Annotated in this window: 192 protein-coding genes, 1 tRNA gene and 1 pseudogene (1 of these 194 cut by a window edge); 83 read left to right on the top strand and 111 right to left on the bottom strand. The window is 46.5% G+C overall.

Going from position 1 to position 230,686, the window contains the following annotated elements; all coding sequences use genetic code 11:
• Positions 1-93: 93 nt before the first annotated feature.
• From cas2 to BUB37_RS00025, 5 genes are all read right to left on the bottom strand, one after another.
• The gene (gene cas2, locus BUB37_RS00005; protein WP_072986473.1) at positions 94-441 is read right to left on the bottom strand and encodes a CRISPR-associated endonuclease Cas2; all 348 of its coding nucleotides are present in this window, start codon (positions 439-441) and stop codon (positions 94-96) included.
• A 32-nt stretch (positions 442-473) separates the two neighbouring features.
• On the bottom strand, positions 474-1,370 hold the full coding sequence (gene cas1, locus BUB37_RS00010) for a type II CRISPR-associated endonuclease Cas1 (RefSeq protein WP_072986476.1): 897 nt from the start codon (positions 1,368-1,370) through the stop codon (positions 474-476).
• Between the two features lie 9 nt (positions 1,371-1,379).
• The gene (cas9, locus tag BUB37_RS00015; RefSeq protein WP_072986478.1) at positions 1,380-5,618 is read right to left on the bottom strand and encodes a type II CRISPR RNA-guided endonuclease Cas9; all 4,239 of its coding nucleotides are present in this window, start codon (positions 5,616-5,618) and stop codon (positions 1,380-1,382) included.
• An 851-nt stretch (positions 5,619-6,469) separates the two neighbouring features.
• Positions 6,470-7,993, bottom strand: a complete 1,524-nt coding sequence (locus BUB37_RS00020) for a sensor histidine kinase (RefSeq protein WP_072986480.1) — start codon at positions 7,991-7,993, stop codon at positions 6,470-6,472.
• Positions 7,994-8,012: 19 nt separating this feature from the next.
• Positions 8,013-8,750, bottom strand: a complete 738-nt coding sequence (locus tag BUB37_RS00025) for a LytR/AlgR family response regulator transcription factor (RefSeq protein ID WP_072986483.1) — start codon at positions 8,748-8,750, stop codon at positions 8,013-8,015.
• A 253-nt stretch (positions 8,751-9,003) separates the two neighbouring features.
• Here BUB37_RS00025 and BUB37_RS00035 point away from each other — a divergent pair, with 253 nt between their 5' ends.
• Positions 9,004-9,807 (top strand): collagen-like protein, encoded by an 804-nt coding sequence (locus BUB37_RS00035; RefSeq protein WP_139278045.1) that lies wholly within the window; start codon positions 9,004-9,006, stop codon positions 9,805-9,807.
• Between the two features lie 1,474 nt (positions 9,808-11,281).
• Here the strand turns inward: BUB37_RS00035 and BUB37_RS00045 are convergent.
• The gene (locus tag BUB37_RS00045) at positions 11,282-11,608 is read right to left on the bottom strand and encodes a YegP family protein (protein WP_072986492.1); all 327 of its coding nucleotides are present in this window, start codon (positions 11,606-11,608) and stop codon (positions 11,282-11,284) included.
• A gap of 1,045 nt (positions 11,609-12,653) precedes the next feature.
• Between BUB37_RS00045 and BUB37_RS00050 the strand changes: the two genes are divergently transcribed.
• Together BUB37_RS00050 and BUB37_RS00055 are read left to right on the top strand one after the other, a co-directional pair.
• Positions 12,654-13,655 carry a type IV toxin-antitoxin system AbiEi family antitoxin gene (locus BUB37_RS00050; RefSeq protein ID WP_072986494.1) on the top strand — a complete coding sequence of 334 codons (1,002 nt, stop codon included), beginning with the start codon at positions 12,654-12,656 and terminating at the stop codon, positions 13,653-13,655.
• On the top strand, positions 13,636-14,472 hold the full coding sequence (locus BUB37_RS00055; RefSeq protein WP_072986496.1) for a nucleotidyl transferase AbiEii/AbiGii toxin family protein: 837 nt from the start codon (positions 13,636-13,638) through the stop codon (positions 14,470-14,472). Before BUB37_RS00050 ends, BUB37_RS00055 begins: the two co-directional genes overlap by 20 nt.
• A gap of 219 nt (positions 14,473-14,691) precedes the next feature.
• On the opposite strand, the gene BUB37_RS00060 is transcribed toward BUB37_RS00055, so the two are convergent.
• The 3 genes from BUB37_RS00060 to BUB37_RS00070 form a co-directional block, all read right to left on the bottom strand.
• Positions 14,692-14,765 (bottom strand) — tRNA-Asp (locus BUB37_RS00060).
• 74 nt (positions 14,766-14,839) lie between these two features.
• Positions 14,840-15,769 (bottom strand): DUF58 domain-containing protein, encoded by a 930-nt coding sequence (locus BUB37_RS00065; protein ID WP_072986499.1) that lies wholly within the window; start codon positions 15,767-15,769, stop codon positions 14,840-14,842.
• Between the two features lie 97 nt (positions 15,770-15,866).
• Positions 15,867-18,242, bottom strand: a complete 2,376-nt coding sequence (locus BUB37_RS00070) for a GAF domain-containing protein (protein WP_072989577.1) — start codon at positions 18,240-18,242, stop codon at positions 15,867-15,869.
• Positions 18,243-18,456: 214 nt separating this feature from the next.
• Here BUB37_RS00070 and BUB37_RS00075 point away from each other — a divergent pair, with 214 nt between their 5' ends.
• From BUB37_RS00075 to BUB37_RS00115, 9 genes are all read left to right on the top strand, one after another.
• On the top strand, positions 18,457-19,353 hold the full coding sequence (locus tag BUB37_RS00075; protein WP_072986501.1) for a metallophosphoesterase: 897 nt from the start codon (positions 18,457-18,459) through the stop codon (positions 19,351-19,353).
• 48 nt (positions 19,354-19,401) lie between these two features.
• A complete protein-coding gene (locus tag BUB37_RS00080; RefSeq protein ID WP_072986504.1) occupies positions 19,402-21,039 on the top strand; it encodes a sulfatase family protein in 1,638 nt (545 codons plus the stop codon).
• A 92-nt stretch (positions 21,040-21,131) separates the two neighbouring features.
• Entirely contained in the window at positions 21,132-21,371 is a 240-nt protein-coding gene (locus BUB37_RS00085; protein ID WP_072986506.1) for a DUF1059 domain-containing protein, read from the top strand.
• A 219-nt stretch (positions 21,372-21,590) separates the two neighbouring features.
• The gene (locus BUB37_RS00090; RefSeq protein ID WP_072986508.1) at positions 21,591-22,904 is read left to right on the top strand and encodes a gluconate:H+ symporter; all 1,314 of its coding nucleotides are present in this window, start codon (positions 21,591-21,593) and stop codon (positions 22,902-22,904) included.
• A gap of 12 nt (positions 22,905-22,916) precedes the next feature.
• Positions 22,917-23,381 carry a RidA family protein gene (locus BUB37_RS00095; RefSeq protein WP_072986510.1) on the top strand — a complete coding sequence of 155 codons (465 nt, stop codon included), beginning with the start codon at positions 22,917-22,919 and terminating at the stop codon, positions 23,379-23,381.
• Between the two features lie 3 nt (positions 23,382-23,384).
• Complete coding sequence (locus tag BUB37_RS00100; protein WP_072986512.1) at positions 23,385-24,500, top strand: D-TA family PLP-dependent enzyme; 1,116 nt, start codon at positions 23,385-23,387, stop codon at positions 24,498-24,500.
• 2 nt (positions 24,501-24,502) lie between these two features.
• Entirely contained in the window at positions 24,503-25,570 is a 1,068-nt protein-coding gene (locus BUB37_RS00105) for a dipeptidase (RefSeq protein WP_072989582.1), read from the top strand.
• 32 nt (positions 25,571-25,602) lie between these two features.
• Positions 25,603-26,346 (top strand): SGNH/GDSL hydrolase family protein, encoded by a 744-nt coding sequence (locus BUB37_RS00110; protein WP_072986514.1) that lies wholly within the window; start codon positions 25,603-25,605, stop codon positions 26,344-26,346.
• A 56-nt stretch (positions 26,347-26,402) separates the two neighbouring features.
• Complete coding sequence (locus BUB37_RS00115) at positions 26,403-27,062, top strand: hypothetical protein (protein ID WP_244526682.1); 660 nt, start codon at positions 26,403-26,405, stop codon at positions 27,060-27,062.
• A 6-nt stretch (positions 27,063-27,068) separates the two neighbouring features.
• Here the strand turns inward: BUB37_RS00115 and BUB37_RS00120 are convergent, their stop codons facing one another.
• Both BUB37_RS00120 and BUB37_RS00125 read right to left on the bottom strand, forming a co-directional pair.
• On the bottom strand, positions 27,069-29,252 hold the full coding sequence (locus BUB37_RS00120; protein WP_072986516.1) for an acylase: 2,184 nt from the start codon (positions 29,250-29,252) through the stop codon (positions 27,069-27,071).
• 45 nt (positions 29,253-29,297) lie between these two features.
• Positions 29,298-30,356 carry a TPM domain-containing protein gene (locus BUB37_RS00125; protein ID WP_072986518.1) on the bottom strand — a complete coding sequence of 353 codons (1,059 nt, stop codon included), beginning with the start codon at positions 30,354-30,356 and terminating at the stop codon, positions 29,298-29,300.
• Positions 30,357-30,489: 133 nt separating this feature from the next.
• Between BUB37_RS00125 and BUB37_RS00130 the strand changes: the two genes are divergently transcribed.
• Positions 30,490-32,229 carry an ABC transporter ATP-binding protein gene (locus tag BUB37_RS00130; protein ID WP_072986520.1) on the top strand — a complete coding sequence of 580 codons (1,740 nt, stop codon included), beginning with the start codon at positions 30,490-30,492 and terminating at the stop codon, positions 32,227-32,229.
• Positions 32,230-32,318: 89 nt separating this feature from the next.
• Here BUB37_RS00130 and BUB37_RS00135 read toward each other — a convergent pair whose 3' ends face one another.
• From BUB37_RS00135 to BUB37_RS00155, 5 genes are all read right to left on the bottom strand, one after another.
• Positions 32,319-32,651: a 2Fe-2S iron-sulfur cluster-binding family protein gene (locus BUB37_RS00135; RefSeq protein ID WP_072986522.1), complete on the bottom strand. Its 333-nt coding sequence runs from the start codon at positions 32,649-32,651 to the stop codon at positions 32,319-32,321.
• Between the two features lie 46 nt (positions 32,652-32,697).
• Complete coding sequence (locus BUB37_RS00140; RefSeq protein ID WP_072986524.1) at positions 32,698-33,066, bottom strand: four helix bundle protein; 369 nt, start codon at positions 33,064-33,066, stop codon at positions 32,698-32,700.
• Between the two features lie 49 nt (positions 33,067-33,115).
• Positions 33,116-34,174 carry an NAD(P)/FAD-dependent oxidoreductase gene (locus tag BUB37_RS00145; RefSeq protein ID WP_072986526.1) on the bottom strand — a complete coding sequence of 353 codons (1,059 nt, stop codon included), beginning with the start codon at positions 34,172-34,174 and terminating at the stop codon, positions 33,116-33,118.
• Positions 34,175-34,246: 72 nt separating this feature from the next.
• The gene (locus BUB37_RS00150; RefSeq protein ID WP_072986528.1) at positions 34,247-34,486 is read right to left on the bottom strand and encodes a NifU family protein; all 240 of its coding nucleotides are present in this window, start codon (positions 34,484-34,486) and stop codon (positions 34,247-34,249) included.
• A gap of 2 nt (positions 34,487-34,488) precedes the next feature.
• On the bottom strand, positions 34,489-35,631 hold the full coding sequence (locus tag BUB37_RS00155; RefSeq protein WP_072986530.1) for an Mrp/NBP35 family ATP-binding protein: 1,143 nt from the start codon (positions 35,629-35,631) through the stop codon (positions 34,489-34,491).
• A 282-nt stretch (positions 35,632-35,913) separates the two neighbouring features.
• Here BUB37_RS00155 and BUB37_RS00160 point away from each other — a divergent pair, with 282 nt between their 5' ends.
• Positions 35,914-37,221: a Fic family protein gene (locus BUB37_RS00160; RefSeq protein ID WP_072986532.1), complete on the top strand. Its 1,308-nt coding sequence runs from the start codon at positions 35,914-35,916 to the stop codon at positions 37,219-37,221.
• Positions 37,222-37,493: 272 nt separating this feature from the next.
• On the opposite strand, the gene BUB37_RS00165 is transcribed toward BUB37_RS00160, so the two are convergent.
• From BUB37_RS00165 to BUB37_RS00185, 5 genes are all read right to left on the bottom strand, one after another.
• Positions 37,494-39,893: an ABC transporter permease gene (locus tag BUB37_RS00165; RefSeq protein ID WP_072986534.1), complete on the bottom strand. Its 2,400-nt coding sequence runs from the start codon at positions 39,891-39,893 to the stop codon at positions 37,494-37,496.
• A 25-nt stretch (positions 39,894-39,918) separates the two neighbouring features.
• Positions 39,919-42,354 (bottom strand): ABC transporter permease, encoded by a 2,436-nt coding sequence (locus tag BUB37_RS00170; protein ID WP_072986537.1) that lies wholly within the window; start codon positions 42,352-42,354, stop codon positions 39,919-39,921.
• Between the two features lie 104 nt (positions 42,355-42,458).
• On the bottom strand, positions 42,459-43,154 hold the full coding sequence (locus BUB37_RS00175) for an ABC transporter ATP-binding protein (RefSeq protein ID WP_072986539.1): 696 nt from the start codon (positions 43,152-43,154) through the stop codon (positions 42,459-42,461).
• 68 nt (positions 43,155-43,222) lie between these two features.
• Entirely contained in the window at positions 43,223-44,419 is a 1,197-nt protein-coding gene (locus BUB37_RS00180) for an efflux RND transporter periplasmic adaptor subunit (RefSeq protein WP_317616536.1), read from the bottom strand.
• A 73-nt stretch (positions 44,420-44,492) separates the two neighbouring features.
• Positions 44,493-45,812 carry a TolC family protein gene (locus tag BUB37_RS00185; protein ID WP_244526683.1) on the bottom strand — a complete coding sequence of 440 codons (1,320 nt, stop codon included), beginning with the start codon at positions 45,810-45,812 and terminating at the stop codon, positions 44,493-44,495.
• A 235-nt stretch (positions 45,813-46,047) separates the two neighbouring features.
• On the opposite strand from BUB37_RS00185, the gene BUB37_RS00190 reads away from it, so the two are divergent.
• Positions 46,048-47,415 carry a sigma-54-dependent transcriptional regulator gene (locus BUB37_RS00190; protein ID WP_072986546.1) on the top strand — a complete coding sequence of 456 codons (1,368 nt, stop codon included), beginning with the start codon at positions 46,048-46,050 and terminating at the stop codon, positions 47,413-47,415.
• A 10-nt stretch (positions 47,416-47,425) separates the two neighbouring features.
• Positions 47,426-48,772 (top strand): sensor histidine kinase, encoded by a 1,347-nt coding sequence (locus tag BUB37_RS00195; RefSeq protein WP_072986548.1) that lies wholly within the window; start codon positions 47,426-47,428, stop codon positions 48,770-48,772.
• Between the two features lie 9 nt (positions 48,773-48,781).
• On the opposite strand, the gene BUB37_RS00200 is transcribed toward BUB37_RS00195, so the two are convergent.
• The 5 genes from BUB37_RS00200 to BUB37_RS00220 form a co-directional block, all read right to left on the bottom strand.
• On the bottom strand, positions 48,782-49,117 hold the full coding sequence (locus BUB37_RS00200) for an MGMT family protein (RefSeq protein WP_072986550.1): 336 nt from the start codon (positions 49,115-49,117) through the stop codon (positions 48,782-48,784).
• Positions 49,118-49,744, bottom strand: a complete 627-nt coding sequence (locus BUB37_RS00205) for a LysE family transporter (RefSeq protein WP_072986553.1) — start codon at positions 49,742-49,744, stop codon at positions 49,118-49,120.
• A gap of 2 nt (positions 49,745-49,746) precedes the next feature.
• On the bottom strand, positions 49,747-50,415 hold the full coding sequence (gene trmB, locus BUB37_RS00210; RefSeq protein WP_072986555.1) for a tRNA (guanosine(46)-N7)-methyltransferase TrmB: 669 nt from the start codon (positions 50,413-50,415) through the stop codon (positions 49,747-49,749).
• Positions 50,416-50,436: 21 nt separating this feature from the next.
• Positions 50,437-51,390 (bottom strand): sensor histidine kinase, encoded by a 954-nt coding sequence (locus BUB37_RS00215; protein ID WP_397459873.1) that lies wholly within the window; start codon positions 51,388-51,390, stop codon positions 50,437-50,439.
• Between the two features lie 224 nt (positions 51,391-51,614).
• On the bottom strand, positions 51,615-52,301 hold the full coding sequence (locus BUB37_RS00220; RefSeq protein ID WP_072986559.1) for a response regulator transcription factor: 687 nt from the start codon (positions 52,299-52,301) through the stop codon (positions 51,615-51,617).
• A gap of 224 nt (positions 52,302-52,525) precedes the next feature.
• On the opposite strand from BUB37_RS00220, the gene BUB37_RS00225 reads away from it, so the two are divergent.
• The 4 genes from BUB37_RS00225 to BUB37_RS00240 all read left to right on the top strand — a co-directional run bounded on the left by BUB37_RS00225 (position 52,526) and on the right by BUB37_RS00240 (position 58,796).
• A complete protein-coding gene (locus BUB37_RS00225; protein WP_072986561.1) occupies positions 52,526-54,907 on the top strand; it encodes an autotransporter outer membrane beta-barrel domain-containing protein in 2,382 nt (793 codons plus the stop codon).
• Between the two features lie 101 nt (positions 54,908-55,008).
• Positions 55,009-57,831: a TonB-dependent receptor gene (locus tag BUB37_RS00230; RefSeq protein WP_072986563.1), complete on the top strand. Its 2,823-nt coding sequence runs from the start codon at positions 55,009-55,011 to the stop codon at positions 57,829-57,831.
• Positions 57,832-57,981: 150 nt separating this feature from the next.
• The gene (locus BUB37_RS00235) at positions 57,982-58,290 is read left to right on the top strand and encodes a T9SS type A sorting domain-containing protein (protein ID WP_072986566.1); all 309 of its coding nucleotides are present in this window, start codon (positions 57,982-57,984) and stop codon (positions 58,288-58,290) included.
• 182 nt (positions 58,291-58,472) lie between these two features.
• Positions 58,473-58,796: a T9SS type A sorting domain-containing protein gene (locus BUB37_RS00240; RefSeq protein ID WP_072986568.1), complete on the top strand. Its 324-nt coding sequence runs from the start codon at positions 58,473-58,475 to the stop codon at positions 58,794-58,796.
• A gap of 65 nt (positions 58,797-58,861) precedes the next feature.
• Here BUB37_RS00240 and BUB37_RS00245 read toward each other — a convergent pair whose 3' ends face one another.
• On the bottom strand, positions 58,862-59,293 hold the full coding sequence (locus BUB37_RS00245; protein WP_072986570.1) for an FKBP-type peptidyl-prolyl cis-trans isomerase: 432 nt from the start codon (positions 59,291-59,293) through the stop codon (positions 58,862-58,864).
• Between the two features lie 216 nt (positions 59,294-59,509).
• Between BUB37_RS00245 and BUB37_RS00250 the strand changes: the two genes are divergently transcribed.
• Positions 59,510-60,487: a LuxE/PaaK family acyltransferase gene (locus tag BUB37_RS00250; RefSeq protein ID WP_072986573.1), complete on the top strand. Its 978-nt coding sequence runs from the start codon at positions 59,510-59,512 to the stop codon at positions 60,485-60,487.
• On the opposite strand, the gene BUB37_RS00255 is transcribed toward BUB37_RS00250, so the two are convergent.
• Together BUB37_RS00255 and tyrS are read right to left on the bottom strand one after the other, a co-directional pair.
• Positions 60,484-61,014 carry a hypothetical protein gene (locus tag BUB37_RS00255; protein WP_072986575.1) on the bottom strand — a complete coding sequence of 177 codons (531 nt, stop codon included), beginning with the start codon at positions 61,012-61,014 and terminating at the stop codon, positions 60,484-60,486. The two genes, BUB37_RS00250 and BUB37_RS00255, sit on opposite strands and share 4 nt — an antisense overlap.
• A 100-nt stretch (positions 61,015-61,114) precedes the next feature.
• Positions 61,115-62,410: a tyrosine--tRNA ligase gene (tyrS, locus tag BUB37_RS00260; RefSeq protein WP_072986580.1), complete on the bottom strand. Its 1,296-nt coding sequence runs from the start codon at positions 62,408-62,410 to the stop codon at positions 61,115-61,117.
• Positions 62,411-62,511: 101 nt separating this feature from the next.
• Between tyrS and BUB37_RS00265 the strand changes: the two genes are divergently transcribed.
• The gene (locus BUB37_RS00265) at positions 62,512-63,519 is read left to right on the top strand and encodes an NAD-dependent epimerase/dehydratase family protein (RefSeq protein ID WP_072986582.1); all 1,008 of its coding nucleotides are present in this window, start codon (positions 62,512-62,514) and stop codon (positions 63,517-63,519) included.
• Here BUB37_RS00265 and BUB37_RS00270 read toward each other — a convergent pair.
• From BUB37_RS00270 to BUB37_RS00280, 3 genes are read right to left on the bottom strand one after another with little or no spacing between them, the layout of a single operon-like run.
• Positions 63,500-63,916: a DUF4296 domain-containing protein gene (locus BUB37_RS00270; RefSeq protein WP_072986586.1), complete on the bottom strand. Its 417-nt coding sequence runs from the start codon at positions 63,914-63,916 to the stop codon at positions 63,500-63,502. The genes BUB37_RS00265 and BUB37_RS00270 overlap by 20 nt on opposite strands.
• Positions 63,917-63,934: 18 nt before the next feature.
• A complete protein-coding gene (locus BUB37_RS00275; RefSeq protein ID WP_072986589.1) occupies positions 63,935-65,269 on the bottom strand; it encodes a dihydroorotase in 1,335 nt (444 codons plus the stop codon).
• A gap of 1 nt (position 65,270) precedes the next feature.
• Complete coding sequence (locus BUB37_RS00280; protein WP_072986593.1) at positions 65,271-65,999, bottom strand: polyprenol monophosphomannose synthase; 729 nt, start codon at positions 65,997-65,999, stop codon at positions 65,271-65,273.
• Positions 66,000-66,160: 161 nt separating this feature from the next.
• Here BUB37_RS00280 and BUB37_RS00285 point away from each other — a divergent pair, with 161 nt between their 5' ends.
• From BUB37_RS00285 to BUB37_RS00295, 3 genes are read left to right on the top strand one after another with little or no spacing between them, the layout of a single operon-like run.
• On the top strand, positions 66,161-67,828 hold the full coding sequence (locus BUB37_RS00285) for an ArnT family glycosyltransferase (protein WP_072989587.1): 1,668 nt from the start codon (positions 66,161-66,163) through the stop codon (positions 67,826-67,828).
• Positions 67,828-68,481 carry a DUF4271 domain-containing protein gene (locus tag BUB37_RS00290; RefSeq protein ID WP_072986596.1) on the top strand — a complete coding sequence of 218 codons (654 nt, stop codon included), beginning with the start codon at positions 67,828-67,830 and terminating at the stop codon, positions 68,479-68,481. The genes BUB37_RS00285 and BUB37_RS00290 overlap by 1 nt, the downstream gene beginning before the upstream one ends.
• 10 nt (positions 68,482-68,491) lie before the next feature.
• Positions 68,492-69,238: a uroporphyrinogen-III synthase gene (locus tag BUB37_RS00295; RefSeq protein WP_072986600.1), complete on the top strand. Its 747-nt coding sequence runs from the start codon at positions 68,492-68,494 to the stop codon at positions 69,236-69,238.
• A 77-nt stretch (positions 69,239-69,315) separates the two neighbouring features.
• Here BUB37_RS00295 and pckA read toward each other — a convergent pair whose 3' ends face one another.
• Entirely contained in the window at positions 69,316-70,932 is a 1,617-nt protein-coding gene (gene pckA / locus BUB37_RS00300; protein ID WP_072986604.1) for a phosphoenolpyruvate carboxykinase (ATP), read from the bottom strand.
• Positions 70,933-70,985: 53 nt separating this feature from the next.
• Positions 70,986-71,372, bottom strand: coding sequence for a DUF423 domain-containing protein (locus BUB37_RS00305; RefSeq protein WP_072986607.1), 387 nt, complete (start codon positions 71,370-71,372; stop codon positions 70,986-70,988).
• A gap of 78 nt (positions 71,373-71,450) precedes the next feature.
• On the opposite strand from BUB37_RS00305, the gene BUB37_RS00310 reads away from it, so the two are divergent.
• From BUB37_RS00310 to BUB37_RS00325, 4 genes are all read left to right on the top strand, one after another.
• Positions 71,451-72,824, top strand: coding sequence for a saccharopine dehydrogenase family protein (locus BUB37_RS00310; RefSeq protein WP_072986611.1), 1,374 nt, complete (start codon positions 71,451-71,453; stop codon positions 72,822-72,824).
• A gap of 72 nt (positions 72,825-72,896) precedes the next feature.
• Positions 72,897-73,367 (top strand): Lrp/AsnC ligand binding domain-containing protein, encoded by a 471-nt coding sequence (locus BUB37_RS00315; RefSeq protein WP_072986614.1) that lies wholly within the window; start codon positions 72,897-72,899, stop codon positions 73,365-73,367.
• 40 nt (positions 73,368-73,407) lie between these two features.
• The gene (locus BUB37_RS00320; protein ID WP_072986618.1) at positions 73,408-73,734 is read left to right on the top strand and encodes a hypothetical protein; all 327 of its coding nucleotides are present in this window, start codon (positions 73,408-73,410) and stop codon (positions 73,732-73,734) included.
• Between the two features lie 108 nt (positions 73,735-73,842).
• The gene (locus BUB37_RS00325) at positions 73,843-74,355 is read left to right on the top strand and encodes a ferritin (RefSeq protein WP_072986621.1); all 513 of its coding nucleotides are present in this window, start codon (positions 73,843-73,845) and stop codon (positions 74,353-74,355) included.
• Between the two features lie 84 nt (positions 74,356-74,439).
• Here the strand turns inward: BUB37_RS00325 and BUB37_RS00330 are convergent, their stop codons facing one another.
• The 3 genes from BUB37_RS00330 to BUB37_RS00340 all read right to left on the bottom strand — a co-directional run bounded on the left by BUB37_RS00330 (position 74,440) and on the right by BUB37_RS00340 (position 79,643).
• The gene (locus BUB37_RS00330; RefSeq protein WP_072986624.1) at positions 74,440-75,135 is read right to left on the bottom strand and encodes a zinc metallopeptidase; all 696 of its coding nucleotides are present in this window, start codon (positions 75,133-75,135) and stop codon (positions 74,440-74,442) included.
• Between the two features lie 123 nt (positions 75,136-75,258).
• Entirely contained in the window at positions 75,259-76,359 is a 1,101-nt protein-coding gene (gene ald, locus BUB37_RS00335) for an alanine dehydrogenase (protein ID WP_072986627.1), read from the bottom strand.
• A 164-nt stretch (positions 76,360-76,523) separates the two neighbouring features.
• A complete protein-coding gene (locus BUB37_RS00340; protein ID WP_072986630.1) occupies positions 76,524-79,643 on the bottom strand; it encodes a leucine--tRNA ligase in 3,120 nt (1,039 codons plus the stop codon).
• Positions 79,644-79,723: 80 nt separating this feature from the next.
• Between BUB37_RS00340 and BUB37_RS00345 the strand changes: the two genes are divergently transcribed.
• The 5 genes from BUB37_RS00345 to BUB37_RS00365 all read left to right on the top strand — a co-directional run bounded on the left by BUB37_RS00345 (position 79,724) and on the right by BUB37_RS00365 (position 83,302).
• Positions 79,724-80,602: a cell division protein FtsX gene (locus tag BUB37_RS00345; RefSeq protein WP_072986635.1), complete on the top strand. Its 879-nt coding sequence runs from the start codon at positions 79,724-79,726 to the stop codon at positions 80,600-80,602.
• Positions 80,603-80,688: 86 nt separating this feature from the next.
• Positions 80,689-80,958, top strand: a complete 270-nt coding sequence (locus BUB37_RS00350; protein ID WP_072986638.1) for a DUF3098 domain-containing protein — start codon at positions 80,689-80,691, stop codon at positions 80,956-80,958.
• A gap of 1 nt (position 80,959) precedes the next feature.
• Entirely contained in the window at positions 80,960-81,754 is a 795-nt protein-coding gene (locus tag BUB37_RS00355) for an undecaprenyl-diphosphate phosphatase (protein WP_072986642.1), read from the top strand.
• 36 nt (positions 81,755-81,790) lie between these two features.
• Positions 81,791-82,495: a tRNA pseudouridine(55) synthase TruB gene (gene truB, locus BUB37_RS00360; protein WP_072986645.1), complete on the top strand. Its 705-nt coding sequence runs from the start codon at positions 81,791-81,793 to the stop codon at positions 82,493-82,495.
• A 78-nt stretch (positions 82,496-82,573) separates the two neighbouring features.
• On the top strand, positions 82,574-83,302 hold the full coding sequence (locus BUB37_RS00365) for an energy transducer TonB family protein (protein WP_072986648.1): 729 nt from the start codon (positions 82,574-82,576) through the stop codon (positions 83,300-83,302).
• On the opposite strand, the gene BUB37_RS00370 is transcribed toward BUB37_RS00365, so the two are convergent.
• A complete protein-coding gene (locus BUB37_RS00370; RefSeq protein ID WP_244526684.1) occupies positions 83,279-83,962 on the bottom strand; it encodes a thioredoxin family protein in 684 nt (227 codons plus the stop codon). The genes BUB37_RS00365 and BUB37_RS00370 overlap by 24 nt on opposite strands.
• Before the next feature lie 246 nt (positions 83,963-84,208).
• Here BUB37_RS00370 and BUB37_RS00375 point away from each other — a divergent pair, with 246 nt between their 5' ends.
• From BUB37_RS00375 to BUB37_RS00385, 3 genes are read left to right on the top strand one after another with little or no spacing between them, the layout of a single operon-like run.
• Positions 84,209-84,772 (top strand): DNA-3-methyladenine glycosylase I, encoded by a 564-nt coding sequence (locus BUB37_RS00375; protein WP_072986652.1) that lies wholly within the window; start codon positions 84,209-84,211, stop codon positions 84,770-84,772.
• A gap of 32 nt (positions 84,773-84,804) precedes the next feature.
• The gene (locus BUB37_RS00380) at positions 84,805-85,392 is read left to right on the top strand and encodes a hypothetical protein (RefSeq protein WP_072989592.1); all 588 of its coding nucleotides are present in this window, start codon (positions 84,805-84,807) and stop codon (positions 85,390-85,392) included.
• Positions 85,379-86,059: a DUF2490 domain-containing protein gene (locus BUB37_RS00385; RefSeq protein ID WP_170863094.1), complete on the top strand. Its 681-nt coding sequence runs from the start codon at positions 85,379-85,381 to the stop codon at positions 86,057-86,059. The genes BUB37_RS00380 and BUB37_RS00385 overlap by 14 nt, the downstream gene beginning before the upstream one ends.
• Here BUB37_RS00385 and aat read toward each other — a convergent pair.
• The 4 genes from aat to BUB37_RS00405 all read right to left on the bottom strand — a co-directional run bounded on the left by aat (position 86,030) and on the right by BUB37_RS00405 (position 88,916).
• Positions 86,030-86,683, bottom strand: coding sequence for a leucyl/phenylalanyl-tRNA--protein transferase (aat, locus tag BUB37_RS00390; protein ID WP_072986658.1), 654 nt, complete (start codon positions 86,681-86,683; stop codon positions 86,030-86,032). The genes BUB37_RS00385 and aat overlap by 30 nt on opposite strands.
• 122 nt (positions 86,684-86,805) lie before the next feature.
• Positions 86,806-87,186, bottom strand: a complete 381-nt coding sequence (locus BUB37_RS00395) for a DUF3127 domain-containing protein (RefSeq protein WP_072986663.1) — start codon at positions 87,184-87,186, stop codon at positions 86,806-86,808.
• 103 nt (positions 87,187-87,289) lie between these two features.
• Positions 87,290-87,955, bottom strand: a complete 666-nt coding sequence (locus tag BUB37_RS00400) for a hypothetical protein (RefSeq protein ID WP_139278046.1) — start codon at positions 87,953-87,955, stop codon at positions 87,290-87,292.
• 88 nt (positions 87,956-88,043) lie between these two features.
• Positions 88,044-88,916 (bottom strand): flavin reductase family protein, encoded by an 873-nt coding sequence (locus BUB37_RS00405; RefSeq protein ID WP_072989595.1) that lies wholly within the window; start codon positions 88,914-88,916, stop codon positions 88,044-88,046.
• 158 nt (positions 88,917-89,074) lie between these two features.
• Between BUB37_RS00405 and BUB37_RS00410 the strand changes: the two genes are divergently transcribed.
• Positions 89,075-90,235: a sensor histidine kinase gene (locus BUB37_RS00410; RefSeq protein WP_072986671.1), complete on the top strand. Its 1,161-nt coding sequence runs from the start codon at positions 89,075-89,077 to the stop codon at positions 90,233-90,235.
• Positions 90,236-90,247: 12 nt separating this feature from the next.
• Entirely contained in the window at positions 90,248-90,592 is a 345-nt protein-coding gene (locus tag BUB37_RS00415; protein WP_072986674.1) for a hypothetical protein, read from the top strand.
• A 14-nt stretch (positions 90,593-90,606) separates the two neighbouring features.
• Here the strand turns inward: BUB37_RS00415 and BUB37_RS00420 are convergent, their stop codons facing one another.
• Together BUB37_RS00420 and greA are read right to left on the bottom strand one after the other, a co-directional pair.
• A complete protein-coding gene (locus tag BUB37_RS00420) occupies positions 90,607-90,996 on the bottom strand; it encodes an HIT family protein (protein WP_072986677.1) in 390 nt (129 codons plus the stop codon).
• Positions 90,997-91,003: 7 nt separating this feature from the next.
• The gene (greA, locus tag BUB37_RS00425) at positions 91,004-91,480 is read right to left on the bottom strand and encodes a transcription elongation factor GreA (protein ID WP_072986680.1); all 477 of its coding nucleotides are present in this window, start codon (positions 91,478-91,480) and stop codon (positions 91,004-91,006) included.
• A 333-nt stretch (positions 91,481-91,813) separates the two neighbouring features.
• Between greA and BUB37_RS00430 the strand changes: the two genes are divergently transcribed.
• Complete coding sequence (locus BUB37_RS00430; RefSeq protein ID WP_072986683.1) at positions 91,814-92,251, top strand: Rieske (2Fe-2S) protein; 438 nt, start codon at positions 91,814-91,816, stop codon at positions 92,249-92,251.
• Positions 92,252-92,262: 11 nt separating this feature from the next.
• On the opposite strand, the gene BUB37_RS00435 is transcribed toward BUB37_RS00430, so the two are convergent.
• From BUB37_RS00435 to BUB37_RS00445, 3 genes are all read right to left on the bottom strand, one after another.
• Positions 92,263-92,922: a beta/alpha barrel domain-containing protein gene (locus BUB37_RS00435; protein WP_072986686.1), complete on the bottom strand. Its 660-nt coding sequence runs from the start codon at positions 92,920-92,922 to the stop codon at positions 92,263-92,265.
• Between the two features lie 71 nt (positions 92,923-92,993).
• A complete protein-coding gene (locus BUB37_RS00440) occupies positions 92,994-93,980 on the bottom strand; it encodes a Gfo/Idh/MocA family protein (protein ID WP_072986689.1) in 987 nt (328 codons plus the stop codon).
• 190 nt (positions 93,981-94,170) lie between these two features.
• On the bottom strand, positions 94,171-96,396 hold the full coding sequence (locus BUB37_RS00445) for a TonB-dependent receptor (RefSeq protein ID WP_397459874.1): 2,226 nt from the start codon (positions 96,394-96,396) through the stop codon (positions 94,171-94,173).
• 385 nt (positions 96,397-96,781) lie between these two features.
• On the opposite strand from BUB37_RS00445, the gene BUB37_RS00450 reads away from it, so the two are divergent.
• Entirely contained in the window at positions 96,782-99,265 is a 2,484-nt protein-coding gene (locus tag BUB37_RS00450) for a hybrid sensor histidine kinase/response regulator (RefSeq protein ID WP_072986692.1), read from the top strand.
• Here BUB37_RS00450 and BUB37_RS00455 read toward each other — a convergent pair.
• From BUB37_RS00455 to BUB37_RS00500, 8 genes are all read right to left on the bottom strand, one after another.
• Entirely contained in the window at positions 99,240-100,616 is a 1,377-nt protein-coding gene (locus BUB37_RS00455) for a sigma-54-dependent transcriptional regulator (RefSeq protein ID WP_072986696.1), read from the bottom strand. The two genes, BUB37_RS00450 and BUB37_RS00455, sit on opposite strands and share 26 nt — an antisense overlap.
• Before the next feature lie 177 nt (positions 100,617-100,793).
• Positions 100,794-101,099: a hypothetical protein gene (locus BUB37_RS00460; RefSeq protein WP_072986701.1), complete on the bottom strand. Its 306-nt coding sequence runs from the start codon at positions 101,097-101,099 to the stop codon at positions 100,794-100,796.
• A gap of 414 nt (positions 101,100-101,513) precedes the next feature.
• A complete protein-coding gene (locus tag BUB37_RS00470) occupies positions 101,514-101,816 on the bottom strand; it encodes a hypothetical protein (protein ID WP_072986707.1) in 303 nt (100 codons plus the stop codon).
• Positions 101,817-102,196: 380 nt separating this feature from the next.
• A complete protein-coding gene (locus BUB37_RS00475) occupies positions 102,197-102,505 on the bottom strand; it encodes a hypothetical protein (RefSeq protein WP_072986712.1) in 309 nt (102 codons plus the stop codon).
• Between the two features lie 229 nt (positions 102,506-102,734).
• Complete coding sequence (locus BUB37_RS00480; RefSeq protein ID WP_072986715.1) at positions 102,735-104,276, bottom strand: DUF4301 family protein; 1,542 nt, start codon at positions 104,274-104,276, stop codon at positions 102,735-102,737.
• Complete coding sequence (locus BUB37_RS00485) at positions 104,273-104,839, bottom strand: AAA family ATPase (RefSeq protein ID WP_072986718.1); 567 nt, start codon at positions 104,837-104,839, stop codon at positions 104,273-104,275. Before BUB37_RS00485 ends, BUB37_RS00480 begins: the two co-directional genes overlap by 4 nt.
• Positions 104,794-105,432 (bottom strand): nicotinamide riboside transporter PnuC, encoded by a 639-nt coding sequence (gene pnuC / locus BUB37_RS00490; protein ID WP_072986723.1) that lies wholly within the window; start codon positions 105,430-105,432, stop codon positions 104,794-104,796. The genes BUB37_RS00485 and pnuC overlap by 46 nt, the downstream gene beginning before the upstream one ends.
• Before the next feature lie 263 nt (positions 105,433-105,695).
• A complete protein-coding gene (locus tag BUB37_RS00500; protein ID WP_072986731.1) occupies positions 105,696-106,328 on the bottom strand; it encodes a 4'-phosphopantetheinyl transferase family protein in 633 nt (210 codons plus the stop codon).
• A gap of 82 nt (positions 106,329-106,410) precedes the next feature.
• Here BUB37_RS00500 and ahcY point away from each other — a divergent pair, with 82 nt between their 5' ends.
• Complete coding sequence (ahcY, locus tag BUB37_RS00505) at positions 106,411-107,727, top strand: adenosylhomocysteinase (protein WP_072986734.1); 1,317 nt, start codon at positions 106,411-106,413, stop codon at positions 107,725-107,727.
• A 72-nt stretch (positions 107,728-107,799) separates the two neighbouring features.
• Here ahcY and BUB37_RS00510 read toward each other — a convergent pair whose 3' ends face one another.
• The 5 genes from BUB37_RS00510 to BUB37_RS00525 all read right to left on the bottom strand — a co-directional run bounded on the left by BUB37_RS00510 (position 107,800) and on the right by BUB37_RS00525 (position 110,496).
• Positions 107,800-108,279, bottom strand: coding sequence for a GAF domain-containing protein (locus tag BUB37_RS00510; RefSeq protein WP_072986738.1), 480 nt, complete (start codon positions 108,277-108,279; stop codon positions 107,800-107,802).
• 107 nt (positions 108,280-108,386) lie between these two features.
• The gene (locus tag BUB37_RS21540; protein WP_170863095.1) at positions 108,387-108,548 is read right to left on the bottom strand and encodes a hypothetical protein; all 162 of its coding nucleotides are present in this window, start codon (positions 108,546-108,548) and stop codon (positions 108,387-108,389) included.
• A 297-nt stretch (positions 108,549-108,845) separates the two neighbouring features.
• Positions 108,846-109,106: a 50S ribosomal protein L27 gene (rpmA, locus tag BUB37_RS00515; RefSeq protein WP_072986740.1), complete on the bottom strand. Its 261-nt coding sequence runs from the start codon at positions 109,104-109,106 to the stop codon at positions 108,846-108,848.
• Positions 109,107-109,180: 74 nt separating this feature from the next.
• Positions 109,181-109,825: a 50S ribosomal protein L21 gene (gene rplU, locus BUB37_RS00520; RefSeq protein WP_072986743.1), complete on the bottom strand. Its 645-nt coding sequence runs from the start codon at positions 109,823-109,825 to the stop codon at positions 109,181-109,183.
• A 200-nt stretch (positions 109,826-110,025) separates the two neighbouring features.
• Entirely contained in the window at positions 110,026-110,496 is a 471-nt protein-coding gene (locus BUB37_RS00525) for a DUF4199 domain-containing protein (protein ID WP_072986746.1), read from the bottom strand.
• Positions 110,497-110,665: 169 nt separating this feature from the next.
• Here BUB37_RS00525 and BUB37_RS00530 point away from each other — a divergent pair, with 169 nt between their 5' ends.
• Both BUB37_RS00530 and BUB37_RS00535 read left to right on the top strand, forming a co-directional pair.
• Positions 110,666-111,988 carry a M16 family metallopeptidase gene (locus BUB37_RS00530; protein WP_072989603.1) on the top strand — a complete coding sequence of 441 codons (1,323 nt, stop codon included), beginning with the start codon at positions 110,666-110,668 and terminating at the stop codon, positions 111,986-111,988.
• A 46-nt stretch (positions 111,989-112,034) separates the two neighbouring features.
• Positions 112,035-114,104, top strand: a complete 2,070-nt coding sequence (locus tag BUB37_RS00535) for a M16 family metallopeptidase (protein ID WP_072986749.1) — start codon at positions 112,035-112,037, stop codon at positions 114,102-114,104.
• Between the two features lie 33 nt (positions 114,105-114,137).
• Here the strand turns inward: BUB37_RS00535 and BUB37_RS00540 are convergent, their stop codons facing one another.
• Positions 114,138-115,013: a DMT family transporter gene (locus tag BUB37_RS00540; protein WP_072986752.1), complete on the bottom strand. Its 876-nt coding sequence runs from the start codon at positions 115,011-115,013 to the stop codon at positions 114,138-114,140.
• Between the two features lie 285 nt (positions 115,014-115,298).
• On the opposite strand from BUB37_RS00540, the gene BUB37_RS00550 reads away from it, so the two are divergent.
• Together BUB37_RS00550 and BUB37_RS00555 are read left to right on the top strand one after the other, a co-directional pair.
• Entirely contained in the window at positions 115,299-115,715 is a 417-nt protein-coding gene (locus BUB37_RS00550) for a hypothetical protein (protein ID WP_072989607.1), read from the top strand.
• Between the two features lie 92 nt (positions 115,716-115,807).
• The gene (locus BUB37_RS00555; RefSeq protein ID WP_072986758.1) at positions 115,808-116,239 is read left to right on the top strand and encodes a hypothetical protein; all 432 of its coding nucleotides are present in this window, start codon (positions 115,808-115,810) and stop codon (positions 116,237-116,239) included.
• Positions 116,240-116,249: 10 nt separating this feature from the next.
• Here the strand turns inward: BUB37_RS00555 and gldD are convergent, their stop codons facing one another.
• The 4 genes from gldD to mutY all read right to left on the bottom strand — a co-directional run bounded on the left by gldD (position 116,250) and on the right by mutY (position 119,844).
• Entirely contained in the window at positions 116,250-116,828 is a 579-nt protein-coding gene (gene gldD / locus BUB37_RS00560) for a gliding motility lipoprotein GldD (protein WP_072989610.1), read from the bottom strand.
• A 16-nt stretch (positions 116,829-116,844) separates the two neighbouring features.
• Positions 116,845-118,173, bottom strand: a complete 1,329-nt coding sequence (locus BUB37_RS00565; protein WP_072986762.1) for a gliding motility-associated protein GldE — start codon at positions 118,171-118,173, stop codon at positions 116,845-116,847.
• Between the two features lie 133 nt (positions 118,174-118,306).
• On the bottom strand, positions 118,307-118,777 hold the full coding sequence (locus BUB37_RS00570) for a single-stranded DNA-binding protein (protein WP_072986765.1): 471 nt from the start codon (positions 118,775-118,777) through the stop codon (positions 118,307-118,309).
• 20 nt (positions 118,778-118,797) lie between these two features.
• A complete protein-coding gene (gene mutY, locus BUB37_RS00575; RefSeq protein WP_072986768.1) occupies positions 118,798-119,844 on the bottom strand; it encodes an A/G-specific adenine glycosylase in 1,047 nt (348 codons plus the stop codon).
• A 177-nt stretch (positions 119,845-120,021) separates the two neighbouring features.
• Between mutY and BUB37_RS00580 the strand changes: the two genes are divergently transcribed.
• The 3 genes from BUB37_RS00580 to BUB37_RS00590 all read left to right on the top strand — a co-directional run bounded on the left by BUB37_RS00580 (position 120,022) and on the right by BUB37_RS00590 (position 122,753).
• Positions 120,022-120,312: an HU family DNA-binding protein gene (locus BUB37_RS00580; RefSeq protein ID WP_013992739.1), complete on the top strand. Its 291-nt coding sequence runs from the start codon at positions 120,022-120,024 to the stop codon at positions 120,310-120,312.
• Positions 120,313-120,633: 321 nt separating this feature from the next.
• The gene (locus tag BUB37_RS00585) at positions 120,634-122,181 is read left to right on the top strand and encodes an Rne/Rng family ribonuclease (protein WP_072986772.1); all 1,548 of its coding nucleotides are present in this window, start codon (positions 120,634-120,636) and stop codon (positions 122,179-122,181) included.
• Positions 122,182-122,285: 104 nt separating this feature from the next.
• Positions 122,286-122,753 (top strand): regulatory protein RecX, encoded by a 468-nt coding sequence (locus tag BUB37_RS00590; RefSeq protein ID WP_072986777.1) that lies wholly within the window; start codon positions 122,286-122,288, stop codon positions 122,751-122,753.
• Positions 122,754-122,787: 34 nt separating this feature from the next.
• On the opposite strand, the gene BUB37_RS00595 is transcribed toward BUB37_RS00590, so the two are convergent.
• From BUB37_RS00595 to bioA, 8 genes are all read right to left on the bottom strand, one after another.
• Positions 122,788-123,288, bottom strand: a complete 501-nt coding sequence (locus BUB37_RS00595; protein ID WP_072986781.1) for a DUF6646 family protein — start codon at positions 123,286-123,288, stop codon at positions 122,788-122,790.
• Between the two features lie 18 nt (positions 123,289-123,306).
• Positions 123,307-124,167 (bottom strand): cupin-like domain-containing protein, encoded by an 861-nt coding sequence (locus BUB37_RS00600; RefSeq protein WP_072986795.1) that lies wholly within the window; start codon positions 124,165-124,167, stop codon positions 123,307-123,309.
• 79 nt (positions 124,168-124,246) lie between these two features.
• The gene (bioB, locus tag BUB37_RS00605; RefSeq protein WP_072986799.1) at positions 124,247-125,341 is read right to left on the bottom strand and encodes a biotin synthase BioB; all 1,095 of its coding nucleotides are present in this window, start codon (positions 125,339-125,341) and stop codon (positions 124,247-124,249) included.
• 91 nt (positions 125,342-125,432) lie between these two features.
• Entirely contained in the window at positions 125,433-126,542 is a 1,110-nt protein-coding gene (locus BUB37_RS00610) for an AbiH family protein (RefSeq protein WP_072986802.1), read from the bottom strand.
• A 139-nt stretch (positions 126,543-126,681) separates the two neighbouring features.
• Entirely contained in the window at positions 126,682-128,121 is a 1,440-nt protein-coding gene (locus BUB37_RS00615; protein ID WP_072986807.1) for a flotillin family protein, read from the bottom strand.
• A 4-nt stretch (positions 128,122-128,125) separates the two neighbouring features.
• Complete coding sequence (locus BUB37_RS00620) at positions 128,126-128,704, bottom strand: hypothetical protein (protein WP_072986811.1); 579 nt, start codon at positions 128,702-128,704, stop codon at positions 128,126-128,128.
• Positions 128,705-128,771: 67 nt separating this feature from the next.
• Complete coding sequence (locus BUB37_RS00625; RefSeq protein ID WP_072986813.1) at positions 128,772-129,959, bottom strand: beta-ketoacyl synthase N-terminal-like domain-containing protein; 1,188 nt, start codon at positions 129,957-129,959, stop codon at positions 128,772-128,774.
• Between the two features lie 9 nt (positions 129,960-129,968).
• The gene (gene bioA, locus BUB37_RS00630) at positions 129,969-131,270 is read right to left on the bottom strand and encodes an adenosylmethionine--8-amino-7-oxononanoate transaminase (RefSeq protein ID WP_072986816.1); all 1,302 of its coding nucleotides are present in this window, start codon (positions 131,268-131,270) and stop codon (positions 129,969-129,971) included.
• Positions 131,271-131,345: 75 nt separating this feature from the next.
• On the opposite strand from bioA, the gene BUB37_RS00635 reads away from it, so the two are divergent.
• Complete coding sequence (locus BUB37_RS00635) at positions 131,346-132,971, top strand: ArnT family glycosyltransferase (RefSeq protein WP_072986821.1); 1,626 nt, start codon at positions 131,346-131,348, stop codon at positions 132,969-132,971.
• Positions 132,972-132,979: 8 nt separating this feature from the next.
• Here BUB37_RS00635 and bioD read toward each other — a convergent pair whose 3' ends face one another.
• Genes bioD through BUB37_RS00650 form a run of 3 tightly spaced genes read right to left on the bottom strand, consistent with a single transcriptional unit; the run spans position 132,980 to position 135,135 of the window.
• Positions 132,980-133,597: a dethiobiotin synthase gene (bioD, locus tag BUB37_RS00640; RefSeq protein ID WP_072986824.1), complete on the bottom strand. Its 618-nt coding sequence runs from the start codon at positions 133,595-133,597 to the stop codon at positions 132,980-132,982.
• Between the two features lies 1 nt (position 133,598).
• Entirely contained in the window at positions 133,599-133,982 is a 384-nt protein-coding gene (locus BUB37_RS00645; protein ID WP_072986827.1) for a putative signal transducing protein, read from the bottom strand.
• Between the two features lies 1 nt (position 133,983).
• Positions 133,984-135,135: an aminotransferase class I/II-fold pyridoxal phosphate-dependent enzyme gene (locus BUB37_RS00650; protein ID WP_072986829.1), complete on the bottom strand. Its 1,152-nt coding sequence runs from the start codon at positions 135,133-135,135 to the stop codon at positions 133,984-133,986.
• Between the two features lie 143 nt (positions 135,136-135,278).
• Here BUB37_RS00650 and BUB37_RS00655 point away from each other — a divergent pair, with 143 nt between their 5' ends.
• The 15 genes and pseudogenes from BUB37_RS00655 (at position 135,279) to BUB37_RS00735 (ending at position 163,779) form a co-directional block, all read left to right on the top strand.
• Positions 135,279-137,090, top strand: coding sequence for a M61 family metallopeptidase (locus BUB37_RS00655; protein WP_072986832.1), 1,812 nt, complete (start codon positions 135,279-135,281; stop codon positions 137,088-137,090).
• Positions 137,087-137,623 (top strand): GNAT family N-acetyltransferase, encoded by a 537-nt coding sequence (locus tag BUB37_RS00660; protein WP_072986838.1) that lies wholly within the window; start codon positions 137,087-137,089, stop codon positions 137,621-137,623. The genes BUB37_RS00655 and BUB37_RS00660 overlap by 4 nt, the downstream gene beginning before the upstream one ends.
• An 824-nt stretch (positions 137,624-138,447) precedes the next feature.
• Complete coding sequence (locus BUB37_RS00665; RefSeq protein ID WP_139278047.1) at positions 138,448-138,870, top strand: hypothetical protein; 423 nt, start codon at positions 138,448-138,450, stop codon at positions 138,868-138,870.
• Between the two features lie 160 nt (positions 138,871-139,030).
• Positions 139,031-139,439, top strand: a pseudogene (locus tag BUB37_RS00670) (transposase).
• Between the two features lie 167 nt (positions 139,440-139,606).
• Positions 139,607-140,155: a hypothetical protein gene (locus BUB37_RS00675; RefSeq protein WP_139278048.1), complete on the top strand. Its 549-nt coding sequence runs from the start codon at positions 139,607-139,609 to the stop codon at positions 140,153-140,155.
• A gap of 234 nt (positions 140,156-140,389) precedes the next feature.
• The gene (locus BUB37_RS00680; protein ID WP_139278049.1) at positions 140,390-140,878 is read left to right on the top strand and encodes a hypothetical protein; all 489 of its coding nucleotides are present in this window, start codon (positions 140,390-140,392) and stop codon (positions 140,876-140,878) included.
• Entirely contained in the window at positions 140,859-141,086 is a 228-nt protein-coding gene (locus tag BUB37_RS00685; protein ID WP_139278050.1) for a hypothetical protein, read from the top strand. The genes BUB37_RS00680 and BUB37_RS00685 overlap by 20 nt, the downstream gene beginning before the upstream one ends.
• A gap of 2 nt (positions 141,087-141,088) precedes the next feature.
• Positions 141,089-141,541: a hypothetical protein gene (locus BUB37_RS00690; RefSeq protein WP_139278051.1), complete on the top strand. Its 453-nt coding sequence runs from the start codon at positions 141,089-141,091 to the stop codon at positions 141,539-141,541.
• Between the two features lie 811 nt (positions 141,542-142,352).
• Positions 142,353-142,607 carry a hypothetical protein gene (locus tag BUB37_RS00705; protein WP_072986867.1) on the top strand — a complete coding sequence of 85 codons (255 nt, stop codon included), beginning with the start codon at positions 142,353-142,355 and terminating at the stop codon, positions 142,605-142,607.
• A gap of 123 nt (positions 142,608-142,730) precedes the next feature.
• A complete protein-coding gene (locus BUB37_RS00710; RefSeq protein WP_072986882.1) occupies positions 142,731-143,132 on the top strand; it encodes a hypothetical protein in 402 nt (133 codons plus the stop codon).
• Between the two features lie 424 nt (positions 143,133-143,556).
• The gene (locus BUB37_RS00715) at positions 143,557-145,989 is read left to right on the top strand and encodes a TonB-dependent receptor (protein ID WP_072986884.1); all 2,433 of its coding nucleotides are present in this window, start codon (positions 143,557-143,559) and stop codon (positions 145,987-145,989) included.
• Positions 145,990-146,294: 305 nt separating this feature from the next.
• The gene (locus tag BUB37_RS00720; protein ID WP_170863096.1) at positions 146,295-151,313 is read left to right on the top strand and encodes a fibronectin type III domain-containing protein; all 5,019 of its coding nucleotides are present in this window, start codon (positions 146,295-146,297) and stop codon (positions 151,311-151,313) included.
• 310 nt (positions 151,314-151,623) lie between these two features.
• Positions 151,624-156,636, top strand: coding sequence for a hypothetical protein (locus tag BUB37_RS00725; protein ID WP_072986888.1), 5,013 nt, complete (start codon positions 151,624-151,626; stop codon positions 156,634-156,636).
• Between the two features lies 1 nt (position 156,637).
• Positions 156,638-158,701 (top strand): fibronectin type III domain-containing protein, encoded by a 2,064-nt coding sequence (locus tag BUB37_RS00730; RefSeq protein WP_139278052.1) that lies wholly within the window; start codon positions 156,638-156,640, stop codon positions 158,699-158,701.
• Positions 158,702-159,576: 875 nt separating this feature from the next.
• Positions 159,577-163,779, top strand: coding sequence for a T9SS type A sorting domain-containing protein (locus BUB37_RS00735; RefSeq protein WP_072986893.1), 4,203 nt, complete (start codon positions 159,577-159,579; stop codon positions 163,777-163,779).
• Between the two features lie 72 nt (positions 163,780-163,851).
• On the opposite strand, the gene BUB37_RS00740 is transcribed toward BUB37_RS00735, so the two are convergent.
• The 7 genes from BUB37_RS00740 to BUB37_RS00770 form a co-directional block, all read right to left on the bottom strand.
• Positions 163,852-164,130: a F0F1 ATP synthase subunit delta/epsilon gene (locus BUB37_RS00740; protein WP_072986897.1), complete on the bottom strand. Its 279-nt coding sequence runs from the start codon at positions 164,128-164,130 to the stop codon at positions 163,852-163,854.
• A gap of 66 nt (positions 164,131-164,196) precedes the next feature.
• Positions 164,197-165,705 carry a F0F1 ATP synthase subunit beta gene (gene atpD, locus BUB37_RS00745; RefSeq protein ID WP_072986899.1) on the bottom strand — a complete coding sequence of 503 codons (1,509 nt, stop codon included), beginning with the start codon at positions 165,703-165,705 and terminating at the stop codon, positions 164,197-164,199.
• A 183-nt stretch (positions 165,706-165,888) separates the two neighbouring features.
• Positions 165,889-167,505: a G-D-S-L family lipolytic protein gene (locus tag BUB37_RS00750; protein ID WP_072986901.1), complete on the bottom strand. Its 1,617-nt coding sequence runs from the start codon at positions 167,503-167,505 to the stop codon at positions 165,889-165,891.
• 10 nt (positions 167,506-167,515) lie between these two features.
• Entirely contained in the window at positions 167,516-170,323 is a 2,808-nt protein-coding gene (locus BUB37_RS00755; protein ID WP_072986903.1) for a TonB-dependent receptor, read from the bottom strand.
• Positions 170,324-170,521: 198 nt separating this feature from the next.
• A complete protein-coding gene (gene glmS, locus BUB37_RS00760; RefSeq protein WP_072986905.1) occupies positions 170,522-172,369 on the bottom strand; it encodes a glutamine--fructose-6-phosphate transaminase (isomerizing) in 1,848 nt (615 codons plus the stop codon).
• A gap of 167 nt (positions 172,370-172,536) precedes the next feature.
• Positions 172,537-174,378 (bottom strand): DUF4270 family protein, encoded by a 1,842-nt coding sequence (locus BUB37_RS00765; RefSeq protein ID WP_072986907.1) that lies wholly within the window; start codon positions 174,376-174,378, stop codon positions 172,537-172,539.
• 5 nt (positions 174,379-174,383) lie between these two features.
• Complete coding sequence (locus BUB37_RS00770) at positions 174,384-175,193, bottom strand: glycogen/starch synthase (RefSeq protein ID WP_072986919.1); 810 nt, start codon at positions 175,191-175,193, stop codon at positions 174,384-174,386.
• 104 nt (positions 175,194-175,297) lie between these two features.
• On the opposite strand from BUB37_RS00770, the gene panC reads away from it, so the two are divergent.
• The 5 genes from panC (at position 175,298) to radA (ending at position 180,151) form a co-directional block, all read left to right on the top strand.
• Positions 175,298-176,143: a pantoate--beta-alanine ligase gene (gene panC / locus BUB37_RS00775; RefSeq protein ID WP_072986922.1), complete on the top strand. Its 846-nt coding sequence runs from the start codon at positions 175,298-175,300 to the stop codon at positions 176,141-176,143.
• Between the two features lie 39 nt (positions 176,144-176,182).
• Entirely contained in the window at positions 176,183-176,533 is a 351-nt protein-coding gene (gene panD, locus BUB37_RS00780; RefSeq protein ID WP_072986925.1) for an aspartate 1-decarboxylase, read from the top strand.
• Positions 176,534-176,536: 3 nt separating this feature from the next.
• Positions 176,537-177,502 (top strand): lysylphosphatidylglycerol synthase transmembrane domain-containing protein, encoded by a 966-nt coding sequence (locus BUB37_RS00785; protein WP_072986928.1) that lies wholly within the window; start codon positions 176,537-176,539, stop codon positions 177,500-177,502.
• A 26-nt stretch (positions 177,503-177,528) separates the two neighbouring features.
• Positions 177,529-178,668, top strand: a complete 1,140-nt coding sequence (locus BUB37_RS00790; protein WP_072986930.1) for an alpha/beta hydrolase — start codon at positions 177,529-177,531, stop codon at positions 178,666-178,668.
• A 121-nt stretch (positions 178,669-178,789) separates the two neighbouring features.
• Entirely contained in the window at positions 178,790-180,151 is a 1,362-nt protein-coding gene (gene radA, locus BUB37_RS00795) for a DNA repair protein RadA (protein WP_072986933.1), read from the top strand.
• A 113-nt stretch (positions 180,152-180,264) separates the two neighbouring features.
• On the opposite strand, the gene BUB37_RS00800 is transcribed toward radA, so the two are convergent.
• Positions 180,265-181,305, bottom strand: coding sequence for an NADP(H)-dependent aldo-keto reductase (locus tag BUB37_RS00800; protein WP_072986936.1), 1,041 nt, complete (start codon positions 181,303-181,305; stop codon positions 180,265-180,267).
• Positions 181,306-181,373: 68 nt separating this feature from the next.
• On the bottom strand, positions 181,374-182,138 hold the full coding sequence (locus BUB37_RS00805; RefSeq protein ID WP_072986939.1) for an exodeoxyribonuclease III: 765 nt from the start codon (positions 182,136-182,138) through the stop codon (positions 181,374-181,376).
• 94 nt (positions 182,139-182,232) lie between these two features.
• Between BUB37_RS00805 and BUB37_RS00810 the strand changes: the two genes are divergently transcribed.
• Entirely contained in the window at positions 182,233-182,748 is a 516-nt protein-coding gene (locus tag BUB37_RS00810) for a hypothetical protein (RefSeq protein WP_072989613.1), read from the top strand.
• A gap of 29 nt (positions 182,749-182,777) precedes the next feature.
• The gene (locus BUB37_RS00815) at positions 182,778-184,853 is read left to right on the top strand and encodes a TonB-dependent receptor family protein (RefSeq protein ID WP_072986942.1); all 2,076 of its coding nucleotides are present in this window, start codon (positions 182,778-182,780) and stop codon (positions 184,851-184,853) included.
• A gap of 30 nt (positions 184,854-184,883) precedes the next feature.
• Here the strand turns inward: BUB37_RS00815 and BUB37_RS00820 are convergent, their stop codons facing one another.
• Positions 184,884-186,428: a glycine--tRNA ligase gene (locus tag BUB37_RS00820; protein WP_072986945.1), complete on the bottom strand. Its 1,545-nt coding sequence runs from the start codon at positions 186,426-186,428 to the stop codon at positions 184,884-184,886.
• Positions 186,429-186,465: 37 nt separating this feature from the next.
• A complete protein-coding gene (locus tag BUB37_RS00825; protein WP_072986947.1) occupies positions 186,466-187,362 on the bottom strand; it encodes a hypothetical protein in 897 nt (298 codons plus the stop codon).
• Positions 187,363-187,539: 177 nt separating this feature from the next.
• Here BUB37_RS00825 and BUB37_RS00830 point away from each other — a divergent pair, with 177 nt between their 5' ends.
• Together BUB37_RS00830 and BUB37_RS00835 are read left to right on the top strand one after the other, a co-directional pair.
• Positions 187,540-188,130 carry a ComF family protein gene (locus tag BUB37_RS00830; RefSeq protein ID WP_244526686.1) on the top strand — a complete coding sequence of 197 codons (591 nt, stop codon included), beginning with the start codon at positions 187,540-187,542 and terminating at the stop codon, positions 188,128-188,130.
• Positions 188,131-188,169: 39 nt separating this feature from the next.
• Positions 188,170-189,786: an Ig-like domain-containing domain gene (locus tag BUB37_RS00835; protein ID WP_072986949.1), complete on the top strand. Its 1,617-nt coding sequence runs from the start codon at positions 188,170-188,172 to the stop codon at positions 189,784-189,786.
• Here BUB37_RS00835 and BUB37_RS00840 read toward each other — a convergent pair.
• Positions 189,770-190,546, bottom strand: coding sequence for an amidohydrolase (locus BUB37_RS00840; RefSeq protein WP_072986951.1), 777 nt, complete (start codon positions 190,544-190,546; stop codon positions 189,770-189,772). The two genes, BUB37_RS00835 and BUB37_RS00840, sit on opposite strands and share 17 nt — an antisense overlap.
• 52 nt (positions 190,547-190,598) lie before the next feature.
• Complete coding sequence (locus tag BUB37_RS00845) at positions 190,599-191,069, bottom strand: ankyrin repeat domain-containing protein (RefSeq protein ID WP_072986954.1); 471 nt, start codon at positions 191,067-191,069, stop codon at positions 190,599-190,601.
• 212 nt (positions 191,070-191,281) lie between these two features.
• Here BUB37_RS00845 and BUB37_RS00850 point away from each other — a divergent pair, with 212 nt between their 5' ends.
• The 3 genes from BUB37_RS00850 (at position 191,282) to BUB37_RS00860 (ending at position 194,388) form a co-directional block, all read left to right on the top strand.
• On the top strand, positions 191,282-193,504 hold the full coding sequence (locus tag BUB37_RS00850) for a PAS domain S-box protein (protein WP_072986958.1): 2,223 nt from the start codon (positions 191,282-191,284) through the stop codon (positions 193,502-193,504).
• Positions 193,497-193,901: a response regulator gene (locus BUB37_RS00855; protein WP_072986961.1), complete on the top strand. Its 405-nt coding sequence runs from the start codon at positions 193,497-193,499 to the stop codon at positions 193,899-193,901. Before BUB37_RS00850 ends, BUB37_RS00855 begins: the two co-directional genes overlap by 8 nt.
• 70 nt (positions 193,902-193,971) lie before the next feature.
• Positions 193,972-194,388 (top strand): response regulator, encoded by a 417-nt coding sequence (locus BUB37_RS00860; RefSeq protein WP_072986964.1) that lies wholly within the window; start codon positions 193,972-193,974, stop codon positions 194,386-194,388.
• A 7-nt stretch (positions 194,389-194,395) separates the two neighbouring features.
• Here the strand turns inward: BUB37_RS00860 and BUB37_RS00865 are convergent, their stop codons facing one another.
• Positions 194,396-195,796: a DUF5689 domain-containing protein gene (locus BUB37_RS00865; protein WP_072986966.1), complete on the bottom strand. Its 1,401-nt coding sequence runs from the start codon at positions 195,794-195,796 to the stop codon at positions 194,396-194,398.
• A 45-nt stretch (positions 195,797-195,841) separates the two neighbouring features.
• Positions 195,842-198,571, bottom strand: coding sequence for a peptidase associated domain and porin domain-containing protein (locus BUB37_RS00870; RefSeq protein WP_072986969.1), 2,730 nt, complete (start codon positions 198,569-198,571; stop codon positions 195,842-195,844).
• A 116-nt stretch (positions 198,572-198,687) separates the two neighbouring features.
• Between BUB37_RS00870 and BUB37_RS00875 the strand changes: the two genes are divergently transcribed.
• On the top strand, positions 198,688-199,755 hold the full coding sequence (locus tag BUB37_RS00875; protein WP_072986972.1) for an endonuclease/exonuclease/phosphatase family protein: 1,068 nt from the start codon (positions 198,688-198,690) through the stop codon (positions 199,753-199,755).
• Positions 199,756-199,775: 20 nt separating this feature from the next.
• Here BUB37_RS00875 and BUB37_RS00880 read toward each other — a convergent pair whose 3' ends face one another.
• The 10 genes from BUB37_RS00880 to uvrC form a co-directional block, all read right to left on the bottom strand.
• Positions 199,776-200,363 (bottom strand): 3-keto-disaccharide hydrolase, encoded by a 588-nt coding sequence (locus BUB37_RS00880; RefSeq protein ID WP_072986975.1) that lies wholly within the window; start codon positions 200,361-200,363, stop codon positions 199,776-199,778.
• Between the two features lie 67 nt (positions 200,364-200,430).
• Positions 200,431-200,871: a hypothetical protein gene (locus BUB37_RS00885; protein ID WP_072986978.1), complete on the bottom strand. Its 441-nt coding sequence runs from the start codon at positions 200,869-200,871 to the stop codon at positions 200,431-200,433.
• 92 nt (positions 200,872-200,963) lie between these two features.
• The gene (locus BUB37_RS00890; protein WP_072986982.1) at positions 200,964-203,771 is read right to left on the bottom strand and encodes a TonB-dependent receptor; all 2,808 of its coding nucleotides are present in this window, start codon (positions 203,769-203,771) and stop codon (positions 200,964-200,966) included.
• 172 nt (positions 203,772-203,943) lie between these two features.
• Positions 203,944-205,581 carry a glucose-6-phosphate isomerase gene (gene pgi, locus BUB37_RS00895; RefSeq protein WP_072986985.1) on the bottom strand — a complete coding sequence of 546 codons (1,638 nt, stop codon included), beginning with the start codon at positions 205,579-205,581 and terminating at the stop codon, positions 203,944-203,946.
• A gap of 78 nt (positions 205,582-205,659) precedes the next feature.
• Positions 205,660-206,961 carry a peptidoglycan DD-metalloendopeptidase family protein gene (locus BUB37_RS00900; RefSeq protein ID WP_072986988.1) on the bottom strand — a complete coding sequence of 434 codons (1,302 nt, stop codon included), beginning with the start codon at positions 206,959-206,961 and terminating at the stop codon, positions 205,660-205,662.
• A gap of 4 nt (positions 206,962-206,965) precedes the next feature.
• Positions 206,966-207,940: a tryptophan 2,3-dioxygenase family protein gene (locus tag BUB37_RS00905; RefSeq protein WP_072986991.1), complete on the bottom strand. Its 975-nt coding sequence runs from the start codon at positions 207,938-207,940 to the stop codon at positions 206,966-206,968.
• A gap of 7 nt (positions 207,941-207,947) precedes the next feature.
• Positions 207,948-208,727 (bottom strand): DUF3108 domain-containing protein, encoded by a 780-nt coding sequence (locus BUB37_RS00910; RefSeq protein WP_072986994.1) that lies wholly within the window; start codon positions 208,725-208,727, stop codon positions 207,948-207,950.
• Between the two features lie 451 nt (positions 208,728-209,178).
• Positions 209,179-210,321 (bottom strand): 4-hydroxyphenylpyruvate dioxygenase, encoded by a 1,143-nt coding sequence (gene hppD, locus BUB37_RS00915; protein WP_072986997.1) that lies wholly within the window; start codon positions 210,319-210,321, stop codon positions 209,179-209,181.
• Positions 210,322-210,540: 219 nt separating this feature from the next.
• Positions 210,541-212,805 carry a patatin-like phospholipase family protein gene (locus BUB37_RS00920; RefSeq protein ID WP_072987000.1) on the bottom strand — a complete coding sequence of 755 codons (2,265 nt, stop codon included), beginning with the start codon at positions 212,803-212,805 and terminating at the stop codon, positions 210,541-210,543.
• 2 nt (positions 212,806-212,807) lie between these two features.
• Positions 212,808-214,613: an excinuclease ABC subunit UvrC gene (gene uvrC / locus BUB37_RS00925; RefSeq protein ID WP_072987003.1), complete on the bottom strand. Its 1,806-nt coding sequence runs from the start codon at positions 214,611-214,613 to the stop codon at positions 212,808-212,810.
• A 506-nt stretch (positions 214,614-215,119) separates the two neighbouring features.
• On the opposite strand from uvrC, the gene BUB37_RS00930 reads away from it, so the two are divergent.
• The gene (locus tag BUB37_RS00930; RefSeq protein ID WP_072987006.1) at positions 215,120-215,695 is read left to right on the top strand and encodes a 5-formyltetrahydrofolate cyclo-ligase; all 576 of its coding nucleotides are present in this window, start codon (positions 215,120-215,122) and stop codon (positions 215,693-215,695) included.
• On the opposite strand, the gene BUB37_RS00935 is transcribed toward BUB37_RS00930, so the two are convergent.
• The 4 genes from BUB37_RS00935 to ileS all read right to left on the bottom strand — a co-directional run bounded on the left by BUB37_RS00935 (position 215,674) and on the right by ileS (position 220,848).
• Entirely contained in the window at positions 215,674-216,336 is a 663-nt protein-coding gene (locus BUB37_RS00935; RefSeq protein ID WP_072987009.1) for a lipoprotein signal peptidase, read from the bottom strand. The genes BUB37_RS00930 and BUB37_RS00935 overlap by 22 nt on opposite strands.
• 36 nt (positions 216,337-216,372) lie before the next feature.
• Positions 216,373-216,990 (bottom strand): DUF4097 family beta strand repeat-containing protein, encoded by a 618-nt coding sequence (locus BUB37_RS00940; RefSeq protein ID WP_072987012.1) that lies wholly within the window; start codon positions 216,988-216,990, stop codon positions 216,373-216,375.
• 71 nt (positions 216,991-217,061) lie between these two features.
• Positions 217,062-217,445, bottom strand: coding sequence for a TraR/DksA family transcriptional regulator (locus BUB37_RS00945; RefSeq protein ID WP_072987015.1), 384 nt, complete (start codon positions 217,443-217,445; stop codon positions 217,062-217,064).
• Positions 217,446-217,449: 4 nt separating this feature from the next.
• Positions 217,450-220,848: an isoleucine--tRNA ligase gene (gene ileS / locus BUB37_RS00950; protein ID WP_072987017.1), complete on the bottom strand. Its 3,399-nt coding sequence runs from the start codon at positions 220,846-220,848 to the stop codon at positions 217,450-217,452.
• Positions 220,849-221,114: 266 nt separating this feature from the next.
• Here ileS and BUB37_RS00955 point away from each other — a divergent pair, with 266 nt between their 5' ends.
• Positions 221,115-221,534 (top strand): hypothetical protein, encoded by a 420-nt coding sequence (locus tag BUB37_RS00955; protein WP_139278053.1) that lies wholly within the window; start codon positions 221,115-221,117, stop codon positions 221,532-221,534.
• Positions 221,535-221,894: 360 nt separating this feature from the next.
• Here BUB37_RS00955 and BUB37_RS00960 read toward each other — a convergent pair whose 3' ends face one another.
• The 4 genes from BUB37_RS00960 to BUB37_RS00975 all read right to left on the bottom strand — a co-directional run bounded on the left by BUB37_RS00960 (position 221,895) and on the right by BUB37_RS00975 (position 227,787).
• Complete coding sequence (locus BUB37_RS00960) at positions 221,895-224,306, bottom strand: TonB-dependent receptor (protein ID WP_072987023.1); 2,412 nt, start codon at positions 224,304-224,306, stop codon at positions 221,895-221,897.
• Between the two features lies 1 nt (position 224,307).
• A complete protein-coding gene (gene recO / locus BUB37_RS00965; RefSeq protein WP_072987026.1) occupies positions 224,308-225,027 on the bottom strand; it encodes a DNA repair protein RecO in 720 nt (239 codons plus the stop codon).
• A gap of 136 nt (positions 225,028-225,163) precedes the next feature.
• Positions 225,164-226,507 (bottom strand): NADP-specific glutamate dehydrogenase, encoded by a 1,344-nt coding sequence (gene gdhA, locus BUB37_RS00970; protein ID WP_072987028.1) that lies wholly within the window; start codon positions 226,505-226,507, stop codon positions 225,164-225,166.
• A 128-nt stretch (positions 226,508-226,635) separates the two neighbouring features.
• A complete protein-coding gene (locus BUB37_RS00975) occupies positions 226,636-227,787 on the bottom strand; it encodes a cystathionine gamma-synthase (protein WP_072987031.1) in 1,152 nt (383 codons plus the stop codon).
• A gap of 88 nt (positions 227,788-227,875) precedes the next feature.
• Between BUB37_RS00975 and BUB37_RS00980 the strand changes: the two genes are divergently transcribed.
• Positions 227,876-228,619 (top strand): DUF3298 and DUF4163 domain-containing protein, encoded by a 744-nt coding sequence (locus tag BUB37_RS00980; RefSeq protein WP_072987034.1) that lies wholly within the window; start codon positions 227,876-227,878, stop codon positions 228,617-228,619.
• On the opposite strand, the gene BUB37_RS00985 is transcribed toward BUB37_RS00980, so the two are convergent.
• Entirely contained in the window at positions 228,620-229,078 is a 459-nt protein-coding gene (locus tag BUB37_RS00985; protein WP_094766540.1) for a DinB family protein, read from the bottom strand. It lies immediately after the preceding gene.
• Between the two features lie 87 nt (positions 229,079-229,165).
• Between BUB37_RS00985 and BUB37_RS00990 the strand changes: the two genes are divergently transcribed.
• Together BUB37_RS00990 and BUB37_RS00995 are read left to right on the top strand one after the other, a co-directional pair.
• Complete coding sequence (locus tag BUB37_RS00990; RefSeq protein WP_072987038.1) at positions 229,166-229,519, top strand: arsenate reductase family protein; 354 nt, start codon at positions 229,166-229,168, stop codon at positions 229,517-229,519.
• The gene (locus BUB37_RS00995; protein ID WP_072987042.1) at positions 229,516-230,424 is read left to right on the top strand and encodes a DMT family transporter; all 909 of its coding nucleotides are present in this window, start codon (positions 229,516-229,518) and stop codon (positions 230,422-230,424) included. Before BUB37_RS00990 ends, BUB37_RS00995 begins: the two co-directional genes overlap by 4 nt.
• Here the strand turns inward: BUB37_RS00995 and BUB37_RS01000 are convergent.
• Positions 230,421-230,686: the 3' portion of an acyl-CoA thioesterase gene (locus tag BUB37_RS01000; protein WP_072987045.1), read on the bottom strand. Its footprint extends 214 nt past the window's final position; the window shows 266 of its 480 coding nt (coding positions 215-480); the start codon falls outside the window, past its right edge; its stop codon occupies positions 230,421-230,423. The genes BUB37_RS00995 and BUB37_RS01000 overlap by 4 nt on opposite strands.

The following is a 230,686-nucleotide window of genomic DNA, read 5'->3' on the forward strand; positions in this document are numbered from 1 at the left end:
GGCTGGTATTCTTGTTTTTAGCCCCTGTCATAGAATAAAAAAACAAATATCAAAAATAGGGCACACCCCTTGGCCCATCAAGGAATTTGTTTTCTAAAACAGCTCCAACTGTTGGCTAGGCGGTTCGGGCTCCAGCTCCTTTTGCCCGTGGAACAGTTCAATCATGCCAAACTGTTTGTCGGTAATCTGCATGATCGCCACCTTTCCCTTCTTGGGCAGGGCCCTTTTGACCCGCTTAATGTGTACGGCGGCATTTTCCCTACTGGCGCAAAAGCGCATATAGATACTGAACTGGAACATGGCAAAGCCGTCGTTCAGCAAGTCCTTCCTGAACTTGGCCGCATACTTTCTATCGGTCAGGGTGTCGGTCGGCAGGTCAAAAAAAACAAGTACCCACATGCTTCGGTATTGGTTGAGTCGTTCAAATCGGTTTTGGTCCATACATGCCCGGTCTTTGCCAGAAGCCTTCTTAACTATTCAAATTCGGGGTACATGAGCTTCCGGCTACTGCCCAAAAAGCATTCGTACAGGCTGTTGGTGGTGCGGCTCATGGCGTTCATCAAGGGGCTTTGCTTGCCGTCTATGACCACGTCCATGGCCGGGATCCGCAAGAGTTCGGCCTTTAGGTTCTTGTTCAGTTCCTCGATCGCGCAGCCCGTTTCCACAATCTCGTAGACCAAGGCATCGACATAGGGCCGATAGGGCTCCATGATGTCATCGGCCAAGCAAAAAGCATTGTACTTGTTGCGGTGAAAAATGCCCACCGAGGGCAGCAGGCCACTGGAGCACAGGGCCCGGGCCGTCACCGCCCGTAAAATGGCATAGCCGTAATTAAGCAGGTTATTGGGCGGCAGGCCCTTTTGGTTGCGGCTAAAGCCTTCGAGGTCGAACAAATGCTGAAAGTAATAGGCGGCGGCAATGGCCTCGTGGTTTTCGGCATCGCCGCTCTTTACCTCCCGGGCCCAGCGCCTTAGCTTTAGGGCCCTCTTTTGGCGGGCCAACAAATGCCGGGCCTGGTTCTCGATCTTGGCCATGACCGTCTGTTGCCAGAGCTGCTTTTTTAGGGGCAGGCTGGCGTTGAGTTGGTGGCGCATCCGCTCGGTCTGTTCGGTATGGCCTACCAAGGGCTGGAGAAAGCTACAGGGCAGGTGCTGCCGGTCGCAGGTGATCACGGCCGTCTTGTTCTGTACCAGTTTCATCAGCAGCCCGTTGGTCAGGGTGATCTGCGGATCTTCGAGCACCACATAGCCCAGGTCTTCGATAGCTACCGTTTTTTCCGGTCGGTCTTCCTCGGGATAGCGGACCACCAACTGCTCGTTACGGGTGCTTAAATAGGCAGGGTTGCCAAAAAACAGGGTGCGTTTGATCATGGCTTTTTGTTAATATTCCCCTACTTGAACGATTTCTCCCAGATAATTCAATCTCACCTTAATTATTCCATCTAACTTTTCAGGTGTTTGAAGGAATTGGTATTTCTTTCCAGACAACATCTTAAGTTTTTTTAAATCATCCCCTGTTGTCGCCTGAGTTTCCAGATGATGAGAAAACATATAATTTTTTGTTGAGATTTTCTGAACCCGAAACAAATTTGGGCTAATCAAGGCTGCATTTTTCCCATCCATCAAATCAATTTCCTTTGGCTCAAAATTTTCCGAAGGAAAAACAAACATTTCATTCTGCTTCATTGTAAACTTAAATTTCCATCCTAAGTTTACATTATAATCTTTGTCTACAACAGGTAAGCCTTCGTTTACTCTGGCAACAGCCTCATAAAACGAAACGACTTTTTCTTGCAGCTTTCCATCTTTATCCTCATAAATGGCTACATGGTGATTATTTCCAGTGCTCACATAGTCAACAGGTATCGCTTGCCCGTTGTCATCTAAAATTTCATTTCCTAAATGATCTTTGGCCGTATGAAGAGGTTCGGCATTGTTAACACCTTTAATGGTAACCCGTTTTATAGAAATACCCTTTTCTTTATTTAACCAAATAGGGTGTTTGTCTAAGTTGGAAAATGCTTCTTTTGCATTGTTTCCGTATTCGTTCAATCGTTCTTTAAGTACAGCTTTTATTTTTTCATCAATAACCTTTTCGATTTTTAGTTCGGGCCCAATTTCCTTTCTTATCGTATAAACCTCTTCAAAACACATGACCTCTTTTAAAGATTCTCCTTTATAGAATAAAGGTTGTTTCTTTATTGTTTTGGCATCAAAGGCCTGTTCTCCATTATTGTTAAACTGTGCCAAATGAGATAACACCAATTCTCTTTGTGCTTTGTCTATAATTAATTTTGCCTGTTCTATCGTAAAGCGCTTATTGAGTTTGGTTGCCTTAGCTTGTGGTTGTTTTATTTTGCCGTAAACGGTTTCTTTATGTAATTGTCCTCTAGGCGTTAATTGAACCTTGGCATTATACTTACCACCACCTTTCTTTGTTTTATTAATGTTCTGGGTTACGACTTTGTTTTTGGTTTTAAAGGAAATTAAAATGGATTCTATATGCTCTTTGGCTTTTGACCTAAAATTGGGCATTGGAGGAATAAACTTTCGTTTACTATTACCATTTTTGTCTTTATACACTTTGGTAATCGTGTTTTTCAAGGCATAAAGTGGGCTATTTTCCAAATCAATACCGCCATCCTTTAAACTATGATAAGTGTTTAGGTTATTTAGGTACTGTATATGATTATGTGTGGTAAAAGCAACGGTTAAAGCATCCATGGCATGGTGTCTATGGTCATTTCTTTTGGTCCAATCTTTAATAACCTCAATTTTTTTACCATTTTTCCGCTCTTCCATTTCTGTTAAGCCCAAAGCACGGTATTTAGGTAAATTGAGTTCCTTCATTACGTTTATTAAATCCCAATCTTCACGTAACTTATCTGTAATACTACCTGAAGTGGACACTACATTCCTAAACACTTCATAAAGCATTTGTTTGGCTTTCTTGGCTATGTATTGGCTATTACGTAAATCGCGCTCAATAAATCCATCGGGCAACTTGCTTTTTGTCATTAACAGCTTATTGCGCTTGGCTTTCGATATATACCCCCCTTTGAACAACTCCTCTACACGTAGCTCATAATTCTCTAAATCTGACTGATAATCTTGGGCAATAAAATCGTAGGCTGTACGATCGGCCTTTTTTAAGTTGTCTTTCTTGAAAGCCAAGGTCTTGTTTGAATAAGAATCATCAAACAACATGGCCTTGGGGATAATATGTTCAATATCTATTTTTTTGCTAAATAAATCCTCGTGTTTGATTTGGGTGTTGGTAAAAATATCTTTAAAACCCCTTGTTTCTAATTCCTTCCACAAACGGTATCGGACCACATCGTTTTTAGTAGGATTAGGGATACCAAATTCTTTGGTAATGGTCTTTCTTATATCTTCATTACGCTTGGTAGCATCTGCGATACTTTTGGTCATATCGGCACGTTCCTTGGCCGACTTTTTAAGCTCTCTGGCCAATTCAATTCGTACTTCGTCAGGTTTGCCATACGTTTCAATAACCTGGTTAACAAGGTTAACCATTTGATTTAATATTTTCTCTACAACAGGGTTACGTAAACTGTTTTTCTTAAGCAATTCCAATGACGGTTTCAGTACCCTGTTCGCTTGTTCTTCTGCGGTTAAACTATTGGAATGGTTATAGCCTGCCAAATCACATGCTTCCGAATAGACATGTCCCTCTTTTAGGTAAGGTAAAATCTTTCTAATTGCTTTTGAGGACAGATTGCCATAATCGGGCTGTAGTGCCATATTGGCCAACATTGCCACATATTGTGGTTTAAAACCATACTTAAGATTTAGTTTCTTTTTTAGAGCCACACTCGAGTTTCCATAAACGAGCTTGTCTTCTTCTGTTATTTTATCGTCTTCTTCGGCAGAATATAACAAATGCCACAATTGATAGCTTGCTTGTTTATCAAAGTCATCTTTATCCGCATCAAAATCAAGAATAGCTGCATCGATACCTATTTCTGGGAAAATGGATTTAAGTTCGCTCTTTATAGCTTTAGCGGATTTTTTTGCCCAATCAAAACCATACCCTTCGTTTTCGGCTATGATTTGATAGACATCATAAAGCGCTTTGTTGGTTCTATTCCCTTCTATTTTTTCAAAATTGCACTTCCAATCCGAGAGCTTTTTTATCTCTAAAATGTACTTGTTCAGAATTTTTAATATGTCATTTGGTTTTAAATCACCTCGTAGGTTTAATTCTTCAAAAATGGCTTCTTTTGTTTCCTTATCCAATTTTTGAAATTCAATTATCTTATTCTCTTCGGTATTCCGAAATTCTAGGTTATTTAGGTTCTGCCATATTTTAAACTCTTGAAAAAGTGGGGACGATTTTGGAATTACCTTTCTGCCTATGGTTCTGGCCTTATGTTTTCCTGTTTCTTTTTCAACATAAGTTTGCTCCCAACTTTCAAACTGACAAAAACTTATCAATCCTTTTTGGGATTTTAACTTACGCTGGTAGAAAATAACCACATCTCTAATCTCTTTCTTTAAGTCATCTGTAAGTTCTGGATGATATTTACTCTGTGTTTCCCATAAGGTTTCAAACTCATCAAGATAATCTTGGCGATAAAACACTTGGTTTTTTAAGGTAGTATGCGGGTTTTTTAATACCTGTTTATATAAATATTCTCCAACTGTTTCTCCATTAAAATATAAGGCCTTGCTTCTATCGGAGATTGCTCCTAAATACCCGCTAGACTTGTTTAAATCATTATTGATGTCTTGAAGCACTATCGCTAAATGTTCCAATTCAAGCTTCTGTGTCAAAGCTTCTACGCGCCATTGATAACGCTGCAAACGTTTTTCAGCAGCCGTACCTTTTTGTTTGATTCCAACAATCTCAAAAGGCTTCTGACAAATAGCCCAAGTTTGGCTTTTGTTTTTCCCTTCCAAGGCTTTAAATAAATCATCCGTAAGAATATCAGGGTAATATTTTTTTTGAGATTCCCAAACGTTCTTAAACTCATTTTTTAAATCGGAACGATAAAAATCAGGGATATACTTTTTGTTTTCTTTTAATAACCTCAGCACATACTGTCCTGGAGTTAAACCTTCCTCATATAAGGTTTTGGCAATCGCCATACCATCTATAGCCTGTCCTTCCTCTTCACTGGTAGCTTTTCTACTACTCTTATATCCTCTTTTCTTGTTGATGGCCAAAAGAACTTTTGCAAAATCAGTTAAATCAATTTGCTCTTTCGCTGCCAAAGCTCTTAATCTTAGAGTTTCGTGAGTGGTGTTTTTTCCTATTTCGGTTAGAGGAGTATCATCATTAATGATATTATTATCTTTTAAAATTGAAATAAGGTTTTCCCTTCTTAATTTGTAGCGTTGCAAATTACGTCTTGCTCCTCTTTTTTGTGTTCTGGAAGCATTTGGAGAGAGCCCTTTTCCTCCTATAAAATCGGCAATAGGATTTTTTGACTCCGAGACTTTACCAGATTTATCAACCTTACTGAAATTATCATATTGAATTACTCGAACACCAAGCTTTACAATTTCCGATTTTTCACTGGTATTTTCAGCTTCATCCACCAACGCCCATCCAATAGAGTTGGTTCCTAGGTCCAATCCTAAAATTCGTTTCATGTTGTTTGGTTTTTTCTAAAAAGGGTAAAATACTGAGTTATTTTTTAAGTTCCTTACAGAAAAGCGTATTGAAGACTTCTACGACTTTTTTTATATTTGCATATCTGAAAGCAATTCACAATAAGGATTATTCCGTTGTGAAAACATTTAAGGCGGCATTGGTTGATTCCAGTGTCGCTTTCTGTTTATTATCTTTAAATGTCTTTATTAGTACTTTTGCATTCATAAGCTATTTCGCAGTGAAATAGTTGACAACACCCTCGTTTTTCTATGGAAGCACCCTACCGTAAACGCTATCTATACGCTACTTCCCTTCTTTTCTACCTGGCGGTAAGGAAAAGGTTTGCCCAACCCTAAAATAATGGAAGACTGATAAAAACCCAAATCGAACCAATGTATACAGTAGGCAGTGTTCAGTAGGCAGTGTTCTGTGTTCAGTACTCAGTGTGCAGTACGCAGTATGCAGTGTTCAGTAGTTCGTAGTTTTTAGTTAATAGTTTTTAGTTAATAGTTAATAGTTAGTGAAGTACGCAGTGTGCAGTACTCAGTATGAAGTAAGGAGTAAGCACCACAAGAATCACCGCCAACCGCCAACTGCTAACTGCTAACTGTTAACTGTTCATTGCTAACTGTTCATTGCTAATTGCTAATTGCTAATTGTTCATTGTAACCTGCCAACTGTTCACTGCTAATTGTTAATTGTTAATTGCTAATTGTTCATTGTCCACTGCTCACTGCCAACCGCCCCGTAACCCATCTTCCCTTCAATAAAAGCGCTATCGTTAAAAACCTATAAATACTAGATAAACCTAGGGGTATTCACCAGATTATTGCCTTATTCCAAAGGGGGATTACATAGTTCCCACAGTAAGTATCGGCAAAGACAAAACCACTTTTGTACCCATGGGCTTCCCTGTTTTTTCTTCCTTGAGGTCAATTACCCTTACCTTGAACTCCTCCTTGAACTTTTTCGAGAAAAAATCCAAGCGGTCTTGTAAAATGGAGAGGCCCAGTGATTTGTCCTTGAACTGGGCGTGGAGGTTTCGCTTTTGGGATGCTTCGCGACCGATTCCGTTATCCTCAACGGTTATCCGTAGTCGGTCGGGACCTTCGGCCTTGATTTCGATCTTCAATAGTTTGTCCCCTTTTTTGGTGGTAAGACCGTGCCAAATCGAATTTTCGACAAAGGGTTGAAGCAGTAAAGAAGGAATAAGCACCTGGTCTGGTTTCAGGCTTTCATCGACGTGATAGGTATAGGTAATGTTGTTCTTAAAGCGGTCGCTTTCTATTTCCACATACATGCGAATGGTATTCATTTCCTTTTCCAAGGTAATAAGGTCTTCGCGGGAACTCTCCAAGGTGCCACGTATCAATTTCGAAAACCTTCCCAAGTAATAAATGGCCTTCTCTTGATTGTTCTCGATCAAGTACGACTTGATCGAGCCCAGCGCATTGAAGATAAAATGGGGGTTCATTTGACCACGGAGGGCATCGAGGCGAAGTTGGGCAAACCTGTTCTCCATTTTCATGGTAAGCTTTTCGGTACGTTCTTTTTGCGCCTCTGTGGTGAGCCCCTCCATCTCGGTCTTTGTCTGTATCAATTCATCCGACAATGTGCGGTTGATACTCTCCTTGATGGCCTGGTTCTCTTCCAATTGGGCAATGTACTTTTTCTGTACAATGGCCTTCTTTTTATACGCCATTTTTTGTTCGAGCCCAATAGCCAAGGCAAACAATAGACTTTCGATCAAAACCCCCAGATAGAAAATATAAAGCGTTTCTTCTTCAACCCCAGATTTTTCCAACGAAAACAGGGTAATGGTCACGTAGGAAATAAAAAGGGCCGACATACCGCTCAGAATATACCATTTGATCATTCGCTCTCGCCCCATCACCATATAAAGCACCACTACGAACAAGACCACGTTCAAGGGAAGGAAGAAAAAGCCGTGGAAATAACCGATCCAATAAGGTTGATAGCCGATCAATTGCACTGCCCATAACGACAGGTAAACCGGCGATACGACCGCATACGTCCATAAAATGCCTTTGACAATAGTCGGATATTCCCTTTTTAATCGCATGATATCCATAATAAAGAAGCAGAATAGCATAGATGCCGTCAATTGCGCGGGATAATGCATCCAGTAGGTGAGATTCCTTCCTACAAGCGAATCGAAAAAATCGGAGAAAAAGACGCCATCAATGTACTTGAGCAGGTTTACCCCGTTGACCAGGGCATAAAGGCTGTAAAAGAGATAGAAGCGTTTTTTGTGCTGAAAGAACTGGATCAAAAAGAATACAAAGAGGTAGAAGAGCACCGACACCACGAAAAACCCGAACCCGTTTTGGTTGCTTTCCTTTAAAAAATCCATAGTAGCTCCGTAATAAGGTCTAGTGGCCCATACTGTTTAAGAATGCCTCCCTTTTGTTTCTGGAAATCGGAATCTTATTTTTATCGGACAGAACAAGATAGCCCTCGGACCGCAAATACTCGTTTACCTTCAGCAGGTGTACAATGTAAGAATTATGCACCCTGAAAAAGAACCTCTTGGGCAAGAGCTCTTCCAGTTCCTTTAGTTTTTTTGACACCAGTAGCCGCTCTCCCGATTCCAAAACCACTTTGGAGTAATTGCCATCGGACTCGCAATATAAAATTTCCTCCACCCGGAGGAACAAGACCTTTCCACTTACGGGTATCGGCACCACCTGCGGGGAACTGGCTTTCGAGAGGGCCTCAAAGGTCTGTTCAAACTGATGTTGAAAATTCTGCGCCCCGTTTATCCTTTTCAATTTTTCAATCACGCAGGCTATATCGTCCTCGTCCACAGGCTTCAATAGGTAATCTACGGCGCTTTCCTTTATGGCCTTTATGGCGTATTGGTTATAGGCCGTGGTTATCACCACGGCAAAGTTGCGGTATTCCAATTTGTCCAAAAGGGAAAAGCCACTCATTTCCGGCATTTCTATATCCAAAAAAACGCAATCCGGTTTCAGGTAATTTATCCCGGAGATGGCCTCTTTGGGAGAGGTAAAGGTTTCAATAACGGAAATGAAGTCGGTATGTTTCCGCAATTCCCAGGATAAACTGTTTATGGCCGCAACCTCATCATCTACAATAATGGCTCTCATGGCATATGCTATTTTCCCAAAATTAAAAATTGATCGCCCGCCATGCCGCTACATCATGATACTTGGTATCAATAGGTGTATGGCTTGCATAAATAGCGTACCGTCTGCAATTTCCGCTAAAAAAGACCCTTACGGGCAAGCTATACAAAAAAAGGAAGCGTTGGCGAAACCGATTCGACCTCCCATCACCAAGCTTGGTCAAGTGTGGTACGGATGCCATTAATTTCGCCCCTCAAAATATAAAAACAAAAACATGAAAACAAGTTTTTTCTCATTTAGAATGCCATCGAGCATTACATTGCCCCTATTGGGCTTAAAGAGCCAAAGATTTGACTCCCTTAGTTTTAAGCGGTCAAAAAGCCCGTTGCTCATGACAACCATGTTGCTTTTGGCCATAGGCTTCGTTTCCTGTTCCGGTGAAGACGGGGACATAGGCCCCGAAGGCCCCGAGGGGCCCCAAGGAGTTGCCGGTGCTGACGGACTCGATGGTGCCGATGGTATAAGCTGTTGGGACCTCAACGGAAATGGAATTGGGGACATTACCGAAGATGATGCCAATGAAGACATCAATTTGGATGGTGTTGTGGATGCCTTGGACTGTCAGGGTATGGACGGTGAGGATGGCCAAGATGGGGCCGATGGCAACGCCAATGTAAAATTGTACAAATATAACCTTGATGTATTCCTCGACTACACCAATTTCAACCTCAGTATGACGGGCTATATCGAAGATGATCTTGAAGACTATGCCTATCTCTTTTATATTGATCATAAATCGGGCCTGAGGTATCCCATTCCGGGAAGCTTGTACGGAAACAATAGCTATGCAAGGATCTATCCTGATTTTCAAGTTGGAAGATTGTATGTCTTTTTTTATGATAAGAACGATACTCCCGTGGAGATTCCTGGAGGGGAATATACCCATTTGGTCATGGTGGCCATGAAACTGTCCAATACGGCAAAGAACGGAGGAAATCCAATGACAGAGCTAAAAGCTGCCGGAGTCGACACTTCGGACTATAATGCCGTCGCCGACTATTTTGGCCTGGAACAATAGACAAAGGAAGACCATCAATAGTACAAAAGAGCCTCGATTCGGGGCTCTTTCCTGTTTTAAGCGCAATACCATATACGCCTACCATTTCTGAAAAAAAAGAACAGAGGTCCGTTACCGTGGATCTTGAACCGTATGGGGTAGGCAGTGTTCAGTAGCAGTACTCAGTGCGCAGTGTTCAGTGTTCAGTGTTCAGTAGTTCGTAGTTTTTAGTTTTTAGTTAATAGTTACTAGTTAGTGAAGTACGCAGTGTGCAGTACTCAGTATGAAGTAAGGAGTAAGCACCACAAGAATCACCGCCAACCGCCAACTGCAAACTGCCAACTGCCAACTGCCAACTGCTAACTGCTAACTGCCAACTGCTAACTGCTAACTGCTAACTGTTAACTGTTAACTGTTCATTGCTAACTGTTCATTGCTAATTGCTAATTGCTAATTGTTCATTGTAACCTGCCAACTGCAAACTGCCAACTGCTAACTGTTAATTGTTCATTGTTCATTGCTAATTGATAATTGTCTTATTAACCAATTCAAACCCTGGATCCTATCAAGATGCGTAGTACCGGGTATGGGCTAGTTGGTGAGAAAGAAACTCAGGTACGTTATAAAACAAAAAAAGGGAGAAGCATGGCTTCTCCCCCTTTCCCCTGACTACTTACTACAATTTATTCGAGGACGACAAACTTGAATCGCCGCCTGTTACTTAAATTCTTTACTGAACCTATTTTTACCTATTTGCAAGATATTTGGCGATAAGCAAACGGTCTTACTTTTTTATCCGGCCAAGGGCGGCAAGCCCAGGCCTAAGTGAGAACTTCATAAAACAATGGCTAGTGTATAAAGGTTACCCCAAACTACAGGTAAACGATATTTATAGTTTATCAAATATAGTATCGAAGAAAGACCTAAACCATTTATTGTTGTCTGTTAAGGGCGTTTTGTATGGGAAGCCTTATTTTTTGTATATAAAAACCGGCAACGAAAGTGCATTTTGTCGACACGATCAATCGTACCGGTACATATGAAAGCCATTGTATTTTTATGAAAAGAGGGTTCCGATCAAGAAATTGACAAGCATAACGACCTGCAGATGCAATTTAGGCCCCTCGAAATGGCTCGAAAACATCGTAGGGCGGCCAATGGGCACGAGTAAAAAAACGGTAGGGCCCTAGTGGTTTTTTTATAAGCAAAGGGGGAATCAAAAGGGCAAGCGGATGTTCGATGTAGCATCGAAGCTCCTTATAACGGAACGGTGCCATAGGCCTTGATCGAGAGAACCCAATCTTATTTTGACTTATTAAGACAAAGCAATTGGCAAAGGACTTGACCAAATCATTCGGATACCGTTCAAAAGAAAAATTTAAGAATCCTTACCATTTATATGCCCAATTGCGTGCCTACACAACACGTAAGGCAGGCCTTGGGGCCTGCCTTATACTTTAAGATTTAGGGAAATTCCCCAAACTAGTTATAGCTACTATACCTCTTCGACCACCGCGTCGGGTGCATTTTTCTTGACCGAGGCAATGCCGTTTTCCATGGCCGAGGCATTGGAATACATTTGGCTCGCACCGATTACCTGGCCATTGGAGGCCTTTAAATTAAAGTAAGGGCTGCCGTCTTTCGCCGTCTTTCTGTCGTATTTGGCATCGTCCTGCGAATTTTTGCGTACCGATTCGATCCCATTGTCGCAAGAAGCCTTGGTTTTGTATGCTTCACTACTTAAAATAACCTGCCCGTTCGAGGCCTTCAAATTAAACCTGAACTGGTCAGACTTGTCTTTTTTAATTTCGAATTTACCCATGATTTGAATTCTGTTTATTAATCAATTCCTTTACTAACGAATACTACAACATAAAATTATAGCTCGGTAACCAAATCCTGAACGATACGATGCGACTGCGCACTTAAATAAGCCCAAGTACCCAATCGTAACCCACCGTCGGATTTTATTTTTCCCTTTCAAATTACAAAAAGACAAGCGATAAAAACAGGAGGAAGACTATTTTTTTATGGGCAAGGCAGGGTTAACCGTCCGTTGAACCCCCAGAAAAGGACAGGGAAGCGCCAAGATTCGCCGTGGGAAGAAGTAGAAAACAAAAAAGCCCCCAACTTGCGTTGAAGGCTTTTTGCGGTCTGGATCCCGACGGGTCGGGACAGGCTCCGACTTGAACCAGTTGGGTCTTCTTTCCTTTTTCTATAGACTTTTTGCCCTAAGTTTATCTCAGTCAATTAATCAAATATCTCAACATGGGCACGATTGCAATAAAATTTAATTTTACATCCCATACCTTCAACCAATCGGATAAGGGTATCCATAAACCAAAATGCTCTAGGCTTAAGTTTCGCATCTCTAGGATTAGGCAAGAAGTGATTCTCTTGAGAAAGCTTATAAAGTTTAATTATATCCTTACTATTTTCTCAATTTTAAAGTAACTTCTTAATAGTTCGTTCGAGCGAATGAAATGTCGAGACGCTACTGAGCACTTCAACCTTTAAATCCATTCGATGTTCTAATTTATAGGCACACCTGTCATAATCTGTTTCTAACTTTTAAATATATTTCCGAGTCCTGATTTTTCTCTTGGTGATAATACCATTTTATTTACATTTTTATTAAATCTAATTTTTTACCCGTATCCTCTACCTGGTAATGGTATGTTATCTTCGACACAAATCGCTTTTAATCGTTGAAGCTACATTTCTTAATTTTTGCTAATTTACTCAATGGTTGGTCCCAAATCAATTAATTCAAGTCTTGCCTTTATAATACATTTTTTTCGAATAGACATTTTATTTCAATATATTTGGATGTTCATGTTACATGAACAATATTAAAAAATGAACAAATGTTGAGTACCATATACTTAAACGAGTGGTTTGACGCGCTAGATTTCGAAACGGAAGTACGCTATTTATCACATAATAAAGAACGTGCTGAAAAAATATACGAAATTAACGGGGAGCCTGTATTCGTTGAATTTAAAAATGAAGTAAGACCTCAAAACGTATATCATTTTATAAAAAAAAGAAGTAAAAAACTTCCGGTCTTAGTTGCCTCAAAATATATTACCCCCACAGCTAAAGAAGTTTTAAAAGCTCAAGGCATCAATTATATAGAGAGTTATGGAAATGCCTTTCTAAACCTTGAAGGGTTAAAGTTATATATTGAAAAAAATAACGGCAAACCCATTTACAACACAAACACAAAAATTTTTACGCAAGCTGGCTGCCAACTAATCTTTCAATTATTAAAACACCCGGAAACCATTAACAAAACGGTTAGATATTTGGCACATCAAAGTGAGGTATCAATAGGCAGCACCAGTAAAATACTTAACCAGCTACAAGAAGAAGGTTTTATAATTAAGTGGAATGATGAAAAAAAATATCAACTTGTTAACCGAGAAGAGCTACTCGAAAGGTGGATTCCTGTTTTTAATGAAAAAGTATTGCCTAACTACAAAATAGGTCAATTCACATTCTCGGCCTTTAATGAAAATGATTGGCGAAACAAATTACTTTATCCAAGTTTAAAGTGGGGAGGAGAACCCGCTGCGTCACTGCTCACAAACCATCTAACTCCAGAACTTTTTTCCCTTTACACCACGGAAGAAAAAAGAGATATCATTACTAAGTTCAGGCTGGTTCCAGACCCCGATGGCCCTATATCCGTTTACCTTAAGTTTTGGCGAGACAAAAGTGCCATTGAGTCTATCACAAATCTTGCCTTGGGAAAAAATGTGGCCCACCCAATATTGATCTATGCCGAACTTGTTCATAGTGGAAACGAGAGAAATTTAGAAACCGCCAAAATCATCTTTGACCAATATGTCAAACCTAACCTATAAGGATTACTCCTTTGCCAATCACAGGGAGGTATATCATATTTTAGAGGAGGTCTTCGTAGCCAACAACATTACCTACTATTTAATAGGTGCCAATGCCAGGGATGTTCAACTTTATCGTGCAGGAATCAAGCCCACACGTATTACGGCTGATATAGATTTTGCTGTTATGGTACCCGACTTTACTAAATATCAATCCCTGATTGAAGAATTATGTAGTAAGGGATTTCAAAAAACAAATGAAATTTATCGATTGGCATATGAAAAAACCAATACTGTATTAGACCTCCTTCCCTATGGCGAAATTGAACAAAATCATACAGTTAATTTTGACCAAAGGAATATAGAACTATCTGTTTTAGGCTTCAAAGAAGTGGGCGAGCAACTAGAAAAAGTATATATTAAAGAAGCGGGGTTTACATTGCCTACTACACCTATGGTAGGACTTATAATTCTTAAACTGGTCTCGTGGAGCGATAACCTAGATAGAACCAAAGACATAGAAGATATCTCATTATTATTGAACTCGGGATGGGAATTCTATGAACAGGAAGCCTATGAAAAACACTTGGATTTATTTGATGATTCTTTTCAAACGACTACTGCGGCCGCTAGAATTATAGGTAGAAAGATGAAACCTATATTAGAAGCGAATGAAAAACTTTACAAGACCATCATACATATTATAGACGATGCAATCCTTGAAAAGCCGAAAGCAGATATTACCGAAACTACCTTGGCCTTAAAAATGGATAAATCTTTACAAGGAGTTCAAAGAATCTTATACCAAATCAAAAAAGGAATTTTAGATGTCAATTAAGTGAGTCATTAGTAACCTTTTGGACAGGAAGCACTAATTATGGACAAATAAAGGACTTTATCAGTTATCATAGCACCATCTCATAAAGCGTGTAAATAGAAAATAGTGGGGAGGAGGTCACCTAATTCCAAAATCGCTCCCATACAGGCCCTTTTCGGGGCAACTTGGACGACAGGGGCAAAAACAAAAAAGCCCCCAACTTGCGTTGAAGGCTTTTTGCGGTCTGGACGGGACTCGAACCCGCGACCCCCTGCGTGACAGGCAGGTATTCTAACCAACTGAACTACCAGACCGTGGCGTTTAGCGAGTGCAAATATACATCGCTTATTCAATTGCACAAACTATTTTTATTAAAAATAAGCCCTTCTTACAAAAATTTTCTTCGCTCCACCAAATACGTGTTCAATACTTTTGAGAAATCGGCCTTCACATCGACCTCGACATATTTGATGCGGTATTTGGCACACCTGAGCTTAAGTGTCTCAAAATAAGCCCTTATGTTCTTACCATAACTTTCCCTTACCGTATCGCTGTAAAGATCGATATGCTCCCCGGTCTCCACATCGACAAAGCGCTTGGGCACGTTTTCAAAATTAAAATCGCATTCCGTCGCCTTGTCCAATAAATGAAAAAGGACCACTTCGTGCTTGTTGTATTTCAAATGGCGCAGGGCGTCGAACAGTTTTTCGTCGTCGGTCTCGGTCTGAAACATATCGGTAAACAGAAAAATAAGACTGCGCCGTTTTATTTTTTCGGCAATTAGGTGAAGATAGGTATAGGTTTCCGTACTTTGGGGCGGTTGGGCCTCCGTGGCCAATTCGGCCAACTTGGCCAGCAACATTTGATGATGGCGCTCGCTCCCCTTCTCCGGGGCATAATACTTGTACCCATCCGAAAACACACTTAGGCCGACGGCATCGCGCTGCCGCTTCAATACGTTCATAAGGGCGGCAATGGCCAATACCCCATAGCCTATTTTGTTTAGGTTCAAAATGGACAAAGGCCCAACATCGGGGTAGTGCATCGAAGCCGAATTGTCCAAGATCATATGGCAGCGCAAATTGGTCTCCTCCTCATACCTTTTGGTGTAAAGCTTGTCGGTCTTGGCATACAGTTTCCAATCGATATGCCTGGTACTCTCCCCGGTATTGTAAATCTTGTGTTCGGCAAACTCCGCCGAAAATCCGTGAAACGGACTTTTATGAATGCCACTGATAAAGCCTTCCACAACTTGGTTGGCCAAAAGTTCGAGGTTTTGAAAAAGGGAAGCCTTATGAAGTTCCGATTGTATATTCATACCACTAAGATAGGGATATTACCGATGATAGGCTGCCCTTGGACAAGTGCCGCCCCAAAGCCCCGAGCTTTTTATACCAACACTGTCACCGATGGGTTTATGCCCTCAACTCTTCCATCAGGTCGTCGTAGGTAAAGGTCTTTTCCTCGGCCCGGTCGGCCTTGCTGTACAGAATATCGGCACGTATGGCCTTCAGCCCCGATACGCCCTGTAGGCCCTCAAGCTCCACGATTTCGACCTTGCCGGTAAAGTAGCCCTTGGACTTCAAGAACTTGATATAGCGCAAGTACTCCAACTCGTCCTTTTTCTGTGAATAGACGATGGCCATTTTTCCGGGTTGGGTAAGCCGTTCGTTGGTGCCCTTGATAAACGATTTGTCGATGCGCTTTTTGATCACCTCGTAACGGGCATTGTAGGTACCGTCTACGTCGAAGCGTTTTTCGTCCATTCGAAAACGGATGGAAAGCGAGGTATTATAGACCAGTATCAAAGAGGCCACATCAAGGGGCACCGGAAGTTCGGGCCTTAGTTTATAGTGCGTATTTTCCATTTCGCACATCACCTGCAATTGCCACAAACGCAGGTTGCTCAAATATATCGGGTCGAACTCAAGATCGCCCGCTATCGAATCGCCAATGTACATATTGTGCTCAACACCGTCGGTCTTGTACCGCTCAAAATAGTGGGGAAACATGGCTTGGGCATCCCGTTGCCTTCTATCGATAAGGGCGGCCAAGCGTTTGTTGATCAGCATGACGCTTTCGTCGTAATTTCTTCGATGGTCGTAATACGAATCGGTACCCTTGTCTATCGACGATTCATATTCCATGATCAGGTTGCGCAGATCGCGATCGGTCTTTTTCAAATGGGCGAATACCGGGTGGATCTCGTCGGCGATAAAATTGAAGATGGCCTGCTCGCTATTGGTATGAAGAACCTCCTTAATATCTTCCATATGGTCGTTGACCCTGAACATCAACTCTTCGTAGATCGGCAACCTGCTCTTTTGCCATGCACTTTCCAACACCTTGTTAACTGCCGAGAGTTGGATCATCAAATCGCGCTGGATGGCCCTGTTTCGGGCATCGGAAGAATTCTTGATATCGATTTGGCCGTATAGCGGATTCACCTCTTTGAAGACGATTTCCCTAAAGGTGGGCTGAACCCCCTCGAGCTCATCCTTTATAAAGCGCTTGGCCTCTTCCTGAAAACGCCAATACACGGCCTCGTGTACCGAGGTACATTCATTTTGTATAATGGCATCAATCAGGTTTTCTTCCTCCGTTTTGGAGCGCAACACGGCCGATACGATATAGGGCATGATATCTTCGAGCTTGTGGGCATTGACACTGTTAAGGACGTTCTTTTCGGTCGACACCAGCTCCAATACGCCCAACAACTCGTCGTTATGGGCAATGGGAGCGAAAATAGCGCTCTTGATGCCCTGTTCCCCAAGTCTCTTGTACAAGACGGCTTTGGAATTTTTGGTGTAACGATCGATATCGGATATGGCAAAATAGGTGTTTTCGTTAAGCAATTTCCCATAAGAATAACCACAAAGGATGTCCTTACAATTTACGGTCTCGTTATTCTTAAGGACAAAACTTTCCATGCCATCGCCATACACAGGTTCAAAACTATCGTTTTTCGCATTATAGGTCATAAAGCCCGCCCTGAGGTTGGCCTTGTTGAAGAAAGACCTAAAGGTCTCTTGAAGGCCTTCCATAAAGCCCTCGTCGGTTCTTTTGGCACTGGCGATCAGGCTCGATTTTATTTCCGAAATCGAATGCTCGGCAGAGACATCGAACATATTCGAAATCACAAAGCCTTTTGAGATAAAGCTATTTGGGGGTATTTTCTCCTTCCACAAATCGATATTGTCGAAATTGGCCAGCAATTCGTCGAAATCTTCAGGCGTAAGGTCTTTGGCCTTATCGGTGGGTTCAAGTTCGATAAAATCGGCATTGTAGAGTATGCGATAGTGCCGTATTACCCCGTTTGCATCCGGTATGTCGTAGAAAATAGGCCGTTTAAAGTCCAACGAAAAGCCATAATAAAAATTGAGTATCACGGCACAGGCCATTACGTACATCTGATCGTGGGGCATACTTCGCATTTCCGGAACGAAACCCTTTCCCCCGGCTTCTTCCAAAATTTTCCTGAAGCGTCTTGACGAATTGAAGATAACGTCGTTATAGGGAAGCGAGGCCGCCTTGATCTCGTTATCGGTCAAGACCTCGGGAAAAACGTCCTGTAGTATTATTTGAATGACCTCCTTGTGCTTATCCAACAAAGAAACATCGGTAAACCCCTCCCGCAACTCGGGATAGGGGGCCTGCGCGGCCAAAATACGGCGTGCCTTTTGAGCCAAGAACTCATCGTCGCTTTTGGCCATAACCTCGTAGTTACGCAACAGCTTGTTAAAGCTAATAAGTTGCATCAAAGGAAGCTCTTTGCCTTTTTCTACTTTCATACCCATTTTTGGTCGTATCCTTGGGTGTAAAATTACAAAATAAATACCCTCGGATCACTAAATGAATCTTTAAACACCCTTGTTCGTGACCCGCTTGACGAATTTTTGACCCCAAAGCCCCCTAACCCGTCCGGCAGCACACCCAAGAGCCCTACTTTTCTTTCGAGGTTATAAATAACTGTTTAACTTAGCGAACACGTTTCAACCCAAAAAAATGTCATCGTACCGAAGGTTATCACGAGCATACGAAAATGCAAAAACAATTGTGTTCGATGACCGTTCGAAATTTATACTCTTTAGCGATTGCCACCGGGGCGACAACAGCTTTGCCGACGATTTTGCCAACAATAGAAACATTTACTTCCACGCCCTTACCCACTACTACAAGGAAGGCTTTCAATACTGCGAACTGGGCGACGGCGACGAGCTTTGGGAAAACCTGAACTTCGAATCGATTTTCGAGGCCCATAAAAATGTTTACGAGCTCATTAAAAAATTTCATCTTGAAAAAAGGCTTCACATGATCTGGGGCAACCACGACATGGTTTACAAAGACCCTGAATATGTAAAAAGAAACCTGAGCAGCTATTTTGAGCCCATAGACGGCGAATCAAAGGAACTCTTTGAAGGCATCAAGTACAACGAGGCCGTGGTACTGAAGCACAGGGAGACCGGGCAAGAACTATTTTTGACCCACGGCCACCAGGCCGATTGGTGGAACTACACCTTCTGGCGCTGGAGCCGTTTTCTTGTAAGGGTGCTCTGGAAACCGCTCCAGGTTTGGGGCATAGCCGACCCCACCAGTCCCGCCAAAAACTACACCGAACTCATCAAGCTCGAGCGGCGCATCAAAAAATGGATCCTACAAAACGATTTGACGATCACGGTCGTAGGCCATACCCACAGGCCACGCTTTCCTGAACCGGGAGACATCCCCCTTTTCAACGATGGGAGCTGCGTACACCCGCGGAGCATAACGGGTATGGAAATCGAAAAAGGGCAAATTTCGCTCATCAAGTGGCACATTGCCACGACCGAAGACGGTACCTTACGGGTCGTACGCGTACTCTTGGAAGGCCCACAAAAACTCATCGATTACAAAAAGACGTAGAGATAATTCCTATTTTTAAGGGCAAGCGTCAAAAAAACAAACCCTCCTATGGCCATCAAAAACTTGGGATACCCCATATACGCCTTGGTACTGGTCCTTATGCTAACCGCGTGCAACAAAACACCCGACAGCCCCGACCCCAAGCGCCCGAATATCCTGTTCGCCATAAGCGACGACCAATCGTATGGCCATACCAGCTTTGAAGGCTGTACCTTCATCGACACGCCCGGCTTTGACCAGGTTGCGCGCGAAGGGGTCTATTTTTTCAATTGTTATGCCGGATCCCCGGGATGCGCCCCTTCAAGAAGCTCAATCGTAACAGGACGCTATCACTGGCAAAACGAACAATCGGGGCAGCATGCCTCCTCGTGGATGAAAAAACACCTTTCCTTCATTGACCTGCTTGACAAAAACGGATATCGAACGGGAAGGACCGGCAAAGGGGTCGGCCCCTTTAGATATGCCAGAAACGCAAAAGACTCCCTTTTTAGGGCTACCGATGCAGCGGGTATCGAACACAGTCATATCGCCTACAGCCCCGACAACGACGAACGCTACGCCGATGGTATCTCCCCCACCGACTATTTCGCGAATTTCAAATACTTTATGGAGAATTCACCAAAAGGCCGACCCTTCTTCTTTTGGTACGGTGCCAAAGAGCCCCACAGAACATACGAACAAGACTCCTGGAAAAGGCACAACAAACAGTTACATGACGTCGAGGTACCCGGTTTTTTGCCCGACAACGGCCTGGTACGCGGCGACCTCTTGGACTATGCCCTGGAAATAGAATGGTTCGACCTGCACCTTCAACGCATGCTTGAATACCTTAGGGAAATCGGGGAGCTGGAGAACACCATAGTGGTCGTCACCGCCGATAACGGCATGCCCTTTCCCAGGGCCAAGGCCAATGGCTACGACCATGGCGTACATGTACCTATGGCCATTCGCTATCCCAAAAAATTCCCCGGCGGAAGAACCGTAAAAGACCCTATAGGCTTTGTCGACCTGGCACCCACCTTTCTCGAACTTACCGAAACAAAGACCTCAGGCATGCTCCCGTTTTCGGGAAAAAGCCTGGTCCCTCTTTTAGCGGCGGAAGGGGAAGGCCAAATAGACAGCTCCCGGGCATTTATCCTCTCAGGACGCGAAAGGCACTCCTCATCAAGATATCTCAACAAAGGGTATCCGCAGCGAATCATCAAAGGAGGCGATTTCCTCTACATCTGGAACATGGAACCCGAACTGTGGCCGGCCGGGGCACCCCAAAGGTTTCATCCGCAAGACAGCACCCGGCTCATGCCCATGTTCGGGCTCGACGGGCAAGGCGACTATATCCCCGATGCGGCCTTTATGGATATCGACGATTGCCCCACAAAAACCTTTCTTATCGAAAACCACAAAGACGACAACATTCAATACTATTTCGAACTGGCCGTGGGCAAACGCCCCGAATTTGAGCTCTTCAACGTGAAAAAAGACCCCGACTGCCTGTACAACCTTGCCGGAAAAGCCCCCTACCACGCAATCGAGCAAAAGCTCAAGGAACAACTCCTAGGGGAATTGAAAAGAACCAAGGACCCTCGGGTCTCTGGCCCGAACAGGGAAGTATTCAACTCCTATAGGCGTTACTCCCCCATTCGAAAATACCCAAACCCAAAAACTTCGAAGCAACCAAACATTTAATCTACAAGGGTTTACCCAAAACAGGTAAATTTTTTTTAACTTGTATACCGCCGCTTAATCCAACGTCTAATCCGTAAAACAAATCCGGCGATATGAAAACAATGACCTGCAAACAACTGGGAGGGGCCTGCGACCATAAATTTTATGCCGACACCTTTGAGGAAATAGCCGAATTGAGTAAAAAACACGCAGCGGAAATGCTTGAAAAGGGAGACAAGGCGCATATGGAGGCCATGCGCGAAATGCGGGGACTCATGCTCTCGCCCGAAAACATGCAGCACTGGTTCGCGAACAAAAGGAAGGAGTTTGCCGACCTGCCCGACCATACCTAAAAAGGGCTTGCCCCTTTCCCTTTCTTCCCTTTAAGACCGTACCCAAACCGCCTGCGCCCCCTACACAACGGAAGGAACGGCCTATATTCCCAGCCATGGCCCATTTTCACTAAGGGCACATACGGAAAACCATTCAAAGGGGTTTATTTCCTTCGCCACAATGCCGAAAGGGATCTTTACAAAATTGTATATTTAACCAGTACTAGATAAAACCGACCTATGCCTCTTACCATTGTTATTGCCGGAATCGTTCTGCTTTTTATCCTCATCGCCCGTTTTAAACTCAATGCCTTTATCGCCTTTGTCATCGTCTCGCTCTTGGTGGGCGTTGCCGAGGGGATGGATTTTACCACCGTCTCCAAATCGATACAAAAAGGAATAGGCGACACATTGGGCTATCTGATCCTAATTTTAGGCCTAGGTGCCATGTTGGGCAAATTGGTGGCCGATAGCGGTGCGGCCCAGCGCATTACCACACAGCTCGTTAAAAAATTCGGAAAAAAGAACATTCAGTGGGCCGTGGTATTGACCGGCTTTATCGTAGGCATACCCATGTTCTATACCGTAGGCTTTGTCATTCTGGTTCCCCTGGTGTTCACGGTAGCCGCCGCAACGGGACTCCCCCTGATCTACGTTGGGCTGCCCATGCTGGCCTCCCTATCGGTAACCCATGGCTATTTGCCGCCGCACCCCGCCCCTACGGGCATTGCGATCATGTTCGGTGCCGATATCGGAAAAACACTTCTCTACGGCATCGTGGTGGCCATTCCCGCCATTGTGGTGGCCGGCCCCCTTTTTTCGCGGACCATAAAGAACATAGAGGCCACCCCGTTAAAGGAATTCCTCAATCCGACCGTATTGACCGAAGAGGAGATGCCGGGCACCTTAACCAGCATCTTTACGGCCTTGTTGCCCGTCATCCTTATCGGATTGGCATCGGCAACCGCCTTGATCCTTCCCGAAGGCAACATCATAAGAAAGACCACCGACATACTGGGCGACCCCGTCATCGCCATGCTCATTTCGGTACTTATCGCCATCTATACCCTGGGGCTGGCCCGGGGCAAAAAAATGGACGAGGTCATGAACTCCGTTTCCAGCGCCGTTTCGGGCATTACCATGGTCCTTTTGATCATAGCCGGCGCAGGGGCCCTCAAACAGGTGCTCATCGATAGTGGGGTAAGCGAATATATCGGCGATATGCTCAGGGGCTCCACGATTTCGCCCCTGCTCTTGGCCTGGTTGATCGCCACGGTAATCCGGGTCTGTGTGGGATCGGCAACGGTGGCCGGACTTACCGCTGCAGGTATTGCCGCCCCCCTGATCGGCAACGGGGTGAGTCCGGAGCTCATGGTGCTTGCCATAGGTTCGGGTAGCCTGATGCTTTCCCATGTGAACGACGGCGGCTTCTGGCTCTACAAGGAATATTTTAACCTATCGATCAAAGACACCCTGCGCACATGGACGGTTATGGAAACCACCGTAGGCGTCATGGGCCTTATCGGGGTTTTGATCTTGGATACATTCATATAAAACAAATTTTTTATGGGCAATTCACCCTCTGAACGAATCAAAGCACTGGGCTTGGAGCTTCCTCCCGCCCCGCCACCTGCCGGCCTGTACAAGCCGGTGCTGGTCGTAGACAAATTTCTGTACGTTTCGGGGCAAGGCCCCATGTTGGCCGATGGAAGCCTGATGAAGGGACGGGCGGGCGACGACATGTCGCTGGAGGAGGCCAAGTTGGGGGCAAGGCAGGTAGGCCTGACCATGATCTCGACCATACAGGCCCATTTTGGCGATTTAGATCGGATCAAAAGAATTGTAAAGACCCTGGGCATGGTCAATTCGGCCCCCGATTTCGGCGACCAACCTTTGGTCATTAACGGTTTTAGCGAACTCATGGCCGATATTTTCGGTCCCGACAACGGAGTCGGGGTGCGCAGCGCCGTAGGGATGATCCTGCCCGGGGGGATTCCTGTCGAAATCGAGGCCATGTTTGAACTGTACTGAGATATGGCTACAAATACTTCTTGGTACGCGTTAAAAAACACCGAAGGGGTAGTCTCCCCGGCTTTATTGGTCTACCCCGAACGCATCCGACAGAACATACAAACCATGCTGGGCATGTCGCAAGGTCCCGATTTTCTCAGGCCCCATGTAAAAACCCACAAAACGGCCGAGATCGTAAACCTGCAGTTGGAGCAAGGTATTTACAAGTTCAAATGCGCCACTATTGCCGAAGCCGAACTTTTGGCCCGATGCGGGGCCCCGGATGTATTGTTGGCCATGCAGCCGGTAGGTGCCAACATCGAACGCTTCCTTAAGTTGGTGGAAAACTACCCCAAAACCCAATTCTCGGCCTTGGTAGACCATCCGATTATCGTGGAACGGATGGGAAGGCGGGCCCGTGAAAAGAACCGCCCCGTTTCCCTTTGGATGGACATCAATACCGGAATGGACCGTACCGGCATCCTACCCGACGAAACGGGCATCGAACTCTACCGTAAGATGCATGCCCATAGCCATATCGAGGCAATGGGGCTCCACACCTACGACGGCCATATCGGAAACACCGATGTGGCAAGGCGCGAAGAGGAATGCCAAAAGGCTTTTGACCTTGTGCTGGCACTTAGGGACACCTTGGCGGCCGAGGGCATAGAGGTACCGAATGTGGTGGCCGGCGGATCGCCTACCTTTCCGTTCCACGCCCGACGGGAAGGGGTCGAGGCCAGTCCCGGAACCACCTTGCTTTGGGATGCGGGCTATGCCCGCCTTTATCCCGAAATGGATTTTCTACCGGCCGCCGTACTTTTTACCCGGATTATCAGTAAACCGGCCAAAGGAATACTCTGTACCGACCTCGGCCATAAGTCGATCGCGCCCGAAATGCCCTTTCCGCGGGTCAGGTTCCTTGATAAGGCCGACTGGCAACAAAAAGGACAGAGCGAAGAGCACTTTGTCATCGAATGCGAAAACAGCGATAAGTATCCCATAGGCGATACGGCCTATGCCCTGCCCGTACACATATGCCCGACAGTGGCCAAATACGCCCGGCTTCAGGTAGTTTCCGAAGGCGAGATCGTCGATACTTGGGAAGTGGCCGCCCGCGACCAAACCTTAACCCTATGACCATGTTTATTTTTGATGCCCATTTAGACCTCGCCATGAACGCCATGGAATGGAACCGCGACCTGACCTGGTCCGTTGCCGATATCCGAAAAAGCGAACAGGGCATGACCGATAAACCCGATCGGGGCCGAAATACCGTTTCCTTCGATGCCATGCGCGCCGGAAATATCGGACTCTGCGTGGCTACCCAGATAGCCCGTTACGTAAAAAAGGGGAACCCCCTTCCTGGGTGGCGATCTCCACAACAGGCATGGGCACAGACCCAAGGCCAACTGGCCTGGTACCGCAGCATGGAAGATGCCGGGGAATTGGCCCCGATCACGAACAAAAAACAACTCGAGGCCCATGTAAACCTTTGGAAGACCGAAGGGGGCAAAAAGCCGATCGGCTATATCTTAAGCTTGGAAGGGGCCGACTCCATAGTTACCTTGGATTACCTTGAAAAATCGTTCGAGGCCGGACTCCGGGCCATCGGACCGGCGCATTACGGACCCGGCACCTATGCCTTCGGAACCGATTCTTCAGGAGGCATAGGAAACAAGGGCAGGGCCTTGTTAAGGGAAATGGAACGCCTTGGGCTCATTTTGGACGCCACCCACCTCTGTGACCCAAGTTTTTGGGAGGCCCTAGACCATTTCAAGGGTCCGGTCTGGGCGAGCCACAACAACTGCCGCGCCCTGGTCGACCACAACCGTCAATTTTCCGACGAACAGATAAAGGCCCTGATCGAAAGGGATGCCGTGATCGGTATGGCCATGGATGCCTGGATGATGGTACCCCATTGGGTGCGGGGCAAATCGACCCCACAGGCGATGAACTGTTCGCTGGAGCAGACCCTGGACAACATCGACCATATCTGCCAGATCGCCGGAAACGCCGACCATGTCGGCATCGGCACCGACCTGGACGGCGGTTTTGGCACTGAACAATGCCCGTACGACATCGACACCATTGCCGACCTTCAAAAGATTCCCCATCTCTTAAGGACGCGGGGCTACACCCAAGACGACATCGAAAAGATCATGAATTTGAATTTTTTAAATTTTCTCAGAAGAACCTGGAAACACTAGCTTTTTAAGAATATTACCAATAAGTTTATGGCATGAATCGAAGACAGTTCATCAACCATACTGCACTTGCCCTGGTCGCAAGCCACCTGATCGCCTGCTCCAACGAAAAGAAATTCAAGCTAAAAAAAGACATGGTCATCGGTTGCTTTGGCGATAGCATTACCCATGCAGGGGGCCGTGGTTATGTGGAAATGCTCCAAGCTAAATTTGACAAGGAGCGGCCCGACCTGAACTTACGGTTCTTAAATTTCGGAAAAAGCAGCGAGACCGTTACGGGACTTACCGAAGAGGACCACCCCGGACCAAGGCCCTATCTCTTTGAACGGCTAGACGAGATCCTTGCCACCAACAAAATCGACCTGGCCCTCTTCTGTTACGGAATCAATTGCGGCATTTACGGGAAGCCTTCCGAAAAATTGCTCAAAAGCTTTAAGATCGGGGTCTACTCCTTCTTGGAAAAACTGAGGCAAAAGCAAATAGGGGCCATTCTTCTGACCCCACCACCATTGGCCTTGGAGGCCGCACCCTTGCCCCATCTTTCCGATGACGTTCCGTACGGGTACAAAAACCCCTATCCAAAATACGAGACCGAGGTTTTAATGAAGTTCAAGGAGATCGTACTTACCATGCAACACCCGGTTTCCAAACTCGAAATCGACATTCACACCCCTTTACTTGAAAAACAGCAGGTGTGCTACGACTCCGACCCCATACACCCCAATCCGATCGGGCACCAATTGATGGCGGATACGATTTTCCGCAGTTTAACGTTTTAACATTGCGTTAAGTCCCCATGGCAGGGTATTTGCTATCTTTACTTTTCAACAGAACCATGTTCAGGAAATCGATATCCATAACGTGTATGTGCTGCTTGCTGTCCTTTATAGGCACGGCCCAGACCGATATTCCCGTTCAAAAAGAGTTGAAAATCGACGCCGCCAATAAGATAGACGACACGAAACAGCCCGATCAGGGCACGTCGTTGAAAATACCTTCGGTAGTCGACAACAACCCGGAAGTAAATATGGACATGAATACCAGGAACCCGGTCAAGATGATAGACGACCGTAATCTGGTACAGGCGGGATACGGTATGAAAATCGACCCAAAAGCCGGCCCCAGGGAACCTAAGGAAGGCTCAAAACAGCATTTCGCCGATATGTATCTGGGCGATGTAAAGAGCAATGGCAAATTTGTAGGGATTGTATGCCGCGACCACGAATACGTCGACGGCGACCGGGTCAAAATCTATGTCAACGACAAGGTATTGGATCCCAACATCCTGTTGACCGGAAGCTTTAAGGGCATAAACGTAGACTTGGAAGAAGGCTTTAACCGAATCGACTTCGAGGCACTGAACGTCGGCTCTTCGCCACCCAATACGGCCCAAGTGGACGTCTATGACGACCAAGGCGTATTGATCTATTCGAACAAATGGTTGTTGTCGACCGGATCGAAGGCCACCCTGATCATCACCAAGGAAAAAGAATAAAACGGTCTATTCCCTAGCGCCTGGATTGTAGATTTCAACGGCCCGTTTTAATACATCTTCGCGATAATAAGCCGCATCCTTCCAATCCACATCGATGTATTTTTGAATCTGATCATTAAAATGTGGTGATTTGGGATCTCCACTTTGTCCTCCTGCCAGAATAGTCTTTGCCTTTACCTTATCACCAAACTCAACGGCCGCCACAAAGCTATTGCCCCTGGTACCGTATATCTTTTTGGTGCCGGGTGCCGCATATCTTGCCCCATATGCCGCCAAAGCCCCCCAGGTACCCGAAGCAAAGCCGACTCCCACACTGGGCAAACTATCGTTAAAGGCCTGTTTTATATCACCGTTTAACCTTTGATACCTATTTACTTCTCCCCATGGAAGTTTCCATGAACCAAAATCGGCTTCCAATTTACGTACAACTTCCTCGAACAAATCAAGTTTTTCGGTATCGGGCGAATCGCTTCCCCAAAATTCTATCAACTCCATACTATTTAGCCCCTCCGGTCTTTTTGCCTTTTGGTAACTAATCGTACCGTAAAAATGGGCGAGGGTCATGGCTACGGACGCTTTCGATGTTCTATAATCCCATCCGCGCAACACCTCAACAGGTTCTTTTAGCTTTGGTTTCTGATGGGCGTCGTAGGCTTTTATCAACCCAGGAATCAAGGCTTCAAAGGCAGGCAAGTAGGGGTCGTGGGCCAATTGTATCAAACTGTCCAATGTATATCCTTGCCTATCGGTCAATAAGGCTATGGCATGTACGCCCCTAAAATTCTCTTGGTCACGGGACATGTAATACGGGTAGTCCTCTTTCTTGGGACTAAACTCCGCTGCCGAGGTAAACGGTGTGGAATTGCAGTTTTGGATCCAACCGTTTTCCGGATTCAATACCAAAATATTCTCATCCACGGTATGCAGTCCTTGCCAATCGGTTCTTGGGTCGCTGCCGTCCACTGGCTCCGCATAGTTAAACTGCACATCGCGTTTAGGGACAAAATTACCATGAAAGTAGGCAATGTTGCCCTCGGCATCTGCATATACCGTATTATTGGAAGAGTTTGTCCTCATATCCATCATGTCCCTAAAACCTTTATACCCATCTTGCTTGGTTCTGATATAGGATTGTTCCAGTGCCTTTACCGGTTCCCACATCATGGCGGAGGCCGTCCATTGGCCGTCCTCTAGATGGGTAATGGGGCCATGGTGGGTTCGGTAAGCGGGAAAGGATTTTTCCTTTAAGGAATCCCCTTCCTTATACTTTAAGACAATTTCATATGATTCTACTTCGCGCAATTCCTCTCCATATTGGTAGAATAGCCTGTCATCCTTTTTTACTATGGTTTCCTTAAACTCGTCCATGACATCGGTATAGGTAGAGGTATGCATCCAGCCGGTCTTTTCATTAAACCCTTGATACACAAAAAACTGCCCCCAGGTAACCGCACCATAGGCATTTAATCCCTCTTCGCTTACCACATGTACCTCGCCCCTAAAATAGAACGAAGTATGCGGATTGATCAGCAACATGGCATGGCCCGATTGCGTTAGTTTTCCCGAAATGGCAATACCGTTAGAACCCTGGGGTTCTGCCATTTCCTCTTTTTTCTTCATTTCCAAAAGCTCCATTTCGGGCAGCTCCATTCCACTTTCGTAAAAAGCCTGTATTTTTTTTGTAGCTATTCTTTCAATATCCCCACCAATACTGCCTTCGCTAAAGTACATGGGCATCCAAGGCTCAAAACGGTCCAATAATCTAGGTTTTACCTCCGGGTGGGTGTGCAAATAATAATTTATGCCGTCGGCAAAGGCATCACAAAGCTCCTGTAACCATTGGGGACTTTTTTCATAATTGGCTTTCGCCTCTTCCTCGGTCATAAACAATTTGGCCCTTAGATCGCTGTAAATTGCTTCTTCCCCTTCTACCTCTGCCAATCTTCCGGTAGCCCATATATAATTTTGCTCCACCCTGTTAAAGTCGTCTTCGCATTGGGCATACAAGAGGCCGAATACGGCATCGGCATCCGTTTTGCCGTAGATATGCGGCACCCCAAAATCATCTCGAACAATCTCGACGTTAGACGCCCGGGCCTTCCATTGTTCCACTTCCGAGGTAACCTTATCGGTTTCGGACTTACAGGCGATTATCGACAAAAGACATAAGAGGTATAGAAAAGGCTTCATCCAAATGGTTTTAGGAGGTATGAAGTTACACTTTTGCGCTTGGTTTTACCAACTTCCACTGGCCCCTCCTCCCCCGGAACTTCCGCCCCCTCCGGAAAAGGAACTGGAACCTCCACCTGAAGAGCCGCTTCCGGAACCAAAGGAATGGGTTCCCGTAGAAGAGAATGTCTTTCTTATATAGGTCTTGTCATTTTTGATCCATGATATGCTAAAATCTTCCTTACCCCGCAATTGTATCTTTACAAAGGCGATACAAGCGGCTATCCCAAAAAAGGACACTAGCCCCCACAACCAAGCGTACGGAGTGTCGGCAACCCCTATTACCGCGTTCACCAGATTGCTTTCGGAAGCGAAGACACTTTGAATAATGCCGAACGGAGCAACAACAAAAACCAACCCGAAAATCGAGGGCAAGGCATTCGAAACGAGCATAAACAAACCCGGCAACACCCCTAGCTTGCCCACGAACATCCCCCTAAACACTTCTATCAGCACGCGGTAACTTCTATAGAAGAAAAAACCGCCTGCCCCTGCAAAAACCAAGGTAAACAGTCCGGTAAAGATATACCCGACAATATCCCCGCTGCGTTTGCTTGCGGTTATGTCACTTTTAAATTCGGCCAAAGCCTCCGGATCGTTCAAAAATTTTATGACTTGATCTATGGCGGCATCTATGCCTTCGTAATAGCGCTCTTCCTTAAAAAGGGGTATCATGGTATTTCTGATTATCCTCGAAGCCACGGCATCCGTTATATAGGGCTCGAGGCCATAGCCTACCTCTATACGCACTTCCCTGTCCAATTCCGAGAACAAAATGAGGAGTCCGTTGTCCTTTTCTTTATCGCCAATGCCATTTTGGTTAAAAAGACCGTTGGCATAGGTCTCGATCGTCTCAAAACCCAGCTGTTCAATGGTAACGACCACCAATTGGTTCGTTGTTTTGCTTTCAAAATCGACAAGCTTTTGGTTCATGGCCAGTACTTGCCCCTTGGAAAATACACGGGCGCTATCGGTAACAAAATCGCGTAGCTCGTAATACTGTCCTTGCGCATGGGCACACAAAAAGCTCAGGACAAAAAGAAGGGTAAAGGTTTTTTTGCGCATTGTGGTATCTCTGGTATGTTCCCCAAATATAAAAAACCCTTTAACAGCACATCGGATCCTGATTAAAACTACCGGAAGAAACTTTTGGTTCCTTAGATTTAAAGTAACTTGCACCTTTATTATCCATTACCCTATGTCTGAAAAAAAAGTCAGTATCCTTACCGCGTTCAAGACCATTATTTGGCCCAGACGAAAGCTTGTCTTAATCGGACTGCTATTGATCGTCATTAGCAAGGCGGCCAGTTTTGTGGCCCCTGTATCGCTTCGTTATTTTTTAGACGACATCGTGCCCAATAAAGATTACGACCTTTTAAAGGTATTGGTAGCCGTTGTTATTTTGGCTTTTTTGGTGCAATCGGTAATGTCCTTTCTCTTGACAAAGGTGCTGAGCATACAGGCCCAATACATGATTTCCGAACTCAGGGCCCAGGTACAGAAACAGGTACTCTCCCTTCCGATCCGCTTTTTCGACAATACAAAATCAGGGGCCCTGGTCTCGAGGATCATGAGCGACGTGGAGGGCGTCCGCAACCTGATCGGCACCGGCCTCGTTCAACTGGTCGGAGGCACGCTGACCGCCGTGGGATCGATGGTATTGTTGCTGCGCATTAGCCCTTCTATGACCTTAATGACCTTTATACCCCTCCTATTGTTCGCCTTTATCGCCCTAAAGGCCTTTAAGATCATACGCCCCGTATTTAGGGAACGGGGAAAGATCAATGCCGAGGTAAAAGGCCGTTTAACCGAAACGCTGGGGGGCATTCGTGTTATAAAGGGCTTCAATGCCGAGGAACAAGAAGCAAAGGTTTTTGAAGAAGGCGTGGAAAGACTCTATAAAAATGTAAAAAAGAGCTTGACCGCAACGGCCATTATGACCAGTTCATCCACTTTTTTGTTGGGACTTGCCACTACCGGCATCATGATGGGATTTGGCGGGTACAAGATGATGCAGGGCGAACTGACGACCGGTGAATACTTTCAGTTCACCTTTCTATTGGCCCTTATGGTAGCGCCGATCGTACAAATGAGCAACATCGGGAGCCAATTGACCGAAGCCTTGGCGGGACTCGACCGTACCGAAGAGCTCATGAACCAAACCTCGGAAGCGGACGAAAAAGATCGGACCATTGTTCTTACCGACCTTAAGGGCAATGTGAGCTTTAAGGAAGTCTCCTTTGCCTATGAGGAAGACAAGGAGGTATTGCACAACATCAGTTTTGATGTAAAGGCAGGCGAGGTGATAGCCTTGGTAGGAAGCTCGGGATCCGGCAAATCTACCATTGCCGGCCTGGCCGCCAGTTTTTTGAACCCCGACAGCGGGCAGATCCTTATCGACGGAAACGACCTTGCCAAGGTAGACCTTACCAGTTTTAGGCAGTTTTTGGGCGTCGTCTTGCAAGACGACTTCCTTTTCGAAGGGACCATAAGGGAAAACATATTGTTTCCACGGCCCGATGCCACTGAAGAAGAACTACAGGCAGCGGTAAAGGCCGCCTATGTCGACGAATTTACCGATCGCTTCGAAGACGGATTGGACACCTTGATCGGGGAGCGGGGCGTAAAACTTTCAGGCGGACAACGCCAGCGTATCGCCATTGCCCGGGCCGTTTTGGCCGACCCCAAAATTTTGATTTTGGACGAGGCCACATCGAATCTCGATACCGAAAGCGAAGCCTTGATCCAAAAGAGTTTGGCCACTTTAACGGAGGGAAGGACGACCTTCGTCATTGCGCACCGACTAAGCACCATTAGAAAGGCCAATCAAATCTTGGTAATTGAGAGTGGACGTATTGCGGAACAAGGTACACACGAAGAACTAATAGCCAAAGAAGGCAGGTACTACAACCTATTCACCTACCAGGCACGAATATAGCAGGTAGCCCATAACGGATCTGGAATTGGATTGCCGAACAACCTATAAAGAACTTACGCATTCTTTATGGAACCGAAACAATACCGACCTTAAAGTTCTTCCGGGGCCAGCTCTACCTCGAGTCCGTCCATTTCTTCCGAAATATGTAACTGACAACCCAAACGGCTATTTTCCTTTACATTAAAGGCCTCGGCAAGCATTGCTTCCTCGTCATCCGACTTTTCGGGAAGCTCATGGTCCGATAAAATATAACACTGGCAAGAAGCGCACATGGCCATACCGCCACAGATACCTATGGTACCTTCGGGAGCCAATTCGTACGAGCGAACCACCTCCATGAGGTTCATGTTCATATCGGTCGGGGCGTCGACCTCATGGGCAACACCATCCCGGTCGGTAATTTTTATTTTTATATCACTCATTGACAAGGGAATTAGTAGTAAGTAGTTAGTAGTTAGGAGTTAGGAATTAGGAGTTAGTTGATTTGCTTCGGGTCATTGATTGTATGAGACCGAAAAGCATTTTAGAAATTTCGTTTGATTGTTCAATTAATTTGGATGTCTCTTCAGAGCCCAAAAAATTCAGTCTTTTTGATAAATATAGCATTGACCTTACCTCACTATTTGAGCTTGTTGCAAAATATAAAAATCTAATGAAATCAGGGTTCGTACTTCGGTCAAAACCTTCAGCTATATTATTGGAAATAGATATGGAAGCTCTTAGGATTTGGTCTTTAAAGGAGTAATCTCTAGAATCGGAAAAATTTTGATAAATCGCTACAGCAAAATCTTGTGCTTTTTGCCACACCAATAAATCCTCAAATTTTTTAACAGCCATTATTTCGGTTACGCTAGTTATATTTTCCTAACACCTAACACCTAAGTCCTTAATTTATACTTTTAACAACCGCCTTTGGCGCTTCTTTTTTACTACCGTCGAAACCGGTGACCCCGCCAACGGTCGTGTATTTCATCACATACTTTTTATCGGGGTAAATACGTTGATAGGCACTTTGACACATCAGTGTGGCTTCGTGAAAGCCACAAAGGATCAGTTTCAACTTTCCGGGATAGGTGTTGACGTCGCCTATGGCGTAAATACCCGGTACGTTGGTCTGATAATCGAAGGTGTCTACCTTTATCGCGTTTTTCTCGATCTCGAGCCCCCAATCGGCAATGGGCCCCAATTTTGGGGAGAGTCCAAAAAGCGGTACAAAATTATCGACTTCCAGGGTAACAACCTCATCAGGATTTGTTGTTTTTCTGACAGAAACGGCTTCCAAGGTGTCTTCGCCGTGCAATCCGACGATTTCGGCGGGTGTAATCAAATTGATCTTCCCTTCGTTTTTAAGCTGCTGTACTTTTTCAACCGAATCCAGGGCTCCCCGGAATTCGTTTCTCCGGTGGACCAAGGTAACCTCTGAGGCCACATCGGCCAAAAAGATACTCCAGTCAAGTGCAGAATCGCCCCCTCCGGCAATAACCACCCTTTTATTGCGGTATACTTCGGGGTCTTTGATCATATAGGCGACCCCATTGTCCTCGTATTTCCGTAGGTTGTCGAGCAAGGGCTTTCGCGGCTCGAAACTTCCCAGCCCACCGGCTATCGCCACTATGGGAGCTTGGTGCTTGGTCCCCTTGTTGGTCGTAACGACAAAGGATCCGTCATCGAGCTTTTCAATGGTCTCCGCCCTTTCGCCCAGGGTAAACCCCGGTTGAAAGGGTTCGATCTGTTTCATTAGGTTGTCGACCAGGTCACCGGCCAACACTTCGGGAAAACCGGGAATATCGTAAATGGGTTTTTTAGGATAGATTTCGGAACACTGTCCGCCCGCTTGGGGCAGGGCATCTATTAAATGACATTTGAGCTGTAACAGGCCTGCCTCAAAAACGGCAAAAAGCCCTGTTGGGCCAGCTCCAATAATCAATATATCTGTTTTGATCATCGGGATTACATTAAAAATTGGCGTAAAATTAAGGTTAACGGGTCGGCAAGAACATGATATAAATCAGGGCAATCACCCAATGTTTATTACCTCCTCAATTTGGGGGGCATACTTCTTTATGGTCATTTCCACCCCACTTTTCAAGGTCATTTGGTTAACACTGCAGCCCACACAGGCCCCCTCGAGCTTCACCTTAACGGAATTCTCGTTATCAATTGAAATCAACGATATATCCCCACCATCACTCTGCAAGAACGGCCGGATTTCTTCCAAGGCCTTTTCTACTTTCTGTTTTAATTCTTCCGATGCCATAGTTACTTTTTCTTAACGGCGGAACAGCCCGCCATAGTTGTTATTTTGATCGCCTCGGTGGGCGGCAGGCTCTTGTTGCGCCTCACCACTTCCTGCACCACGTTCTTGGTCAATTCCTCGAAGGCCCTTTCTACAGGGGTTGCCGTCTGTAAAGCCGCCGGACGCCCTACATCACCAGCTTCGCGGATACTCTGTACCAAGGGTATTTCCCCTAAGAACGGTACACCAAGGTCTTCCGATAAATATTTGGCCCCTTCTTTCCCAAAGATATAATATTTGTTGTCGGGAAGCTCTTCGGGGGTAAAATAAGCCATATTCTCTACAATTCCCAATACAGGTACATTGATGGACTCTTGCTGAAACATGGCCACTCCTTTTTTGGCGTCGGCCAGGGCCACTTCTTGGGGTGTACTGACCACTACGGCCCCGGTAATGGGCATGGCCTGCATAATACTCAGGTGAATATCACCGGTACCCGGAGGCAGGTCTACCAACAAAAAGTCGAGCTCGCCCCAATTGGCGTCGAAGATCATTTGGTTCAAGGCCTTGGAAGCCATGGGGCCCCGCCATATGACGGCCTGGTTCGGCTGGGTAAAAAACCCGATGGAAAGCATTTTTACCCCATAATTTTCAACGGGGGCCATTTTCGATTTCCCATCCACATTGACCGCCAAGGGCTTTTTGTCGGCCACGTCGAACATAATCGGCATGGAAGGACCGTAAATATCGGCGTCGAGAAGGCCCACCTTAAAGCCCATTTTCGCCAAGGTTACCGCCAAGTTGGCCGTTACCGTAGATTTACCCACTCCGCCTTTCCCCGAGGCGACGGCCACAATATTTTGAATGCCCGGAATAGGCTTGCCTTTAATCTCGTTCACTTTCGGCTTGGCCGCAGGGGCATCGACCTTGATGTTGACCTTTACCTTCGCCTTTTCGTAAACCTCTTTATGAACAATTTTCAAAATCTCGACCTCGGTCTTCTTACGGGCCTGAAGACTCGGATTGGAAATGGTAAGGTCGACCTCGACCTCATCGCCAAAAACCTGCACGTTCTTGACCGCCCCGCTTTCGACCATGTTTTGGCCTTCGCCCGGCACCGTAATATGTTCTAAAGCCTTTAAAACTTTGTTCTTGTCTATCTTCATTATATAAAATCATTCTAAAGAACAAAGATAGTCCATAAGGGCAAGAAACTAAAGCCTTTGTATTGAAATGTAGTATGGGTCGATAGGTATTGATGATCAAGGTTTCCCTAATTCATGGAAGAGGCGATTTTTTCGGTTTAGGTTATTGGCTGGATTGACAAGGAAAAAGAATCCGTTTTTTGCAATTTGTCCTAATTTTTGTAAAATTTACAAATAATTACATATATTTGAATTAAATCAATTTATCCTAATATTTCAAAAATTAGGATATTTATTAAAGCTATGATTGAAAAGGCACCCTTATTCATACCAAGTTCAGATATTGAAAAGCAGCGGGAATCCTTATTCTTGTTAAAGACCCAACACCCTTTTCCAACAATCGAAAAAGAATATCTATACTGGGACAAAATAAAGTATTTGGAAAGTTCAAAATTTTCTAAGAACACCTTATGGTTTAACACAAAATGGAAGAGAAGTATCACTCAAAATCGCCTCCAATTAGGAGTTTCAAATTATGCAATCAAATACACGCATAATGTAAATGAGTACCTCCAACAAAAACTCCACTACTTGGATTTCAATTTCGGGGCAGGTCTTCAAAAGGAAAAACTGCTTTCTGATTTAGACAAGGAGCAATATCTTAATAATGCCCTTATGGAGGAATCTATTTTTTCCTCTATGGTAGAAGGCGCTACGACTACTCGTGTCAAAGCCAAAGAAATGCTTCGAAAAAAGAAAAAGCCAAAAAATAAATCGGAGCAAATGATCCTTAATAATTACCAGGCCATTCAATTTATTAGCGAAAATCAAGAGGAAGATTTATCCATTGATAAGTTGCTCGAAATTCACCGACTAGTAACCCATAATACTTTAGAGGATGATAATATAGGTGTCTTTCGAACGTCCGATGATGTCCATGTAATGAACCACATTACTGGTGAAATTATCCATACTCCACCAAAATTTAAAGAACTTCATGAGCTAATGCAATCGTTCTGTGAATTCTTTAACTCTAACCCTAAAGAGAACTTTGTTCACCCTATCGTTAAGGCCTCCATTCTTCATTTTCTAATCGGTTATATACACCCTTTCGTAGATGGAAACGGAAGAACAGCTCGTGCCATATTTTACTGGTATCTTTTGAAAAACGGTTATTGGCTGGCTGAATATCTTTCTATTTCAAGGGTAATTATGAAGTCGAAAGTACAATATGAAAAAGCCTATATCTACACGGAAATTGACGATATGGACGTAACATATTTTGTCCACTACCAAGTAAAGGTGCTTACTCAGGCTTTTGAAGATTTAAAAAAATACGTTGCCAAAAAGAAAAAAGAAAAGCTGAATTTTTCCAAATTTTTAAAAATCGATGGCATTAACGAACGACAGGCCCAAATACTATTTTGGATTGAAAAAGATAAAAATCGTGCTTTTACCGTTAAAGAAATACAAACTATTTTTTCAATTACTAATCAAACGGCCCGAACCGATTTGGAAGGACTGGTTTCACGGGAATTTCTTAAAAAAGTGCCCATTGATAAAAAATCGTCCAACTATTGGAAAGGTAACCGGTTCGAATCACTGACCTAAAAAAAGTACATTGCGCCATTCTCCATGCTCCATATTAACCATTAACAATCCGGTTGATATTGGCCGTGTCCTTCTTCGGACTGGATCAGTAATCCCTAGGCAGAGAAGGCACCCTTCCTTACTGCATACTGATAATTGCTAATTGCAAACTGCCTACTGCCTACTGCCTACTGCCCACTGATAATTGTTAATTGCAAACTGCCCACTGCCTACTGCACACTGCACACTGCCAACTGCCAACTGCCAACTGCCAATTGTTAATTGTCCAATGTTCACTCCGTCCTAAGGCTCTTGACAGGATTTTTATTGGCCGCCTTGATGGCCTGAAAGCTGACCGTTAGGATGGTAATGGCCAAGGCCCCGACGACGGCCAGGAGAAAGATCCACCATTCCAAGATCACGCGATACGGATACTCCTGCAACCAGCCGTTCATGACATAGTAGGAAATGGGAATGGCGATAAAGCATGAAATTAAGACCAACTTTAAAAAATCTTTCGAAAGCATGTTCCAGACATTAAAGGTAGAGGCCCCCAATACTTTACGCACGCCTATTTCCTTTTGGCGTTGCTCGGCCACAAAGGAGGTGAGCCCGAAGAGTCCGAGGCAACTGATCAAAATCGCCAAGGCGGTAAAAACGGCCGAAAGGGTGCCTATTCGTTCCTCGGCGGCGAATTTCTCCCCGTATTCCGAATCGACAAAGTCGTACTGAAAGGGAATATCGGGAAAGTGTTCTTTAAAGACCCTTTCTATCGTGGAAATATTTTCATTGGCACTTTGATCGGGATTGAGCCGTAAATTGTAAAAACTGGTGTTGCCGTGTTTGTCATAGGCATAAATACCTTGTTTTACGGGTTCGTACGGCGATTGTGTAATCATGTCCTGTACCACACCGATTATTTTTAAGGGAGGAAAGGGGTCCTCAATATCGTCATCTGTAATGAACTTGCCAATCGGGTCGGTGAGTCCCATGTATTTCATGGCCGTTTCATTGATAAGAACGGCATTGGAATCGCTGGCGAACTCCCTTGAAAAGTCCCGTCCCTTTACTATCTTGAGATTCAGCGATTTCGCGTACTCGGGCGTTACTTCCGTCCAGGCCAGGTCTTCCTGAAATCCTTCGGGCTTGCCCTCCCAATTGTAACCACCCCTGTTCGACCATATTTCGGTGGTCGGACTACTCGACCCCGACATCTCGACCACCGCACCCGAAGCCAGGAACTCGTTTCGCAGCAAGTCGTATTTGCCGTCAAAATCACGGCTCATCACCGGTATCTGTACCAGCCCTTCCTTATCGTAGCCCACGGGACGGTTCTTGGCATGGTTGATCTGTTGCATAACGATGACCGTGCCGATAATAAATGCCACAGAGACCGTAAATTGGAGCACTACCAAAATCTTTCGTGGCAAACCCGCGTATTTTCCGGTGACCATGGTGCCCTTAAGCACGTCTACCGGCCTGAAGGAAGAGAGGTAGAGGGCAGGATAGCTTCCGGCAAGCAGGGAGGTAAAGAGAACGAACAGCAAGGAGGTGCCCCAAAAAACCGGGTTGTCCCACGGGAACTCAATTTCCTTTCGGGCCAAATCGTTAAATGCGTTCAAGGAGAGCAGTACGATCAGCACCGCCCAACCATAGGCGAACAGGACCACCAAAAACGACTCGCTCAAAAATTGATAGATCAACTGCTTGCGCTGGGAACCAATGGATTTTCGGATCCCTACCTCCTTGGCGCGCTTTTCCGACCTGGCCGTACTCAAGTTCATAAAATTGATGCAGGCCAACAAGAGGACGAAGGCGCCGATAATACCGAACAACCATACGTATTTGATCCGTCCGCCCGACTGTTTGCCGTTTTCGAAATTGTTGCGCAGGTACCAATCCTTCATCGGCAACAAGAACAATTGCGGATTGAACTCGGCCGTTTCCTCGTTCAGGTCTTTCTTGACATCCTTAATGGTTTCCGTCACCTTTTCCATACTGGTATTATCGGCAATCTGGACGAACATTTGAAAGGAGTTGTTGCCCCATTGGTCTTCCGCATTTTTGATCCACTCAAAAAGGGAAAGGTATTTCTCCCAAGGCATGATGTATTCGAGGTCGTTGAAGGAATTGTTCACCGGTATATCCTCGTAGACGGCGGTCACTTCCATGTCGTATTGGCTATTGGCCTTGACTACCTTTCCTATGGGGTCTTCGTCCCCAAAAAGCGCATGGGCCACCGACTCGGAAAGCATAATGGAATTGATTTTTCGCAATCCGTTTTTTTCTCCCTTCAATATATTGAGGCCAAGAAGCTCGGGAGCCTCTTCCTGCATAAAATTCCCTCTTCTCGAAAGGCTTTTCTCTTTGTAGTTCAGGTATACGGCATTGTTCCAAGACGACATGACCAAATGCTTGAAATTGTCGGCGTAACCTTCCCTCAGCCCCATTTCCAAGGGGCGGGGTATGGCGGGCCCGGTACTGGTTTCACCGTTCAGGGTCTGCGACTGAAAGACCTGTGCGATACGCTCCTTTTTGCTAAAATAATCGTTGTGCGATAACTCATCGTTGATCCAAAGACCAATGATAAGGGCAACGGCCATACCGAGGGCCAAACCTCCGATGTTGATAACGGAATACCCTTTGTTCTTTAAGAGGTTTCTCCAAGCGACCTTTAAGTAGTTTCTATACATGGTTTTTGTTTCTTAATTGATGTGATTATTCGGTACGCAAACTTTTGACCGGATTTACCAAGGCCGCTTTTATACTTTGATAGCTGACCGTAATCACCGATATCAAAACCGCTATAAATGACGCCAGGCCAAATACCCACCACGGAATGTCTATGCGATATGAAAAATCTTCGAGCCATCGGTTCATGGCATACCAGCCTATAGGCAGGGCCACTAGAATAGCGAGCACGACCAATTTTAAAAAGTCTACGGTCAAGGCATAGGCGACCTGTCCCACACTGGCCCCCAAAACCTTGCGCACCCCTATTTCCTTGGTGCGCTTTTGGGCATTGAAGGCCGCCAGGCCAAACAGCCCCAAGCAGGCGATCAAAAGGGAGAGCAATGTAAAAATGATAAAGATGTTACCTAGCCTTTGTTCGCTTACATAGATATCGTTAAAGGCGTCTTCCATAAAATAATAATCGAATGGTTCCCCGGGCACTATAGTATTCCAAACCGCTTCAATTTGAGCAATTGCATTGGCAAAGTCACCCGCCTTAATTCTTACGGCCATGGCATAGGCCCCATCCTCCAAGTGCAGGCTTACCGCGTCTATATCCTCTTTTAACGACGCAATATGAAAATCCTTTAAAACCCCAATGACCGTGTAGTAGGTAGGGTTCTCCGAATCAAAATCGGGCGTATAGCGCTTGCCCAAGGCCTCTTGCGGACTCAGGTTCATTATTCGCGTAGCCGTTTCGTTCAAAATGATGGCCGTAGAGTCGTTGCCATAAGACCTATCAAAACCACGCCCCGCCACCAGTTCAAAATCCATGGTGGAAATATAGTCGTAATCGACGCCCCAGGTCTGCATATTCACCGCGGATTCTGCCGAGTTTTTATCCGTATCGGGGCGAAACGTGGTATCGCTACGGGATGAGGGGGTAGGAAAATAGCTGCTCATTGTAGCACTCTCGACAAAACCTAATTGTTCCACCTGTTCCTTAAAGGACGATGCCTTGTCCCCTGCCGTAAAGACATCGTTAACGATCAAGACCTGATCTTTCGAGAACCCTAGGTCTTTGCCTTGTATATACTTTAATTGTTGATACACTACCAAGGTACTGATGATCAGAAAAACCGAAATGGCAAATTGAAACACGACGAGGGAATTCCTAATTTTACCTCCCCCCACACTGCCTCCATTACCACCCTTTAACACCGCCGCGGGTTTAAAACGCGACATAAAAAAAGCAGGGTAACTTCCCGAAAACAACCCCAAGACCATGACGGAAGCGAATAAAATCAACCAAAAAACGGGAGAACCAAAGGGTATCTCGATATCCTTATCGGCAAGGTCATTAAAAAAGGGCAAGGCCACAACGGCCAAAACCATGGCCAAAACCATGGCCAAAAGAGCCACCAATCCCGATTCAACCAAAAACTGCCGTACCAGGTTCCTTTTATTGGAGCCCAAGGTCTTTCTAACCCCAACTTCCTTGGCCCTTTTAAGGGAATGGGCGGTTGAAAGGTTCATGAAGTTGACACTGGCCAAGATCAAGAGAAAAATAGCAATAAACGTAAGGATGTATATGCTTTGTATGTCATTGTTCGCACTCATTTCCCCTACCTTATGGGAATTTAAATGGATATCGGTCAAGGGAATGGTGCTAAAGATCAAATGATTGCCACTGGCCTTGAACTGCGCTTCGGTGATCCCGGGCATAAATTGTTGGACACCGGGAATAACATATTTACCCAAAAGGCCGCGCAACTGTTCTTGAATTTGGTCTGCATTGACCGTAGGAAGTAATTTGATGAAGGTCTGGTAATTATTGCTGCCCCAATTGCCCACTACGGCATCTTCGTATCCGGCCATGGCCTCAAAAACGGTATACCCTCTCAGAAAGGAATTTTGTGGAAAATCTTCGATAACCCCGACAATGGTAAAGTTTTCCTCATTGTTAAGCACCATATTTTGCCCCACCGCATTGTCAATGGGAAAATGCTTTTCGGCGGCCGTTCTGGTCAAGACCAAGGTATTCGGGTCTTTCAGGGCCGTAGTGGCATCACCTGCCAATAAGGACACACCGAACATTTCGAAGAAAGAGGGGTCGACATAGGTAGTATGTTCTTCCTTTACATTTGCCAGATCATCGGCCTTGCGCACAAGTGCGCTACCACGTGTTCTAAAGCGGGTTACCAACTCAATTTCTGAAAAGTCGGATTTGAGTACTTCGGCCATAGGGGCCGGCGTAACGGCAAATTCACGTTCATCCCCGCCAAATTTGATATTGTTGTTTACGCGATGGATCCGTTCCGCATCGGGAAACATTTTATCATAGCTCAATTCATCGTAGATATACAGGGAAATAAGCAACCCCCCGGCCATTCCCACGGCAAGGCCAAAAGTGTTTAAAAACGTAAAGAAAGGCTGCTTTTTTAGGCTTCGCCAAGCGATTTTGATATAGTTTCTGAACATGGTCTTCGTTTTTTGATTGATTCCCTAAAACAATTTATCCGTGATTAAGGGATAAGCTGGGTTGGTTTTGGTTGGTTATTTGTTGATCGATGAATAAACTCCCCCTACATCATGGCCCCTATGGCCCTGTTCTGACTTTCGGTAACGATTTGGCCATCGAATAGGTTTACTACCCTATGGGCATAGTGCGAATCCCTATCGGAGTGCGTTACCATAACAATGGTAGTGCCTTCTTGGTTCAGTTCCGTTAACAGGTTCATTACCTCGATTCCGTTCTTGGAATCCAGGTTACCCGTAGGCTCATCGGCCAATATGAGTTTTGGGTTTGTAACCACTGCCCTTGAGATGGCCACACGTTGCTGTTGCCCACCCGACAACTGCTGTGGAAAGTGCTTCTCCCTATGGGCGATCTTCATTCGCTCCAACACCCTCATTACCTTTTCCTTTCGCTCTGCTTTACCCATTTTCAAATAGATAAGCGGCAGCTCCACATTTTCGTAGACCGTTAGCTCGTCGATCAGGTTAAAGCTTTGAAAGACAAATCCCAGGTTCCCCTTTCTCAACTGCGTACGTTGACTCTCTTTTAGCCCCCCGACCTCATGCCCGGCAAAGTTGTAACTGCCTTCGGTGGGATTGTCCAGCATGCCTATAATATTCAGCAAGGTAGATTTTCCACAACCGGACGGCCCCATGATGGCCACAAATTCACCATCTTCCACTTTGAGGTTCACATTGTTCAAGGCCAAGGTCTCCACCTCTTCCGTTCGAAAGCTCTTTTTTAAATTTTGGATCGTTATCATCTTGTTCTGTTTGATTTTAATGGGTTGATATAATGACACCTAAATAAGCCAGATGTGACGCTTTTCTTTTATTTCAATACAATTCTTTCCGCTTCGCCAAAGCTATCGTAATTGCTCGTAATCACTTTTTCACCGGCATCGAGGCCTTCAAGTATTTCGTAGTACCTGGAGTTCTGTTTGCCGATTCGGATCGGTCTTTTTAAGGCCTCTCCACCATCGGGACCTACCACAAAGATCCATTGGCCGCCCGTGCTCTGAAAAAAGCTTCCTTTCGGTACCAACAAGGCCTGGTTGGATTCGCCCAACTGCAGTTTTATATTGTAGCTCTGCCCGGCGCGTATGGTTTCGGGCTTGTTTTCGGTAAAGACAAGATCTACGCGAAACCTTCCGCTACGTACTTCGGGGTATACCTTTCTGACCCTCAAGGCGTATTCCTTTCCATTACGTTCCAAAACGGCACTTAAGTCGCGCTTTACCCGGTCTATATAATGTTCGTCTATATCGGCCTCAATTTTGTAATCGGTCAGCACGTTGATCTGCCCTATGCGTTGGCCTTGTGATATATTCTGGCCTATTTCGGCATCGAGATACCCCAATTGCCCATCGGCAGGCGCCCGCACATTTAAATGATCCAGACGCTGGTACACCATGCCCAGTGTTTTCTGCATACGGGCCAAATCGGCATCGAGACCTTTTAAGGATGTTTCGCGAAGCTCATCATCGTTTTCTGTCTGCTTCTTTATTATTTCATACTGCTTTTTCGAAAGCTCGTAATCTTCCTTTGATTTTAAATAGACTTCCCTCGATATGAGCTCATCATCATAAAGCGCCTGGTTTTGTTCAAAATTCCTTTTTAATCGCTGAAGATCCGTACTGGCGGTGGCCAAGGACCGACGCCCTTCCACTTGGCGTGAATCGAAGGTCAATTTTGTAGACCGTAGATCGTTCTGCTTCAAAGCCAAGTTACTTTCACTGGCCAAAATTTGCTCATAAAGGTTCATGTTCTCCAATTTTAGGATAATGTCACCTTTCTTTACCATAGCCCCCTCTTCTATCAACTTCTCGGTAACACGCCCCCCCTCGTAAGCATCCATATAAATGGTGGTAATAGGTGCCACATTGCCGTTGATGGTAATGTAATCGTCAAATTTGCCGTGGGTCACCTCGGCGATCGAAAGTTTGTCCTTCTCCGTTCTAAAGGTAGACACCGAATTGGCGAACAACAGCTGATAGCCTACAAAGAGCAATAACAAGCCTATTGCCATATACCCATAATGTTTGGGGCGTAACCCTTTTTTCTTTTCTAATTGTATATCCATCGTACCTATTGATCTAAATCTAATTTATATTAAACACCGGCAGCCCCCTGTAAAAGTCCAGGGTGCTTTTATTTATTTCCACCTTAAGCCGTACCTGTAAATTCTCGTTCTGGGCACTGGCGAACAAATTTTTCGCCGTAAAGAGCTCCAAGGCACTGACCAGTCCTTTCTCGTATCGTTTCTGCGCAATGGTAAAGGCCAAGTTTTGAGCCTCTACCTTTTTATCGCTCTGCGCCAATTCTACCAATAGCGAATTGTAATCCTGCACCAATTGCCGAATGGTCTGAAAAAGCACCTGCTCTTGGGTCTTTAAATTATTCTCTGCCCTAAGCTTTTCTATCTTGGCCTGCTTTACCCTTGACCATGCCGACCCACCGTTGCTTATGGGAACACTCAGGCTAACACCTATATACTGCGAGGTATTGTCCCTAAACTGCTCCCTAAAGGGCAATGTTTTCCCCAGGGAGTCGCGTGTGGTCTCGAAGTATCCGGTACCCACACCGGCAAAAAGGGATAGGGAGGGGTATAGCCTACCACGTGATACGGCCAACTGTTTTTTGGCCGCTTTGGCCCTAAGTTCCTGTGCCTTTATCAACGGAAGAAAATCCCTGGCCTCGTTATACACCAAATCCGACTTTATTTCCTCCTTATCAAAATCCAAGGTAACACTATCCAACGGTTCTTGGATATCGATGTCGGAGGTATTCTCCAGGTTCATTTCTTGGATCAAGGTCAATTTGGCGGTCGCCAACTGATTTTTGCTCTGGGTAAGGTTCAGCTCGTCGGTCAACAATAAAGATTCCGCCTCATATAGATCCGCCCCTGCCTTTAGCCCCAATTCGATCTGTTTTTTGACCAACTCATAATTGGCTTTGGAAACGGCCAACTGCTCTTGCGATATGGCCACCAACCCCTCGAAAAACTGAATGTCATAAAAGGCCTGCATTACCCTAAAGGCCAAAAGAAATTTCTGTTGCAGTACCTCTTCTTGCGTGGCCTTGTACAAAAACTTAGAAGCCTTGATCGCATTTATTTTTTGAAAGCCCTGAAACAGGTCTATCGAAGATTCCAAGGAATAGTTATTGGTAAAGAAATCGGTGGTTACGATATCGTTGGTAAAAGGATCCGTACTACGCCCAAAATTGATGTAATAGTTGGAGGACCCATTGACCGTCGGCAACAGGTTACGAATAGATTGGGCGTAGGTTTCCTTTTGCGATAGGTTGGTATACTCATAATCGTTGAGCTGTAAATTGTTTTCCAGCGCATAGGCAACACATTCATCCAATGTCCAGACTTCTTGTCCGGCCAATTTGGCGGATAGGAGCAACAAAATCATTATTAAAAGCTTGATCAGGTAATTCATATCATTTCAGATGTGCCAAACTTACAACGATTCCCGTGCCAACAACACAAAATATTGTATATCAATGTATTACAAATAAAAAATAAAAATCACCCCCATTCAACTGTAAAAAATATGTACAACAATTGTCCAATTTTTAGACAGTAAGGCAAAAACCTCAAAAGCATGTTGTAGTTTTAGGTGCAACCGTAAAGCTTCCGGCAATCAAATGATAGATGCGAAGATTTTGATCATTGACGACAACAAGAGCGTTCTCAGTGCCCTGGAAATTCTATTGCAATTTGAATTCAGGGATATTCGGACCATTTCGAACCCGAACCAGATTACCTCCTATCCGAATTTAAAGGAGGTTGACATCGTGCTGCTCGACATGAATTTCTCAGCCGGGGTAAATACGGGGAACGAAGGTTTGTTCTGGCTGCGCGAGCTACGGAAAAAGGCGCCCCAGACCTCCGTTATAATGATGACGGCCTATGGCGCCGTCGACCTGGCGGTAAAAGCCCTGAAGGAGGGGGCATCCGATTTTATTCTAAAACCTTGGAACAACGACAAACTGTTGGCCACGGTCAAATCGGCCTATGAGCTTAGAAAATCGAAGAAACAGGTCACTGAACTCAAGCGTAAGGAAAGCCACCTGAAACAGGTCATCAACCAGAACAAGAATTACATTATTGGCAATTCAAAGGCCCTAAACTCGGTTTTAAAACTGGTATCAAAAGTGGCGAAGACCGATGTAAACGTATTGATTACGGGCGAAAACGGTACGGGCAAGGAGCTCATAGCCCGCGAACTCCATAAACTGTCGAGTAGGTGCAACGAGGTTTTTATATCGGTAGACATGGGGTCGATTTCCGAAAACCTGTTCGAAAGTGAGCTTTTCGGGCATGTAAAGGGTTCTTTTACGGATGCCAAGGAAGACCGCGCCGGAAAATTCGAGGCCGCCAATGGCGGTACCCTGTTCTTGGATGAGATTGGCAACCTATCGCTGCAGGCCCAGGCCAAACTGCTGTCGGCCATCCAGAACCGAACAATCGTCAGGGTAGGTTCCAACCGGCCCGTTCCGGTCGATATCCGCTTGATCTGTGCAACGAACGAAGATTTGGATAAAATGGTAGTGGAGGGGCTTTTTAGGGAAGACCTGCTGTACCGGATCAATACCATACGCATCGAAGTACCGGCCCTCAGGGAACGCGATCAGGATATTTTGGTCCTGGCCGATTTTTACCTACGGAAATTCGCCTCCAAATACGGAAAAAACGGACTCCGGATCAACCAGGCCGCCCAAGAAAAATTGATGGCCTACAAATGGCCCGGAAACATCAGGGAACTGCTGCACACCATTGAGAGGGCCGTTATCCTTTCCGAGGGAAATGTCCTCAAGCCCGATGATTTTTTGCTGAGCAACAAAACTGCGATGGCCACCCACGTGAACGGTCCGGCAACCTTGGAAGAAATGGAACAGGTAATGATCGAAAGGGCCCTCGAGCAAAACGGGGGCAACTATAGCGCGGCCGCCGAACAGTTGGGCATTTCAAGGCAAACGCTCTATAACAAACTCAAGAAAATAGGAAAATAAGCCCCTAAAAATGGTAAGCAGGCACATTCACTTACAGCTTATTTTACGTACGGTACTCCTTACCCTTACGTCGTTGGGTTTGGGTTTCCTCTTTTTCGACGGCAGGTACGTTTTATGTGCATTGGCCCTAGTACTTCTCATTGTGCAGACCTATTTCTTGATCTACTACGTCAACCAGACCAATAGAAAAATAGCGTATTTCTTCGATGCCATAAAAAATGAGGATTTTACGTTGCGCTTCCCGGAAAAACTAAGTGTACGCTCGCTCAAGGAGCTGAACCACAGCCTGAACACGCTCAACTCGATGATCCAGGACATCCATCTAAAAAAGCAGGCCCAGGAACAGTTTTACCAAGAAATCCTGAAACATGCCGATATCGGCATTATGACCATCAACCCCAAGGGCCATATCCTCTACGCCAATCCCAGCATAGAAAAACTCCTCAACTACCATCCGTTGAACCATGTGAAGCAGTTAAAACAGATCGACATCGACCTCTACGAAAAGTTTGCCGACCTTCAACCTTTCGGCAGCAGCACCCACCAGCTGACCAATGAGCGCGAAAAGACGGATCTTGCCCTCAAGACCACGGCCATCAACGTAGACGACCAAGCTTTGTTGCTCGTATTGGTACAGGACATACGCAAGGAACTGGACGAGAAGGAAACCGACTCTTGGGTCAAGCTCATACGCGTACTCACCCACGAGATCATGAACACCATAACCCCGATAACCTCCATTTCGGAATCGATACTCAAATATTATAAAAAAGGGCAGGCCGAAGCCCTTAGTGAAGAATTGCCCGAGCAACATTTGCAAAGTACCGTAAAAGGTCTCGAGGTCATCCGTGAACAGGGCAACGACCTAATGAACTTTGTACAGTCGTACCGCAAGTTTTTAAGTGTCCCTGACCCTGACAGGGAGCTCATACCGGCCATACGGCTGCTGGACAAGGTAAAGATGTTACTGGGCGAAAAATCGGGCATCAGCAAAGCCGAGATCGAACTATCGGTCGTTCCCAAGGACCTGGAACTGTACATCGATGTCAAACAAATTACCCAGGTCTTGGTGAATTTGGGCAAGAACGCACAGCAGTCGTTGGGCGACCAAGAAAACGGCAAAATCGAGCTATGGGCCGGTATCGACAAAAAAAACAAGAAATTCATACAGGTTCGGGACAACGGACCGGGAATTTCCCCTGACATGATCGACGAGATCTTTGTGCCCTTTTTTACCACAAAGCGAACCGGCACGGGAATCGGCCTAAGCCTATCGAAACAGATTATGCGACTGCACCGTGGGAACATTCAGGTGAACTCGAACGAAGAAACGGTCTTTACCCTGACCTTTGATTAAACACCGCGACTAACCCAATTCCTTAAAGGGGTCCCAGAAATGCCTTTCAAAATCGATTACCCTATTATCGACCACTTTAACACCCTCGTTTTCCAAGAGCTGCTGCATTAAATTGCTTCCTTCGAAATGATGCTTGCCCGTCAACAGGCCTATTTTGTTCACCACCCTGTGCGCCGGAACCCCCTCTACCGCACCAGCACCGTTCATGGCCCAGCCCACCATCCTGGCACTTCGGGCCGCACCCAGGTACTTGGCTATGGCACCGTAAGAGGTAACGCGGCCTTCTGGAATCTGTCTGGCGACCTCGTATACCTTTTGAAAAAAATTTTTGTTTTCGGCTTTCATTCAATAGAATATTCTCGATAGGGTGATTACCAAAAGTATGAGCATCAACACACACAGGATGTAATTGCTGTTCTTGGAGAAGCGATCGGTCTTACGCTCCAATTTGTTGAAATACACGGTGTACATATAGAGTACGGTAAAGGTTCCACCACCGGCGGCCAAAATAAAGGTCAGAATATCCCAAACCTCGAATTTGATCCACCCCGAGGCGTTCCACATGATATTGAGTCCGCTGTAATAAGGAATGGTCAACAGGTTGAGCGCGGCCAGCAACATCCCCTTAAAATAGCTGTTTTTCTTGCTTACCTCGACCAGTTCCGGGTCTTTTCTCTTGTTTTTTTTGGCCGCGACGAAAAAATAGACGGCAAAAAAGGCGAACACCCCCACGGCAATCTTAAGCAGCACATCCACTACCTCGGGGTTCTTGTGCAGGAACTTGGAAATATACACCGCTATCGTAGCCTGCAGCACCACAACCGTAGAAACGCCCAAGCTAAAGATGATACCGTTCGCCTTGCCTTTTTCTACACTGGTCTTGGCCGCGTTCATGTTCAACAGGCCCGGTGGTACCGTTGCCATGAAGGCAGCGGAAAAGGTCGCAAAAAACAAGATCGACAAGTGCAACATGTTCAGTTTACCTTGAATTGGATATACGTGATCGGTTTTCCGATTTCAAGGTACTGTTTTTCGTAGAAAGTTTGAAGCTCCAACACCTCTTTTGGACTTCCCTCGTTCTTGTACACATTGTGGTTGGCATAGATTACCTCGTGCCCGAGGCCGTGCAAGAGGCCCAGGGTATACCCGTGCATGAATTCGCTATCGGTCTTCAGGTGCACGATTCCGTCCGGTTTTAGAATACGTCGGTATCTTTTTAAGAAGGCCGCATTGGTCATTCTGTGTTTCGTACGCTTGTACTTTATTTGGGGGTCGGGAAAGGTGATCCAGATTTCTGAAACTTCGTTTTCGCCGAAAATTTCGTCCACCAGTTCTATTTGGGTGCGCAAAAAGGCCACGTTACCCAGGTTTTCTTCCAAGGCGGTCTTGGCGCCACGCCATAATCGCGCCCCCTTGATATCGATACCTATAAAATTCTTTTGGGCATCGCGCCGGGCCAGACCTACCGTATACTCGCCCTTTCCGCAACCCAGTTCCAACACGATCGGATGGTCGTTGCCAAAATGGCCCGCCCAATTTCCGCGAAGCGGGAAGCCGTTCTTTACTTCTTCCCTACGCGGTTGAATTACATTTGCAAAAGTCTCGTTTTCCTTAAACCGTTTAAGCTTGTTCTTGCTTCCCACTCAATATTCCTTTTCTTTGATTCAGTCCTCTGTTTTTTCGTGTGCCTCCCCATCGTCGGGCCCCGCCTTTTCCAAGGTAAACGAAAATTCGGAACCGACGCCTATTTCGCTTTCCACATAAATCTTCTCGTTATGCGCCTCGATAATATGTTTGACAATGGATAGCCCCAGGCCGGAGCCCCCCTCGCTTCGGCTACCGCTCTTATCGACCCGGTAAAACCGTTCGAAGAGCCTGGGAATATGCTGCTCGGGAATACCCTCCCCGTTGTCGGTGATCCTGACGATTACCTTGTTCTTTATAAGGTTCTCCACGCTGACCTCGGTCGTACCCTCGGGATGTCCGTATTTGATGGAGTTGACCAAAAGGTTGGTCACTACCTGTTGGATCTTCTCCTTGTCCCCGAACACGTAGATGGGCTCGTTATACTCCATATCGAAGGTAAGGACGATGTTCTTTTTTTCGGTCTTCATCTCAAGAAGATCAAAGACACTCTGGATAAGCTCGATGATGTCGAATTTTTCCCTTTTAAGGTTGAGGTCGCCCACCTCGAGCTTGGTTATAAGGTCGAGGTCCTTTACGATATAAATAAGCCGCTCCACCCCTTTGTTGGCCCTTTGCAGGTATTTCTTTCGGACGTTTTTGTCGTTAATGGCCCCGTCCAACAGGGTTTCTATATAGCCTTGTACCGTAAACAGGGGGGTTTTTAGCTCATGGGAAACATTGCCTAAAAACTCTTTTCGGTATTCCTCCCTGATTTTCAGGGTGTCGATCTCGACTTTTTTGTCCTTGGCGAATTTTTCGATCTCCTCGGTCAAGGTTTTCATATCGGTGGTAATGGGGCCGGAAACCAAGGAAGACCCCTCCAACAAGGTCACATCGTCGTAAATCTGCTTGATACGGCGATAAATGAAGCGTTCGATCCTAATTTGAAGTACACTGAAGGCCACCGCAAAAAGCAAGAGCACGGAGACCATCACCAAAAGGGGGTCAAAGACACCCCAAAGGAACAACAAGCCCGATAATACCACCGCGAAAACACAGGAAACAAACAATGATGATCGCAGTGCAAATCGGTACGACCGTTTTAGCTGTGTGGCCATTTTTTACTTTAGTTTGGTAGCAGATGGACCACGTTACATGTTTATGGATCCGCGAACAAAATTAACGTAAATAAGTTGAAACCAAGGAAAGTTATCGATCAGAGCACAAATTTATACCCGACACCCTTAACGGTCTTAAAGTGGTTTTCCCCGATTTTTTCGCGAAGTTTCCTAATATGGACATCAATGGTACGGCCACCTACGACCACTTCGTTGCCCCAAACCCGATCCAAGATCACCTCTCTTTTGAACACCTTGCTCGGTTTGGAAGTCAACAAGGCCAGAAGTTCGAACTCCTTACGGGGCAGAACAAGTTCCTTGCCGTCGTTCACAATCTTGTACTCTTCGCGATTGATAACGATATTGCCGACCTTGACGATATCTTCCTGGGGGGCGTGGTCTTCCTTAAGCCTTCTCAACAGGGCCTTGACCTTACTCACCAATACCTTTGGCCGGATGGGTTTTGTAATATAGTCGTCCGCACCGGCATCGAAGCCGGCCACCTGCGAATAATCTTCGCCCCGGGCGGTAAGAAACGTGATGATGGTGTTTTCGAGACCAGGGGTACTTCGAATGACCTCACAGGCTTCGATACCGTCCATCTCGGGCATCATCACATCAAGAATTATGAGATGCGGCTGCTTCTTTTTGGCAAGGGCCACCCCTTCAACACCATTCTTGGCGGTGAATATCTGATATCCTTCAGAGGAAAGGTTATAGCCTATAATCTCCAGAATATCAGGCTCATCGTCTACCAACAAAATCTTGATGTCTTTCTTTTTCATCTTGTATTACTCATAAGTTAACCGCACCAAGATAAAGATAATACATATACCCCAAACCGTCTTAACGTTGATTTAATGTAGTAACATTAAACTAACCTTATTGCAAAACAGATTTAATGTGCACGTAACCCGACTTTTACAGCCCCTCTCGTTATTTGCGGTATTCAATTAATCAGGTATTTCTCAAATGCCAACATTCAATTAATGAAATTAATAGCAACGAAATGAAAAAATCTCTTTTCTCTTTAATGGCCATTGCCTCATTAGTCATTATTGCCTCATGTAGCAGTGACGACGGTGGATCAACCCCAACCCCCGACCCGGATCCAGATCCCGCAGGTGAGGAAATTACCAAAACGGGTATTATTACGGAGGACGAAACCTGGGAAGCCGAAAACATATATATTCTGGATGGCCGGGTAGTAGTGGACGAGGGTGTTACCTTGACCATCGAGGCCGGTACCATCATCAAGGGCGAGGAAGGTCAGGAGACCCTGGCCTCTGCACTTATCATAGACCAAGGCGGAAAAATCATGGCAGAGGGTACGCCCAACAAGCCCATCATATTTACTTCTGTCCTCGACGGTATCGAACAGGGGCAGACAACCGGTACCTTGAATGACTCCGATACAGGTCTTTGGGGCGGACTCATCGTTTTGGGCAAGGCGCCCATCTCGGTAAACGGAGACCTTGAAACGGCCCAAATCGAAGGCTTGCCGGCCGATGAGTCTTACGGACAATACGGCGGTAACGAGCCTGAGGACAACTCGGGTGTCATCAAATACGTTTCCATCCGCCACGGTGGTATCACTATTGGACAAGACAACGAAATCAACGGTCTGACCCTGGGTGGTGTAGGATCGGGTACGGTCATCGAGAACGTTGAGGTCGTAGCCAACCAGGATGACGGTATCGAATGGTTCGGCGGAACCGTTAATGTGACCAATGCTTTGGTATGGTCACAGGGAGACGATGGTTTCGATGCCGACCAAGCTTGGAGCGGTACCCTATCGAACGGTGTGGTCGTTATGGGAGGCGAATCGGGTACAGGTCTTGAACTTGACGGTCCCGAAGGAAGCGCCGCTACCGAAGGTGGCTTCACCATGGAGAACATTACCCTGATCGGTGCGGGAACATCGAGCATGTACGCCGAGTTAAGGGACGGCCTTATCGCCAATCTTAACAATGTTTTCGCTTACGGATTCTCGGCAGAGTCTACCGTTAGCATCAGTGGTGCCGACTCGGCAGCGGAACTTGCCGCCGATCGTATCTCCTTCTCGAACTGGGAAGTGGTATTGCCCGAAGGCTTGGTAATGGCCGACATTTTTGCTGGCGATTACACTGCCGGTGACGAAAGTAAATTCTTGGAAAATGCCACGGCGGTCGGATCGCCAAGTGAAGGTGTAGGTGCCAACATAGACGTTTTCTCATGGACCTTGGGCGCCAGTCAAGGAGCAATTCCTGCCGCTCCCTTGGGAACTACCATAACAAAGACCGGCATTCTTACCGAAGACGAAACCTGGACCGCGGAGAACATCTATGTTTTGGATGGCCGGGTAGTAGTTGACAACGGTGTTACCTTGACCATCGAGGCCGGTACCATCATCAAGGGCGAGGAAGGTCAAGAGACCCTTGCCTCAGCACTTATCGTCGACCAAGGCGGGAAAATTATGGCAGAGGGAACTGCAGACAGCCCCATCATCTTCACTTCCGTACTCGACGGTATCGAACAGGGGCAGACAACCGGTACCTTGAGCGACTCCGATACAGGACTTTGGGGCGGACTCATCGTTTTGGGCAAGGCGCCCATCTCGGTAAACGGAGACCTTGAAACGGCCCAGATCGAAGGCTTGCCGGCCGATGAGTCTTACGGACAATACGGCGGTAACGAGCCTGAGGACAACTCGGGTATCCTCAAATACATCTCCATCCGCCACGGTGGTATCACTATTGGACAAGACAACGAAATCAACGGCCTGACCCTTGGTGGCGTAGGATCGGGTACGGTCATCGAGAACATTGAGGTTGTAGCCAACCAGGATGACGGTATCGAATGGTTCGGCGGAACCGTTAATGTGACCAATGCCATTATCTGGGCACAGGGCGACGACGGTTTCGATGCCGACCAAGCCTGGAGCGGGACCCTGTCGAACGGTGTAATTATCATGGGAGGCGAATCGGGAACAGGTCTTGAACTTGACGGCCCCGAAGGAAGTGCCGCTACCGAAGGTGGTTTCACCATGGAGAACATTACCCTGATCGGTGCGGGAACATCGAGCATGTACGCCGAGTTAAGGGATGGCCTTATTGCCGACCTCAACAATGTTTTGGCCTACGGATTCGCGGCAGAGTCTACCGTTAGCATCAGTGGTGCCGACTCGGCAGCGGAACTTTCCGCCGATCGTATCAGCTTCTCGAACTGGGAAATCGTAGTTCCTGAAGGCACTACACTGGATGCCATTTTCGCTGGCGATTACACTGCCGGTGACGAAAGCAAGTTTACCGACAACGCCAGCTCCATCACAAGTGCCGCTGAGGCCAGTGAAGGAGTAGGTGCCGACCTATCGGTATTTTCATGGGCCTTGGCCTCAAGCGAACTGGAATAGGCAGCAGTAATATTACTAAAAGATAATAGTGTCCAAAGGCTTAAAATTAAGCCTTTGGACTATTTTATTAAATAATTGAGCGCTATTTAAACTAACAGAAAATGCTAAAGAAAATTCTCTTGGCAACCACCCTTGTCCTCGGACAGTGGTGCCTTGCCCAAACCGGGACCATAACCGGAAAAATGATGGACGGTGAGTTTAACGATGTACTGCCATTTGCCAATGTATTGATCAAAGGGACCACAATCGGGGCCTCTTCCGACTTTGACGGGGCCTATTCGCTAGAAGTGGAACCTGGCACATATACCGTATCATTTTCCTATCTTGGGTATACATCCAAAGAAGTAACAGGGGTGGAAGTCAAGGCCAATGAAACGGTAGAGGTGAACATTACCCTGGAGCCGGCATCTTCCCAATTGGATGAAGTAGTCGTAACGACCACCGTTAGAAAGAATACGGAAGCCTCGGTCTTGAACCTTCAAAAAAATTCGGTGACCCTAATGGACGGCTTGTCCTTGGAGGCCATAAAAACCACGGGGGCCAGCAATATCGCCTCGGCCGTAAAAAGAGTGCCCGGAGTATCGGTGCAAGAAGGGAAATACGTATACGTTAGGGGATTGGGCGACCGCTATACCAAATCCATTTTGAACGGAATGGACATCCCAGGCCTCGATCCGGACAAGAACACGGTTCAAATGGACATTTTCCCAACGAACATCCTAGAGAATGTAATCGTTCTTAAATCGGCCGCGGCCGAAATGCCGGCCGACTTCACCGGGGGTGTGGTCAATATCGTCACCAAAGATTTCCCCACCCAAAAACAAATGTCATTTTCGGCATCTATCGGATACAACCCCGGCATGCACTTTCAAGACAATTATGTAAGCTATGAAGGCGGGGGAACCGATTTCCTCGGATTCGACGACGGAACTAGGGATTTGCCCATTTCGAAGAGCACCGACATTCCCAGCCCGTCAAACTCAGCCGAGAACGGCACTTTGGAAGGTATTACACGTGCATTCGATAAAACACTCGCCACCGAAAGGCAAAATTCAAAACCCGATTTCAGCCTTGGTTTTAGCTACGGCAACCAGTTCGATGTCGGTGAGGACAACAAATTGGGCTTTATCGCCTCGTTGGACTATAAGAACACCACTACCTTTTACGAGGGTTTTGAAAACGGCATCTATCAAAAAAGTCCCGACAGCGACGTCAACGAACTGCGTTTCGACCGGATACAACAAGGCGACCTGGGCTCCAACAACGTATTGGCATCGGCACTGGCCGGACTGTCCTATAAAACAGGAAAATCAAAATATCGATTGAACCTTCTTCACATTCAAAATGGGGAGACCAAGGCGGCATTATACAACCAAGAAACGCAGCTTTCCAATAATATCGATGTAGTCAAGGACAACCTGGAATACTACCAGCGTTCGGTGACCAACGTATTGCTCTCGGGGAAACACACCTCGGAAGATGCGTCGTTCACTACCGAATGGAGCCTGTCGCCCACCTTGGCCAAGGTTGAGGACAAAGACGTAAGGCTAACCACCTTCATTATCGACCCCGATGGCTTCTCCATCAGCTCCGATGCCGGTTTCCCGCAACGTCTGTGGAGGGATCTTGAGGAGGTCAATGCGGTAGGAAAGGTCGATTTTTCGAAGAGCTATGAACTGTTCGGCAACAAGTCCCTGCTAAAATTCGGCGGATTATATAGCTATAAACAGCGGGAATACGAAATACAAAACTACAACATCGCTTTCCGTAACTTTACCACGGCCGACCTTAACGGCGACCCCGACGCAATTTTGGCGGACGAGAACATCTGGACCTTGGACAACAATTCGGGCTCCTACATCAGGGGTAATTTTCAACCTGCCAACAGTTACGACTCCGAACAGAACACGATCGCGGCCTACCTTTCGAACGAGTTTAAATTTTCCGAAAAGTTCCGCGCTATCCTAGGTGTGAGGGCCGAACAGTTTACCACGTATTTTACGGGACAGAACAATACGGGAACCGAAGTATTCGACAACGAAAAGACCATAGACGAGCTCGATTTCTTTCCTTCCGCAAATTTGATCTACGGATTCAAGGAAAATATGAACTTTAGGGTGTCGTATTCAAAGACTACGGCAAGACCGAGTTTTAAGGAACTTTCGGTAGTACAGATCACCGACCTGCTGACCGGTAGGATCTTTATCGGTAACCCCGATTTGGTGCCCACCTATATCGACAATTTCGACTTTAGGTTCGAAATTTTCGGCAATCAGGCCCAAATGGTGGCCCTAAGCAGTTTTTACAAAAAATTCACCGACCCCATCGAGATCGTCGCCTACAGCAACGTCGCCCCCAACCAGATTACGCCGCGTAACGCCCCTTCGGCCGATGTTTTCGGGGTAGAGTTGGAGGCCCGCAAAAACTTCGGTTTCGTTTCAGAGGGCCTCAGCGACCTCAGCCTCAACCTCAACGTTTCCATTATCGATTCCAAAATCGAAATGGCCAAAGGCGAAGACCAGGAATACGAGACGAGACAGATCTTTGCCCGCGACGGTGAGACCATTGACGATACACGGCAATTGCAAGGCCAGTCGCCCTACCTTATAAATGTAGGCCTAAACTACGACAATCGGGAAAGCGGCTTTGAGACCGGCCTATTCTACAACGTACAGGGAAAGACCTTGGAAATTATCGGTTTCGGGCAGAATGCCGATGTGTTCATCCAACCCTTCAATAGCCTGAACTTCAACATCTCCAAAACGTTCGGCGAGGAACAGCGCTCTAAGGTGAGCTTTAAGGCCAACAACATACTAAACGATGACCGTGAGAGTTTGTACGAGTCTTTTGGGGGAATTACGAACCGGTCTTCTTTCAGGGAGCCCGGAATGTCGTTTTCCTTGGGTTATAGCCTCTCCTTTTAAGTTTATTGTTCAAATACAGATATTCAAAAACCCCGCAAATGCGGGGTTTTTTACCTCTTGCCCGAAAAATCGTACCATTCACACAGATCCGTCAACGTACGAGTCAAAGATTTATTATATTTGTGGTATATTTTTTGCATAACCTACTGTATGAAGCACTTTTACCTTGTAGTAACTTTATTTTTTATTTCTTTCAGCTACGGTCAAAGTAGTCGCAGTGTTGGTGATATAGAGGGGTTCAAACTGTACCCCAATCCGGTTACCAACGGTAAGGTATACATCAGTACTTCCAAAAATGCCCCGAAACAGGTGGCCATTTACGATGTTCTGGGCACGAAGGTCCTGGAGACGAAGCTCAACGGCAAAGAGTTGTTTTTGGGCGATTTGGACGCCGGCGTATATGTCTTGCGGGTTTACGAACTGAACCGCATTGCTACGCGCAAGTTGATCGTAAAATAATCCGCTCCCACAAAATGTAGGTTGGCAGAACCGCGTTTCATGAATTCGACCATCTGCAACTAAATTCCGATTAAAGACCGTCGTTTTGTCAATCACCTACAATTTGTAAGGTTTCACAACATTTTTCTACCCGAAATACCGTCTTTCACTAACTTTAAGGTATTGATCCCAAATCAATTGCCATGCGATTATTTTATCTAAGCCTCTTTACGCTGTGCTCCTTTGCGGTTTTTGGGCAAGAATCGGACAACGTATCGATAGAAGCCGAACAAGCGTTCGCGGGACTTAAGCTATACCCCAATCCGGCATTCGGCGAAACCGTACAAATTGTTTCGAACAACCAAGGACCAAAGGAGGTAACGGTATATGATGTTTTTGGGAAAATCGTACTTACCGAAAAGATCTACCGCAACAGCCTAAACATTAGTTCCCTGAATTCCGGCATTTATATGCTTCAGATCAGGTCAAACCATAAAACGGTCAACAGAAAATTGGTCGTAAAATAAAAGCCCTCGATGAGGGCTTTGTATTTATCTTCCAATAGGCTCCGTAGGAGACCCTTGGTCTTACCTTAGACGATTTCGACCACTTCGAGGTCAAAAATCAGGTCCTTGCCCGCCAAAGGATGGTTTCCGTCGACGACGATAGAGGCTTCGTTCACCTCTTTTACGACGAGGTTGATTTCTTGCCCGTTAGGGGTTTGCGTTACCAAGCCCATACCCACTTTTGGCTCAATATCGTCAGGCAGCTGACTTTTGGGCACTTCTTGGATAAGTTGCTCATTGGTTTCGCCATAGGCTTCGTTCATGGGTATCTTCACCGTCTTCTTCTCGTTCACCTTCATATCGATCAGTCCCTTCTCGAAACCGGGTATCAATTGCCCTTGTCCCAATGTGAACTGAATGGGTTCACCCCTTTCCACAGAACTGTCGAAGACCTGTCCGTCGGCCAACTTACCTGTGTAATGTACTTTTACGGTATCATTATTTTTTACCTGACTCATAATTTCTATTTTATTTATAATGTAGCTCCAAAAAGCTATAATTGTATAAAGGTACAGGTCTAAAGATCGCTTCAAAATAATGGAACCATATTTTATGTTATTTAATAAAGATTAACGGTAATATTCGTTATATGTTAAAATTTTAACACTAAGTATTTGCCTTGAGCACAGTAAGCAAACCTTAAGATATCATTACTTTTGCACTACGATTTTTTCATGGAAGACAAGGGCATTTTTACTATTTCCGACCTCGACGAATTCAACCTTCACGCGTTGGATACTTTTCGTTTTCAGTATCGCAACAACAGGGTTTACCAAACGTTTTGCGACCACTTGGGACAAAACGACCTTACCGTGGAACGGGTGTCGGACATCCCCTTCTTGCCGATTTCCTTTTTCAAGTCAAAAAAAATAGTCGCCACACACCGACCGCCCCAGGCCCTTTTTACCAGTAGCGGTACTACCGGAAGTCAGACCAGCACCCATTATGTAAGCGACCTCGGGATATACGAAGAAAGCTTCGAACAGGCCTTTTTGCACTTTTACGGCGATGTTTCGGCCTATTGCATCCTTGCCCTTCTGCCCTCGTATTTGGAAAGGCAGGGATCTTCATTGATCTACATGGTAGACCACCTCATCAAGAAAAGTGGGCACAGGGCCAGCGGGTTCTACCTCGACGACCTAAGTGCCCTTCGCTCGCAGCTCGGCAAACTTGAGGAAGCGGGACAAAAGACCCTATTGATAGGCGTCTCCTTCGCCTTGCTCGACCTGGTCGAAACAGGCCCGATGAAACTGAAGCACACCATGGTCATGGAAACGGGAGGAATGAAGGGCCGAAGAAAGGAACTCATTCGCGAAGAGCTGCACGAAATCTTAAAAAAGGGGTTCGGGGTAGACCATATACATTCGGAATACGGAATGACCGAACTGTTGTCACAGGCCTATTCGAAGGGCAATGGCATATTCAAGACACCCCCTTGGATGAAAATCCTTATCCGCGATACCGAAGACCCCTTAAGCTATCAAAAAACCGGCAAGACAGGGGGTATCAATGTAATCGACCTGGCCAACAAAAACTCGTGTTCGTTCATCGCCACGCAAGACTTGGGCAAAGCCCATGCCGATGGTACCTTTGAGATTTTGGGCCGCTTCGACCATAGCGATGTCAGGGGCTGCAATCTGATGGTCCTTTAAAGTCCCAGTATTTTGGCATCGACAAAAAAGGTGGAAGACACCTCTATTTCGTGGTCGCTACTGATTACCTCATCCGTTACCGTATTCAACCTCAGGTTGAATTTGTCCTTTTTGATATATTCCTGAAGATCGACATCGATCACATCGACATCGAGAACGGCTCCGGTATTCGGGTCGATATCCGTCTTTTCGGCAATTTTTATCTCATCGAGGCCCTCGGCCGAAATATAAACCTCAATAGATTCCAAAAAACTAAAATCGGCCGCTTCGGGCGACGTTATCCTTAGGGTCAATTCGGTCAACCTGATCTCTTCGATAAGGTCTTTTCGGGTATCGTTTACCTCGAACTCCGATTCGGAGTTTGTTTCCACATCCGGGGTAAAAATATCGAAGGGCAAATCTACCCCTACCGTTCCGGGAATGGTCACCTCACTCTTATAGGTGATATCGAACTTGGTAAGTTCGTCAATCTTGTCGCAGGCCAAGAGTACTACAAAGGCGGCCAGGCCAATAACTAAATTTCTCATAGCAATTCAATTTTAGGAAAAACCTATTGAACACTAACGCATTCAGTTCAAATTTATTGGCCTGGATTACCAAAACCCACATGTGCACAAGGCAATGCCCCTAGGCCACCACCAAGACGAAATAGTTCTTTTTGCCCCGCTGCAAAAGCACGAACTTGTCGTTGATAAGGTCTTTGTCGGTAATGATATAGTCGGCCTTGACCTTTTCCTTGTTCACTGAAATGGAATTCTGCTTCAGCTCGCGGCGCGCTTCACTGTTGGAGCCCAAAAAGCCGGTCTTATCGGCCAGGGCCCCGATCATGTCGAGTCCGCCCCCAAGTTCGGCCCTGGGAATCTCCGCCTGGGGTACCCCGTCAAAGACATCCAAGAAGGTTTTTTCGTCCAACTTTTTCAGGTCTTCCGATGTCGATTTCCCGAACAGGATGTTACTGGCCTTTTGCGCGTTTTCCAAATCTTCCTGGGAGTGTACCATGGTGGTAATCTCCTCTGCCAGCCGTTTTTGCAGGCTTCTCAGGTGGGGCGCCTGTCGGTGCTCTTCGACAAGGGCTTCGATTTCAGCTTTCGTCAAAAAAGTGAATATCTTGATGTACTTTTCGGCATCTTCATCGGAGGTGTTCAGCCAATATTGGTAAAAACGGTAGGGCGATGTGCGCTCGGCATCCAACCAAATGTTTCCGCTTTCGGTCTTTCCGAACTTGGTGCCATCGGCCTTGGTGATCAAGGGGCAGGTAAGGGCATAGCCCTTGCCGTTTCCTATGCGCCGGATCAGTTCGGTACCCGTGGTTATGTTGCCCCATTGGTCGCTACCGCCCATTTGAAGGGTACAGTTGTAATTCTTGTAGAGGTATAGAAAATCGTAACCTTGCACCAATTGATAGGTAAACTCGGTAAAGGACATCCCTTCCTTGGCCTCGGCCGAAAGGCGTTTTTTGACCGAATCTTTGGCCATCATATAGTTTACGGTGATATGCTTGCCCACATCGCGAATAAAATCGAGAAAGGAAAAGTCTTTCATCCAGTCGTAGTTATTGACCAGAACAGCGCCATTGTCGGTAGCACTGTCAAAATCCAAAAAGCGTGAAAGTTGTTCCTTCAGGGCGTTTTGGTTATGTCTTAGGGTCGCTTCGTCCAAAAGGTTGCGTTCCGCCGATTTTCCCGAGGGATCACCGATCATTCCGGTCGCCCCGCCTATCAAGGCATAGGGCTTGTGGCCGGCCAATTGAAAGTGGCGAAGCATCATCACCCCTACCAAATGCCCGATATGCAATGAATCCGCCGTCGGGTCAATACCGACATAGGCCGATTGCATTCCGCTTAAAAGATGTTCTTCCGTTCCGGGCATAGCATCGTGCAACATGCCCCTCCATTTCAATTCTTCGACAAAGTTTGAAGCCATTTTACCTGTTTCTAAATTTTCATGCAAATATAACGGTAAATCGGAGCCCACCCTTGTCGTACGACAGGAAATTATCCAAGTCTATTCGCTAACTTTGGGACATGGTTTTGGTCACAGGCGGAACAGGTTTGGTCGGGGCACATCTTTTGCTTAAACTGCTTAAGAAAGGATGTGCCGTTAGGGCCACTTATCGAAAGGACAGCGATCTTCAGAGGGTAAAAAAGGTATTTGGATACTACGAGGAAGACGTGGACACCTTGTTCGATACCATCGAATGGGTCGAGGCCGACCTGAACGACATTGCCGCCCTCGAAACGGCGTTTACGGGCATTGATAGGGTTTACCACACCGCGGCCCTGATATCCTTCGACCCCGGGGATTACAAAAGGCTGTACAAAACAAATACCGAAGGCACGGCCAATATTGCAAACCTATGCATCGACAAAAAGATTAAAAAACTGTGCTATGTAAGCACCATAGGGGCCATTGGCAATAGCCCACAGGGGCAGAAAGCCCGTGAAGAAAACCCATGGACGCCCCAAGATGCCAATGTATACGCACGCACCAAGCAGGCTGCCGAAATGGAAGTCTGGAGGGCCTCGCAGGAAGGAATCGACGTGGTCATGGTCAACCCGGGGGTAATCATCGGCCCCGGATTCTGGGAAAACGGCAGTGGCGCCCTGTTCGGGATAGCCCAAAAACAGCACCGGTTTTACCCGCCCGGCGGTACGGGATTCGTTTCGGTGGGCGATGTGGTCGAGATGATGGCGCAGCTGATGGACTCCAACATCAAAAACGAGCGCTATATCGCGGTTGCCGAAAACTGGACCTATCGCGAGATCATGACCCAAATTGCACAGGCCATGGGTCTCAAGCCCCCTAGCATCGAACTAAGGCCATGGCAGCTCGAAATCGGGCGTTGGTTCGATTATACAAGAAACCTGTTGTTCAAAACGGGCAGAAGGATCACCAAGAACTCCGTGAAATCGCTAAAGCACCGTGAAATCTACGACAACTCAAAAGCACGGGACGACCTCGATTTTCAGTTCGAACCCTTGGGTCCCGTCATTCGGTTTTGCTGCGAGAAGTTTAGCGAAGAGAATCCTTAAGCTTTTTGGCCGCCTTCTGTTTGCGCTCGGCCTCCAGGCGCATAAGGCTATCTTTCTTCGCCTTTGCGTCTTCGAATTCTTTTTGTCGCCCCTCGAGAACGGCCTCTACCTTCAGATAGATTTCCTCGTACTCGGCAGGCAAGGATGCGTAATACCTATCGCTTTCAACAAACTGGAGGCTATCTATACCGTGCCTTTCAAAAACATAGGCCATCGGATCGATGTTGTTATCGCGCAAGATGCTTACATTGGTTATCTTCGCCGCATTCACAATGGCCACATCGGTTAAAATTTGCACCATTTTTTCCTTTTCGATAAGGTTGTCGGGTTTTTCGAGCAACTTTTCGTTGCACGACCAAAGCCAAAAAACCAAGATAAGTACATTGAGTTTCTTCATCGTCCAGTGCCGTTATACCTATCGAACGAAAGTCAATCGCCTTCCGTGGGGCTCGGGAGAGAACTTTCCGTTTTCGTAGGCCAAATGACCGTTTACAAAGGTATGGCTTATTTTTGAGCGAAACGTAGTGCCCTCAAAGGGCGACCAGCCACATTTATACGCTATGTTTTCCTTGGTAACCTTCCAGGCATCCTTTAGGTCTACCACGGCCAGGTCGGCAAAATACCCTTCGCGCACATAGCCTCTTTTTTCTATATCGAACAGTATGGCCGGGTTGTGGCACATTTTCTCTACGATCTTTTCCAGGGAAAGTACGCCTTCGTGGTATTTTTCCAACATGGCGGGCAAGGCGTGTTGCACCAAGGGGCCACCGGAAGGGGCCTTGGTATACACCTGGTCCTTTTCCTCCAACAGGTGGGGCGCATGGTCGGTGGCGATCACATCCAAGCGGTCGTCGAGAAGGGCCTCCCACAGCTGCGCACGGTCTTGGGCGGTCTTCACTGCCGGGTTCCATTTGATGAGGGTACCCTTGTTATCGTAGTCGGCATCGGAGAACCAAAGGTGGTGAATGCACACCTCGGCCGTAATCTTCTTATCCTTTAGGGGGATGTCGTTTCTAAAAAGGTCCGTTTCCCTTCCCGTCGACAAATGAAAAACATGCAAACGGGCCCCGGTCTTCTTGGCCAGTTCCACGGCTTTTGAAGAGGATAGGTAACACGCTTCCGCACTTCGGATCAGGGGATGGAATTTTACCGGGATATCGTCGCCGTATTCCTTTTTATAGCGCTCCAAGTTGGCACGAATGGTGCCTTCGTCCTCACAATGTGCCGAAATCACCATTTCGGTATTCCTAAAGATCTTTTCGATCACCTCTTCGTCGTCGACGAGCATGTTGCCGGTAGACGATCCCAAAAACAGCTTTACCCCCGAACAGGCGTTCTTATCCAAGCGTTTGATCTCTTCCAGGTTGTCGTTGGTCCCACCGAAGAGGAAGGAATGGTTGGCAAACGAGGCCTTTGCCGCCATGGCGAACTTTTCTTCCAGTTTTTCAAGGGTAACGGTCTGGGGGTTGGTATTGGGCTGCTCCATGTAGGAGGTAATTCCCCCGGCCACGGCCGCCCTGCTTTCCGACGCTATATCGCCCTTATGGGTCAGGCCCGGTTCGCGAAAATGCACCTGATCGTCGATAAGGCCCGGCAACAGATAGTTTCCGTCGATATCGACGACCCTGGCCGTATCATCGGAAATGTCGGGACCGATCCTGGCGATCAGGTCCTTTTCTATGAGTACATCGGCCTCGATGACCGAATTTTCGTTGACTACCCTGGCGTTTTTGATCAGTATCTTGTCCATCCTAAAATTGACTTTTTTGAAACAGGCTACGGACTTTCATCATGAACACGCCGACTATGGCCTCGTTGATAATCGAGGAAGACATTTTTGACTTGCCCCTTACCCGGTCCCTGAATATTATGGAAACCTCCTCTATTTTGTAATTTTTTAAGTAGGCCCTGAATTTCATTTCGATCTGGAACGCATAGCCTACGAAGCGTACCGAATCGAGGTCGATGTTCTCCAAGACATGCCGCTTGTAGCACACGAAACCTGCCGTAGGGTCGTGTACGCGCATTCCGGTAATCACCTTTACGTAAAACGATGCCCCATAGGAAAGCAACACCCTGTGCAATGGCCAATTTACCACGTTCACCCCCTTCTTGTACCGCGAGCCTACAGCGACATCGGCCCCGTTCGCACAGGCCCGGTACAGCCTTGTCAGATCTTCGGGGTTGTGCGAGAAATCGGCGTCCATTTCAAAAATGTAGTCGTACTTTTTGGCAATGGCCCATTTGAAACCGTGGATATATGCGGTTCCCAAGCCCGACTTCTCGGTTCTGACCTCCAGGAACAGGGAATCGGGATACCGGGTCTGCAGTTCGCGGACTTTGTCCGATGTGCCATCGGGAGAGTTATCGTCGACGATAAGCACATGAAACGCTTTGTTCAGACCGAAAACGGCCTCGATAATGGGCTCTATGTTCTCAATCTCATTATAGGTGGGTATAATGACCAGACTATCTGACATACGATGGTTGCTAGTTCGGCAAAAATAGCATTTTCAATATTGTCAGTACGCGCCAACCCATGAATTGTGAAATTTTTAGCGATTGCAACTGTATCATAATTCGTAATTTTGCCCGTTGTAATACCGGACATCCCTTTATAATTGTGTTATCCAACGAAACAATGAAACCTAAATTACCTCGAATATTTTTACTGCTGTTGGGTATCGTTTTTGTTCTCAATCTAGTACAATCTTATTTTACGCCCCTTATTTTCGACGAGGCCTATTACTGGCATTACGCCCAAAAATTGAGCTGGGGCTATTTCGACCACCCGCCTCTGGTGGCACTGATGGTACGGCTTAGCGGTATGTTTTTTGACGGGGAACTGGGGGTACGCTTTATGAGTTGCATACTCTCGTCACTTATGTTCATCGTACTGTGGGCCTGTATCGACCATCCGAGGAAGAAAGATTACGTCGTCCATTTTTTTGTACTGGTCTTTTCAATGGCCCTGTTGAACGCCTATGGCTTCTTTACCCTTCCCGATACCCCTTTATTGTTCTTTACGGCCCTCTTTCTCTATGTCTACAAGCGCTTTTTGGCAAAGCCGACATGGGTTTGGGGCGTAATTCTCGGCATGACCATGGCCGGGCTCATGTACAGCAAGTACCATGCGGTCCTGGTCATCGTATTTGTCCTGCTTTCCAACCTGAAATTGGTCACGCTAAAAAATGCCTGGTTGGCCGTAATAGTGGCCCTGGCATGCTACACGCCCCATTTTATCTGGTTGTACCATAACGATTTTGTAACCATAAAGTACCACTTGTTCGACCGGCCCAACGACCCGTACAGCTTTACCAAGTACACCTTGGGCTATTTCGTAAACCTTATCGCGCTCTTCGGACTTACCTTCCCCTGGATCTATTGGGCGTTGTTCAAAACAAGACAAAAGGACAAGTTCACAAGGGCCCTGCTTTTTTTGACCTACGGGATCATCCTGTTCTTTTTCATGTCCAGCTTCAACAGACGCATACAGACCCAATGGATCATTGTTATCACCATCCCATTGATCATACTGGTCTTTAGACAGATGATCGAAAACGAGACCCTGCGAAAGTGGATCTACCGCACCGGGATCGTCAACGGAATACTCATTCTGTATTTGAGGGTCGGATTGGTTTACGAGCCTATTTCCCCGATTGTATACGAGACCCATGGAAACAAGGAGTGGATAGCGGAGATAAAGTCTAAGATAGGCGATACGCCCGTCGTTTTCGAAAACTCGTACCGCAATGCCCCGATGTACGCCTTTTATGCCGGCGTACCCACCTTTTCGCTCAACAACCTGATGTACCGGCGAAACCAATACTCGATAGACGAATCGGAAGCCAAGGTACAGCATCAAAAAATCCTCTATGTGACACGGCGCAAGCAAAAAGCCCCCGACCTGGAACTGACCCGGGCCGACGGCAAGGTGTTCTATGGCAAGTACATCGATGACTTCGAATCTTTTCGCAAACTGCGCACCCTGGTCGAGGAACCTATTCACCTCGATCTCGAAAGGGAACAGGAATTCAAGGTCTACAACCCCTACGACCAAGACATAGACTTAAAAAAAATAAAATTCAATATTGCTTATTTGACTAGCTTTAAGGACGTGAAAGACCGTATGGCCATAGAACCCCGTATCGTTGACGACAGTCTTAAGGCCCTGCCCGCGAACGACACGGTAAGCTTTATATTCAAGTTTCCGAAACCGAAAATGAAAGACCCCGCTTATTTTAGGATCGGCATATCGGAAAATGGGTTGTTGCCCGGCATCAATGGCACAAACACTAAATTTGACTGATGGAACCTATACTACGAACAGCCGGTACCGCCGATTGGATGACCATTATATTGGTTGCCAGCCTACTTTTTTTGGTATTGGCCAAACGCCTGTTCTACACCCGGTTTCTGAACTTTATTATTCTGCCCTTCAACAACAAGTACATCTTTCTGTACAACAAAAAGGAAAAGTTGGTGAATTGGTTCCATATTTTGTTCACCGTATTTCAAACTACCAATTTCGCACTCTTCGTTTATTTGGCACGAAAGACAATCGCCCCGCCCAATGACGAATACCCTTTCATGTACCTCATTATTTTGGGCTTTATACTGTTGTTTCTCCTGGTAAAAACCACGCTTCAGCTGGCCAATGGCTATATTTTCGGATCGAACAAGGTAGTTAGCGAGGTCATATTCAAAAAACTTTCTTACTTCAATTACAGCGGAATTGTCATGTTCATGGCCAATTTGCTTATCGTATATGTAGTAAAAACCCCAAACCTTGTTATTTACGGAGCAATTTTGCTCATTCTCCTCATAAATATAATCGGTTGGGTCACAGTGCTGAGGAATCATCAAAAATTCATTGCCAACTACTTTTTCTATTTTATTTTGTACCTTTGCGCTCTCGAAATTTCCCCATTTATAATCATTGGCGGTTATCTGCAACTATAATTTGAGTTATATGAAAGTAAAGACGATTTTGGTCTCTCAACCAGAACCCAAAATGGAAAATTCGCCTTACTCTAGGCTAATAGATAAGGAAAAAGTCAAAGTTGATTTTAGGCCTTTCATCCATGTCGAGGGAGTAGACGCAAAAAACGTTCGCCAACAGAAAATCGATCTTAAGAATTACACTGCGATTATTTTGACCAGTAGGAACGCGGTTGACCATTTTTTCAGGATTGCCGAAGAAATGAGGTTCAAGGTACCCGATTCCATGAAGTATTTTTGCCAATCTGAAGCCGTGGCGTACTATCTTCAAAAGTATGTCGTCTACCGCAAGCGTAAAATTTATGTAGGGCAGCGAAATTTCCAAGACTTGGTCCCCCTGTTTAAAAAGTACAAAAACGAGAAGTTCCTGCTACCTTCGTCCGACGTGTTAAAAGACGTTATACCCAACACGCTAAATGAGTTGGGCATTGATTGGAAACGGGGTATATTCTACAAAACCGTTATTAGCGACCTATCGGATTTGAGGGACGTCTATTACGATATTTTGGTGTTCTTTAGCCCTTCGGGCATCGAATCCCTGTTGAAGAACTTCCCCGATTTTAAGCAGAACGATACCCGTATTGCCGTTTTCGGGAATTCGACCATCAGTGCGGCCACCGAAGCGGGCCTTCGAATAGACATCAAGGCGCCCACCCCTGAAACGCCGTCGATGACCATGGCACTTCAAAAGTATATCAGTTCCGTCAACAAAAAATAGGGTTTCTTGGCCCAAAGAACAAAAGCGGACCCCGTAAAGAGTCCGCTTTTTTGTTTTACGACTATCTGGCCGCTTCGCTAAAAGGCATAACGCTGGGGGCCGCCGCGACGGATCTCTTCACTGGCGTATGCCTCAAACTGCTTAAAATTTGTACGAAAGGCATTGGCCAGCTTAAATGCGGTGGTATAGTAGGCCTGATCATCGTTCCAAGTGGCACGCGGACTCAGCACTTCTGTTGGTACGCCGGGGCATTCCCTCGGTTGGGCCACCCCGAAAACGGAGTGTATGTGGTAGTGGTCGTAGTCGTAGAGCCCCAGGTCTCCATTGAGTACGGCATTGATCATGGCCCGGGTATATTTCAATTTCATTCGGGTACCCACGCCGTAGGGTCCGCCCGTCCAACCTGTGTTGACCAGCCAAACGTTCACCCCGGCCTCCTTCATTTTTTTACTGAGCATTTCTGCGTATTTGGCCGGATGCAAGGGCATAAAGGGCGCACCGAAACAGGCCGAAAAAGAGGGGACCGGCTCAACGACGCCGGCCTCGGTTCCTGCCACCTTGGCCGTATAGCCCGAAATAAAGTGGTAGGCCGCCTGGCTTGCGGTCAGTTTCGATATCGGGGGCAATACCCCAAAGGCATCAGCGGTCAAAAAGAAAATATGCTTCGGGTTCTTTCCGATAGAAGGACGCTGTACGTTGGCGATATGGTAGATCGGATAGCTCACCCGAGTGTTCTGGGTAATACGGGTATCGGAGAAATCGACGTTTCCGGCCTCGTCCATGATTACGTTCTCCAAAAGGGCCCCTTTTTTGATTGCCGCATAGATTTCGGGCTCCTTTGTTTCCGATAGGTCGACCACTTTGGCATAGCATCCCCCTTCGAAATTAAACACCGCGTTCTCGTTGTTCCAGCCATGTTCGTCATCGCCGATCAGCTTGCGCGAGGCATCGGTCGACAAGGTGGTCTTGCCCGTTCCCGAAAGCCCGAAAAAGATAGCCGTATCGCCCTTTGGGCCCACATTGGCCGAACAGTGCATCGGCAGGGTCTTCTTCATTACCGGGAGAATAAAGTTCAGGGCCGAAAAAATACCTTTCTTAATCTCGCCCGTATAGCCCGTTCCCCCGATCAAGACAATCTTTCGGGTAAAGTTGAGGAGTGCGAAATTGTGTTGGCGCGTACCATCGGTTTTCGGATCGGCCCTAAAGCCGGGCGCATTGATAACGGTCCACTCTACATCGAAATGCCTCAATTCTTCCTCGGTAGGGCGAATGAACATGTTGTACGCGAAGAGGTTCGACCAAGGGTACTCCGTCACCACCCGAATATCCATCCGATAGTTGTGGTCGGCACAGGCATAGCAGTCGCGAACATATAGCTCCCTTTCGTTCAGATAGGCGATGACCTTGTCGTACAGGGCATCGAAGCTTTCGGGCGAAAAGGGGATGTTTATATCGCCCCACCAAACCTTGTCCTCGGTCACCGCGTCCTTAACGATAAAACGGTCTTTCGGAGACCGGCCGGTAAATTCCCCGGTATTGACGGCCAAGGCCCCTGAAGAAGCCTCCCTGCCCATCCCTTTTTTTAGGGTAATTTCGTGAAGCTGTTCCGGGGAGAGTTGATAATGAAAATTGTTGTGCGTGATACCATAGGCTTCCAAGGAAATGGAAGGCCTACCATTTGTTGTGTTGTCCATCGAGTTTTGTTTTAACCATAGCGGTTATTTATATATCAGTTAAAGAACATCCCTTAGTTGAAACGCTTGTACACCCTGTAGCCGAACAACCCCCATCCCACGATCAGCAAGGTGCCACCAACGGGGGTCACAAAACCGATCGATCGAAAATCGAAACCCGTCAATTCGTTGGTCGCCAATAGGTAAATAGAAAATGAAAAAAGCACGGTACCCGCACCTACCAAGTAAAAGATGGCCTTTTTGTCCGAGGCCCCTAGCTGGGGCATCACCCCCAAGACCAACAATAACAATGCGTGGTACATTTGATACCGAACCCCGGTTTCGAAGCTCTGAAGGCTACTTGGGTCGATCAGCTTTTCCAAGCCGTGCGCGCCAAAGGCCCCCAAAATTACCGCCAACATGCCCAACAGGGCCCCGACCCCACAGATTGTTTTGTTCATAACACCAAATATATTATTTTTTATATTTATAACAATTTATACCTTAGTAACTATAGCACAAACTTAAAAAAAGATTATATGCCACGTAAAATTCTGGTAATCGGCGCAGGAAAATCTACCTCATACCTGCTCGATTATTTTTTGGGGAAATCTGCGTCGGAAAGGCTTCAAATCACCATTGGCGACCTGCATCCGGAAGCCGTTCCCCCATCCATTGCCCGGCATCCTGCATGCCGTGTAGTACACTTGGACATATTGAACGATTCGTTGCGCAGGAAGTTGGTTGACGACTCCGATATTGTCGTTTCGATGCTTCCTGCCCGCATGCACATCACCGTGGCCCGCGATTGCCTCGCCTATGGCAAGCATTTGGTAACCGCTTCGTACATCGGCGAGGAGCTTAGGGAACTATCGAAGGCGGTCGAAAAAAAAGGCTTGGTCTTTATGAACGAGATAGGCCTCGATCCGGGCATCGACCACATGAGCGCCATGCAGGTGATCGACCGGATTACCGAAAAAGGAGGCAGAATGCTGCTTTTTGAATCCTTTACCGGAGGATTGCTGGCCCCCGAAAGCGATAACAACCTTTGGAACTACAAATTTACCTGGAACCCCAGAAATGTCGTTCTGGCCGGTCAGGGGGGGGCGGCCAAGTTTATACAGGAGGGCACCTACAAATACATTCCCTACCACCGCCTCTTCAGAAGGACGGAGTTTTTCGAAATCGAAGGGTACGGCCGTTTCGAGGGCTATGCCAACAGGGACTCGCTGAACTACCGCGAAGCCTACGGACTTCAGGATGTACTCACCCTGTACCGCGGAACCCTGCGCCGCGTCGGATTCTCCAAGGCCTGGAACATCTTTGTTCAGTTGGGCATGACCGACGACAGCTATATCATCGAAAATTCGGAGGGCATGTCGTACCGCGATTTTACCAACCTTTTTCTTCCCTATTCGCCCACCGACTCGGTAGAACTGAAGCTAAGACACTATTTAAAGATAGACCAAGACGACATTGTATGGGAGAAACTTCTCGAACTCAAACTGTTCGATCCCGACAAAACCATTACCTTGGCAAGGGCCACTCCCGCCCAAATACTCCAGCAAATTCTTGAAGAAAGCTGGTCGTTGGACGACGGTGACAAAGACATGGTCGTGATGTACCATAAATTCGGATACGAACTCGAGGGCCAAAAACGGCAGATAGACGCCAATATGGTAGTCGTCGGCAAAGACAGGACCCACACCGCCATGGCAAAGACGGTAGGCCTTCCGGTGGCCATGGCCACTTTGGCCATTTTGAACCGAAAGATAACAACGCCCGGTATACAGATTCCCATTCACAAAGAGGTGTACGGACCCATCCTCTCGGAACTCGAAGCCCACGGAATCGTTTTCAAGGAATACGAGGTGCCCTATCTAGGGTACAATACCGAAACCCAAATTATTTAATCCCCTACGACCTTATTTACTTACTGTCTATTTGTAATTTTATACTTTTAACGACAATTCGACACAACTTCTATGAAATCAGGCGACGAAAAGGTAAAAATAGACGGTATCGACAAAAAAATTTTAAGGTACCTGATGGAAGATGCCCGTAAACCCATTCTTGAAATTGCCCGTAATATCGGCATTTCGGGAGCGGCCATCCATCAGCGCCTGCGTAAATTGGAGGCATCGGGACTTTTGGCCGGCTCCAAGTTCGTTATCAACCCCAAGGTAATGGGCTATACCACCATGGCCTATATCGGCATTTATCTCGACAAGGCCATGAGCAACCCTATTGCCGTAAAACAGCTCGAAAAGATTCCCGAAGTACTCGAATGCCATTACACCACCGGAAACTGGTCGATACTTATCAAAGTCCTGTGCCGCGACAACGAGCACCTTATGCATGTACTGAACAAGGAAATCCAACAAATCGAAGGGGTTTCGCGAACCGAGACCTTTATCTCCCTTGCCCAACAGATCGATCGACAAATCCAGATATAATATTTGTATTAAATCTAAATAAGGATTATTTTTGTTCCCAATGGAACGCATTCATTCATCACGGTACTATACCTTTTATCAATCCGATACGGAAAGGTGTTTCTACATCGATTTTGGCCACAAGCTGGTGCGTTTCACGTTTTGCGAGCTGCTTTCCCTACGTCAGAAGGTATGGGCCATCGATATCGAATCCCATTTTGACGACGAGGTCAATCCGCACGGTCTCGAAATTTTGTCGCTCTGCAACAAAGAGCACCTTTTTATCTTGAATACCCTAGAGGTACTTGACCTCAAAGACTTGCTTACCGGGGCCTTTTTTATGCTCGACATAGCCGCCCAGCACCCTGTGCTTGCATCCAAGGCCTAGTCTCCCCCTATTTTTAATCAATCTAAAATCAGTTATAAATAGGGCCTGACCCTAGCGCCGCACACGCTTTTGTAATAACTTTACGTTAAGTTAAGTAAAGAAAGGACAATGAAAGATATAGCGAGACAACAGATGAGCATCAAGGTAGAGAGCATGGATATGCTCAACGCCCAAATACAAATGGAAGGCAAGGCTTCCGCCTCCTATTTGGCCATGGCCTCTTGGTGCGACCAACGGGGCTATGCCCGAAGTGCGGACCTTTTGTACCGGCAGTCGGCCGAGGAAAGGGAACACATGATGAAAATATTCAAGTTCGTCAACGATTGCGGAGGCAACGCCCTATCGCCCGAAATAAAGAACATCAACCACGATTTTTCATCACTGGAGGAAGTTTTTGAAACGGCCTTAAGCCAAGAGATCGAGGTCACCAAATCGATCAACAACATAGTCGCCACCGCAAGGAAAAACAACGACTTTGGCGTCGAGAACTTTTTGCAGTGGTTCGTTACCGAACAATTGGAAGAGGAAAAAACCATGCGTGACATCCTCGATCTATTTGACCTTATGGGCCGCGACGGTATCGCCTTGAAACTGATAGACGAACGCATACCTGCCAAATAAACCGAAAGCACACGAACCCAAACAAAAAAAGCTGTCTATGCATTTATAGACAGCTTTTTTTATAAGGTACTTTTTCTTCAAGCACTAATCCCTTCCACCGAGGACCTGAAGTCCCCAATAGACCAAGGTGGCCAAGGAACCGATCGCCGCTACCAAATACGTACGGGCCGCCCATTTTAAGGCATCCTCGGAGCCCTTGTATTCTTCGGGGGTTACAATGTTCTTTGCCTTCAACCAGGCCAAGGCACGGCTACTGGCGTCATATTCCACGGGCAAGGTGATAAAACTGAACAAAGTCGCCATACCCATCATTACCAATCCGGCAACGGCCACCCAATATCCGAGTCCGACCCCTGCGGCGGCACCCAACATCAGGCCACCGAACACCACCCACATGGAAAGACTTGAGGTAACGCTCACCACGGGCACCAGCTTCGACCGCAGGGTCAGCCATTCATAGGCCTGAGCGTGCTGTACCGCATGGCCACATTCATGAGCCGCCACCGCGGCAGCGGATGCATTGCGTTGGTTGTAAACACCCTCGCTCAGGTTTACCGTTTTATTGGCAGGATTATAATGGTCGGTCAACATTCCGGGGGTAGAGATTACCTTGACATCGTGTATGCCATGGTCGGCCAACATTTTTTCGGCAATCTCGGCACCGCTCATCCCGTTGCGCAAATGCACCTTTGAATAATACTTGAACTTGCTTTTTAACTTGCTGCTCACTAGCCAGCTGATCAAGGCTATACCACCTATCAATATATAATAACCCATCATAATGTATCGAATTTAAATTAGCCTTAAAGATACTAAGTTTCCCATATTAAAAGGAAATGTAACCTTTGGAAAGCAAAAACCCCGCCAGAATACGACGGGGCATTTTCAACTGACAAAATGTACTTACGCAGTGGCCCCGGCCCAATCAAAAGCCTCTACGATTTCCTTGTAAACCACCTGCCCGTCGGTTATGTTCAGGCCCTTTTGCAGCGAGGTATCCGATTCACAGGCCTTTTCCCATCCCAAATTGGCCAATTTCAGCACATAGGGTAGGGTAACGTTGGTCAGCGCCATAGTGGAAGTGTAGGGCACCGCGCCTGGCATATTGGCCACCGTATAGTGCACCACATCGTCGACAATATAGACGGGGTCTTCATGCGTGGTAGGCCGGGTCGTCTCGACACACCCGCCCTGGTCTACGGCCACGTCGACGATTACCGTGCCCGGTCGCATTTCCTTCAGCATATCGCGGGTGATCAGATTGGGGGCCTTTGCCCCTTTCAGCAAAACGCCCCCTACGATCAAATCGTGTGTTTTTATGTGTTTGCGGATGTTGAACTCGTTCGAAAACTCGGTAACCACGTGCGGTGGCATTACGTCGTTGACATAGCGCAAACGCTTCATATTGATATCGAGAATGGTAACATGGGCGCCCAGACCCGCTGCCATTTTTGCAGCCTGGATACCTACGACCCCGGCCCCGAGCACCAGGACCCTGCCCGGCGCAACACCCGGAACGCCTCCTAAAAGCACCCCCCTGCCCTTTACGGGCTTTTCGAGGTACTTGGCCCCCTGTTGAATGGCCATACGGCCGGCAACTTCGGACATAGGGGTCAACAGGGGCAGGGTACCGTCTTCATCTTCCACCGTTTCATAGGCAATACAGGTAGCGCCACTTTTGATCATGGCCTTGGTGAGGGCCTCACTAGAGGCAAAATGAAAATAGGTAAACAGTATTTGGCCCTTTTGGACCATTTCGTACTCCTGCTCAACGGGCTCCTTGACCTTTACGATCATTTCACTAATGGCATAGACCTGACCGATCGTATCCAAGATGATAGCGCCCGCCTTTTTGTAGTCCTTATCAAAAAAACCGCTGCCCTCACCTGCCGTTGACTGCACGTAAACACTATGCCCGTTCTTAACCAGTTCGTAAACCCCGGCGGGGGTCATGCCCACCCGGCTTTCGTTGTTCTTGATTTCTTTAGGTACACCTATTTTCATCTAAAGCAAATTTTAAATTTGCCTTAAAATTCCGACAAATTGATGGTTTATTAAAATTAAAGGAGCAAAAAGTAAGGGGTATCAACCCATAAATAACAATATAAAAAGAAACACCCCTTAAAATAAAGGGGTGTTCATTAAAAATCATTTCTATTACAAAAAACCTACCCCACAATATTTACGATCTTGCCGGGCACCACAATTACCTTTTTGGGCGTTCTGCCCTGTAATTGTTCTTGGGTCTTTATGTGGGCCATTACCCTGGCCTCGATCTCATCCTTGCTCAGGTCTAAGGGCATTTCGAGCTTAAAACGCATCTTGCCGTTAAAGGAAATAGGGTATTCCTTACTGCTTTCGACCAGGTATTTTTCCTCGAATTTCGGAAACGGCGCCTCTGAAATCGATTCGGTATGGCCCAGCTTTTCCCAAAGCTCTTCGGCGATATGCGGGGCATAGGGCGATACCAAGATCGCCAAGGGCTCTAAAATGGCCCTATTGGTACACTTTTGGGCACCTAGCTCGTTTACGCAGATCATAAAGGTAGAAACGGTGGTGTTGAAGCTAAAGTTCTCGATGTCTTCCTCGACCTTCTTTATGGTCTTGTGCAAGGTTTTCCACGATTCCTTCGAGGGCTCGGCATCGCTTACCTCAAAAGCCCCCCCTGCACCCGAATGGTACAGGCGCCACAGTTTTTTCAAGAAGCCGTGCACCCCGGTAATGCCCGCGGTGTTCCAGGGTTTGGACTGCTCCAGGGGGCCCAGGAACATTTCGTACAAACGCAGGGAATCGGCCCCGTACTCCTCGCAAATGGCATCGGGATTGACCACGTTGTACTTCGACTTGGACATTTTTTCAACCTCGCGGCCAACAATGTATTTACCGTTTTGACAAATAAATTCTGCATCTCTATATTCAGGTCGCCATTTTTTAAATGCCTCAACATCCAATTCATCGGAAGAATCAACTAAAGAAACATCTGCATGGAGCGCATCCCCAGAAAAAGAAATGCTGTATTTGTCTAAGTCAAAAAAATCCTTCTCTTCCTCCGGTATTAAATGCTCATACGATTTTATTCTCTCCAAAACCAAATCTGCTTCAATCAGTTGCTTTACCTGTTCTTCCGGCATCCCATTGCTTCTCTTCCACTTTTTATACTCATGAAAAGAGAAAAAACACTTTGGAATAAAAATCTGATTTTTCTTTAGTTGAACGGTCTTAACCATTGATTTTCTTGTCAACTCATATAAATCATCCGCCTTGGATAAATCCTCTCCGAGCAACTTTTGGGATACCGTTATTTTGGAATGCATTCTATAAACAAAAGCACTCGTCCCCGTGATCATCCCCTGGTTGATCAGCTTTTTGGCAAACTCGTCTTTGGGCACTAGGCCCTTGTCGAACATAAACTTCTGCCAGAACCGACTGTAGAGCAAATGCCCCGTGGCGTGCTCGCTACCGCCAATGTACAGGTCCACATCCTGCCAATAATCAATGGCCTCCTTGGAGAAGATCGCCTCCTCGTTGTGCGGGTCCATGTACCTATTAAAGTATTGGGAGCTTCCCGCCCAGCCCGGCATGGTATTGAGGTCTAAGGGGAACACGGTCTTGTGATCGATCTTGTCGTTGGCCACCACTTGCTTGCCCTCGGTGTCCCAGGCCCATTCGGTGGCATTGCCCAATGGGGGTTCGCCCGTTTCGGTAGGCAGGTACTTATCGACCTCGGGCAGGGTGATCGGCAAGTACTCTTCCTCGATCATGTGCGGCAGGCCGTCGGCATCGTAATACACGGGAAAGGGTTCGCCCCAATAGCGCTGCCTGCTAAAAACGGCATCGCGCAGGCGGTAGTTGACCTTGCCCTGGCCCTGGCCCAGCTTTTCGAGCTCGGCGATCACCTTTTTGGTGGCCTCCTTGTACGATAGCCCATTCAGGAAGTCGGAATTGGCAATGACCGTATTTTCCTTATCGGCGAAGGCTTCCTCGGAGATATCGACCCCCTCAAAAATATTGGGGATGGGAATATTGAAATGTTTCGCGAAATCGTGATCGCGTTGGTCCCCGCAGGGCACCGACATCACGGCTCCCGTTCCATAGCCGGCCAAAACGTAGTCGCCGATCCAAACGGGAATGGCTTCCTTGGTAAAGGGATGCTCGGCATAGGCTCCGGTAAAAGCGCCCGAAATGGTCTTTACATCGGCCATACGCTCCCGTTCCGAACGTTTGGCGGTCGCTTCGACATAGGCCTCGACCTCGGCCCTTTGGGCTTCGGTCGTAATCTGTTGCACCAGTTCGTGTTCCGGGGCCAGTGTCATAAAGCTCACCCCGAAAATGGTATCGGGCCGGGTGGTGAACACCGAGATCTCGTGCTCCGAATCCTTGAGCTTAAAGGTGACCTGGGCACCGACGCTGCGGCCGATCCAGTTGGTCTGCGAATCCTTGAGCGGCTGTGGCCAATCGACCTTCTGCAGTCCGTCGAGCAAGCGCTGGGCATAGGCCGTTATGCGCATGCTCCACTGGGTCATTTTTTTACGCACCACTGGATGCCCCCCGCGTTCGGAGACCCCGTTTACGATCTCGTCGTTGGCCAATACGGTCTTTAGGGCCGGACACCAGTTCACCTCGCTTTCCGCCAAATAGGTAAGGCGGTATTTTAACAACATTTCCTGTTTTTCCCTTTCCGAAAAGGCCTTCCACTCCCCCGCCGAAAACTGCGGTGTATCCTCGTCGCAAACCGCCTCTACCGTAGCGTTGCCCTCCTTTTCAAAAACAGCGATCAAACTTTCGATGTCCTCTGCCCTATCGGTAGCCTTGTTGTACCACGAATTGAACAGCTGGATAAAGATCCACTGCGTCCACTTGTAATACTTGGGATCGGAGGTGCGTACCTCACGGCTCCAATCGAAGGAAAAGCCCATACGGTCGAGCTGCTTTCTGTAGCCCTCGATCTTGTTGCCCTCCTTGTCGACACCGCCTTCAATGTTTACCCGGGTGGTATCGGCCGGATGCTGCCCCGTTTGAATGGCGTACTGCTCCGCGGGCAGCCCGAACGAATCGTAGCCCATGGGGTGCAACACGTTAAAGCCCTTGTGCCTTTTGTAGCGCGCATAGATGTCGCTGGCGATATATCCCAGCGGATGCCCCACATGCAATCCGGCCCCCGAAGGGTAGGGAAACATGTCGAGCACATAGAACTTCTCCTTTTCAGAATCGTTCTCCGCTTTAAAGGTTTGGTTCTTGGCCCAATATTCTTGCCATTTCTTCTCTATACTGTTGAAATCGTAGTGCATCGGCTTTCCGTATTTTCTATGTCGCGCAAAAATAAGTTTATTCGATTTACTTTCCTAAATTTACAGCCGTATAGGCGACTATGGGAAAATCTTTCGAACAATATCAAAAACAGAAGTTAATATCGTCGTATTTTTCGGTGATGCTGAGCATTGCCTTGGTCTTGTTTTTACTGGGCATTTTGGGCCTTTTGGTCATCAACACCAAAAAAATGGCCGATCATTTTAAGGAACAGATCACCATTTCGGTATTTCTAAAGGACGAGGCCAAGGAATCGGAAGTGGACCAACTTCAAAAAACATTGCTACAGGCCGAACACACCAAGGCGGCCATTTATGTTTCGAAGGAAGAGGCGGCCAAGCAGCACAGTGAGGAAATCGGTGAGGACTTCCAGGATTTTCTGGGCTACAACCCCCTCAAAAACTCAATAGACGTTCAATTGAAGGCCGCTTTCGTAACCCCCGAACAAATCGAGGAAATTGCGCAGAACCTTTCGGCCAAAACCTATGTCGAAGAGGTAAGCTACGACAAACCCTTGGTAGGGCTGCTGAGCGAAAACGTAAAGCGCATCAGCTTTTGGATATTGGTGGCCAGTGGCGTTTTTACCTTTATCGCCTTTTTGTTGATCAACAGTTCCATCCGGTTGTCGATCTACTCCAAACGCTTTATTATCAAGACCATGCAAATGGTAGGGGCCACCAAGGGCTTTATACGCCGACCCTTTATTTGGACGAACGTCAAGCTGGGCATGCTCGGCGCCTTGATCGCCACGGCCGTACTGGCGGTGGTACTGTACTATCTCGACAAGAACTTTCCCGAGCTCGAACTCTTCGAAGACATCGAAATACTGGCTGTGCTTTTCGGGGCCATATTTATAACGGGCATTCTTATTTCGCTCGTTTGCACCTTTTTCGCCACACAGCGTTTTTTAAATTTACGCACCGATGAGCTCTATTATTAAGGCACAATCGCCCCCGGTTCGTGACCCGGCCGGTATGAATTACCGAATAGGCCGCCAACAAATAACTTTTTCGCTAAATTTGCACCATGGGTAAAAAACATCAGAAACAGACCAAGCAACCTCAACAGCAAGAATTTATCTTTCAAAAGAAGAATTACACCTTTATGTTTATCGGTGTCGCGTTTATCGCCTTGGGCTTTATTCTGATGAGCGGTGGTGGCAGCGACGACCCCAACGTGTTCAACGACGCCATCTACAACTTTAGAAGAATACGCTTGGCGCCGACCTTGGTGTTGATCGGTTTGGGTATTGAGATCTATGCCATTATGTTGAATCCGCACAAGAAGAAAGATTAATTTGGATACTTTAGACGCCATCATTCTCGGAATCATTCAAGGATTGACCGAATTTTTACCTGTATCATCGAGTGGACATTTAGAACTGGGGAAAGCCATTCTCGGAGACAACTCGGTGCCCGAAGAAAGCCTTCTTTTTACGGTCGTCCTCCATTTTGCCACGGCCCTGAGCACCTTGGTCGTCTTTAGAAAGGATGTCGGAGAAATTATAAAGGGTCTTTTCAGTTTTACCTGGAACGAAGAAATGCAGTTCTCGTTAAAGATCATCGTTTCGATGCTGCCCGCAGTGGGCATAGGCCTGTTCTTTGAAGAACAGCTCGAGGCCTTTTTTGGGGGCAATGTAAAATTTGTCGGCTTTATGCTATTGATTACGGCCGGCCTGCTGTATATGGCCGACAAGGCCAAGGACACCGATAGAAAGGTAAGTTTCGGCAATGCCCTCATTATCGGGGTCTCGCAGGCAATAGCCATGTTGCCGGGCATTTCGAGGAGCGGGGCCACCATTTCCACATCGGTACTTTTGGGGGTAGACAAGACCAAGGCCGCCCGTTTTTCGTTTCTTATGGTCGTCCCCCTGATTTTCGGAAAAATAGCCAAAGACCTCATGGGCGGAGACCTGGCGTTCAGCGGACACAACGCGGTAGCCATGGGAGCCGGCTTCATTGCCGCCTTCGTGGCCGGCCTGGCCGCCTGTACCTGGATGATCCAATTGGTCAGAAAAAGCAAACTTTCTTATTTCGCCATATACTGCCTTATCGTAGGCCTTATCGCCATAGCCTTTGGCCTTTTCGGATAAGGTCTTTACAAGGCCCTAAAAACAAAGTAAAACGGAATGGACAACCGTACCAAGGACGATTTTCTTAACGGACAGCTCTTACTGATAGACAAGCCCTTGGGGTGGTCGTCCTTTCAGGCAGTGAACAAACTCAAGTGGGCCATTCGAAAGAAATTCGGCCTAAAAAAGATAAAGATCGGCCATGCGGGTACCCTAGACCCATTGGCTACCGGCCTACTTCTGATCTGTACCGGAAAGTTTACCAAAACCATTCCCGAACTACAGGGGCAAGCCAAAGAATACACGGGCATCGTTACCCTTGGTGCCACGACCCCCTCGTACGACCTGGAGACCGAAATCGACCAAAGCTACCCGATCGACCATATTACCGAAGGGGCGATCCACGACGCCGCAAACAGCTTTATCGGAAACATCGAGCAGCGGCCACCGGTATTTTCAGCCATTAAAAAAGACGGCAAACGCCTGTACGAATATGCCCGAAAAGGCGAACAGGTAGAAATAAAGACCCGAACCGTACATATTACGGCTTTTGAGATCACCCAAATCAATTTTCCGGACGTGCATTTTAGAATTGCATGCAGCAAAGGCACCTATATTCGAAGTTTGGCACATGATTTGGGGCTAAAACTACGGTCGGGTGCCCATTTAACCGAACTGAGAAGAACCAAAATAGGGGACTACAACGTAAATAATGCCCTAGACCCCAACGTTTTTGCAGAAAACCTGCTCGGGCCGTCATAAGACCGAAGAATGTTGAAAGGGAGTTTCCGTTCAACGAAAAATTAAAATATTTTCAGAAAATCAGGGTTATACACTAATATGAACCTCAACCGCCAGCAATTATCGTTTTTGATCACCATCTTCTCGATGGGCATTGTTGTGCTATGCCTTTACAACATACATTTGGGCGGTTCGCAGGAAGAAGACGAATATGTGGTGGAAATGGTTCTTGACGAGGAGCTCATAGAGGAATTGATGGAGAAAGAAGAGCCCAAGGAAGAAATGCAGGAGGCCAACCCCATCAAAAGCCATATGGCCTACAACGAAACGGCCAAGCCCAGCCAGGGAAGTCCCGAACCCCTAAAGACCCTTCAGGAAATTTTGGCCGAAAGGGAGATTGCCCAAGAAGGGGATGCCACCGACGATCTTATGGACTCCGAATATGCCGAAAGAATAAAGGAGTTGAGGAAGAAACGCGAGGAGGCCAAGCAGAAACTTGGCGAAATAACGGCAAAAAAACACGAATTCACCAACAACTTGGCCAAGCGCCGCACATCGGTCTCGTTCTCGTTAGTGGAACGCGAAGGCTATCGGCTCCCCCCGCCCATCTATACCTGTATCGAGGGAGGCAAAGTCGTGATCAATATCGAGGTAGACTCCGCCGGCAATGTTATCGACGCCAGTTTTAACGAGCGGAGCTCGGGCACCTCGAACGGCTGCCTGGTAGAGAACGCCATCGCCTACGCCTACAAGGCCAAATTCAGTTCGGCCTCCAGAGCCTCGCAAAAGGGCAGCATCACCTACCTATTCCAAGGGAAGGCACGCTAAAAGCTCCTTTAATATGGTCTTGCCCTTGTCTTTGTTGTACCATTGTTGAAGCTCTTCCTTGAGTTCGGGAAGTATCTTGCCGTGTTCCTCCTTATGCCGCGCAACCATTTTGGCCGCCGGTTCGGGCCGTGGCCCCCATTCGGCAAGAACCTCCAAACTGTCCCTATCGCAAACGATCAACTTGGGAATCGACATTGCACCCCGGGTCAAGAACCTATCCATCAATTCCAAATTTTCATCGCGCAATACGATTTTCAAATCGATATTGGCACTGAGTTCGGCAATTTTGTTCATCACCGGCAAGGACGGGGCGGCGTCTCCGCACCAACTTTCGGTGAGTACCAAAAGACTTATCCTTCTATCGTATCCTTTTATTAGATCCATGGATTCGGGATCGAGTTTCACCGTTTTGTCAAAGCGCTTCATCCGCCTGTCGTTCAACAGGGTATAGTTGGCCAGGGCCTCGGTCTGTTTCGGGCCAGTGGCCCTGCCTTCCGACGCCAACCGGCTGACCATGGCCCTGTAATCGGTATAGGAAACGGCCTTTGGCAAAGCCTCTTTGATCAATTCCGCAGTGCTCTTGTCTGTAATGGATTGTGGCATTTTATAGTTTTGTTTTAATGACAATTGGTAGTATCCTACCTGTTTTTGAGGTATCATTGGTAGCATTTTTTTTCAAGAACTTACACCCCGCGCGTTTAAGTAGGTCCTAAAAAGGATTAAGTACGGTTTGCGCTTCCAGAAAACGTTAGCATTGGCTTACACCGAAGGGTTTTTGTCCAAGCCCCGCCCCCCTATATCCCAAATTTATATTTTAGTAATATTGGACCGCAAAACATCGATCAAAGGTAACACAAGCATAACCTTTTGTTCATAAAGGCGTATTTTCGTGGTTCAAAAAACAAAATGAAAAAACAAAGATGTCCTTGGTGCGAGGGCGACTCCCTTTACGAGGCTTACCATGACGTAGAATGGGGCACACCCGTAAGGGACGACGATACCTTGTTCGAGTTTTTGGTCTTGGAAACCTTTCAAGCCGGACTGAGCTGGATTACCATTTTGAGAAAACGGGAAAATTTCAGAAAGGCCTTTGACCAATTTGATTACCGTAAAATAGCACAGTACGGGGAAAAGAAGATCCAAGCCTTGCTGAACGATGCCGGGATCATCAGGAACAAGTTAAAGGTACGGGCGACAGTGTCAAATGCTATGGCCTTTATGAAGGTGCAAGACGAATTTGGAAGTTTTAGCCGTTATGTGTGGGGTTTTGTAGGCGATAGCCCCATAAGGAACAGGGTCGAAAACTACAAAGACGCCCCTGCCACCACGAAAATCTCGGATGCGCTAAGCAAAGACCTGAAAAAAAGAGGTTTCAAATTTGTGGGCAGTACCGTCATCTATGCCTTTATGCAGGCCACGGGTATGGTCAACGACCATGAAATCTCATGTTTTAGGTATGATCAGGTATGATAAAAAACGAATGTTACCGAAAGTATAGTGATATGAATCTTAAGTCTGTTTTTCTTTTCGTATTTATTTTGGCCTTTAGTACAGCTTCGCTCCTTGCCCAAGTCAGGAGCGAACGGGAACACCGCATCCGAAAATCGCAATTTCCTGAAAAGGCGGTTTTGACCCTTGAAGAAAAAGTGGAAGATGCCAGGCAAATGCGTTTTTACAAGGAAATAGACAGTAACGTGGTCAGCTACAAGGCCAAGTTTAAAAAAGACCGTTTGCGGTACGGGATAACCTTCAACAGCGACAGTGAGGTCGAAGTCATTGAATTTGAAATAAAACCCGTGGACATCCCTAACGATTCCTACACCCAAACCATCGCTTATCTGGAAGGAAATTTCGAAAAATACCGCGTACAAAAAATACAACAGCAATATCTTACCGAGGACAGGGATTTGGACCAAAGCCTGAAAAATGCCTTTCAAAACCTGATGCTACCCTCCATAACCTACAAATTTACCGTCAAAGGCAAGAAGGGCAAGGCTACTGAAAAATATGAAACCATCTTTGATGCCGAAGGTAAGCTGAAACTGATCAAAAAGGCCCTACCTCCAAACTATGACCATGTACTATATTAAAAGATTCTTTGTTGTTTTTGGGGTATTGTCGAGTTGTTTGGGTTTTGGCCAAGAGAACCTCACGGGCTATTTTCAATCCGATATTGCGCTGAAGTACAAAGTAGCCCCCCATTATTCCCATAGTTTTAAAGTGGCCCAGCGGGCCTATACCTATGAAGACGATTTTTCGTACCGAATCAGACAGATAGACTTGGTTCACTTTTCCTCTTTTAGGGTCGATTCCAAACAAGGCTTGGCCCTTGGGATACAGTACCGGTTTAGGGAATCTTTCGACGAGCCGGAAGAGAACGAACTAAGGATAGTGGAACAATACAAATATTCGCATAGCAACGAAACCTTGAATATGGGCAGCCGTTTTCGGGCCGAACAGCGCATCAGTCCTTCGTTGACCATTCATCGATTTCGATATCGCCTTGCCATCGACTTTCCGTTAAAAGGCGAAGAACTTGCGGTAGGGGACCCCTATCTTTCAGCTTCCGCGGAGGCGCTTCTCAGTGTGGCCAAGGGCGAGAAACCCGAGTACGACCAGCGACTTACCTCGCACGTGGGCTGGTTGCTCGGACAGGGAACAAAACTGGAGGTCGGCGCCGAATACCGCGCCGAAGATTATACGCACACCACCGAGCACGCCTTCTTCTTACTCACCTCCTTGGTTTTCAGCCTCTAAAATTTGGATGAATTCCGCACGGGGAATTTCCCGGGCGCCCAGACTTTCAAGATGGGGCGTATACATTTGGCAATCGATAAGCCTATAGGCCTTGGCCTCCAACTCTTGGGCCATTTTAATAAAGGCGAACTTTGAGGCATTGCTGACCCTACTGAACATACTTTCCCCACAGAACACGTGCCCCAGGTCTATCCCGTAGAGTCCGCCTACCAGTTCGGCATCTTGCCATACCTCGTACGATGTCGCATGGCCTTTTAAATGCATTTGCAGATAGGCCTTTTTCATGGCATCGGTTATCCAGGTACCCTCTTGGCCTTCCCTTTTTACACTGGAACAGGCTTCGATCACCGCTTTAAACGACTGGTTTTTCGTCAGCTTGAACCGGCCGTCGCGCAATACCTTTCGCATGCTTTTTGAAATTTTTACGTCGTGCGGACGAAGTACCATTCTAGGGTCGGGGCTCCACCATAAGATGACCGAGCCCTCGTTGAACCACGGAAAAATCCCGCTTCGGTAGGCCAAGAGAAGACGTTCGGGGGAAAGGTCGCCACCAACGGCCAACAAACCTTCTTCATTGGCCTGCTCGACGGGCGGAAATTCCAGCTTGTCGGTAAGAAAAAACATGGATTACTGCTTAAGGTAAAACTACATTTCAAGAGGCCATAAAAAAACCTGTAGCCCCACTGGGGACCACAGGTCGTATCTCAATCGATTTGCCCCGTATTCGAAATGGCCTCGCCCATTCGTTAAAATGGCAAATCGTCGGGCTCTTCCTCGTTTAGGTTGTCGGCGGGGGCAAAGGCCTCGGCCGGTGGAACCGGTGGTATATTATTGGCGTCTGCCGCTGCGGGCTGAAGGCTTTCTATTCTCCATCCCTGGATTGAATTAAAATACTTTACCTCACCTTGGGGGTTGGTCCATTCACGCCCCCTGAGGTTAATGCTCACCTTTACATCCTGCCCTACACTGTAATTGTTCAAAAGATCTGTTTTGTCTTGGACAAACTCGATCATTAAGTGTTGCGGATATTGCTCTTCTGTGGTGATTACCACTTCGCGCTTTCTAAAACCGTTATTTCCAAAGGTCTGCGTTTCGCCGATCATCTTTATTTTTCCCTGAACTTCCATGACTATGAATTATATGTTAACTAAAACTCTATTAAAATTTAAATGTAGTGCTTAAAGCAATATTCACCTAGAAAATCGAATAGAAGTTATTAAAGGTTATCAGCTATAGCCTATAATAGAATGCCGCCCCCAAAGTCGGGTTGGGACCAAAGGCATGGCCTTCGCGATCATACATGGAAGGATACCATTCCCGAAAAATATCTGCGCCTTCCCTGTTTTCAACATCAAAATAGTCGCTCTGGCGCCAACGGAAACCGATTCCGCCGTAAAAATTGAATCCGGCCCGTTTCCCCAAATCCACAAACAGACCGAACTTCAGGTGCATACCGTATTTTTGGCGTTGGTAGTTTGCCCTGTCGTAGGTAAAATCGTCGCCGTTTTCAGCCTCATAATCGCCATTTGAAAAGACGTTGGCCTGGTCGATATAAAACAGCTCGGCAGAAAGATATTTTATGGTTCGGGCCCTGGGGTTCAAGACATAACGGACCTCGGGCCTTATTTCGCACAACCGGTAGGCATCGCCAATATTGCCGCTTACCAAGGCCATACCTTTGTTGCCATACCCCAGGTCAACGCCTACCTGCCAATGGGAGCTTATAGGTTGAACATAGCCGACACGCCACCTGGGGGCGTAAGCATCCAGAGCCGACAAAGGGCTAAAAGTGATATACGAAGAGGCTCCGTTTTGAGAAGCCCGGGCATCCTCTTGCGAAAAAGCTGTGGGCAAGCCCATGAGAAAAAGGAGTAAAAGTGACAGTTGGGGTTTCATATCGGGCAAGGTTACCAGTGGACGTTAATTTGCCCTGAAACACTTCTCCCGCTACAAACCCTACTAAAATACTGGTTTTCCAGTAGTTCTAACCGGCCAGGAGCACCTTCCATGCCGAAAGCGCATCGTTTTGTTGCAGGTATTCCTTGGCCTTACGTTCGAGCTGTTCCCTTTCGCCGCTACTGATGAGGGTGCGAACTTCCATGTTCGAGGCGACAAAGGCCTTCACCTCGTCGGCATCGGGAATCCGTGCCACATTGCCCAAGCGACCCAAATCGTTGCCCGTAAGCACCTTGCTCGACCTGATATGGGCCGGAATACGGTCTACACCCACTCCCAGTTCGGAAAGGGGCTTGGGCACCTCAAAAAGACCCTTATTGGCCCTACTGTACCAATTACCGCCCATGCGCGCCACCTGGTCTATCTTTCGCGGGTCGATGTGGCCGCCTTCATCCAAGATACGCGTAGCTATATGTATCTTGACTACCTCCGAAAAAATCAAATTGCCCGCACCCCCTTCCTTTCCGAGTGCCTCTACCTTGGTTACCTTGCACTCGAATTGCACGGGGGACTCGCCTACCCGATACGGGCTTACAATATCGGATCTGACCATGGTCAGGCCGGCCTTCTTGAATTCGTTCTCCCCCTTGGGGTACTCGGTGCTCGACAAAGACATTTGCTCTACCATATCGTAGTCGACCACATTGATGACCACCTCCATGGTCAAAAGTACGTTCTGAAGGGTATGCTTGGTAGTATTGTCGCGCACCCTCCGCGATGGGGAAAAAATCAATATGGGCGGATTGCTTCCAAAGACGTTAAAAAAACTGAACGGGGATAGGTTGGGCCTCCCCTTTTCATCAATGGTACTGGCAAACGCAATAGGCCTCGGGCCCACCGCCCCCAACAAATAACCGTGCAGTTTACCCGTGGGCACGGCATCCGGAAGTATAGAAAGCATATCCTTGTCCATACGTTAAAGATACGTGTTTTACCATCATTTAACAACGAGGGCACCGGTGTCAACATACCAATTTTAACGCATTTACGTTATCTTTGATAAGAACCTTGAAGATGGGCACACCGCTTTTAAAAGGGCTATATAAGACAATTCACTGAATGAACCTCAACCCTGAAAAGAAGACCAGTAATCTGATATTGCTGATAGCGTCTTTCGTTATCGTTAGTCTTATTCTCTGGAACACCAACAGCTTTTTTAAAAAGTTCAAGGAAGAGGAACGCCTAAAGATGGAGATTTGGGCCACGGCCCAATCGGAGTTTCAACAATCGTCAGAAGATGCCGATCTGGGCAACCTTCATCTTAAGGTATTTCAGAACAATACCTCTACCCCGATGATATTGGTCAACAAGGACGGGTCTATAAAAACCAACAATATGCCGATCGAAAACACCATGGACACGGCATATATCGAAGACCAGATCAAAAAATTCAAAAGTGAGAACACCCCTATTTCGATAACCCAGCAGGGCGAACATTTAGCCACGCTCTACTACGGCAACTCGGAGGTATTGAACAAGCTCAAGTACTACCCCATAGCCCTCTTGCTGATTATCTTTCTTTTTGGGGCGGTGATCTTCTTTTTCTTCAAGACCAACAAGGCATCGGAACAAAACAAACTTTGGGCCGGCATGGCCAAGGAAACGGCCCATCAGATAGGTACGCCCCTCTCTTCCCTCTTGGGGTGGAACGAACTCTTAAAGACCGAAAACATCAACCCCGATATCACCCGGGAGATACAGAAGGACATATCGCGGTTGGAGACCATAACCGAGAGGTTTTCCAAAATAGGCTCCTTGCCCAAACTCGATACCCAAGACATAGTGGAGCAGACCAAGGAGGCCTATGAGTACCTCAAATCGAGAAGTTCCGACCTGATCCAGTTCTCGTTCGAAAGCCAAGTACGGGAAGCCCCCGTCTTGTTGAACAGCGCCCTGTACCATTGGACCATTGAAAACCTGGTAAAGAATGGAATAGATGCCATGAAGGGAAAGGGAAAAATCGGTATTATGATCCTTGTCGACGGAAAGAACGTACATATTCAGGTTTCCGATACGGGACACGGCATACCCAAGAGCGACTTCCAATCGATCTTCAACCCCGGGGTCACCACAAAGAAAAGGGGATGGGGTCTGGGACTGTCATTGGTGAAGCGGATCGTTGAGGAGTACCACAAAGGAAAAATCAAGGTTCTTTCCTCCAACAAGGAAGGGACCATCATGCAGATTACCTTGCGGGCAACGGAAGCTCGAGAAGCTTAAACAATCAGTAAAATGGCGAAGGAAAAATTAGTTGTAATCAAAGAAGCCCACCTGACCAATAATTGTCCGGAATGCTTCAACCAAGACCTAAGGCTGTCTTTCTACCAGAAACATTACCACACCAGATTGGTGCACAGGACAAGTAATGAGGTAAGCCATCAAATCGTCTGCAACAAATGCAAAAGCACCATTTATCCGATCAGTTGGACGGACGACATCGAACGCACCTTCGACTATTACAAAAAAATGGTCGAACCGAAACGCAGTTCGACCAAGTTCACCTCGTTATTTTGGATCGTGGTATTGGCAGTGCTCGTCGCCGTCGGACTGGGCATCTACCTTGTTCTTCGTCAATAAAATTTGCCCATAGGTTACAACTGGGCCCGAATGGCCGCAGCCGTGGCTTCGAATTGTTCCTTATCGAGGGTCACCTTGTTTTGGAAAGTGGCGTCCTTCATTTCGGTCAGCGGAATCAAGTGCACGTGAACGTGGGGCACCTCGAGCCCGATTACGCTCATGCCCACCCTATTGCAGTCAATGGCGGCCTCGATGGCCAACCCCACCTTTCTTGAAAAGGCCATAAGCCCCATATAGGTTTCCTCGTCAAGGTCCATTATCTTATCGACCTCCTTTTTGGGTATGCACAGGGTATGCCCCTTGGCATTGGGGTTAATATCCAAGAAGGCAAAAAAGTTGTCGTCTTCCGCTATTTTGTAACAGGGAATCTCCCCGTTGATGATTTTTGTGAAAATGGAGGCCATGGGAGGATCAGTTTCTAGTAATTTCGAGGATTTCAAACTTTAGGGTACCGCTAGGGACGGTAATTTCGGCGGTATCGCCCACCTTTTTTCCCAAAAGTCCCTTACCTATCGGCGAACTTACGGAAATCTTGCCCGATTTCAGGTCGGCCTCGCTTTCGGCGACCAAGGTGTACTTCATTTCCATACCGTTGTTCTGGTTCTTCAGTTTGACGGTTGACAGAACCAGGACCTTTGAAGTGTCCAGTTGCGATTCGTCGATCAGGCGTGCATTGGCCAAAGTGGCCTCCATCTTCGAAATTTTCATTTCGAGCAGGCCTTGGGCCTCCTTGGCCGCATCGTATTCCGCGTTCTCCGAAAGGTCACCCTTATCGCGGGCTTCCGCAATGGCTTGCGAAGCCTTGGGGCGTTCGACGTCCTTCAGGTAATTCAGCTCTTCCCTCAATTTCTTTAGACCTTCTGCGGTATAATAAGATATGTTGCTCATAATAAGTTCATTTTACATATTGTTTTCTAACCATTGGTGCTGCCATGTCAAGTTGGAAACAAGGGAAAGGTTTACCAAGGCAAACCGTAAATCCCGGGACCGGGTAAACAAAAGACAGTTCCTAAAATCTTCCGTTTCAAAACCTTACCACATATCCTTGAAATTGCTCCCCGACTTGATGGCCGCGCTAATCGCAAAACCCATAAAAGTACTAAATAAGAAAAATCCTCTACTTGAACCGAGATAATGACGGCTTTTTTAGAGAGGATTTAACGCAAATATACATATTTTTTGTTCAATTTTGCCTGTACATATTGAAATTGAACTACCCATATGCCACGTTTTTTGAGTATTATACTTTTGGTCGGATTGCTTTCATGCGATAGCGACAGGGGCGAACGCAATCCCTTTTTACAGGAAATAGGCTTTCGGTTCGATATCAACCTCAACTTGCCCCTGTACAGCCCGTTGACCAACTTGGGCAACGCCATATATATCGACACGCCCGGGGTGGGCATAAAGGGTATATTCGTCATAAAATCGAACTTCGACCAGTATCGCGCCTTCGAGGCCAGCTGCCCCAACCACGTGCCCAACGATTGCTCGACAATGGTTTTGGACGGGCAGATCGCCACCTGTCCGTGCGAGGGCTATGAGTACTATCTTTTTACGGGGCAACAAAAAGATACGCCCGATGACGGAAACCGCTACCACAATTTGCTGGAATACAATGCCGCCCAAAGCGGCAACGTGGTCGTGATAAGCAATTAACACCGCAGAATTTATTCGGCCCTATACCTTGTCATAATAGGCTTAAAAAGCTCCCCGGGGGTCGGTGGGGTGTAGGATATCGCATTGGCCCCCGCCTCTATGGCAGTACGGATGGTTTCTTCGGTTTTTCCTCCAGTGGCGATAATGGCCACTTGATCATCGATATCACGGATCCGCCTTACGATATCGGCCGTTTTCCCCGCGCCCGAAACGTTGAAAATATCGACACCGGCATCCAACCTTCCTTGAATATCGTCTTTTTCCGATACCACGGTAACCGTAACCGGTATATCGATTTTGTCCTTTAGGCGCCGAATAAGTCCGTTCGGTGCAGGCATATTCAGCACGACACCCAAGGCCCCTTGAAATTCGGCATGGAGTGCCAGCTCTACCGTACGGTCGCCCGTGGTAATGCCCCCGCCCACGCCACAAAAAATAGGCTTATCGGCGGCCAAGATCAGCGCTTGCGAAATAACGGGCTGCGGGGTAAACGGATAAACCGCGATGATGGCATTGGCGTTGGTATTTCTGATAATGGCCACGTCGGTACTGAAAAGAAACGATTTTAACCGTTGGCCGAACACCCGAATACCGGAACAGGCCGTGACGATTTCAGGTACGGCAACAATGTTCTTTCTCAGCTTGCTCCCAAATTCGGGTATGTTTTCCATAGCTATTCTTTAGCACCTCCGCCAAATGGGAAGGCCACCTGAAGGTAGTACGGAAAACGACACGAAACGTATTAAATGTTTCCCAAAATTTTGTCCATCGCCCAACTGGTATGCAAGGCCGTCTTACCGGTCGACGGATGTGCCTCGCCACCGAACAGGTCTTCCTTCATGCTGGCCACATGGTGCCGTTGCACGTGCTTGGGGTGGGCGATAAACATTTTGGTTTCCCCCCCTTCATTTTGCAAGACCACCTCCTCTTCTTCGAAAACGGCAAAGCGGATTGTTCCTTTACTTCCGAAAATCTCGACACGGTCCTCCTTATGGTCACAACCGAAATTCCAGGTTCCGCTTCCCGTAATTCCACTTTCATGAAGCCATGATCCGGTAATGGCATCCTTGGCCGTATACAGCCCTTGTTGGTTGAGCGAAATACCCAAAACTTCCTTGAAATCGCCTAGAAGGAAGGCAAAGAGGTCGAGACCATGGCTGGCCAAATCGTCGAAATAGCCGCCTGGGGCCACTTCGGCATCGGTACGCCAATTGTAGGCACCACCCAGGTCGACCTCGCTCGGCGCCTTGCCCAAGAACCATCCAATATGCCTGACCTCTCCGATGGCATTAGTATCGAGCCATTCCTTGACCTTGAGAAAACGGGGCAGGGTACGCCGGTAATAGGCCACGAACAAAGGCAGGTTCTTGTCCATAAAGGCCTCGTAGACCGCCAAGCTGTCTTTGTAGCTCGGGGCCAAGGGTTTTTCAATGCAACAAGGCTTACCCGCCTCCGCTACCTTAAGCGCATATGGTTTATGGCTATCGGGCGGGGTCGCGATATAGACCGCATCCACATCGGGATCGGCTATAAGGGCATCGGCATCGGCATAATGTTTCGGTATATTGTGCCTGCGGGCGTAGTCGGCCGCCTTTTCGGCATTGCGGCGCATTACGGCCACTATTTCGAAACCCTCGGTCTGTTGATAGGCCGGCCCACTTTTAACTTCCGTTACGTCGCCACAGCCAATAATACCCCAGCGAACGGTCTTTTGATCGGTTTTGTTCATCGTTCAGTACATTAAATTAGCTACCGCCTTAAACCAGCTTTATAAAGGCCGTTCGACGACGATAGAAGGCTAAAGTTAAGTGTTTGGATCTCAAATACCCAATAAGGGGCAAAAGTACCGGTTACAAGACGAAAAGAGAAAGCCGCCGACTTTTGAGTCAGCGGCCCCCTACCTTATTAAACAACTAATTTTAAAACCTTACGGTGGCCCCCAACAAAAAGTTGGTTCCGGCCTGCGGATAGTACCCGGCACCTTCATAGGTAACTACCGAACCTGTGGAATGGTCGTCATAGGTATAAAAATATCCATTCGAGATGATATCGGCATCGAAGATATTGTTCACTAGGCCCGAAAAGGTAATGCTCTCCAGTACGGATCCGAATTCAAGGGTATAGTGCAGGCTCAAATCCGATTGGGTATAGGCATCCAAGACCGAACCTTCCGAATCGATATTGCCCATATACTGCTCACCCACATATTTGGTCAAAAACGCTATCCGAAGGTGCTCCATGGGGGTGTAGGCCAATTGGTTTCCAAAGACGACATTCGGGGAATAGGCAATATGGGTATTGCCCAATTCCTCTAACCGGCCATTTCTTTGAAACACAAAATCGACGTTCTTGTTACTGCTCAAGGCGATATTCGGGCTGATACGAAAAGATTCGCCCAAGAGGATATGGGCATCGAGCTCGATCCCCGTGCGGTAACTGTCGCCCACATTGGCCCGCAACGGCCCGCCCACATCGTTGAGTTCGCCGGTGAGTACCAATTGGTCTTTATAGCGCATGTAGTAGGCATTGGCATTCAATTGAAACTTGGGGGACACGTAGCGCCATCCCAGTTCAAAATCGTTCAACCGCTCGGGTTTGGGGTTGCCATTTTCGTAATCGTTTCGGTTGGGTTCGCGATTGGCCACGGCATAGCTAAAGTAGAAGTTATTGTTGGCATTCAGGTCGTAGACCAGCCCCGCCTTGGGATTGAAGAAACGGAAGGTGTCGTCTACAAGTCCCGTATCGTCGCCATTGGCCGAATAGCCCACCCTTCGGTACTGGAGGTCGGCAAAGAGGCTCCACTTGCTGCCGAGGCCGTAATTGGCCTTGGCGTACAGGTTGAAGTCGCTCTTGTTGGAGTCGTCGTCGTAATACTTGTCCCGCAGATGGCTTTGCGAGGCGTAACGCGCCCAAATGACCTCCCCGAAATGGGCGCCTTGGTACGAATTCCATCCTCCCCCGAAAATCAAGTTCAGCCTGTTTTTGTGGTAATTGGCAGAAAACACGGTTCCGTAAAATTCATTGTCAAGCCATCTTCTTCTGACCAAATCGGTCGTATTGAGGGTTTCGCCGTTAACGATCAGGGACTCAAAGCCGTAGGTGGCAAAATCATCGTCTTCCCTAAATTGTTCAAAGTACCCACGGCCGTTGGTGAAGTGAAAGGCGACGTTGGTGCTCCAGGTATCGGAAAGCTGTTGGTTCCACAAAAGTTGGGCATGGTCTTGCCGGTAATTGTCCTCTTCCTTGTCGTAAAATTGCAGGTTGCCCTCTTCGTCAAAATAGGCTCCGGAAACATTAAAGGTCCGGTTTTCATCTATATTGGGGTTGGCCCCCAAAGCGGCCACATAGGCCGGTTCAAAACCGTACCAAGATTGATAGGTAACTTCATGCCCCCCGAAAATAAGGGCCTTCAACAAGGTGTTGTCATCCTTATAGGCGGCCTGTAGAAAATAGGATTCGAGTTTGGACGATGCCCTATCTATGTATCCGTCGGAAGTAATCCGCGACAACCTTCCGGAAATCTCAACACGGTCGTTCAACAGTCCCGTACTGAACTTGATATTGTTGCGCAATGTATTGAAACTGCCTATAGACGACGAAATTTGGCCATAGGCCTCTTCGGAAACGGCATCGGTCAGCAGGTTGAGGCTTGCCCCGAAGGCCCCTGCCCCATTGGTCGACGTACCCACGCCCCTTTGTAACTGCAGACTTTCGGTCGACGAGGCAAAATCGGGCATATTCACCCAAAAGGTACCGTGCGATTCGGCGTCGTTGTACGGAATTCCGTTGATGGTGACATTTACCCGGGTCGCATCGCTACCCCGTACCCGAATTCCGGTGTAACCCACACCCGCCCCGGCATCGGACGTGGTGACCACGGCCGGTAAATAGTTCATCAAGACAGGAATGTCTTGGCCCAGGTTACGCGGGGCGATCTCTTCCCTGCGCAGGTTGGTAAAGGTCACCGGCGACTCCTTGTTTACCCGTACGGCCTGTACAAGCACCTCATCGAGTACCACTTTGGTACCTTCGAGCGAATCGACAGGTTGTCTTTCCTGCCCCGATAGGGCCAAAGCCGGGCCGGTAAGGGCCGCCATATACAAAAGGTTTTTGATGGGCCTTTTTCCTTTTTTAAAAAGGCGCATTGGACCGTCGGCAAAACCGACGGCCTTAGAACTGAAAATGGTAAAATACGTTTTCATTCGTACTAGAATTTAGTGACGAATAAAAGGGGCCATTATTCTAAAGTTAAACATGGTTTTTTGTTTCCGTAGGAAACCTTGGAAATTCCAAACAGCGATGTTATCGCCTCCCTTGGCGGCATTACCCGCCCAGGTTCATTGGGTATAATCTCAGCCTGTCGGAACAAGCACCCCTTTGAGACGCGGCAAATATAGGCGAGGCCTTTTTAAAATCATAGCAAAAATTTTAAAATTTCGCTATGCCTTTATTACCAAACAATTAACGCTTCGACATAAACCCTAAGGGCTTTATTTACGTATTTTAAGAAACCGCACTAGAAAAAGAACCATGGGGAGCGAATCAGGCCGATCTAAAAATAAATTCACCCTTAAAATAATTGCCAGTTATTTGGTGCTTGCCCTTTTAACGGCCGGGGTGGGCTACTTTATCTATACCGAGATCAAGACCTACGTTTCGACCGAAACCAACGACTCCAACGATGAAAAATTGCTCAAGACCAGTTCTTTGGTCACTAATCTTTATGAAGCGGAGAGCCTTTCGAAGCTCGCATTGCAAGATGGCGGACAGGTCAAATTCGATGCCTACTCAAAAAAAATAGACTCCATACAGGTCGAGATCGATAGCCTGAAGCAGTTGATGCTAGGCGATGAACAGAAAGGACTCTTGGACAGTCTTCAGGTACTCTTAAGGCAAAAAGTGGCCAACAACAACGAACTGCGCAAGCTAAAGTCAAAAAGCGCGGCCAACAATTCATTGGACAAGGCCTTAAAGGAATTTGAGAAAATAGAGGAGTCGTTCGGCAAGTTTTCAGCGGAAAACCTTTTTTCCGATTTCGATAAGTTATCGCCCAAAGTACAGCAATCGCTAAGGGAGTATGCGGCCTTGATCAACAGCAATGCCCCAAAGACGGGAGACCCTGCCGAAAATGCAGAATACGTAGACTCCATACTCAACGTCTCAAAAGAGATGCTTCGCAAGGCCAAACTCGAAGACTCGCGATCACAGCGCTTTTTGGCCCAAAAGGAAGTCGAGATGATCCGAAACGACCTTGAGCTGTCACGACAACTCCAGAACATCATCACCGCCTTTGAACAAGAGATCATGGCCAGCAGTTACAACAACAGCCTCAAGAAACGGGAGACTTTGAGACGCACGACGCGCATTGCCGGCCTAGCCGCCCTGCTCGGTTTCGTCATCGTAGCCATTTTTTCGTTTTTGATTACCCGCGATTACTGGAAGGTACAGACCTACCGGGCCCGTTTGGAAAAGGAGAAAAAATTCTCCGAATCGCTTTTAAAAAGCCGGGAACAACTGATCTCGACGGTGAGCCACGACTTGCGTACGCCCCTTAACACCATAGGGGGCTACTCCGAGCTTTTGGAAAGCACCGATCTTTCCCAAAAGCAATTGGGCTATATCAAACACGTAAAATCGGCCACGGAATACGTGGGCAACCTGGTGAACGACCTATTGGATTTTTCGAAGCTGGAAGCCGGCAAACTAAATATCGAAGACGTACCCTTTATTCCGGCCCACCTTATTCAGGAAACCGCCGAAAACCTACAGGCCCTACACAAGAACAAAGGCTTACGGCTCATATTGAACATCGCACCCGAATTGGAGCAAACCGTTTTGGGAGACCCCTTTAGGATCAGGCAGGTGCTGACCAACCTCATGGGCAATGCCTTCAAGTTTACCGAAGAGGGCCATGTAAAGGTCGATGCCTTCGTCGAAAGGGAAACGGGAAAAAGCATTTGGGCCAAAATTGCCGTTTCGGATACCGGAATCGGAATCGCCAAAGACAAACAGCACCTCATTTTTAAGGAGTTTGCCCAAGCGGAAAAAAACACCGAAAAAAAATTCGGGGGCTACGGCCTGGGACTGACCATTTCAAAAAAGCTGGCCGAGCTTTTAAGGGGAAGCTTGACCTTGGAAAGCCAATTGGGCCAAGGAAGCACCTTTTGTCTTCAACTCCCCTTGGAAATTACCGAAGCCGTTGACCCAAAGGACGGCGAATTGCCCTATATGGCCCCCAAATTGCGCATGTTGATCATCGACGACGATACGGCCCTGCTACACATGCTGCGTGAACTGGCCGAAAGTATGGGCATTACGGCACACACCTATTCGAATTTTCTCTCGATCGAACAAGATTCGCACTTGGCCTATGACATCGTACTGACCGATATACAAATGCCCCAGGTTACGGGCTTTGAGGTGCTGAAAAAGCTCAGGTCGGGCAACTATACCCATTACAAAAACCAACCGATCATAGCCATGACCGGCCGGCGCGACCTAGGGCCCGAAGCCTATATCGGGGTAGGCTTTACCCAAGTGTTGCAAAAGCCCTTTTCAAAGGGGGAGCTTGTGGCCACCTTAAAATTGATCGGTATCGAAGCCGGGCAGCCCCCCGTATCGGAGCCGTCGAAGGCCGATGAAAAAAACAGGGCCCCGCAATTGTACAACTTGGATATCATACACTCCTTTTTGGGTAAAAACGAAGATGCCCTCTTCGATGTACTGCAAACCTTTTTAAGGGATACCCGGTCGAACATGGCCCTGCTTGAAAAAACGGTAAAGCATAAAGACTACAGACAGGTGAACCAAGTGGCGCACCGAATGTTGCCCATGTTCAGGCAACTCAAGGTAAGAAAAAGCGTCTCGGCCTTGGAACAAATGGAACTGGCCACCCCTGAAAAAATCGATGGTCAGACCCTTGACGATCTGTTTTATGGATTGAGGGAGGAAGTCGACTTGCTGACAAAAACCTTGAAAGAGCGCTTGGCTACAAGTCCAAATTGTAGTGGTTGATCTTATTGTACAGGGTCTTTCGGGTCACCTGCAGTAGTTTGGCCGCCTTCGACTTATTGAAATTGGTCTTTTTCAGGGCCTTGATGATCCGTTCCTTTTCAAATTCCGATTTTGAGAACCCATCCGCGACGGAAACTTTTTCCTGGGGCTGAAGTACCTCCTTCGGGAGGGCCGAAACCTCCACTTCGTCGCCAACGGTCAACAATACGGCCCGCTTGATCACATTTTGGAGTTCGCGAAGGTTTCCGGGCCAGCGGTATAGCTGAAAAGCTTCCCAAACCTCTTTCGAAAATCCTTGAACATTTTTGCCAAGATTGGCATTCGCCTTGGCCAGAAAATTTTCGGCAAACAGGATCAAATCTTCAAAACGGTCTTCCAACGAGGGTATTTCTATTGAAAACTCGTTCAATCGGTGATAGAGGTCTTCCCTGAAGCTTCCTTTTTCAACGGCATCGGTCAAATCTTCGTTCGTAGCGGTAATAATACGCACATCGACCTCAATTTCCTTGGTACTTCCCACCCTTTTGATCTTACGTTCCTGAAGGGCCCTGAGCAGTTGTATTTGGTTTTCATAGCTTAGGTTTCCGACCTCGTCAAGGAACAAAGTACCCTTGTTCGCCGCCTCGAAATTTCCTATTTTGTCTTCGACGGCACCGGTAAAGCTTCCCTTGATATGTCCAAAAAATTCGCTCGTGGCCAACTCCTTGGGTATGGCACCGCAGTCGACGGCCACAAAATTAAAATCCCGTCTATTGCTGTTATCGTGAATGGCCCTTGCCGTAACCTCTTTGCCCGTCCCGCTTTCCCCGGTTATCAAAACCGACATATCGGTCGGGGCGACCAATTTGATATAATCATCCAATTTTTTGGATGCCTCGCTGATTCCCTTGACCACTTTGCCCCCCTTATCGGCGGTAAGGGCCGGCTTGGCCTTTGTCGCAACCCCATCTGCCGAATCTTCCCGTGGCCCGTCTTCCTCGTTTGGGGTAGCCGGAACCTTTAGGGCGTTATCGAGCACCATGACTATCTCATCGGGTGTAAAAGGCTTTGATATATAATCGAAGGCCCCTTTTTTCATGGCATTGACCGCGGAACCTACCTCGGCATAACCGGTCATAACGATTACCTGTGTCGAGGGATTGACCGATTTGATGTCGGTCAATAATTGTATCCCATCGTAATCGGGCAAACGCAGATCGGTAAGAATAAGATCGTAAGCCTTACTTTCGATTTTCTGCTTGGCATCGGGGACGGTAAAACTGGTCTCGACCTCGTAACCACGTTTGGTCAAAAACTTTTGCAACATTTGGCAAAAGGCGGCATCGTCTTCAATTATCAACAGGTTTGGCATATAGCAAATAATAGGTTCTGTTCTATCTACGTAAAAATAGCACAAGAAAGCTCTTTCAAGTGCCAATTTATCATAAAAGATATGTAAACCAGACTCCTTTAAAACCAAAAAGGAACCGTATCGCTACGGTTCCTTTTCACTATATTCGGGACAATCCCGTCATTAAGCTAACTATGCCTATTGCTCAATGGCGTTGCCTTCCTCGTCAAGAAGAAGGGCACCAGAGGTACCATCTTCCAAGGAAACCTCGATCTTGTACTGGTTCTCCTCGTTCTTGTGGGCCTTGTCGATAGTAGCACCAGGATAATTGGTGGCGATCATGTTAGTAATGGCCTCGGGAACCTCCTCAAGGGCAATTTCCGAAAAATTTTCTTGGGCCACGGCCTCGGTAGCGGCTTCTTGGGCTTCGGCAGCTTGCTCTTCTTGTGCAAATGCAGTTAAGGTTCCTAGTGCGAATACGGATGTGATAAATAATTTTTTCATCTTCTTTTGATTTTAATGTATTTATATAAAATGTGATTCAAATTCAATAAGTACATTGAAAATATGATACCAAAAAATCCACAAATCACAAATAATTGATTTACAGTGTTTTATATAAACATGTGTCGATTTGAAGTGGGTATAAATGGGAAATTTAAAGCGAGTGTGAATTTTTTACACATTAAGAAGGCCCAGTACGGTCGCTATGATCGCACTGAGCCCATGGCAAGCTTTGGGGGCCTACTGTTGATTATTGTCTTAAAAACGGGCAAGGTTTGTCCGAATGTCGGACCGTGGCATTAATAACCCATTTGGGCGACTACGTGAGCCTCGGTAGCGAAAATAGAAAAGGGCTGCCATTAGCAACCCTTTTCCGACCAAACCAACTTGATACAAAACAAATAACTCAAGTTATTACATTTCAATCCAGTTACCATTTTCGTCTGCATACAAAGTACCGGCCGTACCGTCTTCCAATGATACTTCCAACTTGTATTGCTTAGCTTCGTTTTTATACGCCTTATCGATAGTGGCAGTAGGGTAGTTTTTGGAAACTGCCGCTGTTACGGCTTCCGGCAACTCTTCGGTAGCCACTTCGGAGAAATCGTCTTGGGCAACTGCCTCAGTTGCGTTCTCTTCCACTGCTTCTACTTCTTCTTGGGCAAATGCAGTTAGACTTCCAAGAGCGAATACTGCGGTGATAAATAATTTTTTCATTGTTCTTCTTTTATAGGATTAACTGTGATGGATAGAGAAATAATAATACCAGAATGCGTTTTAAAATATAAAAAACTGATTATCAATTATTTAAAAAACAAAGTGAAACCCCAAAGGTGTGTAATAATGGGTATTTGCCCTTTTTTATTGTGTAATTTATACACGGGATGACCAAATAGCGCCCTCTTGCGTACTCGCATCATGACCCGGGTAAGGGGAAGGCGACTTCACGTACCCAATATAAGGCATTGATCATATATGGCATTGATCGCGCCTATGGAAATTTTCCCATGGAAACAAAAAAAAGCCCCTTCTGCCAACTATTTGGCAAGGGGCTTTCCTTTATCGTCTAAACCGATAAGATAATTGGGCGAGGAGAATTATTTCTCGATCCAGTTACCTTCAGCGTCGGCATACAATTCAGCAGTTTCGCCGTCTTCTTTGGCAACTTCCAACTTGTACTGGGCTTCTTCGTTCATGAAAGCTTTTGAAATGGTAGCTCCTGGGTGGGCAGCTTCCAAAGCCTCGGTAATGGCAGCTGGTACTTCTTCAGCAGCTATTTCATTGAAACCGTCTTGAGCAGCCTCAACTTGTTCGGTTGCTACTTCTTCTACAGTTGTTTCTTCTTCTTGTGCGAAAGCAGTCATTGTTCCTAGAGACAATACTGCGGCAAACATTAAATTTTTCATTTTACTTGTGTGTTAGATTAAACTATTTGTTTTGATTTAACAGGTATAGAGGGAAAATGATGCCAATAACCAATACCTTTTCAAAATTTATGCAACATTTTCAAAATCAAATAGTTAACAAATAAAAACCCGATAAAACTATGGGTAGCACTGTGTAAAAAACAAAAAAAGTGTGTAAGATTTACACACTTTTTTGCTTTATAACCGTATGTTGTAACCACCCTTCTACTTAGCGCACCTGATGCGCCGGCCTTAAAAGGTCGTTTACCGTTTTAACCGGGTTAAAGGTAGACGAAGGCACCTCAACAAAAATGGTATTCCAGAAGGCCATGGCCCCGTTCCACAAACCGGGAAGCTCCAAGGCCTTTAATTCCCTGCCCTCTTTGGTCTTACCTGTGATAAAACCTTGTTTGGGGTCTACAAAATTCATCAGGTCGTACTTTTCCCCTTTATGGTTCTTGACCGCACATACCAGGTCTACGGGATTAAAATGGGTAGCGTTCTTTAATATCCGGGCCTGGGCCGGGTCGTTCATATCGATTTGGGCCGATTCGATTATCTGTAAGGAAATATTGCCTTTTCTATCATTGATCCAAAACGGACCTCCCCCGGGTTCACCTTCGTTCTTGACCATTCCACATACCCTGATAGGTCGGTTGATCTTGTCTTTTAAGGCTTCCGCTTTTTGATTGCCCCCGAGCTCGTCAAATGCCTCGTTAAACCTGACGTTCAGTTCGTTCTCGAGAAAGGCTTTGATCTCCGCCAATTCCTTCTCCGAAAGTGCTCCCCCTTCCAAACGCCTGGCATAGCCAAAGGCCTTTTCCTGAACACCCAACAATACCCCGGCCAAGAGCTTTTTGCTGTTGGCCATGTCGTTGGCGAACCTAGGCACGGTGACGTTGTCTATGTTCTTGATAAAAATGATATCGGCTTCCTGTTCATTGAGGTTTTCGATCAAGGCCCCGTGGCCTCCCGGTCTAAACAGTACCGAGCCGTCCGCATTTCGAAAAGGTTCGTTCTCCATATCCACGGCAATGGTATCGGTTGAAGGTTTTTGAAACGAATAGCTCACCTTGAACGCGGTTTGGGTAGCATGTGAAACACGCTGTTTTACCGACTCGAATTCGGCATTGAACATGGTTCCGTGCTGGGGCGATATGGTAAAGTGCAGTTCGGCCGTATCTCCCGATTTGGCATATTCGGCGGCCTCCTTCAGGTGTTCCTCAAAAGGGGTGGCCGTGTGGTCCCCGTACTTGTGAAAGGGCAGTAGGCCCTTGGGATAGAAACCGTAATTCAGGGCGTCTTCCGACATCATTTCCTTTACGAACAGGTATACTTCCTCGTCTTTTGAGGAAGCCTTGCCCGCAATGCGGGACATGACCAAATCGTAAAAGGCAAAATGGCGAAGCCCTTCGGAGAACTCTTTCATCGCCTTGTCGGCGGTACGCCCAAAATAGGCTTCCAAGCTTTCCTGGGACGGGTCGTAACTATCCAAGAAATTGAACAAGGCCTTGAACATTCGAGAAGCCGCCCCGGAGGCAGGAACAAATTTGAGCAGGGTCAGCCCCTTGTTTGCCGCCGCCTCGTATTTTGCAATCTTATCTTTCGCTTCTTCGGGGGCAAACTTCATAATTCCCTCTCCAACGGTTACGGCCTTTTCCAATTGTACAAAGGGAATGCCTTCTTTAAAGGTTTCGATCTGCTCCCGCACCTTTGCTTCGGATATTCCCTTTTCCGAAAGCAATGCCAAGTCTTTTTCTGTCAAATTCATAGCTTCTTCAATAAATGGTCTATATGTTTAATGGCCAATGCCAAACGTTCTTTCCTATTGCCTTTCAAGATAACAAAATTCCGATCATAGCGCTTTAAGGTATCTTTAAAATAAGCGAACATTCGTTCCCTTTCGTCCGGTTTGTCGCGAAGGTCGTCCGGCTCCCAAGGAACATCGATGTAGGTTAAAAAATAGAGGTCGTAGGAGTTTTCCAAGGCGTACTTTTCCAGAAGTGGGTCGCAATACCCCAAATAATAGGCTTCGGAATAGACCTTGGTCTCCAAAAGATCGGTATCGCAAATAAGGACATCGTTGGCCTTTTCGCTCAGGATGTTTTCGGTTTTCATTTGCCCCTCGGCTATGGGCAACAGATCATGGGGTTCGCAAACCTTGTGTTCCCTGTCCCATTTTTCTTGGAGGTATTCCCGTGCATACTCGGGCACCCATTGCGTTTCATAATGTGCTGCCAATTGTTGCGACAAGGTCGTTTTTCCCGTCGACTCCGGACCAAAAAGAACTACCTTAATAAGGTCTGAGGGCTTTTGTTTAAGTGTTTCTTCCATGCCAGGTAGCCGAATACGGCTATAATCGTTAAAACGAAGTATAAAATGGCACTAAAGATAAGGCCTTTATATAAATATAAGGGAACGGTGATGATATCCCCAACGACCCAATACACCCAATTTTCAAGTTTCTTTTTGGCCATCAACCACATGCCCACAAAGAAAATGGCCGTCGTCAGGATATCGGCGTAGGCCGTCCAGGTGTCAAATTTATCGCTCAGCCAGTACACCATCGAAACAAAGACCAAGGTTCCGGCAAACAAGAGAAGCGACCCCCTTTTCTCCGCCGGTGTGGTCAAGGTAACGGGGATGTAATGGTCGTCGTCGACCTTGCGCGTCCATTCGTACCACCCAACGATGCTCATAATAAAATAATAGGCGTTGATAAGCATATCGCCCAGTAATCCGTAGACCCATAAGATGTAGACGGCAATACCGGTACCGATGATACCGGTGGGAAAAACAAGAATGTTCTCGCGTTTGGAGTAGATGACGCTCAATAGCGAAAAAAACACACTGACCAACTCCAAGACAACGATGTGGTCGGGGGTACCTTTATATTGGGCGAACAGCCAATCAAAAATCTGGCCCATAATCGCTTCGGTCAAATTTTAGGGCTTTCGGACAAATTGGGCAAGGCTCGGTCGACCCGATGGCCTTCTCGCCCCCTGCACGAAGCCAATATGCGATCGAACCCCTCTCACCGTACCCCTTTCGGGCTTGCAAGCGACCGCAAATACCAAGTTTTATTATCAGGTTGGCGATGTGGGCGCCCCAACCTTCCCGAAAGTGAAAAAAGGCGGGGTCTTGGGATGCACTTATGGGACGGGCCGTTATATCGAGGAAAGACATCAGCTTATTTTTTTACGGCATAAACACAGGTGAAACCCTCGAACTCAAAAAAGCGTATATCGTAAAAGGACGAATCGCCCCGATAGAGGATTTCGGCGGTGGTACCCGAACTATCGAATGAAAAGTCGGCGACGTCGATATGGTGCAAAAAACTCAGGCCCGGTTCGGCGTAAATTTTATAAAGTGCCTCCTTGCTTCCCCAAACGATGGTAAGCTTGCGTATCAGGGCATCGGTATTCGCAATGGTGCGGTATTCTTCGATGGGTGTAAACTTATGGGCGATGCGCAAAATTTTCTCGCGCTGTTTTTCGATGTCGATGCCCACTTCTTGGTCATCGCTGACGATAATGCCCGTAAATTGGTTCGAATGGGTAATCGATATTTTCTTTCCGTCCCTCAAGTGTGGCTTGCCAAATCCATCGTAAAACAGGTCGGCATCGACATAACCGGCCTCGGCCATCAGATGTCTAATGCTCAGAAAGGCCCTTCTATGCATTTCGGATTTCATGCCCGACATTCGCTTTTGGCAATAAGGAGTCAAAACGATGCCTGCCGAAAGGTCGGGCTCCGACTCGAGTACCTCCCAAATATAGACTGTGGTAGAGGCGTTTACCTTTAGTATCTTGTAAATAGGCATAGCGTTCTGTCCCTTTTTCTTAACTTTGCATCCACAAAATGTGGATGGCCACATATTACGAAAGTAAAAAATAAAAAAGACTATGGATACCAAAACTGTTTCCTATCTACCGTATAAGGTAAAAGATATTTCTTTAGCGGATTGGGGAAGAAAAGAAATTGAGCTTGCCGAGGCCGAGATGCCCGGCCTAATGTCGCTTCGTGAAGAATATGGAAACGAACAACCCTTGAAGGGCGCCCGAATTGCCGGGTGTCTCCATATGACCATACAGACGGCCGTTCTCATTGAAACCTTGGTCGCTTTGGGAGCCGAGGTAACTTGGAGTTCGTGCAATATATTTTCGACCCAAGACCATGCGGCCGCGGCAATTGCCGCAGCCGGTATTCCCGTTTATGCCTGGAAGGGTATGACCGAGGAGGAATTCGACTGGTGCATTGAGCAGACCCTCTTTTTCGGGGAAGAGCGAAAACCCTTGAACATGATCCTAGACGATGGCGGGGACCTGACCAATATGGTACTCGACCGCTATCCGGAACTGGCCAAAGGGGTAAAGGGACTTTCGGAGGAAACCACCACCGGTGTCCACCGTTTGTACGAGCGTATGAAAAAGGGAACCCTGCCCATGCCGGCCATTAACGTAAACGATTCGGTCACAAAGTCAAAGTTCGACAACAAATACGGATGTCGCGAGAGCGCCGTCGATGCCATTCGAAGGGCCACCGACACCATGCTTGCCGGCAAGCGCGTAGTGGTCGCCGGTTATGGCGATGTAGGCAAAGGTACCGCCGCTTCTTTCAGAGGTGCGGGATCGATTGTTACCGTAACCGAAATCGACCCCATCTGTGCCCTACAGGCGTGTATGGACGGATATGAGGTAAAAAGACTTGAAACCGTGGTAGACAAGGCGGATATCATTATCACCACCACAGGCAACAAGGACATTATCCGCCCCGAACACTTCAAGGCCATGAAAGACAAGGCCATTGTGTGCAACATCGGTCATTTCGACAACGAAATCGATATGGCCTGGCTAAATGCCAACTACGGGGACACCAAGGACGAGATCAAACCCCAGGTAGACAAGTACACCATAGACGGCAAGGACATTATCGTACTTGCGGAAGGTAGATTGGTGAATTTGGGCTGTGCCACGGGCCACCCCAGCTTCGTTATGAGCAACTCCTTTACCAACCAGACCTTGGCGCAAATCGAGTTGTGGAACCATAGCGACAAATACAAGAACGAGGTATACATGTTACCCAAACACCTCGATGAGAAGGTAGCGGCCCTACACCTATCGCGTTTGGGTGCCGAACTTACCCAATTAAAACCCGAGCAGGCCGAATATATCGGCGTTACCGTCGAGGGGCCGTTTAAACCCGATTATTACCGATATTGAGAAATCGGACCGGATAGTACGAAAAAGGCCTTGCAATGCAAGGCCTTTTTCAATTATCGCCATTATTTGCGTTTAACTTATGGCCCTACATATAGCCTCCCCAATTTGAAGAAGTTTTGTCTTTTCCGCTTCGGTAAAGTCGTAGGGAACGGGTTTGGCAATGCCGATCGTACCGTACAAGGTGCCGTTAAGAAGCAATGGTGCCGCAATCGAGCCTTCCATTTTCGTTTCTTTGGCCGCGGGCCGTGCCACCCCCGAATCGTCGGTCTGAAGGTTGCACATTTCTACCGCCTCACGCCGTTCCGCGGCAATGCCGGCCATACCCTTTCCTATGGGTATAACCTCTACCTTGGGAATCAAAAACGGTGGAATACCCTTTTGGGCCCTAAGTTTTAAAAGCGATGTTTCCTGGTCTAAAAAATGAAGGGTACCCGTTGCACAATCAAAATGCGAAATAACGGAATGCAGGACGGTATCCCAATCGGGACTATCTTCTTGTATGTTGGCATAAATATCCGCTAACCCGGGCTTGTTTTTTTGGTTTTCATCCATAGGACTTAGATGCTTAAAGATTGAAATGGGCATCGCAAGGCCAAACTCCGACAAAGCCCCTTAGAAAGCCCTGCCCGCGGTTCGGCAACGATGCGCCTATATAAAACTTATTGGTTGAACTTATGTATCAGCGCCTTATACCTGTCGGCCTCCTCCTTTGAATGGTTCCCGTAATCCTCGGTAATCGAATGTTCGATATTGTTCGCCTTTAAAAAAATGGAAACCCGCTCCAGTTTTTCGGCCGTCCCTTTAATCTCAATTTTAGCCATGTTGTAAACGTTTATTTAAAATCCGTAAAAAAAAGAACAATTTGGGGCGCGTTTTCGCCCCTAAATTAGGGGCAGGCTACAAAATTACAGAAATTGATTATATGAACTAGGTCTTGGCACCTTCAAAAATACCTTATCCGTTCTAAAAATGTATTTTTTAACAGTTCTTAATGAAAAGGCCGTACCTCTACACCCTTAATTTTAAATTTCTTTCGATCGTCAGGACGAGGCATAGGGATACAAAAAACCCTATCCAAATAGGATAGGGCCTTATAAATATCGATGCAAAGCGCGTTCTTAAGCCTCGAAAGGTTCTATCGAAACGTAAGACTTGCCCCCTGCTTTCTTTTGAAATTTTACAATTCCGTCTACACGGGCATGCAATGAATGGTCTTTACCGGCGTACACATTCTCACCTGGATTGTGCTTGGTACCACGTTGTCTAACAATGATATTTCCGGCAACGGCGGCCTGTCCGCCAAAAATCTTAACGCCCAAGCGTTTCGATTCCGACTCCCTACCGTTCTTAGAACTACCTACACCTTTTTTGTGTGCCATGATATTGGTTTTTTATGTGTGCCTCCCCTAAAACGGGAGAACACGAAATTAATTATACTTTACCTTTGGTAGGCCTATGCCTTACCACCATCTAGTTCGTCTTGCCATTTTTTCAGCTCGTCCCACTTGCCTTCGGCAGCCAATTTTGCCTGCGCTGGCCATGTGTCGGTAACGTGGTTGCCACGAACGTCGGCAATAATCTCCGCGATCTTGGCCGCATCGGTCTTTGCCAATTCGGCGAAAGTGGAAATGCCGGCCGCAACCAAGGTTTCGGCTATCTTAGGACCGATTCCTTCGATTTTTTTCAAATCGTCGGCCTTGGCAGCCTTTTTAGGTGCCGCTTTTTCCGCTTTGGGCTTTGCCGCCGCTTTCTTGGGCTCTTCCTTCTTAGCTGTTTTTTTGGCTCCTTTGGCAACAATACTCTCGATCACGATCTCGGTCAAAGATTGACGGTGACCGTTTTTCTTTCTGTAACCTTTACGTCTTTTCTTTTTAAAGACAATAACCTTGTCACCTCTTAGGTGCTTTACGACTTTGGCCTCAACGGCCGCGCCGTCTATAGCCGGGGCGCCAACGGTAACGTTCGATCCATCCGCCAAAAGAAGTACGTTGTCAAAAACGACTTTCTTGCCTTCTTCGGCCTGTAAACGGTGAACATACACTTTTTGGTCTTTCGCAACTTTGAATTGCTGCCCTGCCATCTCTACGATTGCGTACATAATGTGTATTATAATTGGTTTAAAATAATGCCTATTTTTCAATAAGCGGATGCAAATATACGCCTAAATCGTTAATGTACAACACAATCACGCAGTTTTTACGCCCTAAAAAAACAATACGCCCCCCTTCGACGGGACCGACCAATGGCCCGCCCCATATCGATACCAATGACGCCAAGGGGAACAAAATGGGCAAGACCTTAGCCCACCTGCCTAGAAACCGGCTTTTTACGAGTGTTGTTGCTCGTCTTAAATAGTTGCATGAACGAAAGTGTCAAGACAAGGGTAGTCGCAAAACCCATGATGGCCACGGTAAAAAAAACGATTCCCTCGAAGTTTTTGAAATCGTTGAACCACACCGTGGTCAGTTCTTGAAGAAAGGCCGTGTTGATCTCCGTTGCATAGAGGGCAAAAAACAAGGTAAAGACCAATGTGGCCACAAAACCCGTGACCAGGCCGGCGGTAAAACCGCTTCCGTAATCAAAGTCCTTTTTTACCTCAAGTTTATAATATTTGATGGCCTCATAGATTCCGAAGCCCACGATTACGCCGTTAAAAAGGCTGAAAAAAACATTGGTGTGCAGGTCGAACAAAGCAAGAATCAAAAAATAGGCTATCAGGCAGCCGCTCGTGGCGACACCAAAACGTATGGGTAAAGCAAACTTTTTCATTTTTTTCAGTTTTTAAGGTTCACCCCTTTAAATTACTGAAAATTAAACAAGTATTGTTTTAAACCGTGTTAAAAATAAATAGTGTCGTATTGAATATCTTACAAAAATTCAATAATCTTGTAACAATCCCTTTTACTTGAACACCTATTCGACATCCAAAGACTTTCCCATGACACAAAAACACATCGCAAGCTTTAGCCTGGCCCTCTTTACAGTGGTCTTAAGCGCCCAGCAAGTGGCCTTCGAAGAATACGACCTCGACAACGGTCTGCACGTTATCCTACACCAAGACAATTCGGTACCCGTGGTTACCACCTCGGTCATGTACCACGTTGGCGGTAAGGACCGAACCGAGGGCCGTACGGGCTTCGCCCATTTTTTTGAGCACTTATTGTTCGAGGGGACAAAAAACATCGAGCGGGGCAAATGGTTCGAAATTGTATCTTCAAACGGCGGACAAAACAACGCCAACACTTCCCAAGACCGAACGTATTACTACGAGGTTTTTCCGTCAAACAATCTAAAGCTGGGCCTATGGCTCGAATCGGAAAGGATGCTTCACCCCGTCATCGACCAAAAGGGGGTCACCACCCAACAAGAAGTGGTGAAAGAAGAAAAACGACTGCGCTACGACAACCGCCCATACGGACAACTGATAACCGTGGTGGGCCAAAACCTGTTTAAAAAACACCCGTACAAAGACCCGAATATCGGCTACATGGAAGATCTGGACGCCGCTACCCTCGACGATGTGATCGCCTACAACAAGAAGTATTACGTGCCCAACAACGCGGTTTTGGTCGTAGCCGGAAACATCGACATCGACCAAACCAAAAAATGGGTCGCAGATTACTTTTCGGCAATCCCGAGGGGGGAAGAAATCGTACGCAACTACCCCAAGGAAGAACCCATACGGCAAGAAACCCGGGTAAAGGCCTATGACCCCAATATTCAGATCCCCGCTTACGTAATCTCGTACAGAACCCCAGGTTTCCGTGAAAGGGACGCCTACGTCCTTGACATGATATCCTCTTATCTGAGCGACGGACAAAGCTCCAAACTCTATAAAAAAATGGTAGACGACCAGAAACAGGCCCTACAGGTCGGGGCCTTTAACGTAGGCCAGGAAGACTACGGCATGTACCTCGTATACGCACTTCCCGTAGGGGAAACCGATAGAGAAACCCTGCTCGGCGAAATGGAAGAGGAAATTGCCAAGGTAAGGGAAACGCCGATAAGCGAAAAGGACCATCAAAAACTATTGAACAAATTTGAGAACCAATTCGTAAACTCGAATTCCAGTATAGCCGGCATTGCCAATTCACTGGCCAGAAACTACCTGCTCTATGGCGATACCGAGTTGATAAACAAGGAAATAGAGATCTATCGTTCGATTACGAGGGAAGAAATACAAGAAGTGGCCAACAAGTATTTAAAGCCGAACCAAAGGGTGATTATCGATTATTTGCCCGAAGACGCGCAAGCCAATTAAAGAACACAAAAGCTTAACCCGTTTCTGGGTATCAAAAACACAGACCATGAAAAAAATTTTTACTTCGATATTCATAGTACTCTTCATCTTTTGCGGACAAGCACAAATTGACAGAAGCAAAATGCCCGAACCGGGACCGGCTCCCGAGATCAAGCTCAACAACCCGAAAACGTTCGCTATTCAAAACGGCTTAAAGGTCTTGGTGGTCGAAAACCACAAGCTGCCCAGGGTATCGATACAACTTGAAATCGACAACCCGCCGATCTTGGAGGGCGACAAGGCCGGCGTCTCGAATCTAATGGCAAGCCTTCTGGGCAAGGGGTCGAAGAATATTCCCAAAGACGAATTTAACGAAGAGGTCGATTTTTTAGGGGCCAGAATCAATTTTGGCGCCCAAAGCGCCTTTGCCTCCTCACTGTCGCAGTATTTTCCAAGAATCTTGGAGTTGATGGCCGACGCTGCAATAAACCCGAATTTCACCCATGAGGAATTCGAAAAGGAGAAACAAAAGCTCTTGACCGGCCTTAAAGCCGACGAAAAGAACGTTCCCGCCATTTCGAGAAGGGTAAGCATGGCCCTGGCCTACACCAAAAACCATCCTTACGGGGAGTTTATGACCGAAGAAAGCGTAAACAAGGTCAGCCTTACCGATATCATCCAATTTTATGAAACCTATTTCGTTCCGGCCAACGCCTATTTGGTCGTGGTCGGGGATGTCGAGTTTGAACAGGTAAAAGCATTGGTAGAGGAGCATTTCATCTCGTGGACAAAAGCCGCCCCGCTTTCCTTTACGTTTTCAAGACCTTCGGACGCCCTTTACACCCAGATCAATTTTGTTGATATGCCCAATGCCGTACAATCGGAAATTATGGTCGAGAACCTGGTCGACCTCAAAAAAAACGACCCCGATTATCTAGCGGCGGTAATGGCCAATGAAATACTTGGCGGCGGCGGTGAAGGACGTCTGTTCCTAAACCTTAGGGAAGACAAGGGCTATACCTACGGATCGTATTCGGGCATGGGTTACGACAAGCACGCCCCGTCACGTTTTATAGCTACCGCCAGTGTTCGAAATGCGGTAACAGACAGTGCCGTAGTAGAAATTTTAAAAGAAATAGACCGCATTCGAACAGCCCCGGTAACGCCTTCGGAATTGGAAAACACCAAGGCCAAATACACCGGAAGATTTGTAATGGCCCTGGAAAACCCGACCACCATAGCCAACTATGCCCTGAATATCGAAACAGAAAACCTGCCCAAGGACTTCTACCAAACCTATCTCGAAAAGCTCAACGCCATAACCATTGAAGAGGTGCAAAAGGCCGCCCAAAAATATTTAAAGCCCGAAAACCTACGGATCGTGGTTACCGGCAAAGGAAGCGAGATATTGGAAAACCTCGAAAAGCTTAGCTTTAAAGGCAAAAAAATTCCGGTCAATTATTTCGACAAATACGCCAACAAGGTCGAAAAACCGGATTACAATTCCCCCTTACCGGCCAACCTGGGCGCCAACGACGTGCTCCATAAATATATCGAAGCCATTGGGGGCGAAGCAAATGTAAAGGCAATTACATCGTACACCATGAGGGCCCAAGCCGAAATGCAGGGCACGAAATTGGACCTGGAAATGATCAAAACGGCAAAAAACCAATTCAGGCAAGATATAAAGGTGGCCGGTAACTCGATGAGTCTACAGGTTTTCGACGGTGAAAAAGGATACGTCGTGGCCCAAGGCCAGAGAAACGAAATGGGCGATGCCGACATTGCGAAAATCAAGCAAGAGGCGGCACCTTTTCCCGAATTGGGCTATCTGGACAGCGAGGTAAGCATTGAGGGCCTTGAAACCATCGCGGACAAAAAAGCCTACAAACTCAAAATATCGGACAACAAATGGTCGTATTACGATGTCGACAGCGGACTGAAGGTGCAAGAAACCAACACCACCGAAATGGCCGGGCAAATAATAACAAGCACGATCACCTATAGCGATTACAAGGAAGTCGGCGGGGTCAAATTTCCCTTTATGCTCGCCCAGACCGTTGGTCCCCAAAGCTTCGAGTTCAAAGTTTCGGACATCAAGGTGAACGAAGGGGTATCCGACGCCGATTTTGAGTAGGGCCCAGGCCCGTACGGCGATGTAAAATAGCGACTATGGCCTTCGTTTATTGACCAACCATACCCCGAACAGGATAATAGCACCACCAGCCAATTGGTAGAGGTTTACCGTTTCCCCGTCCAAAACGGCCCATAAAATGGCCACCAAGGGAATGGTATAGGTTACAGAGGCTGCAAAGACCGGACTCGCCAAATGGATCAATCGGTTAAACAATATGTTGGCGATCGAAGTCCCCACCAAGGCCAGTACGAGTAGATAGCCCAAGGACCCGTGCATTTCAACGCCCTGCCCAAGCTTGTTGGGAAAACCTGAAAGGCCGACCAGTACCAAGGCCGGTAGGAAGGCAACGGCAAAACTACCCGTTGTAACCGATAAAGGACTTAGGTGGGCCAGGTGTTTTTTGACGATGTTAATGTTAAGGGCATAGCCTAGGGCCGAAGCCAATATAAAAACGGAATACCAATAGTTTTGATCGGGATCATACTCCACTCCCGCCGCTATGAGGGCCACCGTACCCAACAATCCGATAAGAACGCCCCATATCTGGCGTCTGGTGACAATGGTACCGAACAGGGCTATCCCTACCAAAGTGGTAAACAGGGGAACTACGGAATTAAAAATCGAAGTGGTGCCACTGTCGATCTCGGTCTGGGCCAGGGCAAAGAGAAAGGGCGGAAAAAAAGAACTTAAAAGGCCCGCGATAACGATCCATTTCCAATCTTTGACACTGAGCCCCCTTATACTGCCGTAACCAAAAACAAATAGAAAAACTGACGCAAAAACGATGCGCAGCCCACCCAACTCAAGTGCGGTCAGCCCCAACAACGCCCTTTTGATCAAAATGAACGAAGACCCCCAAATTACCGACAGCAATACCAGATATAGCCATTTTTGGGTAGTGTCTTTCAATTCGTTCCCTTTTCCGCAAATTTCAAACTTATTTTTAAAACCGGCGTTACTTTCGGCGGATCAAATCGCAATTTCACCGTGATTAAGGCCGCATTCCACAGAAACAAAGAAAAACCTAATCCCAATTGGGACCCGCCCCAGTGCGCCCGTCGACCAAAAATCATTAACCACGGCTCCTATTTCGCAAAGGCCACGGCCCGCCACGACATGAAATAATCGTTCTTTTCCCCTGCTCCTTTTTGGGTGCAATGGGAATGGTTTATATTTGTAGAAAACCCAACGTTTATGAAAAAATTATTCTTGTTTGCGGCCATTGCCTTTCTATGCCTGAGCTCCTGTAATGAGCAAAAAGAGCCTACGCAAATGCAAAATGTTATGGCGATACATGACGAAGTGATGCCCCAAATGGGCAAATTAGGGGATTTGGTAGGTGAACTGAACGCAAAGGAAAACGATAGCACAGAATTGGGCAAAAAGTACATGAAGGCCAAAAAAGACCTTCAGGCGGCCCACAAGTCGATGATGGATTGGATGCAAAATTTCGGAAACCGGTTCGACCCCGACGAAATATTGAACGGCAAAGAGCTTTCCGAACAAAAGCAACAGTGGCTCGATGAGGAGGAAGAAAAGGTAAAGGAACTCAAAAGGGAAATCACTGAAAGCATCGCCAACGCGGAAGCCCTCTTGGAAGGCGACGAATAAAGTCTTGCAAAACACCGATTTAAACTACCCTTGAAAGAGTTTCGCCCCCCGTCCCTTCCAAGTTGCCTACCTTAGCGTAAAACACGTATACCATGCGCCCAACAAAAAACAGACTTGCCCTCGTTCTATGGGGTGTCCTCTTGCTCGGTTCGACCACGGTTTTTTCGCAAGGGGTCAATAAGAAAATGACCAAAATGGAAGAAGTAATGGTCGCCCACGACGAGGTAATGGACAAAATGCCCAAGCTCTCCAAACTGATCAACCAGCTACAGACCCGGGCGAACGCTTCGTACGAAAAGGAAAAATACGAGAAGGCCATTGCCGATCTTAAAGCGGCCAACAAGTCGATGATGGACTGGATGCACGCCTTCGGAAAGCGTTTCGACGCCGACGAGATGATGAAGGGAAAAGAGCTATCGGAGCAGAAGCAAAAATGGCTTCTCGAGGAAGAAAGGAACGTGGAACTGCTGAGGGAGGAAATCGATTCGGGCATTGCCCGCGCCGAAAAGGTCCTTGGCCTTTAGGCGTACCGTTTCACTCCTTCCATTTTAAGGTTTCCATGATCCCACGGATATCGTTGCGCAAATAGGCCGCAGCCGGATATATCGAATCGTAATTGGGTTTTGTATAAAAATACAAGGAGCCGGTAACAAAGTTGCGGATACTGTCCGTTACATAGAACTGCGCTTGGGACGCGGCATCACCGCTCACCTCATAGAACATACCGTAGACCCTGTCCTCATCGTTGACAAAGGGCTGTTCGAGTATACCGTCGGCCTTGACCGAATGCTCATAACTGAACTTTTGGGCATCGGACAACAATTGTTCAAGATTGCCCTCTACCTTTTTGTAGTTGATAAAGATCTCGCCCTTCATTTCGGGGTACTCCAAAACCATCGAGTTCGCCGATTCATTTTTGATTCGCGCCAAACTGTTGTACTGAAAGCCGAACTTGTCAAAGTGCAACTCGGTCAAGGTGGGTTTGGGGTATTCGAGCCGCAACTGCCCCTTGGGCTTGGGCAGCGTATCTTCCTTACACCCCATCGATACCATGCCGAGGGCCAATACCACCACTTTTAAAAAACGGCCCGTCCTTTTATGAATATGCTTCATCTTGATCATCTTTGTATTAATTGGTATGCCGCTCTTCGGGCACGGGCAAGGTTACCTTGATTTGCTTTAGCCTTTTTTTGTCCATACTTTCCACCACAAAGCTATAATCGTTGAAAATGATCTTTTCACCCCGCTTGGGAAAACTTCCTGCGATCTCGAGCACAAATCCGGCGATGGTTTCCGCCTCCCCTTTTTTGGCCTCGAACCCTTCCTCGTCCTCGATTTTCGTCACCCTGTAAAAATCGCGCAAGGCAGTCTTGCCATCGAACACATAGTTGTAATCGTCGAGTTTGGAGAAAACCAGGTCCTCATCATCAAATTCATCGGTAATATCGCCCACGATTTCCTCGATAATGTCCTCCAGGGTAACGATCCCCGACGTGCCCCCATACTCGTCGACAACCACGGCCAAATGGTTTTTCTTTTCTTGAAACTCCAACAAAAGATCGTCCAATTTTTTGTTCTCCGGAACAAAATAAGGCTCGCGGACCAAAGTCATCCAATTGAAGGTTTTACGATCGATATAGGGCAGTAGGTCCTTAACGTAGAGCACCCCGAGAACATTGTCCATGTTTTCGGAAAAAACAGGTATACGCGAATAGCCGTTCTTTTTCACCTCGGCCATTACCTCTGCAAACTTCATATCCTCGCTCAGGGCGAAAATATCGATCCGCGGTCTCATGACCTGCTTGGTATCGGTGTTGCCGAAAGATACGATGCCCTCCAATATTTTCTGTTCTTCCTTCGTGGTATCGCCTTCATCGGTCAGTTCCAAGGCCTGTGACAAGTGATCCACGCTCAAATTGGAGCGCTGCTTGCCCAATCGTTTGTAAAGAAAGAGGGTACCCGACCGCATGGGCAGGCTTAGGGGCGAAAATATGACGTCCAATACCTTTAAGGGAAAAGCCATGACATGGGCGAATGCCACCCGGTTTCTATTGGCGTAGACCTTTGGCAAAATTTCCCCGAACATCAATATCAAAAAGGTCGCTACGACCACCTCCAAAAGAAAGCGTACCCATTCCAACTCCACTGTGGCGAAAAGGGTGTTTCCCACATCACTGAAGAGCAAGACCACTCCAATATTGATGGCGTTGTTGGCAATGAGGATAGTGGCCAATAGCTTTTTGGGACGTTCGAGTAATTTGACAATTACGGGGGCCCTTGCGGTCTTTTCGTCGGCAATATCCTTTATCTCGGTTGCCGAAAGCCCAAAAAATGCGACCTCGGCCCCGGAAATGAGGGCAGAACAAACAAGCAACAAGACCAGTACGGCAACTTTGAAGGCAAAGGCGCCTCCCGAGGCAATCAAAAAGGGCAGAACACTAAAAGGGTCAGGGTCCAATCGTTAAAATTTAATTGTAAATGTAAAACGTGTTTTTGTACGAATAATTATAGTTCTACTAAAAACTTGGAATCATTGGGCAAATAATTTTTTCATCGACCGAACCCTACGTCATTAACGGACTACGACGGGCCTAAAACGGCAAGTCGTCCTCCTCGGAAACGCCGCCTCCCTGCACCCCTTCTACCTGGGGCGACTGGGCCGGCTGTGCATTTGACCGGTCGGTCGGTCGCGGCGCATTGCCTTGGCCACCGGCCATACTATCTTTCTTCGTGGTCAAAAAGGTAAAATCCTGTACATGTATTTCGGTGGTATAGCGCGTGTTGCCATCTTCACCTTGCCATTGTCGATTTTTTAATCGTCCTTCGACATATACCTTGTCTCCCTTGCTCAGATACTTCTCGCATATCTCGGCGGCCTTGTTGCGCACGACCACATTGTGCCAATCGGTATTGGTCACCCTTTCTCCCGTCTGCTTGTTGGTATAGGTCTCATTGGTCGCGATCGGAAATCTGCCGATACAACCTCCTCCTTCAAAATAGTGCATTTTGACCTCGTCGCCCAAATGCCCAATCAACATAACCTTATTCAATGTACCACTCATAATTTCGTCTCGTTTAATGGTCAAAAGTACGAATTTTTAAACGTTTTCAAGAACTCGGCAATTAAAACAGGGACAGGATATTTATCCGCCTCATCGAAGGAAACACCGCCCTCAAAACCGTCATGGGTCTCGACCACCCAAAAGACCGTGTGCAGGTGGCGATGTGAGAGCTTGTGTACAATGGGATTTTCGTTATAGCGATAGACGTTGACAGCGTTGCCTAGCTGCGGAAAATCGGCTAGGCCGCCCCTGACCTCATCGATTAGGGCCTCTTTTGGGGTCTCGACCAATGGAAACTCCCAGAGGTTCCGCCATATCCCTTTGCCCGTACGCTGTCTCAGCCAGGTCTTACCTTCTGGGGAAACAGGCACCAGGTAATTAAAATAAAGGGTTTTTACCTTGGTCTTGGCCAACTTGACGGGCAGGCTGTCTATAGTGTTTTTTTGGAGCGCCACACAGCCCGAACGAAGGGGGCAGACCCCGCAATCGGGACTTTTAGGGGTGCACTGAACCGCACCAAACTCCATGATGCCCTGATTATAGTCGCGAATATGATCGCCGTCCATGACCTCACGGGCCAGTGTTTTAAAATATTTAACGCCGCCAGTGGCGTTAATGGGCTGTGTCACACCGAAAAAACGCGATAGCACCCGGTACACATTACCATCGACGACGGGCTCCGGCCTATCGAAACATATCGAAGCGATGGCGCTTGCCGTATAATCGCCCACACCGGGCAGCTTCAACAGCCCGTCGTAGGTGTCAGGAAAACGGCCTTGGTGACCATAGGCGACCGTTTTCGCGGCGGCATGCAGGTTTCTGGCACGCGAATAATACCCCAAGCCCTGCCAAAGTTTTAAAACTTCTTCCTCCGAGGCATTGGCCAGGTCTTCGACCTTTGGAAAACGCTCGACGAATTTTTGGTAATACGGCAGGCCCTGAGCCACCCGGGTCTGCTGGAGCATGATCTCGGACAGCCATATTTTATAGGGGTCCCTGGTGTTTCGCCAAGGCAGGCTACGCTTATTGCGCCGGTACCATCCCAGTATTTCCCTTGAAAATGTCATCGATTACAATTAAGCCGTCAAAAGTAAAGATTTATAGCCCAAACCCGAACACCGCAAACAGCTTAAACCTTAAAAGTAGTGGTGAACTACTTAAAATTAGTTTGTTAGCAAAAAAGAATGAATTTAATTTATATATTTGCATCCCAAAAAAATTATACTGAAAATTCAACACGAGAAATGACGAAAGCAGAAATTGTATCAAAAATCTCAGACAAACTGGGAATTGAAAAAGGAGATGTTCAGGCGACTGTAGAAAGTTTTATGGAAGAGGTGAAATCTTCTCTTGAAGGAGGTGATAATGTGTACTTGCGTGGTTTTGGAAGCTTTATCATTAAGACAAGGGCCGAAAAGACAGGAAGAAACATCAGCAAGAATACTACCATTAAAATACCTGCGCACAATATTCCGGCATTCAAGCCCGCCAAGGTTTTTGTAGAGGGTGTCAAAAGTAACGTACAGGTTAAATAGTATTAATCATATAAACTAGGAATTTATGCCGAGTGGTAAAAAAAGAAAAAGACATAAGGTAGCCACACACAAGCGCAAGAAGCGCAGAAGAGCTAACCGACACAAGAAAAAATAGACCGTAAGGACTAGCAGGACAGGGCTGATGATTTCAGCCCTTTTTCTGCTCAAACTATATTTTCTTAAACTACGTTCATTGACATAGAAATTCACAAAAAAAATTTCGGCGGATTTTTTCAACGATCCGTTTCAATCATTGTTTAATCAATTTTTCCTTGTCAGCGTTATATCGACGTTGATACGGATAAATACAAATACATTCAGGTGAATAGAGAATTAATCGTAAGATCTAGTTCCAATGCCGTTGATTTTGCCTTGCTGAAAGATGGTAAGCTCACTGAATTGCACAAAGAGGAAGACAACAACAATTTTTCCGTTGGCGACATATTCTTGGCCAAGGTACGGAAGCCCGTAACCGGCTTGAACGCCGCGTTCGTAAACGTAGGATACGAAAAGGATGCTTTTCTTCACTACCACGATCTAGGGCCTCAATTAGCCTCTTTGCTCAAATTCATAAAACAGGTGAGCACCGGTAAACTAAAGGATTACTCGCTCAGCAATTTTCCGTTCGAGAAGGACATTGACAAAAATGGCGTTATAACCGATGTTATAAAGGCCAACCAATCCATATTGGTTCAAATTGTAAAAGAACCCATTTCTACCAAAGGACCAAGAATAAGCTCCGAACTTTCCATTGCGGGACGCTACTTGGTAATGGTACCCTTTTCAGACCGTGTTTCGGTATCACAGAAGATAGCGAGCAACGAAGAAAAAGATCGACTGAAAAGGCTAGTAAAAAGTATAAAACCTAAAGGATTCGGTGTTATAATCAGAACGGTTGCCGAAGGCAAGAAAGTAGCGGAACTCGACAAAGATCTAGAAAACCTGTTGGCCAAATGGTCAGCAATGTGTAAAAAACTGTACAAAGCGCCAACCCCGTCAAAGGTATTGGTGGAGCTCAACAGGGCTTCTTCCATACTACGGGATATCTTTAACGATACCTTTACCGGTATCCATGTAGATGACGAAACGCTGTACGAACAAATTCAAGACTACGTGCAAGAAATTGCACCTGGTAAGGAATCGATCGTTAAACCGTATAGGTCAAACGTGCCCATCTTTGAAAAGTATGGTATTGAGCGGCAGATAAAAACTTCTTTTGGCCGCACAGCCAGCATGAGCAAGGGAGCGTATCTTATCATAGAGCACACCGAAGCCCTCCACGTAATCGACGTGAACAGCGGAAACCGCTCCAACAAGGCGAAAAACCAAGAGGAAACCGCTTTGGAGGTCAACCTTTTGGCCGCTTCGGAAATTGCAAGGCAGTTACGCCTGCGCGATATGGGAGGTATTATCGTGGTCGACTTTATCGACATGGTAAAGGCACCCAACCGACGAAAACTTTTCGACCACCTCAGGGACGAGATGAAGGACGATCGGGCGAAGCACAAGATACTTCCACCGAGCAAGTTCGGGCTTATACAGATTACCAGACAACGGGTACGGCCCGAAATGAACATTAAGACAACCGAGGAAAACCCTAACGGTAACGGCAAAGAAATAGAAGCGCCCATCGTTTTGATAGACAAGATCAACGCCGATCTTGAAAAATTGTTAAAGGGGCCCAAAGCAAACAACGGAATTACACTTAACATCCATCCGTTTATCGCAGCCTATTTGACCAAAGGTTTTCCGTCCATTCGTTCCAAGTGGTTTTTGGAACACAAAAAATGGATCAAAATTCAGCCACGGGATGCCTATACGTATCTCGAATACCGTTTTAAGGACAAGAACGGAAAAACCATTTATTAAAAGCTTTAAAGCGACCTTACATAAAAAAGGTCGCTTTTTTTTGTTGCAAACTCTCGGAAACATACCTTAATTTTGGAGCCCACAAGGCCCCTAACCCCGGTTCAATGCACAAAACCTATACCTTACAGGAAGCCAAAAGAAAACTCGAGGGCTACTGCGCCTACCAAGAGCGCTGCCATAAGGAAGTGGTCGCCAAACTTCGCGAAATGCGCATGATACCCGAGGCCATAGACCAAATCGTAGTGCATTTGATCAACGAGAATTTTCTCAACGAAGAGCGCTTTGCACAAAGCTTCGCCCGGGGCAAGTTCAACGTAAAAAAATGGGGTAAACAGCGCATCGTAAACGAACTGAAAAGCCGCGACATTTCAAAGTACAACATCGATACGGCGCTGAAGGAAATCGACGAGACCGACTACCTCAAAACCTTCGACGACCTGGCCGAAAAACGATTGACCCAAATCAACGATAAGGATCCTCAAAGAAAAAGAAGGAAACTGGCCGATTATCTGCTTTATCGAGGATGGGAGCCCCATCTGGTCTACGACAAAATCAAACAGCTGGTCCCCTGATGCGACCTGGGGCCCTACGATTTATTTTTATCTTTTAGAGAAAGTTGAACACGACACCCAGGTTCACGTTAAACTGGTTGTGAAATTTGTCGGCTGCCGTCAAATCATCGGTCTCGTACTTGGCGATAGGGAATCCGAATTCGGTATACACGCCGAGCCCATCGGAAAAGAAATACCGCGCCCCGGTATGGAAGCCAAAGTTCTTCAGCCCCAAATCGAGCCCCGGATATAGGTCAAAATCGTCGTTCACGTCGATTATAGGCCCCAAATGGGCACTAAAGCGTACCTTGACGTCGAAACGCTCCAAGGTATCGTCATCTACGCCGTTGGCGATTCCCAACAGGTACGAGGAGGTCGCCCCTACCGATATGTTCTCGCCCAGGCCGTAATCGTACGAAGCAACGATCCCGCTGCCGTTTTCCTGCAAGTTGGCACCCACTTGAAACTTCTGGTCCCCATGTCCGGAGTAGGCCTGTGCTGAAAGGAAGCCGATGGTAGAAAACGTAAATATCAAAGTAAATAAGAAATTTTTCATGTAAATGTTTATTGATGGTTATGCTGTATAAAAACGCTGTGTTCGTTCGATCGCCCTGTTGTTTTTGTGTTCGATCCATTTCTGCCCCCCTATATGGCGCATGGCTATATCAAAGCTTCGCATCACCAATACATTGTAGACCCCTTTGGCAAAGTTCAGGGGATTTTTGGGCCAGGAACGCAGGCTCATCGAAAAACCGGGCGTAATGTATTTCATATAGTGCCAATATCCTTCGGGCATATACAGCACCTCGCCATGGTTCAGTTCGGCGCGGTAGCCCGATGCGGACCTCAGTACGGGCCACTTGTCGTAGTCAGGGTCGGAAAAGTCGATGCTCTCGTGGGTGATCAGCGAATGGGGCACCTTGTACAAGTACTTGGTCTGTGAAGGAGGAAACAAAATGCACTCCTTTTTGCCATCGAAATGAAAGTGAAAAATATTGGCCAGATCGATATCGTAGTGCATGAAGGTATACGAGTCCCGGCCTCCAAAGAAAAGCATGGGAAGCTTTTTCTTTAGTTTGAGCCCGAAATCGGGAAAATCAAAATCGTCTTGCAGCTGGGGAACCTCCTTTAAGATGTTCCAGAGAAAAATGCGGTATTTGGTGGGTTCCGATTTTAGCAGGTCGATATAGTCGTCCATTTTCATTTCGGCGTGGGCCTCGTTGAACCCATCCTTATGGCTTACGGGCCTATCGTCGTACAGGGGGACGGTCTTGTCGCCCGCCACCTGCCGCATATAGTCCAAGCTCCATTTTTGGAACGCGGGCCAATGCTCAACGGCCTTTTCTATGACTACCGGCTTTTGCGGCTTGAAAAAGTGCTCTATGAAATCTTCCTTAGTAAGGGTACTTACCCGTGGAACAGCTTCTAATTTCAATAGTTTCTGCGTTGATTTTTGCGGATCAAATTTAGCTAACCTTGGCTAAATATTTTCTTAAAATTTAGCTAATGTAAGATTATTCGACCATTTTCGATTTGGCCTTTGCCTCTTCATTTCTGGGGATGGTATGCCCAGGCCGGCTCCATTTGGGCTTTTCGCCCAAGGGTCGGTACTTCGACTCCGAAGCTTCCACCGTTTTCGGCTGTGATACCTTGGTAAAGGGTTTTTGCGGATTCAGGCCGAGCAATTTGAACATCTCCATATCTTCGTTTACATCCGGGTTCGGGGTGGTCAACAACTTGTCGCCCGCAAAGATCGAATTGGCCCCGGCAAAGAAGCACATGGCCTGCCCCTCCCTGCTCATTTGGGTACGGCCGGCGGACAAACGCACCTGGGTCTCCGGCATAACGATGCGGGTAGTGGCCACCATACGGATCATATCCCAAATGGAAACGGGCTCCATATCTTCCATGGGCGTACCTTCGACGGCCACCAGGGCATTGATCGGAACCGATTCGGGCTGGGGGTTCAAACTGGCCAAGGCCACCAACATTCCGGCGCGGTCTTCGATCGCCTCGCCCATACCGATGATACCACCACTACAGACCGTTACGTTGCTCTTTCTTACATTATCGATGGTGTTCAAACGGTCTTCGAAAGCCCGGGTAGAGATTACATCCTTATAATAATCCTCCGAGGTATCCAGGTTATGGTTATAGGCATACAGTCCGGCCTCCGCCAAGCGCTTGGCCTGGTTTTCGGTCAACATGCCCAGGGTACAGCAAACCTCCATATCGAGCTTATTGATGGTACGTACCATTTCCAAGACCTGTTCAAATTCGGGCCCGTCCTTTACATTACGCCAAGCCGCTCCCATGCAAACACGCGAACTTCCCGAGGCCTTGGCCCTCAACGCTTGGGCCTTGACCTGCGAAACGGACATAAGGTCGTTGCCCTCGATATCGGTGTGGTACCGCGCCGCCTGCGGGCAATAGCCACAATCTTCGGGGCATCCCCCCGTCTTTATCGAGAGCAGGGTTGAGACCTGGACCGTATTGGGGTCGTGATATTTTCTATGGATGGTCGCCGCCTCGTAGAGCAGCTCCATCAAAGGTTTGTTGTATATATCAAGAATCTCCTCTTTGGTCCAATCGTGCCTTTGTTCGCTCATAATCTTTTCTGAATCTGGTTCAAAAATAGGAAATGCATTTGTCTTTATTCTTTAACTCCCTCCTAAATACGAATAAAATAGTAAGACAAAGCTATCTTTTGGGTTTAGGAAGAGGGTCCGACTTATCCTTCGGAACAAGTTTAAGCCTCATTGTTCCCTTGTCTTTAAAATGCCTATAGATATTATATGTTTTTTCAGTGAAATCGTCCGTACCATCACTTCGTTGGTGATAAAAAATCTTGATTGACTTACACTTCTCATGCTCAAAGATATGGTTCAGCATGGTTCTATCAGACAAACCACAAGAATGACCAATAATATAAACCTGAAAATTATCTGCATCAATAAAACGAATTAAATCATGATAATTTGACGTCTGCGAGTACATAAAGGACTTGATATGTGTAAAAAGACTATCGTCCTTTATATCTTCAAAATTTAAAAACTCTTTGTCCAATTCGTCACCGAATCCAAAAACAATGGGATTTTTCTCATTACCCAACTCACCATGTATATGTATCTCCTGTAGCGTAGATCCTTTTTTTTCAAAATCCAATTTCATACGCAAATCGGCCATATATTTTCGCATTGTGGGAGTATAGTTGAAATTCAAAATACATATATTATTAGGGACTTCATCATATTTTAAGTTTTCTTTCAAGTTTTCGGTGACAACCTCATCTCTGTGAATTGGGTTCAAGAATACTAGAGAAAAATTACTTTGATTAAAGTTTTGATTTTCAATTTTCAAACTAACCAAATAACTTTCAAGCTTCTTAGTGATAATTTCAAAATCATCATTTAACTGCTTTAAACTACTACTTTTACCTTTATTAGAAACTAAATGTTCAAAATATAGATTTTCAATATCTACCCAACCTAAATCCGAACAACTATCATATATCGCTTTGAAAAAAGCAGAATGAAAAATGGCATTTACTTTACACATTCCGTCTGAAGAGGCAAACTCAGAAATAACATTTTTTACCTCCTCCATTGTTGAGGGAACGTTTCTATTTTTTATGGACGGACTCCTAAAATCATCTTCGTAATCTAACTCAAACAATTCATCTTGATACTTATCTGAAAGATAAAACTCTCGTAGTGCTTTTTGAAAGTAATCTAGTACAAAATCTTGATAGCTAGTCTTAAAACCATGGGCTAAATCGAAGCCATTCCCAATTAAAATAAGTCTATTCATACCTACTCATCATACCAAATCAAAAATAACCTTTCTAAAATTGATATTCCAAATAAGCCCCAACAATCCCGCGTGCCGAAACGAAAAAAAGCCTGTCAAAAAATCTGGACAGGCCTTGATTTATCGATTTAAGGAAGGCTTACTCCTTTTCGCCTTCCTTTGCGGGATCAGGTGATCCGGTAGCGTCGCCACCATCCCCTTCCTGGGCAAGCTCCTTGCCCTTCAGGTAGTCGGGCAATTGCATTCCGGCCATGTTGAACATTTCCTGTAAAGGCGGGACGGACTTGTACATTCCGGAGATGAAGTTGGCGGTAGAACCTTTTCCATCGCCCGTCTTGGCTCCCGAATCCCATACGGTCACCTTATCAATTTTAATATTCTTGATGGCTTCGGCCTGGGTTTTCACCAGCTCTGGAAGCTTATCGGCAATCAATAACAAGACAGCATCTTTAGGACTGTTTCCTGCCGCTTTTACGATTTCATCCAAACCTTGCGCTTGCTTGGTCAAAATTTCGAACAAACCTTTTGCCTCGGCCTCGGCCTTGTACAAGATGGCATCGGCCTCACCCTTGGCCTTTCTACGGATCATCTCCGCTTCGGCCTCGGCGGCGATCTCTACTTTCTTTTTATCGATTTCCGCAGGAACGACTATATCGGCCATTTGTGAACTTCGCACCCTTTCGGCCCTAGCGATTTCCGCATCCTTCTCGGCCGCATACGATTCTTCCAAGGCCTTCGCCGCCTGTACCTTTTCGGCCGCTATCGCCGTTCTTTCGGCCTCGGCCTCCCTTTGGCGACGGATCGAATCTGAATTGGCGACATTGATCTTGGCGATGTTCTCCCCTTCGACGGCCTTGGCATTGGCCGCCGCTACCTGGGTACGCTCATCCTGTACCGCATTGGCCTCACCGATGGATCCGTCCCTGTTTTTCTCGGCCACCGATTTTCTTGCCGCGTTGATGGCATGTGCCGCGGCTTCCTTACCCAAGGCCTCGATATAGCCCGACTCGTCGACGATGTCCGTAATGTTCACGTTGATCAGCTTTAGGCCTACTTTCTTCAGTTCCGACTCCACACTCTGCGAGATATTGCTCAAGAACTTGTCCCTATCGGAGTTGATTTCCTCAATGTCCATGGAAGCGACCACCAAGCGCAACTGACCGAAAATGATCTCCATGGCGAGTTCCTGTACGTCTTGCATGCCCTGGCCCAAAAGACGTTCGGCGGCATTTTGCATAATACCGGGCTCGGTGGAAATACCAATGGTAAAGCGCGAAGGCACGTTTACCCTGATGTTTTGCTTACTCAAGGCGTTAACCAGGTTCACTTCGATCGAAATGGGCGTCAAATCCAAGTACTCGTAATCTTGGATTACGGGCCAGATAAAGGCCGCACCACCGTGTATACATTTGGCCGAGCTTCCCGCGCCCACCTTACCGTAGATCACCAAGATACGGTCTGAAGGACAGCGTTTGTAGCGTCTGATAAACGAGATGATAATGATAAAAAAGAAAAGAATGGCAAAACCAATGGCAAGGAGCGAAGCGCTACCCGCCAATTGAAGGGGTACTAATAACATTTGGTCATTTATTTATGGGTTCAACAATTAAAATTCCGTTAGCGGTCACGTCCTTCACGACCACCACATTGCCCTGTACCAGGTCTTTATCGGCATCGGTAAGGGCCTCCAACTCGCGCAGGGAGCCCTGTACGTTTATGCTCACCTTACCGATACTTTTGCGATTGGCGCCAATGGTCAGGTATACCTCACCGATCTGGTCGATGGCGTTCTGGAGCTTTAAGGTGCCACTGCTCTGGAGTTTTCCCAAATAGTAGAAGAGGGAGGCCATGGCCAACATCATCAGCAAGCCACATATGACCGAGATCAAGACCGTAAGTCCCTTCGACATTCCCGCATCCAGACAGGCAATGCCCGACCAGCCGAAAATGGTAAAGAAGCCGATAAGGTTTTTAAAGGATAAAAATTGAAATTCAATACCGGTATCCGCCTCGATCTGGGCATCGACATCACCGTCGATATCATCGACTTCACCTCCGATAAAGGTCATTACCAAAAGTACAATGAAGATCAGGGAGGCCACTACGGCGGTAAACCAGTAGATTTTTTCGAACAACGTGTAGGTTTCTAAGCCTAGTTCCATAAGCTACAAAGTTTAGGTTGGCGATTAAAGATAAGAATAATCTTACCCAAAACAATTTGAAAGCGGACTATCCCCTACGGGACAACAGAACGGAAACCGCATTTCCCCCAAAACCCACCGCATTGACGAGTACTTTTTCAAGTTTGTCAAGCCCCGCAGGATAGGCAACAAAGGGGACTTTTATCGCCTGTTGGTGCCGTAACATCAAGACCGCAAGTTCTATACTTAACGCTCCCGAGGCCCCAAAAGTATGTCCGACTTTCCATTTGTTCGTCGTCAAGAAGGGCACCTTGTTGCCAAACACCTTACCGATCGCCCTGTACTCCGACAGATCGCCCTTTACCGTACCCGGCGCATGCATTACGATGGCGTCTACCTCATCGGGACGTATTTCACCCAAGGCCATTTTCATGGAAGCCTGAAAACACTCGGCATCCGTAGAAATGGAAATATTATGGCGTAAGGGCTCCGTGGCATACCCGATTCCCTCAATAACGGCCAAGGTTTTTTCTCCCACTCCCTTTTCAAGGCACATGACCGAAGCGCCCTCACCGAGGATCATGGTACTTTTTTCCTTTTCAAGGTCCAAGGCCCGGCTGGGGAAGCCCCCATTTCCTTCGGAAGCGTTCTCCGCCCGATACTGCGAATAAATTTTAAGCGCCTTCATCTGGGCTATCGTAAAAGGCGTTAGTGGCGCCTCGCTGCCCCCTACCAGAAATTTATCGGCCATACCGCTTCTCAGCCACGCCACCCCGTTCAAAACGGCATGCAGGGCGGTGGAACAGGTAATGGAATGCGATATCTCCGGGCCCTTGGTCTTTAGGTCGTGTGCCACCCAAGACGAAATATTCCCCAAGGTGGTGGTAGGCGACGAGAGCGTTGCCGTTCTATTGTTTTCAAGAAATTCTTTATGGTATTTTTCAAAGAGTGCGGTTGCTCCCCGCGATGAACCGATATTGACGCCGAAATCATCGCCCGCCTTCCATCCGGCCTTGGCAATTGCATCCCTTGAGGCATAAAGCGCGAACAAGACCGAATCGTCTAGGCTTTTGTACTTGTTGTCGGAATTCCTAAGCTGTTCTATCTCCTCCTTTGACTCCTCTGACAAGGGAGCGGCCCATTCCTTGGTTGCACCAAAATCCCTTTGTCCAAAAAGATGGCTGTCTTTAAGATAGCTCGCCCAGGCTTCGCTGGAAGTTTTTCCCAATGGGGAGATTGAGCCTATTGCGGTAATGGATATCGGTTGTTCTTTCAAGCGTTGGATTTAAATACTGTTCAGCAGATCCTCTATGGTAGCATATATTTTCTGTAGCTGTGGATCCGTAATGACATATGGGGCAGAAATATAAACGGTACTACCCAAAGGCCGCAAAAATACCCCATTATTCATGAAATGCCTGAAAATTTGGTCGCGCAAGTTGCCATAGCGCTCCATTTGCAAGTTAAGATCCAAGGCATAAATGATGCCGCACTGTCGCGTACGGGCCACCTTGGGGTGATCCTTTATTTTAAGATCGAAGCCCTGGTGCGAGGCGATTATTCTTTTGATACTGTCTTGGATCTCTAGTGACTGCAACAGTTCCAAGCCGGCCAAAGCCGCGGTACAGGCCAAGGGGTTGGCCGTATAGGTGTGACCGTGAAAGAGGCCTTTTGCCAAGTCGTCGCTATAGAAGGCATCGTAGACCTCTTGGGTGCAACTGGTGACCGCCATGGGCAGCAGGCCGGCGGTAAGGGCCTTCGACATGCAGATGATATCCGGTTTAACGGTCATATGATCGGAGGCAAAAGCCTTTCCGGTCTTACCGAAGCCCGTCATCACCTCATCGGCAATGCAGAGCACCCCGTGTTTTTTCAAAAGTTTCAAAACCCGTTCCAGGTTTTCGGCCTTGTGCATTTTCATGGCGGCGGCACCCTGCACCAAAGGCTCGTAAATAAAGCCGGCCATATCGTTTTGCTGCAGCCTTTCTTCCAGCTGGGCAAGTACCTCATCGATGTTTTCGTCCGTAGGAACTGCAATTCGCTCAACGTCAATAAAAAAATCCTCGAAGGGGCCATTGTACACCGATAGTCCCGAAACGGACATCGCACCGAAGGTATCCCCATGAAAACCCTCTTCAAAGGCCAGTAGGGTTTTGCGCTTTCTACCTTGGTTAAAATGGAATTGCAAGGCCATTTTAATACCGATTTCCGTAGCCGTAGAGCCATTATCGGAAAAGAAAAGCTTTTCTTGGTTTTCGGGCAGTAGCTTTATCAGCGCTTCCGACAATTTTACGGCCGGCCCATGGGTAAAGCCGCTGAAGACCACTTGATCCAATTGTTGCATCTGGGCATAGACCCTGTCGGTGATATAGGTATTACAATGTCCATAGGCACTGGTATACCAAGAGGCGATGCCGTCTATATACTCCTTTCCATCCTCATCGTACAAAAGGGCCCCTTTCGCCCTGATGATGCCCAACATATCCGGGTTCAATTTGTGTTGGGTCAAAGGGTGCCAGATGTGCTTTTTATCCCTAAGCGATAAACTTTCCCTTACTGGGGTTTCTGACGCGCTTGCCTTCTTCATAATGCAAAGATGGGAAATTAAAACTTTTTTTTTGAAGTATTTTGTTGATCTTTAGCCTTGAAAAATCAAAGGAAAATGAAATTTTTTGACGTCGGATTTTTGCACCCGACCAATACAAAAAATCTATATCGGCTATCGTTTTTAATCATTGTCCTCTATACGATATCCCTTTTTTACAATCTGCACCTCGCACCCTTGTATTCTGAAGAACCACGGCGTGCTCTGGTAGCCTTGGAAATGCTGCTGAACAACAACTTTATAGTCACTACCATTCTAAACCAAACCTTTTACGACCACCCTCCATTATGGAACATTGTACTCGCCGGAAGCATAAAGCTCTTTGGCTACAACACCTTTGCCCTACGTTTTCCCTCGGCATTTTCACTTTTGCTCACGGGCATTCTAGCCTTTTATATGGGCAAAAAATACATTAACACCAGATTCGGCATCTTAAGCGCCTTCTATTACTTGGTCTGTGCCGACCTTTATTTCTATTTTTCCGTAACCGCCGAAATCGACATCTTTTACTCCCTACTGGTCACCCTTAGCATATTCAGCATCTTTCATTTTTACGAACAGAAGCGGTTTTACCTTCTTTTTGGTACTGCCTATTTTTTTATTACCCTTGCTTTTTTGACCAAGGGTTTCGCCTCTTTCGCCTTTATAATAATCACCTTGGGCTCATACCTGTTGTATAAAAAAGACCTCAAGCGACTTTTCTCTTGGCCGCATATCTTTTGCGCCCTCTTATCTGCGGCGGCGGTCTATTTCTACTTTTACATCTATGGAAGTTACGAGAACCTAGGTAGGTATATTTCGGAAATGTGGGGACTAACAGAACAACGCACCTTACTCAGCGACCGGTTTGATGGAATCATAAAACACCTTTTCACGTTTCCCTTGAATTTCTTGGGCGTGATCTTTCCCTCTACCCTATTCCTATTGTTTATTTGGGAAAAAGAACAGATACAAAACATCAAGGCACAACCCTACCTTGTTTTTCTGGTCATCGCCTTTATCGCCAACTTTTTGGTGTATTGGGTTTCTCCCGGAGCTAGAATCAGGTACACCTATATGTTCTTCCCCATGGTCGTAACCGTATTGAGCTACCCTTTGTTTCTTCGGCTAAAAGAAACCAACTGGAAACACAAGGCCTATCACACTTTTTTTAAGGCAATCATGGCCATTGCCGCCCTTGTCTGTCTGGTCATTCCGTTTGTGGGCTATTTTTCCATTTTACCCCATCTAAAATACACCATGCCGCTTTTCGGACTGCTTCTTATCCTCACCCTTATTTTTCACCATAAGACCATCGGATACACCAAACACCTTTTCGTTATTACCTTTATCGTACTCTGTAGATTGGTCTTTGACCATGTGGCCCTTCCCATGAAAGCCCTGACCTCATCCGGCGCGGCACACAAGAGCTATGCCGAAGACATTCATAAGATCATTGGCGAGGACGAAACTCCCCTTTACGTATTTACACAGGAAGATTTACGGACCCACATACAAACGCCGTTCAAATTGTACGAAACGGCATCATATCTAGAAATGTCGCGCAAGTCAATCGTAATGAATACGGATCAGTGTGAGTTGCCCGGCTACTATATTTTCAACAAGCAGAACTTGGAAGGACGCAAACCCTTGTACGAATTCACCATAAGCAAGGTAGATTTGGCCCTGGTAAAAATAGACTGAGCCTACACCTAGAGCGTTTTTAATATAGAAGCGAACTTATCGGCGTATCTTTTAACGACGGCCTTGTCAAAAACAGGCTCCTCATCTATGCGACCGATCAAGGAAACCCCGGTTTTGTGAAGGATAATGTTTTCGGTATGCGGATTGGCGTCGCCACTAAAAAGCACCGAAACGTCGTAGCCCTTTTGGGTCAACCAATTAATGGTCAAGAGCGAATGGTTGATACTGCCCAGGTAATGGCGCGAAACCACCACTACTTTGTAGGTAGGCATGATAATATCGAGTACGGTATCGGTATCGTTGAAAGGTACCAAAATGCCCCCGCAACCCTCGATGACCAAGTGGTTATCGGTCTCGGGCTCCTCGATTTTTTGACGATCGATATGGATGCCGTCTATTTCCGCCGCGGCGTGCGGACTCATAGGTTCACTCAATTCGTAACTGCTCTTGTGTATTACCGTTTTATCGTTGGAAATGAGCGATTTTACCTTGTGGCTATCGCTATTCTCCAAATCGCCCGCTTGAACGGGTTTCCAATAATCTGCTTGCAGAGCTTCCGCGATAACGGCCGAAGCAATTGTTTTTCCTACTCCCGTAGAAATTCCTGTTACGAAAAATTGTGACATACTAATCTTGGTTTGTGATCATGCCACAATTTAGGCATTTGTATTTTCTTTTCTCAAAAAACGGGAAAAGTTTATTCAAAAGTCCCTGTCGTTTATAATAAACCTCCGACTTTTGGGCCTTGCAATTGGGGCAAACAATCAGGTTGCCCTCATCGTCTATGGCATAGGCCCTAATTTCGTTGTAAACGGCCAGGGCGCGCTCCTTATCCTCGGTGTACACCTGCAATTTCACCCCGCCAATGGCATTGCTGATGAGCGGGTCGGAATTTAGGGTATGCTCATCCCTGAGAAAAACAGGAATGCCCTCGGACTCCAATTTTCCTTTCAGTATTTGAACGTCGGAAGGATATTCAAAGGAGGCAATGGTATAAAACTTCTCTTTCATATTACAATAGGCTGGCCACTTCTTCCAGTAGATTATCGATCTCTTTTTCGGTATTAAAACCATGCAGGCAAATGCGCAAGCGCTCTTGCCCTTCCGGAACGGTGGGCGAAAGGATCGCGCGAACATCGAAGCCCTTATCTTGAATGGCCTTGGCCATGTTCCGGGCCTTGTGGTTACCAGGAACCAAACAACAGTGAATGGCCGAATCGCTGATGATGAATTGTTCCTTCAGGCCCAAATCGCTTAGTTTATGGTTGAAATGGGAAATGTTATGCCTCAGTTTTTCCAACCCATCGACAGGCGCCCTCAAATGGCCATAGGCCGATAGTACGGAAGCTATCGAATGGGGCGGAAGCCCTGTCGTATAGATAAAACTACGGGCAAAATTCGCCAAGTACGACTTTAGGCCCTCGCTGCCCAAAATCGCGGCGCCATGGCAGCCCACACCTTTCCCAAAGGTAACTAGGCGGGCAAATACGCTGTCCTGCAGGCCCAAGGCCTGCACCAAGCCCTCCCCATGGCTTCCAAAGACCCCAAGGGCATGGGCCTCGTCGACCACCAAATGGCAATTTTGGGCTTTGCATATGGCCGCTAAATCTTCTAAATCGGGGGCATCCCCATCCATGGAAAAAACCGATTCCGTCACCACGTATATTTCGGTGTCGGCGAGATTTCGACTCCGCTCCATCCGGCATCTGTTCTTCAGGTCTTCCAGGTCGTTATGTTTAAATTTATAACTCTTGGCATGGCCCATACGAATACCGTCGCGAATACTCGCATGAATGTACTCATCATAAAAAACGATATCGCCCCGTTGGGGCACCGAACTAAAAAAACCGATATTGGCGTCGTAACCCGAGTTAAAGACCAAGGCCGCCCCGGTTTGGTGAAATTGACACAGCTCAGTTTCCAAAGCCTGATAAAGAGGGTGGTTTCCCGAAAGCAAACGCGAACCTGTTGCCCCGTTTTGCAAGACCTTATGCCCTTCCATAAGACGCAAGGCTTCGGCGGAAACCGATTGGCACCGTGAAAGTCCCAAATAATCATTGGACGAAAAATCGACCAAACCATGGGATGCGGGCAAGCTCCTTAAGGCATTGACAGCATTTCTATCGCTTAGCTTTTTCGCTAATTTTTCGGGCAGGTCTACCATAACCCAAATGTAGCATCTTTGAACGAATAGAAAAACCACGGCGGGCATCCGGATCAAGGTCCTTTCTATTCCTTGCCTTATTCTACCGTTTTTTTGACGAATATTATACCTTTAACCTATTGAACATCCACAACCCTGATTTAATGAAATTCCCTTTATCCTTCCTTCTGTACATTACCGCCAGCATTCTTTATGCCCAAACCAACCGTTACGAAATTTCTTTTGGGAATGCCGTACACCACGAAGCGGTCGTAAAAGGCATTTTTCCAGAATTGAAAACGGACACGGTCGCTTTTCGTATGAGCCGCACTTCACCCGGACGCTACGCCTTGCACGAATTTGCAAAAAACGTATACCATTTTAAGGCATGGGACAGCAAGGGGAAGGCCCTTGAGGTTTTACGCCCCGACCCCTATCAATGGCAAGTGGTGGGCCACGACGGCTCCATCACCATTAGCTATACCCTATTTGCCAATCGCGGGGGAGGAACCTATTCGCAAGTAGACGAAACCCATGCCCATTTGAACATACCCGCCACGTTCATGTATGCCCCCGAACTGAGCGATCGAAAAATTGAAGTGGATTTTAAGGTTCGGGAAGATTTAAACTGGAAGGTAGCCACACAATTGCCCCTAGTTTCGGGCACTACCTATTCCGCCCCCGACCTCTATTATTTTATGGATAGCCCAACGGAGATAAGCGACCATGCCGTTCGTGAATTTAAAGTAGACCATAACGGAAAGCAGCAGAACATACGATTTGTACTGCACCACAACGGCACGGACGAGGAACTCGACGCCTATTTTGAACAGGTTAAAAAGGTAGTGCTTGCGGAAAAAGAGGTCTATGGCGAACTGCCCGGTTTCGACTACGGCACCTATACCTTTTTGGCCTGCTATATCCCCAATGCTTCCGGTGACGGTATGGAACACCGCAACTCGACGGTTTTGACCAGTACCCGTAGCCTTTCGGAAGGAGGAATGCAAGCCAATATCGGTACCGTTTCCCACGAATTCTTCCATGCGTGGAACGTGGAGCGCATCCGCCCGAAATCGTTGGAACCCTTTAATTTCGAGGAAGCCAATATGAGCGGGGCCCTATGGTTTGCCGAAGGTTTTACCAGTTATTACACCAACCTGATCCTGTGCAGGGCAGGCATTATCTCCCCGGAAAAATATGTGGAAGGCATTTCAGGCACCTTCAACTATGTATGGAACTCCCCGGCACGCCGATTTTTTAATCCTATCGAGATGAGCTACCAAGCCCCCTTTGTGGATGCGGCCACTTCGGTAGACCCCGTTAACCGCGAAAACACCTTTATTTCCTATTATTCGTACGGAAGTGTTCTTGGTCTGGCCTTGGATTTATCGCTTCGCAAGGAAAAACTGAACCTCGACGATTTTATGAAACTCGTTTGGAAGAAATACGGAAAAACCGAAAAACCGTACACTATAGAGGACCTTCAGCAGACACTGGCCGAATATGCCGGAAGCGATTTTGCCGAGGTGTTCTTCGGCAAGTACATTTACAAGAGCGAAATGCCCGATTACCCAACACTGTTAAGCCTTGTGGGGGTAGGGTTGAAGCAAAATCCGCAAGTGCCTTATTTTGGGGCCGCCGTATCCTTAAATGGCGATGGCCAAGGAGAGATCCGGTCGAACCCCAAGATCGGTACACCGGCCTATGAAGCCGGACTCGACAAAGGCGATATCATTACCGACATCAACGGTAGCGGTTTTCCCGATGGACAACAGTTCGGCGCCTACATCGAAAAACAGAAGGTCGGCGACACCCTTAAGATCGCCTTCGAGCGTTTTGGGGTAGAAAAGCGTTGTACGGTAGTTCTTGGGGCAAATCCCGATTACCGGCTTTTGTTAATGGAGAAGGAAGGCGGCAAGCCGTCAAAAAAACAATTGCGCCAAAGAAACGACTGGCTTAAAATCCAAGCGCGGTGATACGCTATACCACGGCATCGACCGATGACGAACTGAAGCAGATCCTCGCCCTTCAGGAAAGAAACCTGGCCTCTAAGGTGTCGTCCCTCGAAAAGGAAAAAGAAGGCTTTGTAACCGTAGCGCATACCTTCGACACCTTAAAGGCGATGAACGATACCTGCCCCCATATCATTGCTAAATCGGAGCATGCGGTCATCGGCTATACCCTCTGTATGCACCCTAGGTTTTCGGATGCCATCGAGGTCTTAAAACCCATGTTCGACGAGATCGAAGGCATTCTTCCCCCCGTGGAAAACTATATCGTTATGGGCCAGGTCTGCATCGACAAGGCCTTTCGCAAGCAGGGCGTTTTCAGAAAATTGTACGAAACCATGCAGGCCAAGACCAAAAGGGATTTCAGCAGTATTATCACCGAGATCGACGCGGGCAACACCCGCTCTTTGCAAGCCCATTATGCTATCGGTTTTAAAGAACTGCACACCTATACATCGGGAGCCCGGGAGTGGAAAATCGTGCGTTTTCGATACCTATAAAAAACCCGAACACTCCTACATGCAGCTTATTTGACCCGTCGTCCTTACCAATTCCATATTTTTGATTCACCAACTATACGCACCTGATTACAAACACAATAAGCCCTAGCCAAAAATCGTTGAAAACACAGTATTTCGTCGAAAAATTTGTAGTATTTTTCTTTGTTAAAAGTATATTTAACATGCTCTAGCATACAAATTATTGTATCGATTATTGGTTTTCCTTCTTATGTTTTGCACACCTGGTTTTTCCGATAGTATCCACTTTGATTAATTGGGCAAGGGGAAATGGCTCCCATATAAGCATGGTACTACCAACTACAACAATCAAAAATTCAAGCAACGAAAAAAAGGGAGGTCAAACATTTGAATTAAGCGATCGAAAATACAGCCGAGCAAGAAACTATGCGGAAGATCAAACGGTTCTCAAAAACGACAGTGAAGGTTTAACACCAGCATGGGCACAAACGTGACACCGGCGCCAGCAGGTGATGGCTCAAATTTGAATCTAGATTTGTAGAAAACCTGTCCTACTAATTGGGGGATGAACACGCTTATGTTGGGGAGTTCAAAAAAAGGATTGACGCCAATACGGGAGAAGTATATAGTACAATGGAAAGTCGTTAGCTTTTAATCAATTTAGTTTGAACAATACTAAGCAAAAAATGAATTTAAAATAATCTCTGATGCAGCTAAGAAGAATGGAGATTTGATTGATGGACAATTTAGAGGTGTTACAAAAGATGGTTTTGAAATAGAGGGTTATTTGAAAGATGGAAAAGTAGATACTTTTTACTTTTTATAGTTAGTTTTAAATGAATTGGTTGATAGAAAATAAGCGGTTTGATATGACTGACCTAATGGTCACCATAGATTTTGAACCCAAGAACGATCCCTTAAGGTATTTTTTATCAAGTATCGGCGTATTTAACTACCCAAAATTTTTAGACTCTTTTAGTAGTTCTAAAAGTTACTACACACATGTCTCATCTCTGAGATTTTACAAAGATTTGGATTGGGAAGATTTAGAAGAATTATCAGAGGTAGGAGGTATTAAAGAGGGTGAGATTACAATATCTCATGAAGTTTATGGAGAAACTGTTTTAAAAGAAGCAGTTTTTAAGGAATTGATTTTGGACTATTCTCAAGCGCTATTAGAAACCTATAAAAATGACTCCTCTGCTCCTAAATTATGGAGCAACGAAATGACTGATGAGATAACCAAATTGAAGAATAAGCCGAGTTAAGTGTAACAGCTTGGCTTTTTACATCAAATTAATTTTAGCAGCCTTGATAAAGTGGTCAATGGTAGTAATCAGAAACCCCGCCTGCACGAGCGTGACGCTCGTGCAGGTCAGAGTAAGAAGATCCTGAGCCAAGCACTAAACAATTAAAAGTAAGATAGTAATGAGCAGAAAACACAAATTCAATAACCCTACCGCAGCCTACTTCGTAAGCTTCGCCACCGTATATTGGATCGATGTGTTTACCAGACAGGCCTATTTCTCGATATTGGAAAATGCGGTCGGTTACTGTCGAGCGGAAAAAGGAATGGATATTACGGATGATGGAAAGCGCAGCCAAAAAGAAAAGGAATATAACCAAAAGGCAATTCTGGCAACATAACAACAAACCTATTGAGCTATGGAGTAACAAAGTCATAAAACAGAAGATCGATTATATACACAACAACCCGGTAGAAGCAGGGTTCGTAACAAATGCCATTGATTGGAAATACAGCAGTGCAAGAAACTATGCGGAAGATCAAACAGTTCTCAAAATTGACAGTGAAGGTTTAACACTAGGTATGCTATGAAAATGCGACCGCTTAATACTAGGTTGAATGGGCATAAGCGTGACGCTTGTGCCAGCAGGGGAGAGAAATCAACTATCCAGGAGGCGGGCATCAATATGAGTTTATAAACGATTGGAGTATTGATAATTTCACAGATTATTTAAACTTAATAGAAAAAAAATAATCAAATGAGAATAAAAAATCTATCCCTTATTTATCGGGATTTAATACATGAAGTAAATTTAGATTTAGGTTTATATATTGAATCCATTAATGTTAATAAAGTTGAGAGTAGTGTTCTAAGAAATTATAACCATGGTATTTCATGGAAGTATCAAACCGTAGAAAAAGATCTTTTGGAAATAAAATTGATGGAGAAAGAGAAAAGAATCTTGGCATATCCCTCCCCTGACATGAAATACATGGTCGTTTTGTTCGATAGAAACTCGCAATACCATCCACATCCGAACAACCTTGTGGTATTTTACGCCAATGGGGAAGAAAAACAAGTGGTCAAGGTCCCAGAATTAATTTCAGATCAAGCCGTAAAAAACACCGATAACCCTTTTGGGGTAGATAAAGAAGGAAGTTTTGAAAATATTTGGTGGTATAAAAAAGAAAACGAAAAAAAGATGGTAGTAGATATCCATTTTGCATGGGAAAATACAGAAACAAGGGAGTTTGACCCCGAAACAGGGCAATTTGGCAATTTAATCAGAGTTTCCGGTAGATTTTAGGACTTACTCCCGCTAGCGCGAACATTTGAACCAAGCTTGCCGAAGTATCACGGCGGTACCCACTACAGCGATAATACCCAGTAGGCTATAAAAGCAAAACGAATATGGGTTTGCAACAAATTTTTAACCGCACAAACGTGACACCGGCACTAGCAGATGATGCTCACAATTAAATCTTTATAAGGTGGATTTAAGTAAAATGGATTGGATTACTAAATGGAAATATTGATACAAATGAACATTACCGCAAAAGAATTTAGGACGATTAAACCTTTCGAATCATACACGGAGAATGATGTACAAGGAGGATTGACAAAATCTGTATTGGATATCTATTTATATATATATGATAATTTCTCGGTAATGAACTTTGTCGCTGATTATAACAAACAAAATCCTTTAGAAGTATTTGGCAATACTCCAAAAGAAAAAAGACTAGTACAATTAAATAATTTAAATAAAAGTATAGAAAAAGGCAACGACCCGGTTTCGATTGGAAAGTATTCCTTATTGGATAACAACCTAATAGAAATGAAATGGAATTACTATTACGGAGAAGATATTGAATTGATCTTTAAAGGGGAAATACTCTTAAACGGTGATGCCCTAAAAGGAACCTTCTATAAGAATGGGGAAGTCGACATACCCTCTAGGGTTTACTACAACATCGACAAACCCTTGCCCGACCCTTTGATCCCGGAGGATGATGAAGATATGGCTTAATAAAAGGAAAACAAAACACTATTCCCTGCAGGGGTTTAGTGCAGGAAAAAATGGCGTATTGGGTGCTCCCGAATGGCATTTGCCTAAAAACATTGAAATGGATAAGGGTGCAGAACTGTGGGAAATTTTAAACGATGAATCGGAAATCTTAAGAGGTCGGATAGTCGATATATATGATTCTAAAACCTTCATAACAATAATCAATTAAAAATGAAGTATAGATTTGGCTCATATGTAGTTTACAAAGAAATGGATTGTTATTTAATCTCCAGAAAAGAATGGAGAATAGTATCCAAGGATATTAAGAGTCAAAAACTAGGGTTTAAAGCCTATGAGGCTGGTTTCCCTTATTATAAAAAAATCGATAAGACCGACATACAATCAGGTTATTTTGTTCGTACAAAAGCAAAATACAAAGATTTCACCTTTGAATTATTTCAAAATGAGGCATTGAAAAATGATTATAAAGTACGATTAAAATTGAACAACCTTGACTTTGATGCCTACGATTATTTTGGGTTTCCTTACCGAAATGATGATGCCAGTATTGAAGTCAATGAGGAAGAATTGGAAGAAATTTGGGAAGAGCGCAAACCCCTAGCTCGGTTCCCGTTCAAAACAGAAAAAATAAAGTTTATAAAAAAAGAAGGGGAGTTTTTGTAATGTCCTCATCAAGGTTTTTCATATTTAATACTAGTATATCAACATTGCAACCCTGTACGTTTAAAATGTATGGCCCGAATTGGTCGTTAGTTCCAAAAAAATCAGCGCTAAGGAATACAAGGCTAAGAGCCTGTCTAAAATGGCCTTATGACTAAAAACATGAAATCCAAAAGAAACATAGAACCCATAATAACTTACTCTATTGCCATAATTTTAATCGGGTATCTTCTTCTGAATTACGGCTCGTTTCACATAGATGAAGACTACCCTTCATCATGGAAGGCACAATTGATACACATAGTCTCTAAATTTCTTTTAAATGATACAGCCGGGCGCATGGTAGGCCAAATAGTCCTTTCGCTATTGGGTATCGTTTGCTGCTTTAAAATTTACAAAGTCATAAAAGCTAAATAATTGCCTAGGCATGAGACCGAAAAGAGATATAGAACCGATCATAGCTTACTCTATAGCAATAATGTTAATAGTGTATTTGCTTGCCAGCTATGACACCTTTTCCGTTGATGAAAACCGCCCTCCTCATGGAAAATGGATTGTTGTTATATATAAGTTTCTTTTAAATCATGAGTTTGGCAGTATTATCGCCAAAGGAGTCCTATTGTTGTTGGGCATCTATTGTTGCCGTCAACTATACAACGCTTTTAAAACTAAACAATAGTCTGATATGGTGTTCCCATAATAACCAGAGAGGCTCCTGATTTTTGAGATAATTTAGGAGGAGCTATGTAGTAGTCCCTTCCAATGGGATGAAATTAGAATCATTTAATATGGTAAGATTTAAAAAGTAATTTTTATGAACTGGCATAACGCATTAAAAGATATATATCGAAAACTTGAAGCTTCTGGATATAAAGGAATCAAGGAGGATATTCATGAAGGTCAATTGAGTGGTGGAACTGGTGGGGAATTTTTTTCAATAGTTCTAACTAAATTAATAGAAATCAAAAAAAATCAACCCATTGTCTATTGCTTGCTAAAAAAAGAAGTAGATGAATTTATTGCTTATGCTAAATCAATTAATTACTTGAACTCTGATTTTAAGATTTAATTTTTATGAAAGAGTGCATCCCTGCGGTGAAAAATTAGCAATAGGAAAAATTGGCCTTCGGCAGCGCAGGCGTCACAGCTAAAACACTGTCCCCGCTTGTGATTAATACTTTTAATAATATCAATGGGCTATCTAAAAGACTATAATAGAAATAAAGACGAAATTCTTCATTCTTTTCAAGACTTAATCGAAAAGGAAGATGATTCATTTTCAGAACTTGGGTTTAATTTTTCAAAATGTGGGTTTGGTGATGCAAGAAGTCAAGACGACCATATAGAATTTATCTGGAAAAAAGAAAAAAGAGAACTCAGTGTTTGCTTTTGGATCCCTTTTTGGAAGAACTACAAAATTGACGAGAACTTTATGGTAACCTATAGTCTAACTAATGATATGGGTAAAAAGCATCCATTAATTTCTAAGGCTATTGAATTCAATAAATTACGCGGGGAAAATATTAGAGCCAAGATAAGCACACTATTCAAACATATTGCGGAAATCATCAATTCAAAAAATATAAATTTATAATAGTTCCCTCACGCTCGTGCCCGCAACAGACAATACCCCCCACTTCGGCAGGCTCGGCGCAAGGCTTCGAAGGGCGGGGAATGTTCCCGGCCTTAGGGCCAGTTCGCAGGTATGCATTTGGAATTGTCTTCGGTACTGGCCACACGGTCAAGCAAGTCGGCCCGGGAGTGAAAACCACGCGTATTAAATACTTACAACAAAATAAAACTTCCTACACAAATATTAATTTTCTTGTAGTCCTTACAACGCCAATATTCACAATATATAACACGTACTTCACTCATTACAAACACAATAACTTCATTTAAAAAAATCTAAGATTCATTACATTTCATCGAAATTTTTGTAGTATTTTTCGCTTTTTAACTTAAATTTAACTAGTTAAGAATACGAATCATTGTACCGATTATTAGTTCCCCTTCTTATGTGTTGTACACTTGGTTTTTCCCAAAGTATCAACTTTGACCAATTGGGCAAGGAGAAATGGCTCAGATACAACGGCGGTGTGTCGGCCAATGCCGTCTATTACGACGGTACCGCCAACCGACAGGAGCTCACCTATTACCTCACCGGAAGCTTAAACTTCAACATTGCCGGGGTGTACAACGTTCCGCTATCGTTTACCTATTCGAACCAAGAGTTCAATTTTCCCAACCCCTTTAACTTTAATCGCTTGAGCCTGCATCCATCCTACAAATGGGCTACCGCACATATCGGCGACGTAAGCATGACCTTTTCGCCCTACACCCTCGCCGGTCACCAATTTACGGGCGGCGGTTTTGACCTGAATCCGGAAGGGAAATTTCAAATAAGCGCCATGTACGGCCACTTTTTAAAGGCCACCGAATACAACGAGGAACACCCCGAGGCCCTTACCGCCTACAAACGCATGGGCTATGGCATAAAGACCGCCTATGATTTCGATTTTATGAAACTGGGACTCATTCTCTTTAAGGCCCATGACGAAGAGAACTCATTGGAAAATCCGTTTCCCGTGGAGCTCGGACTCTCACCCAAAGACAATGCCGTGCTCTCCTTCGAATCGGAATTCCGGCTTTTCGAAAAGGCCAGTATACACATAGAATACGCCATATCGGGCGTTACCGAGGACACGAGGCCGACCGAAGCCCCTTCGTCTCCCGGGCTGCTGTCCTTCCTTCTAAAAGAAAACATAAGCACCCAATACTACAAGGCCCTGAACGCATCGTTAGACTACCCCGCGGGCAACGGAACCTTGGGACTAGGGTATGAACGCATCGACCCCGAGTACAAGACCCTGGGTGCCTATTATTTCAACAACGACCTCGAAAACATCACGGTAAACGCGAGCCAGTCGGTTTTCGACAACAAACTCAACCTCAGCGTAAACGCCGGCCTGCAGCGCGATAACCTGAACAAGGCCAAATCATCGGACCAACAGCGCATCGTAAGTGCCATCAACGCCAATTACACGGCCTCCGACCGTTTGGGCTTCAATGCATCCTACAGCAACTTTCAGTCCTACACCAACATTCGCGACCAGTTCGATTACATCAACCAAGTAGGGGCCTACGACAATATAGACACGCTGAACTATCGCCAGATTTCACAAAATGCCAACTTGGGCATCAACTACATCCTCAAAAAAACAGAGACCAAACAGCACAGCACCAACCTTAACCTGGTCTATCAAAACAGCACCAACCAACAGGAAGGCGAAACCATAGAAGGCGGGGAAAACTCCTTCTACAACGGTATGGCGGGCTATACCCTGGGCTACCCCAAACAGGCCCTCAACATCTCCTTGGCCGCCAACGTTTCGTACAATACCGTGGCCGAGGACGACAACATGACCCTTGGCCCCACCCTATCCATCGGCAAGCAGTTTTTCGACAAGCAACTGCGCACCAACTTTTCAAGTTCGTACAATACGAGCTACGCCAACGGGGAACAGCAGAACAACATCCTTAACTTTAGGTTGGGCAGTAACTATACGCTGTACAAAAAACACAACCTCAGCCTTAATTTTCTGATGCTTTTCAGGAATTCGGAACTCAATACGGGGCGCGACCTGACCATTACCTTCGGCTACAGCTATGCCTTTGACAACTTTAAGCTCGACCTTGATTCCCATAGGCGCAGTCCCAACGAACGCGACCCCCGCAACAGGGAAAGCACGTTGAGCTTCCGCTACCGCAATGTATCGTACAGCGGCACGATACCCCAACTGAACGAGCAGCTGACCAACGTGTACGAGAGTCCGCAGTTCGCCGACATCCCCCAATTCAAGAAAGACGAGCTCAAAATCCTTTTGGCCACCGTCAAAGAGCAAAAGCGGGAGGAAAAATACAAGGAGCAGGCCCTTATTTTTCTTGAGGAGCTCTACGCCTTCGACGATTTTAAAACCATTTACGACGAGGCCCTGTACAACGTGGTCATGGCCATCAAAGACGACATGAAGAAAGTGGACATGGCCCTGGAAAAACTCTTCGTCGCCAAAAAACTGGAAGCCGACGAGCACCCCCTGAACGGAAAGGGTCCCGAAAACTATACGGAAAAGGACAAAACCCTGGTGCCGGAGTACGAAGCCCTCCTAAAAGAGCGGGAGACCCGTTTGCGAAAATTGGTAGGACATAGGTGGATGGAAACCCAGTTCGCCGCCTTTACCTCCAAGGAAAAGATAGCGAAAGGAATAGGCTTTTTACTGGAGTTCAAGAAAAAACAGGCCCTAAAATCCTTTGAGCTTTATGAAAAAACCGAAAACCAGGAAAAACTGGAATACTACCTCGAAAACGAAATCATCGATTTCTACTATAAGAAGTCGCTGAAAACGGTAAACCCCGAACTGTTCGAACTGAGGTATATCAATAAATTGTAGACAATGAACAATTAGCAATTAGCAATAAACAATGAGCAATGAACAGTTAACAGTAGGCAGTGGGCAGTGGGCAGTGAACAGTTAGCAATTAGCAATTAGCAATGAACAATTAACAGTGAACAGTTGGCAGTGGGCAGTGGACAATTGACAATTAACAGTGAACAGTTAGCAATGAGCAATGAACAGTAGGCAGTTGGCTGTGGGCAGTGGGCAGTGAACAGTTGGCAGTGGGCAGTTGGCAGCTATTAGTTCTAAGAAAATTAAAAAATATCGGACCGTTGATGACCAACAGCGTTATAAAACATATGAAAAACAACGATTTAGCATTGCAGCATCCCTTTACAAACCCGGTAAATGGCCGTGGCGCATGGCGCAAGACCTTCGGTAAGGGTCAGGCTGTGCTTTTATACATGCTTCTTTTCTTCCTATGCTTCCTGGGTAGCCTCGCGGTAAACGCCCAGTCCTTTCCCGTTCAGGTGATTCCTCAGGTAACCCCGCCGGCGCCGATCTATTTCTCCGATTATGCCGATGCGAGTACCTTGGGCAGTCCGCTCCGCGTGCAGATCATCTTGAACGATTTTGAGATCGCCAACCGCGAGATACGCCTGCGTACCTATTTTGAGGGCGGGGGTATCAGCTTTCATAGTAACGATGTGGTGCTAGGTGCCGAAAAACTCTATTTGGAAGGCGGCGTGCCCTTGGTACTCACCAACGTACAATTGGCCCCGTACTTTAGGTTCGAGAACATTAGCGGAATATCGCCCAACGTATACGGAAAAGCCATTCCCGAAGGCGCCTACTCCTTTTGTTTTGAGGTGTACGATGTACTGACGGGCAACCGCCTGTCGCAAAAAAGCTGTGCCACCAGCGTTGTCTTTCAAAACGAACCGCCCTTTCTGGTCGCACCGAGAAACAAGTCCAACCTAGCCGAAACCAATCCGCAGAACATCGTCTTCCAATGGACGCCACGCCACATCAACGTGAGCAATGTGGAATACGAACTGAGCATCGTGGAGATCTGGGATACCCAGGTAGACCCGCAACAGGCCTTTTTAAGCTCTCCGCCCGTTTTTCAGGTCACGACCACCGCCACCACCTACGTATACGGTCCGGCCGACCCGCTTTTTCTTTCGGGAAAAAACTACGCCTGGCGCGTACAGGCCAAGGCCAAGCAAGGGGTCGAGGAAATCGGACTCTTCAAAAACCAGGGCTATAGTGAAATCTATTCCTTCAGCTATGCCGGCACCTGCGACCTGCCCATCGGTATCAACCACGAAGTAAAGGGCAGTACCAATGCCAATATCTTTTGGGACGATTTCGCTACCGATGTGCCCGAATATACGGTGCGGTACCGCCAAAAGAACATAGAGGGAGCGGAGTGGTTTATGAACAAGACCACTTCGAACCAAACCACCCTGTGGGACCTTAAGGCAGGCACCACCTACGAATACCAGGTGCAAAAACAATGCTCGGTGACCGGAAGCGATTGGAGCATGGCCAAGGAGTTTACCACCTTTATCGCCGACGACGAAGCCAGTGTCTACGACTGTGGCATAACGCCCGATTTTGATGTTTCGAACAAAGAGCCCCTGCCCAGCATCTCCTCCGGTGAAAAGTTTATGGCGGGCGACTTCCCCATAAATATTTTAAAGGTAAGCGGTAAAAATGGCCGTTTTACGGGTAAAGGATACGTGACCATCCCTTATTTGAACAGCATTCGAGTGGGCGTAGAGTTTACCAATGTGCTTATCAATACCGACAAGAAATTGGCCGAAGGTACCGTAGTCACCACCTACGACCCGAGTTTAAAGAACATCTTGGACATAAACGAATCAGTCGATACGGTAGAAGATGCCGTTGATGCCGTGGGGGAATTTTTTGAAGGAGATAACGACCTAGATGAAATTCGCGTCAACTGGGCCCTTAGATCTAAGAAAGATATAAAAATAAAAGGTGGTAAAGTCGTGATCACCAACCCCAATACGGGGGCAACCAAATCGGAACCCTTAGGCGACGATATGGTGATTACCGACAGTGAAGGGAAAACCTATTACGTAGATGCGGAAGGAAAAATAACCGAAGGGGGATCACTTGCTACTGGCGGGGCCATAAGCCCGGATACCGTAGAAGGCGTCTCGAACAACGGCCAAATAGAATCCTTAACGGCAGAAGGTGTTCTGGTCACCTTTAACGAAGCGGGTACGTATGCCATGGATATAATGCCCAAGGGCGAAATAGGAAAGCTCAAGGACGAGTACACAGTTATAAAGGATGCGGAAGGCAACGACTATGTGCTTACCCACCATGCCGTAAAGAATAGGGCAAGCACCAAAATAAAGGCCAAAATCGACATTAAAAACGATGCCTACGATGTATCGGATGTCATCTTCAAGACCAAGCATGGGGATAGTATCCCCACGACCTTCAAGGGCAATCAGGCCACCTTGACCTTGAAAGGCAGGTTTACCTTCGAAAACGAGGTAATCTATGCGGTCGTACCCGACAAGGACGACAGTACAAAACAACTTACGGCCGGGGCGTTTACCCTTTGGCATCTATCCGAACGCACCGTAAAAGTGGCCCTGGTTTCCGTTAACGGCGCCTCTTTGGGTAATATCGAATCCAACGTTTCCGACATCTTCAAAAAAGCGGTGGCCCGTATTGAGTTCGGCGAGAGCCTTTCCCTTTCCGTCACCAAGGACGAACTAGGAAGCAACCAAAAATTGGATGTAGGCGAAAGCGCATGGGCCGCGGCCTATAACGAGGAACAGAAGATGCTCGTAAACAAGGTGAAGCAATTGCCCAACTATAAGACCGACACCTATTATGTCTTGGTCTTCAACGACATAGAACCTTCAGAATCCATCGGTGGATTTATGCCCCTACAGCGGCAAATGGGCTTTGTATTTGGCGGTGACCCAGATGATGGTGAAGATAAGAACGGGGACAAGAGCAAGACCTTGGCCCACGAAATAGGCCATGGTATTTTCGCCCTTCAGCACCCCTTCGCTGAATATGACATGCCTGAAAATCAAACCGATTGGCTCATGGATTATGGCAGTGGAGACCAATTGCCCCATACCCATTGGGCCCAGATCCATGACCCGGCCCTTAAATTCTACATTTTTCAAGATGAGGAGGATGGTTTATTAATACAAAACGGAATCACTCCATATCTTAACATTCATGAAAAAAATTGGGATAATTATTGTTTTTTGTCTCCTATTGGTACTGCAATAGATATACCGGGTGCCACCCATGTAATGTTTAATGAAGATGGGGCCGTAATTGCTTTTAAAATAGGTAATGAAAAATTTTTAGGGCTTTATAACCCGGCCAAGCAGCGTTTTATAGGATATCTCAACTCTACTTCAAAACTGATTACAAAAGAAATGAGTCTCACAGAAGACTTTAGAAAAAAATTCAATGAAGAAAAATTCACCAATATCAAATTTGCTGAAAAATCCAAAGATATTGTCGCAATTGCTAAAAAAAAGCATAAATCAAGATATTTGGATTGTATCTATCAAGTGATATGGGAAAATTCAACAATAGGAAGTAGCTATACTGGTATATCAACCCCGCCCTTTATTCCAAATGACGGTACCATAGAGAATTTTATTTCTGGCAATCAATGTGCAAATGCTACAAGTGATGGAATAATCGATGGCCCAGGTGATGTAGTTTATTTTAAACTATTTGAGTTTGTTGACAATGAAGAAAGAATAAAATTGATAGAGTTTTCAAATTACTTATCCGATTTATTAAAAAATAAAACCTTCGCGTTCTACGGATATGGTTTAGAAAATTATGAAATATCCAATTCGATTAACAAAGAAGTTTTAAATTATTTAACAAACAATAAGATTTATTCCAAGGAAAAATTTGAAGAACATTTTCCCATTCAAACATTCTCACGTGACAAAGACATAATATTTTCCACAATTGATTTAAGAAAAACAATACCAAAGGATTATAATTCGAAGGAAAGTATAGATTATGAAATACTCAATGCGACAGGGGAAAAGCGTCCATATGAATATTCTTTCTCTGATTTGACAGTTCGACTTCAATATTTAGCCGACGACACTTTTATTAAAACGGCCATTCATAAAATGGAAGCCGAAGGTAGAGCTGAGCCAATTTCTCAAAAAGACGGATACAACCAATACGTAGCTAAGTATGGTACTGATGCCGCGTTTATTCTATGGGCAGAATTTGCTTCCAATGCTAGCAAAGATGTTATGTCCGCTTATTTTATCCATAGAGTCACTGCTGAATATGGTGTTGCCCTCTTACAAGAAATTTCAAAAGAAGCGGCAGAAAAATTCATATGGGGAGTACTAGAGGAATCTATTCCGAATTACCTTGCAAACGAATTACTTGACGAAGATCAATTTAGTAAAGACTTCTTTCAAGATGCATTGTTAGCAGGTGTCAAAAATACAATTAGCCCCACAGGTAGAAAATTTACGGATGTTGCAATTGAGAAAGGATATGATTGTCTCATTGGACTTGATATATCAACAATTGATGGTCTTTTATTTTCAAAGTCAAAAGAAGAATTGGAAAAATACTTACTGTATGGGTCATTTGAATGTGTTTTTCCAATGATTGCTCCCAAACTGTTTGATTATGTACTCAAAGGTAACCCGGTCGCAAAAAAAGTACACAAATATTTGACAACAAAGCTAAATATTGACCATAGTCAGACCCCTGATTTAATGATTAAAATGTTGGGGATGGAAAAAAACTTAAAGGGGAAAAGCGAACATTATAGAAGTGTTTTAAAAGAAATCATTACTACAGAATCTGGCGCCCAAGCAATTGATGTTTTAATTAAAGCAAATTTTGACTATACCACGTTATCGGTCTCCAATTTAAGAAGACTAAAAAATGTCGTAGAAAAATGGGGAAACAGTAATGAAATGGTGGAATTATTCAAAAGCACAACCGATGTAAACAGAATGCTGATTTACATGGAAAAAATGGTGAAATCACCACAAGAATACAAAGAGCTATTAAAAAAAATAGGCGAAAATGAGATGTTTTCAAAAACAATAACGATAAATGGAAAAACAGTGAATATAGAAACCTATTTCAATAGTTTTCATGACGGGTATACCTATTATCACAAACAAGAGAATAACATACATTACTATGCGAAAATGAACGGGGCCGACGGTTTGCGTATCATAATAGACCTAACCAATAGTGCTATTCCTGTGATAAAAAATATATCGTATGGCACAGCAGCTAACGTTCTGAAAGATTTCATATCAAATTCGATAGAATATAAGTTGGACATTTCAGATGATAACTAGCGAAACATATAAACATATAATTAATGGCGTGCGGAACACCCCTCTAGCGCAAGCATCACGCTCGTACCATGTTCAAAACACCCCTGTAAAGTAGTAGGGTACTACTTTACCGTCCCCCCAAGGGGACAATAACCCCTACTTCGGCAGGCTCGGCGCAAGGCTTCGAAGGGCGGGGGATGTAGGATCGAACCGATGCAGATAGAAGGGAAAAATAGAAAGGTGAATAAAACAAAAAGAAGAAAAAATAAAAAATGATTGAGTCTCCCTTAGTTCCCTGGGGAGTACATAAACACGAAAAATTTCACGTAGTATGAAAAACAACTACCTGTACATAGTTTCACTCCTATGCTTCGCTGCCGTCGTGTTCGGCCAGTCGGCATACGCCCATGGCAACCCCTGGGCACATACAAGCTATTCCCTCCTGACCAGCAATATCGGGTCAAAAAGCTTATCGACACCCATAACGGAAAAAGATTCGACCTCGGCAAGTCCAAAGGACAGTGTCAAACTCAAAAAGGCAGATGCCCGACAGTTGGCCCACTTACAACAATTGGCGGCCCTTCGCGGCTCGGTATTGACACCCGCCGCAACGGCTCCTACCCCCCCTAAAACAGAAGAAGCAGCCGTTGAGGAAGAAAAGGTGTTCCGTTCCTTCCCTTCTTTGGACCAACAGTTGGCCGAAAGCCAAGACTTTAACGTGTCCTTCGCCAATCGCGCACCTGAGTTCAACGAGGCCTACCTGGCCGAAAACTTCCAGCAAAACCCTGCCGTAGAAAAACTGATCAATAATGCCAAAGGCGCCCTCGATGCCGTCAAGGAGCTGGGCAACTTTGTAGACATCATAACCGGCAAAGACCTATTGGAACTCCCGGTGGGGCTCAAAAAGACCGACCAGACCTCGAACAACTCCGTAGAGCTCGCCATTACCGAGGTAAAGTTCACCCCCGGCTATGCCCTACTCAAGGTATGGGCCCGATTGATCATACCCGAAAAGGGCGAAGTTAAAAACGAAAAAGATCGTGGCATCGAACGCGAACTCTTTTTTGGGGCCGAAAACGTAAAACTATCTTACGATGGCGGCCTATCGGGCGATATGAAACTGGTGCTGTTGGGCAACCAGGCCATCCCCATACAAGGCGACAACTGGCTATTGACCCTAAAAGGGGGAATAGACCTCAAAAAAAACACCTTTGGCGACCAATCGTATATCGAGTTCGATTGCTCCGACCTAAAAGGCATCAGCCTTGAGGGCGACCTGCGGGTGTCGCGAAACGTACTCCTGCCCATTGACGAGAACGGTAATTACGTCTGTTCCGACAAAGGGGATAACCAAAATATAAAAGACAATGAAAAAGCCATAGAAAACAATTGCTACGTCGGCACCTCGTTCAGCGTAAAGGCCGAAGGTTGGAACGACCTTTTGGTCAATGTCGACCTACCGCGTTTTGAGGTGGTGGGCCTCAAGGGATGGGGCTTCAACCTTACCAACGTAGTACTTGATCTAAGCGATAGTAGAAACGCGCCCAAACTCGACCTTCCCGAGGAATACGACCAAATCTACCCCGGTGAGGACAAAAAACTATGGCGGGGCTTCTATGCCGAAGAAGTAAGCGTTATGCTGCCCGAGGGCATCAATAGCACCAAGAAATCGAACGGCAGGGTCGAATTCGGGGCCAAAAACTTGGTATTGGACAGTCAGGGTGTCTCGGGCACCTTCTATGGGGAAAACGTTCTAAAAACCGGCGATGGCGCCGCTGGCAAATGGGCCTTTACCATAGACGAGGTAAGCATTTCCCTTTCCCGAAATTCATTGACCGACGGATCCATCGGCGGAGACATTGCCGTTCCCATCTTCGAAGAGCCCATGGACTACGAAGGATACATAGCCCAAAACGGATATGGTCTGGAAGTGGGACTCAACAGCAACTACAAAACCCCCGTGTTCTTGGGTGAAATGCAACTCGAACGCAACTCCAGCGTAGCCATTGATGTAAAAGAGGGCCATGTTTACCCCTCGGCCAACCTAACAGGAAAACTCTCCGTTATCGGTGAAATAGGCCAAAAAGAGGGGGATGCATCGCCCAGCGCCGAAGAAGCCGAAGCGAGCGGAAAGGGGTTCAGCTTTCCCGGAATCGAGTTTCAAGAACTAAAATTGGAGACCGAGCCCGGTAAAAAAACCATAAGTGCCGAGAGTTTCGGTTTTACCGGCGAAATGAAGCTGATGAACTTTCCCGCCTCGGTCGAAAACCTCGAATTGGTCACCCCCAAGGATCAGGTCGGCCTTTCCTTTGACCTAAAGATCAACCTTGATGGCGAAGGATCCCATGCCACAACCAGCATGGACATTATGGGCAAGTTGGAAGACGGTGCCAAAATCCATAAATGGAAATTTGAAAAAGTATCGGTCGATGGTATTGAGATCGATTACACCAAAGCCAATTTTCAAATTACCGGCGAACTGGATGTTATGGAAGACGACCCTGTCTATGGCAACGGGTTTAAGGGGAATCTCACCGCCACTTTCAAAAAATTAAAGTTCAGCGCCGAAGGCAATGCCATTTTTGGGAATAAGGATTTCAGGTATTGGACCGTGGACATCGCCACCAACTCCATACAAAACGAGGGCACAACGAAATTGCCCATTAAGGCTTTCGTCGGTGGTCTATCGTACAAAATGCAAAAGGTCAGCGGCAACAGTTCCGGCTTCGAACCGGGAACGGCCGTTTATAAACCCGATGCCAATACTGGGCTAGGGGTACGTGCCGGGGTAAAAATCACCACCGAAAATGCCGACGCCTTCTCCTGTAAAGCCTATCTCGAAATGGAGTTCAATGCACATGGCGGACTCAACCGGATCGGATTTATGGGCGAAGGGGCCATCATGGGCAAGGACGAAACAAGTCCGGACGACCTAAAGAAATCGGCAGAGGTCGCCGAAAAAGTCGATCAATCGCTACAAGACAACTCTGCAGCTGCCCAAAATAAACAATACGGAAACTTTATGGCCGCGGCCAAGGAATCGATTCCCGTACACGATGTAGCTGCTTCGGGCAAGGTCGGTGTGTACGTGGGTATTGAAAAAGATTTTGTCAACGACACCTTTGACGGCGAATTTGAACTCTATATGGATCTCGAGGCCATCAAAGGCGGAGGAGCCAATAATTTGGCCGGCTATGCCAAAATACACACCGGCCCCACTGACTGGTATATGTATATCGGTACGCCCGACCAGCGAATAGACCTGTTGTTCAACTCCGGCGTTCAGGTAAGGGTCGGCGGCTACTTTATGACCGGAACAAAATTACCGGCCCCAGGCGACATCAGCCCCCACCCAATAGTTACCAAAATTTTGGGCGATGATATATTGAGGGGCGAACGCAAGGACAACCAACTTACTGCAGGAAAAGGCTTCGCCTTCGGTATGAATTTCGGCTACGGCTATGGCTTCGATTGGGGCCTATTCTACGCCATGGTAGAAATCGGTGCCGGTTTCGATGTCATGCATGCCTATTACCCCAATGCCAAATGTGTGGGCAGACCAGGACCCGTTGGCAACAACGGCTGGTATAGCATGGGCCAGGTATACGCCTATTTGTACGGAGAGTTCGGTGTTAAGGTAGACCTCGCCTTTATCAAAGGGAATTTTACGATTGCCGAGGCGGGCGTTGCTGCCGCGCTAAGAGGCCAATTTCCAAACCCGGTCTATATTCAAGGGTATGTAGGTATGTATTACAAAATCTTGGGCGGACTTGTATCGGGAAGAATGAGGATGAAGGTAGAATTAGGGGAGGAATGCGAACTGGAGAATATTAACGACACCATTGGCGTTCCGATGATCTCCGATGTAACACCTAGGGATGGAGACGATGATGTTTCAGTATTTGCGGCTCCTCAAGCCGTTTTCAATTACGCCGCCAACTCGGACTTTACCGTTGATCTAGAAGAGGGGGTCAGGACCTTTAAGTTGCAGTTGAAAAACTTTACCGTCACTTCCGAAGGCCAAGAAATACTAGGAAGTTTAGAGTGGAACGACACCAACGATGCCGTTACGTTCAAACCGGAACGCCCCTTACCTTCGGAAAAAGAGGTAAAAGTGGTGGTCGAGGTCAGTTTTGACGAAAAGATTGATGGCACCTATAAAACCATGACCGAGGAAGGCAAGCCTGTCTTGGAAAAACAGGAGATTGTCTTTGTTACCGATAAGGCGCCGGACCATATTGTATGGGAAAACGTGGCTTATTTGTACCCTGTGAAGGAGCAGCGAAATTTCTATCCAAAGGAATACAAGACGGGTTATGTCAAAATGATCCAGCCCCAGGACAATCTCTTTAACAAAGGCTTTGAAATAAGGGCCGAGTTTGTATCCAGGGCTTCAGGGCAGGGTGTCCGAACCCCTGTTAGTTATGACAAAAACAAGGGCATGGTCTTTTTTGATATTCCTGATTTGATGCTTGATGCCGAATACGACCTGAACTTAATGGTCTTTCCTCCGGGTCAGGAAATTCCCACGGAAATCGTCGTCGAGGAAACCGAATTGTTGGCAGACGAAGAAGGAGGGGACACTACGTGGTACGACCCCGATACCGAAACCCAAAGTACAAAAAACGTATCGGCCAGCGCAGTAGTGGCCAACAAAAAAGCATCAAGTGTTACCATTTCGAATGCCGCCCCAAAATCTATTTTTGATTATCCCTTCAAAACAAGTAGACATGAGACATTTGGGGATAAAGTCAAGAATTTAGAGCCCACAAACTATCTCCTTAATGCATCCATATATGCCGATGTCCATTCATTATCAATTCAGGTTACAGATTATGAATATCTTGATATACTAGAAGTAATTGGGAATTCTTACACTCAAACAAAACCTTTAGTTTATGCTGAAGCGGTCTTAAATGACAGTTATTATAAGAAGAAAATCGGGCCTTTGTTGTATGATGATGATATATATCCACTAGGCGGGAATATAGAATTAGATAGAGACACAACAATCCTAGGGGTTCCCCCTATTAGATCTTTTGTTATCGGTGACGAGTATATGGCAAACCTAGCCTCGAACCCAAGCTCATTCTGGGTTAAAAATAGAATACCACATATCTATAATTTGCCTTACCAATACAAAGCCGATATGGTCAATTTGAGAGAGAAGTTTATAGAAATTTATTCCGAAGGAGAAGGTGATAAAGAAACATACAACAACTTCAAGTATTTGATGACGAGTTTTCCTCCTTTACCCTTGGGGACTTATAATGCCAAATTAATTTATAGAACGCCTGGACAATTATATCAAAAAGGATATCCCATAAAATACAAAAATCAATAGTTTGAAAAGAATTTCTTTTATCATATACATGCTCATTAACCTTTGCTGGGGCCAAGACTCAACCTCGGTTCAACTTATTTCAAGGTCGCTTCCCGACAAGGTGATGCTCAGGTGGGCCGTAGACCAACCTTTGGGCTGGAAAATGGGCAACGAATACGGCTTTTACGTAGAACGGTCTACCATTTCACGCAACGGGGAGGCCGTAGTTCCCATAGAACGAAAAATGCTCTTTCAAGAACCCCTAAAACCAAGACCTCTGGAGGAATGGGAAACATTGGCCAACCAAGACCAGAACATAGCTGTCCTGGCCCAGGCCCTTTTTGGGGAAACTTTTGAAACCCTAGCTCCAAAAACCGGGGTTTTGGGAAAAATCAACGCCGTTAACGACGAATTGGAACAGCGCTTTACCTTTGCCCTTTTAGCTGCCGAACAAAGCTTTGAAGGAGCCAAACTAGCGGGTTGGGGGTTAGTGGATACCTCTGTGGTTCCCGGAGAAGCATACGTTTATAAAGTTACGGTGGCCCTGCCCGAAGATGCAAACATAAAAATCAAGGAAGCATCAACATATGCAGGAACCCATCTTTACGAAAAATTGCCCCAACCTATTGGCTTGGCAGGTATTTTTAAAGACTCCCATGTGTTACTAAGCTGGAACTATAACCTCTTAAGCAGTATTTATACGAGTTATATCGTCGAAAAATCGGCCGACGGCCTCAACTTTGAAGAACAGAACCAACAACCGATTTTTAATGCATCACAACATGCAAATGACAATAACATTGCCCTTTATTACACCGATTCCATACCCAACGACAAGACCTTTTACTACCGCGTAAAAGGTAAAAACGCATTCGGCGAAATTGGGCCTGCCAGTCCTATAGTACAAGGGAAGGGCAAAAAATCATTGGAATATGTACCGAGAATTTATAGAAAAGAAATGCCCACCGACCATAAAGCCATTCTTTATTGGGAATTTAAAGAAGAGGGAAGCGAACTGATTACCAAATTTCAACTAAACCGGTCAAACACCAATGACGGCCCTTTCAGAACGGTAATAGACAATATTCCACCTACAAGCAGAAGCATCTCCTACGATAAATTGGACCGTATTAATTACTTCACGGTGTCGGCAGTGGATAAAAACGGAACCAAAAGTGAATCGCTTCCAGTCATGGTACAACCTGTAGATTCCGTACCTCCTGCAGCACCTAAAGGTTTGATTGGAACAATGGACACTACGGGCATCGTAAGGCTCTCTTGGGCCAAAAATCTGGAAGAGGACTTAAAAGGATATAGGATCTTTAGGTCTAACAATCCGAATACAGAATTCAGTGAAATCACAACAGAAACACACGACTCGGAAAATTACAACGACTCACTATCCATTCGTAATCTGAACACCAAGGTGTACTACAAACTACAGGCAGAGGACCAAAGGTACAACAGGTCGGGATTCTCCCAAATGTTGGTGGTCAACAAACCCGATTTAATTCCTCCTTCACCCCCTGTACTTACAAAATACGGGATTTCAGAAGAAGGAATCCGAATCAGCTGGGTGCCAAGCAGTAGTCCGGATGTCTCATCCCATCAGGTCTTTAGAAAGATCATAGGCAAACAGACGGATTTATGGGAAAAGATCCATGAAACCGCAACAAAAAGCGACACTACCTTTTTAGATTCCCGGGAATTGGAACAAAATCGGTATTCCTACATCGTAGTGGCAAAGGACTCTTCGGGACTGGAGAGTACTCCTTCGGCTCCTATTACCGTTGCGTGGAGCGGTAAAACGATCAAGGACGACGATCTTAAATTTTCCGGTACGGCAAACAGGGAATTACGCTTTATACACCTTTCTTGGAAAATAAAAGACCAAGAGGTTCTGGAATATCGATTGTACAGAGGAACAACGGTAAACGACCTTAAACTATTTAAAACATTCAATAAAGATGTAACTAGTTATAACGATATCGATTTGAAGATAAACTCCGAATATACGTATGGGTTACAATTCGTTTTGATATCTGGTGCTCTCTCCCCCGTCAAGAAATTGGAATTAAAATATTAAGTATGCCTAATTTAATAAAATATTTCATAATTGGATTCATTATGCTTACGACCAAGGCTTTATATGGTCAGTATAAATACTTGATAAGTTTTAAAGGTAACATTACCTACGACGATTATGTTAGTCCTTCTATCAATTATTATTCTTATGATATCTATATAAATGGAAACAATAGAATTTATCGACTTGCGCCAGAGTCCAGTACAATCAGTTTAGAAGAAACCATTGTCTTTAGCTCCTCTACACCTATAAGCTCTATCAATATCAGGGTAACCATTAATAACAGTGCAGCCACACCTAATGGAGCAGCTTCTTGTTCTTATCCAGCTAACCAGTATGATGTAGATTTAAATATTGATAGTTGTCTTTATTCTCCCATATTTAATTCAGGTTGCTTAACCGTTAATTGGGATTATTATTCCTTTAGTGAAATTCCAAATTTTCAAAATTACAATTTTTACGACCCTATTAATAATTCACTCGGAATTTGCGAAAGACTAACAATTCAAGCCACTCAAACAAATTGTCCAGCCATTTTTCCATATGCTCTTGAGGCAAGTATAAATGACCCGTTATTTTCAGATTCATTTGAGCTTGCTCCTTTTAGTACAAATCGATTTAGTTATTCAACTAATATAAATAATATTCCGGGTTTAAATCCTAGTGATTTATTGTATATAAGAGCAAGATATACATCCAATAAAAACGAAACTAACCCTCTTTATTATTCTGAAATTTTAACTTATGAAATAATAGATTGCTCCATAGAACTAAGAGAAACAAACCCTATTGAAACAACGGATGCAGAATGCTACGATAGATCCAATGGTAGTGTCGCCTTAAATTTTAAATCTGATGTAGAGAAAGATTATGAAATGCGATATTTTATATATCAAGGGAATTCTTCTTCTTTTCCCCAGGGTGAAGAAAAAAACGAAAATCCAAATACCGCACAGTTTCCACAAACCGTTGCCAATGTAAGGTTCAGCAATGGTAGCAGTCCGAATCAGGTAGGGCCTCTAGAGCTAAACACCACAGATGGAAGCTATAAAGGAAACTCCGGTAAAATCTTGGGAGAAGGATCCTATTATATTTTATACCAAGAAGTAAAATATGAGGGTGACAATGTAACCGTAAAAAGTGGAGAGCTCTATCCAAAATCAGGATCATTCACCATCCGCCAACCCTCCGAAATCATCCCCTCGGCCACCATAACCCAAGCCTCATGCGACAATCCCAATGCCGTCATAAAATTCTCCGCAACGGGAGGTAATAATTTGGATGCAAGTGGCACTTACTACTACTCATACCAGCTGAATGGTGCCGGTGATTGGTTTGAGGTAACTGGGGACGAGGCGGAAGTCACCCCTACCGATACGGAACAAACCGTTAAAATACAAGCCTTTTATCGCTTAAATGGACAGAGTGAAGAAGACCAATGTAGCAGCTCAACCGTACTTTTGGACACGAAAATAAATGCCGCCATCCCCAATCTAGAGATTTTGGAGGCAACGGCAGGTGTAGCGCCCTCTGCCCAAGGCCCCGATTATTTCATTACCTTAAACTACGAAGGTGGAGTACCGAATTATACCTTTCAACTCGAAAAACTGAATACTTCCACCTCGAGTTTTGAAGTGGTTACAAACCCAGATTTTCTGCATAATTCAATTAATAAAAGTGCGCAGTTTTCCGGTCTGGAAATTGGAACTTACATAATCGTAATCACCGACGGAAACGGATGCACCCAAACCTCCGACAACATCATTGTTACCGCATCACCTCCCCCAAGCATTGAAGCGGTCGAATCTTCCCCTATGTTGTGCTCTGGCGATCAAGGTTCCATAGCAGTAACAGTTTCCGGCGGTCTGCCCCCCTATAACTACCAATGGACCATTAATGGTACCGTTTCCGCAACACAAACGACTTCTTCCCCTCAAATTTCGCTTAACAACTTAACCGAACCGGGAACGTATGTTCTGAAAGTCGCCTCCGATGGTTTTACGGATTTCGACGATGCTTCAGGCTACGTTAGCACCTCTATCGAGCTCGAAGCCCCCATAGCAGTTGTAGTTGATCAAGAAAACACGACTATTACCCCAATAAGTTGTTACGGTGCCCAAGATGGAAGTATTGTGGTAAGCGCATCCGGAGCGACAAATTACGAGTACAAGCTCGATGCCTATGACGATTGGCAACATTTGGTCAATTTTACCATCCCTATTGCTACAGGAGGGGTGTATGACCTATACCTTCGGGACAAGGATACCCAGTGTGAGGCTCCTCCATTGCTAGACTCCTTCCTCGTAGAAGAACCCTCCGAAATTATAGTCTCGGAAAATACCGATGCACACATGAATGTTAGCTCAAACGGAGGCAACGATGGCTCCATAGTCATTAACGTCTCGGGAGGACTCCCGGAAATCGACCCCAATGAGGAATACACCTTTAACTGGGTAGGAACGGGACCTAACAATACCTCCTTCTCGAGTACCGACCAGAATATAAGCGGACTTATAGCCGGGTTTTACGAAGTAACCGTATCCGACGCCAATTCATGTACATCGGCCACCTTGTCGATCGAGATTACCGAACCCGGACCCTTGGCCATAAACAATGTCGAAATTCAAAACCAGATATCTTGTTCCGATTCAAATGACGGTTCCATTACGGCCGATGTAACCGGCAATGCGCCCATTACCTTCGAGTGGTGGCGTAACGGGTCGCTATACGAAATACGGGTCGACGAAAATACCATCTCCAATTTGCCGCCCGGGTCGTATCAACTTTTCCTAAATGACGGAACCGTACCTACACCCCTCGAAAGCGCTATCATCGAACTTGTCGCTCCGAGTACCCTAACGGCCGATGTCGCCAGTTCTTCTACCTGTTCCGGTATGGATAGGGGTACGATCAGCATCTCCAACGTTACCGGGGGTACGCCTGGAGCCTTTCAAGACTATACCTATAGTATCGACAATGGCAATTCTTTTCAAAACTCGCCCTTGTTCGAAAATGTTCCGGCCGGCAACTATACGGTTATCGTGCGTGATGGAAATGGCTGCGAATTCGTACAGACCGATGTGGTCGTAGACCAATACCCCGAACTGGTTTGGGACCCCGACAATACCATCGTTGTTCCCGTAAGTGCCGCCGGAAGAAGTGATGGGGCCATCTCACCCATATTTACCGGTGGGGTCCCTCCTTTTAGCTACAGCTGGACAGGCCCTGATGTAAATGGCACAACCACAAAAGACATCGATAACCTAATGGAGGGTACCTATACCGTTACGGTAACGGACAGTAACGGATGTACCCTCCAGGAAAGCTTTGAGATTTTAGAACCCGGTGAACTGACCATCGTTCTTGAACAAACCGAATTCTTATTGTGCCATGGCGATGATTACGGCGAAATCATGGCCCGTATCCAAGGAGGGGTCGAGCCCTACACCCTCGAATGGTACCAAAGCTCCAGCGGCTCCGACAATCTATTAAACGAGGAATCGCCGATCTTGGCCGACCTTACTGTAGGGGCTTATTTTTTAAGGGTAACCGATGCCAACGGCATAACCAAGGATTCGAACCCGATTACCATTACGGAACCCGATCTGCTTACCGCAAGTATCGATAATACCACCCACGTGCTATGTAGTGGCGAGGCTACGGGTGCCGTCAATGTAACGGTGGAAGGGGGAACGCCCCCCTATACCTATGTGTGGAGCAATGGCGAAACCTCCCAAAACTTGACCGGCGTACCTGCCGGGGAATACACCTTGGAAGTTGTAGACGAAAACGGATGTTTTGCCATGGTAGCGGCCACTGTCAATGCCGCACCCGATGCCCTTCGTATTTCCGATGCCCAGGTAACCCATGTATCCGAATATTTGGCGAACGACGGAAGCATTTCCTTGGAAATCGATGGGGGCGCCTTTCCCTTCGATATTAGTTGGTTAAGCCTATTCGATGGCCGTGTTATTGGCGACAAGGAAAGCATTTCAGGCTTGGGCGCAGGCTCATACCAAGTATCCATCTCGGATGACAATGGATGTAGTGTTATCGAAACCTACGAGATTACCCAACCCGACATCATAGAAGAAACCATTGTACAACCCGCCTGTGAAGGCGATTCCAACGGAAGCATTACATTATTGGTCAACCGGGGCAACGGAGAGTTTACCTATGAGTGGAATACCGGGGAAACCACAAGTTCGATAACAGGGCTATCACCAGGGGCTTACACCGTAACGGTAACAGGGCTGGAGAACGGTCCAATTACCCGCACCTATGTATTGGAATACCCAAAACCCGTTTCGGTCGATTTGGGTGAAAACAGAACGCTTTGTGTCGGCCAAGAACTGGTACTGGATGCCACTATCGAAGATGAAAATGCCATATATCAATGGTCTTCGAACAACGGCTTTACAAGCGACGAGGCCATGGTGACCCTGACAAAAAGCGGTACATATACCGTTTTAGTGTCAACATCCACAGGATGTTCGGCCGAAGGAAGTATTACCGTAGAGATAAGCACGGAAGAGATAAGTGCCGAATTTGCCGCCTCTACCCAGGTATTCGCTGATGAAACGGTGGTCGCCGTCGATATCAGCTACCCCCTACCCGAAAAACTGGAATGGATACTGCCCGACGAGGCTACGGTTTTGCAAAAAGATAACGATGAGGCCGAGTTTAGGTTTAGTGAACCCGGTGAATATGAAATAGGAATCGCAACCTATAGGGGCGACTGTAAGGCCCAACAAACCAAGAAAATAATCGTCGTTGCACCCGATGCTTCCGTAAAGAAGGAAGATAGCCAAGGTGGTCAAAAGTTGGTGGAAGACTTTATCATCTATCCCAACCCTAGCAGTGGACAGTTTACTGCCGACGTCAACCTAAGCGAAAAGGGCAATATCAGTATCAAGGTATTCAGTTTGGCCAACAATGCCCTTATGGCCTCTAAGAAAGACCGTGGGCGTTCGTCGTACATCCTTCCTTTCGACATATCGGGCCTACCGGCAGGCGTCTACGCCGTTTTGTTGGAAACACCCTACGGGAAGGTCCTTCGAAAGGTGATTAAGAAATAAAGGGACAGGATCGACCATAAAAAAACCCAAAAGCAAATGCTTTTGGGTTTTTCTGTTAGTATGTTATTCTTCCTAATCGGCCAGAACGATTACTTTGTTGTCCTTCATTTCAACAGTTCCGCTTGTGATGGGCAAAATCGTTTTTCCATCGGCGTCTTTTGAAAATTTGGATGCATAGTCCTCATCGATCGTAACGTTTCCATCGACTTTGACATTGCCTTCTTGCAACAACGAAATAATCGGTTCGTGGTTGTTCAACATCTGAAACTCGCCATTTACCCCCGGTACGGTTACCGAAGTAACTTCCCCGGCGAATAAAGTGGCTTCCGGTGATACAATTTCTAAATACATAATTTTTCAGTATTCGGCATTCGGCGTACAAACAGTTTTCTAACAACTGCCGACCGGATTGCCTCGTTACGCTTCGGCCAACATTTTCTCACCTGCCTCGATAGCCTCTTCGATGGTTCCTTTAAGGTTAAAGGCGGATTCTGGAAGGTGATCCAACTCTCCGTCCATAATCATATTAAAGCCTTTGATGGTTTCCTTGATATCTACCAAAACGCCTGGGATACCGGTAAACTGCTCGGCCACATGGAAAGGCTGTGAAAGGAAACGTTGTACACGTCTTGCACGGCCAACCGCCAACTTATCCTCTTCGGAAAGTTCCTCCATACCCAAGATGGCGATAATATCCTGTAGCTCTTTATAGCGTTGCAATAGCTCCTTTACCCTTTGTGCACACTCGTAATGGTCTTTACCCAAAATCTCTGGAGTCAAGATCCTCGAAGTAGAATCCAATGGGTCTACCGCAGGGTAAATACCCAACTCCGCAATCTTACGCGAAAGTACCGTAGTTGCATCCAGGTGGGCAAAAGTTGTTGCTGGCGCAGGGTCGGTAAGGTCATCCGCAGGTACGTAAACCGCTTGTACCGATGTAATGGAACCTCTTTTGGTAGAGGTAATACGCTCTTGCATGGCACCCATTTCCGTAGCCAAAGTAGGTTGGTAACCCACCGCAGATGGCATACGTCCCAAAAGGGCCGATACCTCTGAACCTGCTTGGGTAAAACGGAAAATATTATCAACGAAGAAAAGTACGTCCTTACCTTGGCCTTCACCGGCACCGTCACGGAAATACTCCGCTATGGTCAACCCTGAAAGGGCTACTCGTGCACGGGCTCCGGGAGGTTCGTTCATCTGACCGAATACGAAAGTCGCCTTCGATTCCTTCATAGCGGTTTTGTCGACCTTGGTCAAATCCCATCCGCCATCTTCCATAGAATGGAGGAAGTCGTCACCGTATTTAATAATGCCCGATTCCAACATCTCACGAAGCAAATCGTTTCCTTCACGGGTACGCTCACCAACACCGGCAAATACGGAAAGACCACCGTGCCCTTTGGCAATGTTGTTGATCAATTCCTGGATCAATACGGTCTTACCAACACCGGCACCACCGAACAAACCGATCTTACCACCTTTTGCATAAGGCTCGATCAAATCGATAACCTTGATACCAGTGAAAAGAACTTCGGTAGAAGTAGAAAGATCTTCGAATTTTGGAGCCTCGCGGTGAATGGGCAGGCCATCTTCACCGGCCTTTGGCAAATTGCCCAGACCGTCGATGGCATCGCCGATTACGTTAAAAAGACGACCGTATACCTCGTCTCCGATCGGCATTTGAATAGCACTACCTGTCGCAAGCACATCAGTTCCACGGCTTAGACCATCGGTAGAATCCATTGATATGGTCCTAACGGTATTTTCACCTACGTGCGACTGTACTTCTAGCACCAACTTAGAACCATCCTTGTTAGTGATTTCCAATGAATCGTAGATTTTTGGAAGGGTATCACCTGATTGAAATTCAACATCAACGACCGGCCCAATGATCTGCGAAACTTTACCTGTAACTTTTGACATTACCTTATTAGTTTAAAAAATTCAATTGATTAACTATTGATATACAGGTTTTTTCACCTGTGTTTTTCAGGGGGCAAAGGTAGGTTTTTCAACTTTAATTGAAAACTACTTTTTGTTCTTTTTTAGCCATAAAAAACGGCACTATACAATAGCGCCGTTTTTTGTTGATTCTCAAACAACAAACTACCTTAACGTGGGTGAATAATTTGTAGGATAATTACCTATATCGTACAAAGAACCCGAGGCTTCAAAATTAGACCCATAGCTTGCATCAATGGCTTTCATAAACTCATTGGCCAACAGGGCGTAGCCCCTAGCGGTCAGATGTACGCCATCCAAGGAAAACCCTCCCCCGGTCACCAAGCCGGCGCCCAAGGTATAGTCCCCGTCCGTAACGCCACCTTGGTCAAGGTCTTGCAATAATTGGTTCGTATCGACAAAGGCCAATCCCGCTCCTGAAGCTGCAGCGGAAAGGGTGGCGTTAAATTCGTCCGTAGCCACTTTGACCTCATCCTGTTCCTCCGGGGTCAGGACCCATTTGTCGGCCAGGGGCAATGTAACGCCCTCAACTGAAAACTGGGCCGCCATGGCATCCGGAAACCCGAAGCCCTTAAGTGCATTGAACGAAAAGGCGTTCACTTCGCCTATGGTCGTACTGCTTGACAAGACCAAAAGATCGTCTTCGGTGGCCATTCGTGCCTGCCCGTATGCATCACCCATCAATGTTGCGACGGTTGGCGCGGCCGCTTCGGGAAGCCCAAATTGTTGAACAAAGGCCGGAAAGGCCGGATTGGCATTCAACACCCCTGTAATCTGGGCCGATAAGTCCGCCAAATTTTCGTCCAAGACAACAACGGCGTTATTGATCGAATCATTAAAAACAATTGACCGTTCCGGCTGGCCTAAAAATTCAAATACCTGGTTCAGCGCTCCAAAAAAGGTGTTCAAAGTGGGTACTTGGGACGCAAAATCGTTCATATTGGGATCAATGGGATCGTGGGGGACGGTCGTAAAATGCGGAATGGACGTTACATAGGGAATATTGGCCATAACCCCCTTGGCCCCACTTGAAGTCAAGGTGCTTACCAGCGTACTTACCGCAAAATCGAAAGTGGCCTTATCGGTAATGGGGTCGGTACCGTCACCCCCGGAAAGGGCGTAGCCCAAAACATCGTTATTGCCCACCCAAAGTGTAAAAAAGGTCGGCGACTGTGCCATGGCCAGTTCCAAGACCGAAGCGTCGGGCGTACTTCCGGTCATACGTATAAAGTAGGGGTTGGCCAATCCGGCCTGAAGGTTGGCGATGTTGCCATAACCCGGAGCCAACAAGTGATAACTCTTGGCCCCCGGCACGCCCAAATTATTGAAAGGCCCGGTTGGATTGTTCAAAACAATATCCGTTGTCGGTTCAATCGGACCGACCACCTCTTCGAGACCTGCGGGTCCGGACCCATCGAAGACCAATCTCGGGTCAAAACCCTCGATCCGCGTACCCCCCGCAAGAAGTCCGCCAATGTTATCGTTCATTAAGGGCTGGGAGAATTCGCCCCCACCGGCCAAGGCGAATTTGGCCGCCAAAAGGTTGGGTATCGAATTCTGTTGTCCCGCCATAAAGAGCGCATTGTCGGTAAAACCTGCCGTTAATGAGTTTCCTAGGGAAACGTAGGTTGAAAAATCAGCCGAACCCGCCGAGAGCTCCGGTGCTTCGACCACCTCTTCGGTACGATCAAAATCGGCTTCATCGTTGCACGCCACCAAGGCCAAGGATAGGGCCAAAAAGGCTATATATTTTATTTTCATGATCAGAATATTATAAGTTATTGATTGTCCAAGACACGTAATACATAGAACCGATAAAACCGGTTCCGAAGGCCGTGAAGTATTCATCGCCCAATAGGTTGGTCGCACCTACCTTAAAAGACGATTTTATGCTCGGCACCCTATAGTTGATCTGGGCATCCAAAACATGGAACTCCGGAACTACCCCGTTACCGAAGGTAGCTTCCCAAAAATAATCATCGCTAAAGCGGTAGGCCAGATTGAAACCGAAGTTCTCGAAAAGGTCGGTATTTCCCAAAGAGGCCTTGAATTTATGTTCGGGCGTATTAAAGTTGCTCATAAAGTCGGGATTGGCCTCTTGGTCGAAATCCTGTTTTGAATAGGTATAGCTACCGCTTAAATCGAATCCGCCGAACAGCTGGGCGGTCAGCCCCAAAGAGGCGCCGTACGACCCGATATTCACATCGGAATTGGTATAGGCGCTATAGGCCTGGTAATCGTCGTTGGCAATTGCGGCCACCGACAATGAACCATCGCCGACCGTTCCGTAGTAGGGGGCTATAACCACTTCTTGTGAAATAAAATCCTTGTACTGGTTGTAGTACGCGCTAAAATCAACTATCAACTTGTCGAACTTACCGCGATATCCCACTTCGACGGAAGTGACCTGTTCGGGCTTTACGATGTCGGGATTGGCCACCTCAAGTTCGGCAGGGTTGCCGGTTTCCGCCAATCGCTCGACGGAACTAAGTTTATATGAGTTTTCATAGGCCGCCCGACCCGTTTGGGTTATTGTAGCGGGTTGACCCAAACCTTCCTGTGCGGCACCGCTCACGTCAAAATTCCGCGAATACCTGTCTAGGTTGTCAGGGGCGGAACCCACCAAAATGGCCCTACCGGCATCCAAGCCAATAAAGAGGTCTTGGGTGGTAGGGTTTCTAAAACCGGTCTGGACCGAGGCCCGAATATTATGGTCGCGGTTCAAGGTAAGACCTGCCGAAATTCTGGGGGAGAAGAAACCGTCAAAAAACTCGGACTTATCGTAACGCAGGGATCCGGTCAATTTTAGGTTCATCGATTCACTAAACTCAAAGGCTTTTTGAATCTGGGTATAGACACCGAATTCAGAATAATCGATGGCACCGTCGTAATCGGTGTATATGGTACCGAAAGAATTCAGGCTATACTTTCTGTAAGACCCCCCTACCTGAATATCGGCGAAGTCGGTCAAATGACTGAAGTTGTAGTTGGCATCGGCATGGTAGTATTTGGAGGCATCCCTAAACTGTGAGCCTGTCGAAAGGTCGGGATCTTTGATGGTTCTCTCGAAAGCCGCCTTAAACTCCGGCGATCCGGGCTCGTACCTCCCCGATTCGGCCTGTGCCCTGGCAATGGCATGGGCCTGTTCGTTGGTGGCCCCGCCCAAGGTGGCCTGTACATAGGCCCCCGTATACTCACCGAACCAAGTTTCATCATCTTTCCAGGCCCTGTTGATATTGATTCCGGTAAATACCATATCGTACGAATCGCCCGCCTTATCGGCGACGATATAGCCCCTTACAAAGAAGTTGTCGTTTCGGAGCTCAAGTTTGTGCTGTTCTTGAAAGAAACCATCAATATTGTACCTGTTAGTACCTTGATAGATGGTGGTACCCGTACCTACCTTGCCCACGTAGGAGATTTCAAAATCGTCTTCGAAGGGGCGGTAGTAGAGCCCCCAATCGGCCTTGACGCTTTCCGCATTGTAATCCGTCAGGTAACGTTCGTTGTACCCGGTCCTACTGACCTCAACGGAGGGCACGAGGGCATTGGCCCCGGCGGGCAAAAAGGGCGCGCCCGTTTCAGGATTGATGGTGGTTTCCAAGGTTTCGGCCACGCTCTTGATATTTGCCGAGACCTCATCCCCATATACGTTGATACCGTCATAGTTCAGATCGGCACGTGTTCCGCCGACCCTGGTCTTGTCCACTTCACTGGTAGCGGCCCAGTCGGTTCCTTTCAGGTATCCGAAATTTACCTTACCCGCAAATTTTTCACTGAACTTCATGGCGGCCCTTATCCCGAAATCGGTATAGGGGTTATCGCCTGCGGCCTTCTGCGAGGTAATCCCCCTCTTAACGTAACCGCTCAAGCCCTGATGGTCGAAGGGGTTTTTACTTCTCATAAACAGGATGCCGTTAAAGGCATTGGCTCCGTATAAGGCCGAAGAAGCTCCTGGCAGAAGCTCAACGCTCTGCACATCGGTTTCGATCATACCTACAAGGTTGCCAATAGGAAAGTTAAGGGCAGGGGTAGAATTATCCATTCCGTCCACCAATTGCATAAATCGGGTATTGGCAAATGTGGCGAACCCCCTTGTGTTTACCGACTTGAACGTCAAACTATTGGTATTGACATCGACCCCCTTAAGGTTCTCCAGTCCGTCGTAAAAATCGGCGGAAGCCGTGTGTTTGATATCCTGAATCCCGAATCGTTCAACGGTCACGGGGGATTCAAAAATACGTTCCGGTGTCCGGGAAGCGGAAATGACCACCTCGTCCAAAAAGGTCTGCGCCTCGGCCAGTACGATGGTAAGCGTTTGATTGTTTGAAGTGACCTCTTCGGTAACCCCAGAATATCCGATACTTGTAATCGTCAACTGAAAGGGGGGAATTTCAGAAGTTTCGAGTGTGAAATTCCCATCAAAATCAGCTGTGGTTCCTATCGTTTTTCCTGTAATAACGATATTCGCCCCAGGTATGGGCTCGTTGTTCTGGTCTACCACTTTACCGTTTACCGTTGTCTGGGAATAGCCTAGGCCACCCACCAACAGCAATGCTAAAAATAGTACTGTTTTCATGTTAAGTTTAAGTTAAATGTGTTTGTATTGGCAAGTTACATTTTTTTTTAAACGGAAAATCATAAATCGAAAAAAATTATGCATGCATAATACATTTTTCGCAAACAGGGATGGTCTATTTTGATATAATAGCAATAAAAAAGGCCACAGAGGGTTCTGTGGCCATAGTAAAACAAGAAAATATATTGTTAAAAATACCTACTCAACGGTAACCGATTTCGCCAGGTTTCGTGGCTGATCGACATTGCAACCGCGCATTACGGCAATATGGTACGAAAGCAGTTGCAAAGGAATCGTCGTAAGCAAGGGGGATAAGCTTTCCAAGGTTTCCGGCACTTCAATTACATGGTCGGCCAGCTCGGTTACCTGCTCATCACCTTCGGTTACAATGGCGATGATCTTCCCTTTTCTCGATTTAATTTCCTGAATATTGCTGACTACTTTCTCATAGTGCCCCTTTTTCGTGGCAATAACGAACACGGGCATTTGATCGTCTATCAAGGCGATCGGTCCGTGCTTCATTTCCGCCGCAGGGTACCCTTCGGCATGAATATAACTGATTTCCTTAAGTTTAAGGGCCCCTTCCAATGCCACTGGAAAATTGTATCCCCTACCTAGATAGAGGCAATTGCTCGAATCTTTATATACGTTCGAGATAATCTCGACGAGGGGGTTGGATTCCAAGGCCCTTTCCACTTTTGACGGAATGGTCTCGAGCTCGCTCAAAAATTCGTGGAACTTCGATTCTGAAAACTCACCCTTCTCTTTCGCCAACTTAAGGGCGATGAGGGTCAATACGGTAATCTGGGTCGTAAAAGCCTTGGTAGAGGCCACCCCTATCTCGGGCCCGGCATGGGTATAGGCCCCGGCGTGCGTCTCTCTTGCAATCGACGAACCTACAACGTTGCACACCCCAAAGACAAAGGCCCCCTTTTCCTTGGCCAATTTGATCGCGGCCAAGGTATCGGCCGTCTCACCCGATTGGGAAATGGCAATAAGCACGTCCTTATCGGTGATTACCGGATTTCTATACCTAAACTCCGATGCGTATTCCACCTCCACGGGGATGCGCACCAGATCCTCAAAAATATATTCGGCCACCAAACCTGCATGCCACGATGTACCACATGCGACAATAATTATTCGGTTGGCGTTCAAGAACTTCTCAAGATGCTCGTCAATTCCCGCCATCTTAATGATCCCTTGATTGGCCCTGAGCCTACCGCGATAGGTATCCAATATGGCCCGGGGCTGCTCGTAGATTTCCTTGAGCATAAAGTGATCGTACCCTCCTTTTTCGATCTGCTCAATATTCATTTTAAGCTCATGGATGTTCGGATAGGCGATGGCATCATCCTTGATCTTGCGTAATTTGATCTCCTTGCCCAACCTGATTATGGCCATTTCCTCATCGGCCAAATAAACGGCATTGTTCGTATATTCTATAAAAGGTGAGGCGTCGGAAGCTATAAAATATTCGTTTTCACCCACACCGATGGCCAAGGGGCTGCCTAATTTGGCGACCACGATCTCATCGGGCTTTTGTTTGTCAAAGACCGCAATGGCATAAGCGCCCACCACTTCGTTAAGGGCAATCTGTACGGCCTTGCCCAATTTTACGTTTTCCTGCTTTTTTACCTCCTCGATCAAATTGACAAGTACTTCGGTATCGGTATCGGATTGGAAGGTATAGCCCCTTTTTACAAGCTCCTTTTTAATGGATTCATAGTTTTCGATAATACCGTTGTGTATTATCACCAAATCCCCCGAATTCGAATAGTGCGGGTGCGAATTGATATCGTTGGGCACCCCATGCGTAGCCCATCGGGTATGGCCCATTCCCAAGGTTCCGACCGTAGAAATGGAAGCATCGGCCTTATTTTTCAGGTCTTCGACCTTTCCCTTTGTCTTCGAAAGGTTGATTTCCTTGCCGTCGTATAGTGCAATTCCGGCACTGTCATAACCTCGATATTCCAACCTTCTCAGTCCCTTTATAATAATTGGATAGGCCTCTCGGTGGCCAATATAACCTACAATTCCACACATAGTTTAAAGTTTTGTTGCTCGATTTAAGTTGATATGTCTTACAAATTTACAAGTTTGTCACTGAAAGACACCCCTTTACAAAGGTAAAACGTGAAGAAACAATGGATAGTATAACTACATAAAGATTTAAAAAGATTGCAAAAAACCCTATGCGGCCGGGCCATCACCTAGTCTATTTCGGTGTAGAAAATTTCCAAACGAAGCTTTTTATCCGCATCCGCATCGTCAACATTACTACCATAGAGTATGGTGCCCAAGGGGCTGAGTATGGACGCGACCGGAACTTCACCTTCGGTATTGCCATCCAACACGGCGCTTCCCAAATCGGTCCGGTATAGACTTGAAGTAACAAAAAGACCCAAGGTAGCGTTTTCCACATCCCGAATAATCAGGTCGTTTATATGTTCCGTTATCTTGACCGTATATTTGAGTGCCTTTCCGTCACTTGATTTTTCCAACTGGCCATCGTAATCATAAACCTTGACCAGTTGGTCGTTTTGGGAAAGGGGCGCCCCATAGACCGGAAGTCCGGTCTCGGTATTGTAGAGGTAAAGGGACGGTGGCTGTTCGACATCGGTATCCTCCGCGACATAAAAGACCAGATTGGCCTCGTTTACGACCCAGTTGTTTTGCCTGATCTGCTTGATGGCCTCCTTGCCGTTTCCTTGATCGAACAAATTGATCTCGGCAAATGCCCCGGCACCTCCCTTCAAATATATTTTTTCAGCGTTGGCATCGGTATCCATGGCCCCTGAAACCTCGCCCGGATAAGGGTCATTGACCAAGGTATTGACCGCGTTGCCCGTAACCAGCCCCGTGTCCTGCCCCTGGGATAAGACCGAGGTAATAAAGTTCAGCACAAACTCCTTTTTGCCGGCCCCTTCGGAAACCTCTCCGTCAGTATCGGCGGTATCGTAACTATACGATAAGGTAATGTTGGCCCTTCTCATATCCAATAACAGCATAACTTCATCGGACAAAGAGCTGAGCGAAAGGTGCAAGCCCCTAAGGTAGTTTTTAAAATTCTCTTGGTTGGCCAATTCTGTACTTCCTTCCATATCAAGGATATTGTGTTGAAAGAAATCCTTGTCCAAGGCCACCCGAATTCCCGGATCGAGATAGCTCAGTTCTTCCGACTCGTCAACATCTTCGGTCGATGCAAGGTCCCTGTTTTTTAGGGGTATTTGATCGGGACTAATAACCACGGGGCCATCGAACAGCAGACTGTCGACAAAAGTAGGATCGAACCCTTGATCGGAAAAATACTCTTGGGCCTCCAAAAAATTCGAATTCGGATCCAAGTCGCGCAAATAGTAATTGCTGCGCTGTACCTTTAGATTAAAGGAAACCTCCCCTGTATTTTTATCGTAGGGCTTTCCGTTAACGTAAATGCTGTCGAGATCAAACGTCTTTCGATATTGATTGGCAATAAATTCATCGTCCTCGGCATCGTCAACGCCATCCCCATCGGTATCGGAATTGAGCGGGTCGGTACCCCTACTAATTTCTTGGGCATCGGTCAAACCGTCGCCATCGGTATCACTGCCCGCATCGTCCGGGTTGCCGTCAAACTCATCGGCGAGGCCATCCCCATCCGAGTCCCCGCTCGGGTTGGTCAAAAAGGGAATATAGAGATACACCGAGTCGATTTTTTCGTTCTCGGGTATTTGCGAATCGGACGACGGATTGTCTTCCGTTGACTGCGAATAAATGCCAAAGGTAGGGGCTATCGAAGACAATTGCAGCTGGCTCGTTATCGAAGCCTCGGTCTTGCCATAGACCGGATGGGTAAAGCTACCCAATTGGTAAACGGGCAATTTGTTGGTGCTTACCGCCCCTATTTTCCTGTTTTTTGCAAATACGTCAAAAACCGCTATATCGGTGTTTAATGGCGAGCTACCGATGACACCAGATCCAATCGTCGTGGGATCCTGCTCACATGCTACTATCGCGGCCATCACAAAAATTACCGCCAAAGCAGAAAAATTGAATCTTTTCAAAAATGTCATTCGGACTATTTTAAAACTTCAGTGTTATAAAAATTGGCATACGCTTCTTCAAACTCTTGCAGCGAAACGTAAGGCAACACAGGTTTTTCAAGGTTGGAAATATGGTTCTGTAAATCTTCAGGAATATCTTCCGCGGCTAAAATAATGGCATCGGAATAATCTACAGCAACTTTTAACAAATTATTATAGGAAGGTTTTTCTAGAACGGCAATGCTTTCTTCGGGAATACCGTCAAAAGCTATTTTCTTTATCATGCTTGGGTCCAGTTCACCCTCAAACGACTTGCCGTAAACCGAAGTAACGATCTTACTGGCATCGAACAAGGGCTCATCGGCATAATATTTCTTCAGGTACAAGGGCAATAGCGAAGCCATCCAACCATGCACGTGGATAATATCGGGCGTCCAATTCAGTTTTTTGACCGTTTCCACAACCCCCTTGGCAAAGAATATGGCCCTCTGGTCGTTATCGGGAAACAGGTTGCCCTCGGCATCGGTAAAGGTGGCTTTTCGTTTAAAATATTCATCGTTGTCGATAAAATAGACCTGAATGCGCTCCCTTGGTATAGAGGCCACCTTAATGATCAAGGGCATGTCCATATCGTTGATCACCAGGTTCATGCCCGAAAGCCTGATCACCTCGTGCAGTTGATGCCTACGTTCATTGATATTGCCGTACCTTGGCATAAAAATCCGAATTTGGCCGCCGTTACTGTTCACCATTCTCGGAGTTTCGTATGACATTAGGGAAACTTCGTTCTCCGGAAGGTAGGGCACCAATTCCGACGATACGAACAATATCTTTTTACCATTCATGTATATTGAGTTTTATTAATGGGTTGTAACGTGGGTGCAAAATTACAAAAATTATGCAGATTAGCCGTAATTATAGTAAGTTTGCTCGCTTTTAAACGAAACCCATGCTAATCGTCCGCACTAAAAAAGAGCTAGCAAAGCAGCTGGAAATCACCCCTCCCCAAAAAACCTTGGGCCTTGTCCCCACGATGGGCGCACTTCACAAGGGCCATGAGTCGCTCGTACGTATGGCGGTGGAACAAAACGACGCAACGGTGGTGAGCATTTTTGTCAATCCCACCCAGTTCGACAAAAAGGAAGACCTTGAAAAATATCCAAAAACCCTACAGGCCGATATAGCCCTGCTCCAAAAGGTTTCCGACGAAATTATCGTCTTCGCACCGAGCGCAGAGGAAATATACGGTACCGACATCAAGTCAAAGGCCTATGATTTTGACGGATTGGACCAAGTCATGGAAGGCGCCTTTAGGGACGACCATTTCAACGGGGTAGGAACCATTGTCGAGACCCTCTTCCAATTGGTCAAACCCCATAGGGCCTATTTCGGGGAAAAGGACTTTCAGCAGTTGCAGATCATAAAAAAGCTTGTGCAGATACGCAACATTCCGGTCGAGATCGTACCCTGCCCGATCGTCAGGGAAGCCAACGGCTTGGCCTTGAGTTCAAGAAATGAAAGGCTTTCCCCTGAATTGCGACAAAAGGCCGGGCTTATTTACCAAACCCTGAAATCTGCCAAAAAGGCCTTTGGCACGAAAAGTGTAGATGAGATAAAGGAACAGGTAAAGGAAAGTTTCGCGCCTTACCCCGACCTACAGCTCGAATATATCGAAATTTCCGAAGCCGAGACCCTGGTCCCGGCAAGGGAAATAAACGGGCATAGAAAATATAGGGCGTTTATTGCCGTTTATGCCGATGGCGTTAGATTAATCGACAATATTGCCCTTAACTAATTAACATTGGTTAGAAAAATTTATAATTAACTTTGTAACATGCAAATAGAAGTTGTAAAGTCAAAAATACATCGTGTAAAAGTTACGGGTGCAGACCTAAATTATATAGGAAGTATTACCATTGACGAGGATTTAATGGATGCCGCCAACATCGTCCGCGGCGAGAAGGTTCAGATCGTGAACAACAACAACGGCGAACGGCTGGAAACCTATGCCATACCAGGCCCTAGGAACAGTGGTGAGCTTACCCTGAACGGGGCGGCCGCAAGAAAAGTGGCCGTAGGCGACGTACTTATTTTGATAACCTACGCCTGGATGGATATCGAGGAGGCCAAAAACTTTAATCCCGCCCTTGTATTCCCCAATGAAGAAAACAACTTGTTAAATTAACTTTTGAACAGCACCCTTAAAAAATCGCTCAAGACCATACTCCCAATAGCATTGGGAGTTTTTTTGGTTTGGTACTGGTACATTTCGACTTCCGAGACCGAGCGCGAACAAATTCTCTTCTACATTAAGGATGCCGATTTACTTTGGGTGTCCGCTTCGATGCTATTGGGTATTTTGGGCCATATATCGCGGGCGATACGATGGAATTACCTGTTGCACCCAATGGGGTATTCGCCCAAAATAATCAACAATACCTGCATTATCCTGATGGCCTATTTGACCAACCTGGGCATACCGAGAACCGGGGAAATTCTCAGGGCCACGGCCCTGACGACCTATGAGGGCGTACCCTTCGAAAAAGGCATAGGCACCATAATTACCGAAAGGGTCATCGATGTGGTCATGCTCTTGGCCATAATTGTGGCAACCCTGTTGTTGCAGACCGAAATTATTATGGGATACCTCGAAGCCGTGGGCATCCCCATGAGCAAGATCCTTTTACTCTTGGGCGCTGCCGGAGTGGCCACGGTCTTTTTCTTTGTCTTTGTCAAAAAGTCGTCACATGCCTGGGCCATCAAATTAAAACACTTTTTAAGAGGCTTGATGGAAGGTCTTTTGAGCATTTTCAAAATGAAGAACAAATGGGCGTTTCTCGCCCATACCCTCTTCATCTGGGCCTGCTATATCGGTATGCTTTGGGTTATTAAGTACACCGTTCCCGAAACCGTTCATCTATCCCCCAGCGAAATGCTGGTCGCCTTCGTTGCCGGGTCTTTGGCCATGATGTTCACCAATGGCGGTATCGGCCTGTATCCCATAGCGATAAGCAAGGCCCTGGCCATTTTCGGCATCAGCAAAATATCGGGCGATGCTTTCGGTTGGATCATGTGGATCGCACAAACCCTTATGGTCGTCGTTTTTGGGGCAATATCTTTTCTGGTATTACCGTTATTGAACCGAGACCGATAAGGTCCGTTCGTACCAAATACAAAACCATGCTACGCAACCTTACTTTTTTAGCAATGTTCGTGTGCGCCACCCTTAGCGCCCAAGTAACCCAAGAGATTTTCGAGTCTTTTAAACTACAAGAACGAAGGGATGTCAGATACTACTTTCCCGAAGATTACGATAAAGAAAAAAAATACCCCTTGATCGTGGTACTCGATGCGGAATACCTCTTCGACCAGGTCGTTGCCAATGCCAAGTTCTACAACCAATTTCACGGTATGCCCGCGAGTATCGTTGTGGGTATCGACCAAAGCAAAAAAAGTATTCGGCTCGATGACTGTGCGTGGGAGGAAAACGGACTCCCGTCGGAGAAGGGAAAAAAGTTCTTCGAGTTTCTGGGCATGGAGATCATTCCCTATTTGGACCTCAATTACAGTACGGCCCCCTTTAAGATGGTCGTAGGCTACGACATCACGGCCAATTATACCAATTATTGGCTGTTCAAAGAGAACTCCTTGTTCAACGCCTACATCAATATTTCGCCCACCTTGGCCCCCGAAATGGAGAGCCGGGTGCCTTCCCGGTTGGGGGCAATCGATCAACAGATATTCTATGAACTGATCGTCGAAACCGAAAAAAGCAAGCACACTCCAAAAATTATGGAGATGGACAAAGCCATCAAGGCCATAGACAAGGAAACATTGCATTATAATTTTCACCAGTACGAAGGGGCCGACCACATTTCAATCGCCACCTACGGCATAGGAAAGGCCTTTGACAATATTTTCGGCATGTTCAAACCCATTAGCCCCAAAGAATATAAAACCCAAATATTAACCTCCGAAGAACCGGTATTTCAATATTTGGAAAACAAATACCAAAGTATAGAAGACCTGTTCAGCATTACAAAGACCGTTGACCTGAACGATGTAATGGCCATTTATGCCGCATGCCGAAAAAAGGAGGATACCGAATCGCTAAAGCCCTTGGCGGACCTCTGCAAAAAAGAATTCGAGGGTACCATGCTCGGGTTCTATTTTGAAGGGGAGTACTACGAACAGATCGGGGAACCCAAAAAGGCCCTAAAAAGCTTCGAAAAGGCCTTTGGTATGGAAGAGATCGATTTCTTGACCAAGGAAATGGCCCTGGAAAAAATCGATGCCCTTAAAGCCGACTTCGGATATTAGACCGGACCGAAACCGAATTTAAAAGACCCTTGACCGGGTCTTTTTTTATTTATATCATAACACGCCCCTTTTCTTGTTGACCGCTTTTCTTACCTTTATCGCGAACGGGAAATCTTAAAAAATGGCCAAGACCAAAACAGCTTTTTTCTGCCAAAACTGCGGCACCCAGTACGCCAAATGGGTGGGACAATGTACAGCGTGCAAGGAATGGAACACTGTGGTAGAGGAACTGGTCCAAAAAGAGGAAAAACAAAGTTGGAAAACCAGTACATCGTCCGCAAGAAAGGCATCCAAACCGTTGCGCATCAATGAAATCAGGACCGACAAAGAGCTACGGCTGAACACTTACGACCTTGAGTTCAATCGTGTTCTGGGCGGGGGACTCGTGCCGGGGGCCTTGGTACTTATCGGGGGCGAACCGGGCGTTGGAAAAAGCACCCTGCTGCTACAGATCGCCTTAAAACTACCGTACAAGACCCTATACGTTTCGGGGGAAGAAAGCCAAAAGCAAATCAAGATGCGGGCAGACCGCATTTATCCGGACAGCGAAAATTGCCTGGTCCTTACAGAGACCAAGACACAGAACATATTTCGACAGATCGAGGCCACCGAACCCGATATCGTAGTCATAGATTCGATCCAGACCCTGCATTCCGACTATATCGAATCGGCTGCCGGAAGCATTTCACAGATCCGGGAATGCACCGCGGAGCTCATCAAATTCGCCAAAGAGACCAATACGCCCGTCATCCTTATCGGGCACATTACCAAAGATGGTTCCATTGCCGGACCAAAGATATTGGAGCATATGGTCGACACCGTACTGCAGTTCGAAGGCGACCGCAATTATGTTTACCGAATTCTCAGGTCTTTGAAAAACAGGTTCGGGTCAACGGCCGAACTGGGTATCTACGAAATGCACGGTGGCGGCCTTAGACAGGTGAACAATCCGTCCGAAATCCTGATTTCCAAAAACGACGAAAAACTCAGCGGTACGGCCATCGCCTCCACCATCGAAGGCATGCGGCCCTTGATGATAGAGATCCAAGCCCTCGTAAGCACGGCCGTATACGGCACACCACAACGTTCGACTACGGGCTATAATGCCAAGAGGCTTAACATGTTGTTGGCCGTTTTGGAAAAAAGGGCCGGGTTTAAATTGGGGGCCAAGGACGTCTTCTTGAATATTACCGGAGGAATTTCGGTAGACGATCCCGCGATCGACTTGGCCGTAATCGCGGCCATACTTTCGAGCAACGAGGATATATTTATTGAAAAGGGAGTCTGTTTTGCCGCAGAAGTTGGTCTCGCCGGGGAAATACGTCCCGTACAACGTGTCGATCAGCGCATCCTTGAAGCCGAAAAACTAGGTTTCAGCACCATTTATGTTTCGAAAAACAATAAAATCGGCCTAAAAAACACAAAAATCGAAATACACCGGGCCTCCCGAATCGAGGATGTGGTAAGCGATTTGTTCGGTTAACGCCGGTCGCGCATGATCCGGGCGCAGACGAGTATGACGATTACGGCCAGAACAATAAGAACGAGTTGGCCAAGGCCCACTTTTAAAAAATACATATACTTTAGTTTAAGGGTTCAAGGCGCCGGATTAGGTATTTCGTTGTGGATTTCCTCTATGCCCTTGAGTACTTCGTCGCTCAACCCGACATTGATGCTGTCTATGTTTTCCTGAAGCTGGCGCATGGTAGTGGCCCCGATAATGGTACTTGTCAGAAAAGGTCGGGTATTTACAAAGGCCAAGGCCATTTGGGCCAATGACAGATCGTTCTCCTGGGCCAACTTATGGTATTTTTCGGTTGCCCGTACCGCGTTTTCACTGCTGTACCTGGTGTATTGGGGAAAGAGGCTTATCCGGCCATTGGCGGGCTTCATGCCTCCGAGGTACTTGCCCGACAAGGTACCAAAGCCCAGTGGCGAGTAAGCCAATAAGCCTACTTTCTCACGGATCGCTATCTCGGAGAGCCCCACCTCGAACAAACGGTTCAACAAACTGTAGGGGTTCTGGATCGTTAGGGTCCTCGGTAGGCCCACATGCACCTTGCTCTCCATTAAAAAACGCATGGTGCCCCACGGGGTTTCATTGGAAATTCCCACATGCCTGATCTTACCTTCGCGGACCAGGTCGCGCATGGTCTCCAAAACCTGATGTATATTGTCTTCCCAATGATCGGAAATATCGTGCTTATAGCCTCTCTTTCCGAAAAAATTGGTCTTTCTTTCAGGCCAATGCAGTTGATAAAGGTCGATATAATCGGTCTGCAAGCGCGACAGACTACCTTCGACGGCCTCGATTATCGACTCCCGGGTAAAGCCCGTAGTACGGATAAATTTCGACATCTCGGCCTTGCCCACGATTTTCGAGGCCAATATAATTTTATCCCTATTGCCGTTTTTCTTAAACCACGAACCGATGATCTTTTCGGTTACCGAATGCCTATCGGGGTGTGCGGGAATAGGATACAGTTCGGCGGTATCGAAAAAATTGACGCCCTGATCCACGGCATAGTCCATTTGTTCATGGCCTTCGGCTTCGGTATTCTGGTTGCCCCAGGTCATGGTACCCAGGCAAATTTTGCTTACTTCAATATCGGTATGGGGCAGTTTGGAGTATTTCATAGGGCTTTGGGGTTTTCAAAGCCCCAAACTTACAAAATATGTGCGGGTCTGAATTTACGGGCCACGGATTAATTATCGACCTCCAATAAAATAGGGCAATGATCGCTGTGTTTCGCCTCCGAAAGGATCACCGATCGCCTCAATCGGTCTTTTAGGGGTTCGGCGACCATCCCGTAGTCCAACCGCCAGCCCTTGTTATTGGCCCTGGCATTGGCCCGATAGCTCCACCAAGTATAGTTTTCGGGCTCTTGGTTGAACTGCCTAAAGCTATCGATAAAGCCGCTGTCGATAAAGTTTCCGATCCATTCCCTTTCCACGGGAAGAAAGCCCGAAACATTTTTCAACCCAACGGGGTTGTGTATGTCTATGGCCCGGTGGCAAATGTTGTAATCGCCCAAGACCACCAAATTGGGATGGGTCTTGCGAAGCTCATCGGCATACCTCTGAAAATCGGCCATATAGGTAAGTTTGTGTTCGAGTCGGGCCATATTCGTGCCCGAGGGCAGGTACATGCTCATAATCGAAATGCCGTTAAAATCGGCCCGGACATTGCGTCCCTCGAAATCCATGTATTCGATACCGGTACCGTAGACCACTTGGTCGGGTTTTGTCTTCGACAAGATCGCCACCCCGCTATACCCCTTCTTTTGGGCACTGAACCAATAGTGGTAAGGGTAGCCGGCCGCATCGAAAAGCGATAGGTCCAACTGCTCCTTCATCGCCTTGATTTCCTGAAGGCAGACCACATCCGGGTCGGTAACCCTAAGCCAATCGATAAATCCTTTATTGATGGCGGCCCGTATACCATTTACGTTGTACGATACTATTTTCATAAAGTGGAATTTGCCCGAAAATAGGCAATGGCCGATGATTATAAAAAGTTTGGAACACAAATTGATTTTAGTTTCCCGACAAAACACGTGGGCAATGAGGGCAATATTCTATTTATCGATTTTTATTGTAAGTATGAAGGGCTATGGACAGGGCTATGCGCCCGTGCGGAACCATCACGAAATACGTTTCAACATGGGCAGGTTCTTGGCAACATCGGCCATCGAAGGTTCGTACGAGTTCTATTTTACCCCCGACACCAGTATCGGCGGAAGTCTTTACCTTAACGGCGACCCCCATGGGCAATTGGGAAACTTCGGTATCGGCCCCAACCTAAGGGCCTACTTCGGATACCGGCCAAAGAGCGGGATCTTTGCCGAGGCCTTCGGCCTTTATTATACCGGGGACCAAGACCCCATTGACCAACCCGTCCTTCGAACCCCAAACTACCACACCACGGCCCTGGGGCTTGGGCTGGGCTCGAAGTGGTCTACCTATGGCGACAAATTGACCTTGGAGGTTTCGGTGGGCTTGGGCCGTAACATCGACCCGGAAGATTTTCAGAATAGCTTTATGTATCGAGGCTCATTGGCTATGGGGTTCCGGTTTTAAACCTTATTTTTGCCCCTCACACCGCTCCAATGAGGAAACTTCTATTGCTATACTTGCTAACGTCTCCCTTTATCACTTGGGCACAAAACCATTCGGAAAACGACACCATCACCCAATTGGACGAGGTTATCTTGTTGGAGACCCTAAAAACGAGGAACGCCGTTGGCCTTGAGCCCTCATCCGTAATTTCGGCCAAGGTCTTTCAAAACTACAGTCCTGTCGATATGGTGGCCTCCATCTACCAAATACCTGGCGTCCATATCTTTTCGGGAGCCCTGAACACCAATAGGATCACGATAAGGGGTATGGGTTCGCGAACGGCTTTTGGTACCGACAAACTCAAGCTCTATTACAACGACATTCCGGTAACCGATGGGTCCGGATTTTCGACCATTGAAGCCTTTGACTTGGAGAACCTGAGTCAGATCGAGGTGGTGAAGGGGCCTAAGGCTACGGCTTTCGGAACCCATTTGGGCGGAGCGATCATTCTGAGTCCGAAAGAAGCCTTGGGCAAGTCGACCAATCTATCGAACAACCTTACCGTGGGCTCTTTTGCCTTGGTAAAAAACAACCTTTCCTTCAACCACTATGACGGCAAATGGCGATTGGGCCTACAGTACGGCCATTTAACAACCGACGGATACCGCGAGAACAGCCAGTTCGATCGCGATGGGATATTGCTGAACACATCCTATCAGATCGATGCTAAAAACAGTATCTCGCTATTGGTCAACCACATCGACTATACGGCGCATATAGCCAGTTCGATCGGCGAGACGGCCTTTGCCGAAAACCCAAAACAAGCCGCCGCCAATTGGGGCGGGGTTTCGGGTTTTGAGACCAACGATTATTCCTTGGCCGGACTCAGCTACACCCATAACTTCAGTCCCAGCCTAAAAAACACCACAAGTGTTTTCTACAGCTATCTCGACCATTTCGAACAGCGCCCAAGCCCGCTCGGCTTTCTAGACGAATACACCAAGGGATATGGCCTGCGGACACGTTTTGAGGGAAGTTTCGGCCTTATGGGCAAAACCACCGAGTATACCCTAGGGGGCGAACTCTACAAAGACGAGTACAATTGGCACCTTTTTGAAACCCTAGACGAGCCCGTTGACGGAAGCCTTCAAGGCGAAAAATACGCCGACAACAAGGAATTTAGGAGCCAGATGAACCTCTTCGCTTCCTTTCTGTTCCCTTTTACGGACGATTTTAAGGCCCAGGTCGGACTCAACATCAACAAGACCGAATACGACTTTAGGGACAGGTTCAATACCGGTACCGAGAACAAAAGTGCACAACGGGCGTTCGAGACCATTTTTTTACCGAGCCTCAACCTTCAATATAAGCCTACCGAAACACTGGCGCTTTTTGCCAATATCAGCCGAGGCTTTTCAAACCCAACCGTAGAACAGACCCTTACGCCCGAGGGTGTTATCAACCCCAATATCGCCCAGGAAACCGGCACAAACTACGAAATTGGCACCGATTTATACCTTCACGACCGAAGGTTTCACCTCAACCTTGCCGCCTACCAAATGGACGTGCGCAACCTATTGGTCGCCGAAAGGATCGCCGAAGACCAATACATTGGCAGAAATGCAGGAAAAACAAGGCACAGGGGACTAGAGATTACCATGGATTATCTTTGGGAAATAAGCCCTAAGGTCCAATTCTCCCCCTTTTTAACTTATACGCTCAACGACCATACTTTTGTAGACTTTGTGGATGGGGAAGAGGATTATTCGGGCAACCCGTTGACCGGGGTGCCCAAACAGGAACGTACGGCGGGTATACAGCTTCGTTTGTTCAATGATTTTTACTGGAATACCACGCACAGGCATGTTTCCGAAATCCCCCTAAGGGACGACAACAGCCTCGACAGCGAGCCCTATACCGTTTTCACGACCCGCTTCGGCTACCATAAAAAACTATCTTCCAAGGTAAGCATCGGGACCGATTTAGGCATCGACAACCTGTTCGACGAGGTCTATGCCTCATCGGTATTGATCAATGCAGGAAGCTTTGGGGGCGAACCACGGTACTATTACCCCGGAAACCCCAGAAACTTTTACGCTAGCATCCGGTTGGGATATCGGTTATAAGGGGTTTCGCTCGAAAGACCGGGGGAAGACTTACACCATCTTCTTCAACCAAGACTTCATATCGACGGCCTTGTGTATGATTCCCTTTAGATCGGCGATGGCCACACGTTCTTGCTCCATCGAATCGCGATGGCGAATGGTAACCGTATTGTCCTCGAGGGTCTGGTGGTCGACCGTAATACAGAACGGTGTTCCGTTGGCATCCTGCCTTCGGTATCTTCGGCCCACGGCATCCTTCTCATCGTAAAGTACGTTGAAGTCCCATTTAAGGTCCTCTATAATTTGATGGGCCACTTCGGGCAGACCATCCTTCTTTACCAAAGGAAATACCGCTGCCTTGGTCGGTGCCAAAACGGCGGGCAATTTGAGTACCGTTCTAAACGAACCGTTTTCCAGTTGCTCTTCCCGAAGCGAATTGGCAAATACGGCCAAGAACATTCTATCAAGTCCGATGGAGGTTTCCAAAACATAGGGGACATAGCTTTCGCGGGTCTCCGGATCGAAGTATTGCAATTTCTTTCCCGAGAATTTCTCGTGACTGCCCAAATCGAAGTCGGTACGCGAATGGATACCTTCGAGCTCCTTGAACCCGAACGGAAAACGGAATTCTATATCGGCTGCGGCATCGGCGTAATGGGCCAATTTTTCATGGTCGTGAAAACGATAGTTCTCTTCGCCCATACCCAGGGAAAGGTGCCACTTCATACGGGTTTCCTTCCATTTTTCGTACCACTCTTGCTGGGTGCCCGGCTTGATGAAAAATTGCATTTCCATCTGTTCGAACTCGCGCATTCTAAAGATAAACTGACGCGCGACGATCTCGTTTCTAAAGGCCTTTCCGGTCTGCGCAATTCCGAAGGGAATTTTCATTCTCCCGGTCTTTTGCACGTTTAGAAAATTGACGAAAATACCTTGTGCGGTCTCGGGCCTTAAGTAAAGGTCCATGGCGTTTTCGGCCGAGGCGCCTAATTTTGTACCGAACATCAGGTTGAACTGTTTGACGTCCGTCCAATTTTTAGAGCCCGACATCGGACAGGCGATCTCCAGCTCCTCGATCAATTTTTTGACATCGGCCAAATCTTCATTTTCCAAAGACCTTCCCAAGCGCTTTAGAATGGATGTGGCCTGTTCCTGATATTCTACCACTCTGGGGTTGGTAGCCAAAAACTGGGCCTTGTCGAATTTATCGCCGAAGCGTTTGGCCGCCTTGGCCACTTCCTTTTCGATCTTGGCCTCTATCTTGCCGACATAGTCTTCGACAAGAACATCGGCCCGGTATCTTTTTTTGGAATCCTTATTGTCGATCAAGGGATCGTTAAATGCATCGACGTGCCCCGAGGCCTTCCATGTTGTCGGGTGCATAAATATGGCCGCATCGATCCCGACAATATTATCATTGAGCTGAACCATGGCCTTCCACCAATAGTCGCGTATGTTTTTCTTGAGCTCTACCCCGTTCTGCGCATAGTCGTATACCGCACTTAACCCATCATAGATCTCACTGGACTGGAATACATAACCGTATTCCTTTGCATGGGAAATTACCCGCTTAAAATCGTCTTCTTGTTTTGCCATGCGGCAAAAATAGGATTTTAAAGAAAGTCAGAAAAAATTATTTCAGTTCAAATTCGCTAGTCGACAGCAGTTTTTGTCCTTCGAAGATGTTGAGCCTGTACATACCCTCTTGAAGCGAACCCTGGGGTATGGTAATAAAATCGCAGATATTGGTGTCTTCCCCACTGAACTTGAATTCGACCCTTTTGCTATAGACGTTTCCGTTTACACTGATCGTATTGGCATTGTCCTCTATTACACGCATATCGGGGTCTAAAAACTGGTAGTAAATTACCTTGGTCGTATTCATCTCGGTAATATCGGCCTTTACCGTGACACACCCCCTTAACTTTTCAATAATCGAGGCCTTATTGGTATTGATCGGCTTACCACTGCGCAACCTAAAACCACTTCCTTCGGTGTTTTGTAGGGTCAAATAGCTTTTTGACTTGAGTTCTTGGTTCAACTCCTGGATCTTTTTGCGCTGCAAGGCCTCCGCTTCGGCCAATGACATACTTTTGCCCTTTAACTGTTCGAGCTCTTTTTTCGTCTTTTCGTACTTCTCGGACAGGAGCATATTATTGTACCTCAAGAAGTTGTTCTTCAACTTAAGACTGTCGTTCTTGGCCTCCAGCCTTCTCAATTCCGATTTGTACTCCCGTAGTTTTTCGACGGTAAAATTCAATTGGCCAACGGAATCCAACAATTGTTGGATACGGTATTTTGAGCTCTCAAGTTCTATTTCATTGACTTCGTTCAAGGCCGAGAGACGATCCACATCGGTCTTCATCAAACTCAAATCTTGCATCAAGATCGCCTTTTCACGCTCCAAAAAGGCTATCTCACTTTTAGATTGGGCGTAACTATAGTAAAATGCAAGAAGGACGCCGATAATCACGGCGACCAAGGCAACGAAAATAATCTTATAATTGAATTTATTATCTTGAACGTTCATTGGGAACGAGTGGCTTTAAGTAGGTTGCTCTTTTTAGGACATAAGGTTTTGCTATACAAAAAGTTAACAAATATACTAATTGATATCAATTCCATTCTGTTACCTAGGGTCTGTTTTGGATGTAATACACATTTAATCAGAGGAGAGGAACATCTATGCACAAGTTGTCGTAACAATTTGCCTCTTACCGATTATAGTTTTAACGTAGAAAATCCGGTAGACCGTATATTTTATGGTAGAATTAACATAGAAAAGGCAAGTTCCTTCCTGTTTTTCAACAAGGGAGGCATTGTTCAACAGCTTATACACTATCTCAAATACCGGAACCAACAACAAATCGGCACTTTCTTGGGCGACTGGTACGGACAATTACTGAAACAAAGGGGCGAACTGAAGCGGACCATAGATTTGGTGGCACCGGTACCCCTACATCCAAAAAAGCTTAAAAAAAGGGGATATAACCAAGTATCGGGCTTTGCCCAACGTTTGGCCCACCATCTTGGCGCCGACTATAACGAGTACCTCTTGATCAAAACAGCGAATACGAAGACCCAGACGCAAAAAGACCGCTTGGGGCGATGGCAAAGCGGCAAATCGCTCTATGTACCCGCCGATGTGGCCCTGCTCAAGAACAAACGGGTGCTTTTGGTCGACGACGTCATAACGACCGGGGGAACAATGGAAACCTGTGCAAGTGCACTCGCACAAGGAGAGAACACCTCCATCTATATAGCCAGCATGGCCGTGGTGGCGAAATTATGGAATTGACCAAATTAGTTGTTTCTTTGTAGCCTAGATTTTACGATTATGGCCCGTAGGTTTGTGGCATTTCTGTTTCTTTTTTTGATAGCTACCGTATTGTGGCAATGCGCTAGAAAAGGCAGCCCTTCAGGAGGCCCCAAGGACGTAACCCCGCCTACCTTGGTCAAGACCGAGCCCGAAGGTATGACAACCAATTTTAAGGCCAAACGGATCCGCCTTTACTTCGACGAACTGATCAAACTCGAAGACGTGCAAAACCAGCTCATCGTATCTCCCCCGCTCAAATACCAGCCCGACATCACCCCACAGGGCGGTGCCAGCAAGTATGTGGAAATAAAGCTTAAGGACACCCTAAGGGAAAATACCACCTATACCCTCAATTTCGGACAAAGCGTACAAGACAACAACGAGGGCAACCCAAGTGCCTTTCTTACCTATGTTTTTTCTACGGGGGATTATATAGATTCATTGCAATTGACGGGTGCCGTAAGGGATGCCTTTAACAAAAAGGCCGATGACTTTATCAGTGTGATGCTCTACGAACTGGATACCGCCTATACCGATTCGACCATTTACAAAAAACCGCCAAATTACATTACCAATACCTTGGACAGTGCGGTCATCTTCAGACTCAAAAACCTGAAAGAGGGCAAGTACAAGTTGTTCGCCCTAAAAGATGCGGCCAAAAACAACGTGTTCGACCAAAATGCGGATAAAATCGCCTTTTTGCAAGACACCATAACCCTTCCCACAGACTCGACCTATGTGCTGACCCTTTTTAAGGAGGTGCCCAACTACAGTATGGCCGTACCCAGCTTTGTAGCCAAAAACAGAATACAGTTCGGGTATTACGGGGATGCCAGCGACGTGGTAATAGAACCGTTGACCCAATTACCCGATACCGTAAATACCAAAATTTTAAAAGAAAGGGACAAGGACACCATTAATTTCTGGTTTACGCCTTTCGAGGTAGATTCGATCGTCTTTACCGTTACGAACGAACGTTTTAATGTTAGGGATACTTTTAGCGTCAAGAGCAGAAAAGTCGGTATCGACAGCTTACAGCTCAGGCCCAACCAAAGCGGATCCCTAAGTTTTTCCGACCCGTTCCATATACAGGCCAACACCCCATTGACAAAAATCGACACGACCAAGATCAGTATGATGGACCAAGACTCGCTTCCGGTCAATTACTCGGCCCAATTGGACACCTTATTGAACCATGTGAGCCTTGATTTTCCGGTAGAGCCCAACCAAAGCTACCAAATCGACCTGTTGCCAGGTGCCATTACCGATTTTTTCGGCCAAGTAAACGACACCACGGCCTACTTTCTATCTACAGGAAGTTACGCCGACTTCGGCAACCTTACCTTTAATATAAACGTCGATGAAAACGCGTATCCCTTGATCGTTCAGTTGACCGACGAACAAGGCAAGGTCAAAAGGGAAATTCTCGCCACCGAACCACAGGCTTTTGAATTTAACCATTTGGAACCCGCCAATTATCTTGTACGGGTCATCTTCGATGCCAACAACAACGGAAAATGGGATACGGGGAATTACCTAAAGAAGCTTCAACCCGAAAAAATCAGTTACTACCCCGATATTATTGAAATACGTGCCAACTGGGAAAAGGTAGAGACCTTTACCATTCGAGATTGAAACGGTCCCTATCTTGCAGAAACTTGAGTTTATTTCTTGTTTGGGCGATATGGTCTTTATACAGCGTTGCATAAATTATTTCCTCCCTGTCGGAAAATGCAATTTGCTCGCCCAGGCAATCGTATGCGGCCGAATGGCCGTTGTAAACATGGCCGTTTTCATCAGTACCGATACGGTTCGCCCCGACGCAATAGGCCACGTTCTCGATAGCCCTGGCCTTTAACAGGGCGTCCCAGGCATCGATCCTGGCTTTCGGCCAGTTGGCCACGTACAACAAAAGGTCATAGTCATCGGTATTTCTTGCCCAGACCGGAAACCTCAGATCGTAGCAGATCATCGGGCAAATCCGAAAACCACGGTAGGTTACCGTCAATCTTTTTTTTCCCGATTGATAGACCCGGTCTTCCCCTGCCAAGGTAAAGGTATGCCGCTTGTCATAAAACCGTACCTCACCGGCCGGCGGCACAAAGAACAGGCGATTGGTATAAACTCCTTGCGAGTTGTTGGCTATACTCCCGACCAAGGCCGCCCCTTTTTTTTCGGCCCACTGCCCCATCCATTCGATCGTTGTCCGACCATCATCGGCCTTTATGTTCCCAGGCGACATGGTAAACCCGGTGGTGAACATTTCGGGTAGAACGATCAAATCGACATTCGGGGCAAGGGCATCCAGTTTTTTACCGATACGACTTCTGTTCGCCTCCGGATCTTCCCAAACCAATGGGGTTTGTACCAAGGCTATGTTCAACCTATCATTCATAATTTATCGCTATCCCATACGGTTATCTTCGAAAGTTACGTTCAGGCCAACCTCACGCCTTTTCAAGCAGATCGACAAGTTCCGTCGCTCCTTGCAACCTGGCATGGTCCAAGGCCGTGTTCCCTCGATTGTCCTTTACCAGATCATCGGCGCCCTTTTCGATCAGCAGTTTTGCAATATCAAGCTGGTTAAAGGTAGCCGCGTATATCAAACACGTTGCTCCCATTGCATTGCGAACGTTGACATTGGCTCCCTTGTCGACCAAAACCTTTGCAATATCGGAAAACCCCTTGAAGCAAACACCCATTAAAGCCGTATTTCCGGCCCCATCGGTGGCATCGATCTCTGCCCCTTTGGACAAAAGCAGGTCAACGACCTGCGATTGACCATAGTACGCGGCAAGTATAAGCGGGGTAGACCCACGCTGGTCCCTTGCATTCAACAGATCGGCACTTTCATCGAGCATAGATTCAACCGCCCTTGTATTGCCCGATCTTATTTCATTGAAAAACGCTTCGTTCATATCCTAATAATTTACGGCAACGGCCATTTCACTACCGAAAAGTACAAAAAGTGAAGCCTCCTTTTTACCCTGAGCATTATTTACTTCTTATTTTGCCATCAAATATATCAATGACCGGGCTGAGGCGGCTTCTGAAATCTTAACGACAATTTATAGCTAAATTCCTACGTTATGTCAATAATTCGTATTTTTACCAACAATCCCCCTCTATTTTGGAAACACTTACAGTCAATTCCTTAGTTAAAGATTCGCCGATATCGATAGCGCTTCTTGATAAAAATTTGCATTTTCAAGCGTACTCCGATGTTTGGCGCCATTCGCTGTGCCCTGACCAAACCGATTTTCAGGGCCGGGAGTTTTTTACGGTACTGCCCCATATACCCGAAGCATTCCGTCAAATTTTCAATCAATGCCTAAACGGCAAATCCATTGAAGACCCCGGTAAAAAATTTATTGCCCAAGATGGGTCCATCAAATGGTACAAATGGCGACTCAATCCGAGAAAAGATACCAATGGGAGCATCGTGGGCCTGATCGTCGTTCTTGAAGACATAACCCAATTGCAGATGAACCAAGAATTGGTATTGAAGGCCGAAAGAGTGGCTAGAATTGGTGGTTGGGAAATAGATTTGTTGACCAATAAGATACATTGGACCGATGTCACCAAAGAGATACACGAGGTTCCCAAGGACTATTCGCCCCACCTGCAAGAGGGCATTAATTTTTACAAGGAAGGTATCCACCGGGACACGATTTCAAAGGTCGTCGACCGGGCGATAAGCGAAGGCACCCCTTGGGACGTCGAACTGATCATCGTTACGGCCAAGGGCAACGAGCTCTGGGTGCGCGCCATGGGAGACGTTGAAATGCTCAATGGGAAATGTATACGGGTATTCGGCACATTTCAGGATATCGACGATAAAAAAAGAACCGAACTACAACTAAGGGAAGTTTCAAAAAGACTGAGCATCGCTACCTCGGGATCCCATATAGGCATTTGGGAATACAACATTAAGTCAAAGGAATCGATCTGGGATGAAAACATGTACAAATTGTTCAATGTTGAGCAGGGAGAGTTCGATCCGAACGATTTTGGGCTTTGGCTTTCGACCATACATCCCGAAGATAGGGAAGCTCTCTTAAAAAACTATGGGGAAGCATTGAGCGGAAAAAGGGAATATCGAACCGAGTTCAGAATAGTTCGGCCCGACGGTGGCATCAGCCACCTAGGGGCCAGGGCGGTACTCGTTCGGGACGAATTCGGCCAACCGTTGAAAATGGTCGGGACCAATTTCGATATTACCGAACTGAAAAATACCCGGTCGATGCTCGAAAGAAGCGAAAAATCGTTTCAAGGGGCTTTTGAAAAATCGAATACGGGCATGGCCTTGGTAGATATTGCAGGGCAATGGATCCGGGTCAACCAAAGCCTGTGCAAAAGTCTGGGCTATACCGAAGAAGAGCTCATGCGCTTAAGCTTTCAAGAAATCACTTACCCCGAAAACCTTGAAGAGAGCCTGATCGCTTTTCGTAAGGTGATCAACGGGGAAACCAACAGCTACCGACTCGAAAAAAAATACCTTCATAAAAAAGGGCATATCGTACATGGTATTTTGACCGTTACCGCCGTGAGGGACAACAACGACCAACTTGAGCATTTGATCGCACAGGTGATTGACATAACAGAACGAAAAAATGCCGAGGTAGAACTCACCCGTTTGCTCCACATCACAAAACAGCAAAACGATAGTTTGCTCAACTTTGCCCATATTGTCTCGCACAACCTAAGATCGCACGCCACCAATCTTTCTATGCTTACCGGCTTTATAAAGCAAGAAAAAGACCCCAAGGAAATCTCCGAGATCCATCATATGTTAAGCGATGCCTCCGAGAGCCTCAACGAAACCGTTTTGCATTTGAACGAAGTGGTTCAGTTAAAGGTAGGAGTCTCCGAAAAAATGAAGCCCGTTAACCTGTACAAGACCCTTAAGAACGTAAAGAAAAACTTAAATACCCTGATACAGAAGAAAAACGTTGTCCTTCATCTTCAATTTCCCGAAAATTTAACGGTAATGGGCATACCGGCCTATATCGACAGTATCTTTCTCAACCTGATCAGTAACAGTATCAAGTACAGTTCGCCCGATCGCGCCCCTGAAATAACCATAAGTTCCAAAGCATCAAAAAATAGAGTAATTTTAAGCATTGCCGACAATGGTTTGGGCATCAACCTCGATAGGCACGGCAAAAAAATATTCGGTATGTACAAAACCTTTCACCGGAACAAGGACGCCAAGGGTATCGGGCTCTTTATTACCAAAAACCAAATCGAGGCCATGAACGGCACAATCGAAGTGCAAAGTACCGTAAACGAGGGAACGACGTTCACCCTACACTTTGAAGTCAACCAAAAATTACAGGAAATAAATGTTTAGTACCACATGTATAATCGACGACGACCCCATTTTCATTTACAGCACCAAGCGGGTCATGAAGGATGTTAACTTCAGCGAAGAGGTTATCGTTTACAATAATGGTCAGGATGCTATCGACGGACTAAAGGAAATAATTGCCAAAGGCGAAAAAATTCCATCAATAATTTTTCTGGACCTGAACATGCCCATTATGAACGGGTGGGAGTTTTTGGAAGAATTTGTTCAAATTCCGAACAATAACCGCAAAGAGATAACCATTTACATCATTAGCTCTTCTATCGACCCCCGCGACCTGGAACGCATAAAAAATTACAAAATAGTAAACAACTATATACTAAAACCCGTTGTACGCGAAGACTTGCAGACCATTCTTGTAAATTTAAAGACGAGCGAATAGGTGCATTCGGCGTTACCACCCCGCCGGATTTCCTGGAGAATGGGCCAAAGGGAGGACAAAAAACCAATCGATGCGCGAATTACTCACGGATATATGTATCATTGATGACGATGCCATCTCGGTATTTGGTCTCAAAAGGGGGCTCAAAAAATTATATCCTTCGAAAGACCTGGATCCCGTGGTCTTTGAAAATGGGCTTGATGCCTTGGAAGATTTTGAGCAGCGACGAAGGGATGGCCAAAAATTGCCCACCATCATTTTTATAGACCTAAACATGCCCGTTTTAGGTGGGTGGGAGTTTATGGATGAATTCTCCAATTCCCATCCCTCGAAAGAGACATGGCCCGAGATCTTCATCATGAGTTCGTCAATCAACCCAGACGACCACGAAAAGGCCAGATTCTACGGTTTGGAGGGACATTATTTGACCAAGCCCGTGAACAAGGAAACCTTGGAGAAGGTACTGCCCAAGGCCGGCCGGCCCTAGTCGGCAATCAATTTCGGAGTCCCGGGGTAAAATCATCGGGTGCCGACTTGGGTTCGTTGACGGTTCCCGAACCACCGGTATCGTTATAAATTTCCCATTCCGAAAAGGTATATACCGGATTCGCCCTTGCAACCTCCGGTCTGCGCAAAGCCCTACCATCCTCAAACTCGTGGTCCGTTCCGGAACCATCTTCGCCTACGACCCCAAAAACGTCGATAACGGTACCAAAGGGATCGACCAGCTCCAAATTGTCGTCTCCGTTGGAATCGGCCGGACTATTGGTACGCGCCCCCAAATCGGGAAAAAATCCATACACTTTTTCAAATTCTTCAGGATTTGGCGAGATCAAAAAGGTCGAACGCCCCCCGATCGTATATCCAGTTAGGTCGATACTCGAGCCCACCTCCGTATTGGCATTGGTATACCGTCTTATAGTCCAACCCTTAAGGCTCAGGGCTTGGTCGGAAGCATTGAAAAGTTCAACAAACCGTGCAGAGGCATTGTTATCGGGATCGGCCAGTTCGGAAATAAACACACTGGTCGATGTAAACTCATCCACCACATCTTCACAGCGATCGCCAGTAAAGCTAATATCGTCAATACTTCGGACGACCAGCCTATAATCGTCGTTTTCCCTTATAAGAACCCCTTGGATCAGGCCGTTGCCTTCGGGGAGTGGTTTCGAATAAAAATCGGAATACCCGCTGTTTACCAATTCGATTTCCCGATCGGCACAATCGACAAGGGTCCTAAGGGTCTCTTCTTCCGCGACGGCAAAAGGCAGGCCCACCTCTTCCTCGGCCACCTCCATGTTTTGTAGTTGTACCAGGGTACCTGTATAACGCTCGTCAAGGGCATCCAAAAAAACCAGGGTAGGTTCGATCGGCACAGGATCCTGGCAAGATACGAAGATGTGCTTGCCTATGGCCGCAGACGGCAGACGGCCCACGGAAACGGTGCCGAAGGACTCGAATGTTGCCCCCAGTTTATAAACATTGCGGCTTTGCCCCAAATAAAGCCCCCGTAGCTTGATGAAAATCTTGCTTCCTACGGGATAGAACAAGTGCGAATCGCGCAGGTCGATTTCGATCAAAAAACCATCGGAAGAATCGCTAGGCCGGTCTTGAAAATACAGGGTCCCGTAAAAGTTGCCTTCCTTATCGGAGGAAATCACATACCCCTCGATCACCAAATCTTCGGTAATCTGTACGGTACTGCCCGAATAAAGCCCTCTCACTTCCTCAAAAGTCGCGTTCGCCGTCAACTTATCGACACAGTTGTCCGCAGCCTTGTCGAAATCCCTGCCCTTGACACAGGCAAGGAAGAGAAGTACCGACCCAAGCAGGGCCCCATACCTAAGCCCGGTGCCCAAAGCATGCCCGTGTTTTAAAAAGTTTGTCCTATTCATTGTTTAACACTATTCGTATACCGGTTAGAGCCCATTGCCATCCAATCAAAAACTAAAGGCCAGATTCAGAAAATAGGTACGGCCATAGCCATACCAGTATTTGGGGGCAAAGGAAGGGGTACCGCTCATGTTGTCTTCTTGCAATTGCCCAAAATTTCCATTTCTGGCCTGTTCGTATCCTCCCGTTCTAAAAACGGCATCAAAGAGGTTGTTGATACTGACGAAAATACTAATGTACTTTCCGTTTTTAAGCCACGATTTGCCTCCGACCAAATTCAACAGGTAAAAATTATCCAAGGATTCTTGCTTCAATAGTTTTTCTGCGTTTTCGGTTGTAGCCTCGGGAAACGGCCTGCCTGTTTCGGGGTCGAGATAAAAACTGGCCGTCCTCGTAATCGCCGAAATGCCCACATGGTTGTCGGCCAAATAATTGGTAGTGGCCCCGACCCACCAATAGTTGGGGTCGCGGTACTCAATGCCCAAGGCATAGGCCTGTTGCGGCCCCTGTGGCAGCCTATAATCCTTAATTTGGGAAGCCCCGAGGTCAACATTGCCCTCCAAGTTGATCAAATCCTCTTCACGACCCGAGGTATCAAAGTTTATCGACAGACTCGGATTGCTGGCATACAGGTATTTGCCGATGGCCGCCACAGCACTTAGTTTGACCGCCGAAGAAGGCCGATATTCCATACCGATTTCCATTCCCATATGCAGCTTGTCAAGGTCGGTAAGCACTTCCTGTACAAAATCGGAACCAATGCCCGCATCGACAAAAAAGAAGTTAATGTCGGTGGTGTTTTGGAACCTCGAGTAGAAACCGCTAATACGGCCGGTGAAATCGGGTAGGCGAAAATTGTAGTTCAGGTCGACCGATGACACGGTTTCGCTTTCCACATCGGGCACCACGGCATTGTTTTCCCGTGGGTTGATAAAAACGTTCTGCAATACGGGCGGGCGGTTGAGGAAGGCCCCATGTAAATCGACCCAATGCCTTCCGGAAATTCTATAGGTCAGTCCCGATTTAAAACCGTAGTCGTCGAAACCGACTTGGGCGCTTTCTCCCAATGAGTTGGACATAAAACGCTCGTTGCGGAAAAGGCCCTCGCGCTGGTATTGGGTCGAACTGTACTTGGCGGAGAGGAACGTACTCCACGGACCCGAGCTATACCTGATCTGTCCAAAGCCCTCAAGTTGTGAGGCCCGTATAACGTAGTTATAGTTAAAAACCTGCGTTTCCCCTTTGTGCAAGGCCCCGTCTACATCGTTCAAGGTGTAGGAAAACGGGTCGATATCCACATAAGACTCCGCCCCCAACAAGTCGTTGATCTTGGCATAATTATGGGATGTAAGTTTTCGGTAGGTAAGTCCGAAGTCGAACTGGAACCTTTTCCCCAAATTCGCATTTCCGATCGTATTCAGGGTCAATTGTTCGTCATCTACCGTATCGTCATAAAGCAAGTAGGCAGCCTCGCCATTGCCGTTGGCCGTATAGACTTTGGCCCAATCGATCTGCGGTGCCGCAAGAAAACCCTCTTTTGCCAGGTTGGCGCTCCTAAAGTTGGCCCCTATGGGACTATTGATATAGTAGCTCGGCAAATAGCGATAATAAGTCGGGTCGGGATTGGGTGCATTGTAATATCCCAAGCGGCTCTTGGCATGTATGCCAAACTGATAGGCCAAGCCGGTATTGAGGCTGAATTTGGGTGATTCAAACCTATGATTGAACATAAAAATGGGTTCTTCGATCAATCGTTCCCTTGCATTTCTTATATCTCCATCTTGATGGCCCCAATAAGGATTGTAGCGTTTACCTGCCAATTCGAAAACCTCTTCGGTAATCGCCGATGAACGCCCTCGCCGGTTGGAAGCAAAAATGCCCGTCAAATTCAGCGAATGCCTCTCGCTCAACCCGTACTCGATCGCCCCATATAAGCTGTACGCATCGTAAAGCGTACCCTCTATATAACCTTGTTCGGCCCATCTTCGGGAGGCCGACAGGGTATAGGCCAACCCCTTGTTTTCGGTGCTCGAGTTATGGGTGGCCATCAGACGGCCCGAGTAGGTACGATTTGACACGGAAGCCGATAATCGCGTTCCGGGTCGCAGGCCCGATGGACGGGTGTCTATATTGGTATTCCCCAGTATACCGCCAAAGGTAAAGTCGGAGGCTGCCAATCCGTTTGAAAACTGCTGGTTACGCGTAATATCGTTAAGTCCGCCCCAATTGTTCCATTGGGGCCTTCCATCGATAAACTTGTTCATGGGAAAACCGTTGATCGAAACCCTTCCGTTGCGCGAGTCATATCCCCTCACCCGGAAAAAGGCCTGCCCGAAGTCAAAGGCGGCCCGATTAAGAAAGACATCGCGGGTGGCCTGAAGCAAACCCGACGGATTGGTGTCGGCACCGTCATCGACTACCTCGGAATCGGTTAGGGTGATCAAGTTGTCGGCCTGCTCGGTCTGTATATCAGGTTCAAGAACCAAGACGCCCAAATCGACACTCCCTTCCCCAATGTGCACGGGCAGGCGTTTATCGAGGTAATCCGGAGCCTCTATAAGTAAAACATATTCCCCTTTCCCGCCCACGGTAAGCGTGAAATTTCCTTCATGGTCAGAAACTGTGGAAATCATCGTGTTTTCCAACGTTATCCTTGCTTGGGCCACAACGCGGTCAGAAGACCTGGTCTTTAAGCTTCCTTGCACCCTATACGCCTCTTGGCCCAACACCGTTTCATACCACAAAAGCATTGAAACAATGATCGTCAATAATCGCATGAACAAAGTTTAATGGTCGGTGATTGTCAACAATTTATCGAAAACGCACAAAACCCAATATAAAATCCCTACAAAATTCACTGTTTTTTCGTTAATTGGCACATATACCTGATATCATGGGCTTTAGGTTGGCACTAATCCTCTTTTTTTGGGTATTCTTTTCAAATGCCCAAGAGCATAAACTGTATCGAATTCGCACCATAGCTTTCTACAACGTTGAAAACCTGTTCGATACAAGGAACGATTCGCTGATTTTCGACGATGAGCGCACTCCCGAAGGAAAATACCATTGGACCATGGAGCGCTACCGGAGAAAATTGGACCATATCAGCAGGGTACTTTCCGAAATTGGGTCGGAAACCGCGAAAACCTCGCCAGACATCATCGGTATCTGTGAAGTCGAAAACCTATCGGTAATCGAAGACCTGGTCGACCATCCGAATCTCCGGTCAAAGGGTTATGGAATCGTCCATTACGATTCGCCCGATGAGCGGGGCATAGACGTTGCCCTTCTCTATAAAAAATCGGTTTTTATCCCCAATTCATACGCCAGTCATAGACTATTGCTGTTCGATGACGACGATGAGCGAAATTATACACGCGACCAATTGGTAGTGGGCGGAAGGTTGGACAACGAGCAATTCTACTTTGTTGTCAATCATTGGCCATCTCGAAGTGGCGGCGAAGCACGGAGCAGACCCTACCGTATGGCCGCTGCAAAACTGAACAAGCGCATCGTCGATTCCATTCAAGGGCTCCATCCGGACGCCCGGATAATCAGTATGGGCGATTTTAACGACGACCCTATCAGCGCGAGCTTTAAAAAAATTCTAAAGACAAAGGGAAGAAAGGGCCAATTGGAAGGAAACGACCTGTACAACCCTATGGAAAAGCTATATAGAAAGGGAATAGGCTCATTGGCCTACCGCGATAACTGGAACCTCTTCGACCAGATATATTTTACAGAAGCGCTGATAGGCGATTCCGGTGACACCTATCGGTTTTGGAAGGCCGGGGTATTCAACCCGCCCTATCTGGTTACCCCAAAAGGCAGGTACAAGGGTTACCCGTTCCGAACCTATGCCGGCGGCAGTTACAGCGGTGGGTATTCCGACCATTTTCCCGTATATATCTATTTGATCAGGGAGGAGGCACAAAAAACCCCTCTAAAAGAGGGGCATTGACATTGTTGTGAATATTGTTTCTAAAGTTCGGTAAGTTTGATGTTGCGCCACTTCACCTTAATACCGCCCCCGTCGTGGATCTGTAGGGCGATGGAACCTTCGCCAGCCCCAATTTTTTCATCCTTGAGGGCAATCATTTTCGTGCCATTGAGCCATGAGGTAATCTTATCGCCCTTTACACGTATTTTCATGGTATTCCACTCTCCCATTTTAAGGGCCTTGTCTTTGGCGGGCTTGGGTTTGATCAACCATCCCCTACCGTAGGATTCGTACACCCCGCCCGTATCGTGCCCCGGGGGCGCCACTTCAACCTGCCATCCACTAATTTTCGTACCCTCTATGGTAGAGCGGATAAAGACCCCACTGTTGCCATTGGCCTCTTGTTTAAATTCGAGGGAAAGCTCAAAATCTTTGTAAAACTTGTCCGTTGCCAAATAGCCATAGCCCTTGTCAGGGCCACTTTCGCAGATAAGCAGGCCATCTTCAACGTACCATTTTTCGGTGCCGTAGATGGTCCATCCGTTCAAATCCTTTCCGTTAAATAGTTCTTGCTGCCCAAAGGTCAAGGCGGTGGCCAGAACAGCGGTCAAAAAACATAATTTCTTCATTGGTGTTGTTTGGTTATAGTTAGAATTCGGTTTGTTCTTTATCGACAAAAGACCACTCAAAAGGTTTTTAGTTGAACCACTGGCCCCAAGGTATGCGGCTTAGGATCAATACCAGGCCAAGGCCATAAAAAATGGCGATGCTCTTGAACTTCTTGTTTCCTTCCATAAACTTTTTGTGCCTTGACCAGCCGATGGTGATCAGTATTATGGCAATAATGTTTATGAAGGGGTGTTCCAAGGCCAACAAACGCGACGCGGAGTTGAGCCCGCCCATGCCCAAGGTCTGTATGGCGTTCAAGCCGCTTGGTGACACGAAATAAAGTATCAGCCCCACCAAAAGCTGGATATGGCTTAGGATAAGCGCAAACAAGCTTAGCCTTAGGTCTTTTTGCATGGTGAACATTTTGTTGCCCTGCCAGCCCATTAGGGCATTCGCCACGGCCAGAAAGAGCAGGGCCAGAACGATATAGGCCAAGTAAGAATGAAGAACCTGAATGATCTCGTACATAGTATGGATTTTGAAACCCTAAATGTACAGATTTTTGAGCATAAAAAAACCCCGCAATGTGCGGGGTTTTAAACTATATCTATAATGCGCGGTTAGAATCTGTAACGCAGACCAAAGTTCCAGGTTCTTCCGAAACCCCAAAACACTCTGTTCGAAGTGTTAACACCATTCCATGTGTCATCCCCTGCCTCTGCTTCAACATTGGTTTCCGACTCTGAAATATAAATTTCGTCAAACACGTTGTTTACGTTCAACCTAAGGTTAAGGTATTTTGTTTTTTCCTTACCAAGTGGCATTCTGTAAGATATCCCCGCATCGATTAAGTCGTAAGAGGGTAATTTCAATTGGAAATCACCTCCATCAGGTTCTCCGTCGCTGTTTTCATCCTGGAACTTAAATATATCATCATCATCAAGCAAACTCGAATAAAGGTTACCAGCATGGTACCAACTTGCATCGATGAAAAGATTTTCGACGGGCTCTACGGTAGCCCCCAATCTCATGGTAGTCTGAGCAGCATCACTTACCTTAACACCATCTAAAATAAACTCGGCTTCCCCGACAATATTCTGACCATCGTCATAAACAGTTCCGGTTGGGTTGCCGGAATATTGCCAGTCACCTATAGACAACATTCCATTAAAAGTTAAGAAATCGTTTGGTCTGGCCGTAAAGTCAACCTCAACCCCCATATGCACCTGTTCTATACCATCGTAATTGGCGGTACCTTCGAAAAGCAGATTGCCTGATGTGTCAGTAATATCGACACCGTTTGTCAAATACCTATCTTCCCAAGATGTCCTATAAACGTTGACATTGGCACTAAAATACTGGCTTCTAAAACCATACCCTACTTCCAATCCTAGAATTTTCTCGTTCTGATGATCTTCATTGATATCATTAACGTAGTTCAAGAATATTCCATCAAATATAGGTTGCTTAGAATAGTATCCAGCGTTTCCAAACACATTGTGCTTTTCATCAATGTTGTAGTTTAAACCACCTTTGATGTTACCTCCGATAATATTTACCCAATCCGATTTTTGCTCCGGATCGGAATCCAAGTAGTTAAAGTAATCGATTCGTTGGAATCCTTGGTTGGAGAAGCCTCCTTGCATAAAGGCAGAAATCTTGTCGTTGGTGTATTCCACTTGGGCAAAACCACCAAGCCAATTTACCTTACCGTCGTTGTAATAATCGATTTTCGTTTCGTCGTCAACACTCTTGAACACATTCCAAATGTTTCCGATGGTCGGAGCGTAGGTCTCCGTAGTAAAATTATAAGTATTATTGATGTCGTCATTGTCTACATAAACATCGGCACCCATAAGGTCTACCAATCTTCTGTAGTGGATACCTTTATACATTCTGGCATCCACACCTACGTCAAAGGCCCAATTATCGTTAACATCGTTATGAAAGTTGATAATGGTCCCGTACCAGTTATGGGAGTTCATGGAAGAACGTTGAGAGATGCCGTTTTCAGAACTAAAAATATGATCTCCATCGTCTTCAAACCCATAGCTATATTGCCCACCGTTAACATACATCCCCTGATATGCGGGATCGCCGCCACCGGTATAACCTGTTCTTTGATCTCCGAATGCAGGAATATTGACTCCTCGGTTCCAAGCAACAATATCGTCAAAACGAACATGTCCGTTAGCATCTTTAAATTGTCCGTAATAAGAAGGCCCTCCATTTATTCTACCTATTGAACCTATTGAACCACCCCTACCGAGCGATGCATATACCACGGATGACAACTTGGATTTATCTGAAATTGTCCAATCCCAGTTGATCATTGCCTTTGGTTTATGGTAGAAGTTTCCTGAGAAGGTGTCCTCTTTACCATTTCTATAACCAAAGTCTGAATTATAGCGAATATTCGGATCTACACCATTATCCCCATACGCAATATAATTACTGATAGATTCAGCATAACCTCTTTGGAAATGTTGTTGGGGTGCACCGGTTACCATAAATTGAAAATCGTGCTTATCATTAGGTCTATACCCAATGGCCAAAAAGTAATTGTATGCCTCGAATGGAGTTCCTTGAACATAACCATCACCAGCGGTACGACCAAGCATGGCACTTACAGAAAGTCCGTTTTCCATTAGCCCAGTGTTATAAGAAACCGTCGTCTTCAAATAATCATTGTTACCAACAGTGGCAGCAACCGCACCGCCTTCCTTATTATCTGCAGCTTTGGTAATAATGTTAATGGTACCCCCTACAGAAGAGATGGCCAATTTGGAAGAACCAAGCCCCCTTTGAACCTGCATGGCCGAAGTTACATCGGAAAGACCTGCCCAGTTACTCCAGTATACCCATCCGTTCTCCATATCGTTTACGGGAACACCATTAATCATTACCGCAGTGTTCCTTTGATCAAAACCACGAACATTAATCCTAGAATCACCGAAACCACCGCCTTGTTTTGTTACATAGATAGAAGGTGTCGACTTTAAAATTTCCGGAAATTCCTGAGAACCAAGTTTCTCGGCAATTTCCGATGCCCTAATCGTTGAAACGGCAACGGGGGTTTCCCTGTCTTTTGCAATATCCATTACCCCGGTAACCACAACTTCACTTAACTGTTCCGCATCCTCTTCCAGAGTAATTGTACCTACACTACCAGCACTGTTAAAAGTAACTTTCTTAGAGATGTAACCCATATATGAAATCACGAGTGTTCCTTTGGAACTAGGTGCCTCGATGGTGAAATTACCATCAAAATCAGTTGATGCGCCCACTGTAGTGCCCTGGACGACCACACTTGCTCCCGGGAGGGGTTCGTTCAATTCGCCGTCTACGACGGTTCCTGTAATCGTGCTTTGCGAAAATGCTACGGCCACCGAAAAAATGGCGACCACCGTGAAATAAATTTTTCTCATTTGTTTGTGTTTGTTAGTCTTCAATACTGCCTGCAAAAGTGCTCTATTTTACACTTATGAACATTAACAGAACGTTAAATTAATTCACACAAATTTAACAAGAAAGAAAGACAAAGCACCTTGATGTGCAATAAGTTAGCATCATTAACACGAGAAATAAGGAATCGTCAACTCAATCCTTAAAAGATTGCAAAAGTCGAAGCGTCGAACCATCATGATCACCAATTTTAGAACCTTGGATATCCTTGAGAATATTCCCGGCCAATTGCTTGCCCAGCTCTACGCCCCACTGGTCGTAACTAAAAATATTCCAAATGACGCCCTGTACGAAGATCTTATGTTCGTAAAGGGCGATCAAACTGCCCAGGCTCCTTGGGGTAAGCTTGTCAATTAAAATGGTGTTGGTGGGCTTATTGCCTTCAAAGACCTTAAAAGGCACCAGTTTGTCCATGGCCGCTTCTTCCATTCCCTTGGCTTTCAACTCACTTCGCACCTCGTCTGGGGTCTTTCCGTTCATCAAGGCCTCGGTCTGGGCAAAGAAATTGGCCATAAGCTTGTTATGGTGATCCGTATCGCCGTGCAACGCATGTTTGAACCCTATGAAATCGGCGGGGATGATTTTGGTGCCCTGGTGGATCAATTGAAAAAATGCGTGCTGCGAATTGGTACCTGGCTCTCCCCAAATAATGGTGCCCGTCTGATAACCGACCCTATTTCCGTTGCGATCGACACTTTTGCCATTGCTCTCCATTATGCCTTGTTGCAGATATGCCGAAAACCTACTTAGGTATTGGGTGTACGGAATTATCGCTTCCGTTTCCGCGCCGTAAAAATTGTTGTACCAAACGCTGATCAGGGCCAATACCACGGGAATATTCCCTTTAAAATCGGCCGTCTTAAAATGTTCGTCCATTTCGTTGGCCCCGCTCAAGAGTGCGTCGAAGTTTTCAAAGCCCACCGCCAGGGCGATCGACAGCCCCACGGCACTCCATAGCGAAAAACGACCCCCTACCCAGTCCCACATCGGAAAAACGTTCTCGGCATCGATGCCGAACTCGGCAATGGCCTGGGTATTGGTCGAGACTGCCGCAAAATGCTTGGCTATATCCTTTTGGGTCGCATGGCCAAGGAACCATTTTTTTATGGTCGTTGCATTGCTTAGGGTTTCTTGGGTGGTAAAGGTTTTCGACACGACGACAAAAAGCGTTGTTTCGGGATCCAAGTCTTTCAAGACCTCGTGGACATGGTCTCCGTCCACATTGCTCACGAAGTGCACCTTTAAATGGTTCTTATAGAACTTCAGGGCTTCGGTAACCATGGCCGGCCCCAGATCCGAACCCCCGATACCGATGTTCACCACATCGGTAAACGCCTTGCCGGTAAAGCCTTTTCGCGTACCGTTGACGACACTGTCGGCAAAGGTTTTGATATGCTCCTTTACCTTAAAGACCTCAGGAACGACATTTACCCCGTCTACGAGTACCGCATCCGTTTTTTTGGCCCTTAAGGCCGTGTGGAGTACTGCACGGTTTTCGGTCTGGTTGATATGTTCCCCCGAAAACTGCTTAGAAATCGCATCGCCCAACTTGACCTCTTCCGCCAATTCGAAAAGCAGCTCCAAGGTTTCTTTTGATATTCGGTTCTTGGAAAAATCGACCAAAAAGTCGTTCCATTGCAAGGAAAGGTCCTCGGCCCGGGTCTCATTGCCCGCGAAGAGTTCCTTTAGGTGAAGTTCTTTGGTCGCCTTGTAATTGTCCGAAAGTTTCCCCCAAACCGACAAAGTGGTGGGGTCAATGTTATATAAAGCCATGCTGGGTTGTTTTAAGAAATTAGTAGATGGCGGCTAAATTAAGCCATACGACCACTAATAACAACCCAAAAGGCCCGATTATTCGTCCAAGGAGGCCAAATCGGGAGCTTGAATATCTTCCTCGAGCTGCCGTTCAGGGTATTCCATGCAATCAAGCTGGTCCTTGAGCGGGGAAATATAGGTGAAGTACTCCGGCTGCAGTTCTTCGGCCAAGGGCTCTGCCTTCGGCAGCTCTTCCTTTAGGGGATCCACTTGTCGGCCGTTCTTCCAAAAGCGGTAACAGACATGGGGGCCACTGGTGTTGCCCGTCATACCTACCCAACCGATAATGTCTCCTTGGCGCACATACTGCCCTTTTCTTACATTTTGCTTTTTCATGTGCAGGTATTGTGTGGAATAGGTCTCGTTGTGTCGTATCTTCACATATTTCCCATTGCCCCCCCTTCGGGTCGATTCGACCACGGTACCATCGGCGGTGGCCATAATGGGCGTACCTATCGGTGCGGCATAGTCGGTTCCCCTATGTGGTCTTACCTTGTTGCCGTAATACCTGATTCTTCGCTTGAGGTTGTATCTTGAGGATAAGCGGCCGAATTCAACGGGCATCCTTAAAAATGTCCTCCTGAGGTTATTGGCCTTTTCGTCGTAATAGTCGACCATACTCTTCAACGAATCGCTCTCATAGGCAAAAGCGTATATAGGCTTGCCATTGTGTTCGAAATAAGCTGCATCGATAGCCTCCGAACCTGCATAGATCGAATCGTTAATATACTTTTCTTTGTAGATTACCTTAAACCGGTCCCCTTTTTGAAGCATCGAAAAATCTATGGTCCAGGCGTAAACGTTTGCCAAATTGTGGGTCACCATATAATCTATCCCCTGTTCCAACAGGGCCTCCGAAAGGTTTGTCCGGATCACGCCCGATACTTCCCTTTCCAAATACTTTACCTGCTTCTTTTCCCTATACGCCTTTACCGAATCGCGAAAATCGACAACGGTGTAGTTTATGGGGTCGTTTTCGTAAATAAAGACCTGTGCCGTTGCCGTGGTATCCTTAGATTTTAAAATAAGGTAGGGTTTTCCCACCCGTATCTTGCGAACGTCGAAAGTGTCTTTGTACTCTTCGGTGACCTTGGCGATTTTGGGATAATCTACCTTGTTTTCCAACATCAATTTACCGAAACTGTCGCCTCTTCTTATCGTATCCAACTGAACGTTGAACTCTTCGAGATTAAAACCAAAGTGTTTGACCACCGGTTTTTCGAGGGTTTCAACCGCGGCGATTTCGGTCAAGGGTTGTTTGTCGATAGCCGACTTGTTATCTTCTTTGCACGACAAGATCAAAAACAAAATGAAAACGAGGCCCCAGTATTTTTGCATTATTCTATTTTAGTTTTTTTTGTTTTTCAGGATTAAAGATATGGTCTACCCACTGCTTCCCCCAATTATTTAACTCTTGTTTGGAGTAAATTTTCGGAAAAAATACAACTTTTTGAAAACTTGGAGGCAGGTAATCCTTCCAATTCGTGCCCCCGGTGGCATCTACCTGCCCTTCGTTCTTTGCCAAATACCTATGGGCCGACCCCATATGCATCAGCGGCCAGTTGACGTTGGCGTTGATGTCCATAGTTTTTAACGCATCTATCAACTCTTTATTATACCTTTTGGTTTCGGGCAATTGCAAATATTTGTGATAGATGGTATTCTTTTCTACTTGCTTGGCTATCCGCACCAACCGAGGGGTATATCTATACTCAAATTGCTTAAGGGTCAAGGTCTTTTCGCCCGTGGCCATATCGGTCGCCCCTTTTTTCCAATAAATCTCCTCGTACAGTTCCTCTATCGAATTGTTCGACGACATTTCCCTTCTTTTGGAATGGTGGACCAAATTTTCCAAAGGGGTCGCATATATTTCGATCATTCGATACTGTGCGGACTGAAATCCGCTCGCCGGGAGCAAGGCCATTCGGTACTGCAAGAACTGCTCGCGCTCCATTCCTTTGATCATGATGCCGAAAGAGGAAATAAGGGCCTTGTAATAGCTGTTGATCCTACGGGTCTTCTCTATAAAGAAATCAAGGTTTTGGGATTTGTCGTCTACGAGCTGTTTTTGTTCGTGCAGGATAAGCTTGAAATAAAGCTCGGTGATCTGGTGGTACATGATAAAGATTTCCTCATCGGGAAAGTAGGTCCTTGGTTGTTGAAGGCTCAACAGAGTATCCAAGTTGATATAGTCCCAGTAGGTGAGGTAGCGTTGGTGCAACAGACCGTCGAGATAAGAGCTTAAATCCTGGCCGGAGTCCTTGTATTTTTCCTCAAGCTTCGAAATCTGTGAATCTATACGCTCCTTGTCTTTCATCAATCGTTCAGTCCATTATTATTTTGAACTGGTGCTTCAGTCCGTTATACCCGTCGAGGTCCGCCTTGATAGCGCCCACGGCCAAGTCGGCCTGTATGCGAATGGGTATTTTATTGTCATCTGCAGAAACCCAAAGCGAAAGGCTTTCCTTTTCCTTGAAAACGCGACCTGATTGAACCAAAGGCCTAAATTTATAACATTCTACCTTACCGAACTTGGTTTTTAGTATTTCCTTGCCCAAATATTTGAGCTGAAAGTTAAAAATACCGTCGTCGTCGTACAGCATCTTCAACTCTACGGCCTCGCCCTTTACCAAATCGTCGGGATTGTAGTTGTCCCTCAAATAATAAAACGCGGACAGAAGGTCTTGAATGTTGTCCTCCAGGTCAAAATTATACTTTTTCTTGTTCTTTTTATCGTTGAGTATGGCGGTATCGTTCTTGTAGTCGAAATTGATTTCGATGTCTTTGGTGTACCCTCCTTCGTTGATCTTGCGTATAAACCGGTACGGCCTACCGTCTTTTTTGCCAAAATAGCTTTCGTAGGTATCGTCTACCTTAAAAAAGAGACTGGCCAAGCCGGTGGTCTGGCCTTTGCCCACCACATGGTATACGGGCACATCGTCAATTTTATCCGATTTTACGTGAAGGGTGGCATAGCTTGCGTTTAAAAAGCCATAGTGCATTCGAAACTTCAACCATTCGCCCGGTTTAAAAGCTGAACTTTCGTATTGGGCCCCTGCGACCCAACCAGAAAGCAGAATAAGTATCGTAAAAACCGTCTTCATAGATTTTGTTTTGGCAATAAAATTAAAAAATGCCGTCCGGATTCGTTTTGAATTACAATAACTTAAACAAAATTTATTCCAAAGTATTGCCCACATGAACACACGATTACCTCGCCCAAGGTACAATATTAAAAAAAGCCCCGACATTACTGTCAGAGCTTTTCCTAAATAACCAACCAAACTTTAAATTATGAAAAACCAATACTTAAAGTTGTAAGGGAACCACCCCTTACACCAACAAATTTACTGCTTAGTTTCAGATCGTCAATGTATTTAACTTACTTTAACTATTACATTAACAGTTCTTTTTACTTACAGGCGTAAAATTGGCGATTTCTTAAGAAATACGGCTATTTAAAGCCCATAAAGAAGCTGATTGCCCCCGCCGATTCCTACATCGTCGAAGCGGTAAAATTCCACCTTTCCGGCGGCGAAAACCGCAGCGGTCGCCTTACAAGGTTCCCCTTGTTTTTTGCTCCCGTTCAATAGCTTCGAAGAGGGCCTTAAAATTACCCTTGCCAAACGATTTTGCCCCTTTTCTCTGAATGATCTCTATAAACATCGTAGGCCGATCGAGAATTGGTTTGGTAAAAATCTGGAGCAGGTATCCCTCGTCGTCCCTGTCTATCAAAATACCCAATTCGCGCAGGGGCAATAGGTCCTCGTCGATATGGCCCACACGATCCAGTACATCGTCATAATAACTGGAGGGCACGGTCAAAAATTCGACTCCGCGATTTTTTAACGAGGTAACGGTTTCTATGATATTATCGGTCGCCAAGGCCATATGCTGCACCCCCGCGCCATTGTAGAATTCTATATACTCCTCGATCTGGGACTTCTTACGGCCATCGGCGGGCTCGTTGATCGGAAACTTGATCCGCCCGTTGCCGTTGCTCATAACCTTGCTCATAAGGGCCGTATATTCGGTCGAAATATCCTTGTCGTCAAATGACACCAATTGTGCAAATCCCATAACCTTGGCATAAAACTCGCACCACTTGTTCATCTCGTTCCAACCCACATTGCCCACAATATGGTCAACATACTTAAGGCCTACATCCGATGGTCGGTAAAAGGGGTTCCAAACTTGGTAACCGGGCATGAACGCCCCCTTATAGTTTTTTCTCTCGACAAAAATATGGACGGTTTCCCCATAGGTATGGATTCCCGACAGCACCACTTCCCCTTCATTGTCCCCAATGGTTTTGGGGGCTAGGTAGGCCTTTGCGCCCCTGTCGACCGTTTCCTTGTAACTTTTAGCGGCATCGTCTACCCACAGGGCAATAACCTTGACGCCATCGCCATGGGCGTCTATGTGCTTATTGATTTCCCCGCCCGGTTTCAAGGGGGAGGTAAGAACCAAGCGAATTTTACCTTGTTGCAAAACATAGGACACCCGGTCTTTCAGGCCGGTCTCAAGACCCGCATAGGCCAAGGGCTGAAAGCCCCATGCGGCCATGTAATAATGGGCAGCCTGTTTCGCGTTGCCCACGTACAATTCAATATAATCGGTACCCAATAAGGGTAGAAAGTCTTCTGCTTCGGGATTTTCCTTTGGCAGCTGAAGAGAGGTATTATCCAAAGTTGACATAATTATGGTTTTTAAGGATAGGAAATCAATTATCAAGTAAAAAGGCCAATGGCCTAGCTAATCAGCGACTGCCATCGGGCGGCCGTAAAGAATACCGGGAATGGGTCTTGGCGGCAACAAGGGCTACCACATGGCTCTAAGGTGTGAGGTTATGTCAATTCTATACTGCAACATCAACAACAAATATCGTAAAAATTGATGAAAAACAAGCTAACTTTCTTAAAACCAATACCCCAAGCTAAAGAAGAAAGCTCCTGTATCCCCTTCGGGAGACCACGAATAATGTACCTGCAACGGGCCGAACAACGACTCCCAGCCGTAGCCAATGCCGTACCCCGAATAATTAGGGGAAGTGAACCACTCGCCCGTTCGAAAAAGGTCGTCGGCGACATTGGCATAATTGACCGTAAACATCAGATGGTTCTTGGGCGCAAAACGAAAATCCAACCTCCCCATGGTTTTTACGAAACTGTTCCCAGGAAGTGATATAAAGTCGTAACCAAAGAAGGGAACAAAGTTGTTAATCCCGGCCGCGCCGTAGCCCCCTAGAACAAAGTCGTACGAGGTTACGTTCGAGGTACCCAGTTTAAAACCGCCCTCGGCCTCTATATTCAACGAAAAATTGTTCAAGATCGGAAAAGCCGTCCCCATTCTGGCCTGGGCCACAGAAAACTCCTTAAAGTTATCGTTAAAGTCGGAAGAGAAGAGGTAAAGGTGAAAATCGCTGTCAAAATAGAGGCCACGTGACGGAAAATACTTATCGTCGTAAGTGTCCAATTTAAGTCCGCCAAAGGCACTGTAAAAATGGCTTTTTTCGAAAAAGGTCCGCCCGTCTTCAACCCTAAAGCTCGACGCTTCCCCTGCTTCTTGGTTTTCGCCCAATGTCCTGGTACTGAACTTTACCAAGTTATGCTCCAGGCCGGTCCTAAATGCAAACTCTTCGCGAAGCACCGTTTCTATGTATACTTGGTTCACCAGGTCGGTAATATCCAAGTTGATCGAATTGATGCTGCCCGCGGCAGGTGTATCAAAATTTCCACGTATCAGATCGAAATCGACCTCCTTGGAGGTTTCGCGAAAGCTCGAATTGAACCCGAAACTCCAGTAAGATCCCTTATCGACATAGTATTGAAGATTGTACCTGATATTATCTCCGATAATAAAATCGAAGGAGGTTACATCGTCGCGGGTCAATAGGTTCTTTTGGGTTATATTGACCAGGGCGGCGGTCTGGTACAGGTTGTCGTAATGGGCACCCAAGCGCAAAAAGGTTTTATTTCGGCTTTCGACCAGGTTCAACAGCAACTCTTGGTCGTTGTTCTTGGTCAGTAACTTATAATGGATCGTCTGAAAGTTTCCCGTTGCGGACAAGTTGCTGACCCCTTGCTGTAGCTCATTGAAGGTAGGCGGCTCATTGGTATCGAAGCGAAGTTTTCCCTTCACATAGCCCCTTGAATAATTTTTGCTTCCGGTAATTGTCAGCCTGTCGATCGACAAGGTGTCGTCGGGTGCGGGCATAACCACCCTTTTCCTTTTTTTTTCCGCATTCGGTCTTGAAATGGCCCGCAGTTCCGCCAGTTTTTCCTTGGCGGCGATTTCCCCTGTCTCTACAATGGTACCGAAAAGGTCAAAATCGATTACCGAAAAACCGCTAATATCGGGTTTTATATAAATATCGGTTCGTTTCGCCTTTTCTTCCATATCCAAAGCCGTCCGATAGTTGTTGATCTGTAAAAGGATTTCGGTCGCCGATAATAACGCCTCCCGGTCTTTAAGGCCATGCTGTACATCGACACCGATAATAATATCGGCCCCCATATTTCTGACCTCGTCTATGGGATAATTGTTGACCACACCGCCATCGATCAGCATTTGACCATCGATCTGCGCCGGGGCGAACAGCGAGGGCAAAGCCCCACTCGCCATGACGGCCTCGGGCAGATACCCCTTGTTGAGCATTACCTCTTCACCGGTTTCCACATTGGTGGCTATGCAGAGAAACGGAATGGGCAACTCATTAAAATCGACTATGTCCTTCACCGGGTAGAGCAACCTTACCAATTCGTTGTAGATGTTCTGCCCTCCCGACAAGGCGGGAGGCACCGAAACCTTGAAGTTGTCGAACGGCAGGGTAATCGAATAACGTTCCGAGTTTTCCTTTTCGTAGAATGTCTTGGCACTTCGTGGAAGATTGTCCTCTATCAGGTCGGTAAAGTCGGTCTTTCGAAAAATGGAGTCGAGTTGCACCGCAGAATATCCTGCCGCGTAAAGGGCCCCGACAATGGCCCCCATGCTGGTCCCTCCTATATAATCGATTTCGACACCCGCCTCCTCGATTACCTTTAAGGCCCCGATATGGGCCATGCCCTTAGCCCCGCCGCCACTGAGTACCAATCCGATCTTTAAATCATGGGCATCGGTATTTTGGGCCTTACCCAAAAGACCGGAACAGAATAGACAACAAAACAGATATACCCTAAGCATGCTTAATTTGAACTGTTTACACTATGAAATGTATCGTATAAATTCTTGGCCTTTGACTTTCCTACCACCTGGGCCAGGTCTTCCATTGATGCCGCTTTTATCCTTTTTACGGATTTAAATCGCTTTAACAGGTCTTGCGCTGTTTTTTCCCCAATGCCATCAATGCTTTCCAACTCTGAATTGATGGCCGCCTTGCTCCGCTTTTTCCGGTGAAAGGTTATCCCGAACCTATGGGCCTCATTGCGCAACTGTTGTATGATCTTCAACGACTCCGACCTTTTGTCCAAGTACAGGGGAACCGGGTCATCGGGAAAGTAAATTTCCTCCAACCGCTTGGCAATTCCTATTATGGCTATTTTTCCTCTTAACCCGAGCACTTCCAAACTCTTTAAGGCAGACGACAGTTGCCCTTTACCGCCATCGATCACCACCAACTGCGGAAGGGGCCGGTCTTCGGCCAACAAACGCTTATAGCGCCTGAACACCACCTCTTCCATAGAAGCAAAATCATCGGGCCCCTCGACCGTTTTAATATTGAAATGGCGGTATTCCTTTTTGGACGGTTTCCCGTTCTTGAAAACGACGCAGGCGGCCACGGGATTCGAACCCTGTATGTTACTATTGTCAAAACATTCTATATGTCGTGGTTCTTCCGACAACCTTAAATCTTTTTTCATCTGGGCCATAATTCGATTGGTATGCCTGTCGGGATCGACGATCTTCATCTGTTTAAAACGCTCTTGCCTGAAAAAACGGGCATTGCGCTCCGATAGGTCCAAGATTTTCCTTTTGTCCCCCAATTTGGGAATTGTAATTTTGAGGCCCTCTTCGACCGACACCTCGAAGGGCAGGTATAGTTCTTTCGAACGCGACTCGAAGCGCTGCCTGATCTCAATAATGGCCAAGGTCAAGAGGTCGGCATCGGTTTCGTCGAGCTTCTTCTTTATTTCAAGCGTATGGGAGCGGATGATGGACCCGTGCGACAATTGCAAGAAATTCACATAGGCGTGCGATTCGTCCGAAATTATCGAAAAAACATCTACATTGTTGATTTTAGGGTTGACTATGGTCGACTTTACCTGATAATTCTCGAGCACATCTATTTTTTCCTTTATGCTTTGGGCTTCCTCAAAGCGCATATCGGCGGCCAAGGATTTCATTTCCTTTTTGAAATAGGACAGGGACGACTTGAAATTGCCTTTGATGATCTGCCTAATGTCGTCTATTTGGGCATGGTACTCCCTTTCACCTTGCAGGTTTTCGCAGGGACCCTTGCAATTTCCCAGATGATACTCTAGGCAAACCTTGTACTTACCCGCATCTATCTTTTCCTGAGAGAGGTCGTAATTGCAGGTACGCAAGGGATACACGCTCTTTATCAGGTCCAACAAGGTGCGCACGGTCTTCATACTGGTATACGGACCGTAATACTCAGAGCCGTCCTTGATCAGTTTTCGGGTCGGAAAAATTCTCGGAAAGCGCTCTTTCTTGATACAGATCCACGGATACGATTTGTCGTCCTTGAGCAAGACGTTGTACCTGGGCCGATATTTTTTTATTAGGTTGTTCTCGAGCAGCAAGGCATCGGATTCGGTAGGAACCACAATGTGCTTGATCCGTCGGATTTTTTTTACCATCACCCTGGTTTTCCCATAATCGTGGTTTTTGGTAAAATATGAACTTACCCGTTTTTTAAGGTTCTTTGCCTTTCCTACGTAGAGAATTTTGTCATCGGCATCGTAAAATTGGTATACACCGGGACTTTGGGGCAATGTACTTAGCTGTACTTTTATAGGAATGAAAGGCATCTTAAATACGATTAGCGGATACCGCACCGGGTCATCGAGCGGTCACGGCAGTGAAATTACTATGTTTTACACAAAAGGTAATCGGTATTATGGATTTTTAACTAACCCTAAAAGCACCAAAAAAATAAGGTTGACCTAACAAAAGGGCCCAAATCGCACGACACAGATTATTGAATATAAGGACAAAATCAAATTTTAACGAAAAAACCGAAATTTTTAAAACAGGTAAATGAGATATTGCCAACTACACCGCCAAAATTCTAACTAAAAGTTAAATTTTATCTAAAAAGTGCATTTCATCGATAAAAAGTTGCATTTGACAGTGTTTGTAAATTTATTTTTAATTAGTTTTAAAGTATCAAAATCATTTACCAAATGGATAAATACATAATAACCTTGGGCCTATACCTGATCTTGATGATTTCCTTCAGGATTTATTATCTTGTGAACGCCAAAGAATAAGGTTCCCTTAAGCCCCCAATTTGCTTGGGTTCGATTATGAATCAATGCTAAAAAAAGATTTACGATCCCACTACATCCGGCTAAGAGACTCCATCCCTAGGGAATCTCTTCTAGAAAACAGCTTGAGCATTGCCAACCAAGTGCTTCGATTGCCCATGCGCGTTTGGCGTTCGAGTTACTTCCACCTATTTTTACCCATTGAGGAGAAAAAGGAAATAGACACCTCGTTTCTACTTTCCGTTCTTCAAGGCAAGGACAAGCATGTGGTCTTGCCCAAGATGCTCGACGACCAGCGACTGGCCCATTACCTCCTCACCGACAGCACCCGGCTAAAAAAAAACAAATGGAACATTCCCGAGCCCGTCGAAGGGATTGAAATAGCCCCGAGCCAAATCGATGTAGTATTCGTTCCGCTCCTGGCCTTTGACCAAGAGGGACAGCGGGTAGGTTACGGCAAAGGTTTCTACGATCGGTTCTTGGCCGAATGCCGCCCCGATACAATTAAAGTCGGACTATCGCTTTTCGAGGCCGAAAAACGTATCGAAGACAGTGAAGATACCGATGTTCCCTTAGATTATTGTGTTACGCCAAAGAGGGTTTACTCGTTCCCCATGGAATGAGGATCCGCCTCTGCTCCAGATTCCTTATCGTCCTTGCCGAAGGCTTTTTTATTGAAGACGATAAGTATGCCCACACCCGTGCTTATGGCCATATCGGCGATATTGAAGACGGGTTCGAAAAAACGAAAGTCCTTTCCCCCTACATACGGGACCCAATCGGGCCAGGTAGTGTCTATCAACGGAAAGTAGAGCATGTCTACCACCTTACCGTGAAACAGGCCTCCATAAGGTTCATCGGAAAAGGCGGTAGCTACCTGTTGGTAGCTATCGTTAAAAACCACGCCGTAGAAAACGGAGTCTATTATATTGCCCAATGCCCCTGCAAAAATTAGGGATACCGCCAAAATCAGGGTTCTTGAACTTTGCTTTTTTATCGTATCGTAGAGCCAATAGCCAATACCCGCTACGGCAAAAAGCCTAAAAATCGTCAGGACCAATTTACCCGTAGGTTCGGAAATAGGCAAAAAATCACTCAGCTTAGCGCCCCACGCCGCTCCCGAGTTTTCGATAAAGAGTATTTTGAACCAACTGAATACCTCGACAGCATCACCAAGAACAAAATGTGTCTTAATATAGATTTTGCTTATTTGGTCTACGAGCAAAACGGCGACTATAAGCAACAGCGATTTTTTTAGACCCATGGTTCTTTCTAGTTTAAAGTCGCTAAAATAGACATATTATTCGGTTTTTTTAAGGTGGATGTTTCCGGTAACACTAGAGAGCCGGTAATGGTTATCGGCCTCGGGTATCGTATCCCCGCTCACCTCGCCGTATTTGGTATTCGCCGATATGGCGGCTGCCTTGGCGTACACACTGATATTTCCACTTTGTGTTGCCACTATGGTCTCTTCGCCCACATCCCTCAAAATACAATCGCCGTCGTTCAGGCTAATGGTCAGGTCCCTGTAATTGCCCGAAGCGGTTACGTTACAACTGCGGCCGTAGACGTAAACCTCCAAATATTCAGGAACCAAAATTTTCAGGGCGATCGAAACAACCTTGTGCGCGCTCAATTTGTCGTTCGGATTTTCAAAGACCGGTTGAAAGCCGCTGCTCACGTAATAGGTGCGCCCCTCTTGCTCCAAACTAAGCAACAGTTCCCTTTTATATTCCCCGTCAATAGTGGCCTCTATAGATACCTCGTTTCCCTTAACGGTTTTCAGGTCCAATCGATAACAATGGGCCACATCGATATTGATCAATTCGATATCATTGTCCCCAATTGATTTTTTCACCACTTTTTGGGCCGACGAAATTTGGGTAGCCATACACAGTAAAAGGAGCAGTCTATACATAGTTTTCAACAAAAAAGACCCACAAGGTACAGTCCCTGCAGGTCTCCTATTCCAAATGGTTTTACCCAATCTTACTTCTGCATGTTCTTGGCCTCGATACTCAAGGTAGCATGGGGCACCAATTTTAGGCGCTCCTTGGCGATAAGCTTACCAGTTACCCGACATATACCGTACGTTTTGTTCTCTATTCGCAGCAAGGCATTTTTGAGGTCCCTGATAAACTTTTCCTGTCTGATGGCCAATTGCGTATTCGCCTCCTTGCTCATGGTCTCCGAGCCTTCCTCAAAGGCCTTAAAAGTAGGCGAGGTATCGTCAGTGCCATTGTTGCCATCGTTCATATACGAACTTTTGAGCAATTCTAAATGGCTTTTGGCCTTTTCAATTTTTTCTTCGATCAATGCTTTGAATTCGGCCAAATCCTTGTCCGAATATCTAACTTTTAAATCCTGTGCCATTTTTCTAATGTTTTACAATAAATAATTTTGTATTTACCTCGTCAAATGCAACTTCCGTTCCTTTTTCCAGTTTCTCTTCAAAATCCAGCTCGGCCGTTAACGTCTCGGTCTTAATATAATCGATGTTACTTTCGACTGCCCGTTCTACATGGCCGTCCTTTAAAATTTTAATATCGATCTTATCGGTAACCTCGAAACCGGAATCCTTTCTGATATTCTGAATCCGGTTGATAAGCTCGCGGGCTATGCCCTCTTTTCGAAGGTCGTCGTTAATGGTTATGTCCAAAGCCACGGTAATCGGACCCGCACTGGCCACCAACCAACCTTCGATATCTTGCGATGTTATCTCTACATCCGACAATTGTAATGTAATAATTTTATTGTCAATCTCAAGGGATAATTCGCCCTTCTGCTCAATTTTTTGGATATCTTCTTGACCCAAGTCCGAAATGGCCCGGGCTATCTGCTTCATGTCCTTGCCATACTTTGGGCCCAAAACCTTAAAATTAGGCTTTATTTTCTTGATCAAAACCCCAGAAGCATCGTCTAAAAGCTCGATTTCCTTTACGTTCACTTCAGACTTGATAAGTTCGGCCACTGCCAGTATTTCGTGCTTTTGGGCCTCATCGAGAACCGGAATCATTATTTTTTGCAAGGGCTGGCGCACCTTGATCTTTTCCTTCTGCCGTATCGATAAAACCAATGAGGAAATAATCTGGGCCTTTTGCATTTTGCTCTCCAGGTCCTTGTCGACCAAGTTTTCGTCGTACACGGGGAAATTGGCCAAGTGTACGCTTTCAAAGGACTCTTTTTTGGTGGTGGCGGTCAAATCTTTGTATAGCCTATCCATGTAGAAAGGCGCTACCGGTGCCGATAGTTTTGCCACCGTCTCTAGGCAGGTGTATAGGGTCTGGTAAGCCGATATCTTGTCTTTTCGGTATTCGCCCTTCCAGAAACGCCTTCTGCACAAGCGCACGTACCAGTTGCTTAAGTTTTCTTGGACATACTCCGAAATGGCCCGCGTGGCCTTGGTCGGTTCATAATCGGCGTAGGCCTCGTCAACGGTCTTGACCAAAGAGTGGAGTTCCGACAGGATCCACCTATCGATTTCGGGGCGTTCGTTCATGGGAACCTCTTCCTCCGAATAATCAAAATTGTCGATGTTCGCATACAGACCGAAAAAGGAGTAGGTATTGTACAGGGTTCCGAAAAACTTGCGTTTTACCTCGACGATCCCATCGACATCGAATTTTAGGTTGTCCCAAGGGTTGGCGTTCGAGATCATGTACCAACGCGTGGCGTCGGCCCCGTGTTCGTTCATGGTTTCGAAGGGATCTACGGCATTGCCCAAACGTTTCGACATTTTCTTGCCCTCCTTGTCCAAAACAAGTCCGTTCGACACTACGTTCTTGTAGGCAACGGAATCGAACACCATTGTAGCGATGGCATGTAGGGTATAGAACCATCCCCTTGTTTGGTCGACCCCCTCGGCGATAAAATCGGCAGGGTAGGTTACACCCTGGTCGATAAGTTCCTTGTTCTCAAAAGGGTAATGCCATTGGGCATAGGGCATAGAGCCGCTATCGAACCAAACATCGATCAAATCACTCTCGCGCTTCATCGGTTTGCCCGAGGGCGAGACCAGCACAATGTCGTCAACGATATTCTTGTGAAGGTCGATTTTATCGTAATTTTCCTCGGACAGGTCGCCGACAACGAAATCGTCAAAAATATCCTTTTCCATCAGGCCTGCGGCGACCGACTTTTCCATTTCCGACTTCAACTCGGCTACCGAACCGATGATCATTTCCTCCTTTCCATCTTCCGTTCTCCAGATAGGAAGCGGTATGCCCCAATACCTAGATCGGGATAGGTTCCAATCGTTGGCATTGGCCAACCAGTTGCCGAAACGCCCTTCACCGGTCGATTTGGGTTTCCAGTGGATCGTCTGGTTCAATTCGAACATGCGGTCCTTTACATAACTGATCTTAATGAACCAAGAATCCAATGGGTAGTACAATATAGGCTTATCGGTACGCCAGCAGTTGGGGTAACTGTGTACGTACTTCTCTACCTTAAAGGCCTTGTTCTCTTCCTTTAGTTTTATGGCGATCTCAACGTCTACCGACCTTTCGGGCTCTTCTCCTGCCTCGTAGTATTCGTTCTTTACATACTTGCCGCCAAATTCCTTCATCTCGGGCCTAAACCTACCTTGGAGGTCTACCAAGGGAACCGGGTTATTGTTTTCATCGAGCACCAATAGGGGCGGTACTTCGGGCTCGGCCTGTTTGGCCACCAAGGCATCGTCGGCACCAAAGGTGGGCGCCGTGTGCACGATTCCCGTACCGTCTTCGGTCGTAACAAAATCCCCGGCTATGACGCGGAAGGCGTTTTCGGGGTTTTGGTAAGGCTGTGCATAATCGAGCAGTTGCTCATACTTTATCCCTACCAGGTCTTTCCCTACAAACTCCTTTACAATATAGTAAGGTATTTTTTTATCTCCCGAGGCATACTCCAACAGCTCCGGTTTCGACCCGACTTCGGTAAATTTTCCAGAGAACTGCTTGCTTACCAGTTTTTTGGCCAACACCACGTTCATGGGCCTAAAGGTATATTGGTTGTAGGTCTCTACCAGTACATATTCGATTTTAGGCCCCACGGTGAGTGCCGTGTTCGAAGGAAGCGTCCACGGTGTGGTCGTCCATGCCAAGAAGTAAACATCGCCCTCGTTCTTAAGAAAATCGGGCAAGGTTTCATCGATCGCCTTAAATTGCGCCACTACGGTGGTATCGGTTACATCTTGGTACGTACCCGGCTGGTTGAGCTCGTGGGAGCTCAATCCCGTACCGGCCTTGGGCGAATACGGCTGTATGGTATAGCCTTTATAGATAAGTCCCTTGTTATAAATCTGTTTCAACAACCACCACACCGATTCCATGTACTTGGACTTATAAGTGATGTAGGGATCGTTCATGTCTACCCAATACCCTACCTGTTCGGTCATCTTGTTCCAAACATCGGTATATCGCATCACTGCCTTTTTACAAGCGGCATTGTAATCTTCAACCGATATTTTCTTGCCGATATCCTCCTTGGTGATGCCCAACTCCTTTTCGACCCCCAGTTCGATGGGCAATCCATGGGTATCCCAACCCGCCTTGCGCTTTACCTGGTACCCCTTCATGGTTTTGTAACGCGGAAAGATATCCTTAATCGTCCGGGCCATGACGTGGTGAATGCCGGGCATACCATTTGCGGAAGGGGGGCCTTCGTAAAAGACATAACTGGGCTTGCCCTCCCTAGTGGAAATACTTTTTTCAAAGATGCCGTTCTCTTTCCAATACCTGAGCATCTCTTCCGCCACCTTGGGCAGATCCAATCCTTTATATTCCGCAAACTTCATAACAAGGCTATCTAAATGTACGAACCCTCTTGAGTTCTATTATTTTAAGGCTGCAAAATTAGCGAATTTTAGGTAATATATAGGATGAATCGATAAAATGAAACCTTTTTCATCGAGCGCCACAGCCTAATATTTACCCGCCTTTTCTTGCCCGGTACGGCCCAAGTAACGTACATAACCGTAGGAGAATATGGACAACGGCATCCAAAAGGGCCGTTGCTGCGTATATTAGGGCAACAACTATTCACTAACATAAAATCAAAATCATGAAAAGAGTAATTCTAAGTTCAATCTTAATGCTTGCCCTAAGCGCATCCTTTGTTTCTTGTAGAGATGCTGCCGACAAAGCCCAGAGCGCCGCCGAACAAGCCGGCGAATCAATGGAGGAAGCAGGTAACGAAATCAAGGAAGCCGGCGAAAAGGTAGGCGAGGAAATGAAGGAAATGGGCGAAGAAGCTGCCGATAAAGTCAATGAAGCCGGGGAAGATATCAAAGAAGCCGGCGACGATGCCTTGAACAAGGCCAAAGAAGCCGGAGAGGACATCAAGGAAGCCGGTGGTGAGGCATTGGACAAAGCCAAGGCAACCGGAGAAGACATCAAGGAAGGAGCCAAAAATGCGGCAGGCGATGTTAAAAATGCCGCGAACAAAGCTGCCGACGAGGCCAAAGACGCTTTAAACAAGTAATTTTTTTTCAAAAGAACGAAAGCCCCGGCCCATTGCCGGGGTTTTTTTTGCCCTTTTCCCAGCTTTAAGCCTACCGTTCGTCGAAGAAAGCGTACATGTCGTTTTTTTCACAACAAATCGGCCTTGGTTCACAACAATAATTTAGATATCCTTCATCAACCGACTACTTTTACATTGTAATTAAGTGAGAGTGCAGACCCCAAATCGCCCCTTGAACTTAACCGAAACATGTTTTGATCCCAAATCGAGACACACCTACGATAATATACCAAACTCGACCAAGCCTACCTTGAAAAATTACCCTCTCTTCCAGAGGGTTTTTTTATACCCCAAGTCTTCTTTTTGTTCCATCCACGGGCTTCAGAAATTATACCCAACACCCATGACGATATTGGTTCCGGCGGCCGCAATGCCCGAAGAATACGGCCGATAACGTTCGTTGGTAATATTCTCCAACCCGAAGGATACCTTTAGGTTTTGCGAGATGCTATACTGCGACCGAAAGTTCAAGGTGTACCACGAAGGGGAATACGGGTTGCCCTCATGGTCTATCGCATAGATGTAATCTTTGCTACGCTCCGAGGTCGCCAAGTCTTTATAGGGAACACTGCCATTATAATTCATGAACAGATCGGCCTTCAAACTCTGGTTTTTCCATACTAAGTGAAAATCACCAAAAGTAGGGGCAACGTGCCTACCCGGCGAATCGCTGCCATCTTCCTCTTCTTCGACACCTTCGGTAAACGTCAGATTCGAGGAAATGGAAAAATTGTTCGAAAGAAAAGCCTCAACCCCCAACTCCAATCCATAAACAAAGGCCTTGGCGGCATTTTGTATGGCCAGTACCTGACTGGGTTCGCCCTTATAATCGATTTGCGTCTGGCCGTTGAATTGAAATTCCCTACGCACCAGGGCATCGACCAAATACGTATAGTACGTGGCAGCCCTGAGCATAACCTTATCATTGAAATTCCTATACAGTCCGAGTTCGGCATTATAGGCATATTCAGGTTCAAGATCCGGATTGGGTACTACGACCGCCCCCGGTTCCGAATCGAATATTTTTCCTACATCATCGATATTCGGGGCCCGGAATCCGGTAGAGCCATTAAGGGTTACCTGAAAATCGGCCTTGGGAAACCAGCTGAAACCAACACTGGTGGTCAGGGCCCCATTGTTCAGGTCGGCATCATCGAACGGAAAGGGATAGTAGGTTTTGTCGAAAGTCGCATCTATCCAAACATGGCTGTACCGCATACCTGCAAGGACCGTAAAGTTGGGATTGGCCTTGTACTCGGCGTTTAGATATCCCGCAGTGGTCTGCCAGGTCGAGCCATCGGGGTATCTCGCGGCGGCGCCCGACTTGCCTCCCGTAACCCTATCGAACTGACTACCTGTAGAGCTGACCCTATTGTAAATGTATTCCCCTCCGTAATAAAGGCGCAAATCGCCTATTTTTTTGTTCTCGAAATCGATGTTGGCCGACAACGCGTCTACCTTTTCCATGGTGGTAAACCGAACGGGGTCTCCAAAGTCGCGGTCATTTCGACTTTCCTCGAAATGTTGGTAGGCCGTTGAAATTTTCAACCCATCGTAAAAGATGCCCTTGCCCCGTTTTCGCATTTGCAAATTGCCGAGTAACCATTTCTGCGGCCCGTAATACCATTCTGCGGAGCGCAGGCCCGTATTGTCACCATTGGGCCGAATCAATCTGTCGTACCGCGAATAGTCAGATGTTTCGGAGTAATGTAGGCCCAAGTCGTATTTCCAGGTATTGTTGGGCCGATAAGAAATTTTTTGCATCAAATTGATCTGATCATACCCTGTCGGCACCTGTTTCCTGGGCCTGTCGTTTTCGGCCAACACATCTTCCCCTTGGCCGGTAACGACATAACGGGTTCTCAAATACGATTGGGGCCCGTGTTTGCCCATGGTCAGATCCCCAAAATTATTAAAGGTCGCACTGGTCAAAAAGGCCCATTTCCTTTTGCCCAAATTAAAATCGAAATGTGCGGTATTCTCCGTATTGGCAGATGAAAAGCGATAATTGGCGTGCCCTGAGACCAAAAGGCTGTCAGAGCTTGAAAACTCGGCCTTTTTGGTATAAAAGTTCATCACCCCGCCGATTGCGTCGCTTCCATAAATAACGGATCCGGGCCCGAAGATAACCTCGGTGTTGTGAATGGCGAACGGGTCTATTGAAATGACGTTTTGCAGGTTACCCCCCCTAAAGATCGCGTTGTTCATACGCACCCCGTCTACGGAAAGCAGGAGCCTATTGGTGGCAAAGCCCCGTATCATCGGACTACCTCCGCCCAACTGGCTTTTTTGGACGAACACCTTGCCCGTATTGGCCAATAGATCGGCCGAGGTCTGGGGGTTGACGAACTCTATTTGCCTAGCGCCGGTAACATCTATCTTGTTCGGAATGTCTTTTTTCTGCTGTTCCCATTTGGAGACCGACATCACCACCTCATCGAGCTGTTCGGCCTTCATGACCATATAAATTCGGTTGCCCTGTTTTAAAATCTGCCCGCGGCTGCTCTTACGTGTTTGGTAGCTCAAATGTTTAAAGGTAATACGTTCCTTGGTCGTAAAAATGGCAAGGTCGGCTATTCCGTCGATATCGGATATGGCGGCCTTTGACCTTGCATCGTTAAAGATGGCCACATTGGAGATGGGTTCCCCGGTATCGGCATCCAATACCTGTACCTGCTGGCCGTAGACCATCGAAAACAAAAAGAAAACCATGACAAGCAGCTTCTTGTTCATATTAGCTGAAAACTTCGTTTAGGACGGCAAGAGACTTGGGCTTACGAAATCCCTGTAGGTGCAGCTCATAGTAGTGCACTAGGGAACGTAACAGTTCTTGGCGGTTTTTTTTACTCATTTTGATGCTATCTATCCCATCAAAATTTGTGCCCAAGAAGGTTTTAAAATAATTAAGATTATCCCCGCCCAGTGTCGGGTTCAACGAAGGGGTGTCGGTAAAGCCCCCTTCCACCAGGTCGAAATACGAAGCCCCGATCGTAGCCGTATCGGGATAAAACCCCAGGTATTTGGTGAGACGCAGCAATAGATAGATATGAAAATTGGATATTTCACTATGGCTGTCCAACCATTGCAACGAAGCTTCCAGAAACTCAAAGAGGCCTTGGTTCGGCTCCTCTTCGAATATGCTGTTGCTCAACATCTCGGACAGAAAGAGGGTCATGGCGTTCTTTACCACGTTCGAGTGCAGGGTCTGATAGTAGTAGCTCACCTTTGCCTCCCGTATACTTTCCAAAGTACCCTTATTTTTGTGGTAGGCCACAATTTCCAACTGTGTCAAGGGTTGGAAGTAAGCGGTTTTCAACTTTCCCTTTTTGGACGACAACACCCCTTTAAGCAAATAGGTCTTTAAGCCGTTCGAAGCGGTAAAGGCCTTAACGATGAGGCTGGTGTCGCCATATTTTAAGGCAGAAAGTACGATGGCCTTGGTGGTGACTGACATCTTTTAGGTTCGAGGATCAAGGTCAAAGATAACCGTTTGTTCGAAATATGGCATTGGACATAAAAAAAGTCGGGATAGCGTCTCTACAACCATATCCCGACTTGCCAATTCAAATGATAAAACCTTGGTGCAGCCCTTAAATTACGCCTTGGGCCAACATGGCATCGGCCACCTTTACAAAGCCTGCAATGTTGGCTCCCTTTACATAATTGCAATAGCCGTTATCTTCCATTCCATACTTAATGCATGACTCGTGAATATCGCCCATGATCAGCTTTAGCCTATCGTCGACCTCTTCGCGTGTCCAACTGATACGCAAGGAGTTCTGCGACATCTCGAGTCCGGAGGTAGCTACACCGCCCGCATTGGAGGCCTTTCCGGGGGCAAAAAGTATTTTCGCATGGTGAAAAGCGCGCACCGCCTCGGTATCGCAGGGCATATTGGCCCCTTCGGCAACACAAATGCAGCCATTTTCTATCAAGGTCTTCGCATCACCCCCCGAAAGTTCGTTCTGCGTGGCACAGGGCAGGGCTATATCACAGGGTACCGCCCATGGGGTCTTTCCCTCGTGGTATTCGGCGGAAGGATATTTTTCGACATACTCGGCAATCCTTCCCCTTTTATTGTTCTTTAAATCCATGACATAGGCCAATTTTTCCTCGTCCATACCTTCCTTATCATAGATATACCCGGCCGAGTCGGACAGGGTAACCACCTTTCCTCCGAGATGGACAATCTTTTCGGCCGCATATTGGGCCACATTGCCAGAACCGGAGATCACTACGGTTTTGCCCTTGATACCTTCCCCCTTGGTCTTCAGCATGTCTTGGGCAAAATAAACCGTACCGTACCCCGTGGCCTCGGGGCGTATTTTGGATCCGCCCCACGAAAGCCCCTTGCCCGTAAGCACGCCCGTAAACTCGTTGTTGATCTTTTTGTACATACCGAAAAGAAAACCGATCTCGCGGGCACCTACCCCGATATCGCCTGCCGGCACATCGGTATTCGGCCCGATATGACGACAGAGCTCGGTCATAAACGCATGGCAAAAACGCATTACCTCGTCGTCGGACTTCCCTTTGGGGTCAAAATCGGATCCGCCCTTGCCCCCGCCCATGGGCAAGGTGGTAAGGCTGTTTTTAAAGACCTGCTCAAAGGCCAGGAACTTTAGAATACTTGCGTTTACGGAGGGATGAAAACGCAAGCCTCCCTTATACGGGCCGATAGCGGAGTTCATTTGTACCCTATAGCCGCGGTTGACGTGGATTTTACCCTTATCGTCTACCCAGGCCACCCTAAAGGAAATCAATCGTTCGGGCTCTACCATACGCGACAAGATGCTCTTGCCCCGGTAGATCTCGTGCTCGTCTATGTAGGGCAGTACCGTCTCGGCCACTTCCTGTACCGCTTGAATGAACTCCGGTTCATGACCATTTCTGACCTTCACCTCGTCCATGAATGCTTTTATTTTTGCTTCCATGCAATTGAACAAAATGTAATTAGACCTCTAAAAAAAGGGGTGCAATTGTTGAATTTTAGATATAACGGCAAAATTATGTTATTTATACAACTTAACCACCCTTTTATCGTAAATTCAATAAGAAGCTATCACAGTGCCTGCTCCAGATCGGCAATAAGGTCGCGCCGATCCTCAATACCCACACTCAACCGTATCAAGGCATCGACCACCCCGCTTTTCTCCCGTTCTTCCTTGGGGATACTGGCATGGGTCATACTTGCCGGGTGTCCGGCCAGGCTTTCCACCCCGCCGAGCGATTCGGCAAGCGTAAACACCTTTAACCTTTCAACGATCTTAATGGCTTCCCCGTAATTGTTTCCCTTGGTCACAAAAGAGATCATTCCCCCGAAGCCCTTCATCTGGCCCTTGGCCACTTCGTGATTCGGGTGGTCTTCGAAGCCTGGCCAGTAAACCTTTTCAACCTTTTCATGTTGGGCCAAGTACCGTGCCACGGCCTCGCCGTTTTCACAATGCCTTTGCATACGCACGTGCAGGGTCTTGATCCCGCGCAGTACCAAAAAGCTGTCCATAGGCCCACAAACGGCCCCACTGGCATTCTGAATAAAATATAGCCTATCGGCCAATTCCTTGTCCTTGACCACCAAGGCCCCGGCCACCACATCGCTGTGTCCGCCCAAATACTTGGTAGCCGAATGCATGACCATATCGGCCCCTAGGTCCAATGGAGTCTGCAAATAGGGAGTGGCAAACGTATTGTCTACGGCCAACAGCACCTTGTTCTCTTGGGCTATGGTCGCCACCGCCTTGATGTCGATAATGTTCATCATCGGGTTGGTCGGGGTCTCTATCCAGATCAACTTGGTGTTGTCGTTGATATATTCGGCAATACGGGAGGCGTTTTGCATACCGATAAAATGGAATTTGATTCCGTATTTTTCAAAAACCTGCTTGAACAAGCGGTAACTGCCCCCGTATAGGTCGTTGGTAGAAATTACCTCGTCTCCCGGACCCAATAATTTTATTACGGCATCGATCGCCGCCAACCCGCTTGCGAAGGCCAAACCGTAGTTGCCGTTCTCTATACTGGCCAAGGCGTTCTCCAAGGCCGTTCGAGTCGGGTTTCCACTACGCGAATACTCAAAGCCGCTATGTCCGCCAGGGGTCGTTTGCGCAAAGGTAGAGGTCTGGTATATGGGCGGCATTACGGCACCGTAGGCCTTGTCGGGCCGCTGTCCGCCATGAATCGTCTTGCTGTTGAATTTTAACTTTTTTTCGTCCATTTCAGATAATTTATCCAACAAATGTATTGCTATCTTTGCTAGTGTACAATGCGACAGTCGTTTTGTAAGTCTATTTCCACACCTAATTATGCGAATTCACACCACTGCCCTTTTACTATTAGTTTTCTTGATTGGTTGCCAAGAGGAAAGGAACCTTACCTTCGAAACCTTGGATTTGGACGAGACCCGTTGTTCGGAGTGCCCGGAGGTCGTTATCCATATTCCCAAGGCCGTTGGAAAATCGAAAGTAGGGCAGACGGTGAATACGGCGCTGCAGGAAGAGATCATTGAAATTTTAAACTATGATGACGAGGTCGAGGCATCGTCCATCAAGGAGGCCGTAAAGTCGTTTAGCCAAGGATATTGGGAAATCAAAAAGCTGTACCCCGAGGAAGCCTCCGTATGGGAAGCCACCATCAAGGGCGCGGTTTCGTATGAAGACGATGAGTTGCTCACCATAGAACTCGATTCGTACCTTTTTACCGGCGGTGCCCACGGTTATAGCTCAAAACGGTATTTGAACTTCGACAAGGTCAAGGGGAAGGAACTGGAAAACCGGGAACTCTTTCGAGACCGCAAGGAATTCGAGGCATTTGCGGAGCAAAAGTTCCGCTCACAGGAGAACATCCCTCTCGACGGCCCGATCAACAGCACCGGCTTTATGTTCGAAAGCGATACCTTCCATCTTCCGGAAAACATAGGTTTTACCGAAGCCGGAATAAAGCTACTCTACAACCCGTACGAGGTAGCTTCGTACGCCGACGGGCCCATTGAGATCATCCTCCCTTTTGAGGACATCGCCCCTTTTTTGGTAAAAAAAGCGAGGCTCTAGCTATTTTAGCATCTTCTGCAAGGCGATAATCGCACCGATGTGAAGACCTTCGTGAAACAGGTTGAAGGCAATGGCCTCGTCAACATTGCCCAAGGTTACATTGGCACTGGTGGTATACGATTGGTAGTTTTTGAAAAGGCCGTTCCTATAGTCCTCTTCCATCCATTCTACCGTAGAGATCAGTAAGGCGGCCACCTCCTTTATCTCCTCATCGGAAGGTGCGTCACCGGGCACGGTGCCCTTTCTATATTTGTCGACGTACCCCTCCGGGATTCTTATCTGCAACCCACTGAACCTGTACACCAAAAGCTGCTGTGTTACCACCACGTGGGCAATGTTCCACCAGATATTGTTGCGAAAGCCTTCCGGAATTTGAAGCAACTGCTCCTTAGGGGTAAGGTCAAGTATACTGTGCAAGCGCTTTCTCACCTGCACCATTGTGTTCAAGATGTTTTCCACGGGATTCAATTTTAAAGTCGGCCCTAAAAATAGTACAATTGATCGGAAATGGGTTTCTTTGTACCCGTAAATCATTCGTAACTTCCAATGAAGAAAATCTACCATCTAAGTACCTGCGATACCTGCCGGCGCATTCTTAAGGAATGGGAACCCTTGGACGGGGTAGACCTCCAGGACATCAAGACCGAAGCATTGACAGAGGGCCAAGTCGAAGAAATGAAACAATTGGCCGGAAGCTACGAGGCGCTTTTTAGCAAAAGGGCCCGGCTTTTCCGCCAGCAAGGGCTACACGAAAAACAGCTTTCGGAAGAAGATTACAGGGAGCTCATCTTGGAGCACTACACCTTTTTAAAGCGACCTGTCGCCCTGATCGACGGCCGCATCTTTATAGGCAACAGTAAAAAAACGGTCGAGGCGGCCAAAGAAGCCCTTCATTCTTGAGCAAGCGGACACTAGCCATTTTAGCCGCCGTCGGGGCCACCATCATCTACGGTTTGAACCACACCATTGCCAAGGGCATCATGCCCGGTTATGTTCCGGCATACGCCTTGGTGGTATTAAGGGTCGTAGGAGCCTCCATTCTGTTCTGGTCCATTTCCCTATTCGGTCCGAAGGAACGCATCGAAAAAAGGGATTACGGCCGAATGGCCGTCTGCGCCCTATTGGGCATGGGAACCAACATGCTGGTGTTCTTTAAGGGGCTATCGTTGTCGACCCCCATAAACAGTGCCGTTCTTATTACCACCACCCCGATTATCGTCGTATTGTTGTCGGCCATCCTGATCAAGGAAAAAGTGCTGCCCAAAAAAGTCTTGGGCATAACAATCGGTTTTATAGGGGCGCTCGGCCTCATCCTTTTTAGCTCGGAAATCCGCCAAGATGCTCCCAACATCCCCTTGGGCAACTTTTTGATCTTGCTTAATTCCATTCTGTACGGCTCGTATCTGATCGGAGCAAAGACATTGATCGAAAAGTACCACCCCTTTACCTTTATGAAATGGTTGTTTACCTTGGGCATCCTCATTTGCCTGCCCTTCGGCTTTCAAGAAATGATCGATACCGATTGGGCCTCCTTGCCCTTTGACGCCATATGGAGGATCGCCTTTGTCATTATCGGCACCACTTTTTTCACCTACCTTTTCAACATCTTTGCCCTAACCCAGCTAAAAGCCTCCACGGTCAGCGCCTTTGTGTATTTACAGCCCTTGATAGGAATCTTGTTCGCCTTGATTACCGGGCAAGACCAACTGACGACCGTCAAGATTATAGCGGCCTGCCTGGTATTTTTAGGGGTTTACCTCGTCAGCACAAAACGTCGCCCAGGTACCAAAAATCGCGTTCTTTAAACGGACAAATGCCTGGGCGCCTTGGCGAACTTACGGGTATCTTCCTTGGTCAAGACCCGAAACCCCTCGCCCTTTGGTGCATTCTCGAACGATTTCAGAAAATCGTCGGTCAGGCCGGTGAGCTTTCTGGTCGTCAAATCCATCCACGCACCCATCATCTCGCAATGGGCAAAATTTTCACCCTTGTGATTGTAGAAATTGTGATGGAACTCAAAAAACTTACCGTCTTCACTCATTCCCATAATTTCCATTGAGACCCTAA

The sequence above is a fragment of the Pseudozobellia thermophila genome, assembly GCF_900141855.1.
Taxonomy (GTDB): Bacteria; Bacteroidota; Bacteroidia; order Flavobacteriales; family Flavobacteriaceae; genus Pseudozobellia; species Pseudozobellia thermophila.

What these genes read in the sequence shown, in the direction of transcription:
- cas2 (WP_072986473.1), bottom strand. Translation starts at nt 441, where the DNA reads ATGGACCAAAACCGATTTGAACGACTCAACCAATACCGAAGCATGTGG.
- cas1 (WP_072986476.1), bottom strand. Translation starts at nt 1,370, where the DNA reads ATGATCAAACGCACCCTGTTTTTTGGCAACCCTGCCTATTTAAGCACC.
- cas9 (WP_072986478.1), bottom strand. Translation starts at nt 5,618, where the DNA reads ATGAAACGAATTTTAGGATTGGACCTAGGAACCAACTCTATTGGATGG.
- BUB37_RS00020 (WP_072986480.1), bottom strand. Translation starts at nt 7,993, where the DNA reads ATGGATTTTTTAAAGGAAAGCAACCAAAACGGGTTCGGGTTTTTCGTG.
- BUB37_RS00025 (WP_072986483.1), bottom strand. Translation starts at nt 8,750, where the DNA reads ATGAGAGCCATTATTGTAGATGATGAGGTTGCGGCCATAAACAGTTTA.
- BUB37_RS00035 (WP_139278045.1), top strand. Translation starts at nt 9,004, where the DNA reads ATGAAAACAAGTTTTTTCTCATTTAGAATGCCATCGAGCATTACATTG.
- BUB37_RS00045 (WP_072986492.1), bottom strand. Translation starts at nt 11,608, where the DNA reads ATGGGTAAATTCGAAATTAAAAAAGACAAGTCTGACCAGTTCAGGTTT.
- BUB37_RS00050 (WP_072986494.1), top strand. Translation starts at nt 12,654, where the DNA reads ATGTTGAGTACCATATACTTAAACGAGTGGTTTGACGCGCTAGATTTC.
- BUB37_RS00055 (WP_072986496.1), top strand. Translation starts at nt 13,636, where the DNA reads ATGTCAAACCTAACCTATAAGGATTACTCCTTTGCCAATCACAGGGAG.
- BUB37_RS00065 (WP_072986499.1), bottom strand. Translation starts at nt 15,769, where the DNA reads ATGAATATACAATCGGAACTTCATAAGGCTTCCCTTTTTCAAAACCTC.
- BUB37_RS00070 (WP_072989577.1), bottom strand. Translation starts at nt 18,242, where the DNA reads ATGAAAGTAGAAAAAGGCAAAGAGCTTCCTTTGATGCAACTTATTAGC.
- BUB37_RS00075 (WP_072986501.1), top strand. Translation starts at nt 18,457, where the DNA reads ATGTCATCGTACCGAAGGTTATCACGAGCATACGAAAATGCAAAAACA.
- BUB37_RS00080 (WP_072986504.1), top strand. Translation starts at nt 19,402, where the DNA reads ATGGCCATCAAAAACTTGGGATACCCCATATACGCCTTGGTACTGGTC.
- BUB37_RS00085 (WP_072986506.1), top strand. Translation starts at nt 21,132, where the DNA reads ATGAAAACAATGACCTGCAAACAACTGGGAGGGGCCTGCGACCATAAA.
- BUB37_RS00090 (WP_072986508.1), top strand. Translation starts at nt 21,591, where the DNA reads ATGCCTCTTACCATTGTTATTGCCGGAATCGTTCTGCTTTTTATCCTC.
- BUB37_RS00095 (WP_072986510.1), top strand. Translation starts at nt 22,917, where the DNA reads ATGGGCAATTCACCCTCTGAACGAATCAAAGCACTGGGCTTGGAGCTT.
- BUB37_RS00100 (WP_072986512.1), top strand. Translation starts at nt 23,385, where the DNA reads ATGGCTACAAATACTTCTTGGTACGCGTTAAAAAACACCGAAGGGGTA.
- BUB37_RS00105 (WP_072989582.1), top strand. Translation starts at nt 24,503, where the DNA reads ATGTTTATTTTTGATGCCCATTTAGACCTCGCCATGAACGCCATGGAA.
- BUB37_RS00110 (WP_072986514.1), top strand. Translation starts at nt 25,603, where the DNA reads ATGAATCGAAGACAGTTCATCAACCATACTGCACTTGCCCTGGTCGCA.
- BUB37_RS00115 (WP_244526682.1), top strand. Translation starts at nt 26,403, where the DNA reads ATGTTCAGGAAATCGATATCCATAACGTGTATGTGCTGCTTGCTGTCC.
- BUB37_RS00120 (WP_072986516.1), bottom strand. Translation starts at nt 29,252, where the DNA reads ATGAAGCCTTTTCTATACCTCTTATGTCTTTTGTCGATAATCGCCTGT.
- BUB37_RS00125 (WP_072986518.1), bottom strand. Translation starts at nt 30,356, where the DNA reads ATGCGCAAAAAAACCTTTACCCTTCTTTTTGTCCTGAGCTTTTTGTGT.
- BUB37_RS00130 (WP_072986520.1), top strand. Translation starts at nt 30,490, where the DNA reads ATGTCTGAAAAAAAAGTCAGTATCCTTACCGCGTTCAAGACCATTATT.
- BUB37_RS00135 (WP_072986522.1), bottom strand. Translation starts at nt 32,651, where the DNA reads ATGAGTGATATAAAAATAAAAATTACCGACCGGGATGGTGTTGCCCAT.
- BUB37_RS00140 (WP_072986524.1), bottom strand. Translation starts at nt 33,066, where the DNA reads ATGGCTGTTAAAAAATTTGAGGATTTATTGGTGTGGCAAAAAGCACAA.
- BUB37_RS00145 (WP_072986526.1), bottom strand. Translation starts at nt 34,174, where the DNA reads ATGATCAAAACAGATATATTGATTATTGGAGCTGGCCCAACAGGGCTT.
- BUB37_RS00150 (WP_072986528.1), bottom strand. Translation starts at nt 34,486, where the DNA reads ATGGCATCGGAAGAATTAAAACAGAAAGTAGAAAAGGCCTTGGAAGAA.
- BUB37_RS00155 (WP_072986530.1), bottom strand. Translation starts at nt 35,631, where the DNA reads ATGAAGATAGACAAGAACAAAGTTTTAAAGGCTTTAGAACATATTACG.
- BUB37_RS00160 (WP_072986532.1), top strand. Translation starts at nt 35,914, where the DNA reads ATGATTGAAAAGGCACCCTTATTCATACCAAGTTCAGATATTGAAAAG.
- BUB37_RS00165 (WP_072986534.1), bottom strand. Translation starts at nt 39,893, where the DNA reads ATGTATAGAAACTACTTAAAGGTCGCTTGGAGAAACCTCTTAAAGAAC.
- BUB37_RS00170 (WP_072986537.1), bottom strand. Translation starts at nt 42,354, where the DNA reads ATGTTCAGAAACTATATCAAAATCGCTTGGCGAAGCCTAAAAAAGCAG.
- BUB37_RS00175 (WP_072986539.1), bottom strand. Translation starts at nt 43,154, where the DNA reads ATGATAACGATCCAAAATTTAAAAAAGAGCTTTCGAACGGAAGAGGTG.
- BUB37_RS00180 (WP_317616536.1), bottom strand. Translation starts at nt 44,419, where the DNA reads ATGGCAATAGGCTTGTTATTGCTCTTTGTAGGCTATCAGCTGTTGTTC.
- BUB37_RS00185 (WP_244526683.1), bottom strand. Translation starts at nt 45,812, where the DNA reads ATGATTTTGTTGCTCCTATCCGCCAAATTGGCCGGACAAGAAGTCTGG.
- BUB37_RS00190 (WP_072986546.1), top strand. Translation starts at nt 46,048, where the DNA reads ATGATAGATGCGAAGATTTTGATCATTGACGACAACAAGAGCGTTCTC.
- BUB37_RS00195 (WP_072986548.1), top strand. Translation starts at nt 47,426, where the DNA reads ATGGTAAGCAGGCACATTCACTTACAGCTTATTTTACGTACGGTACTC.
- BUB37_RS00200 (WP_072986550.1), bottom strand. Translation starts at nt 49,117, where the DNA reads ATGAAAGCCGAAAACAAAAATTTTTTTCAAAAGGTATACGAGGTCGCC.
- BUB37_RS00205 (WP_072986553.1), bottom strand. Translation starts at nt 49,744, where the DNA reads ATGTTGCACTTGTCGATCTTGTTTTTTGCGACCTTTTCCGCTGCCTTC.
- BUB37_RS00215 (WP_397459873.1), bottom strand. Translation starts at nt 51,390, where the DNA reads ATGGTCTCCGTGCTCTTGCTTTTTGCGGTGGCCTTCAGTGTACTTCAA.
- BUB37_RS00220 (WP_072986559.1), bottom strand. Translation starts at nt 52,301, where the DNA reads ATGAAAAAGAAAGACATCAAGATTTTGTTGGTAGACGATGAGCCTGAT.
- BUB37_RS00225 (WP_072986561.1), top strand. Translation starts at nt 52,526, where the DNA reads ATGAAAAAATCTCTTTTCTCTTTAATGGCCATTGCCTCATTAGTCATT.
- BUB37_RS00230 (WP_072986563.1), top strand. Translation starts at nt 55,009, where the DNA reads ATGCTAAAGAAAATTCTCTTGGCAACCACCCTTGTCCTCGGACAGTGG.
- BUB37_RS00235 (WP_072986566.1), top strand. Translation starts at nt 57,982, where the DNA reads ATGAAGCACTTTTACCTTGTAGTAACTTTATTTTTTATTTCTTTCAGC.
- BUB37_RS00240 (WP_072986568.1), top strand. Translation starts at nt 58,473, where the DNA reads ATGCGATTATTTTATCTAAGCCTCTTTACGCTGTGCTCCTTTGCGGTT.
- BUB37_RS00245 (WP_072986570.1), bottom strand. Translation starts at nt 59,293, where the DNA reads ATGAGTCAGGTAAAAAATAATGATACCGTAAAAGTACATTACACAGGT.
- BUB37_RS00250 (WP_072986573.1), top strand. Translation starts at nt 59,510, where the DNA reads ATGGAAGACAAGGGCATTTTTACTATTTCCGACCTCGACGAATTCAAC.
- BUB37_RS00255 (WP_072986575.1), bottom strand. Translation starts at nt 61,014, where the DNA reads ATGAGAAATTTAGTTATTGGCCTGGCCGCCTTTGTAGTACTCTTGGCC.
- tyrS (WP_072986580.1), bottom strand. Translation starts at nt 62,410, where the DNA reads ATGGCTTCAAACTTTGTCGAAGAATTGAAATGGAGGGGCATGTTGCAC.
- BUB37_RS00265 (WP_072986582.1), top strand. Translation starts at nt 62,512, where the DNA reads ATGGTTTTGGTCACAGGCGGAACAGGTTTGGTCGGGGCACATCTTTTG.
- BUB37_RS00270 (WP_072986586.1), bottom strand. Translation starts at nt 63,916, where the DNA reads ATGAAGAAACTCAATGTACTTATCTTGGTTTTTTGGCTTTGGTCGTGC.
- BUB37_RS00275 (WP_072986589.1), bottom strand. Translation starts at nt 65,269, where the DNA reads ATGGACAAGATACTGATCAAAAACGCCAGGGTAGTCAACGAAAATTCG.
- BUB37_RS00280 (WP_072986593.1), bottom strand. Translation starts at nt 65,999, where the DNA reads ATGTCAGATAGTCTGGTCATTATACCCACCTATAATGAGATTGAGAAC.
- BUB37_RS00285 (WP_072989587.1), top strand. Translation starts at nt 66,161, where the DNA reads ATGAAACCTAAATTACCTCGAATATTTTTACTGCTGTTGGGTATCGTT.
- BUB37_RS00290 (WP_072986596.1), top strand. Translation starts at nt 67,828, where the DNA reads ATGGAACCTATACTACGAACAGCCGGTACCGCCGATTGGATGACCATT.
- BUB37_RS00295 (WP_072986600.1), top strand. Translation starts at nt 68,492, where the DNA reads ATGAAAGTAAAGACGATTTTGGTCTCTCAACCAGAACCCAAAATGGAA.
- pckA (WP_072986604.1), bottom strand. Translation starts at nt 70,932, where the DNA reads ATGGACAACACAACAAATGGTAGGCCTTCCATTTCCTTGGAAGCCTAT.
- BUB37_RS00305 (WP_072986607.1), bottom strand. Translation starts at nt 71,372, where the DNA reads ATGAACAAAACAATCTGTGGGGTCGGGGCCCTGTTGGGCATGTTGGCG.
- BUB37_RS00310 (WP_072986611.1), top strand. Translation starts at nt 71,451, where the DNA reads ATGCCACGTAAAATTCTGGTAATCGGCGCAGGAAAATCTACCTCATAC.
- BUB37_RS00315 (WP_072986614.1), top strand. Translation starts at nt 72,897, where the DNA reads ATGAAATCAGGCGACGAAAAGGTAAAAATAGACGGTATCGACAAAAAA.
- BUB37_RS00320 (WP_072986618.1), top strand. Translation starts at nt 73,408, where the DNA reads ATGGAACGCATTCATTCATCACGGTACTATACCTTTTATCAATCCGAT.
- BUB37_RS00325 (WP_072986621.1), top strand. Translation starts at nt 73,843, where the DNA reads ATGAAAGATATAGCGAGACAACAGATGAGCATCAAGGTAGAGAGCATG.
- BUB37_RS00330 (WP_072986624.1), bottom strand. Translation starts at nt 75,135, where the DNA reads ATGATGGGTTATTATATATTGATAGGTGGTATAGCCTTGATCAGCTGG.
- ald (WP_072986627.1), bottom strand. Translation starts at nt 76,359, where the DNA reads ATGAAAATAGGTGTACCTAAAGAAATCAAGAACAACGAAAGCCGGGTG.
- BUB37_RS00340 (WP_072986630.1), bottom strand. Translation starts at nt 79,643, where the DNA reads ATGCACTACGATTTCAACAGTATAGAGAAGAAATGGCAAGAATATTGG.
- BUB37_RS00345 (WP_072986635.1), top strand. Translation starts at nt 79,724, where the DNA reads ATGGGAAAATCTTTCGAACAATATCAAAAACAGAAGTTAATATCGTCG.
- BUB37_RS00350 (WP_072986638.1), top strand. Translation starts at nt 80,689, where the DNA reads ATGGGTAAAAAACATCAGAAACAGACCAAGCAACCTCAACAGCAAGAA.
- truB (WP_072986645.1), top strand. Translation starts at nt 81,791, where the DNA reads ATGGACAACCGTACCAAGGACGATTTTCTTAACGGACAGCTCTTACTG.
- BUB37_RS00365 (WP_072986648.1), top strand. Translation starts at nt 82,574, where the DNA reads ATGAACCTCAACCGCCAGCAATTATCGTTTTTGATCACCATCTTCTCG.
- BUB37_RS00370 (WP_244526684.1), bottom strand. Translation starts at nt 83,962, where the DNA reads ATGATACCTCAAAAACAGGTAGGATACTACCAATTGTCATTAAAACAA.
- BUB37_RS00375 (WP_072986652.1), top strand. Translation starts at nt 84,209, where the DNA reads ATGAAAAAACAAAGATGTCCTTGGTGCGAGGGCGACTCCCTTTACGAG.
- BUB37_RS00380 (WP_072989592.1), top strand. Translation starts at nt 84,805, where the DNA reads ATGAATCTTAAGTCTGTTTTTCTTTTCGTATTTATTTTGGCCTTTAGT.
- BUB37_RS00385 (WP_170863094.1), top strand. Translation starts at nt 85,379, where the DNA reads ATGTACTATATTAAAAGATTCTTTGTTGTTTTTGGGGTATTGTCGAGT.
- aat (WP_072986658.1), bottom strand. Translation starts at nt 86,683, where the DNA reads ATGTTTTTTCTTACCGACAAGCTGGAATTTCCGCCCGTCGAGCAGGCC.
- BUB37_RS00395 (WP_072986663.1), bottom strand. Translation starts at nt 87,186, where the DNA reads ATGGAAGTTCAGGGAAAAATAAAGATGATCGGCGAAACGCAGACCTTT.
- BUB37_RS00400 (WP_139278046.1), bottom strand. Translation starts at nt 87,955, where the DNA reads ATGAAACCCCAACTGTCACTTTTACTCCTTTTTCTCATGGGCTTGCCC.
- BUB37_RS00405 (WP_072989595.1), bottom strand. Translation starts at nt 88,916, where the DNA reads ATGCTTTCTATACTTCCGGATGCCGTGCCCACGGGTAAACTGCACGGT.
- BUB37_RS00410 (WP_072986671.1), top strand. Translation starts at nt 89,075, where the DNA reads ATGAACCTCAACCCTGAAAAGAAGACCAGTAATCTGATATTGCTGATA.
- BUB37_RS00415 (WP_072986674.1), top strand. Translation starts at nt 90,248, where the DNA reads ATGGCGAAGGAAAAATTAGTTGTAATCAAAGAAGCCCACCTGACCAAT.
- BUB37_RS00420 (WP_072986677.1), bottom strand. Translation starts at nt 90,996, where the DNA reads ATGGCCTCCATTTTCACAAAAATCATCAACGGGGAGATTCCCTGTTAC.
- greA (WP_072986680.1), bottom strand. Translation starts at nt 91,480, where the DNA reads ATGAGCAACATATCTTATTATACCGCAGAAGGTCTAAAGAAATTGAGG.
- BUB37_RS00430 (WP_072986683.1), top strand. Translation starts at nt 91,814, where the DNA reads ATGCCACGTTTTTTGAGTATTATACTTTTGGTCGGATTGCTTTCATGC.
- BUB37_RS00435 (WP_072986686.1), bottom strand. Translation starts at nt 92,922, where the DNA reads ATGGAAAACATACCCGAATTTGGGAGCAAGCTGAGAAAGAACATTGTT.
- BUB37_RS00440 (WP_072986689.1), bottom strand. Translation starts at nt 93,980, where the DNA reads ATGAACAAAACCGATCAAAAGACCGTTCGCTGGGGTATTATTGGCTGT.
- BUB37_RS00445 (WP_397459874.1), bottom strand. Translation starts at nt 96,396, where the DNA reads ATGCGCCTTTTTAAAAAAGGAAAAAGGCCCATCAAAAACCTTTTGTAT.
- BUB37_RS00450 (WP_072986692.1), top strand. Translation starts at nt 96,782, where the DNA reads ATGGGGAGCGAATCAGGCCGATCTAAAAATAAATTCACCCTTAAAATA.
- BUB37_RS00455 (WP_072986696.1), bottom strand. Translation starts at nt 100,616, where the DNA reads ATGCCAAACCTGTTGATAATTGAAGACGATGCCGCCTTTTGCCAAATG.
- BUB37_RS00460 (WP_072986701.1), bottom strand. Translation starts at nt 101,099, where the DNA reads ATGAAAAAATTATTTATCACATCCGTATTCGCACTAGGAACCTTAACT.
- BUB37_RS00470 (WP_072986707.1), bottom strand. Translation starts at nt 101,816, where the DNA reads ATGAAAAAATTATTTATCACCGCAGTATTCGCTCTTGGAAGTCTAACT.
- BUB37_RS00475 (WP_072986712.1), bottom strand. Translation starts at nt 102,505, where the DNA reads ATGAAAAATTTAATGTTTGCCGCAGTATTGTCTCTAGGAACAATGACT.
- BUB37_RS00480 (WP_072986715.1), bottom strand. Translation starts at nt 104,276, where the DNA reads ATGAATTTGACAGAAAAAGACTTGGCATTGCTTTCGGAAAAGGGAATA.
- BUB37_RS00485 (WP_072986718.1), bottom strand. Translation starts at nt 104,839, where the DNA reads ATGGAAGAAACACTTAAACAAAAGCCCTCAGACCTTATTAAGGTAGTT.
- pnuC (WP_072986723.1), bottom strand. Translation starts at nt 105,432, where the DNA reads ATGGGCCAGATTTTTGATTGGCTGTTCGCCCAATATAAAGGTACCCCC.
- BUB37_RS00500 (WP_072986731.1), bottom strand. Translation starts at nt 106,328, where the DNA reads ATGCCTATTTACAAGATACTAAAGGTAAACGCCTCTACCACAGTCTAT.
- ahcY (WP_072986734.1), top strand. Translation starts at nt 106,411, where the DNA reads ATGGATACCAAAACTGTTTCCTATCTACCGTATAAGGTAAAAGATATT.
- BUB37_RS00510 (WP_072986738.1), bottom strand. Translation starts at nt 108,279, where the DNA reads ATGGATGAAAACCAAAAAAACAAGCCCGGGTTAGCGGATATTTATGCC.
- BUB37_RS21540 (WP_170863095.1), bottom strand. Translation starts at nt 108,548, where the DNA reads ATGGCTAAAATTGAGATTAAAGGGACGGCCGAAAAACTGGAGCGGGTT.
- rpmA (WP_072986740.1), bottom strand. Translation starts at nt 109,106, where the DNA reads ATGGCACACAAAAAAGGTGTAGGTAGTTCTAAGAACGGTAGGGAGTCG.
- rplU (WP_072986743.1), bottom strand. Translation starts at nt 109,825, where the DNA reads ATGTACGCAATCGTAGAGATGGCAGGGCAGCAATTCAAAGTTGCGAAA.
- BUB37_RS00525 (WP_072986746.1), bottom strand. Translation starts at nt 110,496, where the DNA reads ATGAAAAAGTTTGCTTTACCCATACGTTTTGGTGTCGCCACGAGCGGC.
- BUB37_RS00530 (WP_072989603.1), top strand. Translation starts at nt 110,666, where the DNA reads ATGACACAAAAACACATCGCAAGCTTTAGCCTGGCCCTCTTTACAGTG.
- BUB37_RS00535 (WP_072986749.1), top strand. Translation starts at nt 112,035, where the DNA reads ATGAAAAAAATTTTTACTTCGATATTCATAGTACTCTTCATCTTTTGC.
- BUB37_RS00550 (WP_072989607.1), top strand. Translation starts at nt 115,299, where the DNA reads ATGAAAAAATTATTCTTGTTTGCGGCCATTGCCTTTCTATGCCTGAGC.
- BUB37_RS00555 (WP_072986758.1), top strand. Translation starts at nt 115,808, where the DNA reads ATGCGCCCAACAAAAAACAGACTTGCCCTCGTTCTATGGGGTGTCCTC.
- gldD (WP_072989610.1), bottom strand. Translation starts at nt 116,828, where the DNA reads ATGAAGCATATTCATAAAAGGACGGGCCGTTTTTTAAAAGTGGTGGTA.
- BUB37_RS00570 (WP_072986765.1), bottom strand. Translation starts at nt 118,777, where the DNA reads ATGAGTGGTACATTGAATAAGGTTATGTTGATTGGGCATTTGGGCGAC.
- mutY (WP_072986768.1), bottom strand. Translation starts at nt 119,844, where the DNA reads ATGACATTTTCAAGGGAAATACTGGGATGGTACCGGCGCAATAAGCGT.
- BUB37_RS00580 (WP_013992739.1), top strand. Translation starts at nt 120,022, where the DNA reads ATGACGAAAGCAGAAATTGTATCAAAAATCTCAGACAAACTGGGAATT.
- BUB37_RS00590 (WP_072986777.1), top strand. Translation starts at nt 122,286, where the DNA reads ATGCACAAAACCTATACCTTACAGGAAGCCAAAAGAAAACTCGAGGGC.
- BUB37_RS00595 (WP_072986781.1), bottom strand. Translation starts at nt 123,288, where the DNA reads ATGAAAAATTTCTTATTTACTTTGATATTTACGTTTTCTACCATCGGC.
- bioB (WP_072986799.1), bottom strand. Translation starts at nt 125,341, where the DNA reads ATGAGCGAACAAAGGCACGATTGGACCAAAGAGGAGATTCTTGATATA.
- BUB37_RS00610 (WP_072986802.1), bottom strand. Translation starts at nt 126,542, where the DNA reads ATGAATAGACTTATTTTAATTGGGAATGGCTTCGATTTAGCCCATGGT.
- BUB37_RS00615 (WP_072986807.1), bottom strand. Translation starts at nt 128,121, where the DNA reads ATGTTATTAGTACCCCTTCAATTGGCGGGTAGCGCTTCGCTCCTTGCC.
- BUB37_RS00620 (WP_072986811.1), bottom strand. Translation starts at nt 128,704, where the DNA reads ATGGAACTAGGCTTAGAAACCTACACGTTGTTCGAAAAAATCTACTGG.
- bioA (WP_072986816.1), bottom strand. Translation starts at nt 131,270, where the DNA reads ATGAAGAAGGCAAGCGCGTCAGAAACCCCAGTAAGGGAAAGTTTATCG.
- BUB37_RS00635 (WP_072986821.1), top strand. Translation starts at nt 131,346, where the DNA reads ATGAAATTTTTTGACGTCGGATTTTTGCACCCGACCAATACAAAAAAT.
- bioD (WP_072986824.1), bottom strand. Translation starts at nt 133,597, where the DNA reads ATGTCACAATTTTTCGTAACAGGAATTTCTACGGGAGTAGGAAAAACA.
- BUB37_RS00645 (WP_072986827.1), bottom strand. Translation starts at nt 133,982, where the DNA reads ATGAAAGAGAAGTTTTATACCATTGCCTCCTTTGAATATCCTTCCGAC.
- BUB37_RS00650 (WP_072986829.1), bottom strand. Translation starts at nt 135,135, where the DNA reads ATGGTAGACCTGCCCGAAAAATTAGCGAAAAAGCTAAGCGATAGAAAT.
- BUB37_RS00655 (WP_072986832.1), top strand. Translation starts at nt 135,279, where the DNA reads ATGAAATTCCCTTTATCCTTCCTTCTGTACATTACCGCCAGCATTCTT.
- BUB37_RS00675 (WP_139278048.1), top strand. Translation starts at nt 139,607, where the DNA reads ATGAGAATAAAAAATCTATCCCTTATTTATCGGGATTTAATACATGAA.
- BUB37_RS00680 (WP_139278049.1), top strand. Translation starts at nt 140,390, where the DNA reads ATGAACATTACCGCAAAAGAATTTAGGACGATTAAACCTTTCGAATCA.
- BUB37_RS00685 (WP_139278050.1), top strand. Translation starts at nt 140,859, where the DNA reads ATGATGAAGATATGGCTTAATAAAAGGAAAACAAAACACTATTCCCTG.
- BUB37_RS00690 (WP_139278051.1), top strand. Translation starts at nt 141,089, where the DNA reads ATGAAGTATAGATTTGGCTCATATGTAGTTTACAAAGAAATGGATTGT.
- BUB37_RS00705 (WP_072986867.1), top strand. Translation starts at nt 142,353, where the DNA reads ATGAACTGGCATAACGCATTAAAAGATATATATCGAAAACTTGAAGCT.
- BUB37_RS00710 (WP_072986882.1), top strand. Translation starts at nt 142,731, where the DNA reads ATGGGCTATCTAAAAGACTATAATAGAAATAAAGACGAAATTCTTCAT.
- BUB37_RS00715 (WP_072986884.1), top strand. Translation starts at nt 143,557, where the DNA reads ATGTGTTGTACACTTGGTTTTTCCCAAAGTATCAACTTTGACCAATTG.
- BUB37_RS00720 (WP_170863096.1), top strand. Translation starts at nt 146,295, where the DNA reads ATGAAAAACAACGATTTAGCATTGCAGCATCCCTTTACAAACCCGGTA.
- BUB37_RS00725 (WP_072986888.1), top strand. Translation starts at nt 151,624, where the DNA reads ATGAAAAACAACTACCTGTACATAGTTTCACTCCTATGCTTCGCTGCC.
- BUB37_RS00735 (WP_072986893.1), top strand. Translation starts at nt 159,577, where the DNA reads ATGCGATATTTTATATATCAAGGGAATTCTTCTTCTTTTCCCCAGGGT.
- BUB37_RS00740 (WP_072986897.1), bottom strand. Translation starts at nt 164,130, where the DNA reads ATGTATTTAGAAATTGTATCACCGGAAGCCACTTTATTCGCCGGGGAA.
- atpD (WP_072986899.1), bottom strand. Translation starts at nt 165,705, where the DNA reads ATGTCAAAAGTTACAGGTAAAGTTTCGCAGATCATTGGGCCGGTCGTT.
- BUB37_RS00750 (WP_072986901.1), bottom strand. Translation starts at nt 167,505, where the DNA reads ATGAAAATAAAATATATAGCCTTTTTGGCCCTATCCTTGGCCTTGGTG.
- BUB37_RS00755 (WP_072986903.1), bottom strand. Translation starts at nt 170,323, where the DNA reads ATGAAAACAGTACTATTTTTAGCATTGCTGTTGGTGGGTGGCCTAGGC.
- glmS (WP_072986905.1), bottom strand. Translation starts at nt 172,369, where the DNA reads ATGTGTGGAATTGTAGGTTATATTGGCCACCGAGAGGCCTATCCAATT.
- BUB37_RS00765 (WP_072986907.1), bottom strand. Translation starts at nt 174,378, where the DNA reads ATGACATTTTTGAAAAGATTCAATTTTTCTGCTTTGGCGGTAATTTTT.
- BUB37_RS00770 (WP_072986919.1), bottom strand. Translation starts at nt 175,193, where the DNA reads ATGAATGGTAAAAAGATATTGTTCGTATCGTCGGAATTGGTGCCCTAC.
- panC (WP_072986922.1), top strand. Translation starts at nt 175,298, where the DNA reads ATGCTAATCGTCCGCACTAAAAAAGAGCTAGCAAAGCAGCTGGAAATC.
- panD (WP_072986925.1), top strand. Translation starts at nt 176,183, where the DNA reads ATGCAAATAGAAGTTGTAAAGTCAAAAATACATCGTGTAAAAGTTACG.
- BUB37_RS00790 (WP_072986930.1), top strand. Translation starts at nt 177,529, where the DNA reads ATGCTACGCAACCTTACTTTTTTAGCAATGTTCGTGTGCGCCACCCTT.
- radA (WP_072986933.1), top strand. Translation starts at nt 178,790, where the DNA reads ATGGCCAAGACCAAAACAGCTTTTTTCTGCCAAAACTGCGGCACCCAG.
- BUB37_RS00800 (WP_072986936.1), bottom strand. Translation starts at nt 181,305, where the DNA reads ATGAAATACTCCAAACTGCCCCATACCGATATTGAAGTAAGCAAAATT.
- BUB37_RS00805 (WP_072986939.1), bottom strand. Translation starts at nt 182,138, where the DNA reads ATGAAAATAGTATCGTACAACGTAAATGGTATACGGGCCGCCATCAAT.
- BUB37_RS00810 (WP_072989613.1), top strand. Translation starts at nt 182,233, where the DNA reads ATGAGGGCAATATTCTATTTATCGATTTTTATTGTAAGTATGAAGGGC.
- BUB37_RS00815 (WP_072986942.1), top strand. Translation starts at nt 182,778, where the DNA reads ATGAGGAAACTTCTATTGCTATACTTGCTAACGTCTCCCTTTATCACT.
- BUB37_RS00820 (WP_072986945.1), bottom strand. Translation starts at nt 186,428, where the DNA reads ATGGCAAAACAAGAAGACGATTTTAAGCGGGTAATTTCCCATGCAAAG.
- BUB37_RS00825 (WP_072986947.1), bottom strand. Translation starts at nt 187,362, where the DNA reads ATGAACGTTCAAGATAATAAATTCAATTATAAGATTATTTTCGTTGCC.
- BUB37_RS00835 (WP_072986949.1), top strand. Translation starts at nt 188,170, where the DNA reads ATGGCCCGTAGGTTTGTGGCATTTCTGTTTCTTTTTTTGATAGCTACC.
- BUB37_RS00840 (WP_072986951.1), bottom strand. Translation starts at nt 190,546, where the DNA reads ATGAATGATAGGTTGAACATAGCCTTGGTACAAACCCCATTGGTTTGG.
- BUB37_RS00845 (WP_072986954.1), bottom strand. Translation starts at nt 191,069, where the DNA reads ATGAACGAAGCGTTTTTCAATGAAATAAGATCGGGCAATACAAGGGCG.
- BUB37_RS00855 (WP_072986961.1), top strand. Translation starts at nt 193,497, where the DNA reads ATGTTTAGTACCACATGTATAATCGACGACGACCCCATTTTCATTTAC.
- BUB37_RS00860 (WP_072986964.1), top strand. Translation starts at nt 193,972, where the DNA reads ATGCGCGAATTACTCACGGATATATGTATCATTGATGACGATGCCATC.
- BUB37_RS00865 (WP_072986966.1), bottom strand. Translation starts at nt 195,796, where the DNA reads ATGAATAGGACAAACTTTTTAAAACACGGGCATGCTTTGGGCACCGGG.
- BUB37_RS00870 (WP_072986969.1), bottom strand. Translation starts at nt 198,571, where the DNA reads ATGCGATTATTGACGATCATTGTTTCAATGCTTTTGTGGTATGAAACG.
- BUB37_RS00875 (WP_072986972.1), top strand. Translation starts at nt 198,688, where the DNA reads ATGGGCTTTAGGTTGGCACTAATCCTCTTTTTTTGGGTATTCTTTTCA.
- BUB37_RS00880 (WP_072986975.1), bottom strand. Translation starts at nt 200,363, where the DNA reads ATGAAGAAATTATGTTTTTTGACCGCTGTTCTGGCCACCGCCTTGACC.
- BUB37_RS00885 (WP_072986978.1), bottom strand. Translation starts at nt 200,871, where the DNA reads ATGTACGAGATCATTCAGGTTCTTCATTCTTACTTGGCCTATATCGTT.
- BUB37_RS00890 (WP_072986982.1), bottom strand. Translation starts at nt 203,771, where the DNA reads ATGAGAAAAATTTATTTCACGGTGGTCGCCATTTTTTCGGTGGCCGTA.
- pgi (WP_072986985.1), bottom strand. Translation starts at nt 205,581, where the DNA reads ATGGCTTTATATAACATTGACCCCACCACTTTGTCGGTTTGGGGGAAA.
- BUB37_RS00900 (WP_072986988.1), bottom strand. Translation starts at nt 206,961, where the DNA reads ATGCAAAAATACTGGGGCCTCGTTTTCATTTTGTTTTTGATCTTGTCG.
- BUB37_RS00905 (WP_072986991.1), bottom strand. Translation starts at nt 207,940, where the DNA reads ATGAAAGACAAGGAGCGTATAGATTCACAGATTTCGAAGCTTGAGGAA.
- BUB37_RS00910 (WP_072986994.1), bottom strand. Translation starts at nt 208,727, where the DNA reads ATGAAGACGGTTTTTACGATACTTATTCTGCTTTCTGGTTGGGTCGCA.
- hppD (WP_072986997.1), bottom strand. Translation starts at nt 210,321, where the DNA reads ATGTCAACTTTGGATAATACCTCTCTTCAGCTGCCAAAGGAAAATCCC.
- BUB37_RS00920 (WP_072987000.1), bottom strand. Translation starts at nt 212,805, where the DNA reads ATGCTTAGGGTATATCTGTTTTGTTGTCTATTCTGTTCCGGTCTTTTG.
- uvrC (WP_072987003.1), bottom strand. Translation starts at nt 214,613, where the DNA reads ATGCCTTTCATTCCTATAAAAGTACAGCTAAGTACATTGCCCCAAAGT.
- BUB37_RS00930 (WP_072987006.1), top strand. Translation starts at nt 215,120, where the DNA reads ATGCTAAAAAAAGATTTACGATCCCACTACATCCGGCTAAGAGACTCC.
- BUB37_RS00935 (WP_072987009.1), bottom strand. Translation starts at nt 216,336, where the DNA reads ATGGGTCTAAAAAAATCGCTGTTGCTTATAGTCGCCGTTTTGCTCGTA.
- BUB37_RS00940 (WP_072987012.1), bottom strand. Translation starts at nt 216,990, where the DNA reads ATGTATAGACTGCTCCTTTTACTGTGTATGGCTACCCAAATTTCGTCG.
- BUB37_RS00945 (WP_072987015.1), bottom strand. Translation starts at nt 217,445, where the DNA reads ATGGCACAGGATTTAAAAGTTAGATATTCGGACAAGGATTTGGCCGAA.
- ileS (WP_072987017.1), bottom strand. Translation starts at nt 220,848, where the DNA reads ATGAAGTTTGCGGAATATAAAGGATTGGATCTGCCCAAGGTGGCGGAA.
- BUB37_RS00955 (WP_139278053.1), top strand. Translation starts at nt 221,115, where the DNA reads ATGAAAAGAGTAATTCTAAGTTCAATCTTAATGCTTGCCCTAAGCGCA.
- BUB37_RS00960 (WP_072987023.1), bottom strand. Translation starts at nt 224,306, where the DNA reads ATGAACAAGAAGCTGCTTGTCATGGTTTTCTTTTTGTTTTCGATGGTC.
- recO (WP_072987026.1), bottom strand. Translation starts at nt 225,027, where the DNA reads ATGTCAGTCACCACCAAGGCCATCGTACTTTCTGCCTTAAAATATGGC.
- gdhA (WP_072987028.1), bottom strand. Translation starts at nt 226,507, where the DNA reads ATGGAAGCAAAAATAAAAGCATTCATGGACGAGGTGAAGGTCAGAAAT.
- BUB37_RS00975 (WP_072987031.1), bottom strand. Translation starts at nt 227,787, where the DNA reads ATGGACGAAAAAAAGTTAAAATTCAACAGCAAGACGATTCATGGCGGA.
- BUB37_RS00980 (WP_072987034.1), top strand. Translation starts at nt 227,876, where the DNA reads ATGCGAATTCACACCACTGCCCTTTTACTATTAGTTTTCTTGATTGGT.
- BUB37_RS00990 (WP_072987038.1), top strand. Translation starts at nt 229,166, where the DNA reads ATGAAGAAAATCTACCATCTAAGTACCTGCGATACCTGCCGGCGCATT.